The following is a 230,686-nucleotide window of genomic DNA, read 5'->3' as shown; positions in this document are numbered from 1 at the left end:
GTTCACCGACAGCGCCGTGGCGACGCCGAAGGCCACGATCAGGACCAGCACGGACAACAACTCGGGCGACACCGGACCTCCTCATGGCCGCCGACACGACCGGCGTGACCTCCGACACAGTGGATCGGTAGTCAGGCCACTCTGGACAACAGCCCCGAGAAAGTCAAGAGGAATGGTCTACTGGCTCAGCCACTAAAGACCCCTGTGCGACGGCCTGCGTAGCGCAAAGCGGCTCCACCGCTTCCCGAAAGCCCCTGAGGAAAGTTCACACCCACCCGCGTGAGCGCAGTTCGGCGAGGAAGCGCCCGTAGCTCTCCTCCAGCGGGTCGACCTCGGCCGCGTTCGGGTCCTCCGACTGCCCGCTCGGTGCCATCGCGGCCACCGCGGCACCGAGATCGGCGTGCGGGGATCCCGCAGCGGCGAGCATCGCCGCCCCGAGAGCCGTGCCCGCCTCCTCGACCCGCAGCACCGGCCTGCCCAGGACGGTAGCCCTGATCCGGCACCACGTCCGGCTTCGCGCGCCCCCTCCGGCCGTGCGCAGTGACCCCGTCACGGGAGCACCGAGAGCACGCAGGCGTTCCAGGGCGAACCGTTCGCAGAAGGCGACCCCCTCCAACCGCGAGCGGTACTCGTCCACACGGTCACCGGGCCGACCGACCGTGAACCACCGGGCGTCCTCGTGGCGGAACGGGAAGCGCTCCCCCGCACCACGCAACGGGTAGGTGACCACAGTGGAGGGTCCCCTCTCCGAGGCGGCGCCGTCTAGAGCGGCCAGCGAATCTTGGTCCACATCGGACAATGCGGAGCCGCCGCTGTTGGAGGCTCCACCGGGCAACCACGCCCCACCGGGCAGCCGGTGGCTGTAGACCACTCCCGTGGGGTCGTGCACGATCCGGTCGGAGACGCCCTTGACGACCAGGGTGGTACCCAGCACGGTGACGAACTGACCGGGTTCGACCGCGCCGCAGGCGAGCTGGCCGGCGCAGCCGTCTGTCATGCCCGCGCGGACCTCGCAGCCCACAGGCAGCCCGGTGGTCTCCGCCGCTCGCGCGGTCACCGTGCCCAGCGAAGCCGTCGGGGTCACCACCTCGGGCAGCAGCCACGTCGGTACCCCGAGGGCGTCGAACACCTCCGAAGCCCATTCCCCGGCGACCACGTCGTAGCCGCTCTTGAGCGCGTGGCTGGAGTCGGTCGAGACCGGGCGCCCCACCAACCGCCCGGCGACCACGTCCGGTGTGTGGCAGGCCCGGACGGCCTCGGCCGGGCGTTCGGCGGCCAGTCGAGCGATCCGGGCCAGGCCCGAGCCCGCCGACGGCGTGATCCCCGTCCACCGCCACCGCTCGGCACCGACGTGCTCGGCCGTCCGCGCCTCGGCGACCGCGCGGCGATCGTCGTACATCAACGCTGGCGTGACCGGTTCTCCCCCGTCGTCGGTCAGCACCACCGTACCGGAGGTCGCCGAAACCGCCAGCGAGCTGATCTCGGCACTGCGCGCGCCCAACCGTGCCGTGCACTCGCCCAAACAGTCGCGGACGGCCGGCCACCACGCGGTGGCGTCCTGTTCGGAGCGCCCTCCCGCCGAACGGACCGGTTCGGGAAGTCGCCGAGTGGCCGAAGCGACCAGGGCTCCCCCGGGATCGTGCACCTGAACCCGAACCGTGGCAGTGGCGACGTCCACGCCCGCGACCAGCTCACCGACCACGAGGCGCCTCCCGGAGCCGACGCAGTGCCCCGGGCAGCTCGGACAGGGACCCCACCACGGAGTCCGGTTCCGCCAACTGCTCGGGCGTGGGTTCGGGTGGGGACTCCCCGCGCAACACCCACACGGTACGGAGCCCCACCCGCTGCGCACCGCGGACGTCGGTGTCGAGCCGGTTGCCCACGTGCACGGCGCGGGCGGGATCCACCCCGGCTTCCGACAACGCGTGCCGAAAGATCGCGGGATCGGGCTTCTCGGCGCCGACGACTTCCGAAAGAGCCCAGATGTCGATGTGATCGGCCACGCCGTCGCGGCGGAGCGCCTCATCCACGATCGCGCGCTGATTGGCCACCACGGCGATCTCGTAGTCCCGCGCCATCTCGCGCAGCGCGGGAAGAACGTCCGCGTACAGCGCCGAAGGCGGATACACCCAGTAGTTCTCGGCGAGCTCGGACAACCGCCCACGGCTGCCGGGGCCGAGGAACCGTTCGGCCACGGCGGTGCGCAGGGATCCACCCTGACGTTGGCGCTGCTCGTCGTAGACCCGGCGGAACTCGGTCTCGTCGACGAGATCACCCCGCTGCCCGGCGAGCTCCCGGACGGCCCGGAAAAGGGCCTGCCGGTAGGCGGCGTCGTCGTAGATCGGGCCGCCGACGTCCAACAGCACCAGGTCGACGCGTTCGCCGTCGACTCCGGCAGTCCGGGATGCTGGGTCCGACACGTGATCCTCCGAGAAAAGCCGGGACGGCCTGTCAGTCCTGCCGCTGCCAGAGCGAACGGGCGGCGTCGAGCGTCTCGTGGTAGCGCTCGTAACCGCGTTCGTAGTGGTCACGGTAGTCGGGATTGGGGGCGACCTCGTGGGTACTGCCGGCCCACTGAGCCGGATCGACCGTTCCGCCCAGTGCCTGAGCCGCTGTCATCGCGGCGCCCCGCACTCCCATTCCGGGATCGTCGGAGATGAACAGGGAACGACCGAGCACGTCGGCGAAGACCTGACTCCACGGACCGGAACGAGTACCACCGCCGCAGGCGACGAGACGACCGGAGAGTCCGGCGGCTTCGAAACAATGGCGTGCGGCGTAGGCGATGCTCTCGCACACCGCGCGGACCACGTCGCTGCGCTTGGTGCCCAGGCGTACTCCGGTCAACTGACCGTGCGCACGGGGATCGGCGAACGGGGCGCGCTCTCCGCCCGGCGCCAGGAAGGGCAGCCCGGAAACACCGTTGGCCCCGGGAGGCGACTCCCGCAGCAATGACTCGAGTTCGGGGATGGAGGCCCCCACCAGCTCCAGGACCCAGTCGAGGCTGGCCGTGCCGACCATGGCCGCCATCGCCCGCAGGTGCCGGTTCTCGTCGGGGGTGGCAAGCCACATGCCGGACGGCTCCGGGTGGTCGTTGGTGACCGAGGCGCTGGTCATCACCTGGCAGGCCAGGGTGGTACCGACGATGAGCAAACCGTCGCCGGGTTCGGTCAGGCCACCACCGACGGCACACGCGGGCAGGTCGAACGGCCCCCCGGTCACGGGCAGGCCCGTGGGAAGTCCGAGCAGTTCCGCTCCCCGGCCGTTGAGGGGGAAGGTCTGCCGTGGTTCGGCCGGTTTGGCCAGCAGACGCCGATGCTCACCGAGCCCGCAGGCCCGTATCGCGTCCTCGTGGTAGCCACGGGTGTTCACGTCGAGAAACGGCACAGAGGCGTCCGAGGCGTCGACGGTGATCTCGCCGGTGAGAACGTGGATCAGCGAGTCCACGCAGTACCCGGCCACGGCCGCTCGCCGCAGGGAGTCCGGTTCGGTCTCGCTCAGGCTCGCCAGCAGCGGAGCCTGAGCACCGGGGAACAGTCCGTTGCCCGTGCGGTCGTGGACCTCGCGCACCGTGCCGTCGGAGCGCCACCGGTTGACGACGGGAGCGGCCCGACCGTCCAACCAGGAGATGGGCGGACGAACGGGGCGGGCGTCGGCGTCGCGGAGCCAGAGCCCGTCCCCCTGGCCGGTCAGGGCCAGCGCCTCGATCGGCCGGTCGGTACCGGCGCGCACCTGCCGCACCACCGTGGCCACCGTGTCGACGACGTTGTCGAAGTCCTGCTCCACACACCCGTCCGGGTACTGCACGAGCCTGGAGCACTCGCTGGCCTCGGCGTGGATGTGTCCTTCGGAGTCGAAGACCGCCGCCTTGGTCAGCGAGGTTCCGATGTCGACCGCGATGATCATGACTGCCGGTCCAGGACGTCGGGGTTGGCAACGTGGGCCAACGGCTCGCCGCGCGCGAAGCGCCCCACCTCCGCAGCCACGATACCGGCGGCGCGGTGCGCGGTCTGGCGAGTGGCGCCGGCCAGGTGGGGAGTGGCCACCACGTTCGGGGCTTCGTGCAGCGGCCAGTCGGCCGGCGGAGGTTCGGTGTCGTAGACGTCCACGGCCAGGGCACCGAGTCTCCCGCTGTGCAGCGCATCCGGTAGCGGCGCGTAGTCGAGCAGTCCGCCCCGAGCGGTGTTGACCAGCACCGCACCGTGCGGCATCAGGGCGAGCTTGTCGGCGTTGATGAGGTGCTTCGTCTCCGGGGTCAGCCGGGCGTGCAGGCTCACGACGCTGCTGCGGGTCAGCAGGTCGTCGAGCTCGACCGGCTCGACTCCGTCGTCGCGGACGTCGGCCGGGTCCGCGAACGGGTCGGCGACCAGGACGGTGGCTCCGAACGCCCGGAGCACGCGGGCGACGATGCGTCCGATCGCGCCGTAGCCGACCAGGCCCACCGTGGTGCCGTCCAGCTCGATCCCGGCGTCGGGATAGGCGTAGAGGTCACCGCGCCAGCGGCCCTGCTTGAGCTCGGAGTCCGAAGCGGGAATGCGCCGCATCGCCGCCAGCATCATGCCCACCGCGTACTCGGCGGCCGCGGCCGCGTTGCGTCCGGGAGCGTAAGTGACGGCCACCCCCGCACGAGTGGCCGCCCCCAGGTCCACGTTGACCGGACCGCCGCGTCCGACCGCCACCAACCGCAGCTGGGGGTTGCTCTCGAAGACCCGCTCGGTGAAGGGGGCCATCTGGGTCACGCTCACGGTGGCCCCGTCGAGTGCCTCGATGACCTGTTGCTCGGTGCCGCTGGCCTCCTCGACACCGCCGACCGGGCCGAACGGTTCGACGGGCCAGGGCAGCCGCAGCCCCGAGACCTCGGCACCGTCGAGCTCGGCGTGCAGCGCTTGTTCGAGCAGATCCGGCCCGACGAAGTGATCGCCCGCCGCAAGGATACGCACGATGGAGTCCTCCTTAGCTCGATGCCGAGGCACCGGCTTCGTTGCGGTGCTCGTAGTCGGTGATGTGGGCGACCTTGGCAGCGCTGGCCGAGCTGGGGTCGAAGGAGTACCCCAACCACTCGGTGACCAGGCGCTTGGCCAGTTCCGGACCGATGACGCGGGAGCCCATGGTCAGGATCTGGCAGTCGTTGGACTTGATGGAGCGTTCCACCGAGTACGAGTCGTGGGCGACGGTGGCCCGCACGCCCTCGACCTTGTTGGCCGAGACGCACATGCCGATGCCCGTCCCGCACACCAGCACGGCCCGGTCGGCCTCACCGCGAGCGACCGCTTCGGCGGCGGTCAGCGCCAGGCGCGGGTAGGCCCGGTCGTCGGCGGCGTCGGGCACTCCGAAGTCGACCACGTCGGCGACGCGGTCGTCGTCACCGACGAGGTCCCGCAGGATGTTCTTGAGCTCGACCCCGGCGTTGTCGGCGGCGAGCGCGAGCCTGAGTCCGGACATTTCGATCACTTCCCTTCCACGCCGACCGAGTCGCGCTCGGTCAGAGCACCGCCGATGGCGGTGACCATGAGTGCTAGCGAGGTGGCACCGGGGTCGGCGGTGCCCAGGTCGCGCCCTCCGATCCGGGAGGCGCGACCGCGTGCCGAGGTCAGCTCGGCCGTGGACGCGGCGGCTCTCGTCGCCTCGGCGGCGGACTCGGAGACCGCCCGCGACAGCTCCGCACCGGAACCGGCCTGTTTCCGCAGCGTGTCGCGGAAGACGACGAGCGCGTCCAACAGCGTCTTGTCACCGGGTTGAGCCCCGCTCAGCTCCACGACGGCGTCGAAGGAGCCCTCCAGCGCGGCGGCGAGCGAGCCCGTGTCGACCGCCTCGGCACCTCGCAGTCCCGCACCGGTCTCGCTGAGCAGCACTCCGTACAGCGCACCGGAAGCACCTCCGGCGGCATCGGCCAGCGCCGTCCCGGCCGCCAGCAAGGCGTCACCGACCGACCGGGGATCGCTGCCCCGACTGCCCGCGTGCTCGGCGGCCCGTACGGCGGCTCGCATTCCCCGCACGATCCCCTGACCGTGATCACCGTCCCCGGCAACGGCGTCGAGGCGTCCCAGCTCGTCCTCGTTGTTCGCCACGCTCTCCAGCGCAGCCGACAACAACTCGCCGACCACCCCGCCGCGGGAAATCGCGGCCGTTGCCTCGGGGGTCCCCTCCTCCGAAGTCGGGACATCGACCGGAGCGGAGCTCCGCGGGCCTGCGCTGCGGAAGCCGGGAGTGTCGCAGGCGTCGTCGTAGAGTTCGGCCATCTCGTCGTCGAGCACCATCAGCGACAGCGACAGTCCGGCCATGTCCAGCGAGGTGACGAACTCCCCCACCTCGGGCTGGTGGGGGGTGAGCCCGGCCGCCAGCAAGCGCGGATGGATCTCGGCATAGCAGGCGAACAGGTCCTCGTAGGTGGTGCTGCCCAGACCGTTGAGCAGGACCGCGACGCGACCGGCGTCGGACGGCAACTCCGGAAGCAGGGTGGTGACCAGCTCCTCGGCCAGCTCACCCGCGTTCATGCGCCCCACCGTGCGCGCGCCGGGCTCGCCGTGAATTCCCAGGCCCAGCGCGATCTGGGTGGAGTCCACCGTGAACAGGGGCTCGGGCTGGCCCGGCAGGGTGCAGCCGCTGAGGGTGGCCCCGTAGGTGCGGGTCATGGCGTTGGCCCTGTCGGCCACCTCGGCCACGGCCTCCAGACCGTAACCTCGTGCTGCGGCGGCTCCGGCCACCTTGAACACGAAGAAGTCGCCCGCCACCCCCCGGCGCTGCTCGGACCGCTCGGCCGATCCGCTGGCGATGTCGTCGGTGACCAGCACGGTACGGCTGTCGATGCCCTCGGCGGCCAACCTGCGCGCTGCCAGCCCGAAGTGCATCACGTCGCCGGAGTAGTTGCCGTAGCTGAACAGCACTCCCGCACCCGCGTCGACAGCACGTGCGGTGCGGTAGACCTGTTCGGCGCTGGGGCTGGTGAACACGTCACCGACGACCGCCGCGTCCGCCAGTCCCGGACCGACCAGGCCGGCGAAAGCCGGGTAGTGTCCGCAGCCGCCACCGACGATCACCGAGACCTTGCCCGGTTCGGGGGCCTGCCGCGCCCGCACGCCGTAGGCGCCGGGCACCTTGGCCAACGTGCGCCCGTAGGCGGCCGTCAGCCCGTTGATCCACGCGTCCTTGAACGATGCCCCGTCTACCAGCGACGTCATCACGCACTCTCCTGATCCATCACCGACGGTGTCAGCTCCAGCAGGGACCGCCGGACGCCGTCGAGCGTGGTGGCCACCACCGATGCCTTGTCCACCGCGTCCGGCTTGGGGGGATAGGTGGGGTTCGGGATCGCGATCACGGTCATGCCCGCCGCGTGGGCGGCGCGCAGGCCGTTGCTGGAGTCCTCCACCGCCGCGCACCGCGCACCCACCACGCCCAGCCGTCGAGCAGCCTGCTCGTAGACGTCCGGGTTGGGTTTGCCCTGCGGCACCTCCGCGCTGGAGACCGTCGCGGTGAAGCGGTCCGTGAGCCCGTTACCGGCCAGCACCGCGTCGATGAGCCTGCGGGGAGCCGAGGAGGCCAGTGCGATCGGTACCCGGGAGCTGACCTCGACCACCATGTCCCGCGCCCCGTCCAGCAGGTCGATGCGGCCGGCGCTCAGGGCCTCGACCATGTCGTCGACGACGGTGCGCTCCACCAGTTCCACCGAGTCGGAGGTGGCCGTGACCTCGGCGAGGTAGGCCGCCCACTCCGGAGCGCTCATGCCCTGCACCGTGGTCGTGTCCCGGGGACCCCACTCGTACCCGTGGCGCGCGGTGTAGCGCGTCCACATCTCCTCCCAGAGATGCTCGCTCTCGACCAGTACCCCGTCCATATCGAACACGACCGCCGCGACGGTATTCGCATGTTGAGCGCCCATCAACCCACCCTCCTTAACGATGTAAGCGCTAATTTAACACCAACAGCGATATAGGTCCACCCTTCCGTGTGACGACACAGCCATCGGTGCCCCCTCAAAGACCGAAGCTCCCTGCTCTGCCGCTTACCAACGACAAACTATGAGTAACGCCTTGCGCGATAAATTCACAAGGTGCATGATGTCCGGCAACATCGGGCGTGTCGCGGATCACGGAGCCCGCCCCGCAGGGCCGCTCGCCCGGTCGACCGAAACACGTTTCTCAAGTCGCCCTGGAGGCGGAACATGGCACAGCAGCCGCCCACACCGACGAGTCCCCCGGGCTCGGCCGGCCCACCCGCGCCCGACGAACAGCGCCGCGGTCTGCTGGAGCGGATCGGCATACCCAAGCCACTGACCTGGGGATTCGTCGGTGTGCTGATCTTCATGATCGGCGACGGCGTGGAGATCACCTACCTCACGGACTACCTGCAAAGGTCGGACGGCGGCGGCCTCGCCGGATCGCAGGCCAGCTTCGCGACCGTGACGATCTACGGCATCGCGGTGATGATCGCCTCGTGGTTCTCCGGAACGCTGTCCTCGATCTGGGGGCCTCGCCGCGTGATGTGGCTGGGTGCGGCCTGGTGGATCGTCTTCGAGGTCCTGTTCCTGTGGGTGGCGATCCCGACGCAGAGCTTCGCGCTCATCGTGACCATCTACGGCATCCGCGGCTTCGCCTACCCGCTGTTCTCCTACGCCTTCCTGGTCTGGGCGCAGGTGGCCAGCCCGGTGCACATGCGCGGCTCGGTCGCGGGCTGGTTCTGGTTCGTGTTCACCGGTGGTCTGCCCACGCTGGGCGCAGGAGTGGCCGCGCTGGCGACCGGTCCGCTGAACATGAGCCTGCACGGCAGCCTCGTGCTCTCGCTGGCACTGGTGGCCGTGGGTGCCGCCATCGGGTGCTTCGGGGTCCGCGAGCCGCACGGGACCCGACCCATCGCCGAGGCGGGCGTGGCCAATCCGCGAAGCCTCCGGCGGCTGTTCGAGGGCGTGGACATCCTCTGGCGGGACAAGCGGACCATCTCCGGCGGACTGACCCGGATCGTCAACACCGCACCGGAGTTCGGCTTCTTCGCCATGTTCCCGTTCACCTTCGGTCTCGACGGCGAGAACGGGTTCCTGACCACGGCGGAGATCGCCGCGCTGACCAGCATCGTCTACGGTGCCAACATCGCGGCGAACCTGTTCTTCGGCGTGTTCGGCGACTACTTCGGATGGCGGCGAACCGTGACCTGGTTCGGCTGCATCGGCTGCGCGATCGCCACTCCGCTGTGGTACTTCGCCTCGATCGCTTCGGGCAGCTTCGTCGTGTCCGCCGTGCTCGGCAGCATCTACGGCATCCTGCTGGCAGGGTTCGTGCCGCTGTCGGCCCTGATGCCGTCCATGGTCTCGGACAAGGACAAGGGCTCCGCGCTGGCGGTGCTCAACTTCGGCGCGGGCGGCGCCGCCCTGCTCGGCCCGCTGACGGTCACCGCGCTGTACCCCTTCCTCGGCGGCGGCGGAGTCGTCATCGCCTTCGCCCTGATGTACATCGCCGTGGGTTTCCTGTCGACTACGGTGAAGGACTCCAGCGACCCCGGCGAGAAGAAGCTACAGGACTCGGACGCCGTCGGAGCGAAGCAGGCACCGGCAGGAGCGTGAAGCGGCGGGGGCGCCGGTACGTGCCGGCGCCCCCGCACCGTCGACGAATCGACACCGAAAGGGGCCCACATGGGCATGGAGGCGTTCTCCCTTCAGGGCAAGGTCGCGCTGGTCACCGGAGGCGGCCAGGGAATCGGATGGGAGCTGGCCAAGGCGCTGCACTCGGCCGGGGCGCACCCGGTTATCGCCGAGATCAACGAGGAGACGGGGAAGAGCGCGGCCGACCAGCTCGACGGCGACTTCCTGCACCTCGACGTGACCGACTCCGGCCAGGTCACAGACGCGGTCCGGGGAATCGTGGCCGAACACGGTCATCTCGACGTTTCCGTGCACAACGCGGGGAAGGTGCACAACGCTCCCGGCGAGACGATGTCGGACGACTCCTGGCGCCAGGTACTGGGTCTCAACCTCGACGCCGTGTTCTACTGCTGCCGCGCGGTGGGCAACGTGATGCTGGAGCAGGGGTGCGGTTCGATCATCAACATCGCCTCCATGTCCGGGATGATCTCCAACCACCCGCAACCGCAGGTCTCCTACAACACCTCCAAGGCCGGCGTCATCATGCTCACCAAGTCGCTGGCCGGCGAGTGGGCGCCCCGTGGAGTCCGGGTCAACTCGATCTCACCCGGCTACATCGAGACCGACCTGCTCACCCAGGTGCGCACCGACCAGCCCGACCTGTTCTCCGGCTGGTTGGAACAGACCCCGATGGGGCGGGTGGGCCAGCCCCACGAACTCGGCCCGCTGGCCGTGTTCCTGGCCTCCGAGGCCAGCAGCTTCGTCACCGGCAGCAACGTCGTCGCCGACGGCGGTTTCACCTCCTGGTGACGGTCTCCCGGACACGCGAGAAGAGGGCCCCTCCCTCGGACTTGGGTTCTGGTGGTCGTCGCAACACCCGATCGCGATGGGACGGGATGAAGGGGTGAACGGACCGTTCTGGCAATCACACCGCCAAAGCGGTCCGTTCACCACGACGCCGGAACCACCTTCGAGTCGAACGACCCGGCGAGGAAGCCTCAGTCAGTGCGATCGACGGGTTCACCAGGAGGTGAGCCCTACAGCCAGCCCCGCCGGTGGAAGACGCCGTAGAGCACGACCCCGACGAGCAGCATCGCCACCAGCGCCATCGGGTACCCCCACGGCTGGTCCAGCTCGGGCATGTGGGTGAAGTTCATGCCGTAGACCGTAGCCACCAGGGTGGGGGTGAACAGGATCGCCGCCCAGGACGAGATCCGCTTCATGTCCTCGTTCTGCCGCAGGCTCGTCTCCGTCATGCGGGTGGCCTGCTCGTTCTGCCGCTGGGACAACAGCGAGGCGTTGACGCTGAGGATGTTGGACAGCAGTTGCCGGTGCGACTCCACCCGTTCGACGACCTGGGCCGCGTGGTCGCGCACGTCGCGCAGGTGGCGACGTAGCTCCACGTCACCCTCGTGGTGTTCCACCGTGGCATCCAGCGCGTCCAGGACGTCCAGCAGCGGGCGGGTGGCCCGCTGGAACTCGATCACTTCGCGGGACAGTCCGTAGATCCGGCGCGACACGGCCGGTTCACCGCCGAAGACCTCGCTCTCGATCTCGTCGAGATCGTTCTGCAGTCCCCGCTCCACGGGAAGGAGATCGTCGACCACACGGTCCAACAGCCCGTAGAGCACCGCGTCCGGCCCGTATCGCAGCAGATCGGGCTCGTTCTCCAAGCGCTGCCGCACCGGGGTCAGGTCGGACTTCTCGGCGTGGCGCACGGTGATGACGAAGTCGGGACCGACGAACACGTGCAGCTCACCGAGTTCCACGCTCTCCTGCTCGTCGTCGTAACGCGCCGGGCGCAGCACCAGGAACAGCATGTCGTCGTAACGATCCAGCTTCGGACGCTGATGGGCGTCCACGGTGTCCTCGACGGCCAGCGAGTGCAGACCGAACTCCTCGCGCGCCGAGCGGATCTCGGCATCGTCCGGGCGGTACAGCCCGATCCAGGCGAAACGACCCGGTCGGGACTCGGCCGAACGCAGCTGGTGGTACGCCTGTTCCAGACTCTCGCAGCTGCGCTCGCGCCGACCATCGGCATAGACGGCACCACCCACCATCGCCACAGTACGGTCACCTCCTCGAGACGACGATTATCGCGGAGCACCGAGGTCAGCTCGATAACGGGTACCCGGCGCACGTCACGATCCGCTACTCCGACCACCTCGGTTCGCTCCCCACCGCGAACCGTCATCACTCGATCAGAAGGCCGCACAACGACCCGGAGCCAGTACCGTGCGCGTGGCCCGCGAAGGCACCGCGCTTCCCGCGCTGTCGAACCACGACGTTGTTTGAGTCGGCTGGCCACCGGGAACGAACTCGACAAAAGCAACCGACGACGAGCGAGCAGGGGAGCACTCGCGATGAAGTACGAAGAGTTCCTGAAGGGCGTCGGCCAGCGCGGCGGCCCCACCGACCGCGAGCACGCCGACGCCGCCAGCAAGATGGTGCTGAGCGCGATCGGTCAGCGCCTGGCGGGACAAGAACCGCGCGAGCTGGCCAGCCAGCTGCCTCCGGAACTGCAGGATCCGCTCGTCCAGCACACCGGATCCGCCGAGATCGGCGACGACCTCGACGACTTCCTGCGCCGGGTCGCCGATCGCGAGGGACGCGGATGTCCCCCGGAGAAGGCCCTCGAACACAGCCGTGCCGTGCTGAGCACCATGGCCAGCTTCGTCACGGAAGGTGAGCTGCAGGACATGCGTTCCCAGCTACCGGCCGGATACGCCCCGCTGTTCGAACCCGCCACGAGCTGAACGACCTCAGCTCCGGCGGGCGCGGAAGCCGTAGGTCTCGCCGTGGGCGGGGCAGTGGAAACGTGCCGCCACCGGTGAGTTCCGTGCGGCTTCTCGCAGGTCGTCGAGTCCGGAGCGGAAGACGGAGTAGTCGTCGTAGTGGATCGGTACGGCCGTTCGCGGATCCACGACCTCGACCGCGCGGACGGCCTGTTCACCGGTCATGGTCACCACGGTGCCCAACAGCGTCGTCCCGCCAGCGTGCACCAGCGCGAGACCGATGTCGGGATACCAGCGGGCGATGTCGTGCAACCGGTCGTGAAGCAGGGTGTCACCGGTGGTGCAGAGCCGAAAGCGGTGCGCGTCGCCCTGGTAAAAGTCGAGCATGGAGCCCATCACCGGCGGCAGCACCCCCGCCACGTGGTCGGACGCGTGCTTACCCGGCACGGAGGTGATCCGCAGCCGCGCATCGCCGCGGAGGATCTCCTGCTCCTGCCAGGTCTCCAGCGCGTGTCCACCGGTGAAGCCCTGGTCGCGGAGCTGCTGGACGGCGTGGTCGTCGATGGCGATCGGCAGGTCCTCGCCGAGTTCCCCGGCCACCACGTCGTCGAAGCGGTCACCGTGGTGGTGGGACAGCACGATCAGGTCCAGCGGTGGCAGCTCGGCGATCCGGCACGCGGGGTCGACTTCACGGCGTGCGTACATACCGTGCCCCAGGTGTACGTGCTCGCCGCGGCGCAGGAAGGTCGGATCGGTCAGGACCGTCGATCCGGCGTAGCGGATGAGCGTGGTGGCGTTGCCGAAGAAGTACACCTCCCCCGGCCGAAGTCCGCACCTCGTTCACCCGCCAGCTCGATCGGCCCGGTCGTGGTCTCTCCCCGCGCGTTCCGGTTTGGAGCGGTACTTTCCCGCACCGACCCACCGCGCGACCGGAGCAGACACCGAACGTCGCTACAGCCCGCGTCCGTGAGCGACCGGCCACCGGTCACAACGGCCGGTGCGGCATCGGCCGATCATCGAGTCCGGGAAGGAACGGCTGAGCGTCGAGCAGGCTCGCCTCCTCGCCGACACCGGCCCAGCGCCGCACGGCCGCGATGGCCTGCCGACGCTGCTCGTCCGCTAAGCCCGCGATCTCCGAACCGTGGTTGCCACCCGGCACCGTGCGAACGGCGGAATCGCGTGTTCCCGGACCGAGGCGGAACGGCTCGGCGCTCCACGGGTCGTTCTCGCCGTAGACGAACAGCAACCGTTGCCCCGCGTACCGTACCCAGCGGTCGACCCGGTCCATCACGTGAGGACGGAACCGCATCGGGATCTCTCGTGGCACGAGCCCACGGGGATGCAGCAGCTGCTCGTGGTGCAGCAGGTCCTCCAGCTCGGTGGGCGTGACATGAGGCCAACCGAGCTGAGTGCCCGCCTGGTAGTAGTAGGGAACGTAGGGGCGGATTCCCTGGTCGGTGTAGAAGGAGAATCCCACGGTCGCGTCGATGAACTCGTAGATCGCGTCCGTGCTCGCCGTGGTGGCCGGGATCGCATCGCGGTCGGTGAGACCGCGGTACTGCCAGAAGGCGAAGCGGGTGTCCACCACCGACATCTCCAGCCCCCGCTCGATGCCCCCGATGACGCGGTCGAACGTGAACCCCTGGGAAGCGGCGCGAGCGCGGAGCCGCGCCACCAGCTCGTCCCTGCGGATCAGGGCCTGCCGTTGCAGGGCGGTCAGCGCCGCACGACACTCGGCGGTACCCACGTTGGCCAGGAACTCGTCGTAGTGGTCGCGCTCGTTGTCGACGTTGTTCGGGGCGACGTAGGCGATCGTGCCCGCGACGTCGTGCGGATGGAGGCATCGGTGGTAGATCGCCGTCATCCCACCCTTGCTGGCGCCCGTGGTGATCCACCTGGCTCGGTAGACCTCGCCGAGCACCCGGATGATCCGGTGCTCGTCGGCGGCCATCTGCCGGATGGTCAGCTCGTTCCAGTCGACCGGGTTCGGACGGGATTCCCCGAAGAACCGGTGCTCGATGCTGATCTGGTTGGCGTCCAGCAATCGGGTCGGTTCGGCCCGGAACGGGCCCTCGGGAACATCGTAACCACTGGTGTGGGCGACCACGGGTCGTTCGAAACCGCGATGCAGCAACGTCAGGCGCTGCCGGAACAGCCCGGAGGCGGGATCGGCGTGGTCGACGGGCTGAACGAAGTCCAGTTCGAGGAACCGGAACCCCCGTGGGGCGGTGTGTTCACCCACCACGGTCAGTCCCGGCACCGTTTCCAGGGCTTCGTTCAGTCGCCGCCCGCTCGCGGCGGCCACGGCAGGAAGCACCGTGCCCGACCCCAGCAGCGCGTACGCGGCGAACCCCGTGAGGACACTGCGTCGTCTCATCGCCGACTCCCGGTACGGCATCGCACTGAAGCTGCCGAAACTACCGTGGATGTTCCCGGGAACGGAGCGTTGTCGTATTCGCGACACGCCTCGACGACGCGACCGGTGTCCGCACGAGGACGCTGACGCGCTCCGCCGACCACATCGACCTCAGACGCCTTCGGTCGCCACCTCCCGCTCGGACTCGTCGCTGTCGGGATTCGACTCACGTTGCCTGGGAACGACGAGGGTCTGACCGTGTTCGCCGGTCATGAGGTGACCGTTCTGACCGTTGACGGCCACGTACACGTCGGCGTCCTCGGTCTCGGTCCCTCCCACCGACGCGGCCAGCAACGGCTCGGCATCGCCGAGTATGTGCTGGGCCGAACGCACCTTTTCGGCCACGGTGCGCCGCACTTCGCGCATGGTCTCGACCTGTTCGTTGGCCCGCACGAGTCGCCGTTCGGCCTCGGCCGCGGCCTCGGTGACCCGCCGCTCGGCCTCCTCGCGACTGGCGCGATCACGTTCGGCGAGTACCCGCATCGCTTCCTCGCGGCGGGCGGCCATCGCGATCTCGAAGTCCTGCTCGATCTGGGTGCGGCGCTGTTCGGCCTCGGTGTCGAGCTTGCGGCGGTACTGCTCGGCCTCCTCCGACATGCGCTGAACCTCTTGACGAGTGTGCTCCAGCACTTCCGTGCGCTGCTGGTCGCACTCCCGTCGCCAATTGTCGGCCTCGTTGACCAACCGCTCGTAGCGGCCGCGCAGCTCGGCCGCGGCCTGCTCCGAACGGGACCACTCGTGTTCGGCGGCTGCGCGGGCGGAGGCGACGACCTCGGCGGCCTCGTCGTTGGCCAGCCGCACCATCCGACGCAGCCGCTCGGACAACGCCGTCTCGTCGACCGGGGCCCGACACGCGGCGTCGAGCTGACGCCGCAACGACTCGATCTCCTCCCGTGCCTGCTCGAGTTCGGCGGAGAGGTCGGAGACCTGACTCAACGCCGAATCGCGATCCTCGGTGAGCATCCGGACTTCGTTCTCGGTCTGTTGGATGTAGAACTGCACCTGCGATCGGCGGAATCCACGCCACACGACGTCGAAATCCGACTTCAGCGGCACGAGTTCCCGATCCTCGCTGTTGTGCCCCACGGTCTCACCCCACTCAGGTTGATCTTGTTCGAACTGTTGGGAGCGAGCCACGCCCCGACGCGGCAGTTTCCGTTGTACACCCGAAAAACACTCCACGGTGTGCTCCACCCGACTGAACCTGGTGGACCGCACGGCCACCGAGCTCCTCGGTGTAGACGGATCGCTACCAGCGATTGTCCACCCCTACCGCGCAGGAGATCAACTGCCCTGAGCGAAAATTCCGATGTCCGTGCGGTAGCGGAACATCAACCCTCGGCGACGGGGCGCAGGGCACGCCGGAAAATCGCCTCCACCTCGTCACGAGGCGGTATCGGATCACGAACGATCCCCTGCAACAGGAGTCCACAGAAGACGGTGGACAGCATCCGGCCGGTTACCGAATCGGTATACGAGGTGAAAAGCTCCATCAGGGCCACGTCCCACTCGGTACTGGCCTGCTGCAACGCCGGGCGGTGCAGCGCGGCCACGTAGAGTTCGTGCTCCACGACGGTACGTGCTCGCTCCGGACCGAGGAATTCCAGCACGAGATCGGTCAGCGCCGCCGCCAGATCCGCGTTCGCGGGCAGCCCCTCGGCCCACTGACGCAATTGCACCACGTTGTCCTGAGCGGCCTGCTGCAACGCGACGGCGAGCAGATCGTCGAGCGTGGAGAAATGATAGGTCGTCGAACCGAGCGGAACACCGGCCTGAGCGGCGACAGCACGGTGAGTCACCTTGTCCACGCCGCGCTCGGCGACGACGGTGATGGCCGCGCGCGCGATGCGCTCACGCCGCGTCGGATCCCGTCGGGAGGAGCGGACGTCCTTGCCGACGGCAGCGGATTCCGTGACTGACATCGCCTGCGGTGAACCTCCGACCAAACTACCCCCGACCTCCGAGTGCCCCCTCAGGATGCCATGAACCCGACCACTCGTGGTGCGACCCAACTCACCGGGACAGTGTTCGGCCTGGTCAGCACGCACGAGAAAAGCCGACGGACGGCCACCCCGGGCGTTTTGATGTACAAATGTACATCCGGCCTGCTACGGTCTTGCACAGACAACGAACGCGCCACCACCGAAGCGGCTCGCCAGGAGGTGAAGTTCGGGATATCGCCATCGCGGTGGTGGTGAGCGGCGAATTCCGACAACAGGACGTTTCGCCGGGGCAACTACGGCGGCCGGTGCCGGCCACGAGTCACGAGCACGCCGCCGCGTACCGCGATTCGCGCGAAGCCGTCGTCGGCCGAAAACCACGCCCGACTCGGCCGCGGTCCGACGATCGAAACCACGACAGGGGAACCACCATGCCGCAGACCGAAGTTTCTCCGGAGGGCACCGAGCACGTCAGCCCGGCCTCCTCGGAGACCGGAAGCACGTTGTACATCGACGGTGCCTGGACGTCCGCGAACGCGGGCGGGACTCGCGAGATCCGCTGCCCGTCCGACGGCAGCGCGGTCGCCAAGGTCGCCGAAGCCGAGCGCGTGGACGCCGAGCGCGCCATCGCCGCCGCACGTCGCGCCTTCGACGACGGCGCCTGGGCCAACACCCCCGCCTGGGAGCGCGGCGACCTGCTGATCCGCGTCAGCGACATCCTGGTCCGCGACCGCGAGGAGTTCGCCAGGGCCGAGTCGTTGGACACCGGCAAGAGGCTGGTGGAAAGCGGCTACGACATGGACGACATCGCCGCGTGCTTCCGCTACTTCGGCAAGATCGCCGGAACGGACGCGGGGCACGTCGTCGACACGGGGTCGACGGACGCGATCAGCCGGGTCACCCACGAACCCGTCGGGGTGTGCGGGATGATCACACCCTGGAACTTCCCGCTGCTCCAGGTGGCCTGGAAGGTCGCTCCGGCACTGGCCGCGGGGAACACCTTCGTGCTCAAGCCCAGTGAGCTCACCCCCGCGACCGCGATCCTGCTGTTGCGCACGCTCGAGGAAGCGGGACTGCCCGCCGGCGTGGGCAACCTGGTGCTCGGCAGCGGTCAGGAGGTCGGCTCGGTACTGGCCGAGCACCCCGACGTCGATCTGGTGTCGTTCACCGGCGGACTGCACACCGGTCGCGTCATCGCCGCCTCCGCCGCGGCCACGGTCAAGCGGGTGGCGCTGGAGCTCGGGGGCAAGAACCCCAACGTGGTCTTCGCCGACGCGGACTTCGAGACCGCCGTCGACTACGCGATGACCGCGATCTTCCTGCACTCCGGCCAGGTCTGCTCCGCGGGAGCACGCCTGATCGTGCAGGACGAGATCCACGACGCCCTGGTCGACGAGATCGTGCGCAGGGCCGAGCTCATCCGCATCGGCGGCCCGTTCGATCCCGATGCCGAGACCGGGCCGCTGATCTCGGCCGAGCACCGCCGCAAGGTCGAGGAACACGTCGAGAAGGCCATCGGCGAGGGTGCCGTACTGCGCACCGGTGGGCGCCGTCCCGAGGGCGAGGAGTACGCCAACGGCTACTTCTACCTGCCCACGGTGCTGGACGAGGTGCAGCAGGGGTCCTACGCCGTGACCGAGGAGTCCTTCGGCCCGGTGCTGACGGTGGAGCGCTTCACCGACGAGGACGACGCCGTGCGCATCGCCAACGACACCCACTACGGCCTGGCCGGCGCGGTGTTCACCTCCGACGTGAGCAAGGCCCAGCGCGTCGCGGGCAGGCTCCGCCACGGCACGGTCTGGATCAACGACTTCCACCCCTACCTGCCCCAGGCCGAGTGGGGTGGCTTCAAGCAGTCCGGAAGCGGACGTGAACTGGGACGTGGCGGCCTGGCCGAGTACCAGGAGTCCAAGCACATCTACCAGAACCTGCGGCCCGAACCACAGGGCTGGTTCTCGGAGCGGTGACCACCCTTCGGTAAGAACCGTCGCCCTCCTTGTTTCTCCGCGACGACCACCCGGTGTCGACGTGTCCCGACCACGTCGACGCGGGGAAGGAGTTCGGGCATGAGGGTCGGTTCTCGCTGGGCCGGTTCGGCCTTCCGGTCAACATCCTCGCCGTGCCTTGGGGCGGGGGCATGGTGACCAACCCGGGCTGGCCGCGCCGCGTCGTCTACAACGCCACACCGCCCTACCACCGGTGCTCGCGGTGGAGCGCCGTGCTGTTCGTGAGCGTGGTGGTCCTGGGCGGTTTCGGCTACTACTGGTTCAGGCAGCGCCATCGCACCGGTGTGCTCTCCGAGCACGCGGCCCCCGGTGGCACCGACACCGCCGAGGACGCGGCGGCCTACGAAACCAAATCCGTCGTCTCGTGAACCCGACAGGAGAGGTGACCATGACCGAATCGTTCGACTACGTCGTCGTGGGTGGTGGCAGCGCGGGAGCTGCCGTGGCCGCCCGGTTGTCCGAGGACCCCGACACCAGCGTCTGCCTGCTGGAAGCCGGGCCCTCCGATGTGGACAAATCCGCGGTGCTGGAGCTGGACCGCTGGATGAACCTGCTGGAGTCCGGCTACGACTGGGACTACCTCGTCGAACCGCAGGAGTCCGGGAACTCCTACCTGCGCCACGCGCGCGCCAAGGTGCTCGGCGGATGCTCCTCGCACAACTCCTGCATCGCCTTCTGGGCTCCCGCCGAGGACCTCGACGAGTGGGAGTCGATGGGCCTGCCCGGCTGGGGGTCCAAGGACATCTTCCCGCTGTACCGCCGACTGGAGAACAACGACGGCCCCGGTGAGCACCACGGGCGCAACGGTCCGGTGACGCTGCGCAGCGTCCCCCCGGAGGACCCCTCCGGCGTGGCGCTGTTGCAGGCCTGCGACCAGGCGGGGATCCCGACCACCGAGTTCAACTCCGGACGCACCGTCACCCACGGCGCGAACTGGTTCCAGATCAACGCTCGCGAGGACGGCACCCGTTCCTCCTCGTCGGTGTCCTACCTGCACCCGATCATGGGCAAGCGTCCCAATCTGGAGATCCGCACCGAGGTCCGCGCCAAGAAGGTGGCCTTCGACGGCACGCGGGCCACCGGTGTCGACTACCTGGACGCCGACGGGATGCACACCAGGCGGATCAACGCCCGCCGCGAGGTCGTGCTCAGCACCGGGGCCATCGACACTCCGAAACTGCTGATGCTCTCGGGGATCGGCCCCGCCGAGCACCTGCGCGAGGTCGGTGTCGACGTGCTCGTGGACTCCCCCGGTGTCGGGTCGAACCTGCAGGACCACCCCGAGGGCGTCATCGGTTGGGACGCCAAGAAGCCGATGGTGACCGAGTCCACCCAGTGGTGGGAGATCGGGATCTTCACCACGACCGAGCCGGGGCTGGACCGGCCGGACCTGATGTTCCACTACGGTTCGGTGCCCTTCGACATGAACACCGCCCGCTACGGCTACCCGACCACGGAGAACGGCTTCTGCCTGACTCCCAACGTCACCCGCAGCCGCTCGGTCGGAACCGTGCGGTTGCGCACGTCGGACTTCCGGGACAAGCCCGCGGTCGACCCGCGCTACTTCACCGACCCGCACGACATCCGGGTCATGACCTACGGCATCAAGCTGGCCCGCGAGATCGTCGAGCAGCCGGCCATGAGCGAGTGGGCGGGGGCCGAGCTGCACCCCGGTCCGGACGCGCGCAGTGACGACGAGATCGCAGACTACCTGCGTCGCACGCACAACACCGTGTACCACCCGGCGGCGTCGGTTCCGATGGGCGCCGACGACGACGCGAACGCCCCGCTGGACGCGCGGCTGCGGGTCAAGGGTGTGCAGGGCCTGCGGGTCGCCGACGGCTCGGCGATGCCGTTCCTGGTGGCGGTCAACCCGAACATCACCACCATGGCCATCGGCGAGAAGTGCTCGGACATGCTCAAGGAGGACGCCTGAGAGTCACGTTCGAGCTCGCGTGACGCGACCCTGCCCCGAACACGGCCGCGTCGCGAACGGTCCCCCTCCCGTCCCCCGTCCGGGAGGGGGACCTTTCATATCTCGGTGACGGACGTGGTGCGCCGGATCCGGCGGCAGGCCGACCCGCCGACACACCGGTGTGCGGTGTCCCGCGCGAGGACACCGGACACCGTCGACCGGACGACTCACTCGATGGTCGTGGTGGTCAGCACCGGGTTGGGGGTCGGGTAGCAGTTGCTCGGGACGTCGATCTCGCCGAGGACCGACGAGACGGCGGCGTCCGGGATCAGGCCGGGATCGTCGTAACCGGTCCCGTGGAGCTTGGTTTCGATCGTCCCGGAATCACCCGCCGCGAGGCGAGCGGTGACCGTGGGTAACTCGTAGGTCTCGCCACCCCCGATCGGACCGGTGATGCGCACCGTGGCGACTCCGCCGCTGACGCTGATCTCCGGCGGCGTCGAGCCGAGGTTCGAGCCTCCGGTCAGCTCGGTACCGGCCAGGGTGGAGTTCGCCGGCACGGGAATCTTCAGGGCGAGGTTCTCGACCCTGTTGACGGTGTAACCGTTGACCTCCTCGGGAGCCGCCTCCGGCGCGGGGTCGATGACGACGTCGAACGCCGATCCGGCGGGAACCGTTCCCGGTGCGGTGATATCGGTGCTCTGTTGCAGGCTGAACATCTGCGCACCCAGCGGCGAGTCGCCCGAGCAGTCGAAGTTGTGCTCGAACGTGGCCGCCGTGGCCGGCGAGGACACTGCGAACATCGTCAGGACGGAGCAGGCGGCGACGGCCAAGCTGCGGGCGCCGAACAGGCGCGACCGGGGGTTCATGGGACTCACCTCGGAATTCGTCGTGGACGTGAGTGGGTGCCGCGCGACTCAGCGATGGTTACTGGCGCGTAAGCAAAGCGTCAACGATGCCCACCCGGAGACGCCGCCACGAATACCGATTCCGATGACGCACCCTCACCGAAAACCGGACCGGCAACCGCCGCGGGGGTGAACCGATCCGACAACGAGAACGTTTCGACAACACTCGCTCGGAGTACGCGATAACGCCGAGCAAGCCAAAACCCCCTGAACGGATTTTTATGAGATTACCGAGTTCCGTAATGTCGTTGCGGCGGCCGAGCGGGGCTTCCCGGCCGGCAGGACCACCCTTCGCCGGCGACGACACCGATCACGAGGGAGGTCTGGCGCGCATACCGTCTAGTCGGTATGGTCCTGCCGTATGGGCGGCCACGACGCACGGATCGACGCGGTGATCTTCGACTACGGCGGTGTGCTCACCACACCTGGCCGCACCGCCATCGCGGCCTGGACGCGGGCGGAGCACATCCGCCCGGAGACGTTCTCCGCCGCGCTCAAGGAGTGGCTGTCGCGCGACGCCATCCCCGGCAATCCCCTGCACCGGCTGGAGACCGGTGACATGCCGGTCGAGCAGTTCGACCGCGTGCTGGCTGCACGCCTGCGCACCGAGGACGATCACCCCGTCGACCCCCGGGGACTGCTGGGGCGGTTGTTCTCCTTCATGGAGGACCACCCCGCGATGACACGCCTGGTGAAAGACGTTCGGGAAGCCGGCCTCCGCACTGCCCTGTTGTCCAACAGCTGGGGCAACAACTATCCGTGGGACAAGCTCGACGAGCTGTTCGACATGACCGTGATCTCCAGCCGGGTCGGCCTGCGCAAGCCAGATCCCGAGATTTATCGACTGGTTCTGGAGCGGCTGGGATTGCCCGCCGAACGCACCGTGTTCGTCGACGACGGCAAACCGAACACCGAAGCCGCCGAACGGCTGGGAATGCGCACGGTGCTGCACGACAACGCCGAGAAAACCCGAGCACAGCTGGCCGAGCTGTTACCGGGGCTCGAAGTCGACCGGGAGGATCCATGACCGACAGGAACAGCATCGGCGAACGCGGCGGCAGTCGTGAAAATCCTCCGGGACTCGAACTGGACAGCTTGCGCCGCCACCTCGACACCGAGGTCCCCGGACTCGTCCGGGGACCGCTGTGGGGCGAGCTGATCGAGGGCGGTCGTTCCAACCTGACCTACCTCGTCGGCGACGGCGTCGGCCGATGGGTGGTGCGCCGTCCCCCGCTGGGCCACGTGCTGGCCACAGCTCACGACATGAGCCGGGAGTACCGCGTCATGACCGCGCTGGCCGATACCGGCGTACCGGTTCCGGCCACCTACCTGCTGTGCGAGGACGAGGAGGTCATCGGCGCCCCGTTCTACGTCATGGAATTCGTCGAAGGCACCGTCTACCGTGCTCCGGAGCAAACCGGGGCGCTGAGCATCGCGGGGCGCGAGGACCTGTCGCTGAAGCTGATGGACGTGCTCGCGAACCTGCACGCGATCGATCCGGCCACCGTCGGGCTCGGCGACTTCGGTCGTCCCGACGGTTTCCTGCACCGCCAGCTGCGCCGCTGGAGCAAGCAGCTCGCGGCCTCGCACACCCGCGAGATCAGCGGTATCACCGAGCTCCACGAACGACTGGTGGCCCGCGTCCCCGAGACCCGGCGGGCGGCCATCGTGCACGGCGACTACCGGCTGGACAACGTGGTCGTCGGCGCGGAGGGCATCAGCGCCGTCCTCGACTGGGAAATGGCCACGCTGGGTGATCCGCTCACCGACCTCGGGCTGCTGGTGGTCTACTGGGAGGGTTTCGACGGGATCGAGCACAACCCGATCGCCAAGGGCATCGGGCCCGAGTACGACTTCCCGCCCGCCCGCGAACTGCTGCGGCGCTACTCCCTCAGCAGCGGCACCGATCTGTCCGAACTGGACTGGTACGTCGCGTTCGGCTTCTTCAAGATCGCGGTGATCCTGGAGGGCATCCACTACCGGTTCACCCACGGCCAAACCGTCGGCGAGGGCTTCGAACACGTCGGCGCACTCGTGGAACCCCTGGTCACCCAGGGATTGGCGACCCTCAAGGAGGCATGAATGGACTTCGCCTTTGACGAACGCACCGAGCTGCTGCGCGAGCAGCTCACGGATTTCATGGACACCCACGTGTACCCGGCCGAATCCGTGCTGGCCGAACAGGTGGCCGCGGCCGAGAACCCCTGGGCCACACCACCGGTCGTGGAGGAGCTCAAGGGCGCGGCCCGCGGTCGAGGACTGTGGAACCTCTTCCTGCCCGGCGAGCACGGTGCCGGTCTGAGCAATCTGCAGTACGCACCGCTGGCCGAGATCACCGGTCGCAGTCCGCGCCTGGCTCCGGAAGCGCTCAACTGCTCGGCGCCGGACACCGGCAACATGGAAGTGCTGTCGATGTTCGGCGATCAGCGGCAGCGCGAGCGGTGGCTCACACCGCTGCTGGAGGGGGAGATCCGCTCGGCGTTCTGCATGACCGAGCCGGACGTGGCCTCCTCGGACGCCACCAACATCTCCACCCGCATCGAGCGCGACGGCGACGAGTACGTCGTCAACGGCCGCAAGTGGTGGTCCTCCGGCGCCATGAGTCCCGACTGCCGGATTCTGATCGTCATGGGCAAGACCGATCCCGACGCCGAGCGGCACCGGCAGCAGAGCATGGTCCTGGTGCCCGCCGACACTCCCGGGGTCGAGATCAAGCGGGGGATGCACGTCTTCGGCTACACCGACGGAGACCACGGCGGCCACGCCGAGATCGAGTTCCACGACGTGCGGGTTCCCGCCTCGAACATCATCTCCGGGGAGGGCGAAGGCTTCGCGATCGCTCAGGCACGTCTGGGACCGGGACGCATCCACCACTGCATGCGGGCCATCGGGATGGCCGAACGAGCGCTGGACCTGATGTGCCGGCGGGTGTCCGAACGCGAGGCCTTCGGCGGCCCCCTGGCCGATCAGGGGATGGTGCGGCACTGGATCGCAGAAGCGCGCATCAGGATCGAGACGACGCGGTTGCTGGTGCTCAAGACGGCGTGGTTGATGGACACGGTGGGCAACAAGGGCGCGCACACAGAGATCCAGGCGATCAAGGTCTCGGTTCCCGAGATGGCCACCTGGGTGATCGACCGTGCGATCCAGGCTCACGGTGGTGCCGGGGTCAGCCAGGACTTCCCGCTGGCCAACCTCTACGCCAACGCCAGGACACTGCACATCGTGGACGGTCCCGACGAGGTGCACCGCCGTTCGCTGGCACGCAGGGAACTGAAGAAGCACGCCTGACCGTCGGACCGACAACGCAAGGAGTCGATCATGGTCGATGCCGACGAGCTGCGCACGCGCGTACGTCGGTTCCTGTCCGAACACGACCCGGCCGGGACCGACCGGCTGGATTTCCTGCGCGCGCGCTTCGACGCCGGACTCGCCTGGGTGCACTACCCCGTCGGTCTCGGCGGGATCGACGCTCCCAGGGCACTGCAAACCGTCGTGGACGAGGAGTTCGCCGCCACGGGAGCGCCGGACAACGATCCGCTCACCAACACCATCGGGCTCGGGATGGCGGCCCCGACGATCCTGGGACACGGCACCGAGGAACAACGGCGGCGTTTCCTGCGGCCGCTGTGGACCGGCGAGGAAACCTGGTGCCAACTGTTCAGCGAGCCGGGGGCGGGCTCCGATCTGGCCGCGCTGTCCACGCGGGCGGTCCGCGAGGGCGACGAGTGGGTCCTCGACGGGCAGAAGGTGTGGACCTCGCTGGCGCACACGGCTCGCTGGGCCATCCTCGTGGCCCGCACGGCCCCGGGCGCGCCCAAGCACAAGGGGCTGACGTACTTCCTCTGCGACATGACGGATCCGGGCGTGGAGGTACGCCCGCTGCGCCAGATCACCGGTGAGGCGGAGTTCAACGAGGTGTTCCTGTCCGGGGCCCGGATTCCGGACTCCCAGCGCCTCGGTGAGGTCGGCCAGGGGTGGCGCATCGCGATGGACACGCTGATGAACGAGCGCGTGGCCATCGGAGGCGGCAACACCGCCCGCGAGCAGGGGATGATCGGCATCGTGTCCGAGACCTGGCGGCAACGCCCGGAGCTGCGCACCCCGGGGCTGCACGAGCGCCTGCTGCGACTGTGGGTGGAGTCCGAGGCCGCCCGGGTGACCAGCGAACGGCTCCGTCAGCAGCTCGTGGCCGGTCAGCCGGGGCCGGAGGGATCGGCGGCCAAGCTCGCCTTCGCCAGGTTGAACCAGCTGATCTCCGGCTTCGAGCTGGAACTGCTCTCCCAGCAGGGCCTGTCCTACGACGACTGGAGCCTGCGTCGCCCCGACAGCACCGAGCTGACCTCGCGGAGCCCCGGGTACCGCTACCTGCGGGCCAAGGGCAACTCCATCGAGGGCGGCACCTCCGAGATCCTGCGCAACATCATCGCCGAACGAGTGCTCGGACTGCCCGCCGAGCCACGCACCGACAAGGACGTGCCGTGGAAGGAGCTGCCCCGATGAGCTCACCGAACCTGCTCTACGGCGAGGTCGAGCAGGAGCTGCGCGACAGCGTGCGCAGCCTGCTGCGGGACCGCTGCGACTGGACGGCGGTGCTGGCCCGCTGCGAGAGCGAGCACCCCTACGACCGACAGCTGTGGTCCACGCTGGCCACCGACCTCGGCGTCACCGGACTGCTGGTGCCCGAGGAGCTCGGCGGAGCCGGGGCGGGGCCTCGTGAACTGGCCGTGCTCGCCGAGGAGCTGGGCAGCAGCGTCGCACCGGTGCCGTTACTGGGCAGCGCCGTCATGGCCACGAGCGCCCTGCTGGCGTGCTCGGAGGCCTCCGTCGCCTCCGAGGCCGTGACCACGTTGGCGACCGGTTCCGCCGTCGGGACCGTGGCCGTGCCGCTGACCACCGCCCCGGACGACCCCTTCCCGGAGTCGGTCCGAGCGCAGGACGCGACGTTGAGCGGCACCGTGCCCACGGTGGTGGACCTCGAGGTGGCCGACAAGGCCGTGGTGCCCGCCATCGGCGAGGACGGTCCGGGACTGTACCTGCTCGATTCGTCCGCTCCCGGTGTCACGCGCACGCCGATCACACCGCTGGACCTCACCCGCCGCATCGGAACGCTGGAACTGGACCGCGTCCCCGCCCCCCGAGTGGCGACCGGACCGCGCGCCGAACGGGCGCTGCACCACGCCCTGACCACCGCCGCGGGAGTGCTGGCCTCCGAGCAGGTCGGCCTGGCCCAGCACTGCCTCGACTCCACCGTGGACTACGTACGCACGCGGTACCAGTTCGGACGTGCCGTCGGTTCGTTCCAGGCCGTCAAGCACCGACTGGCCGACCTGTGGGCCGGGATCAGCACCGCACGCGCGGTCGCCCGAGACGCCGCCGACGCCCTCACCGGGAGCTCCGAGGAAGCCGGGATTTCCGTGGCGGTGGCCCAGTCCTACTGCTGCGACCTCGTCGTGCTCGCCGCCGAGGAACACCTCCAGCTGCACGGCGGGATCGGCATGACCTGGGAGCATCCGGCGCACCTGTACCTGGGGCGGGCCAAGAGCTCGCAACTCACCCTCGGCACCGCCGAGCGGCACCGGAACACCATCGCCACGCTCGGTGCTCTTCCCGCACCGTGACTTTCCCCGTACCCGTGAAACTCGAAGAGCAAAGGGATTCCTCGATGCGAGTATTCGCCAACGCCGAACAAATCCACGCGGCCAAGGGCGAGAAACTGGGCAGCAGCGAATGGCGCACCATCACCCAGCAGCAGGTCGACCAGTTCGCCGCGGCCACCGACGATCACCAGTGGATCCACGTCGATCCCGAGCGCGCCGCCCAGGGGCCGTTCGGCGGCCCGATCGCCCACGGCTTCCTGACGCTGAGCCTGGTCAGCGCCCTCAACGCGGAGATCTACCGCTTCGAGGGCGTGCGCATGGGGATCAACTACGGTTTGAACAAGGTCCGCTTCCCCAGCCCGGTGCTCGTGGGCTCACGGGTCTGCGCGCACACCGAGCTCGCCGACGTCACCCAGGCGGGTGAGTCCGTGCAGCTCACGCTCGCCACCACGGTGGCCATCGAAGGCTCCGACAAACCCGCCTGCGTCGCCGAGGTGCTGTCCCGCCTGGCCTTCTGACCGAGGTCTTTCGGCCGGATCGTGGTTGTCGGCTCGATGGTGAACGCGTCGTTCCGGTGGTGTGACGCCGGAACGACGCGTTCACCACGTCCACTGCAGGTCGAAAGCACCTCACGATCCCGGCCGTTCCAGCGCGCCGTAATCGCCCTTGCCCGCGGGCTGGACGATCAGCTTGGTCAGGATGAAATGAACAGCACCGCCCACCAGAAGCGCGGGGATCGAGGCGCTGACGAACTGGAAGACGTCCGCGTGGGCGAAGCTGGAGGGGTTCAACAGCAGGATGTACACGAGCGCACCCACCCCCAGCCCGACGGTCGCCGCCGGATTCCATCCCTTCCAGAAGGAATAGCCCGAACCCGGGCTCTCGTCGTAGCAGGCCCGCACGTTCAGCACCCGGCGGCGCAGGACGTAGAAGTCCACCAGGTGGATCCCCACCAGCGGGGCGAACGCGATGGCGGACCAGGCCAGCAGATTGGCGATGCTGTTGAAGACGAAGGCGGGGAAGAAGGCGGCGATGGCGGGAGCCAGCAGGAAGAGACCGGTGACCGTGACCCAGGCCATGCGGTGAAAGAGTCGACCGCCGGTCAAGCGCAGCGCGAGGCAGGTCGTGTAGACGGTGCTGGTGACACTGGTGACGTTGGCGAAGGCGACGAACAACAGGGCGATGACGCCCAGCACCGGCCCCGCGACCGGGACCATCCACGCCGTCGGGTCGGCGTCGCCGAGAGCGAGCGCGGAGAGCAGACCGGCCACGTAGGCCGGGACCGCGAAGAGGAAGAGTCCCACCATGCTGCCGTAGAAAGCCACGCGCTGGTTGCTCGCCAGCCGGGAGAGGTTCCCGATCACTCCCCACCAGCCGAAGCCGGTGGCCAGACCGAGCTCGATTCCCAACGTGTAGTTGACGGTCCTGTCCCCGAAAGGTTCGAGAGCGGGTGCCGCGGCGATCTCGCTCCAGGGACGCTGGGCGAGGACGAAGACGAGCAGCAGTATCGTCACCACCGCGAGTCCCGGCGCCACGATCCTGTTGAACCACTTGATCGACACCGGACCCTTGACCACCACGAACCACGCGATCAGGAAACCCACTATTCCCAGCAGCGTCACGACCAGACTGTTTCTGCCGATCCCCGTGAAGAAGATCGCGTTCACGATGTTGACCGCGGAACGGCTGAACATGAGCCCCAGAACGCAGTTCCAGCCGAGCCATACGAGGGTGACGGCGATCAGGAAGACGACCCGGGCCCCGTTCACCCCGAAAACGCTCCGAAAGAGCGTGGCCTGCTCGACGCCGTACTTCGCCGTGGGGATGCAGGCGGCCAGTACGACCAGCCCGCAGGAAACCAAGTTGCCGATGACCGTACTCGCGATCCCGGCTTCGGCCCCCACGTACAGCGCCGTCGAAGCACCGACGATGAACGCCCAGGTGGCGATCCCGAGTCCGGTCATCACCGAGGTGAAGTCGAAGGCACCCCAGAGCCGTTCCCGAGCGAGGATCGGCAGGTTGGTGAATTCGCTCTCCACCTCGTGCGCGTGTCGGTTCTCTTTCGACGGCATCTAGTAACCCCACAGGTGAACGAGGACGACGACGACAGCGGAGAGAATCGTGAAAACGACCATTTCGGAGAGCGGGAGATCCTCCCTGGCCGGATCCCGGTATTCCGGTGACTCGATCGTTCCCAGCCGGCGCTCCAGTTCCCGCTCGAAAGCCTCCTCGCCCCGCGGATCCTGGTCCCCGGCGCTCGCCCCGCCGTCGGTACTCGCCATGTCCGCCCCCTCCGGAAGCTATCCCAGATTCACGATGACGGTTTTCAGTTCGGTGAAGGTCTCCATCGGGTAGCGCCCCCCGACACGTCCGGTCCCCGAGAGCGCTCCGGCACGTCCGCCGAAGGGCAGGTGACTCTCCCAGTGGTTGGAGGAGGCGTTGATGTTGACCCATCCGGTCCTGATCGACTCGGCGAAGCGCAGTCCGCGCCGCAGGTCATCGGTGAACACGGCCGAGAGCAGGCCGTGCGGTGAAGCGTTGACGGTGTCGATCGCTTCCTGCTCGTCGGCGATGGCGACCGCGGGGACCACCGGACCGAACGTCTCCTCCCGAGCCACCTCCATCTCACCGGTCACCCCGGCGAGCACGGTGGCCGGATAGTAGAGCCGCGTCGGGAAGCCCTCCGCACGACTCCCACCGACGCGGAGCTGAGCACCCCGGTCCAGGGCGTCGGCGACATGGCGGTCCATCTTGGACGCCGTCGGCTCGTTGTTCAGCGGACCGAGGGTGGTTTCCGAGTCGAACGGGTCGCCGAGCCGGATCCGGCGTTCGACCGCGGCGGTGAGTCGTTCGAGGTAGTCGTCGTAGATCCGTTCCTGGATCATGAAGCGCTCGCCGGCCGTGCAGCTTTGCCCGGCTCCGAGAAAGGCGGAGTCGAGGCTGGCCTCGACGGCCGCGTCGAGATCGGCGTCGTCGAGCACCACGACCGGACCGTTCCCGCCCATTTCCAGCAGCAGCGCCTTGCCCGCCCCGCGCGCGGCCACGTGCCGACCGGTCTCGATGGAGCCGATGAAGCCGAGGGCCTGCGTTCCGGGGTTGGCCGCGACCTCGTCACCGACCTCGGCGCCGGGACCGGTCACCATGTTGAAGACCCCGTCCGGCAGTCCGGCCTCCACCAGGCACTCCGCGAGCTTGACCGCGCAGACCGACGTGGACGGCGCCGGTGTCCACACGACGGTGTTACCGCAGGCCAAAGCCGGGATCAGCAACTCACCCGGCATGGTGTAGGGCCAGTTCCACGGTGAGATCACGCCGACCACCCCCCGTGGAACGCGGTAGAGCAGCGCACGCTTGTCGGCGTCCACCGAAGGAGGCATGGACCCTTCCAAGCGGATCGCGTCGGCGGCGGCCAGTTCGAAGTACTCGATGAGCTCGTCCACCTCGCCGTAGGACTCGGTCGACAGCGGCTTGCCCTGGTCGAGGCTGAGGGTGCGGGCGAGGTCCTCGCGACGCCGCTCGACGATTTCGGCGGCTCGTCTCATCACGGCGGAGCGCTCGAACGCCGAGCGCTGCCCCCACTTCACGGCGGCCTCGTCGGCCGCGGTCACCGCGCGCCGCACGTCCTGACGAGTGCCCTCCGGAACGCTCCCGATCCGTTCCCCCGTCGCGGGGCTCACCGCCTCCATGCGGGCCCCGGAATCGCTCTCGGTCCAGGCTCCTGCGACATACATGCCGTAGTCGACGGCGTCCACACTCATCGCGCCCCCTCCTCTCGGGCCCCCTGCCGGTTCCGGATCAGGTCGGCGCACCGCTCGCCGACCATCATGCAGGTGATGTTGGGGTTAACCGCCGGCAGCGTGGGAAAGACGGAGGCATCGGCCACGCGCAGCCGCCGCGTCCCGTGCACGCGGAGCTGCGGGTCGACGAACGTGCGAGCGTCGTCGGGCGCGCCCGTCCGACACGTCCCGGCGGGGTGGTAAGCGGTGTATGAGGTCGTGCGCGCGTAGCGGGGCAGCTCCTCGTCGTCCTGGGCCTCCCGCCCGGGAGCGATCCCGTCGTCGACCCAGGAGGCGAGGGCCGACTCCTCGGCGACGCGGCGAGCGAGTTCGAGACCTCCCGGCATCATCCGCTCGTCGAAGCCCTCGGGATCGGTGGAGTAGCGGGGGTCGGTCCGCGGGGAGTCGGCGGGCTCGGCAGAGCGCAGCGTCACCTCGCCCACGCTTCGGGGACGCGTGGCGTCGGATTCCGGGGAGAAGGTGGTCAGCCCCTCCGGGGTCGGGCGGGGCTCCCGACCGTTCCTGGCCGTGAGCTCCTCCACGTGTCCCGAGAAGAACCACATCATCGGGTCGGGCAGGGCCGAGGTGCTCCCGGGTGCGTTCGCCAGCAGCACCGCGTCGCGGTAGGACTTCTCCGGCTGGTGGATCGGCCGCGTCGTCCGATAGACGACACCGCCCTCCGGGTGGTCCAGCAGGTTCTTGCCCACGGGCAGATCGGCCCGCACGGGAAGTCCCACTTCCCGCAGCCGCTCGGCGGGTCCGATGCCCGACAACATCAGCATCATGGGGGAGTCGAAAACGCCGCACGCCAGGACGATCTCGTGGCGAGCACGCAGGGCCCGCGGCTCGTCTCCACACCGTCGACCTCGCCCCCGTCGTCGACACGCAGCCGCAGGGCCTGCGTGTCGGTCAGGACGGTCAGGTTGTCGGGCGGTCCCGAGAGGGGATGCAGGTAGGCGACCGAGCTCGGCCGCCGCACACCGTCGCGAGCTTTGACCGCGCCCCGCCCCCCGCCTTCCCGTTCGGCGTCGGCCTCCATGGGGCGTCCGGTGCTGTCCGCCTGCTCGCCGGCCTCGATGAAGGCCCGTGCCGCGTCGTCCGGCGAGTCGTACCCGATCCCCGCGCGTTCGAAGACCCGTTCGAAGCAGGGGCGCGTCCCCTGTGTCCCCCACCCCCTCGGCTCCGTGTTCCTCCCCCGCGCGCAGGTCGTCATCCGGAGCCCGCCAGGCCTGGCAGATGTGGTGTGAACCGCTTCCACCCAGCACACGTCCCCGGCTCTGGCGGATCTCGCCGTTGCCGCGTTCCCGCGGCTCGATGGCGTAGTCGTAGGTCGTGTGCAGCAGTTCGGGCCAGCGCTGGAGTTCGAGGAGCTCGGGTCTGCCTTCGTCGGAAGGACCCGCCTCGACCAGGCAGACCCTGAACCGTTCGTCCTCCGCGAGGCGAGCCGCCACGACGGCTCCGGCCGAGCCCCCTCCCACGGCCACGTAGTCGTACTCACCACTCATCGAGCACCTCCGGGCGTTCGGAGATCGCCCGCCCGGCTCACGCGGTCCGTGTCACCCCGGAGCGCAGCGGCTGACCACCTCCGGCAGTGTCACCCACGTGTCCGGCTCCTGCCAGTTGACGACCACGCGGAAGAGGCCCTCCCCTCGGGAGTCGACCGCTGCGACCGACTTCACCGACGCGTGCCCACTCGATGGGACGAGGATTACGGGGGTCGCCGAGTCACTCCGCCGCGTAGACGACGCGGCCGACGGTCTCGCCGTCCCCGACGCGCTGCACCCCGTCGGCCAGCCCCTCCAGGCTCACCCGTTCGCTGACCAGCGGGCGTATCGCACCTTCATCGGCCAGGCGCGAGAGGTCGTCGTGGGCGCGCCGGACCGCTTGCGGATCGCGATCGTTGTACAGCCCCCAGTGCAGGCCGACGATCGAGTAGTTCTTGATCAGCGCGTGGTTCAGTCCCGGTGTCGGGATCGTGCCCCCGGCGAATCCGATGATCAGGATGCGTCCCTCGAAAGCGATGCACTTCGTCGACCGCGTGTAGGTGTCGCCCCCGACGGGATCGTAGACGACGTCGGCGCCACGACCGCCGGTGTGGCTTTTGACCACGTCGACGAAGTCCTCCTCGTGACGATCCACGACGACATCGGCACCGAGCTCGCGGGCCACTGCTGCCTTGCCAGCGCCACCGACGACGCCGATCACCGTTGCCCCGGCCGCCTTGCCCAGCTGGATCGCGGCACTGCCGACACCGCCGGCCGCCGCGTGCACGAGCAGTGTCTCCCCCGGCTGGATGCCGGCACGGCGGTGCAGGCCGAACCATCCCGTCTGGTACCCGATGAACAGGGAGCCGGCCTCGGCGTCCGACAACGCCCGGGGAGCGGGAAAGGTTCGCTTGGCCTCCATCAGGGCGAATTCCGCGAAACCGCCCGCGGGCAGGTCGGCACCGCCGACGACCCGGTCACCCGGCGTCAGTCCGGTGACCTCGTCCCCCACCTCGACCACCTCGCCGCAGAGCTCGACCCCGGGGGTGAAGGGCAGCGAGGGCTTGAGCTGGTACTCCCCGCGGCACAGCAGCACGTCCGGGAAGTTGACGGGACTCGCCAGCACGCGGACCAGCACCTGACCCGCCGCCGGCCGCGGATCCGGCTGCTCCTCGAAGCGCAGCACGTCCTGCGGCTGCCCCAACTCGTGCAACTGCCATCCCCGCACAAGCCACCTCCTTGATACCGACTGGTCGGTACGCTACCTCGTGCCTCCCGCGCTGTACAGCGTTCCTCAGGGGCGCAGGGAGTCCAGCAGCAGATCCGCGAAATGCTCCCCGACCCGCTCCCCGCTGAGCTCGCCCTCGTTGTTGAACCAGGTGCCCAGGTGGTGCACGGCGCCGAAGAAGTAGTCGACCACGAGATCGGCCGGCTTGTCGTCGCGGAAGACCCCCGTGCGCTGCCCTTCCGCGATCAGTTCGCGAACCCGCTCGTGGTAGCGACGCCGCTCGGCGCGCACCTCTGTCTGCTTGTCCGGATGCAGCAGGTGCATCGACCGGAAGAAGATCACCGTGTCGTCCAGGTTGGCCACGGTCGTGGCCACCACGTCGGCGGCCACGGAGTGCAACCGCTGCCACACCGGCCCCGTGCTGTTGGCGGCCTCCTCCATCCGTGCCATCTGCACGCGCAGCACGCGCCCGTATATCTCGGAGAGCAGGTCGTCCTTGGAGCCGAAGTAGTGGTACATGGCCCCCTTGGTCACCCCGGCCTCGTCCACGATCTGCTGCACCGAGGTGACCTCGAACCCCCGCTCGGCGAAAAGCCGGGTGGCCACCCTCAACAAGCGCTGCGGTACCGGCTCGTCACCGGTGTCGCCGGTACGAGCCCGTGTCATCGTCGTTTCCTCGTCCTTCATCCCAACCAGAGTACCGACCGGTCGGTCTCGGGACAGCCGAGCTCAACCGTGGTCCAAGTGGTGCTGGAGCTTGCGCATCCCGGCCTGCCAGCGATCGGGGTCCTCGGCACGTCGCGCGTACATGCGGGCGACATCGGCGTGGGGCAGGATCAGGAAGTGATCGTCTCCGAGCGCGGCCGCGACCTCGTCGGCCACCTGCTCGGGCTCGACGGCGTCGGCGGCCAGCAAGCGCTCTCCGGCCTCCCCGCTGTTGCCGAGCATGTCCGTGCGCACCCCCTGCGGGCACAGCGCCTGAACGGTGACACCCCGGTCGGCGTAGGTCACCGACAGCCACTCGGCGAAACCGAGCGCGGCGTGCTTGGTCACCGAATACGGTGCCGCACCGAGCATCGTCAGCAATCCCGCGGCCGAGACGGTGGCCAGGAAGTGCCCGCCACCCCGCTCCAGCCAGTGCGGCAGCACCTCGCGCGCGGCACGAACGTGACCCATCACGTTGAGTTCCCACGCCCGGTCCCACACTTCGTCGGGGACTTCCGGACCACCGCCGGAGGCCACCCCGGCGTTGGCGCAGAACACGTCGATGCGCCCGTGGTGATCGAGCGCCGTCCGCACCAGCTCACGCACTCCGGCCTCGCCGGAGGCGTCCCCGGGTACGGCCAGTCCACCGGTGTCGGCGGCGACCCGACGGGCCGCGTCGGCATCGAGGTCGTTGACCACCACCGTCGCGCCTTCGGCGGCGAACCGCCTGCTCATGGCGGCGCCGATGCCGTTTCCGGCACCGGTGACCACCACGACCGCCTCGGCCAACCGCATCTAGACACCTCCGGTGAGGGTGACACCGCCGTCGAGGGTGACGATCTGACCGGTCACCCACGAGGCCTCGTCGGAGAGCAGGAACGCGGCAGCCCCGGCTACGTCGGAGGGGACTCCCAGCCGGCCCATCGGGTACTGGGAGGCGACCTCCTGCTCGTTGTCCTCGTACAGGGCGCTGGCGAACTGCGTCTTGACCACGGCCGGAGCCAGCCCGTTGACCCGGATGTCCGGGGCCAGCTCCACGGCCAGCTCCTGGGTGATGTGGGAGAGCATGGCCTTGGTCGCGCCGTAGAAGCCGATACCGGGCGCCGGTTTCTGCGCTCCCACCGAGGACATGTTCAGCACAGCGCCGCCGTTGTCGGCCATCCACGCCCGGTACACCTGCTGGGTCCACGACAGCGCGGCGAGCGCGTTGACCTCGAACATCTTGCGCGCGGCACCGTGGTCCAACTCGACCAGCGGACCGTAGGTGGGGTTGATGCCTGTGTTGTTGACCAGCATGTCCACCCGGCCGAACGACTCCACGGTGCGCTCGACAGCCGCACGCTGGTGCTCGGTGTCGTCGCCCTTGCCCGACACGGCGATCGCGTGCTCGGATCCGCCGAGGCTTTCCACCGCCTCGTCCAGCGCCTCCGGCTTGCGCGCGGTCAGGCACACCCTGGCGCCCTCGGAGACGAGGCGCTCGGCCACACCGAACCCGATTCCCCGGCTCGCACCCGTCACGATCGCCACCCGACCGTCGAACCGCTTACTCATGCGCTTCCCTTCCGTCCCTGTCGTCGGCTCGTCCCGCTGAGTCGGGACCCGTCATTCGGCGCCCTGCTCTTCGGCGGCGCGGTCGCGCAGTTGCCGCCGCAGGATCTTGCCCGTGGTGGTTTTCGGCAGCTCCTCGACGATCTCGACCCGGCGCGGGTACTTGTAGGCCGCGAGCTGTTGCTTGCAATGGTCGATGAGCTCCGAAGCCGTGGCCGACCGACCGTCACCGAGCCCGACGTAGGCCCGGACCGTCTCCCCCCGGTAGGGATCGGGCACCCCCACGACAGCGGCCTCCCGCACCGCGGGGTGGGAGTACAGCACGTCCTCGACCTCGCGCGGCCACACCTTGTAACCGGAGGCGCTGATCATGTCCTTCTTCCGGTCCACCACGTAGAACCAGCCCCGCGAGTCCATGAAACCGACGTCACCGGTGTGCAACCGCCCCCGCGGGATGCCCCGCTCGGTCTCGGTGGGCTTGTTCCAGTAGGCGGGCACCACCATCGGTCCCTCGATGACGATCTCCCCGACCTCGCCGACGGGCAGGTCCGCACCGTCCTCGTCGGCGATGCGCAGGACGGTGTCGAAGGTGGGGATCCCGACGCTGAGCGTGCCCGAGGACTCGTCCACCGGAGCCTCCAGGTGCGAGGGCACCGACGTGGCCGTGGCGGTGGTCTCGGTGAGGCCGTAACCGTTGCGAATGTAGTGGCCGAAGCGGTCGCGGAAGGTCTCCACCACCGCCGAGGGCAGCGGGGCTCCTCCCGAGTAGACCAGTTCCAGGGACGCGAAGTGCTCCGCGGTGACGTCGGGGTGGTTCATCAGCGCCATGTACGCCGTCGACGGTCCGATCATGTAGTAGGGGCGGTGTTCGGCGAGGGCGTCGAGCACCACCCCCGGCTCGAAGCGGTAGGCCAGGTCGAGGCGGCCGCCGAGGGCGAACGCCGCACCCAGCTGGCAGACCATGCCGGTGATGTGGAACAGCGGTGCCAGCGCGATGATCCCGGCACCGTCCTGGTCGCCCGCGCGCCGCTGGAATCCCTGCGCGTTGAAGCTGACGTTGCCGTGGGTGTTGGTGGCCCCCTTGGGGACACCGCTGGTCCCCGAGGTGTAGGTCAGCAGCGCGATGTCGGACGGGGCGATGGTCACCTCGGCCGGTGACCGATCCTGGCGCGCGCGTGCCACCTCCAGCAGATCCACGGCGTCGGAGGCCGGCGAACGCTCGGTTCGCGCGAACAGCCGGGAGTCGTGGCGCGTTTGCAGGTCCAGCTCGCTGGTCGTGACAGCGGTGTGAACTCCTGCCGCGCGGGCGGCCTCCGCCATCACGTCGTGCCAGCCGACTTCGGAGGACACGATCGCCGACGGCTGCGCGTCGGCCAGGATCGTGGACAGCTCGTGGGAGCGATACATCGGGTTGAGCGGAACCACGATGCCGCCGAGCTTCCAACCGGCCAGCAACGCGATCACGAACTGCGGCACGTTCTGCAGGTACACCGCCAACCGGTCCCCGCCGCCGAACTTGTTCTCCGCGAGGTACCGGGCCAGACCGTCGCTGAGCCGGTCGAGTTCTCCGTAGGTGACTCGACCGTCGAAGTAGGTCAGCGCCACCCGGTCCGGCACCCGGTCCCGGGTATGGCGAAACAGCGCGAGCGCGTCCCCGAACTCGGGCGTCAGCGTCGCGGGATCCTCATCGTCGTACAGAGCCAACCACGGGCGCTCATCGTAGATACTGGCCACACGACACCTCCACTGAGACCGACCAGTCGGTACGTCCAGTCAATCGGCCATCTCCCCCGCGCGTCAACCCGCAGCGACTCCGCGAGGAATCCCGCCGGGGCTCTTGACGAACCGTACTGGTCTAGTCCAGTTTTTCCTGTGATTCACATCCCCCCTTCTCGGAGGTGTCCGTGTCCCCTCGTCGATTACTCGTGGCCGCGGCCGCAGCCCTGCTGCCGGCCGCTCTCTCCCTGAGTCCGGTGGTGGCCGCCGCCGAACCCGCGCCGTCCGCTCCCAGCACCACCTCCCGAGCGGCACTGCCCGACCACCAGCTCACGGGCTACTGGCAGAACTTCGTCAACAACGCCCCGCCACTGCGGGTCTCCGACATCCCCTCGAACTACGATCTCGTCGCCCTGGCCTTCGCCCAGAGCGATCCCACCGCCGCCGGTGCGGTGACCTTCGGCGTGGACTCCGGTCTGTCGAGCGCCCTCGGTGGCTACACCGACGCCGACCTCAAGGCCGACATCGCCGCCAAGCAGGCCGCCGGCACGGACTTCGTGCTGTCCATCGGCGGAGCCAAGGGCAGCGTCGACCTCAGCAGCGCGAGCAACGTCACCCGCTTCGTCGACTCGGTCTCGAAGATCATCAACGACTACGGGCTCGACGGCGTCGACATCGACATCGAACACGGCCTCGACGTCGACGGGGTCACCAGCGCGGTTCGGCAACTGCACCAGCGGTTCGGCGACGACTTCGTGCTCACCATGGCGCCGCAGACCCTCCACGTCCAACCGGGTGGGTCCTACCTGCAGCTCATCAAGAACGTCCAGGACATCATCACCGTCGTACACACCCAGTACTACAACTCGGGATCCATGCTCGGGTGCAACGGCAACGTCCACAGCCAGGGCTCGGTGGACTTCATCACCGCCCAGGCCTGCATCCTGCTGCGAACGTTGCGGCCCGATCAGGTCTCGCTCGGGCTGCCCGCCACCCCCTCGGCGGCGGGCAGCGGGTACGTCGCCCCGTCGGTGATCACCTCAGCTCTGGACTGCTTGGCCGCGGCCACGCGCTGCGGGCAGTACGTTCCCGAGCGACCCACCCCGACGATCAGCGGTGTCATGACCTGGTCGATCAACTGGGACGTGGGCAGCGGAAACGCCTTCTCCGATCCCATCCGGGCACACCTGGATTCGCTCTAGGAGCGTCGGGGCGGCCGGACGGGTTCGCGCCAGCGGGCTCCCCGGCCGCCCCTTTCATCACGCTGGGGAAATACTCCAACACATTCGGTAATAATTCCACGCGACGCGCACGGCGGCGCACACACCAGGCGTCGAAAACGCTACCCTGGGGGTATGACAGTCCCGCTGGAGACCGTGCTGGCCAAAGCCGGATTGAAGGTCACGGCACAGGAATTCCTGTCCTTGGTCGAGGACGCAGCCAAGCGACTCACCCCGGCTCAGCCGGATCCCGCGGCGCGCTTCACCGACAACGACCGCACCGTGCTCACCGAAGTCGGCCTCGACCTCGAACCCCTCGACGAGGACGAGGAGGACCCCCGCGCCCGCACCGTGGCCGAGCAGGCCGTGTTGCGCGACACGGCGCTCTCGGTGTCCCAGGCCGCCGAGCGCATCGGGGTGGACAGCAGTCGCATCCGGCACCGCGTGGCCTCGCACCGGCTGATCGGCTGGAAGGATCGCGGGGGGTGGCGCCTACCGGCGTGGCAGTTCACCGACGCGGACGTCCTGCCCGGCCTGGAAACCGTGCTGGCGGCCATGCCGAGCGATCAACCCACTCTGGTACTCGCGAACTTCATGACCACGCCCCAAGAGGATCTCGAGCTCGGCGACCGGCCGGTGAGCCCCAGGGAATGGCTGATGGCGGGAGGTAGTATCCGGCGCGTCGCCGAACTGGCCTCGGCCGTCGGCACCCCGATGTAACGCCTCCGGCAGAACACGGACCCAGGACACAAATGGCTCGGCTCCCCCAGCCGCCTGCTCCCGCTGTGCTGCAGGCGATGCTCCGCCGCACCGAGGACGTCATCGCGCTCCCCGCCGGAACACGGCTCGTGCGGGTGTTCACCACCGGTGGCAACCATCCCCAGCAATGGGACTCCTTCCGCTACGCGGGACCACTGCCCCACGCCCGATTCGATCCGCACCTGCCCAACACCCAGGGCAAGCCGACGGTCACCCGCGAGCACGGCGTGCTGTACTTCTCGCTGTCGGTGCGCACCTGCCTGGCCGAGGTCTACCAAGCCACCTCCACAGTGGACAGACAGACTCGCAGTCCGTACCTCGTGGTGTTCCGGCCGCGGCGAACCCTGCGCTTACTCGATCTCTCCGGACTCTGGCCCACTCGGGCCGGCGCCTCCCAAGCGATCAACAACGGGCCGAAGGAACGCACCCAGGCGTGGGCGCGCAGTATTCGCGCGGCCCATCCTGAGCTCGACGGACTCTGGTATCGCTCGTCGATGGACGCGGGCAACCCGTCACTGTGCCTGTGGGACCCGCCCGCGACCACGGCGCTGCCGGAGTCACCGGACGTGCTGCTGCCCCTGGACCACCCGGGGCTCGACCTGCCGCTGGGACGCGTGTGCAAGGAGCTCAGCTACACCCTGCTGAACTAGGGTCCGTCTGCACCAGGCAACCCCGGTGCAGACACCCTGACGAGTTCTTCTCCCCGAGCACGAAAACGGGCGCCGGTTCCCGAGGGAATCCGGCGCCCGTCCGTAAGCGAACTCAGGAGCGCGCGGCTCGCTGCGCGTCCTTCTTCGACTTCGCCAGGCTCGCCACGGTGGTCACGGCCAGCACCGCGAGGATCACCCCCAGCGACATCAGATTGCCGATCTCGAGCCAGTCCGGCACCACGTGGTACTCGTGCAGCGCGTGGATGATCAGCTTGATCCCGATGAAGCCGAGGATCACCGCCAGGCCGACCGACAGGTAGATCAGCTTGTCCACCAGCCCGCCGAGCAGGAAGTAGAGCTGCCGCAGCCCCATGAGGGCGAAGGCGTTGGCGACGAAGACCAGGAACGGATCCTGGGTGATACCGAAGATCGCCGGAATGGAGTCGACGGCGAACATCACGTCGGCGCTGCCGATGGCCACGATGACCACCGCCATCGGGGTCAGCCAGCGCCTGCCCTCGGACCTCACGGTCATCTTCGTGCCGTGGTAGTCCTCCGTGACCGGGTAGACCTTGCGCACCCAGCGAACGACCGCGTTCTCCTGGTACTCCTCCTCCTCGTCCTTCTTCCGGACCATGCTGATCGCGGTCCAGAGCAGGAAGGCACCGAAGATGAAGAACACCCAGACGAACCTGTTGATCAACTGGGCGCCGACCGCGATGAAGATCCCGCGGAACACCAGCGCCAGCAGGATGCCGATGAGCAGCACCCGATGCTGGTAGATCGACGGAACGGCGAAGCTGGACATGATCACCATGAAGATGAACAGGTTGTCCACGCTCAACGAGTACTCGGTGATGTAACCGGTGTAGTACTGGATGGCGACGTCGTGGCCACCGAAGTACCAGACCCCGAGACCGAACAGCAGCGCGCAGGCGATGTAGAAGCACACCCACTTGGAGGCCTCGCCGATGGTGACCTCGTGCGGCTTGCGATCGACGATCACCAGGTCGAGCAGCAGCAACACCGCGAGCCCGCCGAGTGTCGCCAGCCACACCCACCAGGTCTCGTTTAACCCTTCCGTCTGCGCCCGGGCCTTCTCCGCCAGCACGATCATTTCGGAACTCATCAACCACCTCCGGTACAGGGCTTACGCCGGGGACCGGAGGTCTCTTCCACCGACCGAGCCGGTCGACGGCACCGGGACCCCCGTTACCGCACGGCTGTAGAGGGGACCGTGATGACGATGCCGTCGCGAAGGAATACTCCCCTCCACAACCTCGCCTAGATTGTCACTTATGCACTACTGGCCGCACCAGCGGGGGTGATGATCCCCTCTACCCGCCGGGGGAAGACGCTATGAGATAGACGACTCGTCGGCAACGTGACGAGAACGCACAGCGGCGCGAAATGTGCGGGTGATCACACTCCGGATTGCTCTTTGGTATCCGATTCATAGCGTCTTCATGTGGGAGGCCCTGTGAATGCGCCTCGCCGCTCCCACGTCGCCTACCGTCAGGTCCGTGCGTTCGCTGCCCCCCGTCCGCAGAAGCTTTCTGCTGATTTCCCTCACACTGGTCACCCTCGTGGTCGCCGGCGCTCTCATGTGGTCCGGCGAGGAAGAGCCCGCTCCCACCAAGCAAGTCACGAGCAGGCAAGTCCGTATCGACGTACTGGACGGGCCCGCCGAGCAGCACCGCGTGCAGATCGACCTCACCATGTACGCCCCCGCCCGAACACCCGCGCCCGCGGTGGTGCTGGCGCACGGATTCGGCGGGGACAAGACCAGTCTCACCGGCCCCGCCAGAAACCTGGCCGAGCGCGGCTTCACCGTGCTGACCTACTCGGCTCGCGGCTTCGGGAACAGCACCGGAAAGATCGCGCTGAACTCGCCGGAGTACGAAGTCACCGACGCCCGCCAGATCCTCGACTGGCTGGCACGGCAGCCCGAGGTCGTCACCGACGGTGAGAACGACCCCCTGGTCGGAGTGGCGGGAGTGTCCTACGGCGGGGCGCTGAGCCTGCTGCTGGCGGGAAGCGACCCGCGCGTGGACGCGATCGCTCCGGTGATGGCTTACAACGACCTGAGCCGGGCCCTGCTGCCCGACGCCGCCTCCGCCGAACCGATCCCGTCGGACACCCCGGCCCGCGGGGCCGCCGAGAGCGCCGGCGTGTTCAAGAAGTCCTGGGCCGCTCGTCTCTTCGCGACCGGGACGGGCGGACCCGGCACCGACGAGCGGTCACGACCGGACTCCGAGGGCGACATGGCGCGGGGCCCCCGTTCCGAGCAGCCGGTCACCTGCGGGAACTTCACGAGTGAGGTGTGTGCCGCCTACACCGAGCTCGCCGAGTCCGGCAGTGCGAGTCGGCGCACCCTGGATCTGCTGGCCGCTGCTTCACCACGCAGTGTCACCGACGACATCGACATACCGACGTTGCTCGTCCAAGGTCAGCAGGACCCCCTGTTCGGGCTGTCCCAGGCCGACGCCAACGCCAGGCAGATCGCCGCGGCGGGCGGCAAGGTCAAGATGATCTGGTTCGCCGGTGGGAACGACAGCGCGGCCCCCGGGGCCGCGAGCTGGCGGGCCATCGGAGACTGGTTCGCCCACCACCTGCCCGACTCCGACATCCCCCCCGTCCCGGATCCGGGCACTGGATTCAGCTACCAGGTACGCGGGGAAACACGCCACGAGGGCGGATCCCCCCTGCACACCATGGTGGCACCGAGCTACCCCGGTCTCTCCGGCGAACGCGCGGAACGGAGGGCGTTGCCGCTGTACGGCTCTCCCGAGCAAGTGATCAACCCGCCCGGCGGTACCGCCTCCGCGACGGCCGCACTACCCGAAGCCGCACCGGAGTCCGTCGGGAGCACGGCCGGGCAGACCGCGGTGTTCCGGACACGGCCGCTCGAAAAGCAGCTGCTCGTGAGCGGCCTGCCCCAGACCCGACTCTCGGTGGCATCCGTGCCCGGCCAGCCCTCCTCCGGATCCGCGGTGCTGTTCGCCGAGCTCTACGACGTGGGTCCGGACGGGCAGCGCGAACCGATCGGGGGCGGTTCCGCACCGATGCGCGTCACCGACCTGCCCGCCGACGGGAGATCCGTCCAGGTCGACGTGGCCCTTCCCGGAGCGGTCCGCTCGGTGGAAGCCGGCCACCACCTGGAACTGACCGTCACCACCACCGACCGGGCGTACGCGAGCCCGAAGAACCCGGCGGTGCACGTCGTGGGCCTGGCGGGGCAGCGCACGATCTCCCTGCCCTCGGTGCGGAGCCGAATGATCGGCGAGGGAACCGTCCCCACCGTGGCGCTGAGCGGCACGAGCGTCCTCCTGCTGCTCATCCTGCTGAGCTGGGCGATCGCCGCGCTGCTCCGGCGTCACGGCGCCACGGCTGCCGATCCGGACCTGGCGGATACTCCGCTGGTGACATCCGACCTCGTCAAAGCCTATCCCGGCAAGCTCACCGCCGTGGACGAACTGTCGCTGCGAGTCGAAGGCGGGCAGATCGTGGGCCTGTTGGGCCCCAACGGCGCGGGCAAGACCACCGTGCTCCGCATGGTGCTGGGGCTGCTGCGTCCCACCTCCGGGGAGATCCGGGTGTTCGGACACCGGGTCTCCCCGGGAGCGCCCGCGCTCTCGCGCACGGGCTCGTTCGTGGAGACCCCGGGGTTCCTCCCGCACCTGTCGGCGCTGGAGAACCTCGAGTCCTACTGGGCAGCCACCGGGCGTCCGACGTCGCACGCCCGGTTCGAGGAAGTCCTGGAGATCGCCGGGATCGACTCGTCCGCGCAGCGCCGCGTCGGTACCTACGGGCAGGGCATGAAGCAGCGGCTGGGCATCGCCCAGGCCATGCTGGGGTTGCCGGACCTGCTCGTGCTCGACGAGCCGACCAACGGACTGGATCCGCCGCAGATCCACCGGATGCGTGAGATCCTGCGGCGTTACGCTGCCACCGGTCGCTCCGTGCTGCTGTCGAGTCACCTGTTGTCCGAGATCGAGCAGACCTGCGACCACGTGGTGGTCATGCGCGAGGGGCGGTTGGTGGCGTCCGGGACGGTCTCCGAGATCATCGCGGGCAACGGGGAGTACACCTTCCGAGTGGATCGCCCCGAACAGGCGGCACGAACGCTGCGACTGCTCGAAGGTATCGGCGAGGTCGAGTGCGACGGAGAACGGCTCCACGCCGATCTCGGTGTTCACCCGCCCGCGGTGGCGGTCAACGTGCTCGTCGACGCCGGTGTCCTGATCCACCAGGTCGTTCCGCGACGGCGCCTGGAGGATGCCTTCCTGGAACTGGTCGGAGAGGAACGTCATTGATGCGGGAAAGTCGAACGGATCCCCTCTCGTTCGAGATACCGACGAGTACGAGCACTCCCGACCGGTCGGACGGAAGTGCTCCCGGATACCGGGCGAACCGGACGCTGCCGGTGCGGGTGGAGCTGCGTCGTCAGTTCACACGACGCAGGACGCGCCTGGGCCTCGGCTGCCTGGCGGTGCTGCCGCTGCTGCTGTTGCTGGCTTTCGAGCTCGGCGGGGACGACCACGACTCCCATCACACCCTGGCGGACACGGCCACCTTCGGCGGGATGAACTTCGCGGCATTCACCCTGTTCGCCGCGACGAACTTCCTGCTCGTGGTGATCGTCGCGCTGTTCTTCGGCGACACGGTCGCCGGCGAGGCCTCGTGGTCGAGTCTGCGGTACCTGCTGGCCGCTCCCATTCCACGGACACGGCTGCTGCGCCAGAAAGCCCTCGCCGCGGCGGTCCTGTCCTGCTTCGGTCTCGCGCTGATGGTGCTGATGGCGCTGGGAACCGGTCTGCTGTGGTACGGCGGTGATCCGCTGCTCGGCTCCACCGACGAAGTGCTGGGACTCTCCGCCGGCCTGCTCCGGCTCGGTGGTGGTTGCCTTTTCCTCACGCTGCACCTGATGTGGATCGCGGGGCTGGCGCTGTGGTTGAGCGTGTCCATCGACGCGCCCCTCGGTGCCGTCGGCAGCGCCGTGCTGGTCTCGATCCTCTCGCAGATCCTCGACGAGATCTCCGCGCTCGGCCCGTTGCGGATGCTCCTGCCGACGCACTACTCCACCGCGTGGACCGAACTGCTCGGCGACGAGGTCGACTGGACCGCGCTGGCCAACGGGGTCTTCTCCGGGCTGGTCTACGGAACCCTGTTCACGGCACTGGCGCTCCACCACTTCCGCCGCAAGGACATCACCGGGTAGTCGTTCCGATCGGGCGGGAAGGTCCGTACGGCCGGGTAACATCGTCCTGGATGGAAATGTTCCACCTGCGCTACTTCGTGGCCGTGGCCGAGAACCTCAGCTTCTCCCGGGCAGCACGCCAGTTGCACATGGCCACGTCGCCACTGAGCCAGCGCGTGCGGGACCTCGAACGGGAGCTGCGAACGACGCTGTTCGAGCGTGACTCCCACCGCGTGAGCCTGACTTCGGCGGGGGCTGCGCTGCTTCCCATCGCCAAGGACGTGCTCGGGCGCTTCGACGACATTCCCTGGCAGCTGCACCGGGTGACCCACACCGAGCGCAGCACGGTGTTCATCGGCATCCCTCCCGGCCTGCACTCCCGCGCGCGGGAGGGGCTCACGGAGCTGGAGCGGCGTTGCGCCGAGAGCTACGAGGTCAAGCACTGGCCCGGCAGAACCAACGAACTCGTGCAGGCCGTCGGGCGGGGCGATCTCGGGATGGCCGCGGTTCACCTCCCGGTGCACACCCCCGGTCTGTCGGTGCTGGAAGTGATGCGGGAACCGCTGGGCGCGGTGCTGCCCCGCCGGGAGTTCGCCGACCACACCTCGGTCTCGCTGACCGAACTGGTCGATTACGCCTACGTCGTGCCCGCCCCCGGCACGGCCCCGGTTTATTTCGAACAGCTCGAAATGCGACTCGACGCGGCGGGAATCAAGAAAAGAATCCACCCCAACACGGGAGATTACGCGGGAACCAGCGAGCTCGTGGCGAATGGTTCGGCGTTCGCCATCTCCATGCTCGACCCCGAAAGCGGTATGCACAAATATCGCACCGATTCACAGGTGGTGCTGCCTTTCAACGACTTCTCCCCGGTCCTGTCCACGGGCCTCGTCTGGCGCCATGATCGCGCGGAGCAAGGCTGCGACCTGCATGAACTTGCCAGTACGGCCAATCTGGCATTTCAGGAACCGATCGACGAAACAGTCAAGCGCTGAGACCTGGGACAACGGCGTGACCACTGCGGTCACGCCGTTGTTCGCGAATCGGTGTCACAGATCGTTTGAAGACCACCCCGTACGGTCGTACTGTCGTTTGTGAGGCTAAATAAAGCAACGCACCACGACAGGAGAGGCGATGTCGGATCCATCCGAGACCGTGACGCCGAACACCGCGAAAGCCGGAAACGGGCCGCTGGCCGGTGTCCGGGTGATCGATATGGCCACCGTGGTCATGGGACCCTACGCCGCCCAGATCCTGGGTGACCTCGGCGCGGACGTCATCAGGATCGAGTCCCCGCGCGACAGCGCACGCAACGGCTCGACGCACCGCACACCGGGCATGACCTCGCTGCACCTCAACGTCAACCGCAACAAGCGCAGCGTCGACCTCAACCTCAAGGACGAGACGGAGCACGCGCGCGCCCTGGAACTGATCGACACCGCCGACGTGCTCATCACCAACATGCGGGTGGGCGCGCTGCAACGGCTGCACATGGACCACGAGAGCCTCGCCGAACGCAACCCGAAGCTGGTCTACACCCACGCCCAGGGCTTCCGCGCCGACTCCGACCGCGCCCAGCTCGCCGCCTACGACGAGACCGTGCAAGCCGCTTCGGGCATGATCGACATGGCGCGGCGCGCCGGTGACATCGGTGTTCCGGCGGTGCTTCCCAGCATCTTCGCCGACAAGATCACCGCACAGACCATCGCCTACTCCACGATGGCCGCCCTGCTGCACCAGCGCACGAGCGGTCAGGGTCAGCTCGTCGAAGTACCGATGGCCGACACCCTGCTGGCGTTCAACATGGTCGAGCACCTGCAGGGCCAGAGCTTCGAGCCTCCGATGGGACCGACCGGTTTCCCGAACTCGTTCAACGAGGGGCATCGGGCACGTCCCACCAAGGACGGCCTGGCCATGATCATTCCTTACACCCCGCAGAACTTCCGCGACCTGTTCGCCGCGGCGGAAAGGCCCGACCTGGCCGAGGACCCCCGCATCAACGCCGAGACCATCGACGCCAGGAACGACGGCGAGGACCTCGCCCGCTTGATCGAGTCCGTCACACCGCAGCTGACCACCGACGAGTGGATCGAGGTGTGCACCAAGCACAGCATCCCGGTGGCCCCGGTGCTCAAGCTCGAGGAGGCCGTCGACGACCCCTACGTCCGCGAGGGACACCTGCTGGACGTGGCCGACCACCCCAGCGAGGGCGCCTACCGCGCGATCGGCGTGCCCATGGAGTTCTCCGCCACTCCCGCCTCGATCCGCAAGCACGCACCGGTGCCCGGCCAGGACACCACGCAGGTGCTCTCCGAGCTCGACTCCGAAACGGGAGGTGACCGGTGATGGCCGGCACCGAGAACACCGAGGGCACCGCCGCGGCGGTGCGCACCGAGCGCCACGACGGCACCCTCCTCATCACCGTCGACCGGCCGAAGGCCCGCAACGCCGTCAACGCGGAGGTGGCCGCGGGTATCGCCGCCGCCGTCGACGAGCTCGACGCCGATCCGGCGCTGCGGGCGGGGGTGCTCACCGGAGCGGGAGGCACCTTCAGCGCCGGCATGGACCTCAAGGCCGCGGGCCGTGGCGAGTCGGCCCACGTCGAGGGCGGGGGATTCGCCGGGCTGACCGAAGCCGCCGTGGACAAACCCCTGATCGCGGCCGTCGAGGGCTTCGCCATGGGCGGAGGTTTCGAGCTGGCACTGGCCTGCGACGTGGTGGTCGCGGCCGGAGGGGCGACGTTCGCGTTGCCCGAGGTCAAACGCGGGCTGATCGCCGGTGGCGGTGGAGCCGTGCGACTTCCCAAGCGGATCCCGCACCACCTGGCGATGGAGCTGCTGCTGACCGGCCGCTCCATCGAAGCCGAGCGAGCCCGCGAGCTCGGGGTGGTCAACCGGGTGGTCGCCGACGGTACGGCGGTCACGGCGGCGCTGGAACTGGCCACCGAGATCTCGCGGAACGCGCCCCTGGCGTTGGCCGCCGTCAAAAGGATCGTCCGCCGGGCCGACGGTGCCCCGGAGTCCGAGGCGTTCTCCGCGCAACGCGGCGAGATCCACGCGCTGATGGGCTCCGAGGACTTCGCGGAAGGGGCCCGCGCGTTCACCGAGCGCCGCAGCCCGAACTGGTCCGCGCGCTGAACGAGGAGAGCCATGAAATCACAGCAGGTCAGGCAGGCGCTGACCACACCACTGAGCAGCCCCGCCTACGCCGCCAGTGTTCCCCGGTTCACCGACCGGGAGTACCTCAACATCGTCTACCGCACCGACCACGACGCCCTGCGCGCGGTCGTGCCGGAGCCGCTGGAGATCGACGATCCGCTGGTGCGCTTCGAGGTCATGCGGATGAACGACGTGAGCTCATTCGGCCCCTACACTGAGACGGGGCAGGCGATCCCGGTACGCTTCGGTGCCGAGCGGGGCGAGTACCTGCACGCCATGTACCTGGACAACTTCCCCGCCACGGCCTCCGGACGGGAACTCAGCGCCTACCCGAAGGTGCTCGGCTCACCCGAGCTGAGCGTCGACCAGGCCGCTCTCGTGGGCACTCTCGACTACGGCCGTCAGCGGGTGGCCACGGCCACGATGGGCTACAAGCACCAGCCGCTCGACCCGGAACGGGCCGAGGCGCAGATCACCGTGCCGACCTACATGCTCAAGATCGTCCCCGGGTACGACCGGAGCCCGCGGGTCTGCGAGCTGGTCCGCACCGAGATCACCGACATCACCGTCAAGCAGGCCTGGACCGGCCCGGCGCGGTTGCAGCTGTTCGAACACGTGCTGGCACCGCTGGCCGACCTGCCGGTGCGCGAGATCGTCTCGGCCAGCCACGTGCTGACGGATCTGACTCTCGGACCGGTCAGCCCGATCCACGACTACCTGGCCGAGCGCTGAAGGGAGCATCGCCATGAACGAGTCCCGCTATGACACGGCCGCCGTCGTGGGTGCGGGCACGATCGGTCTGGCGTGGGCGGCGCTGTTCTCCGCGCGCGGGATGCGGGTACGTCTGAACGACCCGCGTGCGGACCTGGAGCGGAGCCTGCGCGAGGCGATGCCGGCACTCGCCGAGAGCCTGCCGGAAGGCGGCACCGCCGACGACCTGCTGAGCAGGATCGAAGTCACCCCGGAGCTGTCCGAAGCCGTGCGGGATGCCGACCTGGTGCAGGAGAACGGCCCGGAACGGGTGGAGTTCAAGCGGCGACTGTTCGCCGAGATCGCTCGTGCCGCACCCCGGGACGCCGTGTTGGCCACGTCCAGTTCCGGCATCGTGGCTTCGGACATCGCCGCGGAGCTGTCGGACGACGTCGCCGCGCGGCTGCTCGTCGCGCACCCGTTCAACCCGCCGCAGGTGGTGCCGCTGGTCGAGATCGTTCCCGGCCGCCGCACCTCGGAGCGGGTGACCACCGACGCGCTGGAGTTCTACCGCCGACTGGGCAAGACCCCGGTGCGACTGCACGCCGAAACCTCCGGTTTCGTGGCCAACCGGCTGCAAAGCGCCGTCATGCAGGAGTCCATCAGCCTCGTCCTGCGGGGCGTGGTCAGCGCCGAGGAACTGGACACGGTGATGAAGTCCTCGCTGGGCAACCGGTGGGCGACGGTGGGGCCGTTCGAGAGCTTCCACCTCGGCGGCGGCCCCGGCGGGATCCGGCACATGATCGAACACCTCGGTCACGGCATGGCCCAGCGGTGGTCCGATCTCGGCCGTCCGGCACTGAGCAGCGACAACATCGAGGTCATCGCCGAGCAGACCGAGCACGCCTACGGCACCGGAGCCGAGTCCTACCGCGCCCGCAGCGAAGCCCGCGACCGCAAGCAACTCGCCCTCACCGAGGCGATCCGGCACGCCGCCGACCGGTCCTGACCCCACGACTCGGTTCTCGGGCGGTTTCTTCCCGGCGGCGCCGGCCGCCGCACCACTCTTCCCACGAAACAGGTGATCACCATGGCCAAGCAGGCCAAGACCAACCCCGACTTCTTCGGCTTCGAGGAGTTGCTCACCGATGCCGAACGAGACGAACTCACCGAGATCCGCGATTTCCTGCAGCGCGAGATCAAACCGCTGGCCAACGAGGCCTGGGACAAGGCCGAGTTCCCCTTCGAGTCCATCGACAAGTTCGCCAAGCTCGGCATCGCCGGCTTCCAGTACCCCGAGTACGGGGACGGCCGTGCCCGGCGTCCGCTGTTCAACGGTTTCCTGAGCATCGAGCTCAACAAGGTCGACCCGTCGCTGGCCGTGGCCTCCGGCGTGCACACCGGCCTGGCCATGGGCAGCATCTACGGTGGCGGTGACCAGCAGCAGCGTGACCGCTGGATGCCCGACATGGTCGCGTGGAACAAGATCGGCGCCTTCGGGCTGACCGAACCCGAGGGTGGCTCCGACGTCGCCGGCGGAATGCGCACCACGGCTCGTCGCGACAGTGACGAGTGGGTGCTCAACGGCGCTAAGCGCTGGATCGGCAACGGCACCTTCGCCGACCTGGTGGTCGTGTGGGCGCGTGACGAGGCCGACGGCAACGTCAAGGGCTTCGTGGTCGAGAAGGGCACGCCCGGGTTCACCGCGAGCAAGATCGAAGGCAAGATCGCGCTGCGCTCGGTGCAGAACGCCGACCTCACGCTGGAGAACGTGCGGGTCCCGGAAGCCAACCGGCTGCAGAACATCGACAGCTTCCGCGACACGGCCAAGGTGCTGGCCAAGACGCGTGGCAACGTCGCCTGGCAGGCCCTGGGCGTGGCCATCCGCGCCTACGAGCTCGCCCGCGAGTACGCGGTCACCCGCGAGCAGTTCGGCAAGCCCATCGGTTCCTTCCAGATGATCCAGGACCTGCTGGTCAAGATGCTGGGCGACATCACCGCCATGTTCGGCATGGTCACGCGACTGGCGCAGAAGATGGAGGAGGGCGGTGCCGGTGCCGATCAGGCCGCACTGGCCAAGAGCTTCACCACCACCCGGATGCGCGAGGTGGTGTCCTGGGCACGCGAGCTGTTCGGCGGCAACGGGATCGTGCTCGACTACGAGGTGGCGAAGTTCTTCGCCGACGCCGAAGCCGTCTACTCCTTCGAGGGCAGCCGCGAGATGAACACGCTCATCGTCGGCAAGGCCATCACCGGCCACAGCGCCTTCGTCTGAGGGCCTTTCGCGTGAGCGCCTTCGCGTGAGGCCGATCCAGCCCCGGAAACCACCGGGTTCGCTTCCCCGAGAGGCGACCCGGCGATTTCCGGTTCGAACGGAGTCGGCGTGGTTCACACGCCGTTCGGTGGGATCGCGTGGTTGCAGCGGAAGAGCATCCGCGGATCGTGCAGGGCCTTGAGCTCGGTGAGCCGCCGGTAGTCAGCGGGGTCGAAGGCACTGCGCACCCGCTCCGCGTCCAGCGGCCCGAAACTGAAGTTGAGCGAGCACCCGATTCCGGTGAACGGTGCGAGAGCGTCACGGTGCACGGCATCGACGGCGCTCTCCTCGCCCGGCTGCACCGGGGAAAGCACGCCCAAGGAGTACGCGGCCTCCCGACGGCCGACGGCACTGGCGACCTGCGGTGGCCGTGAGAGCGCACCGCCGAGGTGGCGCGATCCGACCACGCACATCGCCGGTGCCGAAGGGCCGGCCTGCCGCGGCAACGTGGCCAGCGCCCGCGGATCGAGGTCGGGCAGCAGCAGATTTCGCGACCGATAGGCATGGGGCTGATCGGGTTCTTCGAACACCGCTCCCGAATCGGAGTAGGGAAGCTCGCGCACCGTGTCACGCAGGCACGGTGTGAGCGCACGCAGCGGTTCCACCAACTGCCGCCCCTCCTGCTCGGGACCGGAATAGCAGACCTGAAGCTGAGCCACGTGCCGCCCGCGCAGTTCCTCCGGCACCGCCGGCCCGGCCGGGAACGGCAGCATCGACACCGCCGAGGTCATCTCCTCCGGGACACCGAGCGTCCAGCGGCGCCACTCCTCCAGCACCTCGGGCAGCTGCTCGACGTCGAAGTACAAGCCGCCACCGTAGAGGCTCGCCACGGGCACGAGCTCGATCTCCACACCGGTGACGACGCCGAAGTTGCCACCTCCCCCGCGCAGTGCCCAGAACAGATCGGCGTCGCCGTCCGCGGTCACCCGGTGCAGCCGCCCGTCGGCCGTGACCAGGTCGACGCGACGCACGTGATCGGCGGCGAAACCGTAGCGCCGGGCCAACAGCCCCACGCCCCCGCCCAGGACGTAGGAAACCGCTCCGAGCCCCGGCAGGCTTCCGGACAGCGGGGCCAGCCCGTGCGGAGCCGCCTCCGCTATCACCTGCCGCCAGGTGGCACCTGCCTCGACCCACGCGGTGCGCTCCCGCGGCTTCACCCGCACTCCGGCCATGCGGTGGGTGCTGATCAGCACGCCGCCCTCCATCGGAGTGCTCAGTCCGTGACCGGTGTTCTGGACCGCCACGCGGGATCCCCCCGCGGATGCGAAGCGGACGGCGTCACGGACGTCCTGTTCGGTGGTCACTCCGGCGATCACGGCGGGCCGGTGCGCCGCCAGGCGTTGGAAGCCGGTCCGTTCCTCGTCGTAGCCGGTGGTGTCCGGGGTGCGTACCTCTCCGCTCGTGTGCTCGCTCAACGCGTCCACGGCGTTCGATTCCTGCGCTGCTTCCGTCATGCCACCACGCTAGGAATCCTTGCGGACACATCTCGTCCGCGATCAGTGGCAATCTGGCCCGGTGCACGAGGATTCGACGCGCGGGAACATGCCCGGACGGCTGCTTCGCCTGTTGTCCCTGTTGCAGAGCAGACGCGAGTGGTCCGGCAGCGAACTCGCCGAGCGGCTGGGCGTCACCGACCGAACAGTGCGCCGCGACATCGATCGGTTGCGCGCGTTGGACTATCCGGTTCGGGGCACCACCGGCACGGCGGGCGGTTATCAGCTGACCCTGGGCAGGAATCTGCCTCCGTTGCTGCTCGATGACGACGAGGCGATCGCGACGGCCGTCGGACTGGTGACGGCGGCCGACGGCAGGGTGCCCGGGATCGAGGAGAGCTCGATGCGGGCGCTGGCGAAGTTGGAACACATGCTGCCGACACGGCTACGCCCCAGACTGAGCGCCCTGACCGGCGCCACCGCCGCCGTGGAACGGCATCCCGCGGCACCTCGCGTGGATCCCACCGTGCTGGCCGTGCTCGCCTCGTGCTGCCGTGATCGGGAAGTCCTCGCCTTCGACTATCGCGGCCGGTCCGGCGAGGCCGGCGCACGCCGCGTGGAACCGCACAGCCTCGTCACCGTCCGGGGCCACTGGTATTTGCTCGCCCACGACCCGGACCGGTCGGACTGGCGCACCTTCCGCGTCGACAGGATCGAGACCCCCACCCCCACGCGTCGCTCCTTCCCTCCGCGCGAGCTGCCCGCCCCGGACGCGGCCACCTACCTCACCCGCTCCTTCGCGAGCGCGTCGTACCGCTACACGGTGTGGGTCACCGTGCGCCTGCCCGCGGAGGAGGTGCGAACCCGCCTGCTCGCACCGGTCCCCGGCGACATCGACGACCGCGGTCCCGAGGAGTGCCTCGTCCGGATCAGCGCGGACTCCGCGGACCTGGTGACCCAGTACGTCGCCGCGACAGCGGCACTCGACGCCGAAATCACCATCGACGCCCCGGCGGAGATCAGTCATCGGGTGCGGCACGCCGGACGCCGACTCGGACCACGGGACCCGTAATCGGCCGGGTCGTCACCGAGGGCCTGGCGTTCACCTCGGCCGGCACGGCCCGTCACTCGATACCGGCCTCGTCCATGCCGCGCAGCTCCTTCTTGAGGTCGTTGATCTCGTCGCGCAGGCGGGCGGCGAGCTCGAACTGCAGCTCGCGAGCCGCGTTCATCATCTGGTCGTTGAGCTGCTGCACGAGGCCGGCGAGCTCGGCGCGGGGCATCGACTTGGTGTCGCGGCCTTCCACCACGCCCGAACTCGCCTGCGCCGCGGCCTCCCCGGTCGGCTTCTTGCCCCGCGACGCGGTGCGCCCGGAACCGGTGGGCTGCACGGTCTCCTCGGTGTCCTCGGACTCGGTGTAGACCCGATCGAGGATGTCGGCGACCTGCTTGCGCAGCGGCTTCGGATCGATGCCGTGTTCGGTGTTGTAGGCGATCTGCTTCTCACGCCTGCGGTTGGTCTCGTCGATCGCCCGCCGCATCGAGTCGGTCACCGCGTCGGCGTACATGTGCACCTGGCCGGAGACGTTGCGCGCCGCACGACCGATGGTCTGGATCAGGCTGGTACCCGAACGCAGGAACCCCTCCTTGTCGGCGTCCAGGATGGAGACCAGGGAGACCTCGGGAAGGTCCAGCCCCTCGCGCAACAGGTTGATACCGACCAGCACGTCGAACTCCCCCAACCGCAGCTGGCGCAGCAGCTCCACACGGCGCAGCGTGTCGACCTCGGAGTGCAGGTAACGCACCCGCACGCCCAGCTCCAGGAAGTAGTCGGTGAGGTCCTCGGCCATCTTCTTGGTCAGCGTCGTGACCAGCACCCGCTCGTCGCGGTCGGCGCGCTCCCGGATCTCGCCGACCAGGTCGTCGATCTGGCCCTCCGTGGGTTTGACCACCACCTCGGGATCGAGCAGCCCTGTCGGGCGGATGACCTGTTCGGTGAACTCTCCGCCGGAGCGTTCCACCTCGTAGGACCCGGGCGTGGCCGACAGGTACACCGTCTGGCCGATTCGGCTGCTGAACTCCTGCCAGGTCAGCGGGCGGTTGTCCAGGGCGCTCGGCAACCGGAAACCGTGCTCGACCAGCGTCCGCTTCCGGGAGGCGTCACCCTCGTACATGCCGCCGATCTGCGGGACCGTCACGTGGGATTCGTCGATGACCAGCAGGAAGTCCTCGGGGAAGTAGTCCAGCAGCGTCGCGGGCGCCGAACCGGCCTCACGTCCGTCGATGTGGCGCGAGTAGTTCTCGATGCCCGAGCAGAAGCCGACTTGGCGCATCATCTCGATGTCGTACTCGGTGCGCATCCGCAGCCGTTGGGCTTCCAGCACCTTGTTCTGCTTCTCCATCCTGGCGAGCTGGTCATCCAGCTCGGCCCGGATGTCGCTGATCGCCCGCTCCATCCGATCCGGCCCGGCCACGTAGTGCGTCGCCGGGAAGATGCGCAGTTCGGAAACCTCGCGCACGGTGTCGCCGGTCAGCGGGTGCAGGTAGTACAACCGGTCGACCTCGTCGCCGAAGAACTCCACCCGTACCGCCAGCTCCTCGTAGGCCGGGATGATCTCGACGGTGTCCCCGCGCACGCGGAAGGTGCCGCGCTGGAAGGCGATGTCGTTGCGCTGGTACTGCACGTCGACCAGGGCGCGCAGGAACACGTCCCGGTCCACCTCGCCCCCGACCTTCAGCTCGATGGCGAGGTCCAGGTACGACTGCGGCGTACCGAGTCCGTAGATGCACGAGACCGACGAGACCACGACGCAGTCGCGGCGACTGAGCAGGTTCGAGGTCGCCGAGTGGCGAAGGCGCTCCACGTCCTCGTTGACCGAGGAGTCCTTCTCGATGAAGGTGTCGGTCTGCGGAACGTAGGCCTCGGGCTGGTAGTAGTCGTAGTAGCTGACGAAGTACTCCACGGCGTTTTCCGGGAAGAACCCGCGCAGTTCGTTGGCGATCTGGGCGGCCAGGGTCTTGTTCGGCTCCAGCACCAGCGTCGGCCGCTGGATGCGTTCGATCAACCAGGCCGTGGTGGCCGACTTGCCGGTACCGGTGGCGCCGAGCAGAACCACGTTGCCCTCACCTGCGTTGATCCGCCGCTCCAGGTCGGCGATCGCCTCGGGCTGGTCTCCCGCCGGCTCGTAGTCGCTGACCACCCGGAAGCGACCGTCCGATCGCGGGATGTCGCCGACCGGCCGGAACTCGGATTGGGCCAGCACGGGGTACTCAGTCGCGAATGCCACGCCTCCCAGGGTACGAGGCCGCACCGACACCGTGCCGCCAACGTCGTCGTCAACCCCTACTCGGACGGCCGTTTCCGACATAGAGTGTCGTCGTGACGACGCAGCGCGAGATCGCCGACCAACTCGGACTGCCCATTCACCCACCCAAGGTGGAACTGTTCGACCTCGGACCGCGTACCAACACCGACTCCAAACAACACGTGCGCGCCGTGGACGAGTACCGGGTGGAGCCGTTCGGGCTGTACATGGCAAGACCCCTGGTCGACCACCCGCGCGCCTCCTACGTGGAGTCGTGGCTGTTGCCCTCGCTGGGCATCCGCGTCACCGACTGGTGGTGGCATCCCGGCCAGGAGCGCGACCAGGACTTCTACCTCGACATCGCCACCATCGAACCCGGCGCGGCGCGGTGGCGCAGTCTCGACCTCTACCTCGACATCGTCGTGGTCACCGGCAGCCACGCCGACGTCCTGGACATCGACGAGTTCCTGACCGCCCTGCGGGCGAGCCTGCTCGACGACACGACCGCCCAACAGGCCATGACGACCACGCACATCACGCTGGACGGGCTGGCCCGGCACGACTACGACCTGTCCGGGTGGTTGGCCGAGAAGGACATCGAGCTGTCCTGGCGGCCACGTTGAACACCTCGTGACCCCCGGAACGGAGCAACCGCCGAACGGAGCAATCCGGTGAACAACACCGAATCGATACGCGAACACAGCAAAAAAGTTGTCCAACAGAAGTCCACTGTTGATCACTTCCGGTCCGATAAGCGTTACTCTCCGAGACTGTGAGCACGGTGATCGCAGCCCAACCGGTTGAAGTTGTCGACGTATTCAGCGCACAGCGCCACCTCCCGTCCGGCGCGACCCAACAGCTGGACGACTGTCATCTCGAAAAGTGGGGCCTGTCCCTCAAGTGCCCCACGCCGCAGGACCCCGCCCACGACAGTGAGATCACGTGGTTGTTGCCCGAACTGGGCGTGCGGCTGACGCAGTACCGGCCACGAAGCAGGCACGCCCGGCGGGAGGGCAGTCTGGTCACGGCGGCTCGTATCGAACCGAACACCCGATCGTGGACCACCACCGATCTGCTGCTCGGTCTCGAAATCCCCGAAGGAGGAACCACACGCGTCATCCACTCCGAGGACTTCGCCGCCGCCGTGTCGGGCGGGGCGATCCGCCTCAGCGAGGCCGACTACGCGCTCCGGACGGTGTTGCGGACCTTCGACGAGATCAGGCTGCACCGGGACCTCAACCAGTGGCTCGCTCACCGGGGCGTCTTCGAACCGTGGTGATCACACCTCGGGCGGCTGCCACCCCGTCTCCCGGGCCCACTGCTCGGCGAGTGGAAGCGCTTCGCAGAACCAGGGGTTCTTGGCCTCCGCGTAGCGGTCGGCCCTGGCGTCGGAAACGAACCGTGCCGCCGTTTCCCGCTTGAGCCTCTCGTACTCGGCTCGGGCCCGCGGATCGGCTCGCAGCCACGCAGGGAACAGCAGCCCGTAACGCCAGTTCGCGCGCCCCGCCACGCGCACGTGCAGGTTCGCGAAACGTTCCGGATCCGCCGAGACGTGGAACCGCTTGATCCACTCGTGAGGGCCCGAAGCATCGGGTCTGGGGTGATCGACGTCGATGTCGGGCCGGACGGGAAAGCCCGCGTCGGAGAGCGGCTGTTCCAGCGCGTCGGCGTCCTCCATGCTGCGCACGGTGAGCTGGAAGTCGAGGAGGTCCCTGGCCGCCAGATCGGGAACCGAGGTCGAACCGATGTGGTCGACCCGCAGCGCTCGTTCGCCCGCCGCCTTGCTCAGCCGGGCCGCGAGTCGTGCGGCCTGCCGGGGCCAGTCCGGGTCGTGCTCCACGATACGGGCGGGACCGCGGTTCGGGAGCTGCCGCAGCCGCACGTTGGACTCGAACGGGACCAGGCGCCGCGTCCACAACCGGTCGACCTCGGCGCGGAGATCGTCCGCGGGGCCGCTGTTGTCCAACCACACGTCGGCGGCCTCGCGCCGTCGTTGCTCACTGGCCTGGGACCGAATCCTGGCCCGCGCGTCGGACTCGCCGAGCCCGCGCTCGACCAAACGCCGCACCCGAAGCTCCTCGTCGGCGTCGACGATGACGACCAGGTGGTAGTCGGCCGCGTAGCCGAGCTCCACGAGCAGCGGGATGTCGTGAACGACGATCGCGTCCTCGGGCGCCGCGGCCATCAGATCCGCCGTACGCCGGGCGATGCGCGGATGCACGATCCCGTTGAGCTCGGTACGGGCCGAGTCGTCGGCGAACACCCGCTCGGCCATCGCCGACCTGTTGAGCGCACCGTGCTCGTCGAGGACGCCCTCACCGAACCGTTCGACGACCGCTGCGAGCCCGTCGCTGCCGGGAGCCACCACCTCGCGGGCGATCACGTCCGCATCGATGAGGACGGCTCCGTGCTCGACCCACCGCCGCGCGACCGTGGACTTGCCCGAGCCGATGCCGCCGCTGAGACCTATACGCAACATTCGCCCCATCCTGCCAGGACGAAGCGGGGCTGTGGCGAAGACGGCGCCGTCGTCGGGCTTCCCCGGGTCGCCTCGGCCACGGGCCCCCGCTGCGAGACGGCCGCCCGCCGCATCACCGGCCCTGAGTCGGCGGGGCCCGGCACAGCCAGCCCGAAACCGCGAAATCACCCGGCCGAACGCACGACGGCGGCCCGTGTCCACGTGGACACGGGCCGCCGTCAGCTAGCTTTCAGCGAGGTATCGCTCACGCACCGCCGGAGAGCTTCTCACGGAGCGCGGCCAGCTGGGCATCGCTGGCCATGGAGCCGCCCTGCTGCTCCTCCTCCTGCGGCTGCTGCTGCTCCTGGGGAGCACTGCTGCCGCCGCCCGAGGTGTAGTCGCCGCCGCCGGTCTCCTGCTCCGGCTCGCCACCACCGGCCGCGCTCTGCGCGGCGGCCTCGGCGTCGGCCTCGGCAGCCTTGGCGACCTGATTCATGTGCTGCTCGTAACGAGCCATCGCCTCGGAGTACTGACGCTCCCACTCCTCGCGGGCCGCCTCGTAGCCCTCCTGCCACTCCTGGGTCTCCGGGTCGAAGCCCTCGGGGTAGATGTAGTTGCCCTGCTCGTCGTACTCGGCGGCCATGCCGTACTGAGTCGGGTCGAACTCGGAGTCCGGGGTGAAGCCCTCGTTGGCCTGCTTCAGCGACAGCGAGATACGGCGACGCTCCAGGTCGATGTCGATGACCTTGACCATGACGTCGTCGTTGACCTGAGCCACCTGCTCGGGGATGTCCACGTGCCGCTCGGCCAGCTCGGAGATGTGCACCAGGCCCTCGATGCCCTCCTCGACCCGGACGAAGGCACCGAAGGGAACCAGCTTGGTGACCTTGCCCGGCACGATCTGACCGATCGCGTGGGTCCGGGCGAACTGACGCCACGGGTCCTCCTGGGTCGCCTTCAGCGACAGCGACACCCGCTCACGGTCCATGTCCACGTCGAGCACCTCGACGGTGACTTCCTGACCGACCTCGACGACCTCGCTCGGGTGATCGATGTGCTTCCAGGAGAGCTCGGAGACGTGCACCAGGCCGTCGACCCCACCCAGGTCGACGAACGCGCCGAAGTTGACGATGGAGGACACGACACCCTTGCGGACCTGGCCCTTCTGCAGCTGGTTGAGGAACTCGCTGCGGACCGCGGACTGCGTCTGCTCCAGCCAGGCGCGGCGGGACAGGACCACGTTGTTGCGGTTCTTGTCCAGCTCGATGATCTTGGCCTCGAGCTCACGGCCGACGTAGGGCTGAAGGTCGCGCACGCGGCGCATCTCGACCAGGGAGGCGGGCAGGAACCCGCGCAGCCCGATGTCGAGGATGAGGCCACCCTTGACCACCTCGATGACGGTGCCGCGGACCGGCTCGTCCTTCTCCTTGAGTTCCTCGATGGTGCCCCAGGCGCGCTCGTACTGCGCGCGCTTCTTGGACAGGATCAGTCGGCCTTCCTTGTCCTCCTTCTGGAGAACGAGGGCCTCGACGAAATCGCCGACCTCCACGATGTCGGCGGGATCGACGTCATGCTTGATCGACAGCTCGCGCGAGGGGATGACACCCTCGGTCTTGTAGCCGATGTCAAGCAGCACCTCGTCCTTGTCGACCTTGACGATGGTGCCTTCGACGATATCGCCATCGTTGAAGTACTTGATGGTTTGGTCGACGGCGGCGAGGAAGTCCTCCTCCGTCCCGACGTCGTTCACTGCGACCTGCGGCTTCGTAGTAGCAGCGGCAGTCGGGACGGTGGTGGTGTCGGTGGACATCAGGTGGGTTGCTCCGGTACGGATAGGTCGGTCGTTGGATTTCCATTGTGCCGCACCCCGGGCCGCCCCCGCTGAGGCACCTCCCTCGAAAGCCGTCTCCGGCGAAGCCCCAGCCATGACGTATCCGGGACACATCCGGTACGTCCGGCAAGGCACTGGAGCCCGTACACGGTTGAAGCGGGTACGAGCAAAGCGGGCGAGATGCATGGACAGCGTAAAGACCCACGGCGCGAGCGATATCGTACTCGCTTTGTCGATCGCGCGGCAAACCCCACCCCACCGAAGCAGCACAGCGAACACGCCGCACAACGGGCCACCGAGCAACCACCCGGTACCCGCGGCCGAGAAGGGACGACGATGCACAGTTCCGACGCCGGCTCCTCCGAGCCCCCCACGCCCGGCGCCGCCGACAGCGAGGACCACAGCACGGCGGAGCGTGTCCTCGGCACGGCCGGAGTCGCCCACCGCACTCCCGGCAGTACCGAGTCGCGCACCGCGAGCAAGTTGTGGTGGGACGCCGACGCCGACGACTACCAGGCACAGCACGAGTCCTTCCTGGGACTGAGCGACTTCGTGTGGTGCCCGGAGGGGCTCCGCGAGGACGAGGCCGGGCTGCTGGGCACCGTCCGCGGCAAACGGGTCCTGGAGGTGGGCTGCGGCGCCGCCGCGTGCTCGCGTTGGCTCGCCCGAAACGGCGCGGAGGCGGTGGGGCTCGACATTTCCTCCGGCATGCTGGACCACGCCCGGTCCGGAGCGAGCCGCAGCGGAACCGAGGTCCCCCTGGTCCAGGCCAGCGCCGATCTGCTGCCCTTCGCCACGAACTCGTTCGACCTCGCCTGCTCGGCCTTCGGCGGGGTACCTTTCGTCGCCGATTCCGGCGCCGTGATGCGCGAGGTCGCGCGCGTGCTGCGCCCGGGCGGGCGGTGGATCTTCGCCGTGACGCACCCGATGCGGTGGATGTTCCCCGATGATCCCGGACCGGGAGGACTGACCGTGACCCAGTCCTACTTCGACCGCAGCCCCTACGTGGAGGTCGATGACACCGGTCGGGCCACCTATGTCGAACACCACCGCACTCTCGGCGACTACGTCGGCCAGCTCACCGGAGCGGGCCTGCGCCTGGTGGAGCTCGTCGAGCCCGAGTGGCCCGAGGGGCACACGGGAACGTGGGGACAGTGGAGCCCGCTGCGCGGCAAGTTCTTCCCGGGGACGGCCATCTTCGTCTGCGCGCTGGACTCGGCCCCCGAGGAGCGCCCGTGACGACCGCACAGGAACTGATGGACGTCCAGAGCGCTCGGCTGGCGACCCTGGACGAAGCGTTGCCGAGTTCCTACCTGCTGCCCCACCGGGGCGAGCCGCTGATGGCGAGGCTCGCCGACGGCACGGAGGTCGCGGGACTGATGGCGCACACCAGTCATCCGCCGGGCTCCCTGCAACGACTGTGGTCGGCCACCGAGAACTACGAACTGTTTCCGCTGCTCGGTGAGCACCCCCGCGCGGGAATGGACGCCCTGCTCGACTCCTGGCGCCGGCAGCTGTCCCAGCGCGAGATCACCGCCGCCGACTCCTCCGCCGTGGTGACCTGGCCGAGCCGGGACGTGGACGCCACCAGGGCGTTACTGGACCACGGGTTCGCTCCGCTGACGTGCCTGGCGGTACGCCCCGCAGCGCCCGCCAAATATACGAAACTGTCTGGTACCGTAAAAACGCGTCGCGCCGGTACGGACGATCTGGACGCCGTGGTCGAGCTCGCACTCGCCGAGTTGAACTACGCCGCCCTCGTCGGCGGGTCGGTGCTACGCGGCGACGCCGAAACGCTCAAGCGCAACGCCGCGCGAGTGCGCCTGCACACCACCGGCCGGACGGGGTCCGAACCGGTGTGGCTGGCCGAGCGCGACGGGGAACCGATCGGACTCGCCGAGTGCGGCTGGACCGACACCGAGACCCACCCCGGACAACACCGGCTCGCGAGCGGTCGGTGGGGCTACGTCAACTGCCTGTCGGTACGCGAGCAGGAACGGGGTACCGGCATCGGAAGTCTGCTGACGGCCCTGGCGCACGACGAGTTCGCGCGGGCCGGCGTCGTCGGCAGCTACCTGTACTACAACCCGGCCAACCCACTGTCCTCGGTCTTCTGGCCCCGCCAGGGGTACCGGCCGCTGTGGACCGTGTGGGAGATGCGACCGGCCACCGCCCTGCGTTGACGCTTCGCGGCCGGTGCTCCGGTCGCGAAGCGAGAAACGAGGGACGGCGTGGAGATCGTCGCTGAGGGAGTCGAGGCCACCGGTCCGCACGGGCCGCTGCTGAGACCTACGTCGTTGCGGGTCCGCTGCGGACAGCTCCTGCTCGTCAGCGGAGAACCCGGTCCGGAGCGCACGGCGTTGGCACTGGTGCTGTCCGGACGGCTCCGGCCCGGCAGGGGCACCGTGCGGCTCGACGGCCGCGCCGACGCGAGAGCCCTGCGGAGAACGGTCGCGATCGTGGACGCGCCGGGGGTCACCGAGCCGGAGGAAACGGTTCCGGTCCGAGACGTCGTGGCCGAGGGACTCGACATGGCCGGCAGGCGTTCGGGACGCGCGGCGGTCCGGAGATGGCTGAGCGAGCACGGACTCGAAGAGCATGCCGAGCACCGGTTCGAACACCTGCCCGTGCGGGAACGCGTCCGGATGACACCGGCGCTGGCCGTCGAGGACCGCCGAACGAGCGCTCTCGTCCTGGACTCCCCCGATCGTCACGGCGGCGATCCCGCCCACTGGTACGCCGCGGCGCTGCACCAGTCCGAACGGGGCCGCGCCGTCGTCGTCCTGTGCTCTCCGCATTCGGCCGAAAAGCTCGACGCCCCCGCCGCACGGATGGGGGACGACAACCGCGGGCACGACGACGCATCCACCATCCGGTCGGCCGCTGCCGAGGACGCATCATGACCGCGTTCCGGCTCGCGCGCACCGAGCTGCGTCGGCTCACCGCCGGACGACTGCCCAAACTCGCGTTGGTGGCCGTCACCCTGGTGCCGCTGCTCTACGGAGCGATGTACATCTACGCCAACTGGAATCCCTACGAGCAGCTGGACTCGGTCCCCGCGGCCGTCGTCGTCGCCGACCAGGGAGCTACCCGCGACGACGGCAGCAGGTTCGACGCCGGGACCAAGGTCTCCGCCGAACTCCGTGACTCCGACTCCTTCGAGTGGCACCGCGTCGACCGAGCCGAGGCCACTCGGGGCGTGTCCGCAGGGCACTACACCTTCGCCCTGGTCATCCCGAAGAACTTCTCGCAGGCCCTGCTCTCCCCCGGCGAATTCGACCCGCGCCGGGCTCGGCTGAGTCTGATCACCAACGACGCCAACAACTACCTCGCGGGCACCGTGGCCGACAAGGTCGTCGAGGAGGTGCGCAAGGCCGTCGCCGCCGATGCCGGCACCCGGGCCGCCGACCGGTTGCTGCTCGGCCTGAGCACCGTGCACGACAAGACGGTCGATGCGGCCCGCGGGGCCGACGAGCTCGCCGGCGGCACGGACAAGCTCGCCGAGGGCATCGATTCCGCCGAGCAGGGCTCCACGAAACTGGCCACGGGAGCTCATCGAATCCTCGACGCGCAGCAAAAGCTGCTCGACGGCACCACCGAACTCACCGAGGGCACCGAACGGCTGGATCAGGGCACCGCCCGGGTGCACGACGGTCTTCGACAGCTCCGGAACAAGACCGCCGAACTACCGGAGCAGACGGCCGCCCTGGCCGACGGTGCTGCGAAGGTGGCCGCGGGCAACGAACGACTGGCCGACAAGGCCACCGAGATCGGCGAACTGTCCCAGCGCATCGACGGCCACCTGGACGAGTCCCGGCAGCGCGTCGCCGAACGAATGCGCGGGCTCGGTATCGACGAGGAAACCGTGAACAAGGTGCTCGCGGGCCTGGACGAGGCCAACGAACCGATCACCGACGCCAACGGCGCGATCCAGCAGAAGGTCGGCGGGCTCCGCGAGCTCGCCGACGGTGCTCCCCGGGTGGCCGCCGGGGCCGCGAAGCTCGCAGAGGCCACTCCTGAGATGACCCGAGGGATCGACGAACTGGCCACCGGATCGGGACGAGCGGCGGCCGGAGCCGACGAGGCCCACGACGGTGCGATGCGGCTCCGAGACGGCCAACAGCGGGCGCTCGAAGGCGCTCGCGCGTTGGCCGACGGAGCCGATCGCCTGGAGAACGGGACCACGGAGCTCTCCCAGAAGTCCGGGAAGCTGGTCGAGGGATCACGCACGCTGGCCGACGAGCTCCGTCGGGGAGCCGGGGGCATCCCCAACCCCGACGAACCGACCCGCGAGGCCACCGCCGAGACCATCGCCAGCCCCGTCAAGATCGACAAGCAGGCCCAGGTCAGCGCGGGCACCTACGGTGCGGGACTGGCACCGTTCTTCCTGGGAATCGCCCTGTGGGTGGGCGGGTTCGTGCTGTTCCTGCTGATGCGACCCCTGTCCAACCGCGCCCTGGCCACCGGCGTCGCGTCGTGGCGCGTCGCCGTCGGTGGCTGGCTACCCGCGGCGATCGTCGGACTGGTCCAAGCGATCCTGCTCCACGTGATCGTGCTCTTCGGCGTGGGTGTGCAACCGGCCTCCCCCTGGTGGACGCTCGCCTTCCTCGCACTGACCTCGTTCGCGTTCACCGCCGTGGTCCACGCCCTCAACGCGGCCTTCGGGCCGAAGGGCAAGTTCATCGCCCTGGTGCTGCTGGTGCTCCAGCTGGTCACAGCGGGCGGAACCTTCCCGTGGCAGACCATTCCCGAGCCCCTGCACCCCCTGCATCAGCTGTTGCCGCTGAGCTACGTGGTGGACGGGCTGCGTCATCTCCTCTACTGCGGCGGGCTGGAGAGCCCTGCCCGAGCAGCCGGAGTGCTGCTGTGCTATCTCGTCGCCGGGCTGACGCTGAGCACCATCGCCGCGTGGCGGCAGCAGGTGTGGACGCCGAGTCGGCTGAAGCCCGAGCTCTCGCTGTAGCGGGATCGCGTGGGCGGTTTCGGGGGAAACCGCCCACCTCGGCTACTGCTCCGTCTCCTCGTCGTAGCGCGCGACCTCGATGAGATTGCCGTCCGGGTCCAGCAGGTACAACGAGGTGATCGAGCCGTCGGTTCCGGTACGACTGACCGGCCCCTCCTCGATGCGCACGTCGTTGGCCCGCAGATGCTCCTGCACCCGACTGATCGCGTCCGTGGTGACGAAGCACAGGTTCGCCGAGCCGGGAACCGGGTGCGTGGCGGTGGGCTCCACCAGTTCACTGGCCGCGTGAAGTTTGATCGTCTGATGCCCGAAGCGCACGGCACGGCGGTCACCGGGAAAAGTCACCACCTCCATCCCGAGGATCCGCCCGTAGAACTCCACTGCCCGATCGACATCGGCCACGGTAAGTACCAGGTGGTCGATTGTGTCGATACTGATCATGCTTCTCCTTGGGGTGGCCACATCGAGGCCACCTGCGGTCGAACTTCGAATTCACGGTTTTCGGACGGCCCGCGCACCGGTGGCGAACCCGGGCAGCCTATCCCCGCCGACACGGTCGTCGGTGAAGCGACCCGGCACCACGCGCCGTGGGCCGAAGCTCATCGGCTTCGGTCGTCGCTCAGTGCGCGGCAGTGTCCCAGGAAAGCCCCACGCCGACCGAGACCTCCAGTGGCACGTCCAGCTCGTGGGCCGCGCCCATGTGCTGACGCACCAGACGCTCCACCTCGTCACGCTCGCCCTCCGCGACTTCGAAAATCAACTCGTCGTGGACCTGCAGCAGCATCCGCGAACGCAGGCCCGCTGCTTCCAACCCCCGATACACGTCCAACATGGCGACCTTGATGATGTCGGCCGCACTGCCCTGGATCGGCGCGTTGAGCGCCATCCGCTCGGCCATCTCGCGGCGCTGCCGATTGTCACTCGTCAGGTCGGGCAGGTAACGACGCCGCCCCAGGATGGTCGAGGTGTAGCCGTCCCGGCGTGCCCGCTCGACGATCTCGTCCAGGTAGTCGCGCACCCGGCCGAAACGCGCGAAGTAGGCGTCCATCTGCTCCTTGGCCTCTTCGGCGGAAATGCGCAGCTGCTGAGCCAGGCCGTAGGCCGACAGCCCGTAGGCCAGACCGTAGGACATCGCCTTGACACGCCGCCGCAGCTCCTGGTCGACCTCGTCGATCGGAACGCCGAACGCCCTGGAGGCCACGTAGTTGTGCAGGTCCTCACCCGTGCGGAAGGCCTCGATCAACCCTTCGTCCCCGGACAGGTGCGCCATGATCCGCATCTCGATCTGGCTGTAGTCGGCGGTCAGGAGGCTCTCGTGGTCCTTGCCGACCACGAACACCTCCCGGATCTGGCGCCCCTCCTCGGTGCGGATCGGGATGTTCTGCAGGTTCGGTTCCGTCGAGGACAACCGCCCCGTGGCGGCGATGGTCTGGTTCAGGGTGGTGTGGATCCGCCCGTCCGGCGCGACCGCCTTGACCAGCCCCTCCACGGTGGTCTTGAGCTTCGTGGCGTCCCGGTGCTCCAGCAGGTGCCGCAGGAAGGGGTGCTCGGTCTTGTCGTAGAGCCCCTGCAGGGCCTCAGCATCGGTGGTGTAGCCCGTTTTCGTGCGCTTGGTCTTGGGCATGCCCAGCTCGTCGAACAGCACCGTCTGAAGCTGCTTGGGCGAGCCCAGGTTGATCTCCTTGCCGATGACGGCGTAGGCCTCCCCCGCCGCCTGCCTGACCCGCTCGGTGAAGTGGTTCCCGAGCTCGGAGAGCCGATCGGCGTCGACGGCGATCCCGGCCGCCTCCAGTTCGGCGAGCACCTGAAGCAGCGGCAACTCCAGGTCGCTCAGCAGTCGGGCGCTGTCGATACGCCGCAGCGCGGTGTCCAACGCGTCGGCCAGTTCCGCCACCGCCCTGGCCCGCACGAGCTCGGCCGCGGCGGCGTCGGCCTTGACCTGCTCCTCGTCCTCGAGCAGGGACAACTGGGCACCGCCGGACTCCTGATCGGTGCGCAGCTCGCGCTGCAGGTACCGCACCACCAGATCGGGGAGGTCGAAGGAACGCTGGCCGGGACGGACCAGGTAGGCGGCCAGCGCCGTGTCGCTGGTCAGGCCCGCCAGCGTCCAGCCCCGCTCACGCAGGGCGTGAATCGGTCCCTTGACGTCGTGCGCCGCCTTCGGCGCCGAAGGATCGGACAGCCAGGCCGCCAGCGCCCGGTCGTCGGCGTCGGTGAGAGCGGTGACGTCGACGAAGCCCCCCTGGCCGGAGGCGTTGACCAGGGCGATACCGCTCAGATCGCCACCACCCTGCCCCCAGCTCCCGGTGAAGGAGAGCCCGGTGCGGGCGCCGTCGCGGGCATGAGCATCGAGCCAGTCGGCCAGCTCTCCCGGCCCGATCAGCCCTCCCGTGACCTCGAACCCCTGCTCGACCTCGGGTTCGGCGCTGGACAGGCTCGCGAACAGGCGGTCGCGCAGCACGCGGAACTCCAGGTCGTCGAACAGCCGGTGCACGGCGTCGCGATCCCACTGCCGCAGCGCCAGCTCCTCCGGCTCCATCCCGATCGCGACATCGGTCACCAACTCGGTGAGCTCGCGATTGCGCAGTACCTGGGCTACGTGCTCCCGCAGCGAGTTGCCCGCCTTGCCCCTGACCTCGTCGACCCGGTCGACGAGCTCCCCCAACGAGCCGAACTGCTGGATCCACTTGGTGATGGTCTTCTCCCCCACCCCGTGGATGCTGGGCAGGTTGTCGGAGGGGTCCCCCCGCAGTGCCGCGAAGTCCGGATACTGCACGGGGGTCAGGCCGTACTTGTCCTCCACGGCCCGCGGCGTGAAGCGCGTCATCTCCGAAACGCCCTTGCTGGGGTACAGGACGGTGACGTTGTCGTCGACCAGCTGGAGCGCGTCCCGGTCGCCCGTACAGACGGAGACGGCGAAACCCTCGGCCTCCGCCTTTTTCGTCAGAGTCGCGATGACGTCGTCCGCCTCGTAGTTGTCCCTGCTCAACGCCGGGATGTTCAACGCGGCCAGTACCTCCTGGATGAGGCTGACCTGGCCGCGGAACTCCTCCGGCGTCGCGCTGCGGTTGGCCTTGTACTCGGGATACGTTTCCGAGCGGAACGTCTTGCGCGAGACGTCGAAGGCCACGGCGAGATGACTGGGCTGCTCGTCGCGAAGCAGGTTGATCAACATCGAAGTGAAGCCGTACACGGCGTTGGTGTGCTGTCCCGTGCCCGTCTGGAAGTTCTCCTTGGGCAGGGCGTAGAACGCGCGGTAGGCCATCGAATGGCCATCGATCAGCAGCAGACGTCGGTCCTCGGAAGCCATCACGCCCCGTGAGTCTAAGCTGAACCCCTGACAGCTCGTACGTGCAGGCCGAGGAGGATCGTTCACGTTGACCAACGCCGGACACAGCGATTCGGTGACCAGCTACGAAACCCTGATGACGGAGGCACCGGCTCCCCGGGAGGAACAGCTGGCCCACCGGATGGGAATCGCCGTAACCGAATGCGTTCCCGACCGCGTGGTGGGAACCATGCCGGTGGCGGGCAATCGCCAGCCGTACGGACTGCTGCACGGCGGAGCCAACGCCGTGCTCGCCGAGGGACTGGGGTCCGTCGCCGCCGCCATGAACGCGGGGACGGGCAGGATCGCGGTGGGGCTGGAACTGTCCTGCACCCATCACCGTGCCGCCACCGAAGGCGTGGTGACCGGCGTGGCCACGCCACTGCACCGGGGCAGCAGCACGGCCACGTACGAGATCGTGATCACCGACGAGCGCGGAAAGCGCACTTGCTCGGCACGGTTGACCTGCGCACTACGTGATCAACCGCCGGGCGAGAAGCCCTGAGGCGGGGCGTTCACTCCAGACTGTCGAGGACGGCCTGGGCCACGGCCTTCATCGTGGTGCGCCGGTCCATCGCCGTGCGCTGAAGCCAACGGAACGACTCCGGCTCGGAAAGGTCGTGGTTGTTCATCAGCAGCCCCTTGGCACGCTCGATCGTCTTGCGTGCCTCCAGCCGCTCGGTGAGGTCGGCCACCTCCGACTCCAGGGCCTGGACCTCGGTGAATCGCGAGATGGCGAGTTCGATCGCCGGGATCAGGTCGCGCTTGGCGAACGGCTTGACCATGTAGGCCATCGCGCCGGCGTCCCTGGCACGTTCGACCAGGTCACGCTGACTGAACGCGGTCAGGATCACCACCGGGGCGATTCGCTCCCCCGCGATCGAGGAAGCGGCCTCGATCCCGTCCACCTTCGGCATCTTGACGTCCAGGATGACCAGGTCGGGGCGCAGCTCCTCGGCGAGCCGAACCGCCTCCTGGCCGTCACCGGCCTCACCAACGACCTGGTAGTCCTCCTCACGAAGCATCTCCACCAGATCGAGTCTGATCAGCGCCTCGTCTTCGGCCACGACTACACGACGTTGCGTCGCGCTGGCCGCACTTGGGTCCTCGGCAGCCGGCGTGGTCACCGGATCCTCCTGGATGGTTCTCGGGTCTGCCGGTGCGGTCGCACCGGAGACCGCAGCTTACCGTTCCCGACCGAACCACGATGTGCACAGGGAGCGTGAGCATTGCGACACCCACTGGTATCGGTAGGTGCTGCCCAGCGGCGGGCACCCCTGGCCCGGTCCTGATCACCGATGCCGTACACTCGACGATACGGCAAGCCCCCGTAGCCCAACAGGCAGAGGCGGCGGACTCAAAATCCGTGTAGTGTCCGTTCGAATCGGACCGGGGGCACCCTTCATCACCTGCCTGATCCGGCCGCTGACCTGCGACGACGTGGCGCGCGGACGATCACGGCCTCTGCGGTTGTTCCCGGCCTGATGCGGCCTCGTGCGGGTGTTCACGGCGAATACGCGGCGAAGTTTCCGAGTACCCCGAAGGACCGCCCGGTGCGATCGCTGAGGTTCTTGACGTGGCCCTCTGGGGATACGATCCAGTTGTGCTCACGATGCCGCCCCGGAGGCCTCAGACTGACAGTGGCCACCACTGGCCACTAAATTCCGCACAGCGGAGGGTTTGTCACGGGATCGAGTCAGCACCCTGCCACAACCGCTGCGACGCCCTGATCCCCTACTCGTTGGCTCTTTCCTCCTCATCTGATGGTGAGGCAGCCGCTTCCACATTCGCTGGATCATCTTCCTCGGACACGAGCAGACCCCACCGACCAGTCTGGCCGTCGCCGGGATCAGCTACGCGCACCGTCCACCCCGGCAGCCAAAATGGATCGAGCGCGTTCTCAATATCCAGCCGTATCCACACCTCATCAAAAACAGCATCACCGTGAAACTGCACCCCAAAAAGTCCGATAATGACGTGGAACTGCGCCTTAGCAAATCCGACATCGCCATAGAAATGCACATCGTCAAATATGGCCATTTCATGAAACTGTACCCCACCAAATCTGGCATCACCGTGGAACTGCGCCCCACCAAATATAGCATCGCCATAGAAATGAACATCACCAAACGAAGTGATATCGTAAAACTGCACTCCATCAAACGAAGTGATACCGTGAAACTGCGCCCCGCCAAATGCGGCGATAAAGTGGAAGTGAGCGTTAGTGAAATCGGCGCGGCGCACTCGACAATGCTCAAGGTCCCAATCGTAGAGAACGGCCCCGGACAGGTCGAGGTCCAGGCCCGTGCCGTCTTGCCCACCCCAGTATTCGGAGATGGACTGGTCGTGCCCGTCGGGCCGTAGGTGATGGGCCAGCAGCCGTTGGGCTGTCAGTCGGACCTGGTGTTCCTGCTGTTGCTGGTCGGCGGCATCCAACGACAGCCCGGCAGCCTCTGCCAGAGTAGGCGCTAGGTCGAGCAGCAGCGGCTGTGCCGCTCCGTCTTGCTGGGATTGGCCGGCCAGGTGCTCGGCGGACGTCACTGACTCCGAGCTGGCCTCGGACTCGGCCTTGGGTTCGGGTGGGGTGTAGGGCATGCGCAGGTAGGCGCACAGTAGGTTGACGATGGTCTGGCGATGAATGGGGTTGGTCTGTCCGAGCCGTTCCAGGGCGTACAGCCCGGCCAGACGCACCGGGGCTTTGTCCGAGGCCAACTGTTGTGCGGCGGCAGTGTAGAGCTCGGTGACGCGTTTCTCAGTGGCGTCGGTCTCGTTGTGGCGCTGGGTGCGCTCGGCTAACCATTGTTTGCGGCCGGTCAGCCACAGCACCACCATTCCGACCAGCCCAGCGCCCAGGGTCATGGCGGCGCGCACCGCGTCGATACGCGCTTTGGCCGGATCCTGCGCGTGGGTGGCCAGCCCCAGCAGCCACCACCCTGCGGCTACGACCGCGATCGCGATCGTGATTGCCGCCAGCACTACCTTCCATCGGCGTAGCGGCTGCACTTCCGGGCGCTCGCCAGCGCGCTGCCAACTCCGTGACCGCGCGATCACCGCCGGGAGTATGCCCACGACCAGGAGCCCAGCACCAGCCAGCGACGCTAGTCCCGGAAGTTTGAAGGTTCCCCAAGAAGCCAGGAGACTCCACAGCCACGTGGCCAGCCCCAGCCAGTCCACCGGAACCCAGGCCAGCACTCCGACTACCAGCAACATGAGCCCGCCGAACCGGCCCCACGCCGGCCACTGGACTCGCCTCGCACGCCGCCACGCCCGCGTCACCGGGCTCGGCACAGCTACGCCTTTCCGCACTCGATCATGATCGCAACTGTGCTGGTCCTCGTGGGGCTGATTGCCGTAAACAGTCAAGGGTCTACTCCCCTTCGAGGGCTTGCTGAACCCGACGTCGAGCGGCTTCCTCCTGCCCGACGAGAGTCTTGGCGTAGATCTGCAGCAGCACGGTCACGCTGTGGCCCGCCCATTCGGCGACCTGAGTCGGCGGGACACCAGCGTTGAGCCACGTCGACACCGCAGCGTGCCGAAGGTCGTACGGCCGCTTCGCCAGCGGCGAAGCGAACTCGGCAGACGACAGCGACCCTGAACTTCCCTTTCTCGCCCTGAACAGCACTTATTTGGCTCGGTGGCGCGGGCACTGCCTGGCACGATTGGGAGCGGACGAAGCCGTCAACGACCTGAACTCCGCACTCGACGGGCTCGCCGGAGGACACTTCCGACGAGCGGAGGCGGGACTCCGCGTGGATCTGGCACTGGCACTCAAGGCTCGCGGCGAAGAAGACGGGGCCCGTACACATGCGAAGCGCGCTGAAGAGCTGGCCGGAAACACCGGATCAGCTCGTCAGCGCGCCCGCATCGAAAAGCTACAGAATTAGCGGGGATTGAACGCCAGGTAGTGGAGAACCGCCACGAGTGTCCCCGAGTTGACGATCTGTCCCGACGAAACCAACTTCGGCAGTTCGTCGACCGGAACCCAGGTGAACTCACCCTCGTTCAGCTCCACACTATCGGCCACGCTTTCTACCCCTCTTGCGAGATAGACGTGATGGGGATTCGTGACGGTTCCGATCATGGGCTCGAAGGTCGTCAGGTGCTCCATCGAACGGGGCCGATATCCTGCCTCTTCCTCCAGTTCTCGAGCCGCGGTCACGGCCGCAGGCTCGTCCTCGTTCAGAAGCCCACCGGGAAGCTCGTAGTTCCAGACGTCGGCGACGAAGCGATGCCGGTACGCGAGCAGCACGTGCCGTTCCTCGTCATCCAGCACGAGTGTCATGGCCGCAGGCGGGAGCCAGACCTTGTGATGCTCGAAGCGTTCCCCTGATGGGACCGTGATATCGGCAAGGTCGACGCGGACCCACTCGCTGTCGTAGATCGTCCGTTCGCCGTGTACGAGCCACTCACCGTTCTTCTCGGGCTGGTCCATACGGGTCCGTCCCTGCCGATCTGCCGCTAGGCGGTCGTGTCGCTGCCTTCCGGTGCCACGAACGCACTGGCTCCATGTCGAATGACGATCGTGCCTTCGTCCTCCAGGAGTCGGTAGGCCCGGCGGGCGGTGTTCCTGGAGACGCCGTGCTCCTCCTGCAGCCGTACCTCACTGGGAAGCGGTGTATCCGGCTCGAAGTCCCCCGCTGCGACTCTCTCGCGCAGAGTGGCGGCGAGCCGCTCGTAGGCCGTCGTCGCACTGGCCGAGGAGCCTGGCCACTGACTCGCCGCCCGTGCCCCGGCAGGACTTCAACGAGTTCCGCATCCTCGAGCACTTCGAGGGCCGCCCGGACCGTGTTTCGGACTACCGAGTGCTTGCACGCCAAAGTCGGCTCGAACGGCAGCAAGGTGCCAGGCGCATACTCACCGGACCTGATCCGTTGCTCCAGCTCCGCCGCGATCATGCGATACGTTCCTCGCTCAGCCACGCTTGCCCTTCACTCCTGCCGCTCACACTCGCCTCCAGTGTCCCGTAGTCGCAAGGCTTCCTGTCGACACACGGCCAATACACGTACAAGCCGGACCACGTCACACCATCACTTCAGCTCATGGGCAAGATCGTGGATGGAATCAAGATCCGTGTTGTGTCAGTTCGAATCTGACCGGGGCATCGCTCGTACCACCCTGAACCGGCCCTTCACTTTCGACAACGCTAAGCTCGAACGAGTACGGCGTCTGCCGGTCCGGTAATCAAGTCAGTGCGGCATCGGAGATGTCGGCTCGTGGCGCCGTCCGCGGGCGCTCGGTCGGGGTACCACTCCTGGCCGGATCTGGATCTTCCGTACACTCGACAATACTCAGTCTCCCTCGTCCGCAGGCCCGGTGACCCGTGGAGATCGGGGCAGCCCCGTCAGACCTGTGGGGCGGTTACCGAGCCGGCTTCACTCGCCGGCCGGCACGGGCAGCGGTCCGCTGTCGAGCAGGGCGCGGAGTTCGGCGGGCGGGAGCGGCCGGGAGAACAGGAAGCCCTGGAAGACGTCCACCCCGAGCCCGTCGAGCAACCGGAACTGGGTGGCGGTCTCGACCCCTTCGGCGACGCAGGCACGCCCCATGGCACGGGCCATGTCCACCACGGCCCGAGCGATGGCGTAGTCGGCGGCACTGGTGTCCAACCTGGAGACGAATCGGCGATCGAGCTTGATGATCTGCGTTGGAAGCTCGTTCAAGCGGGCCAGCGAGGAGTAGCCGATGCCGAAGTCGTCCATGGCGAACCGCACCCCCTTCTCTGAGAGTTCGGTCATGGCTTCCCGCGGCTGTTCGGGCAGGTCCACCAGGACGGTTTCCAGCACCTCCAGGATCACGCGGTGCCAGTCGAGGTCGCTGTCGGTGACGACGGCGCGGATCTCATCGACGAAGGACGGATCGGCGGGGAGCAGGCCGCCCAGATTCACCGCGATGTTCACCGGGCCCCCGTTCGACTGCGGCCAGCCCGCCGCCTCGCGCATCGCTGTGCGCAGCACCCAGAGGTCCAGGGAGCGCAGCAGATCGCCCTGCTCGGCCACTGGGATGATGACGTCCGGAGCCAGCTGTCCCCGCTCGGGGTGGGGCCAGCGCAGCAGCGCCTCGGCCATCACCACCGTGCCGTGCCGGTCGACCAGCGGCTGGTACCGCAGGGCCAGGCCGTCGTTGTCGATCGCCTGGCGCAGTTCCTCCTCCAAGCGTACCTGTTCGCTGAGCGCGGCGACCTCACGGGAATCGGCCAGCGACGTGCGCCCAGCTCCGCCCGACTTGGCCTTGAGCATCGCCGCGTCGGCGAGCCGCATCAGGTCCTCGGCGGTCATGGTGGCGGGATCGAGCATCGCGGCGCCGACGGAGGCCGACACGCGAACTATCTCTCCGCGCATCGGCATAGCCGTGTTCAGGAATTCCGCGGCCCAAGTCGCGAACGCCTCCAGGCCGCCGACGGCGTCGATGTCCGAGCAGACGATCAGGAACTCGTCGCCGGAGAGCCGGGCCGCCGTGCATTGCTCCGGTAGCCCACCGCGCAGGCGGCGAGCCAGCGACATCAGCAGCTCGTCACCGGCCTCGTGACCGAGCGAGTCGTTGACCCGTTTGAAGTTGTCGATGTCGCAGTACAGCCCGGCGAACCGTCCGGTGGGGCCCCCGCGCAGCTCCTCGAGCAGTTCGCTGAGGCCCTTGCGGTTGAGCAACCCCGTCAGATCGTCGTGGGTGGCCTGGTAGTGCAGTTCCTCCGTGTGGCGGATTCGCTCGCTGATGTCCTGGATCCCCACCAACCAGAACCGGCTCCCGTCCTCCTGGACCGACAACGTGCTGTGCACGTCGCAGATCACCTGCTGCCCGTCCGACCGGGCCAGTACCCGTTGGGACGCGTCCCCCCGGTCCGGTGACACCCCCGGTTCCGTCGTCGCCGGGATGAAGCCCCCGTCCCCGTCCCGAGGGTGCAGCAGATCGGCGGCGGTCTTGCCGTGGATCTCGGACAGGCCGTACCCCAGCAGATCGCACAGCGCGCTGTTGGCGTCCAGCAGTCGCTCGGAGTCGTCGAGCACGCAGATGCCCACCGGCGCGAGGTGGAACAAGTCGGTGAACCTCCGACGCGACCGCCGCTCCCGCTCCCGGGCCTCGGTGATGTCCCGGACCACCTTGATGAAACCGCTCAGCATCCCCTCCGGCGTCCGCTGCACCGTGATGACGACGTGGGCCAGGAAGCGGCTGCCGTCCTTGCGCAGGCGCCAGCCCTCGTCGATGTAGAAGCCGACCTCGGCGGCCCGTTCCAGTTCCCAGTCCGGGTACCCGGTGGCGATCTGCTCCGACGGGTAGAACACCGAGAAGTGCCTGCCGATGATATCGACGGTGCTGTATCCCTCGACGCGCTCGGCGTTGGCGTTCCAGCTCTGGACGCGGCCCTCCGCGTCCAGCGAGAAGATCGCGTACTCGTTCATGCTCTCCGGGAGCAGAGCGAGCCGCTGACTGACCTCGTCCCGCGAGGGCGGGTATCCCCTTCCCTCGTCATGGGTGGGGTGCTCTTGGTCTCGTGGTCCGGTCATGCTTCGCCAACCGTGTGTGGTGTCGTCGTGGGCAGCACTTCTAGAATGCACCGCAACGGGCACCTGTACACATCCGAGATCTTGCTGCGGCGATCGACGTCGACCGCGAGACGCGAAAAGGCCTCCGGTGGATCAACGACGGGGCTGTCAGCCCTGGGTGTAAGCAGCCGCGGTGTCAGCGGTGGAGCTCGGTGACCCGGTCAGCTGCTCCTGTCGCTGCTGAGCAAGGCGTCCCGCCGACAAGTCTCAAGCAGCGGGATCACTGCCTGCCCTCGGACCACACAATCCACGTGTCTGGTTCTGCGGGGGGAAGATCAATGGCATTGAAGAGCTGCGAGAGCGCCATGCGGCCAATACACGGACAAACCGAGCCACGCCACGCCATCACCGCAGGTCAGAGGCATGATCGCGGAAGCACTCAAAATCCGTGTAGTGTCCGTTCGAATCGGACCGGGGCACCCTCTCTTACCTGCCTAATCTGGCCGATGACCTGCGACGACGCGGCGCGCGGCCGATCACGGGGTCTGCGGTTGCACCCGGCTCTGTGTGGCCTCGTGCGGGTGTTCACGGCGAATACACGGCCAATGCGCGGACAAGGGTGGTGGCCGCGACGGTTCGGGCCCACGATCATGACAGGCGGCGGCCGGGTCGTTGGCGGGGCCCTCCCGAACTACAGAACCTGGTCGCGGTGCTGCTTGCACCGCTCCCCGCCGGTCGCGGCCGTGCACGGCCTCCCCTTGCTCGTGATCGCCTGGCACTGCACAGTCGGATCGTGCACGTGACACAGCCCCGAGGGGCGTGGCTCGATGGGACACGGTTTCCCGGCCTTGGTCGTGGCACCGCACCGACCGGCAGCGGATGTCGCCGGAGAGTTCGTTCGCACTGAAGAGTCCTGGGCGGGCTGCGAGAGCTCGACAGCGGGGGCGTTTGCCGCGCCGGTCCAGGAATCGCCCCGTCGTTGGCGAACGGTGTCCTGAGCGGCACGGTCCGCGAGCGCGTTCAGCGCATCACCATCGGACTGGTGTGCCCGAACCCAGGTGAAGGTGATGTCCCGACCGGACAGGAGTTCATCGATGTGCACGATCAGGTCCCGATTCTTGATGGGCTTTCCGTCCGTGGTCGTAAATCCACGCTGACGCTGCTTCGGGAGCCACTTGGTCACGGCGTTCATGGCGTATTGGGAATCGATCCGCACTTCCAGCGGAACGGCCGAGTCCGTGGCTTTCAGCAGTTCGGCCACCGCGGTGAGCTCACCGACGTTGTTCGTCGCATCCCCGAGATATCCCGACTCACCCCGAGCCGGATGTCCACGGGCGTCACCCATCACCCACGCCCAGCCCGCAGGCCCCGGATTGGGCTGAGCGGCCCCGTCTGTCGCGGCGATCATGCGTTCAACCATGACTCAGCACGCTAACCGCACGTGCCCCCTAAGCCTCCACCGGCACACTGAGACCGTGAAGGCGCGGGTATCGCGCAGGGTTCCGCCGGCGACCAGTCGTGCTCCAGCGCGCATCGGCCAAGCACTTGGATATGTCGCACAACCGACATGAGGTAGTACACGTGCAGCAGAGGCAGTCGCAGGGGATCGTGACCGTGCCGGGCGATGTGGTGACCACTCCGGGCCGGTTGCCGGAGGTGTGCGCCAAGCACGGACGACCGGCTTCCCGACGGGTGAAGCTCGCGCTGCAGTCGCGGACCCGCATCTCCGGCAGCCGAGCGCTGAGCGGCAACGTGCTGAGCGTGGGGAACCGATTAGGACAGTGGGCGCAGCAGGTACGCATCACCTACGTCCGGGACTGGCCACTGTGCCGTCGCTGCGCACTCCGCAGAACCACCCTCCTCACCACTTCGGTCATCATGTTCTGGGGTGGGATCGTGCTGCTGGTAGGTGGGTTCGTCGCGCGCTTGGTCATCGGACACGCGTCCCCGGCACTGGGGATGCCCGTGATGCTCGGATTCGGCCTGCCACTGGGAGCGGTGGTGCCGTTCGCGATCGGCTCGCTGCCCCGGTTGACTCGCGCCCGCACTTCCTCCGACGGGGAATCGGTGCTCGTCGAGTCCCCGCATGCGGCCTTCGCAGCACGGATCGCCGCTCATGATGATTCGCAGTGACGTGAGCAGTGCGACCAGAATTCGGAGTTCGGAACTGGGGAAAAGACATGTGGATAAAAAGACGGGTAGCGACGGATCCGCCGTTACCGCTGTTGTTGCTGCTGCGGGAGCGGTGCTTGCTTGCTCAGCAGGGCGTGGAGTTCGTCGGGCACGGGGTGAGCGAACAGGAACCCCTGGTGCGCGTCGACGCCGAGGGTGATGAGCAGGTGGAACTGGATGGTGGTTTCCACGCCTTCGGCCACGCGGCGGCGTCCGGTGGCGCGAGCCACGTCCACGGACGAGCGCACGATGGCACGGTCGATCTCGTGGTTTCCGAGACCGACGACGAACCGGCGGTCGAGTTCGATGCTGCCGGCGGGGAGGTCCTCGAGCCGGGCCGGGGACGAGTGGCCGGTGCCGAAGTCGTCCACGGCGAAGGTCACGCCCGGTCGATCAGGGGGGGTTTCGGTGATGCCCTGGAAGAACACCAGCCGGAATTGGCTGCCGTCCTGGAGCGGGACGCGTAGCGCACCTCGCAGATCACCGGCTGACCGTCGTCGCGCACCAGCGTGCGCTGGCGGGCCTCCTCCGAGGAACCGGCGGTGCCGTGCTCGCGACCGGTCTCGCTACTGCTCCCCCCACCCCGCTCGCTCGGGTGCAGCAGCTCGGTGGACGGCATGCCCAACAGCTCCGAGCAGCGAATACCCCGGCAACCGGCCCAGCGCATCATTGACCTCCTGGATCCGATCGTGCTCGTCGAACAATCCCACCCCACCGGAGCGAGATTGATCAGGTCGGGAAACCGCTGCTGACGCGTTTCGACCACCGCGCCAGATCACTGGTCACGGCCAGCGTCCGCGCACGCTGCCAGTCGTACACCGTCGGCGCACCGGCGTGCTCGCACCCGTCGACCATCTCCACCGCGTACTGCACGATCCGGTCCAGGGTCTGCTGTACCGACCCCCTGGGCGAGCAGGTCGCGAGCCATGCTGGCCACCGACTGCGCCGGCGGGTCCAGCTCACTGCCTTCTGCCGTGCTCACCGACCTTCCAAGGCCACCGCCGGGCGAAACCACCGGTTACGCCCTCGTGGTTCGGTCAGCGGGTTCCCGCGATCGCTGTCCGCCGGATCCTGCCGGACCATCTACCGGTGACTCGTGGTGTTGCCGTACACCCGGTACTGCTCGACGTCCGGCCACCGCACTTCGAGGCCCAGACCGGCGCGGTCGGGATCGGGGCGCAGTGCTCCCTCGATCACGGGCAGGTTGCCGTCGAAGACGCGGTGCTCGATCCGCACGTGGTCGTGGAAGTACTCGAGATGTCGCAGCCGTGGAACCGCGCAGAAAGCGTGTGCCGAGGCAGCGGGAGCACAGTGCGCGGACACGTCGATCTGGTGGCTCGCGGCGAGGCCACCGAGTTGAAGCAAACCCGTGACGCCCCCGCAACGAGTGACATCGGCCTGCAAACAGTCGACGGCTCCCGCACTGAGCAGGTCGTCGAAGTCGTGCAGCACGAACCCGTACTCACCGGCGGCGATGTCCAGCCCGAGGGGACCGTTTTGCCGCAGCAACCGAAGCCCCTCGCGGTCGTCCGAGGTAACCGGCTCCTCCAGCCAGCCCACTCCCCACTCGTCGGCGAACCGCCGCGCCCAGTACAGCGCCTGCTTGCGGGTCAGTGCGCCGTTGGCGTCGACGAACAGCTCCGGCCCCACGCCGAGCGCGGCGCGCACCGCCGAGAGCCGCCGCGGATCCTGCCGCGGTTGCCGCGAGGTCTTCAGCTTCACCCGTGGGATGCCCTCGGCGACCCACCCGGCCAACTGGTCCGCGAGCCGGTCGACCGGGTAGTTCGTGAAGCCACCGCTGCCGTAGACGGGAACCTCGTCGCGGAACGCCGGCAGGGCCCGGAACAGGGGGAGCCGCCGGAGGCGGGCCGAAAGGTCCCAGACCGCCATGTCGACGGCCGCGACCGCCATGGCCCCCACCCCCGATCGACCCGCGTTCCGGATGGCGGCGAACATCCGCTCCCACAGCATCGGCGGAGCGTCGACGTTCGCCCCCAGTACCAACGGCACCAGCTTCGAGTCGACGAACGTCGCCACGGACCGATCCCCGTAGGTGTAACCGATCCCGACGCGACCCCCGGCGTGCACCCGGACGAGGATCATGGTCGTGGAGTCCCACTCCAGCGTGCCGTCCTGCTCCACGCCCCCCGGGCCGTCGGTGGGGACCGTCAGACCGTGTACGTCGACGCTGTCCACAATGGTTTCGGCAGCACGTTCCCCACTCATGACCCCGTCCCCGGAATCGCCGATACGGCAGCGGACCCGACGCCGGACGCTAGCTCCCCGGCGTCTTCTTCTTCACCGACTCGGTGAACTCGTGCATCTTCTGCTTGGCACCCTTGATGGCGACGCCCCACGCCTCCGGATCTCCCTGACGCAGCGCCTGCGCGGTCTTTTTCGCCTGCGTCGACTTGATGTGCGGCGGAATCGGCGGGACCTCGGCGTCGACCACCACCTCGAGGACGACCGGCCCCTTGGCGGCCAGCGCCTCGTCCCAGGCCTGGCCGATCCGGCCGGGATCGTCGCAGTGAATCCCGGTGAACCCGAGCAGTTTCGCCCACTCCGCGTACGGCACGTCGGGGATGTCCTGCGAGCCCGGGAACTTCGGCTCCCCGGCCATCGCACGCTGCTCCCAGGTCACCTGGTTGAGGTCCTGGTTGTTGAACACGCAGAAAATCAACGACGACCGGCTGAGTCGGTCGAGGTAGCGCTTGATGGTGATCAGTTCCAGCATGCCGTTCATCTGGAAGACGCCGTCACCCACCAGGGCGATGACGGGCCGATCGGGATAGGCGAACTTGGCGCTGATGGCGTACGGCGTGCCGGGGCCCATCGTGGCGAGGTTCCCGGACAGCGAGGCCTTCATGCCCGTGCGCAGCTTCAAGTGCCGCGACCACCAGTTGGCTACCGATCCGGCGTCGGTGGTGATGATCGACTCGTCCGGCAACCGCTTGGACAGTTCCTGGGTCACCAGCTCGGGGTTGAGCGGGTCGGCCGTGTCGTGGGCACGGTCGTCCAGCACCTGCCACCACTCGGAGACCTCGCGTTCGATCCGCTCCCGCCACGACCGGTCCTGCTTGCGCCGCAGCAGCGGGATCAACTCGGTCAGCGTGTCCTTCGAGTCACCGATGAGATGCGCGTCCATCGGATACCGCACCCCGATCATGCGGCCGTCGACGTCGATCTCGACGCCCCTGCACTGTCCCTCGACCGGCAGCCACTCGGTGTAGGGGAAGCTGGTGCCGATCATGAACAGCGTGTCCGCCTCCATCATCATCGCGTGGCTCGAGGTGGAGCCCAGCAGTCCGACCGGTCCGGTGACGTAGGGCAGGTCGTCGGGCAGCACCTCCCTGCCCAGCGACGTCTTGGCCACTCCGGCACCGAGCAGCTCGGCCACCTCGGCCACCTGGTCTGTGGCCCGCGCCGCTCCCTGCCCGACCAGGATGGCCACGCGCTCGCCCTCGTTGAGGACCTCCGCGGCCTTGTCGAGCTCCTCCTCCGGCGGGATCATCCGGGGTTTCGTCCAGCCCACGCTGGTGTAGACAGCGCCGTGCGAACGCGGCGGCGAGGGTACCGCCTCCTCCATCGCGACGTCCTCGGGCACGATGACGGTGGCGACGGTGTTGTTGGTCAGCGCCACCTTGCACGCCCGGTCGATCAATTGGCGAGCCTGCGCGGGATGCATGCAGGTCTGCACGAACTCCGAGACGTCCTTGTACAGCGTGTTCGGGTCGATTTCCTGCTGATAGGCCGACCCCAGCGCGATCCGTTTCTGCTGTCCGATGATCGCCACGACCGGCTGGTGATCCAACTTCGCGTCGTAGAGCCCGTTGAGCAGGTGGATCGTGCCGCCCCCGGAGGTGGCCATGCAGCAACTGAGCGTCCCGGTGAACTTGGCCTGCGCCGTGGCCATGAACGCGGCCATCTCCTCGTGGCGCGTCTGGATCAGCTCCGGATCGCCGTCGGCGCGGTTGAGCGCACCCAGCAGGCTGTTGATCCCGTCGCCCGGGTACCCGAAGATCCGGCCGATTCCCCAAGCTCGGAGCCGCTCGAGAATGAAGTCGGCGGTCTGTGGCATGACACTGGTCTCCCTTCGACGCGCGGGACCGACAAGCGGAGGCCACCCGCTTAGCCTGTCTTCGCCAGTGGCCACATCGTCGTCGACCGACAAGAGGCCCTGCGTCCTCTCCGAGGAGGGTTTCACGGTGCTGCACGGCCCGCATCTCAATGACCTGCGGCGACGCCGTTCACCGCGAGTCCGCGATCACGCCGAAAACGTCGAACCGCCGACCACCTTTTCCGACAGAGGAACCGGACACGAATTCTTCGCTTCGCGAAAACCACTGAATCGATGCGGCACCGATCGGACGAGTGCCGAGTTTGCCTCACACCACACCGGGTAATTCATTACCACACGACGAGCGAGGAGGTCGAACGCTTCCATGGCCAATACAGCGCACTACATCGCCGCATCGGCCGAACACGCACCGGTGATCACCGTCCGCGACGACCGCGGAGCGGAGATCGTCGAATTGCAACTGCCGCACTCGACCACCGAACCGGGCCAGGCGGAGGAGGAGCTGCGCGCCGCAGGATGGACCCGCAGCGCCGAGTGGACGACCGCCAACGACGGTTGGGTGGCCCCCGTCATGCCCTCGTAGCACGTTCGCTCCAGCCCGTCCGAGCGGACGCGTAGCGGCCCCGCGGAGAAGCCGGGCATGGTGGCGGGGACAGTGCGGGAACCACCAGGACGGTGTGGACGAAGATGGAATCCAGGGTCGTCGACAACGCCGAGCGCTCGCGGTTCGAGCTCCGCTCCGGTGACGAGGTCATCGGCTTTGCCGAGTACCACGTTCGGGGAGACGAGCTCGACTTCGTCCACACCGAAGTGAACCCCGGCCACGAAGGCCGCGGACTGGGAGGCCGACTCGTCCGCAGCGCCCTGGACACCGCCAGACAGCGCCGCGCCACAGTGGTGCCGCACTGCACGTTCGTGCGTGACTGGATCGGCGCTCACCGGGACTACCTCGATCTGGTACCCGAACGTCTACGCCCCGAATTCGGCCTCTGACGGTCGCCGAGAGCGCCGGTCCACTCAGGACTCCAGGTAGCCCAGCTGCGCGGAGAGCTCCTTGGACGCCACCGTCATCGCTCCGATGACCTCCCGGATCCGCCGTCGCGAAAAGCGATAGGACGGCCCCGAGGAGCTCAGCGCGGCGATCACCTCACCGTCGTAGTTGTAGATGGCCACGGCGGCGGCGTTGAGACCGAGTTCCAGCTCCTCGTACCCGGTGGCGTACCCGTCCCGCACGATCAGGGCGAAATCCTTGCGCAGCTCCTCGGGATCGGTCAAAGTCCGCGTCGTGTAGCGCTCCAGCGGTTCCTCCAGTAGCGCGTCCTGGTCCTCGGGGGGCGCGTGGGCGAGCAGGACCTTGCCACTGGAGGTCGCGTGCAGGGGCGTGCGCTGGCCGACCCAGTTGTGCGCGGTGACGGACGCGGTACCCCGAGCCTGGCTGATGTTGAGCGCCACGTCGTTGTCCCGGATCGCGATGTTGACCGTCTCCCCCAGCTCGGAGGCCAACGAGTCGCAGAACGGACGTCCCAGGCGTGGCAGGTCCATCCGCTCGGTGGCCGCGCCGGCGAGCCGGACCACTCCGAAACCGATGACGTACTTGCCGCGCTCCCCCAGCTGCTCGACCATGCCCCTGGACTCCAGAACGCTGACCAGCCTCGACGCCGTGGACTTGTGAACCCCCAGCTCACCAGCGATCTCCGTGATACCAGCCTCACCACTGCGCGCCAACAGCTCCAAGACGGTCACAGCCCGGTCCACGGACTGCACCAGCGCCCCGGAGCCCTTGCTCCGTGCCTCCTCTGCGTTACTCACAGGCCAACCGTATCCGCTAAGGGGAACCTCGTAGGAACCCAACCTCGCGCCCTCTTGACGCTGTTGCAACAAAAGAGTCACATTTGTTGCATATACTACGTTATGTTCCTCATAGCGCAACGGAGGTTCTGTTGGCGTCATCCCGCGATATCTCACGTTCCGGAGCAATAGAATGCGCAGCGTAGCCGTCGTGGGAGCCTCCCTAGCGGGATGGCGAGCCGCACAAGAACTGCGCGAGCAGGGTTTCGACGGACGACTGACCCTCATCGGCGCCGAACACCGCCCGCCGTACGATCGGCCGCCCCTGTCCAAGGAGTTCCTGAGCGGGCACCTGGATCCGGCGGAGCTCGCACTCGGCGATCCCGAAGAAGAGGACGACCTCGACGCCGAATGGCGGCTCGGCCGTACGGCCGTTCGCCTGGACCCGCGCACCGGAACGGTCACGCTCGACGGCGGCGACCAGGTACGCGCCGACGGAGTCGTCGCGGCGACCGGGGCGTCTCGCAGCACCATCACCGGCGCTCCGACGGTCCCGGGAAGCCATCTCGTCTACACCCTGGACGACGCTCTCGCGCTGCGGGAGAGCGTGGGAGCGGGCAGCCGGGTGGTCGTGGTCGGAGGAGGCCTCACCGGCTCCGAGGTGGCGTCCACGTGCCGGTCACTGGGCGCTCGGGTGACGCTGGTCGAAGGACAGCACGTTCCGCTCGTGCACACCCTCGGCATCGAGATCGCGTCCCTGTGCCTGGCCCTGCACGAGGACCACGGTGTTCGCCTCCGGTGCGGAACGCGGGCCGCGCGCGTGCTCGGCACGGAACGGGTCACCGGTGTGGAGTTGACGGACGGACGTGTCGTGCCGGCGGACGTCGTCGCTGTCTGCGTCGGGGCGCATCCCACCACCGAGTGGCTGCGGGGTTCCGGCGTCCGGACACGCCAGGGGGTGCTCACCGACGCCGGGTGTGTCACCCGGTTGCGCAACGTTGTCGCCGTCGGGGACGTCGCTCAATACCAGTCGGGCAATCATGCTCACACCACGCGAACGGGCTACTGGTCCCATGCCATGAACCAGCCGACGACCGCCGTGCGTAACCTGCTCGCCGGTTCCACCATCGCTCGCTGTACCGCCGTGCCCCACTTCTGGTCACGGCAGTACGGGTGCAGCGTGCAGTTCGCCGGCGAGGCGATGCCCAAGGACAAGATCGAGGTGGTGGACGGTTCCACGAAGGCACGCAAGTTCGTGGCCACCTACCGACGCGGGGGAAGACTGGTGGCGGTCTTCGCCATGAACGACCCGAAGCGCTTCGCCGCCTACCGCAGGAAACTCACCGCGAACTCCGTACCCGGTTCCGGACGCACCGCCAGGACGGCGCCGACGGCTCCCGGGTGAGAAGTCCTTTCGGGAGGCGTCAGGCGTGGGTGAACTCCGCCATCGCGTCGAGCAGCAGGTCCGCCAGGTAACCGGCGAAGGAGCAGTGGACCAGCAGCCGGTACGCGGGCTCCGCACCGACCTGCCAGAGCGCGACCCGAACCCTGCCGACCAGGGTCCGGGCGCACTGCCCCGCACCGAACGCACGCGGGTGCAGGTCCAGCGAGCACACCTTCTCCAGCACATCCCTGGACACCGGCCCCGCCAGCCGCACGGTCGTCCGGTCGGCGGAGACGTCCACCGAGGAGCCGACCGAGTCGGCCATCGCGGTGCGAGCCCGGCTCACCACCCGGTCGGCCCGTCCTTCCGGAGCGATCACCAACCACTCGTCCGGACCGAGCCACAGCACCGCGTCGCGCTCGTCGCCGACCACGCTGTTCGGCCGATGCGGCAACGCCAGTCCCAGTTCCCGTTCCAGCCCGGCGAGCAGCGCGGGACTCTCGGGGGGCACCCGCAGGTTCACCTGCGTCAGGAACGCCTCCTCGCTCAGTCGAACCCCGCGCAGTCCGTCCGCGCTGGAGGCCGCGAATTCCGCTGCGCGGTCCGCCAGGGGGCTGCGGCGCAGACTCGCGAGACCGGTGGCTGGTTCAACCGTGTTCAACACCGTCACGGCGGGCTCCTTCCTCGTCGTAGAAAACCGGCCTGGTGACCTCGACGGCGGTGCTGCTGCCCTCGAACGGCGCGTGCAGCACGTCGCCGATTCGGCGTCGACCGTCGCGAATCAGGGCCAGTGCGAAGGTGCGGTCCAGCGCGGCGCTGCGGTAGCTGGACGTCACGTGACCGAGCATCGGCACCGGCGGGCGCAGCGGCACGTCCGGTTCGACCAGGTGCACCCCCTCGGGCAGGAGCCTCTCCCGCTCCAGCGGCAGCAGACCGACCAGTTGCTTGCGGTCGGTGCGCGCGGTGTCCTGCCGCGCGAATGAGCGCTTGCCGATGAAGTCCTTGTGCCGGGACACCAGCCGGTCCATGCCCAGGTCCAGTGGCGTGACCGTGCCGTCGGTGTCCTGACCGACGACCACGAAGCCCTTCTCGGCACGCAGCACGTGCATCGTCTCCGCGCCGTAGGGGGTGATGCCGTGGTCGGCACCGGCCGCGGCCACGGCTTCCCACGTGGCGAGCCCGTACCACCTCGCGACGTTGATCTCGAAGGCCAGTTCGCCGGAGAACGAGATCCGGCTGATCCTGGCGGGAATCCCGTTGTACAGCTCCGTCTCGCGGAACTCCATGAAACCGAAGCCCGCGGACGAGACGTCCAGATCCGGTGCGAGCCGAGCCACCACGTCACGGGAACGGGGGCCGACCACGGCCACCGCGGCCCACTGCTCGGTGACCGACGTGCAGTACACGTCGAGCTCCGACCACTCGGTCCGCAGCCACTCCTCCAGCCATTCCAGCACTCCTGCCGCGCCGCCCGTGGTGGTGCTCATCAGGTAGCGGTCCGCGGCCAACCGCATCGACACGCCGTCGTCGAGGACCATCCCGTCGGCCCCGCACATCATCCCGTAGCGGGCCCTGCCGACGGCGAGCTCGGCGAAACCGCTGGTGCAGACGCGGTCGAGGAACTCCGGAGCGTCCGATCCGACGATCTCGATCCTGCCGAGAGTGCTGACGTCCTGCATCGCCACGCCGGTACGCGCGGCCCGGCATTCGCGTTGCACGGCGGCATCCATGTCCTCACCGGGACGCGGGTAGTACCGGGGGCGCTTCCACTGGCCGACGTTCTCGAACTCCGCACCCGCAGCCTCGTGCCAGGAGTGCATCGACGTGGTGCGGACGGGCTCGTGCAAGTGGCCACGCTCCCGTCCGGCCATCAGCGCGAACCGCACCGGCGCGTAGGGCGGGCGGAACGTGGTCGTGCCGACCTCGCCCGGCGAGTCGACCATCAACGCGTCGGCGATCACGCCGATGGCGTTGACTCCCGAGGTCTTGCCCCGGTCCTGACCGGTGCTGATCGTGGTGTAGCGCTCGACGTGCTCCACCGAGCGCATTCCCGCACCGATCGCCCGCCACACGTCGGCCACGGTGGCGTCGCGTTGCAGGTCCACGAAGTGCCGGTCCCACTGCTCCGGCGGCTTCGTCATCCCCGGAACCAGCCACAGCGGTCGGGGCCTGGAGTTCGGGCGGTCTCCCGACGTCGGCGGTACCCGTGGGGCCGCGATCCGGAAACCGCAGGCGGTGGCGGCCTCCGCACCCGCGGCCAACCCCTGGGCCAGGCTCCCGGCGAGATCGTGGGTGGCCCGTGCGGAACCGATCACCCTGGGCAGGTGAGTCCCGGAGGATTCCGGAACGAATCCGGCCGCTGTCCTGTCCCAGCGCAGCGACCCGCCCGCCTGGCCGAACAGGTGCACCACCGGGCTCCACCCACCGCAGACCGCCAGCAGGTCGCAGTCCACCTCGTAGGGGATTCCGCTCAGGCAGCCCTGCTCGTCGAGCTCGGTGACGCGCGCTCCGCGAACCCGGTCGTGTCCCTTGGTCGAGATCACGGTCGATCCCGGGTGGACCCGGCCCCCGGCCGCCTCGACCTGGTCGACCAGGTGAGCGGGCGGCTGCGGACGGGTGTCCACCAACGCGGGCACGCTCGCTCCCACGGCCAACAGGTCCAGGGCCGTCGAGTAGGCGCTGTCGGAGGTGGTGAACACGACCGCATCGCGTCCCGGTAGGACCGCATGGCGGTTCAGGTAGCTGCGCACGGCAGCGGCGAGCATGATTCCCGGACGGTCGTTGTCCTCGAACACCACGGGGCGCTCGTGTGCACCCGTGGCCAGCACGACACGCCGGGCACGTACGTGCCACAGGCGCTGCTGCGACTGGTGGGGACCGACAGTGTCGAGATGGTCGGTGCGGTGTTCGGCGACGAGCAGGTAATCGTGGTCGTAACAGCCCACGGCGGTGGCCCGGGTGAGCACCCGCACCTCCGGGATCTCCGCGAGTTCACGCACCGCGCGGGCGATCCAGTCGGTGGCCGCAGCGCCGTCGATCCGTTCGTGCCCGTCCAGCAACCTGCCGCCGAGTTCGGCCTGTTCGTCGACGAGGAACACGCGCGCACCACTGCGTCCGGCCGACAGGGCGGCGGCGAGGCCGGACGGCCCTGCGCCGACGATGACCACGTCGGCGTGCACGTACTTCTTGTCGTGCACGGCCGTGTCCGGCCGGTCACCGACCCAGCCGATCCCGGAGAGGCTCTCGGCGACCAACCCGTCGCGGAGTTCGACCCGCGTGGCGGGCAGCATCGGTTCCGGGCAGTCACCGTGCAGCTGGACGAGCGCATTGGGTTCGGTGCGGTCCGCGGCGACGATGCCGCGTGGACGGCCCCGGTGGACCGAGGTGGTGACCTCCGTCCTGCCCTCGGCGAGCAGCGCCGAAGCCAGCGTGTCCCCGGGGTGTCCGTGCAGTTCGGTCCCGTCGAAGGTGAATCGCAGCCGGCGCGTGCGGTCGATGCGACCCGGACGGACCGTTGCGTCCAGGCGGTTCGGGGAGGTCATCGAGTCACCGCCTTCCGCTCCGGGAGGGAACCTCTGCACTCATCTCGTTCGTGGCCGTGTCCCGGACCACGTCGAACCAGCGGCGGCAGCCCGCCGAATGCACCCAGCGCTCGGAGAACCTTCCGCGCGGGTTGTCCCGCACGAACAGGTACTCGCCCCATTCCCGGTCGTCGACGGCGTTCGGGTCCGGCGGGCGGTCGACGTGGGCCTGACCTCCGTAGCGGAACTCGGCCTCGTCGCGAGCGCCGCACCACGGGCAGTGGATCAGCAGCATGTCGTTCCTTCTTCCTCACGGCGGTGGGAGGGGTGGAAGGTGAGTCCCGCGGCCTACCGCAGGAGTCACGGCCTAGTTCGCCACGCCCGTGGCGCCGTGCTCGTCGATGAGCGCTCCGGTGGTGAACCGTTCGAGCCCGTACGGTGCGTTGAGGGGGTGCGGCTCGCCGGTGGCGATGGTGTGGGCGAACACTCTGCCCGCGCCGGGCGTGGCCTTGAAGCCACCGGCGCCCCAACCGCAGTTGACGAAGAGGTTCCCGTAGGGGGTGGGACCGATGATCGGCGAGGCGTCCGGGGTCACGTCGACCGTCCCCGCCCAGGTACGCAGCACGTGGGCCCGGGCGAACATCGGGAACAGCTCGACCGCCGCGGCCAGCTGACGTTCGACGAGGTGCACCGATCCCCGCTGGGCGTAACCGTTGTAGGAGTCGATGCCCCCGCCGAGGACGAGTTCGCCCCTGTGCGCCTGGCTGCAGTAGACGTGGACGTGGTTGGACATCACCGCGCACGGATGGACGGGTTCGAGCAGTTCGGAGGCCAACGCCTGCAGCGGGTGGCTCTGCAACGGCAACCTGACCCCGAGGGTGTCGGTGAGCGGACTGGTTCGCCCAGCCGCCGCCAGTCCGACCCGACCCGCCGAGATCGGCCCACGACCGGTCCGGACGCCGGTGACCCGATCCCCCTCGGTGCGAAAACCGGTGACCTCGCAGTTCTGCACGAGGTCCACACCCATCTCGTCGCACTTGCGTGCCAGTGCCCAGGCCACGTGGTCGTGCTCGACGGTACCGGCGCGGCGCTGCAACGTCGCTCCCAGCACCGGGTACCGACTCTCGCCGGAGGTGTCGAGCACGGGGCAGAACTCCGCGACCTCCTCGGGACCGAGCCACTCCGTATCGACTCCGTTGAGCTGGTTGGCGAAAGCGCGGCGCCGGGAGTCACGAACTTCCTGCTCGGTGTGGGCGAGGTTCAGCACACCGCACTGGCTGAACGAGAAGTCGTACTCCAGCTCGTCGGGCAGCTGTTCCCAGAGTCCGAGCGCGTGGTCGTACAGCGCCGTGCTCTCGTCGAGCAGGTAGTCCGAACGGATGATCATGGTGTTGCGAACCGTGCCGCCGCCCGCCAACCAGCCGCGCTCCAGCACGGCGATATCGCGAATGCCGTGGTCGCGCGCGAGGTAGTACGCCGTGGCCAGGCCGTGCCCACCAGCTCCGACGATCACCACGTCGTACCGGCTCTTCGGCTCGGGATTGCGCCACAGGCGTGCCGGCGGTTCGGGCGGAGTCCGTCGGGGAGTGGCCACGGTAGCTCCTTGATCAAGACGCCGTTGTCGACGATCAGCGGACCCTGGAACACGGACAATTCTCACGCACAACTGTTCGACAACTGATATATCAGTCTGTGAGGTAGGCTACGACCCGTGTCGGCATCGGTCAATTCCCCGCGGGGCGACAGTGGCCCGGGAACGGACATGTCCCAGGCCGAACGCGCGTATCTGACCCTGCGCGACCTGATCCTGTCGTTGCGACTCGCCCCGGGCTCTCCCGTGCAGGAGGGACAGCTCACGCGGGAGCTCAGCATCGGCAGGACACCGTTCCGGGAGGCCGTCAAGCGACTCCAGGCCGAGTCGCTGGTGGCGATCTACCCCCGCAGGGGCAGCTTCGTCACCGAAGTCAACATCACCGATCATGCCCTGATCGCCGACGTGCGCCGCCGCCTGGAGGGCCACGCGGCACGACGGGCGGCCGAGCGCGCCACCGAGTCCGACCGGGCCGAGCTCGCGGAGCTCCGCGAGCTGGTCGCGTCGACTCCCCGCGATCCCGCGCCGATCATGGACGTCGACGCCCGCGTCCACCGCGCGCTCTACCGCTGCACCCACAACGAGTACCTCGAAACCACCCTCGGGCAGTACTACAACCTGGCACTGCGCATCTGGGGCCTGTTCTTCGACCGGCTGCCCGACGTCGCCGACCACGTCGGCGAACACGCGGAACTGCTGGAAGCGGTCATCGCGGGCGACGCCGACCGCGCCGACCGGACAGCGGTCTCCCACGTGGATCACTTCGAGCAGGCGATTCGGCAGGCGATCTAGAGCCGACACGGGACTTCCCGAATCGCTCTCGCACCCTGTTCCGACCACCTCACCCCTCACGCACCGCGCCGATCAAGAGGCCGAAAGTTAGCCCGAACGTGTGTCTTGACGCACCCCCCGAATCGAGCGCACTGTTGCGCATGAAGCAGTAAGTTGTCTCAAACGCAACAGGGGGCGGCGATGGGTTCGGGACTGAGTTCGAGCGCGCGGGTACTCGTGACCGGCGCGGACATTGTCGGGTACAGCACGGCGCACCACCTCGCGCGGACGGGCGGCATCGACGACACGACCTCCCCGGCACGTGTCGAGGTCGGTCGACGCCGAGAGCGGCCGGCACGGCGGCGGCTGCTCTGCCCGACGATCGACGACGGCACCTCCCCGACGGGCTCCGACCCCGTGTTCGCCACCACCGAGTCCGGCACCGAGTCGCCCACCTCGACCAGCCACGTCCGGCGACCGCGGTCGCCGATCCGGCCCTCGATCCCGAGATGAAACGCATGCGCTGCTGATCCATCGCGACGGCACCCAGCGCAGTCCCCTCGCCCGACGCGTGCGGGCGAGTCTCGTCCTCCCCGGAAAAAGCACAGTGAGGAGCACAGCACCATGAGCATCAACCCGAACCCGGGAATCCTGCAGTACCCTCGGATTCGCAAGTCCCCGTTCTTCCACGCCTCCCGCCGCCACGGTGTCGGCTTGTACAGCGTGTACAACCACACCTACCACGCCCGGCACTACGGCGATCCCGTCGCCGAGTACTGGCACCTGCTGGAGGGTGTGACCCTGTGGGACGTGGGAGTCGAGCGGCAGGTGGAGATCACCGGCCCGGACGCCTTCGACTTCACCAACATGCTGGTGCCTCGTGACCTGACCAAGTGCAAGATCGGCCAGTGCAAGTACACGTTCATCACCGCCGAGGACGGCGGCATCATCAACGATCCCGTCCTGCTGCGGTTGGGCGAGAACCACTTCTGGCTGTCGCTGGCCGACAGTGACGTGCTGCTGTGGGCGAAGGGACTCGCCTACAACATGGGCATGGACGTGCAGATCCGCGAGCCCGACGTGGGACCGGTCCAGGTCCAGGGTCCCAAGTCGCGCGAGGTCATGGTGGACCTGTTCGGCGAGTCCATCCTCGACGTCCCCTACTACTACACCGTCGACCGCGAGCTCGACGGGATGCAGGTCGTGGTCTCGCGGACCGGTTTCAGCGCCGAGCTCGGCTACGAGATCTACCTGCACAACGCCAGCCGGGACGGCGTCCGGCTGTGGGAGAAGATCTGGGAGGCCGGTCGCCCCCACGACATGCGCGTGATCGGACCGTGCCACATCCGCCGCATCGAGGCCGGAATCCTGTCCTGGGGCAACGACATCACCTACAACACCAACCCCTTCGAGGTCGGCTACGGCTTCGAGGCCACCTGGATGGTCAAGCTCGACCAGGAGGCCGACTTCATCGGCAAGCAGGCCCTGACCCGGATCAAGGAGGAGGGCGTCTCCCGCAAGCTGGTCGGCGTCGAGATCGGCGGCCCCGACGTGGGCACCTTCAACGACGGGTCGATGATCGAGTCGTTCAACGTGCACGACCCGCACGGGCTGCGCATCGGTGATGTCACCTCGGCCTGCCACTCGCCGCGGCTGGAGCGCAACATCGGCTACGCGATGGTGCCGATCAGCTACCAGGAGCCCGGAACTCCGCTGGTCGTGGAGACCCAGCACGGCCCGCAGGAGGCGGTCGTGGTCGAAAAGCCCTTCCTGGACACCAACAAGGACATCCCCAAGCGTGTGCTGCGACAGGAAGCGACGGTGACATCATGAGCACTCGCACCCAGCGGCTTCGCGACTACCTCACGCACGCCCGCTTCGAGGTACTCCCACTGCGCGGGGTCGTCGAGCAGGCCCGGTACCTGCCAGCCAGCACGACGGTGACGGTCACGTCCTCGCCCACCAAGGGGGTCGACGCGACCCTGGACACCGCCGCGCGGCTGCGGGACGAGGGATTCCACGCCGTCCCGCACCTGGCAGCCCGCATGATCACCGACCGCGCGCACCTGTCGGAACTGGTCGACAGGTGCGCGCGGTGGGGGCTGTCCGAGGTCTTCGTCGTCGCCGGTGACGCCCAGAGTCCCGCCGGGGAGTTCCCCGACTCGTTGAGCCTGCTGCGCGCGATGGACGAGCTCGGGATCCGGCCCTCTCGCGTGGGCATCACCGGCTACCCGGAGACGCACGCCTTCATCTCCGACGCGGCCACCATCCAGGCCACCGACGAGAAGTCCCGCTACGCCGACTACATCGTCTCCCAGATCTGCTACGACCCGGACACGATCGCCTCGTGGGTGAAGGCACTCCGGGCTCGGGGCGTCACGCTGCCCGTCCACATCGGAGCGCCGGGTGCGGTGGATCCGACGAAACTCCTGCGGATCTCGATGAAGATCGGCCTGGGCGATTCGATGCGGTTCCTGCGCAAGCAGCACGGCGTGGTCACCAAGCTGCTGTCCCGCTACACCCCCGAGAACCTCTTCGACGAGCTCTCCCCCTACATCGTCGACGACGCCTACGGGATCGTGGGCTGGCACCTGTTCACCTTCAACGAGATCACCAAGACTCAGCAGTGCCTTCAGGACATGGCCGCACGCATGCAGGAGGTCCCGGCATGAGCATCCCCTCCGACCTGGACATCTCCCGCGCGGCCCCGCGCTCTCCCCTCGACGAGGTCGCCGGGCGGCTCGGGATCGGTTCCCACCTGCTCGAACCCTACGGGCACGACGTCGCCAAGATCTCCCTGGACGCGCTGGAGGAACAGCAGCCCTCCTCGCAGGCGAAGTACGTGGTCGTCTCGGCCATCACCCCGACCCCGCTGGGCGAGGGCAAGACGACCACCACCGTCGGGCTCGGGCAGGCGCTGCAGCAACTGGGCAAGCGCTCCGCCGTGGCGATCCGCCAGCCCTCCATGGGACCGACCTTCGGCATCAAGGGCGGTGCCGCCGGAGGTGGCTACAGCCAGGTCGTGCCGATGGAAGCGCTGAACCTGCACCTGACCGGGGACATGCACGCCGTGACCCAGGCGCACAACATGCTCTCGGCGATGGTGGACAACCACCTGCACAAGGGCAACCGGCTCGGTCTCGACCCGCAGCGGATCACCTGGCGTCGCGTGATCGACGTCAACGACCGGGAGCTGCGCAACGTCGTCTCCGGGCTCGGGGGCAAGCTCGACGGCTCACCCCGGCAGTGCGGGTTCGACATCACCGCGGCCAGCGAGGTCATGGCGGTGCTGGCGCTGTCCACCTCGTTGCAGGACATGCGCAGGCGGCTGGGCCGGATCGTCGTCGGCTACACCAAGGACAACGAGCCGGTCACGGCCGAACAGCTCGGCGCCGCCGGCGCGATGACCGTGATCATGCGCGAGGCCATCAAGCCCAACCTGATGCAGACCGTGGAGAACACGCCGGTGCTGGTGCACGCCGGACCGTTCGGCAACATCGCGCACGGTAACTCCTCCATCGTCGCCGACCGCATCGCCAGCCGGTCTGCCGACTTCCTCGTCACCGAGGCCGGCTTCGGTGCCGACATGGGAGCCGAGCGGTTCTTCAACATCAAGTGCCGCACCTCCGGGATCCAGCCCGACGCCGCCGTGTTGGTGGCGACCGTGCGCGCGCTCAAGGCGCACTCCGGCCGCTACCGCGTGGTGGCGGGCAAGGACCTGCCCGACGGGATGCTCGCCGAGAATCCGGACGACGTGATGGCGGGCGCTGCCAACCTGCGCAAGCAGATCGACAACATCCGGGTGCACGGGGTCTCCCCGGTCGTGGCGATCAACGCGTTCCCGACCGACCACGCCAGCGAGCACGAGGCGATCCGCCGGGTCGCCGAGGAGGCCGGGGCACGGGTGGCCGTGAGCAAGCACTACACCGACGGCGGCAAGGGAGCGGTGGAGCTCGCCGAGGCCGTGGCCGAAGCCGCCGAGGAGCCCAGCGGGTTCCAGTTGCTGTACCCGGACTCTGCCGACCTGCACACGAAGATCGAGACGATCGCCACCCGCGTGTACGGGGCCGACGGCGTGTCCTACCAGCCCGCGGCCGCCCGCGCGTTGGAGGACTACACCGCCAACGGGTACGGCAACCTGCCGGTTTGCATCGCCAAGACGCACCTGTCGCTGAGTTCGGATCCCAAGCTGCTCGGGGCCCCGACCGGGTGGACCCTGCCGGTGCGCGAGGTGCGGGCCTCGGTGGGTGCCGGTTTCATCTACCCGATCTGCGGTGACATGCGCACCATGCCGGGACTCGGTTCGCAACCGGCCGCCGAACGCATCGACATCGACGAGCGGGGGGAGGTCGTGGGATTGAGTTGACCTTCGACCAGCCACTCCGGGAGTTCCTGGACGAGGTGGCCGAGCCGACGCCCTCCGTCACCGGCGGTGGGGTCAACGCGGTCACCTCGGCGGCGGCCGCGGGTCTCGTCGCCATGACCGCACGGCTCTCACCGGACCTCGATGACTCCGACGCGCTCGCGGCACGAGCCGAGCGACTCCGCGAGCGCGCGGGGGAGCTCGCCGTGGCCGATTCGGAGTCCTACGCCGCAGTCCTCGCCGCCGGACGACGTGACCGGCAGGACGCCGACCGTGCCGCGGCACTGTGCGACGCGCTCGCCGAAGCCGCCGAACCACCCCTGCGCCTCGCCCTGCTCGCCTCGGACATCGCCGAAATGGCGGCGGACATCGCCACGAGGATCGCTTCCGCCCTGCGCGGCGACGCGGTCACGGCTGCCACACTCGCCCACGGCGCCTCCCGTGCCGCCGCCGCTCTCGTCCGCGTCAACCTCGCCTCAGCCGGTCTTCCCCTGGACCGTGCCCACGAGGCCGCGGCGGCTGCCGACTCGGCCGAACGATCCGCCCACACCGCGCTGGCCTCCGTGAACGCCCACGCGGGCTAGCAGCGCCCTCCCGAAGAGAAATGACACCGGACGCTTTTGCCCGTTTTCGGAAATGTTTTACGGAAATCCGGTTTACTCGAAATATAACAGGGTTATTTCGATCACATATGGTTGTTTAGCGCAACTACAAGTTTACCGTGAAGGAGAAGGTCGAATCGGCCACACAGCGGCCCAACGAGAAAGGTGTTCGCATGGCGGGCAATCAGCAGTGGGACATCGTCTCGGGCATCGGTGCCACCGCTCTGGCCGTGGCCGTGGGACGTGCGCTGGAAACCGAACGCGGTGACGGGCTGGTCGACGATCCCCACGCCGAACCCCTGGTGCGCGCGGCGGACTCGCCGATTCCGATGCCCGGGAGCGACGGGGTCGAGAACTCGTCGTTCTGGGGACAGCTGACGGACTACATCGGTGTGCGCTCCCGCTTCTTCGACACCTGGTTCGAGCAGACCTGGGACAGCGGGGTGCGTCAGGTGGTCATCCTCGCCTCCGGACTGGACACACGGGCGTTCCGGCTGCCCTGGCCCTCGGGGACGCGCGTGTTCGAAATCGACCAACCGAAGGTGCTCGAGTTCAAGGACTCGGTCCTGCGGAACGAGGGCGTCCGAGCCGACTGCGAGCGTCACACCGTGGCCACGGACCTGCGCGAGGACTGGGCGAGCGCGCTGAAGAACGCGGGTTTCGACACCGGTCTCCCCACCGCGTGGCTGGCCGAGGGGCTGCTGCCGTACCTACCGGCCGAAGCCGAGCAACGGCTCCTGGAGACCGTGCACGGCTTCTCCGCACCCGGCAGTCACCTCGCCATCGAGAACGTCACCGCGACCCGGACGATGCTCGACGACCAGGGCGAGATCCAGGAGTTCGCCCAGGGGATGGGGATCGACCTGAGCGCTCTCATGTCGAGCGAAGAACGAGCCGACGCGGGAGAAACGCTCGCCGCGCGCGGGTGGACGGTGGCCAGGGAACCCGCCAGGGACGTGGCCGAGGCCCTGAACCGCGAACTGCGCGGGCTCAGCGAGCAGATCGCCGCCCACGGCCACATGCTCACCGCACGACTCCCGCGCTGAACTCGCGGTGCGTCACCGGATGACGGTCACCGGGCAGCGCGAGTGGTGCACGAGCTTGAGCGCGACCGAACCGACCATCATTCCGGTGAATGCTCCGTGGCCCTTGTTGCCCAGCACCATCAGGTCGGCCTGGTTCGACAGTCCGACCATCTCGTCAACGACGTGGCCACGCAGTAACCGGCTCTTGAGGTCCAGATTCGGGTAGTCCGCACGTACCGGGGCGATGGTGTCCTCCAGCGACCTCCTGGCGCGCTGTTCGAGGTCCGAGTCCGACGTGGCCAGCCGGTACCCGAACTGGACGGGCTGGTGCCAGACGGTGATCGCGTGCACCACACCACCGAGCTGGGTGACGTAATCCGCCGCCCAGCGCAGTGCACGGCTCGACTCGGCGGAACCGTCCACGCCCACGATGACGACCGGTGGGTGCTGTGCCATGTTTGACTCCTTCCGGTGTCCTTTCGCCGACGGAAAGACCGACACCGCTGCATGCGAGCTCGTTGACGAGAGCACTCGTGATCTTATGGCACCCGTACCCGATACGCCAGCTCTTCACGCCTCGTGAACGTCACGGACCACCGAGGCCCGCAACGGATCAAGCAATACCCTGAAGCTGGTCGACGGCGGTGACGCGGACGACGGCGGCGCCCGCCTCGTCGGAGGCCGCGAGGTCGATCTCGGCGCTGATGCCCCAGTCCTTGTCCCCGGCCGGGTCCTCGAAGATCTGGCGAACCACCCAGGGATCGGAGCTCTCGTCGAGCATGAACAGCGCCGGTCCCCGCGCGTCGGCACCTGCGCCGATCTCGTCGTGCTGCTCGAAGTACTCCTCCAGGGCATCGGCCCACTCGTCGGCGTCCCACCCGTTGTCGCCGTCCAGCTCGCCGAGCTCCTCGTAGCGCCGACGAGCGGCCAGTTCGACGCGCCGGAACAGCGCGTTGCGCACCTGCACGCGGAACGCGCGCTTGTTCGCGGTCACCCCAGTGGGGGCCTCGGGAGTCGAAGTGGACGTCGCGCCGGCCCCGCCCGGGTTCTTCAGCCGTTCCCACTCGTCGAGCAGGCTGGAGTCGACCTGGCGCACCAGCTCTCCCAGCCACTCGATGAAGTCCTCCATCTCCTCGGTCTTGGCGTCGTCGGGCACCGTGTGCCGCAAGGCCTTGTACACGTCGGCCAGGTACCGCAGCACCAGGCCCTCCGACCGCGCCAGGTTGTAGTGGTTGACGAACTCGACGAAGTTCATCGCGCGCTCGGACATGTCGCGGGCCACCGACTTCGGCGACAGCTCGTGCTCGCTGACCCAGGGGTGGCCCTGGCGGTAGGTCTCGTAGGCCGCTTCCAGCATTTCGGCGAGGGGCTGCGGGTAGGTGACGTCCTCCAGCAGCTCCATGCGCTCCTCGTACTCGATGCCGTCGGCCTTCATCTGCGCGACGGCCTCGCCCCTGGCCTTGAACTGCTGCGCGGACAGCACCTGGCGCGGGTTGTCCAGGGTCGCCTCGATGATCGAGACGACGTCGAGGACGTAGGAGGGCGACTCCGAGTCGAGCAGCTCGATCGCGGCCAGCGCGAACGGCGACAGCGGCTGGTTCAGCGCGAAGTCGAACTGCAGGTCCACGGTCACCCGCACCGAGCGACCCTGTTCGTCGGGTTCGTCCAGGCGCTCGACCACCCCGGCCGCCAGCAGCGCGCGGTAGATCGCGATCGCGCGCAGGATGTGGCGCCGCTGCGAGGGCCGGTCCTCGTGGTTGTCGGTGAGCAGATGCCGCATCGCCTCGAACGCGTCGCCGGGACGGTCGATGACGTTGAGCAGCATGGCGTGACTGACCACGAAACTCGACCGCAGCGGTTCGGGCTCGGCCTCGACGAGTTTGTCGAAGGTCTTCTCGCTCCAGGACACGAACCCGTCCGGCGCCTTCTTGCGGGTGACCTTGCGACGCTTCTTCGGGTCCTCACCGACCTTGGCCAGCGCCCGCTCGTTCTCGATGACGTGCTCCGGGGCCTGCACCACCACGTAACCGGCCGTGTCGTAACCCGCACGCCCGGCCCGGCCCGCGACCTGGTGGAACTCGCGTGCCTTGAGGTGGCGGGTGCGGTTGCCGTCGAACTTCGTGAGCCCGGTCAGCAGCACCGTGCGAATGGGCACGTTGATCCCGACACCCAGCGTGTCGGTACCGCAGATGACCTTGAGCAGCCCGGCCTGGGCCAGCTGCTCGACCAGGCGCCGGTACTTCGGCAGCATCCCGGCGTGGTGCACGCCGATGCCGTGGCGAAGCAGGCGCGACAGCGTCTTGCCGAACCCGGCGGTGAACCGGAAGTCGCCGATGGCCTCGGCGATCCGGTCGCGCTGCTCGCGGGAGGCGACCTTCATGCTCACCAGCGCCTGCGCCTGCTCCAGCGCCGAGGCCTGGTTGAAGTAGACGACGTAGATCGGTGCCTGGTTGCCGCCGAGCAGTTCCTCGATCGTCTCGTGCAGCGGGGTCATGGCGTATCGGAAGGTCAGCGGCACCGGACGCTCGGCGGAGCTGACCACCGCGGTCTCCCTGCCGGTGCGCCGGGTCAGGTCCTTCTCGAAGTGGCTGACGTCACCGAGCGTGGCCGACATGAGCATGAACTGCACCTGAGTCAGCTCCAGCAGCGGTACCTGCCAGGCCCACCCGCGCTCCGGATCGGCGTAGAAGTGGAACTCGTCCATAACGACCTGGTCGACCTCGGCGCGCGCGCCGTCGCGCAGCGCGATGTTGGCCAGGATCTCGGCGGTGCAGCAGATGATGGGCGCGTCGGGGTTGACGTTGCTGTCCCCGGTCATCATCCCGACGTTGTCGGGGCCGAAGACGTCGACGAGGGCGAAGAACTTCTCCGAGACCAGCGCCTTGATGGGGGCGGTGTAGAAGCTGCGCCGCTTGGAGGCCAGCGCCGCGAAGTGCGCACCGACGGCGACGAGGCTCTTGCCGGAGCCGGTGGGGGTGCTCAGGATCACGTTGGAGCCGGACACCACCTCCATCAGCGCCTCCTCCTGCGCCGGATAGAGCTCGATGTCCTGCTCGGCGGTCCAGGAGACGAAGGACTCGAACAGGGTGTCGGCGTCGGTTTCGGGGCTGGCGGGGAGCTGGTCGGTGAGCGTCATCGCGCCCTCTATCATCCCCGTCCACCTCCGACCGCGACACGTGGGTCCTCGGGGGATCGGTACTCAGAAACGCCCGGAGCGGTTCACACCGGACCGCGCACTCACGAGGGCGTGGCGCCAGGACTACCGAGCACTGAACACGGCGTAAGCGCGTTCCCGCACACGCTGCACCGCTGTACCGCCACGACACCACCCGTTCGGGGAATGGTGCCGATCACCGCCGTCGGTGTTCCTGAGTCGTTCGGGTCGCGACGGCGGAAAGAGCGCGCGATGTCGATCGAGGACGTCCAGCAGGATATCCACAAGCCGCTCGGCACCCTGCCCCACGACGGCCTGCTGCGTGCTCGAACGCTGCTCGACGAAGCCGCCACCGAGCTGCACAAGGTCACCGTCGGCAGCGACGACGCCACCCTCCACGAGAGCCCGGCCCGGCGACGTGGAGACCGGCGGGATCAAGACGGGAGAACCGGAGTTCCGCGATTCGGCAGGCCGCTATCAGGCACCTGCCACCGCCACCACACGCGGCGGTAAGCAGAAAACCAGGTCCAAGACCTTCTTTCCCGACCACCGGAGCACCGAGAAGGTCCGTCACGCCCTCCGAGAAGCGTTCGTCAACCGCTACCGTGTCCACTACGGGGACGGAACCGTCATACCGAATACCTGGCGAGGCGCCTACCGGAGCGTGACAACCGAAGGCATGATCCGACCGGGGCAGACTTCGATGCCGCTATCTGCGACGGCATCGGTACGCCTACCCCATCCCCGGCATGTCTTGGAAGGTCAAGCCCGATGAGCACTGACACCGACTCCCTCGTGCGCTTCGGGCGCAACGAGCACGGACACATCAGCGTCCACGTCCCCGAAACCCACCGCCCCGTGCTCGATCTCCTCCGTGATCTACCCACCCGACTCCGGCCCGAGATCCTGGAGCACGCCCGCCACCCCACCGGCGAGGAATGGGACACCGGCGGCAACGGCTACGGCATCATCATCGACAGCAGCGGCGTCACCGTCGAGGACGAAGTCTTCGACATCACGCTGGCCACCCTCCCCACCGAGACCTCATCACCATCGTCGAGGGCCACCTCGCCGAACTCGACCGTCGGCGCGCCGAAAACAGCACCACCGATCACTGAGGCGTTACTTGCACAGGACGGTTCAAGAACGCCCGCAACCTGACGGACCGCACCGGAAGCAGTGGGGCGCCTTCGTCAACGTACCTGACTCGCGGGAGCGCTCCACGTGTTGCAGGCCTCCGGACCGTCGCCTTCGATTCCCCTGTGGAACCACTCCTGCTGGTTACCCCGCGTTCCGTGCGTGTCGCTCCCGACCGTGGAACGATTCACTGCGCTGATCTCCTTCTCGGACAACGATTCCACCAACCCCCGTTCGGGTGCGCCACCGAGGAACAGTCCGGCGAAACACTCCGCCTGCAACTCCGTGCGACGGTTGATCTCCAGCCGCTTCGGATCGTTCTCACCCAATTCGCCAGTCCGGACCGCCACTGCCCGCAAAACGCGACTACGCCCTTGGACGTGGTGACCGTATTCGTGCGCCAGGACCGCCAGGTGGGAACGGGACGCCACGCCCAGATCGCCGAGCACCCGTTCTCGCGGCATGAAGATCGTGCCACTGCAGTAGAACGCGGTCGCACTGTCCTCATCCGGCGGTTCACCGCACTGGCTGGGGCCGGCGGCGAGTTTCAATTCCGGGCTGGCCCAATCGAAACCCTCCTCGAGCAAAGCCGGGCGCCACGCGCTGTCCAGGCACTCGATACCCGCCTCGTAGAACCCGCGAAGCCGCGCTTCCGACCTCCCGATGTCCGGGAGATCGCACGTCACCGGAGAAAGGGATGTTCCCGGTTCCAGCAGCGCGTTTCCCTCGAGCGACTCCCTCGGTTCGGAACGAGAATTCAGCGGATAATCCTCCACCCCCGTCCCTGAACGCGCCGAAACCGTACTCGTGTCGCTTTCCCACGACGGGAAGATCGGCTTCGAAAACACGACCACGGCGACGATTCCGAAAACGACGCCGAACACGCCGAGTACCGCCCACGGGGAGTTCCCCCTCGGCTCCTCCCGCGGATCCTCGGGCGTCCAGTCCCGCGGCCCGGACGCCGCACCACGATACGGGCCACGGTCTCGACTGCGAAACACTCCCACTCCCCCCACCCCACGGAATCCGTACAACATATCCACACTGGACCGGGCGGTCGTCGCAGGCTTCCCGGAAGACGTTCCCCCGGAGTGATCAAACAAACCGCGAAACACCCTATCGTTCCCGGTGCGGAGCCAACACGAAAGAAGTCGTTTCGTGACCACATCGACACCGGACCCCGGCGCCGGGCGCGTGCTGCGGTAACAGCTGCGTGTCCGCTCCGCACGTCCCGACCCCCTGCTGGATGAGGTCCCACCGAGGGTGACCGCGTCGTTCCAGCGGTCACGCCGCCGGAACGACGCGGTCACCGGCTACACGCCGGACAGGACCCCCTCCGGGCCGGACTCGCTCCCACGACCAGGCCACACCAGGTGCACCCTGCGGATCAGCGAGAACATCTCGTGCGCGCCGGCGGCGGAGTCGCAGTGCGCGAACGCGGTGCCGTCCTCTGCGAACACGCTCGCGCGGTCACCAACCTCCACGCCCCAGGCGTACAGCCCGGCGCACTCCCGGGCACCGAACTCCTCCACCAGGGCGAACACGCGCGGCACGTCCTCGTCGGCGATCTCCTGCACCAGCGTGGCGAACTCGTCCTCGCTCATGCTCCACGGGCTCGGCTCCTCCACCGACTCCTCCCCCGCCCCGGACACCTCTCCAGCTAGCATCGCAACCTCCTGCACTCGGTACTTGATCGTGTACTGTCCGTCAGGAACAGCGTGATTTGGACTGTCCAAAACATCAAGTGGACATTCCAAGATTCACTCGGAAGAGCTAGACGCACGAGGAGACTCGCTTTGACACAAGGAGACGGTGGCGTATCCGTCGTACGGCGCTGGCAGCTCGCGGCTGCCCTCAAGGCACTCCGCGAGAACGCCGACTTGAGGCAGGAGCAGGCTGTTGAACAGCTGAAACAAGGAGCGGGACGTTGGTCGCGGTCAAAACTTTCGCGCATCGAGAACCGCGAGCACAACGTTAAGCCGCGCGAGGTCGAGCAGATCCTCGACGCTTACGGCGTCACTGACACAGGCACCCGGGAAGAGCTCGCACGGTTGGCAGCCGACTCACACGAGCAGGGGTGGTGGGTCAGTTTCAACAACGAGCTACCCGAGAGCATCCGTCCCCTGCTGAGCATCGAGGGCGGTCTCGTCGGCCTCCGAGACTTCCAGAACCAGCTCGTCCACGGCCTACTGCAAACCGCGGACTACGCCCGAGCCGTCATGAACGCCGTCAATCCCGGACTGTTCGCCCCTGAGGAGCTGGAACGCAGGGTGGCCGCACGAATGGTCCGACAACAAACCGTCACCCACGAGGAAGCACCACGCATGCATTTCATCCTCGACCAGACAGTCTTGGAACGGATCGTCGGACGAGCAACGATCATGCGTGACCAGCTTCGGAAACTGCTCGACCTCACCGAGAACCCCAACATCACGATCCAGGTCCTACCCAAGGAGACGAACGGAAGTCCCGGCCTGGAAGGTCCGTTCTCCATCCTGACCCTCCCCGATCCCGTCCCGGACATCGGCTACACCGAAGGTCCGGCGGGTAGCGTGTACATCGAGGATCGCGAGCACGTACGCGCCTGCACACTGCGGTTCGGCGTACTGACCGAGCTGGCGCTCTCCCGTGCCGACTCCATCGACCTGATCACGAAGACGATGAACGACCACCAGTGAGTGAAGGCATCCCGATGACTGCTGTAGGCACTTTAGACAACCTCGTCTGGCGTAAGAGCAGCTTTTCCACAGGCGGCAGCAATGGTGGAGGCACCTGTGTCGAGGTCGCCCTCGGCGACGGGATCGTGGCCGCGCGGGACTCCAAGGTGCCCGACGACGGCGCGATCACTGTGTCCCACGCCCGATGGGCGAGCTTCCTCGACGCCCTCCGCACCGGCCGCTTCGACCTCTGAAGCGGCCACGATCAGGGTGCTGAGCAGACGGCCACCGACCGCGGCGCGGCCAGGGCACGCACCTGCGGATGCATTCCCGCGCGGATCGTCTGTTCGACCGATTCCACTGTGGTGCCCGATCGTCTGGGGTCCCGTCCGAGCCGGGACGTCGAGTCCGCAAGTCTCCGCGCCGGGAGGTGCACCCAGGATGCGAGGCCACAACCCACCCCTCGGGAACAAGGCACGAGCTCCACACCTGCTGGCGACGATGCTGCTGTGCGTCGCGGATGCTGCTGTGCGTCGCGATGACCGGACTGCTCGCCGCTCCGGCCGGAGCGGTGCAACATCAACCGCCCCACCGGGCCGGTGACTCGTGGATCGGCACGTGGACGAGCGCGTTCAGCCACGGTGGCACCGAGCACGACTCCTCCGGCCGCACGCTGCGGATGATCGTCCACACCAGCATCGGCGGTTCCGCCTCGCGGATCCGCCTGAGCAACGCGTTCAACACGCATCAGCAGGTCATGGACCACGTCACCGTGGCGCTGGCCGCGAACCCCGAAGCCGACCGGGAAGGGCGCTCCGCTGAACATCCCTCCGCTGCCGTTCCCGGCACCGTGCACGAGGTGACCTTCGACGGATCCGAGCGAACCGTCGTCCCGGCCCACGCGCGAGCGGTGAGCGATCCCGTCACCATGGACGTCCCGGCCGATTCGGACCTGCTCGTCAGCGTTCACGTCGCCGAGCAGCGGGGACCGGCCACCGCGCACAGCCTCGCTCAGCAGACCTCTTACGTCTCCACCTCCGGTGATCACGCTTCCGCCGAATCCGCGAAGACCTACACGTCCACGGTGAACTCGTGGTTCTACGTCGACGGCGTGGACGTGCTCAATCACCGTGCTCGCGGTGCCGTCGTCACGCTCGGCGACTCCATCACCGACGGTTACGGTTCGACCGTGGGCTCCAACCATCGCTGGCCCGACCTCCTCGCCGACCGCCTGCGGCACCAGCCGCCACCGCGACGGCTGAGCGTGCTCAACGCGGGGATCAGTGGCAACCGAATCCTGCTCGAAGGCATCAACGACATCCAGCAGCAACCGCACCAGGACGATCCGGAGCGGATCATCGCCGGGATGAAGCAGATCGTCCGGCAGGCACGCGCCGCGGGCCTGCGAGTCGTCGGCGGGACGCTCACTCCTTTCCAGGGGTGGAGCGCGTACACACCCGAGCTGGAGGCGACGCGACAGGCGGTCGACGAGTGGATCCGTACCAGCGGCGCGTTCGACGCGGTGATCGACTTCGATGCGACGGTGCGCGATTCGAGCGACCCGCACCGGCTGCTCCCCGCCTACGATTCCGGCGACCACCTGCACCCCGACGAGGCCGGATACCGCGCTATGGCCGCGGCGATCGAGCTCGCCGACCTGATCGGCTCGAACTCCCACGCCAAGGCTCCCGCGGCACGAGGTGAACACAGGCCGCGCCCGGTACTGCTCGACACCGGTGCCGAGCACTGCCCGTCGACGACAGTACGGCCTCATCAGTACCGTGAGCGCTCTCAAGGAAACGTCCCCAGTGGACGCACGCCCGTCCGATGAGTCCGACGATCGTCGAGCACGGACTCCCGCACCCCGAACCACCTGGGCGAGAAAAACCGGGCCGTGAGGGGGTTCACACCCTTCGGTCGAATCGTTAGATTTTTTCGGGAGCGCTCCCACATTCCAATCCACGTTCCTCTGCCGAGGAGGAGGAATGTCCCAGCGTTCCGTTCGCCGACGTGTCACCGCCCTGACCCGGATAGTGGCCATGTCCGCCGCCGTCACCGCGATGTTCGCCGGACTGCAGATGAACCAGCCGGAGGTGGCCAGCGCCCACGGGTCCGCCACCGACCCACCGTCACGCAATTACGGTTGCTGGGAGCGGTGGAGCGACGACTTCCAGTCGCCCGAGATGGCCGAGCAGGACCCGATGTGCTGGCAGGCCTGGCAGGCCGACCCGAACGCGATGTGGAACTGGAACGGCCTGTACCTCAACGGCGCCAACGGCGAGCCCGAGACCGCCGTCCCGGACGGCCAGCTGTGCAGCGCCGGGAGGGACCGCTACGCCGCGCTCGACGAGGTCGGCGAGTGGAAGGCCGTCACCAGAAACAACCAGTTCAACGTCACCGTGACCGACCAGGCCCTGCACGGTGCGGACTACTACAAGATCTACATCACCGAGCAGGGATTCGACCCCACGACCCAGCAGCTCGGTTGGGACGACCTCGAACTGGTCACCGAGGTGGGCCAGCGGCCTCCCGCCAGCAACACGCGGATCGAGGTCGACGCGGGTGACCGGAGCGGTCGTCACATCGTCTACACGATCTGGCAGGCCGCGCACATGGATCAGTCCTACTACTTCTGCAGCGACGTGATCTTCAACGGCAGCTGACGAGCCCGGAAACCTGAACGCGAGTTCGTCACCCGTCGATGCCCAGGACTGCTACTTCCTGGGCATCGACGCTTTTGCGTCGTCGGCACGACGATTCCCGGACGTTCCGGACAAGCGGCTGTATCCCGCACCACATTTCCGCCGCCGAAACAAGAGTTCGAGAGCAGTGATCCATAGAGTTGGAAGCGGAGAACTCCTCACCTGCGGCTTCAGGAGACACGGTGCGCATCGCGTTCAGCAGTCAGCCGATCTACTCCCACCTCGTCCCGGCCGTCCTGCCCCTGGCGGCGGAGGCTGCCGAGGCGGGCCACGAGGTCGTGGTGCTGACTTCCCCCGCCCTGGCCGACGAGGTGCGGCGCGCCGGGTTGCGGCCACTGGAACTGCCGAACGCCTTGGGCCCGGCCGAACTGGTCGAGCGCCCGGAACTCGCCGAGCGGTACGGCCTCGACTTCAGCATGATGACCGACTTCGGTCGGCGCACGCTCACGGCGAGTCCGGACTTCTTCGCCCGGATGTTCGCGGGTCCGCCGGCCAGGGACTTCGCTCTCGACGCGATCGAGGCGCTGCGCGACTGGAAGCCCGACCTGATCGTGGGCGAGTGCAGCGACTACGGCAGCTACTACGCCGCCGAGGTCCTGGGACTGCCGAACACGGTGCTGGACATCGCTCCCCTCGGGCCGTTCGACGTCCCCGAGCTACTCGACCAGATCAACACCCGGCGCACCGAGCTCGGACTCGACGAGGTGTCCGACCCGATGCACCCGTTCCGGCACCGCCGGATCGGGATCATCTCCGAGTCGTTCTACCCGCCACGCGCCCGGAGCGACTCCGCCCGCTACTACCAGCCCCCCCGGGCTCCCACCGGGCAGCAGCTGGACCCGGCCATCGCCGAACTGCCCGGAGACCGGCCGATGGTCCTGGCCACGCTCGGTTCCAACGCGGGGCGCGTGCACGGTGAAGACCGCTCGTTGCTGGACACCATCGTCGAGGTGCTGGGGGAACTGCCCGTCACCGGCGTGGTCGCGCTGGGCAGGAATTTCTCCCCCGAGGACTGGCAGGGCGCACGGCCGGACAACGTGCACCTGACCTCGTTCGTGCAGCAGCACCTGCTCCTGCCCGCCTGCGACGCCTTCATCACCCACGGCGGTTTCAGCGGCACGCGAGAGGCACTCGGTTCCGGCGTGCCGATGGTGACGATTCCGATGCTCGCCGAACAGCCCGCCAACGCCACGCGGGTGGAGGAGCTGGGCGCCGGACGACGGCTGAACGTCGAGGACGTGACCCACGAGTCGCTGCGGGAGACCGTGGGCGCGGTGCTGGACGATCCCACCTACCGGTACCGGGCGCAGCGCGCGCGACGGGAGTTCCTCACGCTGCCGGGATTCTCCGAGATCGTCTCGGAGCTGGAGGGATTCACGGTCTGACCGGCGACGACATGCCCTGCGAGGTGTGTCACATCCCTCGGTGGTCTCCACGAGCGCGCCACCGGCTTACCATCGGCATCCATGATGGCGTCCCAGCGCTCAACGCCGAGCGATCGCGGGGATCTCGACCTGATGGACGGGTTCGAGGTACCGCCCCACGAGCAGTGGCAGCAGCAGGTCGAGACGGTCCTGCGCAAGACGGGCCTGCTGACCGAAGGGGATCCGGGCCCGCAGGTTCCCGAGGACCTGCTGGCGACCACCACCCACGACGGCGTGACCGTGCGGCCGCTGTACACGGCGGGCGACGAGCAGCCGGAAGCCGGGCACCCGGGACTGGCACCGTTCGTGCGGCACTCCCGCCCGCAGGGGTGCGTCGCCGAGGGCTGGGACGTGCGGCAGCGCCACACCGATCCCGACCCGGCCGTGACGAACCGCGAGGTGTTGGCCGACCTCTCGGGGGGTGCCTCCTCGGTGTGGCTGCGGCTGGGTCCTGCCGGGCTGGCCGTCGAGGACCTCGCCGATGCCCTGCACGGGATGCACCTCGACCTCGCCGCCGTCGTGCTGGAGGCCGACGAGCGGTACGAGCAGGCGGCCACCGCCCTGCTGGACCTGGCCGCCGAGCGCGGAGTCCGGCCGAGCGCGCTGCGTGGGAACCTCGGTGCGGACCCGATCGGCGTGCACGCGCGCACCGGCCGGGCCCCGGACCACTCCCCTGCTGTCGAGCTGGCACGTCGCTGCGCGGAGTCCTACACCGGTCTGCACGCCATCGCCGTGGACGGACTGCCCTACCACGACGCCGGTGGTTCCGACGCCGAGGAACTCGGCTGCTCGATGGCGGCCGGGGTCACCTACCTGCGGTGGTTGACCGAGGCCGGGTTGGACGTGGACACCGCCGCCGGACTGCTGGAGTTCCGCTACGCGGCCACCGCCGACCAGTTCGGCACGATCGCCAAGCTGCGCGCGGCGCGCCGCATGTGGGAGCGGGTCGCGCGTGTTTGCGGCGTCTCCGAGCACGCCCGCGCGCAGACCCAGCACGCGGTGACCTCCTCGGCGATGCTGACTCGTCGCGACCCGTGGGTGAACATGCTGCGCACGACGATCGCCACGTTCGCGGCCGGAGTCGGCGGGGCGCGGGCGGTGACCGTGCAGCCCTTCGACGCCGCCCTCGGGCTGCCGGACGGGTTCGCGCGGCGGATGGCGCGCAACACGCAGTCCCTGCTGCTGGAGGAGTCGCACCTGGCGCAGGTGATCGACCCGGCCGGGGGCTCCTACTACGTCGAACGGCTGACCGACGAACTCGCCCACGCGGGCTGGGAGTGGTTCCAGCGCATCGAAGCCGCCGCAGGACTGCCCGCCGCGCTGGACTCGGGACTGGTGGCCGAGCGGATCGCTGCCACCTGGAACGAGCGGCACACCGCCATCGCCCACCGCCGTGACCCGATCACCGGGATCAGCGAGTACCCCGACCTCGACGAGACCCCGCCACGACGCGCGGCGGCCCCGGCCGAACCGGGAGGAGGGCTGCCCCGGCACCGCTACGCCGAGGACTACGAGGAACTTCGCGACAGCGCCGACCGCCTCGCCGAGACGGCCCAGCGCCCGCGGGTCTTCCTGGCCACACTCGGAACGCTGGCCGACTACAACGCACGGGCGTCGTTCGCGCGCAACCTGTTCGCCGCCGGCGGGATCGAGGCGACGGAGGCCGGGGCCACCGAATCGGTCGACGACGTCGTCGAAGCCTACCGGCGGTCGCCGTCACCGGTGGTCTGCCTGTGCTCGACCGGCAAGGTCTACGCCGAGCGGGCCGCTGCGACCGCGCGCGCGCTCAGGCAGGTGGGAGCGGGCACGATCCTGCTGGCGGGCAAGCCGCAGGAGCAGCCGCCCGAGGGGGTGGACGAGTTCGTCCACACCGGCAGCGACGCACTACGGATCCTGACCGAGGTCCACCGCGAGAACGGAGCGAAGCGATGACACCAGACGACCGGGTACCCAGCTTCGCCGAGATCGACCTCGACGAGCCGGCCGCGCACGACACCGGCGAGTGGGACGAGGCCGTCCAGGACGCCACCGGCTCCGGCCCCGAGGCCCTGACGTTCCACGCCCCGGAGGGCATCGGCATCAAGCCGCTCTACACCGGCGCCGACACCGAGGGGCTGCGGTTCCCGCTGTCTTATCCGGGCATCGCGCCGTACCTGCGGGGGCCGTACTCGACGATGTACGTCAACCAACCGTGGACGGTGCGTCAGTACGCCGGTTTCTCCACCGCCACCGAGTCCAACGCGTTCTACCGCCGCAACCTCGAAGCCGGGCAGAAGGGCCTGTCGGTGGCCTTCGACCTGGCCACGCACCGCGGTTACGACTCCGACCACCCCCGAGTGGGCGGCGACGTCGGCATGGCCGGGGTGGCCATCGACTCCATCCTGGACATGCGCCAGCTCTTCGACGGTATCCCGCTGGACCGCATGAGCGTGTCGATGACGATGAACGGCGCGGTGCTGCCGGTGCTGGCGCTGTTCATCGTCGCCGCCGAGGAACAGGGCGTACCGCCGGAGAAACTGGCCGGGACCATTCAGAACGACATCCTCAAGGAGTTCATGGTCCGCAACACCTACATCTACCCGCCGCAGCCGTCGATGCGCATCATCTCCGACATCTTCGCCTACACCGCGACGCGGATGCCGAAGTTCAACTCCATCTCCATCTCCGGCTACCACATTCAGGAGGCCGGGGCCACCGCCGACCTCGAACTCGCCTACACCCTGGCCGACGGCCTGGACTACCTGCGCGCCGGGCGCCAGGCGGGCCTGGACATCGACTCCTTCGCCCCGCGCCTGTCGTTCTTCTGGGGCATCGGGATGCACTTCGGCATGGAGGTCGCCAAGCTCCGCGCGGCCCGGTTGCTGTGGGCCAAGCTCGTCGGCCGGTTCGAGCCGTCCGATCCGAAGTCGCTGTCGCTGCGCACCCACTCGCAGACCTCCGGGTGGTCGCTGACCGCCCAGGACCCGTTCAACAACGTCATGCGCACCTGCGTGGAGGCCATGGCCGCCACCCAGGGACACACCCAGTCGCTGCACACCAACGCCCTCGACGAGGCGTTGGCACTGCCCACGGACTTCTCGGCCCGGATCGCGCGCAACACGCAGTTGCTGTTGCAGCAGGAGTCCGGCACCACCAGGGTCATCGACCCGTGGGGGGGCAGTCACTACATCGAGCGGCTCACCCAGGACCTCGCCGAGCGGGCCTGGGACCACATCACCGAGGTGGAGGAGGCCGGGGGCATGGCCGCCGCCATCGACGCGGGCATCCCCAAGATGCGCATCGAGGAGGCCGCCGCACGCACCCAGGCCCGCATCGACTCGGGGCACCAGCCCGTCGTCGGCGTCAACACCCACCGACCCGAGACCGAGACGGACGGCCTCGACGTGCGCAAGGTGGACAACTCCGCGGTCCGGGCCGAACAGCTCGACAAGCTTCAGCGGCTGCGCGCCGAGCGCGACACCGAGGCGTGCACCGCCGCGCTGAGCAGGCTCACCGCCGCCGCCGAGGCCGTCACCGAGGGCAACCGTCCCGACGACCTCGACCACAACCTGCTGACACTGGCCGTCGACGCCGCCCGGGCACACGCCACGGTCGGGGAGATCTCCGACGCGATGGAGAAGGTCTTCGGCCGTCACTCCGGGCAGATCCGTACGATCTCGGGGGTGTACGCCGAGGAGTCCGGCCCGTCCGAGGCCATCGAGTACGCCCGCACGCTGGTGACCGAGTTCGAATCCGCCGAGGGCCGCCGCCCCCGGCTGCTGGTGGCCAAGATGGGCCAGGACGGCCACGACCGGGGACAGAAGGTCATCGCCACCGCCTTCGCCGATCTCGGCTTCGACGTCGACATCGGACCGCTGTTCCAGACACCGGCCGAGGTCGCCCAGCAGGCCGCCGAGTCCGATGTGCACATCGTCGGGGTCTCCAGCCTCGCCGCCGGACACCTCACGCTCGTCCCCGACCTCCGCGACGAGCTGGCCGCCGTCGGCCGTGACGACATCGTGATCGTGGTCGGCGGTGTCATCCCGGCCGCCGACCACGAAGCCCTGCACGAGGCGGGGGCGGCGGCCGTCTTCGGCCCCGGCACCGTCATCGCCGAGGCCGCCACCGGACTCCTCGAACAGCTCCACGCCCAGCTCGGCCACACCGAGGTCTGAGCTCGACATGCCCCGCACCATCGACGTCGACACCTACGCCAAGGGCGTGCTGGGCGGTTCGCGCAGCACGCTCGCCCAGGCGATCACGCTGGTCGAGTCCAGCCGCGCCGACCACCGGCGCAAGGCGCAGGAACTGTTGACCGAGCTGCTGCCCCACGCCGGTGGCGCGCATCGGATCGGCATCACCGGCGTTCCCGGCGTGGGCAAGTCCACGTTCATCGAGTCCCTGGGCACGATGCTCACAGCGGCGGGTCATCGGGTCGCGGTGCTGGCCGTGGACCCCTCATCCAGCCGCAGCGGCGGCAGCATCCTCGGTGACAAGACCCGGATGGCCACGCTGGCCGCCGACCCCGCGGCGTTCGTGCGTCCCTCGCCGACCGCCGGAACGCTCGGCGGCGTGGCCCGGGCCACCCGCGAGACCATCGTGCTCATGGAGGCGGCCGGTTTCGACGTCGTGCTCGTGGAGACCGTGGGCGTCGGGCAGTCCGAGATCACCGTGGCCGGCATGGTGGACTGCTTCCTGCTGTTGAGCCTGGCCCGCACCGGCGACCAGTTGCAGGGCATCAAGAAGGGCGTGCTGGAGCTGGCCGATCTGGTCGCGGTCAACAAGGCCGATCCTCCGTACGAGCAGGAGGCGCGCAAGGCGGCCAGGGAACTGCGCAGCGCCCTGCGACTGCTCACCCCCTCCGATGCCTCCTGGAAACCTCCCGTGCTGACCTGCAGCGGGCTGAACAGGCTCGGCCTGGAGGACGTGTGGGACCGGATCCGGCAGCATCGCACGACGCTGAGCGAGACCGGGGAGCTGGCCGAACGGCGCAGCAGTCAACGGGTCGACTGGACCTGGTCCCTGGTCCGCGATCAGCTCATGGCCGACTTCGTCGGCCATCCCGCCGTGCGAGACGCGCTCGGCGAGGTGCAGCGCCAGGTCCGGGACGGGGAGCTGACGGCCGGGCTGGCCGCCGACCGCCTGTTGCGGGCCTTCCACGAGCGGAGCTGAAGCGGCTCACGACCAAGGCCGATGATTCGGCCCCGTCGTCCGCGGGTATTCACCGCGTACGAGTACAGCGCGGTCATCGCCGGGAGAGATTCATGATTCGGCACCAGGATCTGATCGAGCGCATCCGGACTCGGTCGGGCCTCAGCGATCCCGACGAGATCCAGTCGGTCACCTCGCACGTGATCGAAACCGTGGCCCGCTGCCTCGACGACTCCGAGCGCAGGCGGCTCGCGGCGGCCCTGCCGGAGCAGGAACGTGACCTGGTCCAGTGGGACGTCGCGGAAACCGACCGGTGCGAACCCGCACACCTGGTCGACGAGGTGGCACGGCGCACCGGCCGCTCGGCCGAGCAAGCGCGCTACCTGACCCAGGTCGTACTTCCCGAAGTCGCCGAGTCCGACCCGACGCTGGACGACTCGCTGCGACGGCGACTGCCCGCCGAGCTGGTCTCGATGTCCGTCTCCCCGACGCACGAGGCCCAGCTCCAGGAGGCCGCGGCCGTCCCCGAACAACCGCGTCCGCTGGAGCCCGACGAGCTGGACCGGGGCCTCCGGGACATACCTGGGTGGTCCGGTGACACCCACCGACTCACCCGGACGGTCAGCCTGCCCTCCCACCGGGTCGAGCCGCTCTTCAACGCCGTCGAACGGGCCCAGGCCGAGCTGAACCATCCCGCTGAGATCGAGCAGACCGACGACGGGATCCGATTCACGCTCCGGACGCGCTCCCTCGGCGCCGTCACCGAACTGGATCTCCGGCTCGCCCGCAGCATCAACGAGTCCGTGGACCGGGCCGGCGGGTAGTTCGGGTCCTCACGACCGCGGCGCCGCCGGTGAACGCCGACCGCAGCCCGCGCACCCTCCGCGACCGAAGCGGAGCTCGAACCGTTTCGGCCTTCCCGAACGAACGCAGTCCCTTACGCTGACATCCATGCGCACCACAGGTCTGGTTCTCATCCTCGTCATGGGCGGTATACACGCCTACGAGGCACCCGAGTACTTCGAGTTCGCCACCTATCTCGGAGCGCTGTTCGTGGCCAACGCGGTGGGTGCGGTGGTCGTGGCCGTGGGGCTCGCGCGGGACCGGATCGAGGCGTGGTCGCTCGGGGCGCTGATCGCGGCGGTGACCTTCGCCGCTTACGTCGTCAGCCGCACGGCCGGTCTGCCCGGGTTGCCCGCCGAGGAGCGCAGCGAGTTCCTCGAGCCCCTCGGCATCGCCTCGCTCGTTGTGGAGGCGGCCTTCGTCGCGAGCTGGGCCGTGCGGGCGCTGCGGTCCCGGAAGCAGTAGCCCTCCCGGCTCGGTAGAAGTCCCGCCGATCGGCCCCGGCTCCGCCGGACCACAGCGGCACCGGATCACCCGATCTCGGTGAGCAGGTCCTCCATCACCGCGATCTCGTCGCGCTGGGTCGCCATCACGTCCTTGGCCATGGAGCGCACCTGCGGACCGGTCCCCTTCTCGAGAAGATCGACCGCCATGGTCACCGCGCCCTCGTGGTGCCTGGTCATCAGCCGCAGAAACAGCCGGTCGAACTCGGTTCCCGAGGACGCTTCCAGCCGTGCGAGCTGTTCCTCGGTGGCCATCCCCATCATGCGCCGGTGCTGCTCGTCGACGGACTGATCGGGCTTCGACCGCAGACCGCTGCGCTTCAGCCATCCCCGCATCATGCCGATCTCGGCTCGTTGTGCTCCCCCGATGCGTCCGGCGAGGCCGCGCACCCGCGGATGCTTCGCGCGTTCCGGAGCCATGTCCGTCATCGTCAGAGCCTGCCGGTGGTGCGGGATCATCATCCGGACGTAGCGGCGCTCGGCCCGCGACGGTTCGCTCTTCCCGTCTCCGAGCTCGGCGATCTCCGACGAGGAGGCCGCCCGAGGACGGTCCCCCGGAGCACCGGGCAGCACCACCGGGGCCGACCCGCTTTCGGCCCGCCCGGAATCACGCGTGGCCGTACAACTCCCCACCAGCACCATCGCCAGTGCCACGACCACGCCCGGCACGGCACGGCTCGCTCGGAAACGCGACATCGGTCCTCTTCGGTGTGAACGGCGCTTTCGGGGCAAGGCGCGATCCTGGCACGGATCCATCCGGGAAAAAACCTCCACAAGGAGTATTGGTCGAGTGGTGGAATGCCCACATACTGACCGGAACCGACACTCCGGCACGAGCCCGACGGGCCCGTGCCGGCCGACTTCGACCTCTGGAGTGTGGTGGTCTTGAGCTCCACTCGACGACTACGTCCCGGTACCGGCAGCAGACGCAGCCGAGCAGCCGGTGTTCTGTTCGGCGTCATGCCACTGGTCGCGGGTCTGTTGTTCGCCGCCCCGTCGGCGGCGACCCCACCGGCGAACCAGCCGGAGGACAGCTCCGCGGCGATGGCCGGTAGCCAACAAAACGACGAGGTCATCGCCAGCGACAACATCGAGCACGTCGCCAACGTGCCCAAGCAGCCGCCCTTCGACACCTTGGAAGCCAAGGGCACCGACATCGCCTTCCAGAAGCACTACGCCTTCGTGGGCAACTACGAGGGAATCGTCGTCTACGACATCGCCAACCCACGTAAGCCGCGTGTCGTCAGTCAGGTGTTCTGCCCCGGTGGCCAGGGTGACGTCTCGATCTCCGGCAACCTGCTGTTCGTCTCGACCGACTACCCGCGCACGAACGACACCTGCCAGAGCGAGTCGACCACCAGCGCCGACCCGAACTCCTGGGAGGGCATGAAGGTCTTCGACGTCAGCAACCCGCGCAAGCCGCGCTACGTCTCGGCCATACCCACCTCCTGCGGTTCGCACACCCACACGCTGGTGCCGGACAAGGCCGGCAAGGCCGCCTACCTCTACATCTCCTCCTACGGTCCGGCCGCGGAGTTCCCGAACTGCAAGCCGCCGCACGACAAGATCTCGATCGTGAAGGTGCCGTTCGCGAACCCGGCCGCACCGGAGATGATCGACGCGCCGGTGCTGTTCCCCGAAGGTGGCAACCCCGGTTCGGAAGGTACTTCGGCCACGAACGGCTGCCACGACATCACCGTGTTCCCGTCCAAGGACCTGGCTGCCGGGGCGTGCATGGGTGACGGCATCCTGCTCGACATCTCCGACCGGGGGAGCCCCCGTGTCATCGAGCGCGTCCGCGACGACGAGAACTTCGCCTTCTGGCACTCGGCCACCTTCAACAACGACGGCACGAAGGTCGTGTTCACCGACGAGCTCGGTGGGGGCGCCGCCGCCACGTGCAACAGCCGGGTCGGTCCGAAGCGGGGCGCCGACGGCGTCTACGACATCGTGGGCACCGGCGACGACCGGACGCTGAAGTTCCGCAGTTACTACAAGATTCCCCGGCACCAGGCCGACACCGAGAACTGCGTGGCCCACAACGGCTCGCTGATCCCGGTCGAAGGCCGCGACATCATGGTGCAGGCGTGGTACCAGGGCGGCGTGTCGGTCTGGGACTTCACCGATTCGGCGAACCCGACCGAGATCGCCCACTTCGACCGGACGCCCTTCGACGAGAGCGAGCTGAAGCTCGCCGGTTCCTGGTCGGCGTACTACTACAACGGCTACATCTACTCCAGCGGCATCCAGCGCGGCCTGGACGTCATCGAGATCGACGATCCGCGCACCGACAGCGCGGAGAAGGTCAAGTTCAAGGAGTTCAACCCGCAGACCCAGCCCGTCTACTGACGGACGAGTCCCGCCCATGCCGTGAACGCGTCGTTGTGGCACTCACGCCGCCACGACGACGCGTTCACCGGGCAAGCACCGGCGATGACTCGGGCCTTCGTGGACCGCCACCTCGTCCTGATGCGCTTTACGTCCGCGAACCGGAGAACGGTCGCGTAAAGTAGCGACGACGACACGTCTGGTTTCTCGGAGGCACGGCATGGCGGAACCCTCCAACCCGCACCAGAACGTCAGTTTCCCGAGCAACGGCACGACGGCACACGGCTACCTCGCGCTCCCCGACTCCGGGCGGGGGCCGGGTCTGGTCGTGGTCCAGGAGTGGTGGGGACTGACCGATCACGTCGTCGACGTCACCGACCGCTTCGCCGCCGCCGGTTTCGTCGCTCTCGCCCCCGATCTCTACGGCGGCAGGACCACGCACGACCCGCAGCAGGCCGCACGGATGATGCAGGAACTTCCCGTCGAGCAGGCCACCCGCGACCTCTCCGGAGCGGTGGACCACCTGCTGGCCCACGAGTCCGTCACCAGCTCCTCGGTGGGCACGGTGGGATTCTGCATGGGAGGAATGTTCGTGTTGGTCCTGGCCGCGCAGCAGGGTTCCAGAGTGGGTGCCGCCCTCCCCTTCTACGGTCTCCCCTCCCCCGCGGAAACCGACTTCTCCGGACTGACCGCTCCGGTACTCGGCCACTACGGCGAGCGGGACCACACGATCGGCGTCGAGGCGGTCGAAGAGACCAAGTCCAAGATCGCGGCCGATTCGCGGGTCACTCCCACGATGCACTACTACCCGGCCGGACACGCCTTCTTCAACGATCGCAACCCCTCCAGCTACGACGAGGAGTCGGCCGACCTCGCCTGGGAGCGCACGCTCGAGTTCCTGCACCGGCACCTGGGCTGAGAGCTCAGCCACGACCCAGCAGTCGTGTCATCTCCTCGGCGGGCATCGGTGCGCCGTAGAACGCTCCCGCGCCGGTCTCACAGCCCATCGAGCGCCACCGGTCGGCCTGTTCCGCGGAGTCGAGGTCGGACACTGCGATCGGGACACCGCAGTCCCGCACCAGCGGCACCGTGCCCGTGACGGCCCGGACCTCGGGCGAGTTCTCCGAGTCGCTTTCATGCACCATCCGCACCAGCTCCGGAGCGAGGCGAACCTCGCACGCGGACAGGTTCAGCAGCATGCGCAGTTCCTCGGGAGAGCCCCGGAAACCGTGCAGGGTGGTTCGCACGGCCATTTCGGAAAGAGTGTCCACGTTGTCCCGCGCTTCCTCGGATTCGTCCATCAGCGCGGTCATCGGGACACCCACCCGCAGCCAGTGCTGGTCGAGCGTGCCGCCGTCGAGGATCTCGCGAAGCCTGCCGACGAGATCGGGATCCCGTACCTGGTTCGGGCCGAGTTCGGCCACCAGCCACGGCCGATGACCGGCACGGTGCCATTCGGCCAGCTGCTCCCACGCGGTACGCAGCATCCAGTCCCGCAGCGACAGCGTGACCCCGGAACGTTCGGCCAGCCGCAGGCACTGCTCGTGGTCGAGCTGTTCGTGCCCGTCCGGTCGCCACCGCACCTGCACCTCCACGGCCGACGTCCGACCACCGTCGAGGGAGACCAGCGGCTGGTAGACCACCTCGAACTCGCCGAGTTCCAACGCACCCGGCATCACGGCCACCAGTTTGGCCTCCTCGCGCTCGTACGGCGCGCGATCCGGGTCGAACAACGCCCACTGCCGCCTGCCCGTCGCCTCGGCGCGACGCAGCGCGACGTCGGCACCCCGGATCATGTCGTCGGGGTCGGCCTCGGCCGCGGTGCGCTGGACGACACCGATGCCGACCGAGGTGGCGACCCCGCCGTCACCGACGTAGATCGGCTCGGCCAGTTCCTCGTTGATCCGGGTGGCGAACGAGGCGACGCCGGGGGTCCGGTCGCCCTGTTCGAGCAGGATGGCGAACTCGGTGCCGCTGATGCGGGCGACCACCCCTGCCTCACCCTGGATGAGGCCCTCCAGCCGGTGCGCCACCTCCCTGAGGACGGTGTCACCGACCTCGCGACCGAGACCGTTGTTGATGTGCTCGAAGGCTTCCAGTCCCAGCTGGTAGAGCGTGATCACGGCCCCGGCGGGAGACCGAGCCAGGGTCCGCTCCACACGACTCCGGAAGCACTCCCGGTTGGCCAGCCCGGTCATGCCGTCGTAGAGCGACTGGTCGTGCACGTACGTCTGCAACGAACTCAGCTCGCGCAGGTCCTCGACCATCGTCACGATCCGGGACGGCGCGTCGTCGGCGTCCCGCAGCAGCGACACCACCAGGTAGGCCCAGGCTCGCTCGCCGTCGGCACGGATCAGGTCACACCGTTCGCGCAAGCACTGCCTGCTGCCCTCGGCGACCGCGGTGTAGGCCGCGGTCAGCTCCTCGGCCGCGTCCGGAAGGAACAACTCGTGGACGGTCATGCCGCACAGCTCCTGCTCGGAGTAACCGAGCATGTCCACCAGCGCCGGGTTGACCTCGACGAACCCGCCGTGCAGGTCGCTGATCGCCATTCCCGCCGGGGAGGTGGTGAACACCCGCCGGAAGCGGGCCTCGCTGGCCCAGAGATCCCGCTCGGCGCGGAGCTTGGAACGCAGCAACGCTCGTTTGACCGCCTCCTGCTGCGTGACCGTGTTCTCGTGGTCGGCGCCCACGTATCCGGCGGTGATCGCGGTCAACAGGGTCGGGATTCGCGAGGAGACCTCGTTTTCCGCGCCGGAAACCAGGTTCCGCCGCAGGAGCTCCAGACTGCGCGTGAGGACCTCGTCGCCGGGGACGCGCATCGCGGCCAGTCGACCGCCCACCGTGCGCCCGACTCCGTCGATGCCGGATGGCCCCTCCAACGCGGTGGCGACGAGATCCACCAGGTCCCGAACCCGGCTCTCGACGCTCGAACCGGCGGGGAGCGCCCGATCGAGAGCACCGAGTTCGGCCACCCACTGCCGCACGAGTTCCTCACGCCGGCACCGCCCGCGTTCCGGCATCACCGCGTCGCCGCGCCGAGCGATCACCGACTCACAGCCCGAATCACCGAACGTCATCGCACCGTCCCACGTCCTGCGTTCGCCGGTGGCCCTCACCAGCGCCGTGCCGCCCCCTGGAGTCGTCCCCTCCCGCGCCATCGGCTCCTTCCGCACCACGCCGAACGAATCCCGCGGACCGTTCACAGCGATACACGCCCCGTCCTGATTCCACTGTGTACCGCTAAGACCACCGGCCGTAACCGAGGGATCGGCGGATCACGACGTCCCGGACGTACCTTCCGAATGGTTGATCGAATTCGACGGCGGCACCGTTACTCCACCGCCTCCAGCGTCCGTCCTTCGGCGACCAACCCGGTGAGCTCGTCGGCCTCCGCCTCGCTCAGCTCCACCTGACCGGCCGCGGTGTTGTCCTCCAGATGCTCCGGGGTGGACGTGCCCGGAATCACCAGGATATTGGCGGAGCGCCGCAGCAGCCACGCCAGCGATATCCGGCTCTGGGAAACACCGTGCTGCTCGGCCACTCGCCGCAGCGTCCGGTCCTCACGTGCGCGGCTGCTGGTGAAACCGGATCCCAGCGGGAAGAACGGAACGAAGGCGATGCCGAGCTCGGCAGTCCTGTCCAGCAGTTCGGCCGCCGATCTGTTCACCAGGTTGTACAGGTTCTGCACGGCCGCGATCTCGGTGATCGAACGAGCCTGCTCGAACTGCTCCGGCGAGACGTGCGACAGACCGATGGAGCGGATCAGTCCCGCCTCGCGCAGCTCGACGAGGGCACCGAGTCGTTCGGCGAGCACGTCTCCCGTCTCCGAGCCCATGAAACGCAGGTAGACCAGGTCCAGCGACTCCCTCCGGAGTCGCCGCAGGTTGTCGTGCACCTGGGCCTTCAGCGCCTCGGGATGGGTCAGCGGAAGCCAACCGCCCTGGTGGTCGCGGTAGGCACCGATCTTGGTCGCGATCACCAGGTTCTCGTCGTAGGGGTACAACGCTTCGGCGATCAGCTCGTTGACCACCCACGGCCCGTAGAAGTCGCTGGTGTCGACGTGATCGATCCCCAGCTCCACGGCTCTCCGCAGTACCCGCGATGCCCGCGAACGGTCCGTGGGTGGACCGAACACGCCCGGTCCGGCCAGTTGCATGGCACCGAAACCGATGCGGTTGACGGTCGTGGAGGGGGTCAGGGCGAACGTGCCGCCGGAAGCAGCGGATGTCATCGTCACGACGCGATATTGGTCCATCCGAGGTCGGCGAGCAACCACGCGGTCGACACTCCCGAGCGCCGCCTCTCAGGGCCGGACGAGCAGCCAGTGACCGCCGAACAACAGACAGCCGAGACCGATGGCGAGCCAGAGCAGCAACCACAGCGGCGCGGGAACCCGCGCCAACCTGGCGAGCTGGTCGGCGTCGGAATCCTGGGCACGGCCACGCCGCCGCTTCGAGGACAGCTCCGTGATCGGCCGGATCCCGCCGAACAGCAGGAACCAGCTCATCAACCCGCAGCTCAGTGCCTGCACGGCCGGCGTGGCGAACCAGGAGATCGCGAACACCAGTCCACCGGTGACGATCACCGACACGATGCCGTAGACGTTGCGCAGGGCGAGCAGCATGAGCACCAGCAGCCCGACGGCGATCCAGAGCATCAGCCGAACCCTGTCGGTGGTCACCAGCCAGGCTCCGGCGAGTCCGAGCAGCGACACGGCCGGATAGCCGGCGAACAGGGTGAACACCATGCCGGGGCCACTCGCACGGCCGGTCGAGACCGTGAGGCCGGAGGTGTCGGAATGCAGCCGGATGCCGTTGAGCTTGCGACCGCTCAACAACGCGACCACGGCGTGGCCCCCCTCGTGAGCGATGGTCACGACGGTACGCAGCAGCCGCCACGATCTGCCGGAGGAGACCAGCACCAGCGCCGCGGCGGCTACGGCCAGGGCGAGCACGGACACGGAGCCGAGCAGTGGCAGGCTCACCTGCCACGCGAGTCGATTCACGAAAGACACACCGTTGCTGCGGGGGGCGGAGGTTGCGAAGTCAGGATGCCACGGCGGGTTCCCCCGGACGTGTGTGCATGGCGAGTCCCACAGATGTCCGACACAGCGGGAACCGATCCCGCGCGATCGTCCCGGAGCACCGGGTTCAGTCGAAGAAGGAGGCGACGTCCACCGCGCCGCCCGCGGCCTCGAACTCCTCGGTGACCGCGCGGCGCAGCTCGGCGTCGGCGAGGTAGTCCACCGCGGTCAGGGCCAGCCCCGCCGCACCGTCGAGAACAGCCCGGTCACCAGTGGTCGCACCGGCGGCCGTGGCGAACTCCGCGGTGTGCAGGGACAGGCTCTCCCCCTCCAGCGCGATCATCGGGTGCATCGCGGGTACCCGATGACTGAGGTTGCCGAGGTCGGTGGAGCCCGTGACGTACTCGGGGACCACACCACGCGGCAGCGACGTGCGTCCTCGCCGCGCCTGGTGCTGCGCCCACCGACCCGCCAATGCCTCGTTGTGCCGGATCGGCAGGTATCCCGGTTGTGAGTCCCACAGCAGTTCCACACCGCACCCGGTCATCTCCGCCGCGCCCTGGGCGATCGCCTCCAGCCGCCGAGTCAGGTCCTGCAGGGGCCCGGTCTCGGCCGAACGCAGGTAGAACAGCGCCGAAGCACGCTCGGGTACGACGTTCGGTCGCTTTCCTCCGTCGGTGATGATCCCGTGGACCCGGTCGGTGGGCGGGATGTGCTGGCGGAGCGCGGCGACCCCCTGATAGGTGGCGACCACCGCGTCCAGGGCGTTGCGCCCCATGAACGGCTGGGCCGAGGCGTGTGCGGCCACCCCGTGAAAGACCACTTCGAGCTGGCGACGTCCCAGGAAGGGATGCGCGGCGATGTCGTGCGAGAAGGGGTGCAGCATCACCACGGCGTCGACGTCGTCGAAGACGCCCCGCCTGGCCAGCAACTCCTTGCCGCCTCCCCCCTCTTCCGCGGGGGTGCCCACGAGACTGACCCTGCCGCCCGTGGTGGTCGTCGCCGATGCCGCCGCCAGGAAAGCGCCCACCGCGCTCGCACAAATGACGTTGTGACCACAGCCGTGGCCGATGCCGGGCAGGGCGTCGTACTCGGCGAGCACCGCCACGTGCGGAGCTCCTGCTCCGGACTCCGCGCGCAGCGCCGTGTCCAGCCCACCGACACCGACCCGCGGGAGATGCCCGTATCGCCGCAGCACGGTCGCGACCCGTTCGACCGAGCCGTGCTCGGCGAACCCCTCCTCGGGATGGGCGTGCACGTCGCGACTCAGCGCCACGAGATCCTCGGCACACGAGTCCAGCTGCTGCTCGACATCGCGGCACAGCTGTTCTCCGGCCCCCGTCGACGACGAACGCGGGGCTCGGCTGCCGGCCACGGCGCGTTCGGTGGCCTCGGTCATCGAACGCAGGTAGGACGTGTCGGGCGGGACGGGCTCGCTGGTGGGGCGCTTGTCGGTCACACCTCGGATCCTAGGAGCTCGGCGCCCGTGAGGCCGAGAACGCGGCCGCGGTGGCGGCCTGTCCTCATCCAACTCCACGAACCGGCCTCGCCACGCCGAACCGGCCGTGCACGGACGGAGCGTAGAGCACGCTGGCCGGCGCGTCGGTGGGAGCGGGTAGCCCGGTCGCGGTGACGAGCTGGTCATCCAGATCGAGCAGCTCGGCCGCGTGCAGCGGCCAGCGGTCGTGGAACAGCGGTGCGGTGACGGTGCGGTCGAGCACGCGCAGGTGCAGCCGCCAGCGGGCGGTGAGGAAGTGCTCGAACGGTGTGGGCTCGATCGGTGACCCGACCCGGATCCGGATTCGATTCCCGCGGGTGGACGGTCCCGGCCGGTGCCGGAGGCTGGTGTAGGTCAGCCGGTGGACGTCGCGGACCAGGCTCATCCGCGACCAGGCGTAGGGCAGCCCTCCGGCCCGGGCGGCCAGCACCCAGGGCAGGCGGTCGCACTCCATGCTCAGGAAGACGATGCCGCGACGGCCGTTCTCGTCGACCGAGTAGACCCGGACGTTGGTCTCCAGGAACTCGCCGTAGGAGCGCATCCGGAACGCGACCAGCCCGATGTAGGTCTCCCCGTCGTAGGTGTCGGGCTCGGTGCCCGGTGGGAGCAGCGGGCCGACTCGCGCCGGATCGATCGGCCAGTGCAGGAACGTCACGTCGTTGAGAGCCACCCCGAGCGGAGCGGGCCGCGGCCGCACCGGAGGTTCCGCGGTGATCGGCTCGGGGGCGGCGGTCGCGCGCTTGGCCATTGCTCAGGCATACCCGCGGAGCGCTCGGTCGGCACCCTGACCGGACGAACGGCGCTGTGCGGAACTCGCCGGCAACGCGGTGCTCGTAGGCCGGGCGCGTGCACGGCGGGTCCCACGGAAGTCCCGGACGGGCAGGGGCCGTGCCCGTCCGGGACCGGAAGTGTTCCGGGCTCTCAGTCCCTGCCACGTCCGGTGGTGAAGGCCCGGTCGAGCGCGTATCCACCACCGTTGAAACCGAGCGCCAGCGCGGTCACCGCGAGCACGAGCACGTACTCGATTCCGTTGCCGGAGGCGAAGAATCCCTGGCCGAAGTGCACCAGGAACAGCGCCCCGAGCATGTTCAACGCGAGCAGCACGCCCGCGACCGGGAGTGCCAGTCCCACCAGCAGGGCCACCCCGCCGAGCGTCTCGATCAACGCGGCGGCCCAGGCCGAAGCGCCGGGCAGGGGGATGCCCATGCCCTCGAACGAGCCGGCGGTGCCGCCGATACCCCATTGCAGGAACTTCTGGAGACCGTGGGCGATGAACACGATCCCCACGGCGATCCTGGCCAGCAGGAGCGCGAGATCACGGGCCCACTGTGTCGGCTGTGGCATCGGTGGTTGTTTCCCTTCAGCGACGGTCGATTAGTTCGAATTCGAACTATACCGAGCGTACCGAGTGGTTCCAAGTTGAACAATCTCTAGGATGGTGGTGTGACGGAATCGCAGTGGCTGAATCAACAGGAGATGGCGGCCTGGACGGCCTTCCTCGAAGCGAGTCATCTGGTGGAACGCCGCGTGGAGCAGCAACTACGCGATCAGGCCGGGCTCTCCCACCCGCAGTACGAGATCCTGGTGCGACTGTCCGACGCACCGGAAGGCGAGCTGCGCATGACCGAGCTGGCCGAGAAGGTGGTGACCTCCAAGAGCGGACTGACCTACCAGATCGGTCGACTCGAAAAGGCCGGACTGGTCCACCGACGCACCTGCCCGAGCGACGAGCGCGGAGTCCACGCCGTGCTCACCGATCACGGCCGCCGAAAACTCCGCGAGGCCGCACCGGACCACGTCAACCTGGTTCGGTCGTCGCTCATCGACCAGCTCAGCGCGGAGCAACTCACGACGCTGTCCGAAGGACTGAGCACGGTCGCCCACAAGCTTCGCACGGGCGAGACCGGCTGACTCCTCGAGGCCGCTCCTAGGGCGTCGGGGCGGATTCGGCCGGCACCGAACGAGCGGGGCCGAGCAGCCGGTGCGCCAGCATCGTGCCACCGACGACGGCCGAGGGAATCACCACCAGCTGGAGCACCGGTACCAGGCACAGCAGGTAGGTCGGCACACCGAACCCGAGTACGGTGGCTCGCTCACCGCGCAGGACGCGGTGCCGTTGACGCATCCCCCGGCCACGGCGCTGAAAGACCAGGCCCACCATTTCCAGACTGATGATCCAGGCACCGAACAGCACCCCCAGGATCGGGGCCGCGATCTGCCCCACGATCGGCACGAAGCCGAGGCAGAACAGCACGGCCGCGCCGGACAGGGCGACGGACACGAGCTTGACCGCGTCGCCCAGCCCACGCAGCAGCGAGCGCAGCGGGCCCGCTCCGTCATCACTGCTGTCGAGCCCGATCCGCCGCTCGGCGATCTCGGCGATGTGCTCGTAGAAGGGGCCTCCGATGAGCAGCGTCACCACGACGAACGACAGCGATGCCACCAGTACCGCCACCGCGACGAGCGCCACGGCCAGCACGATCCGCATCCCACCGCGCCAGAAGCTCGTCCAGTCGTCGGCGAAGGGCGTCATCCAACTCGCCACATCACCGCTGAAGTAGGTCAGCCCGCCGATCGCGGCCAGGTACAGCACTGCACTGATCAACGCCGGTAGGGCTCCGAGCGCCAACAACTTCGGGGAACGCAGGATGACCCCGAACCCGGCGCCCAACGCGCGAGCACCGGCGGCGAATTCGTGCATGGCGGGTGTTCTCCCCGATGGTGAGCCGTCGTCTTCCCGACGGACCGTATCCGACACGGTCGCACCCGTGCGGATCACCGCCTCGAATCGTCCCCGCGACGGACGTGCCTGGTGGTGCGCGGCGTGCCTCGCGAGGCGTGCCGAGTCAGCGGCGGTGGTCGACGTCGCTCGTTGTGGTGATGGGCGTGCAGCTCCAGGAGCACCACATCGGGATTCTCGCCACCGTGACAGCGCCAGAGCATCCTGAGCAGCTCGTCCTCGGTGAAGACCCAGCGGCGGCTGAACACGTCGTCGTCACTCATCGCCACTCCCGTGCGAATCGTGTACGCCCCCCGCACGCCTCACCGGACGTGACCAGGTACGTACTTACGAGGTTACCCCCTCCCCGTAAAACCGGGCACACTTCCACACATTTAGGTTAGGCTTACTTGACGAAAATCGTTCAGGTGCCGACCGAAGGATGTGTCGATGAGTTCTCGTCCAGGTGTGCCCGCCGCGGGCACGTCGAAGCTGAGCCGCCGCGGTCTGCTGCTCGGAGCGGCCGGTGCGGCGGCCGCGGGCCTGAGCGCGTGCGCCACCGGCGGAGGAACGCCGCAGAGCCAGGCCAGGAGCGCGCCGGGCTTCCCGGTCACGATCGCGAACAAGTACGGCCGCTCCACGATCGAGACGGCCCCGCAGCGGATCGTGACTCTGGGCATCACCGACCACGACGTGGCGCTGCCGCTGGGCGTGGTTCCGGAGGGGCTCTACCAGTGGGGTCCGTGGTCCAGCGGTGTCGGCCCGTGGGTCGAGCAGATGTTGCGGGGAAAGCGGCCGAAGCTGTTCGGCAGCGACTACACCGCCGAGTCCGTCGTCGCGCTAGCTCCGCAGGCCATCACGGCCGTGCAGAGCGCGCTCACCTCGGAGATGTACAACCGCCTGGGCAAGTTCGCACCGGTGGTGGCACAGCCGCCGAACTCGATCGACTACGGCGTGGCCTGGCGGCAGCAGGCCGAGACCATCGGCAAGGCGCTGGGCAAGCCCGAGGAGACCGCCAAGCTCATCGCCGACACCCAGGGCAAGATCGAGCGAACCCGCCGGGAGAACCCGGTGTTCGAAGGTCGCACCCACGTCACGGTGCGCACCGACTCGAAGGGCACCTACGCCGCCTACACCGCTCAGGACGCCCGCACGCACCTGCTGGAGCAGCTCGGCCTGCGGTTGTCCCCGTCGATTCGCGAGCTCGGTAACGGCGAGGAGTTCAACGTCAAGGTCAGCAAGGAGAACGTGGGAATGCTGGACGCCGATGTCGTCCTCGTCACCACGGCCAAGCCGACCGACGTCCAAGCCGTGCGCAACGATCCGCTCCTCAACAACCTGCCCGCGGCCAAGCGCGGTGGTCTCGTGCTGCTGGACGACTACGACCTGACGATGGCGCTGGGCTCGTCGACCGTGTCGAGCATCCCCTTCGTCCTGGACAGGATCGCCCCGATGCTGGCGAAGGCGCTGAGCTGAGCCGATCGGACGGGGTTGGGCGGTTTTCGCGGGAACCGCCCAACCCCACCCCGGTCAGGCGATGATGCGCAGCGGGTCCTCCAGCAACGAGGTGAGCTGCTGAAGGAACTGGGCACCGACGGCACCGTCCACGGCGCGGTGGTCGGCCGACAACGTCACCCGCAGCATCTTGCGCGCCACGAACTCGCCGTCGCGCACCTGCACCTCGTCCCTGGTCGCACCAACCGCGAGGATCCCGGCTTCCGGCGGGTTGATCACAGCGGTGAACTCCTCGATGCCGAACATGCCCAGGTTCGACACGCTGAAGGTGCTCCCGGTCATCTCGTCCGGCTTGAGCTTGCGCTCACGAGCCCGCTCGGCCTTGTCCCGACCGTCGGCCGCGATCTCCGAAACGCTCTTGCGGTCCGCGTCTGCCACCACCGGCACCATGAGGCCCGAGTCGGTGGCCACCGCGACCCCGAGGTGAATCCGCTTGTGCTGCAGCAGCTTGTCACCGTCGAAGGAGACGTTGACCGAGGGGTTGGCCCGCAGCGCGGTCGCCACCGCCTTGACCACCAGGTCGTTGACGCTGACCTTCGGGCCGCCCGCGGCCTGCAACCGCTCGTTGAGATCGGCCCGAAAAGCCACGAGATCGGTCACGTCGATCGCGCTGGTCAGGTAGATGTGCGGGGCCTGCTGCTTGCTCTCGGTCAGGCGCTTGGCGGTCACCTTGCGGATGTTGTTGAGCGGGATCTCCTCGACGTCCTCGTTCGAGGTCCCCACTGCCTCGGACACGGCCGGAGCGGGGGTCTCCGGAGCCGCCGTGGCCTGCTCTGCGGGCTCGGCCGGAGCCACCGAAGCCGCCGCCTCGATGTCGGCACGGATGATCCGCCCACCGGGTCCGGTGCCGGTCACCGTCGACAGGTCGACGCCCTGCTCCTTGGCCACGGCCCGGGCCAGCGGGGACGACTTGGGGCGTCGGCCCCCGTCCTCCTGCTGCTCGACGGCGGGAGCGGATTCCCGAGCCGACTCCTGCTCGGCAGCCGGCTGCTCGGTGGATGCGGCCGGCTGCTCGGCGGGAGCGGTCGGCTGGGCCGACGTCTGTGCTCCGGCCTCGGCGGCAGCACCGGAACCGTCGCCCATCAACCCGATCGGGGTCCCGATCGGCACGGTCTCGCCCTCGCCGATGAGCACCTTCTCCAGGACACCGTCGTCGTAGGACTCCAGCTCCATGATGGCCTTGTCGGTCTCGATGTCGGCCACCACGTCACCACGGCTGATGGTGTCGCCGACCTGTTTGCGCCAGGCCGCGATCACGCCCTCCTCCATCGTGTCGGACAGGCGCGGCATCTGGATTTCTGTCATGGATCTTCCTCGCGCGAAAAGCAGGGATCAGCGGCGGCGGCCGACGGCGTCGAGAGTCTCACGCACGGCGGTGGTCAGGGAGTCGGCGGAGGGCAGCGCCGCACGCTCGAGTGGTTTGGCGTACGGCAGCGGCACCTCGGCAGCGGCGACCCGGCGCACGGGGACGTCCAGGTAGTCGAAGGCACCGTCGGACAGCGAGGCCGCGACCTCGGCGCCGATGCCGTAGGTCAGCCAGTCGTCCTCGGCGATCACGGCACACCCGGTCTTGCGCACCGACTGTACGAGGGTGTCACGGTCCAACGGGCGCAGGCTGCGCAGGTCGACCACCTCGGCGGAGATGCCCTCCTCGTCGGCCAGCTTCTCGGCCACCTGCTGAGCCACGGTGGCCATCCTGGAGTAGCCGATGATGGTGACGTCACTGCCGGGCCTGGTCACGGCCGCCTTGCCGATCTCGACCTGCTCGGCCTGCTCCGGAACCTCGCCCTTGGTGTTGTAGAGGGAGAGGTTCTCCAGGAACAGCACCGGGTCGTTGTCGCGGATGGAAGCCAGCAACAGCGACCTGGCGTCGGCCGGGGTACTGGGGGCCACGACCTTGAGGCCGGGGACGAACGCGTAGTACAGCTCGATGTTCTGCGAGTGGGTGGCACCGAGCTGCTGGCCGCCACCACCGGGCGTGCGCATGACCATCGGCACGCTGCACTGGCCGCCGAACATGCCGTAGATCTTGGCCGCGTGGTTGACGATCTGGTCCAGCGCGATCAACGAGAAGTTGATCGTCATGAGCTCGGCGACCGGGCGCAGTCCCAACATCGCGGCCCCGACCGCCGCACCGACGAAGCCCTCCTCGGCGATCGGGGTGTCGCGGACCCGTTTCTCCCCGAACTCGTCGAGCAAGCCGGCGGTGATCTTGTAGGAGCCCTCGAAGACTCCGATCTCCTCGCCGATGAGGAACACGTCCTCGTCGACGAGCATTTCCTCGCGCAGCGTGTCGTGCAGCGCCTGCCGATACGTGATGACGGCCAAGGGGTTTCTCCTGGAAATACTTGGTCAGTGGCACACGGCGAACGTGTGCCACTGACGAGTCGTGAGGGAACCTGTCAGAACACCGGGTCGGCCGGCAGGCGACGCGAGTCGTTGGCCACCGGGGTGGCGTAGGTGTAGTCGAACAGGGTCTCCGGGTTCGGGTGCGGGCTGTCGTCGGCGAAGGCCACGGCCGCGTCCGCGGAGGCCTCGGCCTGGCGCTCGATCTCCACGGCGCCGTCCTCGTCGAGCACCTCCGCCGAGATCAGCTGCGCTCGGAAGGCCGCGACGGGGTCGGCCTCGCGAGCGGCTTCGACGGACTCCTGGCTGCGGTACTTGCCCGGATCCACCACCGAGTGCCCCTTGAGCCGGTGGCTGACGGTCTCCAGCATCGCGGGCTGACCGGTTTCCCTGGCCCGCTCGACCAGCCGCGAGGAGGCCTCGCGGACCGCGACGACGTCGTTGCCGTCCACCCGCTCCCCGTGCATCCGGTAGGCCACCGCGCGCTTGTACAGCTCGGACTCCGCGGAGGACTTGTCCACGGTGGTCCCCATGCCGAGGTGGTTGTTGACCACGACGAAGACCACGGGCAGGTTCCACAGCGCGGCGATGTTCAGCGATTCGTGGAAGGAGCCGATGTTGGTGGTGCCGTCGCCCATCTGGCACATGACGACCTGGTCGCCACTGCGGTAGTCGATGGCCAGCGCGGCCCCGGTCGCCAGCGGTACCTGGCCGCCGACGATGCCGTACCCGCCGAGCAGCCCGGACTCCACGTCGAACATGTGCATCGAGCCGCCCCACCCCTTGGAGGTGCCGGTGCTGCGCCCGTAGAGCTCGGCCATCACGCGGCCGGGCTCGATGCCCTTGGCGATCGCGTAACCGTGCTCACGGTAGTTGGTGAACAGGTAGTCGTCGGAGCGCAACGTGCTCATCAGCCCCACGACGGTGGCTTCCTCCCCCAGGTTGAGGTGACAGTAACCACCGATCTTGGCCTGGGTGTAGCCCTGCGCGGCGCGTTCCTCGAAACGACGGATGAGCGCCATCTGCCGGTAGTAGTCGCACAATGTCTGCGGGGACTCGCCGGGAAACACCTCGGAGGCACGGCGCTGGGACCGGTTGCCTCCGGAGCGCGTGCCGGCGCGGCGGGTCTTGGAGGACCCCGAGGAGGAGGCGGACTTGCTTCGAGTCGCCGTCTCTGCCATCACAGTTTCCTTTCGGCGTGCCTTGGGTTCTTCCTCAGCGTTTGCGGGGTGGTGCGGTGTGCACCGGCAGTCCCAGCGCGGACATGGCCGTCTCCATGCCGACCTCACCGAGAGTGGGGTGCGCGTGGACGGTCTCGGCGAGTTCGTCGAGAGTCGCCTCCAGCGTGATCGCCAGCGCCCCCTCGGTGATCAGGTCGCTGGCCGACGGGCCGATGACGTGCACGCCGAGAACCTCGCCGTGGCGCTTGCCCGCGACGATCTTCATGAAGCCCTTGTCGTCACCGGTGGTCTTGGAGCGTCCGAGCGCGGCGAACGGGAACTTCGCCGTCACCACCTCGTGCCCCAGCTCGGTGGCCCCGGACTCCGTGAGTCCGACGCTGGCGATCTCCGGGTGGGTGAACGTCGCGGCGGGCACTGCGCCGTAGTCGATCCGGGCGTGCTCGCTGCCCGCGATCACCTCCGCGGCCGTGATCCCCTGGTGCGAGGCGACGTGGGCGAGCAGGACCTCACCGGTGACGTCACCGATGGCGTAGACGTGCTCGACGTTGGTGCGCAGCCGATCGTCGACCCGCACGAAGCCCCGCTCGTCGGTGGCCACGCCGGTGGCCGACAGGTCCAGCGAGCCGGTGTTGGGCTTGCGTCCGACTCCGACGAGGACGACGTCCACGTCGAGCTCCTGGGACTTGCCGCCGTCGACCGTGACCCGCAGGGCGGCGTCGGAGTCGCCGCCGGTGCTCTCGATCTTGGACACGGTGGAGTCGGTGAGCACCCGGATGCCGCTCTTGCGGAAGGTCTTGCCGAGCTCCTTGCCGACCTCGGCGTCCTCGGCCGGCACCAGGTTCGGCATCATCTCGACGATCGTGACCTCGCTGCCGAGACTGGCGAACAGACTCGCCCACTCAGCGCCGACCGCGCTACCGCCCACCACTGCGATGCGCTTGGGCACCTCGGTGAGCCCGAAAGCCCCGTCGGAGGTGATGACCCCGGGCAGGTCGGCCCCGGGCAGCGGCAACCGCACCGGCACCGAGCCGGTGGCGACGACGACGTCGGTGGCCCGCACCTGCTCGACCGGTTCCGAACCGACGGGGGACGCGGCGTAACGAGGGCCGCCCTCCCCCAGCTCGGACTCACCGTTGCGATAGACGTCGACCGTCGTGGGGCCGGTGAACCGCGCGTGGCCGTCGATGACGGTCACGCCGTTGGCCTTGAGCAACCCGGCCACGCCGTCGGTGAGGTTCTTGACGATGCCGTCCTTGCGACGGGACACGGCGTCGTAGTCCAACGTCACGTTGTCCGCGTGCACGCCGAAATCGGCCGCGTGCAGCACGGTCTCGTAGACCTCGGCCGAGCGCAGCATCGCCTTGGTCGGGATGCACCCCCAGTTCAGACAGACTCCGCCGGTCTTCTCCTTCTCCACCAGGCCTACCGACAGACCACGCTGCGCGGCCCGGATCGCGGCGACGTAACCGCCCGGACCGCCCCCGACCACGAGGAGATCGAAATCTTGCACTTCGCTGTGCTCCTTTGTCCTGCACGCGCCAGTCGCGAACGACGAGCAATCTCACCGAGAGTGTCGTGACCACGCCCACGATCGCGCCATGCGCGGACGCCCAGACTTGAGCGACGCACACTGTGCATCCCGCACATTGAGAGGGCGAGTAATCACTCCGAGTGATTGATCAGTCATGGTGCGTGAAATTACCGGCGACAAGAGCAGTGCGCCCGACGAGAAATCCACCCCTGGAGGAAGGACGGTCAACTTATCCGAAATTTCATGGCCACAGGGGTTGACACCCCCGGGAGGAGCTTTCAAGAAGCTTGACCGTCGCGCAGGCGCAGCGCCGAAAGGGCGAGCGACAGCGCCACGTAGGCTTCACGCCCGTAGAGGGGACGACCTATCAGACTCGTGATCCTGTGTAAGCGGTTGAGCACCGTGTTGCGGTGGCAGTGCAGCCGCACGGCGGCGTTGGCCGTCGAACAGTTCTCCTCCAGCCAGGCGGTGAGCGTGTCCAGCAACATGTCCCGCTCCTTCACCGGCAACGCGAGCACGTCCCCGAGCTGGGAATCGAGCAACCGCTGCGCCAGGTCCGGCGACTGCACGAGCAGCGCCTCCGGGTAGCGCTGCTCCAGCGAGACCAGCTCGGTCGCTCCGGAGGGCGAGGTGTCCAGCGTGGTCAGGGCCAGCTGATGGGCGAGCCCGACCTCGGCCAGCCCGCGCACGACCGGCGAGCAGGCCACACGACCGCGCGTCAGCTGGCGCAGGGCGCCGAGAGCGGTGCCCTCGGCGTGTTGTTCCAGGGCCACGAGCCCGACCAGCGTGTCGGCTCGGACCTGCCAGACCGACCGAACGTGCAGAGCGGCCAGGGCGGACTGCTGGCCCCGCAGCGCGAAGCTGCCGTCCGGAGTCATCTCGGCCACGACGGCGAGGTAGCGGCCACCGGTCGGCAGGTCGAGCTCCTTGGCGGTGCGCTGGGCGAACGCGGTGTCCCGGGCGCGTCCGCTGAGCAGGTCCTCCACCAGCGCGTGGCGCCGCTGGTCGTCCTGCCGCAGCTGTTCGAGCTCGGTGTTGCGGTACGAGGTCGACAGCGTCGAGGACAGCCCGTCGATGACCGTCCACATCCAGGTGGCCGCCGTCAGCACCGCGTCCGGGTCGACCCGCTCGGTGTGCGCCTGCTCGACCAGCGCCTCCCACACGATGCGGCCACCGAGCCGGAACGTCCGCAACATCACTTCCAGCGGCACGCCCTGCTCGGCCCGGCGGCGACCGATGGCCGCGGCCACGTCGTCACCGTCCGGCCCGGGCGCGGAGCCGCTGAGGATCTCCAGAACCCGCCGCAGGTAGCGTTCGCACCCCTCCCAGAGGTCCTCGCGGGGGACCGGACCGTAATCGGTCCACTCCGGGTTGTCGGTGAAGATGGCCGCCATCAGTCGCCGCGCGAGCGTCGAGACGTCCCCGAGCCTGGCACTGGCCAGCACGTGCGTGGTTTCTTCGGCACTGCCGCCGGGACGCCCGCCGAGGATTCCTCGGGAGACGGCACCGCTCTGGATGTCGCTAGGATCAACTGCCACGCCCCTCGACGATACTCGCGGGTTTCACCGCGCCCGCCCTCAACCGGAGTGCTGCGCTCGGCTTCTCGGCCCGCGACGGGCTGAACGCGCCGCGCCCGGGCGCGGGGAACGATTCGGCATGTGAGGGTGCGCACGTGACGCGGTGTTTGTCATATTCAGCGAGGAACAGTCCGGTGCCTTTCGCCATCGGGTTCCGCATGACCAGCAGACACGCTTCCCCGATGATCGAGAGAGCGATGGCCAGAGCAGGATCCCCCATTCCCAGACGCCGCCCCCAGCTGCCCGACGAGGTCGCATCCCACGTCCGGGAACAGATCATGACCGGAAGCCTCCGGGAAGGGGACTACCTGCGTCTCGAGTACATCGCCGACGAACTCGGCATCAGCGTGACCCCCGTCCGCGAGGCACTGCTGGCGCTGCGCGGTGACGGCTTCGTCGAGCTGGAGCCGCGCCAGGGTTTCACGGTCCGGCCGCTGAGCCGCCGCGACCTCTCCGACGTCTACTGGGTGCAGGCCACTCTCGCCGGGGAACTCGCCTCCCGCGTCGCGACCACGGTCACCTCCGAGGAACTCGACGAGCTGGATGCCGTGCAACACGATCTCGAAGCCGCCGCCCAGCGCGGAGACACGGCCACGGTCGAAGCGCTCGACTCCCGTTTCCACCACGACCTCAGCCGAGAAGCCGCGTCCGACAAACTCACCTGGTTCCTCGGAATCGCCGTCCGCTACGCACCACAACACCTCACCACGGTCGCGGGATGGCCCGAGGCTTCCGCGAGTGACCACACGGCGATTCTGCGCGCCTTGCACGACCGTGACGCCGAAGCGGCCAGAACCGCGATGTCCGCGCACATCACGCACGTGGGAGAGCTGCTGATCGAACAGCTCGAGCGCCAGGGTTTCTGGGACGAACGGGTGTAACGACTCGGCACGCCCCGACGACGAAGAGAACGACACCGGTCTTCCGGTGGACATGAACTTCTTTTCACGTTATGGAATGCGGGGTCCGCCATGTACAGCAACGGCCGTCACACGCTCGTGTCGGTTGTGGCCACGGTGGCGATGGTCGTGATGACCGTTCTGCTGGCAGCATGGTTCCCCGGTCAACCCGCCGCGCCCGAGCCCCAGCCGGCAGCGCTCATCGGGATCGCTCCCGGCCGCTGAGGCCGCCCCACCTCCACCACGGCGAGTCAATCGCGGAATCGGTGACATCTCACACCCCAACCGCTTCCACGAACGGGTGAATGCGGGAAACTGGTGGCAAGCCCGTGCGCGAGTGGCACTCGCGCGAACCGACCGTCGAAGGTGTGCGAACCGATGCCGAAGAAAACCAATCCGGTGACGCAGAAAAGCGGAGCATCGATCAACATCGTCTTAACCGCGATCGTGCTGATCGTAGCCGTGGTGGTCATCGGTGGTGTTCTCCTGCTCAATCGTGGCGGCAACAGCCAGAACCAGGCGACACCGGGTGAGACCGTACCCGCTTCGGTGCTACAGCCGCAGAACAGCAACATGATCTCGAAGGGGCCGGAGGGCGCTCCCACGCTCGTGGAGTTCGTCGACTACCAGTGCTCCTCGTGCCACACGTACTACAAGCAGGTCACCAGCAAGATCGAGAAGCAGTACGAAGGAAAGATCAACTTCGTGGTGCGCAACTTCCCGCTGGAGATGCACCCGCTGGCCCCCACGGCCGCGAAGGCCGTCGAGGCCGCCGCGATGCAGGGCAAGTTCGAGGAGATGTACCACCAGGTCTTCGACAACTACCAGTCCTGGGCCACCGCCTCCTCCGGCAAGCCCAGTGACGACAAGCAGCGGGCGATCAAGCAGTTCGAGACCTACGCGCAACAGATCGGCCTGGACAGGGACAAGTTCCGCGCCGACATGAACTCACCCCAGGTCGAGAAGCAGATCCAGCAGGACAAGGCCGACGGCAGCGAGGCCGGCGTCCAGGGCACCCCGACCTTCTTCCTCGACGGCAAGAAGATCAACTTCAGCCGCGGCGAGAACCCGCTGCAGGGCATGCGTGACAAGCTGGACGGAGCGCTGGCCAAATGACCACCACCCAGGACACCGCGCAGGGCGCCGGGAGTTCGTCGAACTCCGGCGCCCCCGCGCCACTCGGACGCATCATGGGCTGGCTGTACCTGGTCGGTGGCGGGATCGGCTTCGTCGCCTCGTTCGCCCTGAGCATCGAGGAGTACCTCAGCCTGCTCAACCCCGACTACGTCACCAGCTGCAGCCTGAACCCGGTCGTGTCCTGCGGCTCGGTGATGGAGAGCGATCAGGCGACCCTGTTCGGCTTCCCCAACCCGCTGATCGGGATCGCGGCCTTCGCCGTGGTCGTGACCTCGGGCGTGGTCCTGATGGCCGGGCTGAAGCCGCCGCGCTGGTTCTGGCTCGGCATGCAGCTGGGGACCACTCTCGGCGTGATCTTCGTGCACTGGCTGATGGTCCAGAGCCTCTACGTCATCGGGGCCCTGTGCCCCTACTGCATGGTCGTGTGGGTCGTGACCATCGCCACCTTCTGGTACACGACGTTGCACAACTTCGAACGCGGTCACCTGCCCGCTGGCTCCGCACGACCGGCCGTGCTCGGCGGGATCCGGCTCCACACCGTGGTGCTCGTGCTCTGGTACCTGGTGTTCGTCGCCCTGATCCTGCAGGCCTTCTGGAGCTACTGGACCACCCTGCTCTGAGCGGCCCCGCGGACTGCGCACCCGCTGCGGAAACGTTCGTTTGTTCGTCTCCGCAGCGGGTACACCGGAGCCATGGATGACTGTGTACCGTCTGCCACTCCCGGGGTATGGATACGAGGACACGTTCTCGGGCATGATTGTTACCGGGGAGATCCTGATTCCCCGGGGTACACATGAGGGGGCCAGACATGAGGTTGGAGCGTGGTGTCGGCGTGTCAACGTCCCGTCCCGATTGGTCTCAGTCCGAAGTGGCCGCGGAACCGGCCACCGCAGCGGGCGAGCCCGTGGACGAACCACGATCGGTTGAAGTTCGCGTCGCGGCCGAGCCCGCGCAACTGTCGGTCATGCGAGCAGTGGTCGGTGATCTGGCCATGCGCGCCGACTTCGACGTGGACTCGATCGCCGATTTGCGGCTGGCCGTGGACGAAGTGTGCTCCTCGCTGGTCCGGCTCGCCACCGCTTCGGCGTCACTGGTGTGCCGTTTCCGGACCGAGGACGACGGTCTGTCACTCCAGGCGGAGGTAACCAGCAAGGACCCGTCAGGGCCGCGCACCGGCACGTTCAGCTGGCGCGTGCTCAGCGCTTTGGCCGATAGTGTGGCACCCTCGGTGGAGTCGGCCGGGGATGACACCGGTACCTATGTGGTGCGTATTGACCTGCGTAAAGGACGGACGGTCCACGAGTGACGTCAGCGGACTCCGAACACGCTGCTCACCACCGAGGTCAGAGTTACGAGGAACTGGCTCCGCTGTTCGCGGAGCTCGCGGGTGTGAGCAGGCAGGACCCTCGGTACGAGGAGTTGCGCGACAAGCTGGTCACCGAGCACCTGCCGGTGGCCCAGCACATCGCCCGTCGCTTCAGCCATCGTGGGGAACCTCAGGAGGACCTGACCCAAGTCGCCACGCTGGGTCTGATCAACGCGGTGGACCGCTTCGACCCCGAGCGTGGCGTGGACTTCCTCTCCTACGCGGTACCGACGATCATGGGCGAGGTGCGTCGCCATTTTCGCGACACCGGGTGGGCCGTGCGAGTCCCCCGGCGATTGCAGGAACGGCACCTCTCGGTCTCCTCGGCGATTTCCACGCTCTCGCAGGAGCTGGGCCGGGCGCCGTCGCCGAGCGAGATCGCCAAGCACCTCGGCATCACCAGGAACCAGGTGTACGAGGGGCTGGAGGCGAGCAACGCCTACCGCAGCAGCTCGCTGGACGAGCTGCTCACCGACACCGACGAGATCCCGCTCGGCGACGCCATCGGCGAGCACGACCTCGAGCTCGGCGAGGTGGAGAACCGCGAGGCGATTCGCCCCCTGCTGGCCGAACTCGGTGAACGCGAGCGGCGCATCGTCGTACTGCGCTTCTTCCGGTCCATGACCCAGACCCAGATCGCCGAACAGATCGGCATCTCCCAGATGCACGTGTCCCGTCTGCTATCCCGCACGCTGGCCTGGTTGCGGAACCGGTTGGAAACCGACGTGGGACCCGAGACGAACGAGCGGTAACCACCGATGTGGAAACTGCCCGGGACCCGAGAAGCCCCCCGGCCGGGGCTTCTCGGGTCCCGGGCAGCGGTCTTTCACCGCGACGGCACTCAGTAGCTGATGCCGTACTGCTGCAGCCAGGACAACGGGTTGATCTCCTGGCCACCGGGAGCCAACCTCACCTCGAAGTGCAGGTGCGGGCCGGTGGACTGGCCGCGACTGCCGACGGTGGCGATCTGCTGACCCGCCTCCACGCGCTGGCCCACGCTGACCGACGAGGTGTTGATGTGGCCGTAAACGGTCACCTTGCCGTCGTCGTGCTGAACCCGGACCCACTTGCCGAAGCCGCTGGCCGGGCCGGAACTGATCACTTCACCGCCGGTGGGGGCGTGGATCGGCGTTCCCGTGCCGGCACCGATGTCGATACCGGCGTGCGAACCGCCCCGGGAGTGATACCCGGAGGTGAGGTGGCCCTGCGTCAGCTTGCCGCTGGGGGCGGGAGCGGCCTTCGCCTGGGGAGCCGGAGCCGCCTTCGCCGCCGGAGCGGGCGCCGGGGCCGGAGCGGCCTCCTGCTCAGCCGCCTTCTGCTCAGCCGCCTTCTTCGCGGCGTAGGCCTTCTTCTTGGCGATCTGGTCCTCGATCGCCTGCTGCTGCGCCTTCTTCTCCGCCGGAGAAGGCGCGGGCTCGCTCTTGGCTCCCGCCTGCTCCTTCGGAGCGGGTGCGGGCTTGCTCTTGGCCTCCGGCTGGGGCGGAGCCGGAGCGTTGGCCGGATCCTGGGCGCCGTGCAGTTCGACCGCGGGCGGCGGGCTCTGGGGGCCGTCGGGGCCTCCGGCCGGAGCGCCGAGCGACTGCTGCTTGACGACAGGCTGAACGGCCTGAGCGGCGGTGTCCTCGGAACCGGTGGCGTTGATCGCCAACGGAGCTCCTACTGCGGCGACAGCGCCGGTAGCCACCACGGCGGCGAGGACCTTGTTGCGGATCGGGTTACGGGGGGAGTCGTCCGACGAAGCGCCGGGCCGGAGGGAGTTCGGCAGGTATCCCCGGAGGGCGGGGAGCTTGCGCTGGCCACCCTCCTCGTTGTACTTGCCCATGTTCGCCTTTCCGTCTCGGGGAGGTCCGGTCACTGCCCGTCGGGGGTCGGGTACATCTCTCGGGGGCGAGATGTGTCGTGACCAAACCGTGACGTACGCCGAGAATGTAGCGGAGTGTCACTAACTACCTCAAACCTTCACCCTTTTGGTCCTGGTCGGACCCACCCTGGCGAGTTACTCAAACACACAGAGTGCCCACCAAAGATGACCTTCAGGTAACGAAGCAACCAAACGCCTACTTGGTCTCCCCGATCATTCCGCTACTGCGAGTCATGATCTTGCGAATACGACTTCCATCGCGGCGAATAACCACCAGAGACGCTTTTCCCCAGGTCAGAAACGCCTCCTCGGCGCGGGCTCCCGAAGCGGGATCGATCTCCGGCGCGGAATCGATCAGGCGGAAGATGATGTCTACCCGCGGTCGCCCCGGAACTACGCAGCACGTTCACGGGTGGTCACGCCTCCCCGGCCGCGCCGGGAACACCGCCACGAGACCGCGAAAAGTGACCTTCACCACCAATGACGAAAGTAGCTCGGGTTTGCTCCTGCTGAGCGGTGAAACGGGAGCCGCGGACCCGGCTCTCGGAGTATGGGAACCGGCCCCCCACGAGGACTTGATCTGATTCACTGGTGACCATGACACGCGAGGATCGACGGCCGCTGCTGGTGCAGCGCCTGCACGTCGACCTGCTCCGCGTGGTATCCGCAGGATGTCGGGCCGCTCGCTGATTCCACGGCCATAGTTCTCACGCTCGTCGGCTTCCGGCGGCAGCATCCGCGCTGTCGGCCCGACCGTTCACCGGAGACATCGTGCAAGCCTTCCTGCTCTTCGCGCTCGGCGGCTTTTTCGCGCAGCTGATCGACGGCTCCCTGGGCATGGCTTACGGAGCCACCTCGACGACCATCCTGTTCGCGGCCGGCCTCACGCCCGCGCTGACCTCGGCCTCGGTGCACCTGGCCGAAATCGGCACGGCCGCCGCCTCCGGACTGTCGCACTACAAGCTCGGCAACGTGGACCTCAGAATCGTGATGACAATGGGAGTGCCCGGTGCTGTCGGGGCGTTCCTGGGAGCCACGGCGCTGAGCAACCTGTCCACGGCGATCGCCAAACCCTGGATGGCCGCGGTGCTCCTGGTGCTCGGGGTCTACGTGCTCATCCGGTTCGCCTTCCGCACGGTGCGCCGACGCGGCACGACAGGAGTCAGTCCCAAGCTGTTGGCACCGCTCGGGCTCGTCGCGGGATTTCTCGACGCCACGGGTGGCGGCGGCTGGGGGCCGGTGTCCACGCCGACCCTGCTGAGCACCGGCAAGGTCGAACCGCGCAAGGTCGTGGGCTCGGTCGACACCAGCGAACTACTGATCGGACTGGCGGCCAGCGCCGGTTTCCTGATGGCGCTCGGCCGCTCGGGGTTGTCCTGGCCCGTCGTGGGCGGACTGTTGCTCGGGGGCGTCATCGCCGCGCCGCTGGCCGCCTACCTGGTGCGGATCGTGCCGACGCACCTGATCGGAGTCGGCGCGGGCGGAATGATCGTGCTGACAAACCTGCGAACACTGGTGACCAGTCTCGAGCTGCCCGTGACAACGGCCTGGAGCATCTACGCCATCACCGTCGTGGTGTGGGCGACGGCTCTCGTCCAGGCCCTGCGCAGGGTTCGTCGCGGGCCGGTCGAGGAGTCCGCATCCGAGGCGGCCGAGCAGGAGAAGCGGGTCGAGCCGGAAAGGCGGGCCGAACCGGCACTGTGATCGAGCTTCCGACCCGGCCCGCGAATCACTGCTGACGAAGTGGCCGCGAGGCTCCTACCGCTCGTCCGGTATCGCCTCGCGGCCACCCGAACTAACTCAGTTCAGACCACGCATCGGGCTGGAGGCCTCCCGCCACTGCACCGTCGGGCGCATCGCCGCGGTGTCCACCCGGTGCTTGTGCTGCTCGGCCACCCGGAACAGGGAGTGGATCAGGGTGTTGGACAGCAGGTGCGGATCCAGCCCCAGCTCGACCAGGCCGGTGTGCACCACGTTGTAGTAGTGCTCGGCCTGCTCCACCCGCGGATTGGTCAGGTACTCCACGTCGACGGAGCCCTCGTAACCGTTGGCCACGACCTTGGCGATCTCCTCGACCGAGAAGCTCTCGGTCATCTGGTTGAACACCCGGAACTCACCCGCCTCCGCCGGGTTCTCCGCGGCCAGCCGAATGCACTCGACGGTGTCGCGGATGTCGATCACGCCCCGAGTCTGGCTGCCGGACCCGTAGACCGTCAGCGGGTGCCCCAGCACGGCCTGGATCACGAACCGGTTCAGCACGGTGCCGAAGATGGCATCGTAGTCGAAGCGGGTCGCCAGCCGCGGGTCACGCACGGTCTGCGGGGTTTCCTGCCCGTAGACCACGCCCTGGTTCAGATCGGTGGCCCGCAGACCCCAGATGCGGCACGCGAACTCGATGTTGTGGCTGTCGTGCACCTTGCTCAGGTGGTAGAACGAGCCCGGCTTCTTCGGGAACAGCATCCGGTCGGTGCGGCCCTTGTGCTCGACATCGATCCACCCCTCCTCGATGTCGATGTTCGGCGTTCCGTACTCGCCCATCGTGCCGAGCTTGACCAGGTGAATCTCGGGGTCGACCTCTTCGATGGCGAAGAGCACGTTGAGGTTGCCGACCACATTGTTCTGCTGGGTGTAGACCGCGTGTTTGCGGTCGATCATGGAATAGGGAGCGGCCCGCTGCTCGGCGAAGTGCACGATCGTGTCGGGCCGGAAGTCCCGGATCATGTCCACGGTGAACTCGCCGTCGACGAGATCACCGTAGTAAGCCTGGATGTCCTTGCCGGAAACCTCCCGCCAAGCCGCTACCCGGGTTTGCAGTGATTCGATGGGGGCCAGACTCTGCACACCCATCTCGTGGTCGTAGGACCGACGAGCGAAGTTGTCGGCCACCGCCACCTCGTGACCACAATCGGACAGGTGCAGAGCGGTCGGCCAACCAAGGTAGCCGTCTCCCCCGAGAACGAGGATTCGCACGCCTTCTTCTCCTCTACGTTATGCTGACGTTACCGGTGTTCGTGGTTGTCCGTCGACGTACTCATGACACCGTCTCCGTCAACGCTTATTGACACCTTCCCATCAGACCGGGTCCCCGGAATGATAGGCAACACGCTGTGTGGGTGTGGTGAAGACGCCCCGATGACCTCCGCACCCGCACACACCCATTCGATACGAAAGGTATGTTCTCATCCATCGGGCCTCCGGCGAAGGCGGTCCCGACAATCACCGAGGGCAACCGCCGTGTTCGATGAACGTGAACAGAGTCGCGGTCCGGCGAGCCGTGCCCGGAAGGAACGAGGCGTGCAGCAGAACGTCGACGAGACACGATCGAAGGGACGCTACGGACGGCTGCTCCGGCGCTTCGTGGCGGCCTCGGCGGTGGCGACCACGGCCAGTCAGCTCGTCTTCCTCGCTTCTTACGCGCTCGGGGCACTCCCCGTGACCTCCACAGTGCTGGCATGGCTGGCCGGTGCGATACCGAACTTCCTGCTCAACCGCCGAACCTGGGGCGGTGGAGGGAGCGCGGAACTACGCGGACAACTACTGCGCTTCGCGATGGTTTCGGTGAGCACGGCGTTGCTCGCCGCCCTAGCGACGAGCAACACCGAAACACTGGCACTGCGGCTGTTCCCGCAGTCGCCCCCGGGACAGGTGATCCTGGTCTGGGGGGCCTTCCTCGGTACTTACCTGGTGATGTTCGTGGTGAAGTTCTTCCTGTTCGACCGCGTGGTGTTCACCGCTCGCCGGCGGGAGCCGGTCCGCTGATCGCCGTGGCCGTCTCCGTCGCCGCGACGGACCTGCCGCGAGACCGACGCTCCCGCAGCCACGTCCCCACCACCACCTTGGTGTAGCGGTAGCCGTAGAAGAGGTTGTTGCCCTTCTTGCTGACGCCGGCCACGCGCTCGTGCATGGTCATCGGCTGCTCCAGCACCCGGTATCCACGGGCGAGAACACCCACCAGCAGCTCCGAGGACTGGTACTGCGGCTGTTCCAAGCGGACCGCGTCGGCCACTTCCACCTTCATGCCGCGGAAGCCGAACGAGGTGTCGGTGATGCGCTGACTCGTCATCGCACTGACCACCCACGCGAACACGTAGGTCCCGGCCCGCCGCAACGCGTCCGTCGTCTCGCTGCGGCCGAGCCGCCGGGATCCGGTGACGAAGTCCGCCTCGTCCTCGATCAACGGACGCAACAACTTCGGCAGCTCGGTGATGTCGTACTGACCGTCGGCGTCGGTGGTCACGACGTACCGGGCACCGCGCTCGGCGGCCAGTCGGTACCCCAGCCGCAGGGCGGCCCCCTGTCCGCGGTTGGTGGGGGCGACACACGTCTGGGCGCCGTGGTTCAGTGCGACCTCGCCGGTGGCGTCCGTCGCTCCGTCGACGACGACCAGCGTGTCCACCTCGAGCCCGCAGCTCGAGGTCGGCATCCCGCCGAGCACCTTGCCGAGGGCGTCCTCCTCGTTGTAGGCGGCGATCAGCACCACGACCGGCGCGAAACCGCGATCACCGTAGCGTTCGGCGTAATCGGCCAGTGCAGCCCGGTCCACCTCGTCGGAAGAGGTCGTGGGCATGTCCTTCTCCTTCGTGCTCGTGACGGAAGCCGCGCTCGGCGCGGGGTCGGGAGGTCTGCGCCCGGTGATGGCCGTGATGCCCAGTGCCCCGGCCAGCGGCAGCAGGACCAGACCGGGAAGCTGGTAGCGCCAGGAGAACTCCATGACCGACGCGGTGAACAGCACCGTGAAGCCCAGCCCCGCGGGCAGCAGGCACACCGCGCGCAGCCCTGTTCTCCTGGCACGCCCCGCACCGAGCACGGCGGCCACCGCGATCAACAGCGCGCCCCCGAGGGCGGTACCGGGCGCGTACCCACCGTTCAGCTGGTAGGTGCGCAGGAAACCGGCGAGCTGCTGGTCGACCGAGTAGGTGCCGTCGCCGTAGAGCTCCAGCCACCCCTTGACGTAGTGCTCGGGCTCGCCGTTCATCGGGTAGTGGGTCTGGAACTGCCAGCGGGACAGCGGCACGTCACCGGGCGACTGGGTCCTCGTCGGGGCGAAGCCCTTCAGGAAGTCCCGGACGACACCGCCGGCGACGTCGAGCGGTTGCTGCATCAGCACCCGCATCGCGAAGGTGTGCTGCACGGCGGAGTAGTCGAACCCGTCCGGCAGCTTCTCGACGTTGGCGGGGTCGTGGAAGTAGTGGATGTAGTGGTCGATGCCGTTGAGCTTGCGCTGGGCGACCGGCTCGTCCGGGCACACTCGTTGCTGTTGCGGAGTCAGGTCGAGCTTGTCGCACTCGGCGACCATGGCCGTGCGGCCGTAGACGACGCTGCCGGTGGAACCGCCCAGTCCGGGCGCTCCGACGGCGATCGTGTGGTAGACCATGTACCCGCCCAGGATCACCGCGAACCCGGCGGTGAGAGCTCCGGCGGACTTCATTCGCCGCTTCCAGCCGTCGTGCGGGCGCAGCCCGGCGGCGAGCAGGACGAACACCCCCGCGGGCACGATCAGGGTCAGTCCCACCAGCCGCACGAGCACCGAGGTCGCGAGCACGACACCGGCCACTGCGGCGACCTTGGGCCCCGGCGTCCCCCACCAGGTCAGCAGCACCACCACGACCAGCAGCAGGATCTGGAACAGCAGATCGGACATGACCAGGTGCTCGATCTGGAGCTGGTAGGCGTCGAGCAACACCGGTGCCGCGGCCAGCGCGGCGATCCAGCGACGGCACCCCAGCCGTTGCAGCAGCACGTAGATGGACACACCCAGCGCCAGCCCCAGCAGGTGCTGCACCACAGCCACGAACCCCAGGTTCCCGATCAGCAGCAGCGGCCCCAGCAGCAGGAGCTCGTAGCCGATGGGATTGATGCCACCGGGGTAGAAGACCCCGAGGTCGGTCAGGTACCGGTAGGAGTCGATGTAGAGCAGGATCGGCTGGTAGGCCTGTACGGTGATCCCACGCAGCACGAGCCCGCCGAGCACGAACAGCGCCAGCAGCCAGTGCCGACGCAGCGTGCGCACCAGCGCGTCTTTCATGTCGCCCCCGACACGGCAACGGCGGATTCCCGGAAGTCCTGCCACACCGTACTCAGGCCCTCGGACAGCGACACCGCCGGTGTGTAGCCGAGCTCGCGACGCGCCCGGTCGATGTTCACGATCACGGCGGGCATCTCCCCGTTCTTGGCGGGAACGTGGGTGACCGGCAGCGACTCACCGGTGGCCCCCCGCACGGCGTCGATGAGCTCCAGCACCGAGATCGAACGCCCGGAGCCGATCACGGCTTCCCCGACGTACTGCTTGTCCCATGCGGCCATGATGCCCTGCACCACGTCGTCGATGTGGACGAAGTCGCGGCTCTGCGCGCCGTCGCCGTAGACCTCGACGCCCTCACCGGAGAGCGCGGCCCGCATCAGTCGGGGAACGAAGCTGTCCTTGTGCCCCATACCCGGACCGTAGATATTGGTGAAGCGCAACGCGCTGGCGGCGATGCCGTAGGCACCGGCGTAGCCGGACATCAGCATTTCGCAGGCCGCCTTGGTCGCGCCGTAGGGAGTCAGGGGACGCAGCGGCAGGTCCTCGGAGATCGTGGACCGGCCGATGTCACCGACCACGGCGTTGGTGGAGGCGAAGACGAACTGCCCGACACCACGCTGCCGTGCGAGTTCGAGCAGCCCCTGGGTGACCTCCACGTTGTTGGCGTGGGTTTCGGCGGGCTGGTCCACCGAACGGAGCACGGAGGTGATCGCGGCCAGGTGGACGATCCCGGCCGTCCCCGGCACGACGGCGTCCTCCCGCACCGCCGGATCGGTGAGGTCGCCGCACACGTGGGTCACGAGGTCGTGACTGAGGATCTCGGCCGCCGAGCCCTCGGGGAGTCGGTAATCGACCACGGTCACCGGAATGCCGCGATCGACGAACGCGCGTACTACTGACCGACCGACAAAACCGCATCCGCCGGTCACCACGACACGTCCGATGTCGGACTGAGCGACGGATGCTACGGAGAGTATATCGCTGCTTGGCACGCGCATGACTCTAACGGCCGCCGTGTCTGCTCGGTGTCAGACCGTACGAAACGAAGAGTCACGGGTGATCAAAGCCCTGTTATCCGGCCAGGTACTCGCTCAAGCCGCGCAGCCCGGAAGCGAAGACGCCGGAGGCGAACGTTTCGTCCAGCTCGGCCTCGTCCGCGGCCTCGGCGTCGTAGTGCGCGTACCACTCGACGAAGGCCCGCCCGGTCTCGGTGACCGGTGCGACGCGGATCGTCGCCCGGTACCGGCGAACGGGGAACGGAGCCCGCAGTATCTCGTAGGTGTAGGAGCGCTCGACGTCGTCGAGCGTCAGGAGCCGCTCGCGGATCGAGCCCCCGTCCGGCAGCGTCAGGTGGCGGACGCACCCCACCTCGGCCGCACCGCGGCCCTGCTCGATCTCGCTGGAGGCGATGCCGGGGTGCCACGTCGGCAGGCCGTCGAAGTCGCGCACGACCTCCCACACCCGTTCGGCGCCGGCCGCGATCACGGTACTCGCGTAGGACTGGGTCATGACTGCCTCCGTTGAACGGTCACGTCGGTGAACTCCTCGGTCCGTCGGGTCAGCGCCTGTTCGGCGGGAAGGCGCTCCATGCTGCTGGCGCCGTAGAAACCGTGGCAGTTGCTCGTCCGGGACAGCACGTAGGAAGCGTCCTCGGGCGTGGCGATGGGACCGCCGTGGCAGAGTACGAGCACGTCGTCGCGCACCTCGATGGCGGCACGCGACCACTCGTCGATCGCGACGACGCAGTCGTCGAGGCCGCCCGCCGTCTCCGCACCGATCGAACCGCCGGTGGTCAGACCCATGTGGCAGACGACGATGTCGGCCCCCGCTCGGGTCATCGCCCTGGCGTCCGCGGCGGAGAAGACGTAGGGCGTGGTCAGCAGGTCCGCCTCGGCAGCGGCCGCGATCAGTTCCACCTCGCGCTCGTAGCTCATCCCCGTCTCCTCCAGGTTCGCCCGGAAGGTGCCGTCGATGAGGCCGACGGTGGGGAAGTTCTGGATTCCGGCGAAACCGAGGTCGCGGAGCTCGTTCAGGAAGCGCCCGCGCATCAGGAACGGGTCCGTACCGTTGACCCCGGCCAGCACCGGCGTGTGCTCGACCACCGGGAGGACCTCCCCGGCCATCTCGACCACGATGTCGTTGGCGTTGCCGTAGGCCAGCAGTCCGGCCAGCGAACCGCGTCCGGCCATCCGGTAGCGACCGGAGTTGTAGATCACGATGAGGTCGATGCCGCCGGCTTCCTCGCACTTGGCCGACAGTCCGGTACCCGCACCGCCACCGACGATCGGTTCACCACGGGACACCTTGGCTCGAAAACGCTCCATGAGCTCCGTGCGGCTCACGAGTCCACCACCTCTCGCAGCGTCGCCACCAGCTCGTGGGCGAATTCGGGATCGTTGACATTGTGCGGGCAGCGCACGATCCGGCGGCGCTCGCTCTGGCGCACCTCGCGCTCCAGGGTTTCGAACAGTGCCGCATCGGCCTCGGGATCGTGGAACGGTTGCCCGGGGGCGTCCAGCAGGGACACCCCGCCCTCGGGCAGCAGGAAGCGGACCGGGCCGGCGCACGCGTTGAGCTTGGCCGCGAGGAAACCGCCGATACGGCGGCACTCGTCCGGGGTCGTGCGCATCAGGGTGACCTGGGGATTGTGCACGTACAGGTTCCGCTGCCGGTACTGCTGCGGGACCGTGTCCTCGGCACCGAAGTTCACCATATCCAGGGCACCGCAGGAACCGACGTAAGGCACCCTGGTGCGAGCGATCGCGTCCAACCGCTGCTGGCCCGCGCTCATCACCCCGCCGACGAGGAGGTCGCACACCTCGGTGGTGGTGACGTCCAGGACCGCCGCGATCATTCCGTCGTCGACGAGCTTTTCCATGGCCCGGCCGCCCGTGCCGGTCGCGTGGAACACCAGCGGGTCGTACTCGGCTTCGAGCCGATCGGCCACCGAGCTCACGCACGGGGTCGTCACACCGAACATCGACAGCGCCAGGGCCGGCTTGTCCGCGCCTTCCGGTGCCCGGTGCACGAGCGCTCCCGCGAGGGCGTGGGCGGCGTTGGCCAACACCCGCCGCGAGATCCGGTTCAACCCCGCCACGTCGGTGACCGAGGGGAACATCGCGATGTCGCTGGCGTCGACGTAGGCCGAGACGTCTCCGGAGGCCACCGTGGAAACCATGAACTTGGGGACGCCGACCGGAAGCTGCCGCAGCGCGGGGGTGATCACGGCGGTACCACCGGAGCCACCGAGTCCGAGCACCCCGTCGACGTCCGCGCGCCCGGACAGGAAGCGGGTGAACGCCTTGGCCATCTCGGTGATCGCCGAGCCGCGGTCGCCGGTGAACACCGTGTCCCCGCCCTCGGGGTGACACACCGCGACCTCGGCGGCGGCCACCGTCGTGTCGGCGCTGTTCTGACTCGTACTCAGGTCCACCGTCACCACCGACGCGCCCGCCGCCCGCAACAGCCCGGCGACGTGGTGCAGCTCGGCACCCTTGGTGTCGAAGGTCCCGACGACGTAGGCGCTGCCCATCGCACCCTCCGCTGCTCGGTGGTGATCGTCACTTCCAACGGACCCTACTGCGTGATCGGCTTCGACACACCCCCGATGCCCGATGCTCCTCGATCGAGTGTCAGCGGCGGAACCGGCAAAGCGAGTCACGGAAGCACGCGCACTCTCCGTCCGAGAGACAACCACGATGAAATCTTTGCCGAACAGGTACCTGATCCGGTACCTTCACCGTATGCCAGCCTTGAACCTCGAGTTCTCCGAAGAGGAGATGGCAGATCTCCGCAACGCGGCCGAGCGCGAAGGCCAATCACTGAAGTCTCTTGCGCACGACGCGGTCATGCAGACCGTTTCCTCACGCAAGTACCTCGTCGAGGACGCTGCCTCGCGGGTGGCTCGGATCAGCGCGGGCCTGAACAAGCGGCTGGCCGAACAGTGAGCGAGCCGTATTACCTCGATGTCGAAGACGTGTTGACCGCCGCCAGGTACGCGGCGGGAACCTCGGTGGAGATCCGCGACTTCGGACTCCTCGCCTCGGCGGTCGCACGCCCAGCGACAACGATGTTCGGACAGGACGCATACCCGCAGCTCCACGAGAAGGCAGCGGCTCTGCTGCATTCGCTGGCCCGTAATCACGCCCTGGTAGACGGCAACGAGCGTACTGCGTGGGCCGCCGCCTGGGTGTTTCTCGAAGTTAACGGGGAACAACTCCGCACGCCCCTGGACGAAGGCACCGCGGAAGAACTGGTTCTCGCGGTGGCCCAAGGCAAGGCGGACGTCTCGGAGATCACGATCGGCCTGCGCTCGTTCGGCCGGTAGGCACCGGCGACACACCTCGGCCCCGGGTGGATTCCCGGGGCCGGTGGTGTCACGTCCGGGTCAGCGGCTGCTGCTGCCGCCGCTCTTGCCCTTGCCCGTGATCTTGTTCTTGACCTGGTCGATCTTTTCCTTGTTCTTGGGGTCCTGCGCGTACTTCTTGGCCTGCTCGACCGCGCGCTTGCCCTGCGGGCTCTTGGCGAGCTCGCTGACCTTTTTGAAGATGGACATGGCGCCCCCTGTCTACGTGGGCGGCTGGGTCACCCTCAGCATACCGACGAAACGGGCAGGAGCGCGATCAACCGGTTCAGCCGAGCACGCCGCTGACCGAGGCGTGCCCCTTGAGCAGGTTGCGGGAGATGGTGCGCCGCTGGATCTCGTCGGTGCCCTCGAAGATCCGCAGCAGCCGCAGGTCGCGGTACCAGCGCTCGACCGGCAGCTCCCTGGTGTAGCCCATGCCGCCGTGAATCTGCATCACCCGGTCGACGATCTCGTTGGCTCGCGTCCCGCCGTACAGCTTGGCGATGGACTGGGCGTGGCGCGAGTCCATGCCCGAGTCGATCTGCCAGGCGGCCTGCAGGACCAGCCACCGCAGCGACTCGATCTCCACTGCGGAGTCCGCGAGCATCCACTGGATGGACTGGCGGTCGGCGATGGGCGCGCCGAAGGTCTCGCGGCTCTGGGAGTGCTCCATCGCCATCTCGACCAGGCGTTCGCACCCACCCAGGGCGCGCGCGGGCAGCAGGTAGCGACCGCGACCGATCCACTGCATCGCCAGGGCGAAACCCCTGCCCACCTCACCGAGCACGTTGCCCTCGGGCACGCGGACCCCGTCGAAGACCAACGAGGCCGGCATCCGGTCCGGCGGCCCCATGATCTCGATCGGCTCGGACTTCCAGCCCATGTCCCGGTCGACCAGGAAGCAGGTCACGCCACCATCGGCTCCCCTGTCCCGGTCGGTCACCGCGAACACGAGGGCGAAATCGGCGTCGATACCGCCGGTGATGTAGGTCTTCTCCCCGTCGATGACCCACTCGGAGCCCTCCTTGCGCGCCGTGGTCCGGATGTTCTTGGCATCCGATCCGGCACCGGGCTCCGTGATGGCGAAGCACGACTTGCGCTCGCCCTCGATGGTCGGCAGCAGGTAGCGCTGCCGCTGCTCCTCGTTGGCGTGGTAGAGGATGTTGTCGGCGTAACCACCGAAACTGAACGGCACGAACGTGCGACCGAGCTCGATCTCGATCAGCGCGGCCATGACCGCCGAGAGGTCCATCCCGCCGTACTCCTCGGGTGTCTGCACACCCCAGAACCCGGCTTGACGGGCCTTGTCGCGCAGCTGCGCCAACTGCTCCTTGGGCAGCCCGCGCTCACCGGCGCGTTCCCTGCGCAGCACCTCGGATTCCAGCGGCATCAGCTCGCGCTGGACGAAGGTGCGCACCCAGTCGCGAATGTCGCGCTCGGTGTCGGACAGTGAGAAGTCCACCATGCGAAAGCTCCTTTTCGCGGCCTCAGCCGAGCTTGCGACCGCCGTCGACGTAGAGGGTCTGGCCGGTGATGAACGAGGCCGACTCACTGCTCAGGAACGCGACGGTGTTGGCGATGTCGTCGGGGGTACCGACCCGGCGCACCGGAGTCTCCTCGGCGGCCCTGGCCTTGAAGTCCTCGTAGTCCATGCCGACGCGCTCGGCGGTGGCCGCGGTCATGTCCGAGACGATGAAGCCGGGAGCGATCGCGTTGACGTTGACGCCGAAGGGGCCGAGTTCGATGGCCAGCGTCTTGGTGAAGCCCTGGATGCCGGCCTTGGCGGTGGAGTAGTTCGCCTGACCCTTGTTGCCCAGCGCGGAGACGCTGGAGAGGTTGACGATCTTGCCCCAGCGCTGCTGGACCATCTGCTTCTGCGCCGCCTTGCTGCACAGGAACGCCCCGCGCAGGTGCACTCCCATGACGGTGTCCCAGTCCTGCTCGGTGAGCTTGTGCAGCGTGTTGTCCCGCGTGACGCCGGCGTTGTTGACCAGCACCCCGACCGGGCCGAGCTCGGATCCCACCCGCGACATGGCCTGTTCCACGGAGTCGGAGTCGGACACGTCGGCGGCGACGGCCAGTGCCTTGCCCCCCGCCGAGGTGATCCGGTCGACGGTTTCCCCGCAGGAGCTCTCGTCGATGTCCACCACGGCCACGGCCGCACCGTCGGCCGCCAGCTTCTGGGCGATCCCGGCGCCGATGCCCTTGGCGGCACCGGTCACCACCGCCACACGACCGTTCAGTTCCTCACTCAAGATCCGTACTCCTGTTCTCCAGCTACTTTTTCAGCGGTTCGGACTCGACTGCGCGACGCGGTCGCGCAACTCCCGTTTGAGTACCTTGTGGCTCGGCCCCAGGGGAAGCTCGTCGACGAAGACCACCCGACGCGGGTACTTGTGGCGCGCGGTTCGTTCGGCGGTCCATCCGATGATCGCCTCGGCCAGCTCGTCGTCGACCTGCCGGTCCTCGGCTGCCTCGGGAACCACCACGGCGCAGATCTCCTCGCCGCGATGTTCGTCCGGGACACCGATGACGGCCACCTGAGCCACCCTCGGGTGCCGCACGAGCAGTTCCTCCACCTCGCGCGGATAGACGTTGTACCCGTTGCGGATGATCAGGTCCTTCTTGCGGTCCACGATGGAGAGAAAGCCTTCGGAGTCCTTGCACCCGATGTCGCCGGTGCGGAACCAGCCGTCGACCAGCGCCGTCGCCGTGGCCTCCGGATTGCCGAGGTAGCCGGCGAAGACGTTGTGCCCGCGGACGACCACCTCACCGGTTTCGCCGACGGGCAACAACTCGACGCGGTCGTCGTGGTCGGCGTCGGCGACCTCGACGTCGATCCCCCACAGCGGGTGCCCCACGGTGCCCGGGCGGACTCCGTGGACCGGCTGGTTGACGGTCGCCGTCGGGGAGGTCTCCGAGAGTCCGTAGCCCTCCAGGATCTGCGCACCGAAGCGTTCGTTGAAGCGTTCCAGCACGGCCACCGGCATGGCCGCACCTCCCGAGACGCACAACCGCAGACTCGGCAGGTCGATCCCGGCCGGTGCCGCCTCCAACATCCGGATGTACATCGTCGGCACGCCGTTGATCTGGGTGATCTCGTGCTCGCGGACGAGGTCCAACGCCTCCCCCGGGTCGAACCGGGGTTGCAGGACCAGCGTGGCCGACGCGCGGAACGTGGTGTTGAGCGAAACTGTCTGGCCGAACACGTGGAACAGCGGCAGGCAGCCCAGGACCCGGTCCTCCGGGCGCGTGTCGTTGGCGTCGAAGGCGTTGACCGTCGCGTTCATCACCAGGTTCAGCTGGGTCAGGACCGCGCCCTTCGGGGGGCCGGTGGTGCCGCTGGTGTAAAAGACGACGGCCGGATCCGCCGCTCCGCGGGTCACGAAGGTCGACAACGGCTCGGCCGAGGTCGCCAGCGCGGTCAACGACGGTTCCTCGCCCGCGGACTCCCCCACCGTGATCAGCGGGACACCGGTGCGCTGTGCGCATCCGCGCGCCAGTTCGAGCTGGCTGGTGTGGCCGACCACCAGCTTCGCCCCCGAGTCGTGGATCAGGTGGGCCGCCTCGTCCGGGACCAGCAGCAGCGGCACCGGCACCACGACGGCTCCCAGCGTCTGGACCGCGTAGTACGAGCGCACGAAGTCGATCACGTTCGGCGCCACGAGCGCGACCCGGTCACCGGCCTCGACACCCCGCTCGCGCAGCACGGCGGCGTGCTCCCGCACCTGTTGCCACAGCTCGGCGTAGGTGACGTGCTGGTCACCCTCGACGACGGCCGTCCTCGACGGATGACGGCGAGCGGGTTCTGCCAGCACCGACGCCAGGGACAGCGTCATGTCGGCTTGGGTCATCCTTGACCTCCGTGGCGGTGCACCGGACATTCGAGCGAACACCGGTAACTAACGACGTTAGTTTTGTGCGACCCTAAGGCCACGCGAAGACATTGACAAGACCGCGAACCGGGACCTTGACAAGACCTCGAACCGGGTCGGGGCACTCCACCGACGGGAAGGCGAGCAGTGCCGAGACCGAACAATCCCCTGCTGTCGGCCGAGCGGATCCGCCGCGGTGCGCTGGAGATCATCGACACGCTCGGCCTGGAGGAGCTGTCCATGCGGCGGTTGGCCGAGCATCTCGGTGTCCGCGCGGCCTCGCTGTACAACCACGTCGCCACCAAGGACGAGTTGCTGCACGACATCGCCAACGCCGTCATGGACCAGGTCGACGTCTCCGGCTTCGAGCAGGACTGGGCCACCGGTCTGACGATCTGGGCACGGTCCTACCGGGCTGCGCTGGCGGCCCACCCGAACCTGGTTCCGTTCATCGCTTCCGGTCCGGCCCGGCGCGAGGCCTCGTTGCGGCGCGCCGACGCCGTGCACGGCGGTCTGACCCGAGCCGGTTGGCCCCAGCGCTACGCCACCATGATCGGCGCCTCCACCAAGTACCTGGTGGTGGGCGGCGCGATGGGGTCGTTCTCGGCGGGGTTCGTCGACGACGCCGCGGTCTACGACGACCGCTACCCCAACCTCGACCACGCACACCTGCTGCGCCAGCACGCCTCCGAGATCGACAACGACAGCTTCGAGCTGGCCCTGACCGCCCTGATCGAGGGCCTGCACCAGCTCTACGGCACGCTTCCCGCCCACGCCGCGCCGAGTTCCCCGGAAGAGTGACCGCTCGGGAGGAGGTGCGTCACGTCCGCTCGGCGTCGAGGTGCCAGACGGGAACCCTGATCCGTCCGGAGTCGTCGGTGTCCAGGGAATCCGGCTCGAACGACGCCCCCTGCGACTGCCGCCGCAGGGCCCGCGGCGTGAACACCGTGGTGTAGTGCCCGGGCTCGATGCGGTTGATGTTCCACCCGTCGGCGAACGCGCTGCGCAACTCGGCCTCGCTGATCCTGAACGGGCCGGGGAACCCGCCCGGGACGGCGTCGGAGAAGCACAGCAGGTGCAGCCGGGAACCCGGACCGCACACGCGGGACAGCGCCGCGGCGTAACGCTGTCGCTGCTGCTCGCCCAAGCAGTGGTAGAGCGCACTGTCGATGACGGTCCCGAAGCTCCGCTGCTCGAGCCCCTCCAGGGTCGTCGCCTCGCTCACCAAGAACTCGACGTCCACGCCCCTCTCCCGGGCGCGCTGCCGCCCCTGCTCGACGGCGGCCGGTGCACCGTCGAAGGCGGTGACCCGATAACCGCGCTCCGCGAGGAACAGGGCGTTGTCCCCGCGGCCGAACCCGGCGTCCAGCACCTCACCGGTGATCGCCCCGGCCCGCTCCAGCTCGACGAGGAGGGGTTGGGGCTCCCCGATGTCCCAGGGGATGGCCTCGAAGTCGAACTCCTCCTGACCGAGGGTCACCCTCCTCTCGCCCCGGTAGAGCGCGTCGAAATCCATGTCGGTGACCGCCGGGGCGGGGTCACCGCCGGTAGCGCTGTCGGTCATGGTCGGTCCTTCCGAGCGCGGGAGAAACGCGCCCTCTTTAGTAGACGTCAACGTTCACTACAGGAGTCAGCCTAAACCGGACCAACTAGGAACGCCAGCGTCTACTATGGCGACCATGAACGACAGTGCGACCAGACGAAGGGGACACGCCCTCCAGCAGGCGATCCACGAGGCCGCGTTGGCCGAACTGGTCGAGGTCGGATACGCCCACCTCACGATGGAAGGGGTCGCACGGCGATCCCGAACGGGCAAGGCCGCCCTCTACCGGCGCTGGGCATCCAAGCACGACCTCGTCCTCGACGCCGTCAAACAGGCGCTCCCCGAACCACGTGCGGTCGCTCCCCGGGGGTCGGCCCGGGACGAGCTGATCGCGGCGCTCACCGCCCTCAGCGACGTCTTCGCCGGCCGCACCCCCTTGCCGGGACTTACCGTGCTCGGCGAAGTACTCCGCGAACCAACCCTCCGGGAGGCGTTCACGGACCTCGTCGTCGCCCCTCGCCTGCACATGATCGAAGCGGTCCTGCGCGCGGGCGCGCACCGCAACGGCGCCGACCCGGACACCGTCACCCTGCTGCTGGCGCGCACCGGTCCGGCCCTGGTCGTCCAGTCCGTCCTGCTCACCGGAGAACCGCCCACCGCGGAGGAACTGACCCGCATCGTCGACGAGCTCCTGCTGCCCCTGCTGGCCGCACCGAGCCGGTGACCCGGCGGAAGTCGCGACGGCGTGAAGACCGTAAGCGGAGTGTGACTGTGACGACAGGGATCACCCCGCCGAGCTGTTGACTCTCCTACCCGGTCTCCGTAGCGTTTCTCCAAACGACAACTGCATACCGCGCCGAAGACGCTGTGCGGGAGAGCCTCCGTGACGAGCGAACGGAGCGCCGAAGGAGCAATACTCCCGTCAAACTCTCAGGCCCAGTCACCGCACGGCATCAGGCGATCACGGAGAAAAGCAGGGGCGTCGTCGCCCCTCGCCCACGGTGCAAGCCGCCACGCGCGGTGAAACTCTCAGGCCAATGACTCCGGGGAGACGCCCGGGCAGTCACTCGGGGCCCCCGGATAGGGTGGTCACCTCGTGTGAGCTGTCCGGTCCTCGACCACCCGGCGCCCATCAGGAGGAGTTTTCACCCACATGTCGCCGCCCCGCAAGACCCCCCTGCATTCCGTTCACGAAGAACTGGGCGCTACCTTCACCGAGTTCGCGGGCTGGCACATGCCGCTGCGCTACACCGGCGACACCGCCGAGCACAACGCGGTCCGCGAGTCCGCCGGCCTGTTCGACCTGACTCACATGGGCGAGATTCGCATCAGCGGCCCGCAGGCGGGCGAGGCACTGGACTACGCCCTGCTCACCCACGCCTCGGCGATCAAGGTCGGCCGTGCCCGCTACACCATGATCTGCGACGCCTCCGGCGGGGTGCTCGACGACCTGATCGTCTACCGCACCGGCGAGCACGAGTACATGGTCGTGGCCAACGCCGCGAACGCCGCCGTGGTCTCGAGCGAGCTCTCCGAGCGAGTGCGCGGGTTCGACGCCCAGCACAACGACGTCTCCGAGAACTACGCGCTGATCGCGGTCCAGGGGCCGCGGGCAGTCGACATCCTGGCCCCGCTGACCACGACGAACCTGGACGAGGTCCGCTACTTCGCCGGTTACGAGAGCCGGGTCGCCGGCTGCGAGGTGCTGCTGGCCCGCACCGGCTACACCGGCGAGGACGGCTTCGAGCTGTTCGTCGCCACCGAGGACGCACCCGTCGTCTGGCGGGCGCTGTCGGACTCCGGGGCCGACCACGACCTGCGACCGGCCGGGCTGTCGTGCCGCGACACGCTGCGCCTGGAGTCCGGGATGCCGCTGCACGGTCACGAGCTGTCCACCGAGCTGACCCCCTTCCACGCCAACCTCGGCCGGGTGGTCAAGCTCGACAAGCCCGGGGACTTCGTCGGCAGGAAGGCGTTGGCCGAGGTCGCCGAGAATCCCCCCGAGCGGACGCTGGTGGGGCTACGCGGCAGCGAGCGACGCGCCCCCCGGCACGGTTACCGTGTGCTCGACCAGGAAGGGGCCGAGGTCGGCACGGTGACGAGCGGTGCGCCCTCGCCCACGCTCGGGCATCCGATCGCGATGGCCTACGTCGACCACTCGGTCGGCGAACCGGGTACGACGCTGCAAGTCGACATCCGCGGCCGCTCCGCCGTCGTCGAGGTCGTCGAGTTGCCGTTCTACCGCCGCAACCGCTGAGGCGCGAACAAGCGTCAGATCCACACAGGAGGCACACCATCATGTCGTCAATCGATCTGTTCAATGACCGGCTGGCCACCGTTGATCCGGAGGTGGCCGAGGCCGTCGGGGCCGAGCTGCACCGCCAGCAGTCCACGCTGGAGATGATCGCCTCGGAGAACTTCGCACCGCAATCGGTGATGGAAGCCCAGGGCACGGTGCTGACCAACAAGTACGCCGAGGGCTATCCGGGCAAGCGCTACTACGGCGGTTGCGAGCACGTCGACGTCGTCGAGCGGCTGGCGCTGGACCGCATCAAGGACCTGTTCGGGGCCACCTACGCCAACGTGCAGCCGCACTCGGGCGCGCAGGCGAACTCGGCGGCCATGTTCGCGCTGCTCAAACCCGGCGACACCATCCTGGGACTGGACCTGGCCCACGGCGGGCACCTCACCCACGGGATGCGGCTGAACTTCTCCGGCAAGCTCTACAACGTGGTGCCGTACCACGTCAGCGAGGACGACCACCGCATCGACATGGACGAGGTCGCCCGGCTGGCCCGCGAGAACAAGCCACAGATGATCATCGCCGGGTGGTCGGCGTACCCGCGCCAGCTCGACTTCGCCCGGTACCGGGCCATCGCCGACGAGGTCGGTGCCTACCTGATGGTCGACATGGCCCACTTCGCCGGGCTGGTCGCCGCCGGGTTGCACCCGAACCCGATCCCGCACGCCCACGTGGTCACCACCACCACGCACAAGACCCTCGGCGGCCCGCGTGGCGGCGTGATCCTGTCCGGTGACCAGGAGTTGACCAAGAAGTTCAACTCGGCGGTCTTCCCCGGCCAGCAGGGCGGGCCGTTGGAGCACGTCATCGCGGGCAAGGCCACGGCGTTCAAGATCGCGGCCACCGCGGAGTTCGCCGACCGTCAACGCCGCACGCTCGAGGGCGCCCAGATCCTGGCCGAGCGGCTGCAGTCCGCCGACGCGGCCCAGGCCGGGGTGCAGATCGTCTCCGGCGGCACCGACGTGCACCTGGTGCTGGTGGACCTGCGCCACTCCGAGCTGGACGGCCAGCAGGCCGAGGACCGGCTGCACGCCATCGGCATCACGGTCAACCGCAACGCCGTCCCCAACGACCCGCGTCCACCCATGGTGACCTCCGGACTGCGCATCGGCACCCCCGCCCTGGCCACCCGCGGCTTCGGCAAGGAGGAATTCTCCGAGGTCGCCGACATCATCGCCGAAGCCCTGCAACCCACCATCGACGAAGCCACCAGCACCCGACTCCGCGCCCGAGTCGAAGCACTCGCCACCAAACACCCCCTCTACCCCAACCGGTGAGGTTCACGGGTGGGCGACCCGCATCCTGAGTCGCCCGCCCACCCTTCCACGCCGCACCCGGGCGCTGATCCGCCCGAGTGCGGCGTTTCTTCGCTCTTCGGCAGCCGTGCGCGCGAGCGAACCGAGGGCGGTCCCGTCTCAGTCGTCCCTGTACGGGCCGACACGTGGACGTGTCGGCCTGGGTGAGGCGTACGCGTGTCGGCAGCATCATCCCCTGCGTCGCTGCAGCACAACCACTTCTGTCGTTTCGGGGCGTGTCCGATTTCGTGCGAAACCGGGTAACCCCCGAAACGGCGCTCGGGCACCTCCGACAACGCATGAGCGGCACCACCGGTGACTGCGACAGCGGGCGGGTCGGTGTCGCCTCCGAGGCGTGGGCGATGACGTCGAACCAGCCGGTCGGCGAGCCCCCGGAAAGGTGGTGGGCGGAGTCCTCGTCGGCGTCGCAACCGTGACCGATCAGACGCATCCTCGTCCTCGTACTCAGCCACGACCGGACTTCCTCCGGCTGTTCGCCGTGCAGTCCCAGCAGGAACGGTCCCCAACGGCGTCTCCCGGCACCGCATCGACGAAGTCCGGGCGGTTCGGGCACCGAGTACGGCTCCGAACCGTGGTAGGAGGTCGGGGAACCCCGGTGGAGGGTCAGGCCGACCGAGACGTACTTCCGCCCGAAGTGGCCCCGCAGGTAGCTGCCCGCGCTGTGCCGGGTCTGCGGCGAGGGCGGGGGCGCACCGGGCTCGAACGAGGTCAGGCGGGCTGGCGTGCTCCTCGACCCATCGCACCACCTGATCGATACCGACTCCCGATCCCGGCTGGCATGCCCGATCTTCCCGAGGCGTGCCCACCGAGCAGGTGCGTACGGGACGATCACCTCATGCACCCGGCCACGACCTTCGTCATCGACCGCAGCCCGGCACAAGAACGCAAATCCAAGCGGGGCACGATCCTGATCTGCGCTTTGCAGGGGATCACCGTTCTGCTCGTCGCCACGTCCGCGAGCCTCTCACTCGCGCACTCGAGCTACCCCTGGATGGTGTGGCTCCAGTTCACCGGCATGACTCTCATGCTCATGGGCATCGCGATGCAACTCTCGGAACACCTCACCATGGCGAACATGCGGAATCTCCGGCTCGTCATGACACCTCAGGGCGTTACCTACACCTCGTCCGCCGGAACGTTCTCCGCACCGTGGACGGCCGTGAAGAAGACCAAGTTCAGGGGACACCCGGGAGGCATCGGATCCACCGCACCGCACGTGGTGGTGCACGTCCCCGGCTGGAACGGCCCGGTGAGCGGATTCCCGCTGTTCAACCGCCTGCTACTGCACCTGACCGACACCGGTGTCGACTCGAACCAGATCGCCACGGCCGTTCACCACCTCAGCGGCGGTACCCGCCAAACCGTCGTTTTCTGAGTCCGCTCAGGCGGCACGATCGATGTCGTCGGTGATCACCTCGGACTCCGCGGGCGTCGCGATCGCGCAGCGTTCGCGGGAGCGCCGCCAGAACCAGCCGGCGACGCCGACCAGCACCAGAACGAGGGCCAGCAACCATCCCGCCTGCCCCAGCAGGTCCTCGACGTACTTGGCCGAAGCACCGGCCGCCCAGCCGATCCCCACGTGCAGGGTCGACCACGTCGCGGCACCGATCAACGAGGCGGGCAGGAAGCGAGCGTAGCCCAAGCCGCTGGAACCGGCGGCTGCCGGCGTCAGGGTACGCACGACCGGCAGGAACCGTGCCACGAAGACCGCGCCGATGCCGTACTTGCGCAGCATCGCGCTCGCCCGGTCCCAGTGCCGCTGACCGACCTTGCGCACCGCCCTGCTCTCCCGCATCCGCCAGCCGTAGCGGCGACCGAACCAAAAGCCGATCGTGTCTCCCGCGGCCGCGCACACGGCCACGACCAGCGACAACGTCAGGAAGAAACCCGTACCGGTCACCGAGGCCGAGGCGATGAGCAGCCCACTCTCCCCCGGCACCACGAAGCCCAGACCGACAGTGCACTCACCGAGTACCAACGCACCGACCACCAGGACCAGCAGTGGTCGCGGCAGACTCGCGATCGCGGTCAGTGCTTCGCTGACGAAGGACAAGGGCACTCCTCGTTTGGGGGAACGCCCGCCACGCTACCGGGTGAACCCACCACGAGGGACGGATTGGTTCGGATAACGCTCCCGACTCGGCACACGCCCGGTCAGCACGCCTTGGACCAGGAGCACTCCAACGCCGACTCGTCGACGCGGGTCACCGACTCGTCGGGAGGTGGCCGCGATGCGGGCACACGCGGTGCGGCGTCACCGGCTCGGGTCCGCGGGGAACCGTAGCGAGCGAGCCGTACCGCGATCGCGTCCTGCAAGTCCCGTGGAGCCTCGGACAGGAACTCGTTGAACAACACCGAGAACACGAGCCGTCTGCCGTTGGCGGCGGTGACGTACCCGGACAGCGCCGTGACCCCGGTCATCGATCCGGTCTTGGCGTGGATGTTGTCCTCCGCCGGCGTACCGTCCATCCGGCCGCGCAGGGTGCCACCGACCATGCGTTCCTCGACACCGGCGATCGGCAGCGCGGCGTACCAGGTTCCGAACCAGGGCCGCGCCCGCACGTTGTCCAGCAGGGTGGCGATCTGGCCGGGAGTCACCTCGTCCATGGTCGACAAACCGGACCCGTCGACCAACCGGTAGGCCGCCGGATCGACCCCGAACCGGCGCATCGCCTCGTCGAGCACCGCGAGCCCCGCCGACCAACCACCCTCGCCGCGAACCTCGCGCCCCATCGCCTTGACCAGCACCTCGGCGTGGCCGTTGTTGCTGAGCTTGAGGAACGGCACCATCAGCTCGGCCAACGTCATCGACTCGTGCGCGGTGAGCACCCGCGCCCCCTTCGGAGTCACCCCCTCGGCGACACCGCCGATCGAGACACCGTGCGCGGACAGCGCCCGGGCGAACACGTCGGCCGCGTACCTCGTCGGATCGGACACGCTGCTGAACTCCTCGACCGGCGCCGCCCCGGCGGGCAGAGTACCGCTGACCACCACGCGGTTGGTCCCGTGCTCGCGCCGCACGGACAGGGTCGACGAGGAGTCGGGAGCACCGGTTCTCGCCCGGTTGACGACCTCGACCGCGTCGGTCGGCGGGGCCAGCCGGACCCGTACCGGTCGTCCCGGCGCACCAGGACTCACTCGCACGATCACGGTTCCCGCGTCGTAGTCGGTGTTCGGCGCCACGCTCAGCGCCGAAACCGGGGCGGCGTAGTAGTACGGCTCGTCGTTCCACATCCAGCCGGTCCCCAGCGGCACGTCGTCGAACCAGCTGTCGTCGACGACCAGACGGCCCCGAACGTGGCGGATACCGTCGTCGGCGATCCGGGCGGCTAGGCGCTCGTAGTCCGCGGCGAGCATCGTCGGGTCCCCCGCGCCGCGCAGGTGGATGTCGCCCGCGAGTACCGGACCGCGCCGTTCGGCCGTGGTCGCGACCTCGGTGCGGAAACGATAGCCGGGACCGAGCGTTTCCAGCGCGGCCGCGGAGGTGAACAACTTCGCGTTCGAAGCCGGCGTGGCGCGGTCGTGCGCTCGCCTGCGGTACAGCACCTCGTCGGTGGCGGGATCGCGCACGACCACGCCCGCGTGCGAACCCTGTAATCGCTGGTCGGCCAGGAGCTTGTCGAGATCGCGCCGCAGCGCGTCCGGTGGGCTCGGGGCGGCCGTGGTCGGCACCGCCGTCCCGAGCGGAGTTCCCAACAGCAGGACGAACCCGAACACCAGGACCCACCGAGCCCGCATCGCCGACCTCCGAACCGTGCAGTGGCCACCGAACGAACCAGGTCGACGACCACGAGTGATACGGCAGGTTAGGCACGGTCAACACGGAAGGTCAACGACCAACCAGGTGTCGTTCCCACGTGTCGGCGGGTGACGACTCAGCTCAGGGCGATCGAACTCGCCATCGCCAGCAGAGCGCCACCGCAGCAACGCTCGAACACCCGGCGGCGACGCGGGACGGACAGGAAGTTCGACAGCCACCGCACCGAGGGCACCACGAACATCCACCACGAGGCGAAGGAACCCACGGCCACGGCACTCAGCAGCGCGGCCTGCTCGATCGGGTTGCCGGTGGGATCCATCGCCTGCGGCAGCAAGGTGAGGAAGGTCAGCAGCACCTTGGGGTTGAGAACGTCGATGAGCAGACCGCGCAGGAACACCGACCACCCCGAACGCGGCGCCTCGGCGGTCTCCTGCCGGGCTCCCCCGGACCCCGCCTTGCGCAGGATCTGCACCCCCATGAAAGCGAGATAGCCGACGCCGATCACCTTGACCACGGTCAGGGCCGTCGGCACCGTCATCACCAGTGCCGACAGCCCCAGGGTCGCCGCCGTGGCGTGGAGCAGCAGTCCGCACGTCACCCCGGCCGCGGCAAGCCACCCCCAGCGCGTGCTGCTGGCCGCGTTCCGGGTCACCACGACGAAGTCCGGTCCCGGCACCAGCACGATGACCACCAGGGCGAGCAGGAACGGCCCCCACGCGATATCCACGACGACATCCTCCGAGTTCACTACGCAACAAGTTCGACTGACGGGGATATCGTGCTTCGGTCATTCGACCTGGTTCCACCTCGAGCATAGAATATTCGGCTATGACTGATTTTGTGGAACTGGATTCGGTCGACTGGCGAATCCTGGAGGAGTTGCAGAACGACGCGACGTTGGCGAACCGAACCCTGGCCGAGCGGGTCGGACTCGCCGCGTCGACCTGCCTGCAACGCGTCCGGCGGCTCCGGGAACAGGGTGTGATCACCGGATCGCACATCGACGTCGACCCCGCCGCCACGGGACTGCCCCTGGAGGCGGTGGTCTCGATCAACGTGCGCCCGCACACGCGCGCCGTGGTCGACTCGTTCCGCGAGTTCGTGATGAGTCAATCCGAGACACGTTCACTGCTGCACGTCAGCGGTCAGGCCGACTTCCTGTTGCACGTGGCGGTGGCCGACAGCGCGCACCTGCAGAGCTTCCTGGTGGACAAGCTCTCCGCGCGCACGGAGGTTCGCAACTTCACCAGTTCGATCGTGCTGGAGCAGGTGCACACCCGCGCCCTGACACCACCGCAGCACCTGCGCCCGACCCGGCGTCGCCGCACGTGAACCCCCACCTCGCCGGTGGTCGGGTCAGTCGTTCGCCTCTCCGGCGATCAGTCGGGCGTAGCGCACACCGGCCGCCAGCAGCACCAGGCCCGTGCACAGGAACGCCACCACCCTGGCGAACCCGTCCAGCGTGGCGAGGTCGAACAGGAACAGCTTGGCCAACGACACCGGCAGCAGCACCACGCCCGCCATCCGCAGGTACGACACGCGGACCCCGCGAAGCAGCAGCACGATCGCCGCCACGACCCAGCTCAGCGTGATCAGGACATGCCCCGTGAGAAAGCCCGCGCGATCCTCCCGCACCAGCAGGACCACGGCCATCGTGGCGCTCGACGTCGCGTAAAGCAGGAGAATCCCCGCGAATCCCCACAGCACGGGCGCCCGGGGCAAGCCGGGCAACACCGCTAGCCGAGTCGCCGTCGCCGGGATCGCCACGACGGTCGCCGTGACCAACAGCCCGACCAGCACCCCGGGCACTCCTTCCGCACCGGAGAGGTCCAGCAGCGCGAGCGGCGGGATGTCGTGGACCAGGGCCGCGCAGAAACCGACGGCGGCGTAGCACAGCGCCCCGAGCAGCGCTCCGCCACTGCGCAGTCCCCGAGCTGCCAGGACCAACAGCAGTGCCTCGCAGAGCAGCGCGATAGCCCAGGTCGACGAGTCGAGGAACGTCGTCGTGGCCTGCACCACCGCGACGGCTCCCGCCGCTCCGGCCGTCGCCACGAACCGCGAGGGAAGCCGTGCGGAAGACGTGAACCGGGCCGCGCCCCACAGCACCAGCAGCGCCGCGCCCACCCCCGAAGCGAGGAAACCGGCCTCCACACGTTCCAGCAGTGGCGCGGCGAGCAGTACGGGCGCCGGGGACGCCACCAGCATCCCGATCGCGGTGGTTCCGTCGTGGGGCCGCACCCGGGCCGTCATCGTCGCGACCACCACGCCCACCAGGGCGACGACGCTCACGGCGATCACGATGGCGAGGCGGTCCACCGGAAGGACCAGGGCCCACATGTCGGCGATCAACGCGGCCAGCACGCCGGGGAGGGCGGCCGCCACGGTCAGCCGGGACCAACCGTGCCGGAGCTGTACCGGTGCGGCGGCGACCTGCAGGAGCACCAGGAAACCGATCAGCACGGCGTCCGGCCGCTGGGTGATGAGCGGAGAGCACACGGCGCACCCCAGCACCGCCCCCACGGCCAGCGGCTGCGCTCGCCAGTGATCGGCGAGCAGCAGCCCGCCACCGGCGATCAGGAGCCCGGCCCCCAGTCCCCCGGCCACGGGCAGGTACCCGTACAACGTCGTGGCGGCCACGACGTCCAGGTAGAGCACGGCGAATCCCGTCGCCGCCAGCGCGTACCCGCCCGTCCTGTTCCCGGAACGGCGGTACACCCAGTACCCCGCACCGAGCAGCGCCGCGCCCAGCCCCACTCCGCCGAGCACGCGGAACGTCGGGCTGAGCCAACCACGCTGCACGGCCAGGACCAGCAGGAACACCACGCCGAGCAGCGTCACCGCACCGCCGACCCAGGCGAGCACGCGGCCGGCCGCCCACCGCTCACCGAGGTCACGGGGCGGAGGCGCCTCATCCTCGGCCCCCCACTCCTCTTCGGCTTCCGTCGGGCCCTCCGGCGAAAGTGGCTCCGCAGGCGGAACCGGGCGGCTTCCCCGTGATGGCTGGCCCGAGGGCTCGGCAGCCCGAACGCGCACTGCATCACTCAACGCGACCAACCGCTGCCCCACGACGGTGAGCTCGTCGGCCACCGCCAGCAGGGCTTCGTCTCTTTCCGGCTCGGTCATGGGACCAAGCTGGGAGACGAGTCCACCACCCGACAGCGTAAAAACACTCAGATTCGCCCGATGATCAGCGAATCAGTCCCGCACGCGGAGCAGTCCCTCCTGGACCACCGTGGCCACGAGGCCACCGTCACGGCTGAAGAAACGCCCGGTGGCCAGTCCCCTGGAGCCCGAAGCGCTGGGCGAGGAGCAGTCGTAGAGGAACCAGTCGTCGGCCCGGAACGGGCGGTGGAACCACATGGCGTGGTCCAGACTCGCTCCGGCCACCTCGTCCAGGCCCCAGTAGACCCCGTGCCGCGCCAGAACCGAGTCGAGCAGGGTCATGTCGGAAGCGTAGGCCAGCAGGCACACGTGCAGCAGGTCGTCATCGGGCAACGTGCCGTCGGCACGCATCCAGACCTGGTTGCGCGCCTCGCTCGGCCCGCTCTCCCGGCGCGTCCACGGCGGCTCGGTGACGTAGCGAACGTCGATCGGTCGCGGGAGGTTGGCGATACCGCCCAGCTTGTTCCGCAACTCCCCGATCAGCTCCCCGTAGCTCGGCAGGGTCTCGGGATCGGGTACCTCCGGCATCGCCTCGGCGTGATCGATGCCGTCCTCGTCGATCTGGAAGGAGGCCGACAACGAGAAGATCGTCTTGCCGTGCTGAACCGCCACGACCCGCCGGGTGGTGAACGAGCGGCCGTCACGGGTGCGGTCGACCTCGTAGACGATCGGCACGCTCGGGTCACCCGGCCGGATGAAATACGCGTGCAGCGAGTGCACCCGCCGATCGGTGGGCACGGTCCGACCGGCGGCAACCAGCGCCTGCCCCGCGACCTGACCGCCGAAGACCCGCACCGGCGACTCCGCGGGGCTGACCCCGCGGAAGATGTTCTCCTCGATCGGCTCCAGGTCCAACAGGGCCACGAGACGATCGAGCACGGGCTGGCCGTGCGGAAGCCCGTTGACATCCACTGGCACGGAACTCTCGTGAACGCCGGCCGGATCGGCGGCGGCGGCTCGAGCCGCTTCGGTCACTTCCATGCTCCTCGTGTCGTTGATCGTGAAACCGTCCGGTGCGGAAAAAAGGGGGTCATCGACACCGACCAAAGCGGCACCCGGTGCTCACACGTGGTCTTCCTCGCCCAATCGATGCACCCGGATCAGGTTCGTGGAACCGACGGTGCCCGGGGGCGAACCGGCGACGATGACGACCGTGTCCCCGCTCTGCGAACGCCCGATCGACAACATCGCCTGGTCCACCTGGCGAACCATCTGGTCAGTGGTGTCCACCTTAGTCACCAGGAAGGTCTCCGTCCCCCAAGTGAGAGCCAGCTGACTGCGAACGGACTCCTCCGGGGTGAAGGCCAACAGCGGCACCCGGGTGTGCAGCCGCGCGAGCCGCCGGACGGTGTCACCGGACTGGGTGAAGGCCACGAGCGCCTTGGCGTTGAGCCGCTCACCGATGTCGCGGGCCGCGTAGGAGAGCACCCCGCGCTTGGTGCGCGGCACGTGGCTGAGCTCGACCGGTGTGGGCGATCCCTCCTCGACCGCCTCGACGATGCTGGACATGGTCCGCACCGTGTCGATCGGGTACCGCCCGACGCTGGTCTCGCCGGAGAGCATCACCGCGTCCGTGCCGTCGAGCACGGCGTTGGCCACGTCGGAGGCCTCGGCCCTGGTCGGACGGGAGTTGCTGATCATCGAGTCGAGCATCTGGGTCGCCACGATCACCGGCTTGGCGTTCTCCCGAGCGATCCGGATGGCCTTCTTCTGCACCAGCGGGACGTGTTCGAGCGGCAGCTCGACGCCGAGGTCCCCACGGGCGACCATGACACCGTCGAAGGCCAGCACGATGGCTTCGAGGTTGTCCACGGCCTCCGGCTTCTCCAGCTTGGCGATGACCGGAAGCCGCTTGCCGACCCGGTCCATGACCTGGTGCACGAGGTCGATGTCGGCGGGGGTGCGCACGAAGGACAGGGCGATGAAGTCCACACCCAGGGCGAGGGCGTACTCCAGGTCCTCGACGTCCTTGGTGGACAACGCGGGCACCGAGAGGTCCATCCCCGGCATGGACAGTCCCTTGTGGTCCGAGACGGGGCCGCCCTCGACGACCTCGCAGACCACGTCGTTGCCCTCCACGGCGGTGATCGTCATATCGACCTTGCCGTCGTCCACCAGCAGCCGGTCACCGGCCTTGGCGTCGGAGGTCAACCCCTTGTAGGTGGTGGACACACGGTCATGGGTGCCCTGGACGTCGTCGACCGTGATCCGCACGACATCACCAGTACGCCACTCGACCGGTCCGGTGGCGAACGTGCCGAGACGAATCTTCGGCCCCTGAAGGTCCGCGAGAACGCCGACCGCACGTCCCGACTCCCCGGCCGCCGTGCGGACCATGTCGTAGACCTGCTGATGATCGGCGTGGCTGCCGTGGCTGAAGTTCATCCTCGCCACGTTCATGCCGCTGCTGACGAGCTCGGCCACCTTCTCCGGTGTCGCGGTGGCTGGGCCCATAGTACAAACGATCTTGGCGCGTCGACTCACGGTCCCTCAGCCTAATCCGTCGATATGCTCTCGCAGTACACAGCCGCCCACCTGATGGACGATACGGGAGCATCGTTGCTGGATCCTTACAGAGCGCACTGGGCTCGTGCGCCCTTCATCATCGTGCTCGCGATCAGCCTGGTGATTCTTTTCACTCCCGCCTCCGGAGTGCCCACGGCTCCACCGGGCACCGACAAGGTCGTGCACCTGCTGCTGTTCGCCCTGCTGGCCGTCACCGGTGGTGTGGGCCGGCTGCCGCTCGGGGGGCTGTCGGTCGGACTTCTCTGCTATGCGGCGACTTCGGAGGCCCTGCAAGCGATCCTCCCCCTGAACCGCAGCGGTGACGTCCTCGACGCCACGGTGGACGCGCTGGGGGCGGCCGCGGGCCTGCTCGTGGTGTTCCTGCTGCCTTCGCGAAGGCGAATCCGCAGGTAGAGACCCTGTTCGCGAGTTACGCTCGCGGCGTGAACTCCACCGCACGGGCCCGTGCCAGGGAGGCCGGGGGCAACCTCCCGGTCGATGTCACGAGTTTTGTCGGCCGTCGGCACGAGATCACTCTCGCCAAACGACTGTTGGGCGAATCACGGGTGGTCACGCTGACCGGTCCCGGCGGGGTCGGCAAGAGCCGGCTGGCGCTGCGCGTGGCGAACAACGTGCGACGCACCTTTCGCGACAAGGCCTGGCACGTAGAACTGGAGGAGCTCAACGATCCGACCCTGCTGGCCGGCACCGTCATCGAGCACCTCAACCTCGGCGACACCTCGGCCGACAGCGGCGTGGACACCGTCATCGAGCACCTCAGGAACCGGGAAATGCTGCTGGTGCTCGACAACTGCGAACACCTGATCGAGGAATGCGCCCTGTTCGTCGACGCCCTGATCCGGTCCTGTCCCGCGGTGCGCGTACTGACCACGAGCAGGCAGTCCCTCGGCATCGCGGGCGAGAGCACCCTGGTGGTACCCCCGCTGCAAGCTCCCGACCCCGAGCACCTCCCCCCACCCGAGGCCTACGAGCAGTACGCCTCGGTACGGCTGTTCGTCGACCGTGCCCGGGCCGTGCTGCCGGACTTCGAGCCCGATGCCGACAACGGCCACGTGCTCATGCGGCTGTGCCATCGGCTGGACGGCAATCCGCTGGCGATCGAGCTGGCCGTCGTGCGGCTGCGCTCGCTGTCCCCGCAGCAGCTCGAGGAACGGCTCCGCGAGCGCTACGACCTGCTCAGCGAGGGGCGTCGAGGTGCTCCGGCCCGCCAACGGTCGCTGCGAGCGCTGATCGACTGGAGCTACGAGCTGTGCTCGGAGGCGGATCGGCTGACGTGGGCGCACGTCTCGGTCTTTTCCGGCAGCTTCACCCTGGAGGCCGCCGAGTACGTCGCCGAACCCGGTGACGACACGGTGAGCGTCGTGCACTCCCTGGTGGACAAGTCGATCCTGCTGCACGAGCACGCCGACGGCGAGAGCCGCTACCGACTCCCGCACATCCTGCGCGAATACGGTCAGGAGAAGCTCTCGGCGTTCGGCCAGCGAACGGAGATCGAACACCGGCACCGCGACTGGTACGCGTGGCTGGTCGGACGGTTCGCGGCCGAATGGCTCGGCCCCGGGCAGGTGGAATGGGTGCAACGGCTGCGCCGCGATCAGGGCAATCTCCGCACCGCGCTGCGTTCGGCCGCGGCCGAATCCACGGCGGCGACGGTGGGGTTGCGGATGGCGACGCGAATGGGCCAGTACTGGGGCATCCGCGGCCTGCACGGCGAGGCGCGGCACTGGCTGGACCGGATGCTGGCGGCAGCCGACGCACCCCGGCGCGAGCGCGCCCGAGCGCTGCGCCTCAACGGCTGGTTCGCGCTGCTCCAGGGGGACACGGAGGCCGCCACCCCCCGTCTGGAGGAGGCCGCGAACCTGGCTCACTACTACGGCGACGAGGTCGAGATCTGCCACCTGGAGTACACCCGGGGGATGGCGGCCCTGTTCAGGGGCCAGCTGAGCATCGCCGATGATCTCATCAACACGGCGCTGGCCGGGTTCCGCCGCCACGAGGTCCTCGACGGCGAGCTCTTCGCCCTGTTCGGGCTCGGGCTGGCCCGGGGGCTCGGGCGTGACCACGATGCCGGAATCGCGCTCCTCGAGGAGTGCGTGGAGCGCAGCACTCTGCTGGGCGAGGTCTTCTGGCGCTCCTACGCCCTGTGGGCGATCGCGCACATAGAGCTCGCGCACGAAGCGCCGAACCGCGCCGAGATCACCGCCAAGGACGCGCTGCGGTTGCAGCGCCGCATGGACAACATGCTGGCCACGGCGTTCAGCATCGACACGCTCGCGCGAGTGGCGCAGCGCCAGGGCAACAACGAGCGCGCCGCGAAGCTCTTCGGGGCCGCGGCCAACGTGTGGGAGGCGGTGCGAACGGCCCCCGCCTTCTACACCGTGCTGGAGGCCGAGCGCACCGAGCACGTACGTCAGGTCCGTGCCGCCCTCGGCGACGAGGAATTCGAGAGCGACCACGCGCAGGGGTACCGGATGTCGAAGAGCTCGGCGATCGACTTCGCTCTCGAGACGAAGAAGAGCTCCCGCCAACCGGGGCGCGACAACGTGCACCCCATGCCGCTGACCCGGCGCGAGCGCGAGATCGCCGAACTCGTCACGCAGGGGCGGACCAACAAGGAGATCGCCGAAGCCCTCGTGATCGCGCAGCGCACCGTCGAGGGCCACGTGCAGCACATCCTGACCAAGCTCGACTTCACCTCGAGGGCCCAGATCGCGGGGTGGATCGCCGCGCAGCAATCCGGAAATCCCACCGAGTAGACACGGTAAGTAGCCAAATACCTCTTCTGGTAACCCTTTCGGGCATATCTAGGTACCAAGTTGAGTACATACCGCCATGCGCGCACGCCCGTGCGCCGGGAATCTGGGGTCCCGTGACACCCCAACCTCCCGATCGATCCCCGATGCCGGGCGACCCCGACCCGCCCGGTGACAACCGCACGGACTCCGATCGTCCGGAGGCGGAACAGCCCGGTACCGATCGTCCCGACAACTCGCGGACTCCGGGATCCGGGCACCACGCTCCCGAGCGAAGCGCACCGCCGGCCCGGACCGAGCGCACCGGCAGGGCGCTCCTGGAGCACCTGCGGCGCACAGCGCTCCGCTTCCGGCGGTGGGTCGCCCCACTGCTCGCGACCGCCCTGGCATGGCTGCACAGGACTTCTCAACGCCTCCGGCGTCGGGCCGAACCCGTACTCCGCACCGCCCTGGACCGCTCGCGCGTGGCGGCTCATCGTTTTCGCCGGTGGGCCGATCCGGTCCTGGCCCCGGCGACGGCGTGGCTGTCCCGTCGTTGGGAGCGGGCCGAGCCGAAGCTGCGACCCGCTCTGAACTGGCTGCGGAAGGCCGCCGAACCGGACACGCCCCGTCCCCGCGTCTCCTCCGGCGGACCGCACGTGTCGGGCAATCTGCACCGGATGCACCCGCGGATGCGGCTCCTGCAGGTCGGTACGGCCACGGTGGCCGTGGGGCTGCTGGCCACGCTCGTCGGCAACGCGGGAGCCCCTTCGGACCAGGACGTCACCCTGGCCGCCAAGAAGAGCTCCCTGAGCTCGGAGGCGTCCGGCGAGATCCACGAGTGGGCCGAGCAGACCTCGAGCAGCACAGGCGTTCCGGCCCCCGCGCTGGAGTCCTACGCCCACGCCGAGCACGCGCTGCAGCAGAAGGAGCCCGGCTGCGGCCTTCCCTGGAACGTGCTCGCCGGGATCGGCCGCGTGGAGTCCAGGCACGGCAACTTCGGTGGCTCCACGCTCACGTCGCAGGGCAACACGTCCGAACCGATCATCGGCATCGCGCTCAACGGCAGCGGTGTGGACACCGTCACCGACACCGACAACGGCCGCCTCGACGGTGACACCGTCCACGACAGGGCGGTCGGCCCGATGCAGTTCATCCCCTCGACCTGGCAGACCTGGGCCACCGACGGTGACGGTGACGGCGAGGCAGACCCGCAGAGCATGGACGATTCCGCGGCGACGGCCGGTCACTACCTGTGCGGATCGGTGCCCTCGGGAGACCTGTCCAGCCGCAGTGATCAGACCCGGGCACTGATGAGCTACAACCAGTCCAGTTCCTACGGGCAGCTGGTCCTCGAGTTCGCCGAGCGGTACGAAGGCAGCGTCCCACCACCGCCCACCGTCGAGGAGTGACACGACCTCACGGTGCGGCGATCGAAAACGCGTGAGGGCCGGCCGCGTGACCGGTCCGACCGTCACGCCTGTTGTTCGAGCAGTTCCAAGGTGCCTTCGAACGCTTCGGCGACGAGCTCGCGCATGGCGCTCTCGGCGCGCTCACGATCACCGCCGTGCACGCACTCCGCGATCTCGCGGTGTAACCGCACCGCGATCGCTGCCGGGCGCTCGGGCATCAGCCCCATGCCGGTGCGCCAGCGCAGCACCTCCTCGACCACCTCGTGGAGCTGGGCGAACATCTCGTTGCCCGAAGCCGCCAACATCAGCGAGTGGAAAGCGACATCGCAGTCCAGGAAGGTGTTCAGGTCACCCGCCTCGGCGTGAGCGGTCATCTCCCCGGCCAGCTCCACCAGGCGGTCGGCGTCCTCACCACTGGCGCGCTGCGCGGCCGCACCCGCCGCGACCGGTTCCACCGCCGTACGCAACTCCACCAACGTCTTGACCTCGTTGACCCGGTCGGCGGCCAGCAGCCAGCGGATCAGGTTCGGATCGAAGGTGTTCCACTCCGAGCGCGGTCGCACCACGACGCCGACCCGCTTGCGGCCCAGCACCATGCGCAGCGAAGCCAGCGTACGCACGACCTCGCGGGCCACGCTGCGGGAGATCTCGAAACGTTGCTCCAGTTCCTCGATGCGCAGGACGCTGCCGGGTGGGTGCACACCCGCACTGATCTCACGACCGAGCATGTCGACGACCCGACCGTGCAGTCCACCACTCATCGCGGATGCTCCGTTTCCGAACCGATGCGGCCGCACCCGGTGATGCGGCCGTTGCTGGGCCCCCACTGTAGGGATCGCACCGCTCGTGATCCGGTCACCGAGCGAAGATCGCTCATGGCATGACTCACTGTTAACTTGATCGGTACACATCCTTAAAAAGTCATACTTTTTCACTTCTCGGGCCTAGCCTGGTCCCGCACCAGCTCAACGAGGAGCCTCTTTCCATGTCCCACCCCGCCCTCCACGACGCCTCGACCGATCCGCTGCTCGCGGCATCCGGCGACTGGACCGGCCACGACTCCCGTCTGCTGATCGCAGCGCTCGCCGGCTTCGCGGTCATCGTGGTGCTGATCAGCTGGGCCAAGCTGCATCCCTTCCTGTCGTTGGCACTGGGCGCGGCCGTGCTGGGCGTCGGCGCCGGGATGCCCTTCGGTGAGCTGGTCACGTCCTTCACCGAGGGAGTCGGCGCCACGATCGGCGAGGTGGGGCTGCTGGTGGCCCTCGGCGCGATGCTGGGCAAACTGCTGACCGAGACCGGCGGCGCGGACCGAATAGTGGACACGGTGCTGCGCCACACCACCCGGCGCGCGCTGCCGTGGGCGATGGTGCTCATCGCGGCGCTGCTCGGTCTGCCGCTGTTCTTCGAGGTCGGCGTCGTCCTGCTGGTCCCCGTCGTGGTGATGGTGGTCGAACGCTCCGAACAACCACTGCTGCGGGTCGGCATTCCGGCCCTGGCCGGCCTCTCCGTGCTGCACGGGCTGGTTCCCCCGCACCCGGGGCCGCTGACCGCGGTGGAGCTGCTGGGAGTCGACCTGGGGATCACGCTGGCCCTCGGTCTCCTCGTGGCGGTCCCGACCGTGATCGTGGCCGGGCCGCTGTTCGGCTCGTTCGTCGCCAAGCGCATCACGCTGCCCATCCCCAAGCACCTGGCCACGGCGCCGGGGGCGGTTTCAACGAGGCCCTGGTCGACTCCGGGGTCAACGATGTGATCACCGGCGTGGCCGCGGGCGCCAGCCTCTCTCCGCTGCTGCTGGGCTGGCTGGTGGCCGTGGGCATCCGCGTGTCGACCGGTTCTGCCACCGTGGCCACGATCTCGGCGGCGGGCATCGTGGCACCGCTGGTCGCGGATCTGGGGCCCGCTCAGGGCGCGCTCGTCGCTCTCGCGGTCGGCTCCGGCTCGCTGTTCTTCTCCCACATCAACGACGCCGGGTTCTGGCTGGTCAAGGAGTACTTCGGAATGAGCGTGGGCCAGACGCTGAAGACGTGGTCGATGATGGAGACCATCATCTCGGTCGTCTCGTTCGCGTTCGTGATCCTGCTGAGCCAACTGCTGTAAAACCCGAGGGAGCCGCACGTGGCGGCCGGACGGCGACCATCATCGGTATAGTGGCGGGTCGGGTCACTGGCGGGAAGCACAGCAGTACGCCGACCCTCCCCACATGATGTGTCGCAACACGAGGTGGAGCATTGTCGCACGCCCGAGACATTCGGGAGCCCGAATGCACCGACGACCTTGCCGCCGAGCAGCGGTACGTCTCGATGCTGTACGAAAAGCTGGACGAGCTGCGTCGCCACACCACCGAACGGCTCGCCGAAACCCTGCGCCAGACCGGTGGCACGCCACAGGCACGCACCGAACGTGACATCTCCACCACCATGCACACCGAGAAGCTCTCGCAGCTCAGTGCGGTGGAGAACGGGTTGTGCTTCGGCAGACTCGACCTCGACAGTGACGAGCGCTTCTACATCGGCCGCCTCGGCCTGTTCGACGAGGACAACGAGTACGAACCACTGCTGATGGACTGGCGCGCCCCGGCGGCCCGCCCGTTCTACCTGGCCACAGCCGCCTCACGGGACGGCGTGGTGCGCCGGAGGCACATCCGGACCCGGCGGCGCACGGTCACCGACTTCGAGGACGAGGTCCTCGACCTCGACTCCGCCGAGCAGGGCAGTCACCTCGGCCTGGCCGGCGAGGCGACCCTGCTGGCCGCGCTCGACGCTCGTCGCACCGGCCAGATGGGCGACATCGTGGCCACCATCCAGGGCGAGCAGGACCGCATCATCCGCTCCGGGATGAACGGGGTGCTCGTGGTGCAGGGCGGTCCGGGCACCGGCAAGACCGCGGTGGCGCTGCACCGCGCGGCCTACCTGCTCTACACCTACCGACAGCAGCTCACCAAGCGCGGTGTCCTGGTCGTCGGCCCCAACAGCACGTTCCTGCGCTACATCGGTCAGGTCCTGCCCTCCCTCGGCGAGACCGGTGTACTGCTGTCCACGGTCGGACAGCTCTACCCCGGTGTCGACGCCACCTCCGCCGAGTCCGACCTCACGGCCGAGATCAAGGGGCGGTCGAGCATGGTCGACGTGCTCACCGCGGCCGTGCGCGACCGTCAGCAGGTGCCGAAGGACTACGTCGAGGTGACCTTCGACAGGCAGCCCCTGCGGATCGACAAGCGCACGTGCTCCCACGCGCGCACCAAGGCGCGCAGGTCGCGCAAGCCGCACAACCAGGCGCGAAAAGTGTTCCTGCGCGAGATGTTCTCGGCACTGGCCCTCCAGGTCGCCGACCGGCTCGGACGGGACCTGCTGGACCAGCGCGACATCGACGACATCGAAACCGAACTCCGCGAGGACGACGGCGTCCACAAGGTGCTGGACGGGCTGTGGCCCGAGCTGAGCGCGCCGAAACTGCTCGACGAGCTGCTGTCCTCGTCCGAACGCCTGTACACGGCCACGCGCAAGCGTCTCGACGCCGAGGAGCGGGCAGCGCTGCTGCGGGAGCCGGGAGCCGAGTGGGCGCCCTCGGACGCTCCGCTGCTGGACGAGCTGGCCGAACTGCTCGGCGAGGACGACGAGCAGGCCCGGCGGGAGCAGGAACAGCAGGAGCGCGAGGAGCTGGCCTACGCCCAGGGCGTACTGCACATCATGGAGCAGGACGAGGAGATCATCGATCCGGAGCGCCTGCGGGTTTCCGACGTCCTCGACGCCGAGCTGCTGGCCGACCGGCACCGCAGCAGCAACGACCTGACGGCGGCCGAGCGGGCGGCGGGAGACCGGACCTGGACCTTCGGGCACGTCATCGTCGACGAGGCGCAGGAACTCTCGGCGATGGCTTGGCGGGTGCTGATGCGCCGTTGCCCGAGCCGTTCGATGACGCTGGTCGGTGACATCTCCCAGACCGGCGCCGCCGCCGGTGCCGAGTCCTGGAACGAGGTACTGCACCCCTACGTCGCCGACCGGTGGCGGCTGGAACAGCTGACCATCAACTACCGCACGCCGGGTGAGATCATGTCCGTGGCCTCACCCGTGCTGGCGGCCATGGACACCGACCTCGAACCGCCGACCTCGGTCCGCACCGCGGGGGTGGAACCGACCGAGCACGAGGTCGACGAGCTCGACGAGGAACTCCCCCCGCTCGTGTCGGAGGAACTGCGCACGGTCGGTGACGGGCGGATGGCCGTGCTGATGCCTTCGCAGGACCTCGACGAGGTCGGTGGAGCGATCGCGAAGGCCGTACCGGAAGCGGTCGTCGGCACCCGCCCCGACGGGTTGGACTCACCGGTCGTCGTGCTCAGCGTCAACCAGACCAAGGGGCTGGAGTTCGACTCCGTGTTCGTGGTGGAGCCGAGCAGGATCATCGAGGAGTCCGAGCACGGTCTCAACGACCTGTACGTCGCCCTCACCCGGGCCACCCAGCGCCTCGGTGTCGTCCACACCGGCGAGCTGCCCGCGGTACTGGACGAGCTCGGGGAGTGAACGTCGACATGAACGCGGTGATGCCCGGTCAGCGCCGGGTGTCACCGCGTCGGCGCGGCTGCGGGACCGACCGCGCGGTGGAAACGACCGGACACGCCCGGTTCGGGCGCTGTCGCCGCAACCTCGACTCCCGCCAGCGGCCGCCGGACCGAGCGCACCCGGCTGATATCTTTGCAGCTCAAGGCATCGATCATCCCATCGACGTGATGACACGGTGTCCACTGACGCCCGCAGAAGCGAAATCCGGTGTGAAATCCGGTGCTGTGCCGCAACTGTGATCCCCCAAGGGTGAGCCAGGTCGCCTTGTGCGCAGGCGTCGATGACCGCCACTCCCGGTGCAGGAGTGCGGCGTCGGTCGTGTCGTGTCGGCAGGCGCCCACCGCACCGGCCGACACCGAGGACATCATGATCGTCAGAACTGGGACGACCCGCCTTCGCCGCCTGACGGCGTTGCTGACCACTGTCATGGCTCTGCTCGTCGGCGTCACCGCCTGCGCCACCCGCCAGCAACCCGACGAGCCCCCCGCGCCGGGCAACGACGCGGCCTCGGGTTTCCCCACCCGTGTCACGATCGGTGACCAGGAGCCGGTAACGCTGGCCGAACAACCGAAGCGGATCGTGTCACTGAGCCCGAGCGCCACCGAGACGCTCTACGCCATCGGAGCGGGCGAGCAGGTCGTAGCGGTCGGCAAGAACTCCGACCATCCCGAGCGCGCTCCGCAGACACCGATGTCGGCGCTGAGCGTCAGTACCGCCACCGTGGCCGGGTACGAACCGGATCTGGTGATCCTGCCCGCAGGCAGCACCGAACTGGCCGAGGGTCTGCGCGCCGTCGACGTATCGGTCCTGCCCACACCGTCGGCCTCCGGTCTCGACGCGGCCTACCGGCAGATCGAAGCGCTCGGAAACGCCACCGGGCACAGCGACCAGGCACGCCGGACCACCCGCCGGATGCGCTCCGACATCGCCGAGATCGTCGCCGACACGCCGAAACCGTCCCGACCGCTGAGCTACTACCACGAGATCAGCCCGTCTTTCTACACGACCACCTCCCGCAGCTTCGTCGGCGAGGTATACGGCCTGTTCGGGCTCACCAACATCGCCGACTCCGCCGGGGGGAAGTTCCCGCAGCTGTCCGAGGAACACATCCTTCAAGCCGACCCCGACCTGATCTTCATGGCCGACACCAAGAGCGCCGGAGTCACCGCGAATGCGGCGACGGCCCGTCCCGGTTGGGGGTCGCTCAGCGCCGTCCGCGCGGGCAACGTCTTCGAGCTCAACGACGACGTCGCCAGTCGCTGGGGCCCCCGCGTGGTGGACTTCGCACGGGCCATCAGCAAGGCCGTCGCCCGTGCGCAGAACGGCTGAGGCGGCTTGAGTCGTGATCGGGACCCGGTATTGCGACGCAGCACGCTCCGTGCCCGTCATGTGATCATCGGCGTCGTCGCGCTGCTGGCCACGAGCGTCTGCTCGATCCTGCTCGGCGCGGCCGAGATCGGATGGCAACGGGTGCTCAGCGAGATCGTCGCTCAGCTCACCGGTGGTGTCTCACCGCTGTCGGGACGGGAGGCGGCGATCCTGTGGCAGTTGCGGGTGCCCCGGGTGGTGCTGGGCGCGCTGGTCGGTGCGGCGCTGGCGATCTCCGGAGCGGCGTTCCAGGGCGTGTTCCGCAATCCGCTGGCCGATCCGTACCTGCTCGGTGCCGCCTCCGGTGCCGGGCTCGCGGTCACGATCATGGTGACCACGGCACCGCACTCGGCCATCGGCACCTCCGCGACCCAGGCGGCTGCGTTTCTCGGCGCACTGGCCGGAGTGGGCCTGACCTGGCTGGTCGGGCGCTCGGCCGGGTCCGACACGGCGACCCTGGTGCTGGCCGGTGTCGCGGTCGGGACGTTTCTCACCGCGGGGCAGACCTTCATGCAACAGCTGCGGCTGGAGTCACTGCACCAGGTCTACATGTGGATCCTCGGCCGGTTGAGCACCACGGGCTGGCAGGAGGTCCTGCTGGTACTGCCCTACCTCACCGTGGCCACGATCGTGCTCTGCCTGTGCGCGCGGCTGCTGGACCTGCTGGGGGCCGGCGACGAGGAAGCCGCCGCGTTGGGCATACGCCCCGGGCGGGTACGGCTGCTGGTGCTGGTGGCGGCCTCGCTGGCCACGGCCGCCGCCGTGTCGGCCGCCGGGCTGATCGCCTTCGTCGGGCTCGTCGTGCCACATCTGGTCCGGCTGGCGGCGGGGGGCAGTTTCCGGATCATCGTTCCGCTGTCCCTGCTGCTCGGGGCGGTGTTCCTGGTCGGAGCCGACATGCTCGCCCGCACCGTGATGGCACCGGCCGAACTGCCCATCGGCGTGATCACCGCGTTCACCGGGGCACCGTTCTTCGCGATCCTGCTGCACACCCAGAGACGTACTTGAGCCGGAGACGTATATGAGACGGACGAACACTTGAGCACGCTGGAACTCGACGAACTCTCCGCGGGGTACCGGCGACACACGGTTGTCTCCGAAATGTCCACGCGGGTGGAGTCCGGCGGCTGGCTGGGCATCATCGGGCCGAACGGATCCGGCAAGTCCACGCTGCTCAAGGCGATCGTGGGACTGGTGCACCACCAGGGCGGGGTACTCGTCGACGGCCGCGCGCTCGGCGAGCTGGGCAGACGGGAACGAGCTCGACTCGTCGGTTACGCCCCGCAGATCCCCCAACTGCCGGTCGGCCTGACCGTGACCGACTACGTGCTGCTGGGGCGCACACCTCACCTCGGTCCGCTGGGACGCGAAGGCGCCGGTGATCTCGAACTCGTCTCCGAACTGCTGGAACGCCTCGACCTGACAGCACTCGCGGGGCGAGCGCTGACCACCCTGTCCGGCGGTGAGCGGCAACGGACGGTACTGGCACGGGCACTGGCGCAGCGAGCCGGCGTGCTGCTGCTGGACGAACCGACCACCGGGCTCGACATCGGCCACGCGCAGGCCCTGCTGGATCTCGTCGAAGAGCTCCGGGCGGAGCTGGGCACCACGGTGGTCACCACGCTGCACGACCTCACGCTGGCGGCGCAGTACACGGAACGGCTCGTCCTGCTCGACCACGGTCGTGTGGCCGCGGAGGGAACGCCGAACGAGGTCCTCACCACCTCGGAGCTGGCCGAGCGGTACGCCGCCCGCGTCTCGGTGCTTCAAGCTCCCGACGGCTCCCCCATCGTCGCCCCGGTTCGCGAGTGACCGTCAGTCGACCGAACCACGCTCGACGACCCACTCCACGGGTTGGCCTGTGCTCCTGGCAATGAACTCGAAGTCCCGATCGTAATGAAGCAAGATCAGTGAATTACGCTCTGCTACTGCTGCGATCATCAGATCGGGGATCTTTCTCCCTTTCACGCCCAGCGCCGCCAAGGCACGCTGCACACCTCTTGCCCGAACGAAATCCGCCTGCTCCACATCCACAAGACGAGCCACCGCGATAGCACGCTGCAAGCTGTCCCACTCAGCCTCGTTGCGAGTGGAGAAGCCGAGCTCAAGATCACTGAACGCGCACCGACCAAGCCGGTACTCCCGAAGGAGTTCGCTGACGACCTTTCGCACCGGTGGCTTTTCCAGCCGGGAGAACACACTCGTGTCCGCGAGGTACTTCAGTGCCACGCCTTCTCACGATCTTCGAAGTCCATGGCCGCCAAAACGTCGAGCGCCGTCTCGATATCCTGCCCACCAGCATCCTGCTCGCTAGCTTGACGCAGAGCGGTGTTCACCGTTTCCTTGATCGTTGTGGTCCCCAGATGCTCCCGGGCAGAGCTCAGAGCACCCTCATCCACATCAACCAGATGTTTCATGAGCTGAGTGTATACTCAGGAAGCGCTATATATCCAGCTGGCCCTAGCCCCGGTCGTGGCGTTCGGTGTCCGGCTCCGCCTCGGACTTCTCGGAGCTCCCCGCGCCGCTGGCGGTGGTATCCCCGGTGTCCCGCGTCCCGTCGGTGACCGGATCCTGTTCATCCGGATCGGGGTCGTCGGGCAGGGGCTTGCCGCGCAGCAGCCCGGGATCCTCGCGCTTGCCCCGGATCAGCACCAGGTACAGCACGGCGAGCAGGAAGACACCGACCGAGACGTAGACGTTGATGCGGATGCCGAGGTCGAAGGGGGTCGAGGCCGGATCCGTGCGCATCGTCTCGATCCAGGTGCGCCCCGCCGTGTAGCCGGCGACGTAGAGCGCGAACACCCTGCCGTGCCCCATGCGGAACTTGCGGTCGGCCCACACCAGCAGCAGGGCGATCAGCACGTTCCACAGCAGCTCGTAGAGGAACGTCGGATGCACCACGGCGACCGGGTTGGCGGTGTCGACGGCGACACCGGTGACCGGGGCGGTCACTCCGGTCTGGGGATCGATGCGATGGTAGATCTCCAGGCCCCACGGCAGATCGGTCGCTCCCCCGTAGAGCTCCTGGTTGAACCAGTTGCCGAGCCTGCCGATCGCTTGGGCCAGCACGAGGCCGGGCGCGATGGCGTCGGCGAAGGCCGGAAGCGGCACACCACGGCGGCGACAGCCGATCCACGCGCCGACCGCGCCCAGCGCGACCGCGCCCCAGATGCCCAGGCCGCCTTCCCAGACCTTGAAGATGTCCAGCGGGTTCTTGCCCGGCCCGAAGTAGCGCCAGTAGTCGGTGGCCACGTGGTAGAGGCGACCGCCGACGAGACCGAACGGCACCGCGAACACCGCGATGTCGGTGACCGTCCCCTTGCGGCCGCCACGAGCCATCCACCTGCGGTCGCCCCAGAGGATCGCCACCACGATGCCCACGATGATGCAGAGGGCGTACGCACGGATGGGAACGGGACCGAGGTACCAGACTCCCCGGTCAGGACTGGGGATGTTGGCCAGGAACATGGTCGCCGAGGCGGAAACCGGGGCAGTCACGGTGTCAACCGTATCTGCTCACCGCGCGACCCCGACCGCCGGTTCCACTCACCGCGCCCGGACGCCCCGGACCCCCCTGCCGAGATCGGCCGCGAACTCGGCGACCCCGTCCGTGCCCTGCTGCTCGGCGCGGGAGATGAAGGCGGAACCGACGATCACGCCGTCGGCGAAGGCGGAGACTTCGGCGGCCTGTTCCGCCGAACGCACTCCGAGCCCCACCCCGACCGGCAGGTCCGTGTGGGCGCGAGTGCGCGCGACCAGCCCGGCCGCCGCGTCTCCGACGGAGTCGCGGGCTCCGGTCACGCCCATCACCGAGGTGGCGTAGACGAAACCGGAGCTGGCCTTGGCCGTCAGGGCCAGCCGTTGCTCTGTGGAGGACGGGGCGACCAGGAAGATGCGATCCAGCCCGTGCGTGCCGGTGGCCTCCAGCCAGTCGTCGGCCTCGTCCGGGATGAGGTCCGGAGTGATGACGCCGAGCGCCCCCGCCGCACGCAGGTCACGGGCGAACGCGTCGGGGCCGTAGCGGTGAACGGGGTTCCAGTAGGTCATCACCACCGGATTCCCCCCGGCCTCGGCGGCGGAGGTGACCACGTCGAACAGGTCGCGGACCCGAAACCCGGCCTGCAGGGCCTGGTGCGTGGCGTCCTGGATGGTGGGGCCGTCGATCACGGGGTCGGAGTAGGGCAGTCCCACCTCGACGATGTCGCAGCCGGGGCTCTCGGAGGCACCGGAGATCATGGCCTTCAGCAGGTCCTTGGACCCCTCGACCGTGGGATAGCCGGCCGGAAGGTAGCCGATCAGGGCGGCGCGGTCCGAACACGCCGTGAAAACCTCGTGCAGACTCACCGGGTGTCCTCCTGCTCGGTCTCGGGAACCAGCCCGAAGTACTTCGCCGCCGTGTCCATGTCCTTGTCGCCGCGCCCGGACAGGTTGACCGTCACGACGCCCTCCGGGCCGAGCTCGCGGCCGAGCCGCATCGCACCGGCCAGCGCGTGGGCGGACTCGATGGCCGGGATGATGCCCTCGGTGCGGGAGAGCACCTCGAAGGCCTTCATCGCCTCGTCGTCGTCCACGACCCGGTACTCCGCACGCCCGGAGTCCTTGAGCCACGAGTGCTCCGGACCGACTCCGGGGTAGTCCAGGCCCGCCGAGATCGAGTACGCCTCGGCGATCTGACCGTCCTCGTCCTGCAGCAGGTAGGAGCGCGCCCCGTGCAGGGTTCCGGGGCTGCCCTGGGACAGGGTCGCGCCGTGGGAACCGCTGGCGAGTCCGTGCCCACCCGGCTCGAAGCCGACCAGGCGGACGCCGGGATCGTCGAGGAAACCGTGGAAGATGCCGATCGCGTTGGACCCACCGCCGACGCAGGCCGCGACCGCGTCCGGCAGTCTCCCGGTCATCTCCAACGTCTGTTGCCGGGCCTCCTCGCCGATGACCTTGTGCAGGTTGCGCACCATCATCGGGAACGGGTGGCCTCCGGCCGCCGTACCGAGCAGGTAGTGCGTGTGGTCGACGTTGGTGACCCAGTCGCGCAGGGCCTCGTTGATGGCGTCCTTCAACGTGGCCGACCCGTGGGCCACCGGCCGCACCTCGGCGCCCAGCAGCCGCATCCGGGCCACGTTGAGCGCCTGGCGTTCGGTGTCGACCTTGCCCATGTAGATGACGCAGTCGAGGTCGAGTAGCGCACAGGCCGTCGCGGTGGCGACACCGTGCTGTCCCGCGCCGGTCTCGGCGATCACTCGCCGCTTGCCCATGCGCCGAACCAGCAGTGCCTGGCCGAGCACGTTATTGATCTTGTGGGAGCCGGTGTGGTTGAGGTCCTCGCGTTTGAGCAGGATCCGCGCCCCACCGGCGTGCTCGGCGAAGCGCTTCGCCTCGGTCAGCCGGGACGGACGCCCCGCGTACTCCCGCAGCAGGTGATCCAGTTCCGCGACGAACTCAGGATCGCGCTGGGCCTTCTCGTACTCGGCGGCGAGCTCGTCCTGAGCTCCGATCAGCGCCTCCGGCATGAACCGTCCGCCGTAGGGGCCGAAATGCCCGCGCTCGTCGGGGTCGTGCCCTTCCGGTACGGCAGTGCTCCGGCTGGTCATCACACTTCTCCTATCCCCGGCTCGGCCGCGGGCACGCCGGATGCGAACCTGCCGTGACCAGCTGATTCAGCGCCGTCCTCGGGTTTTCACTGGTCACCAGGCCCTCGCCGACCAGCACCGCATCGGCGCCGGATCCCGCGTAGGCCATGAGGTCGCTGGGGCCGCGCACGCCTGACTCGGCGACCTTGAGCACCCCGGCGGGCAGTCCCGGGGCGATGCGGCCGAAGACCTCTCGGTCCACCTCCAGCGTGTGCAGGTTGCGCGCGTTGATGCCGATGATCTTGGCACCGGCTTCCAGCGCCCGGTCGGCCTCCTCGGCGTTGTGCACCTCCACCAGCGCCACCATGCCCAGCGATTCGACCCGGTCCATGAGCGCTTCCAGCGCGTTCTGCTCCAGAGCCGCCACGATGAGCAGCACCATGTCGGCACCGTGGGCACGGGCCTCGTGCACCTGGTACGGGCTGACGATGAAGTCCTTGCGCAGCAAGGGCACGCTCACTCTGGAGCGAACGGCGTCGAAATCGGCCAGGGACCCGCCGAACCGACGCGATTCGGTGAGCACGCTGATCACGCGCGCGCCCGCCTGCGCGTAGTCCACTGCCAGGTCCTCGGGCTCGCCGATGTCGGCCAGGTCGCCCTTGGAGGGGCTGCGCCGCTTGACTTCGGCGATCACCCCCACACCGGACGCCTGCAACGCGGCCCAGGCGTCGCGTGGTGGTGGTGCCGCGGCGGAACGCCGCTTGATCTCCTCGAAAGGAACGGCGGACTCACGAACCGCCATGTCCTCACGAACATCGTCGATGATGGTGTCCAGAACGCTCACGCGAGCACCTCGCCTCGGGCCGATCGCGGCGCTGGCAGGATACGCACTCGCACATTGTCACAGGCGCAGATGTATTCATTGCGCTCGCTCACGACACTCCCCTTCCCCGCCGTGCCGGTCGCACCTCGATGCTAAACCCGTGTGATGTAGCCACCGATCGAGGGGGCGGTCCAACGTCCCAGCGCAGCAAGGACCTTGTTCCCTGGACACAGGGCCGGTGAATCGGTTCACCGGCCCGCGAGCAGGGGTTCGAGTCATCACGGGCGCTGTTGTGGGTCGGCCGACTCGGTGGGGTCCTCGCCCTGGTCCAGGGCGTCCCACAGTCGCCGGTCCGGATCCCGGGACTCCTGCTTGGCCGCCTTCGGGGCGGAGTACTTCGCCCCCATCGCCGGCATCCGCCGCGCGTACAGCGCGGCCACCAGTCCCGCCGTCACCAGCACCAACGCCGCGGCCACCACGAGCAGTGGACCGAAAGGACTCACCGACGCAGGTCCCAGTGGGGTGCTCCCCGCGGGCACCTCGCCCATCGGCAGGGGACGCCCCCGGAGATACCAGTCCACGACGCGCCACCCGAGCAGACCGCCCTCGGCGACGACGAGCATCCCGATCAGTCGGCGCATCCAGCCACCGGTGGCGAGAACGGCGGCGATGGCGGCCAGCGTGGCCAGAGCCAGCGGACCGAGTTCGGGCCGCACCATCGCACCGGTGGCGGTGAACGTCTTCTCCCCGGTGAAGGGCGTGCCGTAACGACGGACACCCCAGTCGAGGGCACTGGCGCCCCAGAGCAGCGCCGCGGTCGCCAGCATGAGCACGATCACGACCGGCAACGGGCGACGCGTTCCGGAACTACCGGTTTTCTCAGGTTCCTGCCGGGTGATCACGTTGCTCTCCCGCTGGACGCTGGTCGTTCTCGGCTGAACTCGGGTGCCGCAGGGTCTCGGCGGTGGCCACCGCGTTGAGCACCGCTCTGGCCTTGTTCAGGCACTCCTGGTCCTCGGCGACCGGGTCGGAGTCGGCGACGATGCCACCGCCGGACTGCACGGAAGCCGTACCGTCGCGGACCAGTGCCGTGCGGATCGCGATGGCGGTGTCGGCGTCACCGGCGAAGTCGAGGTAGCCGACGATGCCCCCGTACTGGGCGCGTCGGGTCGGTTCGAGTCGCTCGATCAGTTCCAGCGCGCGCGGCTTGGGTGCTCCGGACAGGGTACCGGCGGGGAAGCACGCGGTGATCGCGTCCAAGGCGCTGTAGCCTTCGGCCAGTTTCCCGGAGACCGTGGACACGATGTGCATGACGTGGCTGTAGCGCTCGACGCGGAAGAAGTCCACCGGGCGGACCGAGCCCGGCCGGCACACCCGACCGAGATCGTTGCGACCGAGATCGACGAGCATCAGGTGCTCGGCACGCTCCTTGTCGTCATTGATCAGTTCCTTCTCCAGTCGGGCGTCCTCGTCCTCGTCACCACCGCGCCACCGGGTACCCGCGATGGGGTGGGTGGTCGCCTGGCCGTCGCGCACCGTCACCAGGGATTCGGGGCTGGAGCCGACGATGTCGAAGGGGGCCCCTCCCCCGGGGTCCTGCAGCCTCAGCAGGTACATGTACGGACTGGGGTTGCTGGTGCGCAGCATCCGGTACACGTCCAGCGAATCGGCGGTGGTCGGCATGTCGAACCGCTGCGAGACCACGACCTGGAACGCCTCTCCCGCCTGGATGGCCTCCTTGGCCTCCTCCACGGCCGCGTGGTGTTCCGCGGGGGAACGGCGGCGGGTGAACTGCGGTTCGGGCCGGGAGAACGTCGCCACCGTGGACTCCGAAGGAGTCCCCAGCAAAGCGGTCATCTCGTCCAGCCTGCGCACCGCGTCCGCATGGGCGGCGTCGACCCGATCGGGACTGTCGTCCCAGTTCACCGCGTTGGCGATCAACGTGATCGTGCCCTCGTGGTGGTCCAGGGCCGCCAGGTCGGTGGCCAGCAGCATGACCATCTCGGGGATCTGCAGATCGTCCTCGGTGTCCTCCGGCAACCGCTCCAACCTGCGCACCGCGTCGTAGCCGAGGTAGCCGATCATCCCCCCGGTCAACGGCGGAAGCCCCGGAAGCGGGTCGGTGTGCAACAGCCGCACGGTCTCGCGCAACGCCTCCACCGGATCACCCCCCTCGGGCAGTCCCACGGGCGGCGTTCCCGTCCAGCACGCCTCACCGTCCCTGACGGTCAGCGCCGCTTCGCTGCGGGCCCCGATGAACGACCAGCGTGACCACGAGCGTCCGTTCTCGGCGGATTCGAACAGAAAGGTACCCGTGCGCTCACCGGCCAGTTTGCGATACACCTCCAGCGGGGTCTCACCGTCCGCGAGCAACCGCCGCACGACCGGGATGACCCTGTGCCCGGAGGCAAGCTCGCGGAACTCGGCACTGGAGGGACTGATACCGCCGATGTCACCGTCGCCGACCATGCCCGCCATTGTGCCCGGTGGCTTCGAGCACCCACTTGCCGCATGGGACCCGTGTACACGCTCGTGGGAGCGGGCGGTCACGATAGCCGGTTGACTGCCTCCCCGCCCTGAAGGGCGGGGATTCCCTTCGGGCTCGCGCCCGAAAGTTCCTGCTTCGACGCCGACTGCCGAAGGGAGGACCCTTGCGGACTCACGTCAACTCCACAGGCTTCGCCCGGCTGTTGCCCGACTACCGCTCGACCAGCGGCAAGGATGTTCTTGGCCGCGTTCACGTCCCGATCGTGTCGGGTGCGGCATCCCGGGCACGTCCATGTCCGGGTAGAGAGCTTCAGCATGTTCAGCAGGTGCCCACACGCGGAGCACGTTTTGCTGGACGGGTACCAGCGGTCGATGACGGCCAGGGTCTTGCCCGCGCGGGTGGTCTTGTACTCCAGTTGGCGCCGGAACTCGCCCAGCGGCGCGTCCAGGACGCGCCGGTTGAGTCCGGACTTCTGCTTCACGTTGCGGCCGGGCTGTTCGCGGGTTCCGCGAGCGCTGCTGGTCATGCCGGACACGTTGAGGTCTTCGATGGCGATCGTGTCGGCCCGGCGCACCAGGTTCGTGGTGGTGCGGTGCAGGAAGTCCGCGCGGGCGTGCCGGACCTTGCGGTGCGCGCGGGCCACCTTGCGCTTGGCTTTGCGCCGGTTCGCGCTGCCCTTCTGCTTGCGGGCCATGCGCCGCTGGTAGCGGGCGAGGTTGCGGGCCTTGCGGTCCAGGTGCTTCGGATTGGCGATGGTCTCGCCGGTAGACAGCACCGCGAAGTCTTTCACCCCGAGATCGATACCGATGGATTCGCCGGTCGGCGCGGCCGGTTCGGAATCGTCGGTGTCCACGGCGAACGTCACGTACCAGCGCCCGTCCGGCTCACGGGAGACGATGACCGTCGTGGGGTTGATTGTGGCCGGGTCGATGCCGGGCCACGACCACACGAACCGCAATGGAGTCGACTGCTTCGCCAACGTCAACTGCCCGTTACGCAGCTTGAAGGCACTGCGGGTGTAGTGCGCCGACTGCTTGCCGGTGCGGTTCTTGAACCGCGGATACTTCGCCCGTCCGGCGAAGAAGTTCTGGTACGCGGTGTGCTGGTGCCGCAGCGTCTGCTGCAACGGCACCGACGACACTTCCGACAGGAACGCCAGCTCATCGGTGCGCTTCCACGCGGCGAGCTGCGCGTCCGTCTCCTTGTACGAGATTGTGCGGCCTTCGACGTGGTAGCGACGATGCCGCGCGTCGAGGGTCTTGTTCCACACAAGGCGCACACAGCCGAACGTGCGGCCCAACTGGGCCGCCTGTTCGGAGTCCGGGTAGGCCCGGCACTTGTACGCCGTCCGCATGCCGCTCAATTTACACGACAATCGATCACGAGTAAGCGCGGGTGCGTGGTCGCCCGGAACCACTCGGGATCGGTTCCTCCCCGGCGTGAACGCCGGGACTTCCGCCGATTGGAGAAAAGGTGAACAGCGACCGAGGTGACGGCTCCGACGCGCCGCGCCGCCGGGGCAGGCGCTCGGGTGGAGAGGACACCCGCGCGGCGCTGTTGGAGGCCGCCAGGGAGATCTTCGTGGAGCAGGGCTACAACGGCGCCACCGTTCGCGCGATCGCCACCCGAGCCGGTGTCGACCCGGCCATGGTCAACCACTGGTTCGGCAGCAAGGCAGGACTGTTCACCGCTTCGATATCCCTGCCCTTCGATCCCCGCGAGGTCCTGTCGCACCTGCTGGAGGGGGACCCCGAGCGGCTTGCCGAGCGCATGGTGCGCGAGTTCCTGACCGCGTGGGACACCGCGGGCGGCGGCCAGTTCATCGCTCTGGTCCGCAGCGTCGCGACCCATGACACGGCCGGGCGGATGCTCCGCGAGTTCGTCACCACCCTGCTCTTCGGCAGGCTGATCACGGCGCTGGGAATGGACCAACCCCAGCTACGGGCGGCGCTGTGCGGCTCGCAGATCTCGGGGCTGGGAATGATGCGCTACGTGGTCAAGCTCGAACCACTGGCCTCGGCCGACCACGGCACCGTCATCGCCGCGATCGCCCCCACCTTGCAGCGCTACCTCACCGGGGATCTCACCGGGGTGTCCGGTGAGTGACGGCGGTGTCCGGCGAAACGACCCGGGAGCTCACCCGAAGGCGTGCTCTTCCTCCGGACCGAGCAGCAGGTCGGCGTCGAAGCACGTGTGATCGCCTGTGTGGCAGGCCCCGTCCCGCTGGTCGACCACGAGCAGCACCGTGTCCCCGTCGCAGTCCAGGCGCACTTCGTGCACGTACTGCGTGTGCCCGGAGGTTTCCCCCTTGACCCAGCGCTGGCCACGGCTGCGCGAGTAGTACGTGCCTCGCCGGGTCGTCAGCGTGTGCTGCAACGCGGCATCGTCCATCCACGCCATCATGAGCACCTCACCGGTGCCGCGCTGCTGGACGACGACGGCGACGAGTCCGTCCTCGTTGCGTTTGAGCCGTGCCGCGATTTCCGGGGCCAGCCCGCTCTCCTCGCTCACCGTACCGTGATCCCCTCAGCACGCATCGCTTCCTTGACCTCACTGATTCGCAACTGGCCGAAGTGGAACACGCTGGCGGCCAGCACCGCGTCGGCCCCGGCGTGCACGGCGGGCGCGAAGTGCTCGACAGCTCCGGCCCCACCACTCGCGATCAGCGGTACCCGCACCTCGGCGCGCGTGGCACGGATCATCTCCAGATCGAAACCGGTCTTCGTCCCGTCGGCGTCCATGGAGTTCAGCAGGATCTCGCCGACACCGAGCCGTTCACCGCGTCGCGCCCACTCCACGGCGCAGATCCCGGTACCTTTCCGACCACCGTGCGTGGTGACCTCGAAACCCGAAGGGGTCGGCGTCTCCCCCTCCGGCACTCGGCGGGCATCGACCGACAGCACCACGCACTGTGCGCCGAACCGCTGCGAGGACTCGTGCAGCAGTTCGGGGCGCGCGATGGCCGCGGTGTTCAGGCTGACCTTGTCCGCACCGGCCCGCAGCAGCCGGTCGATGTCCTCGGGACTGCGGACACCGCCTCCCACGGTCAGCGGGATGAACACCTGCTCGGCCGTGCGACGCACCACCTCGTAGGTGGTCTCCCGGTCCGCGGAGGAAGCCGTGACGTCGAGGAACGTCAGTTCGTCGGCGCTCTCGACGCCATAAGCACGAGCGAGCTCCACCGGATCGCCGGCATCCACCAGGTTGGTGAAGTTCACGCCCTTGACCACTCGTCCCGCATCGACGTCCAGGCAGGGAATCACACGCACCGCAACGGCCATACTGCCAGGATAAGGACCCCGCAGGTTCGCCGACGCGCGGGCCGTGATCAGTGATCGGCGACGGCCGCCAGCGCTTCTTCCAGGGTGAAGTTGCCCGCGTAGAGAGCCTTGCCCACGATCGAGCCCTCCAGACCGAGTGGTGCCAGCTTCGCCAACTCGGTCAGATCCTCGAGCGTGGAGATTCCGCCGGAGGCCACGACAGGAGCCCGCGTCCGGGAGCAGACCTCACGCAGCAGCTCCGTGTTCGGCCCCTGAAGGGTGCCGTCCTTGCTGACGTCGGTGACGACGTAGCGGTGGCATCCCGCCGCGTCCAGCCGGGCGAGCACCTCCCACAGGTCGCCACCGTCGGTCGTCCAACCGCGCGCCGCCAGCCGATGACCGTGCTCGGTGATCCGCACGTCGAGACCGACGGCGACACGCTCACCGTGCTCGGCGACCACCCGGTCGGCCCAGTCCGGATCCTCCAGCGCGGCGGTACCGAGGTTGACCCGGGCGCAGCCCGTTTCCAGGGCGGCCTTCAGCGACGCGTCGTCGCGAATACCTCCGGAGAGCTCGACACGAACGTCGAGCTCGGAAGCGACGTCGGCCAGCAGCTCACGGTTCGACCCCCGCCCGAAGGCGGCGTCGAGATCGACCAGATGAATCCACTCCGCGCCCGAGCGCTGCCAGGCCAGCGCGGCCTCCAGCGGATCACCATAGGAAGTTTCGGTTCCGGCCGCGCCCTGCACGAGCCGGACAGCCTGGCCCTCGGCCACGTCCACAGCGGGAAGCAGAGTAAAAGTCACACGACAACCCTACGACTCGACCCGTTCAACGACGGTTCCGGCCGGAACGCGTGGCAGCCACCGTGGGAGTCGCCACCACGAGGATCGCGAGCAGCAGCACGAGCCACACCGGCAGCCCCGCCGCCACCAGGTAGGTCGAGGAGAATCCGACGACCATGCCCAGGCACAGCACCAGCGCGATGACTCGTGTCGCACCGCCGGGCCGCATCAGCCCGTACCGCCGCGCGCTCACAGCTCGCCCAACCAGTTTCGCAGCAGCTGCGCGCCGGCCTCGCCCGACTTCTCGGGGTGAAACTGCGTCGCCGCCAGCGGGCCGCTCTCCACTGCCGCCACGAACGGTTCCCCGTGCTCGGCCCACGTCACCAGCGACGGCGTCTCCGAGGCGTCCGGCTCCCAGTTGCGCACGGCGAACGAGTGCACGAAGTAGAAGCGCGTGCCCGCGGACATTCCCGCGAACAAGGTGCTGCCCGGCGCGGCGGTGACCTCGTTCCACCCCATGTGGGGCAGGATGTCGGCACGAAGCCGTTCGACGGCACCGGGCCAGCGCCCGACACCGTCGGCTCGTACGTCGTGTTCCACGCCACGGTCGAACAGGATCTGCATACCCACGCAGATCCCGAGCACCGGGCGCTCCCCCTCCAGGCGCCGATCGATGATCTTGTCACCCCCCGCGGCCAGCAACCCGTCCATGCAGGCGGAGAACGCACCGACTCCCGGCACCACCAGGCCGTCGGCCTCCAGTGCCGCCGTGTGGTCGGACGTGACCTCCACGTCGGCCCCGGCATGTTCCAGGGCGCGCTCGGCGGAGCGCAGATTGCCTGATCCGTAATCCAGTACGACGACTCGTGGCACACGCCCAGCTTAACCGCTCGGGAAAACCGACGGCGCCACCACTCACTCCGTCCCGGCCGCGCCGCACCACGTGCGAACCGGGGCCGTCAGCCGGCGGCTCGGTATTGGCCCGCTCGGACAGGCGCAGGTAGACACGATCGTCACCGCCAGTGCCCGTTCCAGCAAGGTTCGCACCTCACCCGGGTGCCCCGGCACGTGCACGGTCCAGCTCACGCGGGGTCGAGAAAACCCTTCGCGGCCAACGCCGCGCAGTAGGGCGTCGGGCCGTGGCCCTTCGACAGCAGGAACCGATCACGCTCGGGATCGTCGGGCCGTCGAGGGTTCACCGACGGCACCCGGTCGTAGAGCGCCCGCAGCACGTCCAGTGCTGGACGTCGCCGCCGTCGAATGCTGCTCGTCGCCGGTCATGCGGCTCGTCAAGCCTTCCAGGGCGCCGTAGCCGGTATCCGCCGGAGAGCCGATGGGCGCAGCTTCCGACTTCTAGTTCACTCGAAGTCAAGAGGTAAACTGCGCGCATGTCGAAACTCGCGAAAATGCTCAGCATCGGTGAGGTCTCCCATCGCAGTGGAGTCGCTCAAACGGCGTTGCGCTTCTACGAGGACCGCGGGCTGATTTCGTCGACCAGAACCAGTGGTAACCAGCGTCGTTACGAGCGGGGAGTGCTGCGCAGGCTGGCATTCATCCGAGCCGCCCAACGCGTCGGCCTCAGCCTGGAGCAGGTGGGCTCGGCACTCGCGGAGCTGCCCTCCGATCACGCTCCCACCAAGGCCGACTGGAACAGGCTGTCGCAACAGTGGCGGGACGAACTCGACACCCGCATCGACGGTCTGCAGCGCCTGCGCGATCGCCTCACCGGGTGTATCGGTTGTGGCTGCCTGTCGCTGCGCAGCTGCTCGCTGCAGAATCAGGACGACCAGTTGGCCGAGCAGGGGCCGGGTGCCCCACGACTGCGTCCGCGAAGCGAAGGCGGCCTGTGACCGTTCACGAGCGGGACTGCCAGGAGTACATCATCTCGGGGCGACCGATGCCGCCGTAGTGCGGCGTCCGTACCGCCATGCCGTGGGAAACGAGGTACTCCAAGTACCGGCGGGCGGTTACCCGGGAAACCCCGGCGGCCTCGGCGATCGAAGCCGCCGAGGCTCCGCCCGAGCGTTCGCGCAGCGCCGAGACGACGACCTCCAGGGTTTCCTCGCCCATCCCCTTGGGCAGTGAGCTCCGATCCACTCCCCGCAGCGCGGAGAAGGCGCGGTCGATGTCGCCCTGCCCGCTCGCCTCTCCCTCCCCGCGCAGCTCGGCCCGGAAACGAGCATAGCTTTCGAGCTTGTCCCGCATCGTGGCGAAGGTGAACGGCTTCAGCAGGTACTGCACCACACCGCTGGCCACCGAGTCACGCACGATCTTGAGGTCGCGTGCCGAAGTCACGGCGATCACGTCGGCACCCCGCCCCCCCGTGCGCAGTGCCCGGCTCACCTGAAGGCCGTCCATGTCCGGCAAGCGCAAATCCAGCAGCACCAGGTCGACGGGGCTGGACTCCAGCCACCGCAGCGCGGCCTGACCGGTGCGTACCCGTCCGGCGACCTCGAAACCGGCGATCCGGCCGACATACAGCTCGTGGGCCTCACCCGCCACGGGATCGTCCTCGACAACCAGTACCGAGATCACGAGCTGCCCCCCGGGGCCTCGACGGCTTCCTGCCTGACCGGCAGGCGCACGGTGAACACCGCTCCCCCCTCGTCGGTCACGTCCACCCGGCCGCCGTGGCGGCGAACGCTTTGCCCGACCAGCGCCAGACCGAGACCACGACCGTCCTGACGAGTCGACCATCCGCGCTGGAAGACCCGGCTCACGGACGCGGGGTCCACCCCTGCACCGTTATCGGCGACTCGGATGATCAGATCATCTCCCCGTGTCCGTATCGTCACGGTGACGGTGGGAACACGGTCGGTCAGCGGGGACTCGAGGACCGCTTCGATCGCATTGTCCATCAGGTTTCCCAGCATCGTCACCAGATCGCGGGATTCGACGCGGTCGACGAGTTCGTCGTCGACCTCCGTGTCCTCGGTGAGCACCACATCCACGCCACGCTCGCGCGCCTCGGCGCTCTTGCCCAGCAGCACGGCCGCCATCACGGGCTCGGTCACCGCTCCCACCACTCGATCGGTGAGCCGCTGCGCGAGCTCCAACTCGGCGGTGGCGAACTCCACCGCCTCTTCGGACCTGCCCAGCTCGACGAGCGAGACCACGGTATGCAGTCGGTTCGCCGACTCGTGCGCCTGGGAGCGCAGCGATTCGGAGAATCCGCGCATGGAGTCGAGTTCCCCGGACAGCGCCTGCAGGTCCGTGTGGTCCCTGAGAGTCACCACGCTGCCCAAGTCGCGCTCCCCGCTGCGCACAGCCGAAACACTGACCAGCAGTACCCGTTCTGAGGTCAGGTGGACCTCGTCCCGCACGGTACGCCCCCCTGCGATGGTCTCGATCAGAGAATCGGGAAGGTCCAGCTCGGCCACTTCGGATCCTTCGACTCGCGAGGACTCCCAGGACAACAGTGCCGCGGCACCGTCGTTGCACAACGTGATCCGCCCCGTGGGCGAAACCAGCAGCAACCCCTCTCGGACCGAGTGCAGGATCGCATCGTGGTAGTCGTACATCCGGCTGAGCTGATCCGGTCGCAGGCCGTGCGTGTACCTGCGCAGTCGCCTGCTGACCGCGTACGTGCCCAGTCCCGCGAGCAGCAGCGCCACGGCCGCGACCACCAGCAGTCCGGTCAGCTGGTCGCGCAGTTCCCTGGTGAGCACGCGGACGGTGATCCCGACACTCACCAGCGCGCGAACCCCTCCCTCGCGGCCGAGCACCGGTGCCACGGCGCGGACCGAGGGTCCCAACGTGCCGGTGTAGGTCTCGGTGAACGTCCCGCCCTCCAGCGCGGGACGGAAATGACCGATGAACCTCTCCCCGATTCGCCGGGGATCGGGATGGGTGTAACGGATACCGCGTGGATCCATGATCGTGATGAAGTCGACGCCGGTATCGGCCTGGACCTCCTTCGACCAGGGCTGCAACGTCGCACTCGGAGCAGGGCCGCGCAGCGCGTCCCGCAGTTGAGGAGTCGCCGCGATCGTTTCGGCCACGGCGATCACCTCCTGCCGGGCGGCCTGCCGATGCTGACGTTGCGCGTTGTACCAGGCCAGCGCGGACCCTGCCCCGACAACGGTGACCACGATCACCGCCTGGAGCACGAACAGCCTCCTGGCCAGGCTCCACCTGCCCGCACCACTGCCGAACCGGTTCCGCTCCCCGGCTCTCCCGCGAAAAAACACGAACCACCAAGTATCAGCCGCGTAAACGAAATGAACACAAGGGTGACGACGACGCCAACGATCGTCGATAGTGCCCTGCGACATACGGCGTGACCTGGAGCACTGCCGACGCCCCTGTGTGACCGGAAACCTCGACAGTGGCAGACAACGCAACCGCGAGCGGCGACCCAAGGAGATCCGGGTGAGCGACGTACTGATAATGCTGCACACCGCAATAGCCATTCTCGGCACGGTGGTGCTGATCCTGGCGCTGCGCGTCGAACCCCTCATCGCCCTGCTGACAGGCTCGATCTACCTCGGCCTGGCGACGGGACTCGGGTTCACCGGCACGATCGAAGCCATCACGAGCGGCTTCGGCGACATCATGACCAGCATCGGAATGCTGATCGTCTTCGGCGTCCTGCTGGGATCACTGCTGTCGGCCACCGGAGCCCTGCGCAAGCTGACCGAATCACTGCTGCGCGTCTTCGGCGCCGAACGATCTCCCTACGTGTTCAGCACGACCATGAGCAGCGTGTTCCCCGCCATCTACACGGACGTGCTGCTCGTGCTGACGGCTCCGCTCGGCCGCACCATCGCCCCGCGTATCCGGCGGGACGGTACGGCGGCGATGGGCGCGGCACTGATCCTCGGTTCCGAGCTGGGGCTCGTGCTGGTCGTCCCCGGTGCCGGTGCCCTGGCCGTGGCGGGGCTGCTGGGCGTGCCGCTGGGGCAGATGCTGTTGTTCGGACTCGTGATCAGCGTGCCGACCGCGCTGATCACCACCTTCCTGTACAAGCAGGTCCTCGCCCGAGGCATGTGGAACCAGGACACCGACGAGCTGGCTCCGGCGGAGACACCCGAGCAGGAACCCGAAGAGGCCCCCGCGCAGTCGGGCAAGCTCCCCTCCCTGGGCATTTCGCTGTTGCCGCTGCTGCTCGCGATCGTACTGATCGCCGCCGGCGGCATCGCCAAGGTCGCGGGCGTGTCCACGGGGCCGCTCGCGTTCTTCGGTGATCCCCTCATCGCCCTGTTCCTCGGCGTGATCGGTGCGTACCTGCTGGCGTGGCGCAGCCTGTCCAGGCAGCAGGCCGGAGACACTCTCGGCAACGGGCTCCGTGAGTGCGGCAGCATCCTGATCATCACCGGTGTCGGCGGTTCCCTGGGCGGAGTCATCAGCAAGACCGGCCTGGAGGACATCCTGGCCGGCTACTTCTCCACGAACGCCCTGTCACCACTGATCCTGGCCTGGATCATCGCCGCGGTGCTGCACGTGGCCATCGGATCGACGTCGGTGGCCGCCATCACCGCGGGTGGCATCCTGGCACCGGTGCTCGGCAGCATCGACGTCGCTCCGCTGCTCGTCGCGCTCGCCGCCGGCTCCGGCGCGCTGTTCGCCGTGCACGTCAACAGCAACTTCTTCTGGATGTTCCAGCGGCTGATGAACCTGTCCACCCGGGGCACGCTCAAGACGTGCACCCTGGTGACCACCATGGCCTCGGTGGTCTCCCTCGCGCTGGTACTCCTGTTGAGCCTGGCGTGGTGACCGCTTAAAGATTCTCGGTGATCACACCGGGCTCGTGCGAAGCCGTGCCCTCACGGTTCCGCGCGAACCCGGTGTCCGCACTCAACCGAACAGCCACATGACTCCGGAGCCCAGAGCCAGCACTCCGGCGATCCCCAGTAAGACGGCGAGGAACTTGGCAGTCTTCCACGTCGCGTAAACACCGCCGAGGAAGAATCCCGCCAGCGCGAGCAGGAAGACCGGGATGTAGGTCTGCACAGGGGGTTCTCCGTAGGTCGTGAGTGAGCCTGTTTCGAACAGGTATTTTCGCTCACTACCCTCCGCACCCGGACGAAGCCCCTCACCTCCGGTCGGGCCGTCGCTCCAGGCCGACGACGACGGCCTTGGAGACCGGGGTGTTGGACTCGTCGGCGACCGCGTCGAGCGGCACCAGCGGGTTGGCCTCGGGATAGTAGGCCGCCGCACAGCGCCGGGGCGTGGAGTACGACACGATCCGGAAGGCTTCGGCACGACGCCGCTCGACGTTTCCGTCACCGTCCGGCCACTCCGAGACCAGGTCGACCACCTCCCCGTCGGAGAAGCCGAGTTCGGTGATGTCGGTCATGTTGACCAGGACGACGCGCCGCCCGTCCTCGATGCCTCGGTAACGGTCGGACAAACCGTAGATCGTGGTGTTGTACTGGTCGTGACTGCGCAACGTCTGCAACAGCAGCCGCCCCTCGGGGACCTCGATCGGTTCCGGGGTGTTGACCGTGAAGTTGGCCCTGCCCGTGGCGGTCGGGAAGGTGCGACTGTCCCGGGGTGGGTGCGGCAGCACGAAACCGTCGGGATGACGCACCCGCTCGTTGTAGTCGGCGCAACCGGGTACGACACGGGCGATGTGCTCGCGGATGCGGTCGTAGTCGCGCTCGAAGGACTCCCAGGCCACGGGGTGCTCGGAGCCGAGCACCCTGCGAGCCAGTCGGGAGATGATGGCGACCTCGGACAACAGGTGCGACGAGACCGGGCGCAGCCGCCCGCGTGAACCGTGCACCACGGACATGGAGTCCTCGACGGTCACGAACTGGTCACCGGAAGCCTGCGTGTCCCGTTCGGTCCGGCCGAGCGTGGGCAGGATCAGCGCCGTCCGCCCCGGCACCACGTGCGAACGGTTGAGCTTCGTCGAGACCTGCACGGTCAGCTCGCAGCCGCGCAGGGCCGACTCGGTGGCTTCGGTGTCCGGAGTGGCTGCCAGGAAGTTGCCGCCCATCCCGAGGAACGCCCGGCACCGGCCGGCGTGCATGGCTCGCAACGTGTCGACGGTGTCGAAGCCGTGCTCGCGAGGCGAAGTGATGCCGAACTCGCCGTCCAGGGCGGACAGGAACGACTCGGGCATCTTCTCCCAGATGCCCATGGTGCGGTCGCCCTGGACGTTGGAGTGCCCGCGTACCGGGCAGACTCCGGCACCGGGCTTACCGATCATGCCGCGCAGCAGCAGTACGTTGACGATCTCTCGGATCGTGGGGACCGCCTGCTTGTGCTGGGTCAGTCCCATCGCCCAGCACACGATGGTGCGTTGGGAACCAGCGAGCATGTCCGCGATGCGTTCGATCTGCCGGCGCTCCAGGCCGGTGACGACCTCGACCCGCTGCCAGTCGATCTCCCGGGCCTGCTCGGCGAAGGGGGCGAAGCCGTGGGTGTGCTCCTCGAGGAAGTCGTGGTCCAGCACGGTTCCCGGAGCGGCGTCCTCGGCACGCAGCAGCAGCGCGCCCAGCGTCTTGAACAGCACGAGGTCGCCGCCGACGCGGATCTGGGCGAACTCGTCGGCCAGCGCGGTACCGTCACCGACCACACCACGCAGGTTCTGCGGGTTCTTGAACCGCATCAACCCGGTCTCCGGCAGTGGGTTGACGGCCACGACACTGCCGCCGCGCTGCTTGACCTTCTCCAACGAGGAGAGCATGCGCGGGTGGTTGGTCCCCGGGTTCTGGCCCACCACGAGGACCAGGTCGGCACTTTCGACGTCGGGAAGTGACACCGAACCCTTGCCGACACCGATGGTCTCGCTCAACGCCGAACCCGACGACTCGTGACACATGTTCGAGCAGTCCGGCAGGTTGTTCGTGCCGAAGGAGCGCACCATGAGCTGATACAGGAAAGCGGCCTCGTTGCTGGTGCGTCCCGAGGTGTAGAAGGCCGCCTCGTTCGGGGTGTCCAACCGACCCAGCTCACCGGCGACGACGTCGAAGGCCCCGTCCCACGAGATCGGGCGGTAGTGGTCGGTGCCCTCGTGCAGGATCATCGGCTGCGTCAGCCGTCCCTGCTGACCCAGCCAGTAGTCGCTGCGCCGCGCCAGTTCGGAAACCGGATGTCGGGCGAAGAAATCCGCTCCGACCGTGCGCGTGGTGGCCTCCTCCGCGACGGCCTTCGCACCGTTCTCGCAGAACTCGGCCATCTTGCGGGTGTCCCCGTCGGACTCACGCGGGTCCGGCCAGGCACAACCGGGACAGTCGAATCCCCCGGTCTGGTTGAGCAGCGGGAGGGTCTTCACCGAGCGGGCCACTCCCATCTGCTGCAAGCTGCGTTGCAGCGAGACGAGAACCCCCTTGACTCCCGCGGCTGCCTTCCCTGGCGCGCCCACTTCCACGCCCGACTCGTCGACATCGCGCTCAGGCGCCCGTCGTACCACGTCGCATCACACCCGTTCCCTGATCGAGATGCGCCCATTGTCCTCTTCCGACGCCGGAGAGTGAACCGCGGTCACCGGTCCTGATCGATTCCCACGAACCACCCACGCGTGCAAGGCACCTTCGAGACCGCGAGATCGTCGAGGCCGCCCTACAACGCCCCCTTGGTGGAGGGCACGACACCGGCGAAGCGGGGATCCGGCTCGGTGGCAGTGCGCAGGGCGCGGGCGACGGCCTTGTACTGCGCCTCGGTGATGTGGTGCGGATCCCGGCCGTGAATCACCCGCACGTGCAGGTTGATCTGCGCGTGGAAGGCCAACGACTCGAACACGTGCCGATTGAGCACGAACGGGTAGTTGTTACCGATCGTGAAGGTGTTGTACTGTTCCGGCTCTCCGGTCAGCACGCAGTACGAACGCCCGGACACGTCGACAGCGGCGTGCGCGAGCGTCTCGTCCATGGGAATCCAGGCGTCGCCGAAACGACGGATGCCCTTCTTGTCCCCGAGAGCCTGCCGGAACGCCTGGCCCAACACGATCGCGATGTCCTCGACGGTGTGGTGAGCATCGATGTGCACGTCACCCGTGGCCCGCACGGTCAGGTCGAACCCCGCGTGCGTGCCCAGGGAATTCAGCATGTGGTCGTAGAACGGCACGGTGGTGTCGACCTCGACCTGTCCCGTTCCGTCGAGGTCCAGTTCGACCAGCACCGCGGACTCCTTGGTGCTGCGCTCGATCCGGGCCGTACGGGCCGCCGCCTCGCTCACCGGTAAATCTCCTCACTCACTTGATCACTCGCCGTCAGGAACACGTCGTTCTCCTCCGGCGTACCGATGGTCACCCGCAGGTGTTCGGCGATGCCGGAATCGCGGATCAGGACGTCGCAGTCCAGGTACCGCTCCCACGCCCGGTGGGCGTCGGCAAACCGTCCGAACAGGACGAAGTTGGCATCGCTGGGAACCGGGGTGAACCCACGCTCGCGCAACCCCCGCACGACCCGCTCCCGCTCGTCGGCCAACGCCTGCACCGAGCCGAGGGTGGTCTTGGCGTGGCGCAGCGCCGCCCGCGCGGCGGCCTGCGTGATCACCGAGAGGTGGTACGGCAACCGAACCAGCAACAGCGCCTCGATCACGGCGGGCGCCGCCGCGAGATAACCGAGCCGCCCCCCTGCGAAGGCGAACGCCTTGCTCATGGTGCGACTGACGATCAGCTTGTTCGGGAATTCCTCGATCAGCGTGACCGCGCTCGGGCGCGCGGAGAACTCCACGTAGGCCTCGTCCACGATGACCACACCGGGTGCGGCCTCCAGGATCGCCCGCAGGTCCCCGGGGTCCACCGACTGCCCGGTGGGGTTGTTCGGGCTGGTCACGAACACGACGTCGGGCCGGCGCTCGGCCACCTGCCGCGCGGCTTCCGGCCCGTCCAGGCTGAAGTCGGCGCGGCGGGGGGAACTCAGCCACTCGGTACGCGTTCCCGCGGACAGGATCGGGTGCATCGAGTAGGAGGGCTCGAAGCCCAGCGCGGTCCTGTCCGGCCCGCCGAAGACCTGCAGCAGCTGTTGCAGCACCTCGTTGGACCCGTTGGCCGCCCAGACGTTGGCCGCCGACAGCGTGACACCGGTCGCGCCGGTGAGGTAGGCGGCGAGGTCCTCGCGCAGAACGGTGGCGTCGCGGTCGGGATACCGGTGCAGCGACGCCGCGACCTCCCGCACCGAGGTGGTCACGTCGTCGACCAGCTCCTGCGGCGGGGGGAACGGGTTCTCGTTGGTGTTCAGGCGAACCGGAACATCGATCTGTGGTGCGCCGTAAGGGCTCCGCCCGCGCAGATCCTCCCGCAGCGGAAGGTCGGCCAGCGTCGCATCCCCGCCGATCACGTCACTCATGGGGCTCCCAATGTTCGTTCACTCTTCTCGCGCGGAGTTCGCACGAATCGCTGGCAGTCGTTCGACTGCGCCGATCGCCGAGCAAGCGACGCACAAGTCGGTCTACGCACCCTTTTGGTCGAAGCGGGCGGCGACGGCCTGTCCGTGCGCGGGCAGGTCCTCGGCGTCGGCCAGGGCGACGACCTCGTCGGTGACGTCGCGCAGCGCCTGCTCGCTGTACTCGATCACGTGGATGCCACGCAGGAAGCTCTGCACGCTCAGTCCGGACGAGTGCCGTGCGCATCCGCCGGTGGGCAGCACGTGGTTGGACCCCGCGCAGTAGTCACCGAGCGAGACCGGGGCGAACGCTCCGACGAAGATCGCACCCGCGTTGCGCACGCGCGCCGCCACCGCTGAAGCCTGCCGGGTCTGGACCTCCAGGTGTTCGGCCGCGTAGGCGTCGACCACCCGCACTCCGCCGGTCACGTCGGAGACCAGCACGCAGCCGGACTGGGTACCGGTCAGCGCGGTACGGATGCGCTCGTCGTGCTTGGTCCGAGCCACCTGGCGATCGAGTTCGGCGTCTACGGCGTCGGCGAGCTGCGCGGAAGGGGTGACCAGCACGCTGGCCGCGAGGGTGTCGTGCTCGGCCTGGCTGATCAGGTCGGCGGCGACGTGGACCGGATCGGCGGTCTCGTCCGCCAGGATCGCGATCTCGGTGGGCCCCGCCTCCGAGTCGATACCGACGAGGCTGCGCAGATGACGCTTGGCCGCCGTCACGTAGAGGTTGCCCGGTCCGGTGACCGTGTCCACGGGCATCAACTCGGCCCCGTCGGTGTCGGAGCCGCCGTAGGCCAGCAGCGCCACCGCCTGCGCTCCGCCGACGGCCCAGACCTCGGCGACCCCGAGCAGGTGCGCCGCGGCGAGGATGGTCGGGTGCGGAAGACCGCCGAACTCGGCCTGCGGCGGTGAGCACACGACCAGCGACTCGACGCCGGCGGCCTGCGCCGGGACCACGTTCATCACCACGCTCGACGGGTACACGGCCAACCCACCGGGGGCGTACAGGCCGACTCGGGACACCGGCACCCACCGCTCGGTAACCGTGCCGCCGGGAGCGACCTCGGTGGTCACGTCCTCGCGACGTTGGGCGGTGTGGACCCTGCGGGCGCGCCTGATCGACTCCTCCAGCGCGGCACGCACGGAGGGATCGAGTTCGTCGAGCGCGCGGGCCAGCTCCGCCGCCGGAACCCGGACCCGCTCGGGGCGCACCGAGTCGAACCGTTCGGTGAACTCCAGCACCGCGGGCACCCCGCGGTCGCGTACATCGTCGATCACGGGACGGACCCGATGCAGCACCTCTTCCACGTCGGTACCGGCGCGCGGCAGCACGGCGCGCAGTTCGGTGGGCGACGGGACACGACCGCGCAGGTCAGTACGGGCGAGCATGGGCGTCCTTACGTACGGGGGTGGCCTCCACCAGGATAATCGCCCGTTCGGAAAGCGTGTAAAAGCGTGCACTTCCTGAGCCGTCGTATTGCTACGCGGCGTCGGCCCCGGCCCGGTGGGTCGAGGTCTTCCCGTAGCGGTACCCGGTACCAGCGGGGCTGGTCTTGCGTGGGTTTCCAGCGGGCTCGTTTTGCGTCGCCCCGCAGCTCGGGGAGGACGTGCTGCCCGTGGTCTCGGCCGGGCTGGCGAGGTTGCGGGCCGCGTTGAGGTCGCGATCGGTGGCGCAGCCGCAGTGATCGCAGGTGAAGGTGCGTTGCCGCAGGCTCAGTGTGGCTGTCACCACGCCACAGTCGTCGCAGGTTTTCGAGCTGGGGCAGAATCGGTCGGCCACGATCAGTGCGCGGTGCGACCAGGCGGCCTTGTAGGTCACCTGACGCCGCGCCCCGCCCATACCCGCACCGGGGACCGCGCGGGCGAGTTGTCGGTTGCGCAGCATCCCGGCCACGTGCAGGTCTTCCAGCACCACCGCATCGAATTCGTTCACGAGTCGGGTGGAGAGCTGGTGCAACCCATCAGCCCGAGCATTGGCGATGGCCGTACGCAGCTCCGCGATCCGGACCTGCGTCTTACGCCACCGGGCCGAGGTTTTCTGACCAGCACGTTTGTCCGGGCCCTGCTGACGAGCGGTGCCGCGTTCGACGTGGCGGGCCAGCTTGCGAGTCGACTCGTGCGTGCGCACCGTCCCGATCCGGGGCAACCGCACATGCCTGCGGTTGAACGCGAATCGGGCAGCGCCACGGTGGGAAGCCAGCATGGCCTGCTGCTCGGCGGTGGAGCCCGGGGCGAGCCGGTAGGCCTGCAGCACCATCCCCACCGTGCCCCACACCCGACGCCACGAGTACCCACCCGAACAACGCATGAAATGACACGCCTCAACACGCGAAGACACACAACCACAAACAGCCGGAGACACCTTCTCCAGCCGGGAGGGCAGTCCCGGGAAGCGCCGAAAACGGCAACGGCACTCCGACGGAAGTGGGTTGCCGAGCACAACCACAGTCGGGAATATCACACGGTCACGAAAAGTGATCGAACGGAGACGTGATGTTCCCTTCACGCCGCAGTGCCGCGGCAGTGGCAGCAGGCGCGTGCCTGCTCCTGCTCCCCCCGTTGCAAACCACTGTCGCCGCAGCCGGGAGTCCGGTCCAACCCGATACGGCGGCACCACGGGACCGAGCCGTTTACGCGGTGCCCAACACCGACACCGCCCAGCGCACGGAGCTCGCTCGGACGGGCGCCCTGGTGCTGTCCGCGCAGGGCGGGACCACGACGGTCGAAGCCACCACCGAGCAGGCCGAACGGCTCCGGGAGGCCGGATACACGCTGCATAAGCAGTCGAACGTGCGCACGGAGCTGGCACGCCCCGAGGCGGAACCCGCAGCCGTTCCCTCCTTCCCACCGGAGGACAGCGGATATCACACCTACCGGGAAATGGTGAGCGAGGTGGACAAGGCCGCCACCGACCACACCGACGTCGTCGCCCGTTCGAGCGCGGGCACCTCCGCGGAAGGCCGGGACATCCCGGCCGTCAAGATCAGCGACAACGCCGCGAAGGACGAGACCGAGCCCGAAGTGCTGTTCACCTGCAATCAGCACGCCCGGGAGCACCTGACCGCGGAGATGTGCCTGCACGTCGTGCAGCGCTTCACCGACGACTACGGCAGTGATCCCACGGTCACCGACATGGTCGACAACCGCGAGATCTGGGTCGTGCCGATGGCCAACCCCGACGGCATCGTCCACGACGTCGCCACGGGTCAGTACCGCGGGTGGCGGCGCAACCGCGGCCAACAGCCCACCGATCTCAACCGCAACTGGGGGCACCAGTGGGGCTGCTGCGACGGCTCCAGCGGTGACCCGACCTCACCGACCTACCGGGGGTCCGCACCGTTCTCGGCTCCGGAGACCTCGGCCATCCGGGACTTCACCAACTCCCGCGTGATCGACGGTGCGCAGCAGATCACCGCTCACATCGATTTCCACACCTTCTCCGAGCTGGTGCTCTGGCCCTACGGCTACACCACCTCGGACAGCGCTCCGGGAATGACCCGGCAGGAATACGAGCGGTTCGCCCGCGTCGGCAAGGAGATGGCCGCGACCAACGGCTACACGCCGCAGCAGTCCAGCGATCTCTACGTCACCGACGGCAGCGTCAACGACTGGATGTGGGCCGAACACGACGTCCTGTCGTTCACCTTCGAGATGTACCCGGGATCCGGCGGGATCCAGGGTTTCTACCCACCCGACGAGGTGATCGAGCGGGAAACCGCGCGCAACGACGCCGCCGTGGACATCCTGCTCCGCGAGGCGGGCGCCTGACGTTTTCGGGCGGGTGGGCGGTTTCGGCGAAAACGCCCACCCTTCCCGGTCACGCGAGCAGCAGGGCGAGCACTCCGCCGAGCACGCCCACCACCACCACGATGGCGGCGGTGATCAGGAGCCACCGCAGGTGCGGACGTTCGTCCTTGATCTCCGACCGGGCCCGTTCACGCCACTGCACGAACGTGGTGCCTTCACTCATGAAAGTTCTCCACTACCCATCACTTCAGCCCGGACCGCTCGGGGTACGGCCGGACACCCGCGGTTCACTCTCCCACAACCACTCGCCCCGGGGGCACCGGCTGGCCCTCAAATCCGCAGCACCCGCCCGGCCCACCGCTCGAGCAGCGCCTCGTCGTGGCTGATGGCCAACACCCCGGTACCGTGCTCCTCGACCTGCCGGTCGACCACGCGTACGAGTGCGGCCGTGGTGGAAGCGTCCAGCATCGCGGTCATCTCGTCGCAGATCAGATAGCGCGGACGCAGGGCCAGGGCCCTGCCCAGGCACGCTCGCTGGAGTTGTCCGTCGCTGACCTCGTGCGGTCGTCGCCGCAGCAGTTCCGCGGTCAGGCCGACCTGCTCCGTCAGCGCCTCGATCGGCTCGGAGCGACCCGTCGCACGAAGTGGTTCCGCGACCACCTCGTGAAGCGTGAACCGGGGATCGACGGCCGGGCGGGGCTGCTGGAAAACCATGCCGATCGCCGTGCGCTGTGCACGGGGTGCGGAGTGTCGGAAACCGTCGACCACATCGCCGTCCACGCTGACTCGCCCCTCCCACGGCCGCTGCAACAGCCCCAGGACGCGAGCCACGGTCGACTTGCCGCACCCGCTCGGCCCCGCCAGACCGGTGACACGTCCGGCGGGAACCTCCACGTCGATGCCGTCGAGCACCGCGACGCCCTTGCGGTAGCCGGCGACCAGTCCGGTGCCGCTCAGCACGGCGCGTGAGCGGCGACCCAGCGGCCACCGTGTTCGATCAGCTCCGGATTCCCCGTGCACGGGGCGAATCCCGGCATGTCCGGGCAACGTTGGCAGAACACGCAACCCCATTCCCGTTCGAGACGTTCCAGTTCGGTGAGCACGGGCGGGTGGCCGGGGATCGGCTCGAACCCGCCCTCCGGCAGCGCCCGCAGCAACCCGGCGGTGTAGGGATGCCACGGGTTGGCGAAGATCTCCTCGGCGGGACCGACCTCGACGATCCTGCTCGCGTACATCACCGCCACGTCGGTGGCCACGCGCCGGGCGGCGGACAGGTCGTGGGTGATCAGCAGCACTCCGTGCCCACGTCGCGCGGTTTCGCCGAGCTGATCCATCGTCCGATCGACCAGTGGGCGGTCCAGACCGGTGGTGGGTTCGTCTGCCAGAACCACCGGGGGGTCGGCGACCAGGGCCAGGGCCAGGGCCACCCGCTGGGCCATGCCACCGGAGAGCTCGTGCGGGTAGTGCTCGAGGTCCTCCACCCGCAGACCGACCCGCCGGGCGAGCTCGTCGACCAGTTCCGCACCGGCCTCCGGCCGCAGCGCGCGGACGGCTTCGGCGAGCTGGGCGCGGGCCGTCCGCACCGGGGTCAGGTGGGTACTCGCCGACTGCGGGACCAGCCCGACACCTCGTCCGCGTACCTCGCCCGCCAGCACCGACTCCGGGGCGGAGATCAGCTCCACCGGATCGGGACGGTACAGCCGAGCTCGTCCCCGTACCTGGGCGTTGGCGGGCAGCAGCCCGAGCAGCGCGGAAGCCAGCACCGACTTGCCGCACCCGGACTCGCCCACCAGGGCCAGCACCCTGCCCGGCCGCAGGTTCAGCGAGGCGTCGGTGACGGCACGTACCTCCGAGCCCGGACGCCGACGCGGGGACAGCAGGAACCGCACCGAGAGTCGATCCAGTCGCAGCAGCGGCTCGCTCTCCTGCTCGTCGGCGCCGGTACACGCGGTCACAGTGACAACTCCGATCTTCTGCGGGGAACCACCCTGTCACGCCAGGTCGCGGCGATACCCGACACGGCCAGCGTCGTGGCCACCAGCAGCAACGAGGGGAACAGGATGAGCCACCACGCGCCGAGGAGCACGGCCGAGCGCCCGTCGCCGAGGATGTTGCCGATGCTGGCCATGTGCGGCGGCAGCCCGAGCCCGAGGAAGCTCAGCGCCGTCTCGTGCCACACCGCGTGCGGGATCAGCAGCACGGCCGAGAGCGCTGCCTGGGGCACGACCGCCGGGAGGAAGTGGCGGTACAGCACACGCAGGCGGCTCGCACCACCGGAGATCGCCGCGTCGATGTAGGGGCGCTCTCGCAGCGAGAGCACTTCCGAACGCACGATGCGGGCGACGGTGGCCCAGTGCGTCAACGCGATCGAGAGCATCACCGCCACCACGCTGCCCCGGTACAGCGACACGATCACGATGCCCAGCAGCAGGTGCGGCACGGCGTTGACCGCGTCGACCGCTCGCATCAGCAGCCGGTCGCTCCATCCGCCGAGAGCTCCCGCGGCCACCCCCACGGCCGAACCGAGCACCGTGGACACCACGGCGCTGATCGCCGCCACCAGCAACGAGATCCGCAGTCCCGCCAACGACCGCACGAACAGGTCGCGTCCGCTGCTGTCGGTGCCGAACGGATGCGCCCATCCCGGGGGCAGCCGGATCGCCTCGTAGTGCACCGTGCTCCCGCTGCCGAACAGCGGGGGAACGATCAGCGCCGCCAACACCACCAGCACGAGCGTTCCCAGGGAGCCCCACAGGCGCGCGCGGACGCGCGCACCCGTGGCGCGTCCGCGCATGGTGCCCGCTCGTCTACGGCTCGCGTCACGCCACTGATCGGGCGCCGCTGACGACTCCGTGGCTCGTCCCGTCTCAACCATCGGCGGACACCCTCGGATCCAACAGCACGGCCGCGACATCGGCGAGGAGCGATCCGAGCAGCACGGCGGCCGTGGCCACCAGCGTCAGAATCGCCAGCAACGGATAGTCCACCGCCGTGGCGGCCGTGACCACGGCCGCGGCCAGGCCCGGCCAGGAGAAGACCTCCTCGACCAGGACCGTGCCGGTCACCAGTTCGGGAATGCGCGCGCCGATCAGCGTGACGAAGGGCAGCAACGCCGTCGGCAGCGCATGGCGCAACACCACCACCCGTTCACCGAGTCCCCGTGCGCGCGCTCCCGTCACGTGGTCCTGCGACAACGAGCTCAGCATCGACTGCCGCACGTGCAGCACCAGCCAAGGAGACTGCGAGATCCCGAGTACCAGGGCGGGCAGGGCCAGGTGTTCGACGACCTGGCCGATGCTCAACGCGCTCCCCGCGTCGGTCAGGCCCGCCACCGGCAACCACCCGAGGCCCAGCGAGAACAGCGCGATCGCCAGCAGCGCGAGCACGAACGGCGGAATGCCCTCCAACGCGTGACCGAGTGCGGTGACGACCCGGTCGATCCAACCGCCCTGGCGCCAGGCGGCCACGGTGCCCAGGACGAGCGCGAACACCACGGCCACCACCAGCCCGGTCACCGTCAGCAGGAGTGTCCAGGGCAGTCGCTCGGCCAGTACTCGTGCGACCGGCTGACGCATGGAGCGGGACACTCCCAGATCGCCGGAGAGCACACCGGTGAACCAGCCCCAGAACTGCGCCAGCACTCCCTCGTCGAGGCCGAGCCGGGCACGCACGTCCGCCACGTCCGCCGCGGAGGCGTTGAGGATCTGGACTCCGTAGTACTGGTAGACCGGGTCGAACGGCGAGGCCGCCGCGAGCAGGAAGACCCCGAAAGCCACGAGGAACAGCACGGGAACGGCGAAGGCGAGCCGGCGCAGTACGAGGCGGGCCACCGCGGTGGCGCGGGAGCGGGATCCGGCGGTGGTGGGCGTCACCGCTGCGGCGTCCAGTCCTCGACGTTCCACCACGGCCCCCAGGTGGTGCCGTGCGTGTGCGGCTCGATCACCGGTTCGTAGCCGTTCCACGCACCGGTGCGCATCACGTAGCTGTGCTGGATGAAGGCCAGGTACACCAGTCCGGGATCGGCGACGTAGGCCGTCTGGGCCTGCTTGTAGTACCGGGCGCGCCGGGCGGAGTCGGTGGTGTGCCTGCCACGGTCGAGCGCGGCGTCCACAGCGGCGTTGCGGTACTGCGCGGGATTGTTGTAGGTGCCGGTGCCGATGACCGAGGAGTGCAGGCTGTCGTACATCTGCAGGTCCGGATCCAGCGGATTGCCGCCGCCGAGCACGATGGCGTCGGTGCCGATCCGGCTCGCCGCCTCCGTCCGGTCCACCCCGGCCGGACGCACCTCGATACCGACCTCCCCGGCGTCGGACGCGAAAGCCACGGCCAACTGCTTGCGCAGGCTGTCGTCGGCGAAGTACATCACCGTGAACTCGGCACGCTGACCGCCGCGCCGCCGGACGCCGTCGGGGCCCGGACGCCACCCACCGGCATCCAGCATCCCCTTCGCCCGCTTCCGGTCGAAGGCGAACCGTGCGGTGGGCTCGTGGTAGCGGTCCATCGAGGGCGGGATGGGGGTGTGGCCGGGAATGCCGTGGCCCCCCAGCAGCGCGTCGATCATGCCGTCGCGGTTGGCCGCGAGGTTCAGGGCCGTGCGCACGGTCGGATCGCCGGTGACCGGATGGGTGCTGGGCAGGGTGATGGCGCGATAGTCGGCGGTGTCGTGATGCACAGTCCGGTAGGAGTCCGTGCCGACCCGTTCCGCCAGCACCGGAGGCAGCACGGTGCCGTCGAACTCACCCGACCGCACCCGCTGTGCCCGGGTGTTGTCGTCGGTGGCGAAGACGACGGTGACCTCGCCGATCGCCGGGGCACCACCCCAGTAGTCCGGGTTGCCCCTCCAGACCATTCGCTCGCCCTGGCGCCACTCGACGAGCTGGTAGGGGCCGGTCCCGACCGGCTTGGTGTTGAGTTCGGAGTTCGTCAGCGGCGCGGGTTCGGCCAGCTTCTCCGCGGGCACGATGCCCAGCACCATCCGGGCGGGCCACGGCACGTAGGGATATTTGAGGTCGAACCGCACGGTGTGCGGGTCGAGAGCTTCGACCCGGTCCAGCATGTCGAAGTTGGAGCTGATCGTGGAGGCGTACGCCGGGTCGATCGCGGCCCGGTAGGTCGCCACCACGTCCTCGGCGTCGAACGGTGTTCCGTCGTGGAAGGTAACGTCGCCCCGCAGCTTCACCGTCCATCTGCGAGCGTCCTCGTCGGCCACGGGTGGTTCGGCGGCCAGCGCGGGAAGCAGTGATCCCTTGCCGTCGAAGGCCATCAGGCCGTCGTAGAACTTGGCCGCGCCCGCGTGCGCGTAGCCCAGCAGGGGGTTGAGACTGTCCGGTTCGTAGCCGTCGGCGAGCAGCATCGAATCGGCGCCGTCACCGCCCGGTTTCGACGGCACCGAGCAACCGGCGCCGAACAGGGTCAGCGTGGCCAGGGACGTGGTCATCAGAGTACGGCGATCGATCACTCGATCACCCTAAGCACTGCTGCAACTCTTGCTCAATAAGCCACCCCAGTACTGAGCTGTTTCCCACGCTGGCCGCGCGCCCGCCCCCTCGGGCAGGATGACGAGTGACGGCCACGACCATCGCGGGAGGATGTCAGGTGCGAATCGCGCTGTGCCAGATCGTTTCCGGCCCGGAACCGCAGGCGAACCTGGATCTGGTCGCCGACGGGATCCGGCGGGCCGCCGAGGCCGGAGCCGAGCTCGCGGTGTTCCCGGAGGCCACGATGGCCTGCTTCGGCGTGAAGCTGGGACCGCTGGCCGAGCCGCTGGACGGTCCGTGGGCCACCGGCGTCCGGCGACTGGCCGAGCAGGCCGGCATCGCCGTCGTGGCCGGCATGTTCACCCCCACCGACGACGGTCGGGTCACCAACACGCTGCTGGTCACGGGGCGCGGAACGGACACGCACTACGACAAGGTCCATCTCTACGACGCTTTCGGTTTCTCCGAGTCCAGAACGGTGGCTCCCGGGGACAAGCCGCTGACCGTCGATCTCGGGGGAATGCGGATCGGCGTGGCGACCTGCTACGACATCCGGTTCCCCGGCCTCTACACCACACTGGCCGAGCAGGGCGCCTCGGTGATCGTGACCCCGGCATCCTGGGGTGCGGGTGAGGGAAAGCGCGAACAGTGGGAGCTGCTCGTGCGTGCTCGCGCGTTGGACTCGACAGCGTGGGTGCTGGGCTGCGGGCAGGCCGATCCGCTCAGCATCGGGCGACAGCCCAGCGGCAAGGCGCCGACGGGGATCGGGTACAGCACCGTGGCCACCCCGCTCGGCAGGATCCACGATCAGCTGGACGCGGAACCGGGAGTCCTGATCACCGACGTCGACCCGGTCGAGGTCGAACAGGTCCGCGGCAGCCTGCCGGTGCTGTCCAACCGCAGGTTCTGAAGCCGCGGCCGACGACCCCGAATCCCGCCGGACCGCTTCGGCGCCCGAAGGAATCAGGGGCGGCTGCTCGCTATGTGCACGGCCCACAGTCGCTGGCCGATGGTGACCGTCGAGAGCACCACCAGCGTCCAGACGGCGACGTCGAGGACGTAGGGCACTCCCAAGCCGTGCAGACCGGTACCGACCAGGATGATGACGAAGCGTTCGGCGCGCTCGGCCAGACCACCCTCGACGCCGAGGTCGTTGGCCTCGGCCCTGGCCTTGATGTAGGAGATCACCTGCGCCCCGACCAGGCACAGCAGCATCCCCAGCCCGCGACCGTGATCGTCGGCCACGACCAGCGACCACCACACCAGCGAGCCGAACAGGGCCCCGTCGGCGATGCGGTCGCAGCTGGCGTCGAGTACCGCGCCGAAGGCCGTCGTCCTGCCTCGCGCCCTGGCCATGGAACCGTCGACGAGGTCGAACATCAGGAACACCGCCACCACGACGGTGCCCACGAACAACTTCCCTTGCGGGAAGAACCACAGGGCCGTGACGACACTGGCCACCGTCCCGACTATCGTCACCACATCGGGTGACAACCCCAGGCGTAGCAACCACGCACCGACCGGGTCACTCACCCGGGAAACGCCAGCCCGCGCGAAGATATTGAGCATCGTCAGAATTGTCCGCCGCCTGTACACCGTGTGTCCGGTGCAGCCTAACCGGCCTGATCACGACACCGACGACAGACCTGCGGACCACGACGTCGCCGAGCACTCGTGTGCTGAGCCACAGCGGGAATGGTTGAACTTTCAATCTGGTTGCTCGGAACGAACACGCTCCAGACAAGGAGGCCGACTTGACCACCAGCACATCGATCCCCGACTACGTCGTGGGAACGTGGAACATCGACGCCGTTCACTCGGGTATCGAGTTCACCCTGCGTCACATGGGAGTCGGCCGGTCCCGCGGCCGCTTCGACTCGTTCGAGGGCGAGATCGTCACCGCCGAGAACCCGCTGGACTCCTCGGTGACCGCCACCATCGACGCGGCCTCGTTCAACACCGGCAACGCCGACCGCGACGCTCACGTCCGCAACTCGGACTTCCTCGACGTCGAGAACCACCCCACCATCACCTTCCGCTCCACCGCCATTCGCGAGGACGGCGACGAGTGGGCCATCGACGGCGAGCTCACCCTGCGCGGTGTGACCAAGCCGGTGACGCTGAGCGTCGAGCCCGGCGGCTTCACCGACGACGGCCAGGGCGGCAAGATGCTCGGGGGCACCGCGTCGACCACGATCAACCGCACCGACTTCGGTGTCGGTCCCGACGGTGGCGCCATGCTCGGCGAGAAGGTCAAGATCACGCTGGACATCGAGGCGCAGAGCTCCTGATCGGAAGGGCCCGCGGTGCGCGCGACGGCAACCGCGGACCCTCTGGCACAGCGCGCGGATCGGCTTGTGGAGCGGCGCGGGGGTCAGTGGGACCCGCGCCGTGGGGTTTGACGATTTTCCCTAAAGTTGTGGCACAACTTTAGGGAAAATCGCACCAATCCGCGCAGGCCCTCAGTCCACCTCTTGCCAGGCGTCGGCGAGCAGCTCTCTCGTATCGCCCAGCAGTTGCGGCAGGACCCTCGTGTGGCCGATCACCGGCATGAAATTGGAGTCCCCGCCCCAGCGCGGGACCACGTGCTGATGCAGGTGTGCGGCGATGCCCGCCCCGGCCACCGGCCCTTGGTTCAGGCCGATGTTGAATCCGTGCGGTGCCGAAACGTGCCGGATCACACGCATGGCGCGCTGCGTGAACTCGGCAACGGCCATGGTCTCGGCCGTCGTCAGGTCCGTGTAGTCGGCCACGTGCCGGTACGGCAGCACCATGAGGTGGCCGGGGTTGTACGGATAGAGGTTGAGGACGGCGAAAACCAGCTCGTCGCGAGCCACGATGAGGGTTTCCCGGTCCGACCGGTCGCCGTCGAGCAACCAGCAGAAAGGGCATCCGTCGCTGTGCTCGGAGTCCGGCTTGTTCTCCCCCTGGATGTAGGACAACCGGTGCGGTGTCCACAGGCGTTGCAGGGCGTCGGGCACGCCGATGCCCTGCTGCTCGGAGAACTCCGCGCCGCTCTCGTGCCGCTCCGTCACGCCAATTCCGCCTCGAAGTTCTCCGCCGTCGGTGAGGCATTCTCCCTGCGATCGACCCACCGGCTCAAGGCGTCCACGGCGCGATCCACCGGCACGGCGTTGAGTTGCGTGCCGTCGCGGAACCGGAACGAGACCGCACCGGCCTCCACGTCCTTCCCACCGGCCAGCAGCAGGAACGGCACCTTCTGGGTGGTGTGGTTGCGGATCTTCTTCTGCATCCGGTCGTCACCGTCGTCGATCTCGACGCGCACCCCCTTGGCGCGCAACGCCTCGACGACCTGCTGAAGGTGCTCGACGTGCTCGTCGGCGATCGGGATTCCCACGGCCTGCACCGGCGAGAGCCACGCCGGGAACGCCCCCGCGTAGTGCTCGGTGAGCACGCCGAAGAACCGCTCGATGGACCCGAACAGGGCGCGGTGGATCATGATCGGCTGCTGCTTGGAGCCGTCGGACGAGGTGTAGGCCAGCTCGAACCGCTTCGGCTGGTTGAAGTCGAGCTGGATGGTCGACATCTGCCACGACCGTCCGAGCGCGTCCCTGGCCTGCACCGAGACCTTCGGCCCGTAGTACGCCGCGCCGCCGGGGTCGGGCACCAGCTCGAGCCCGGACTCCTCCGCGGCCTGACGCAGCGTCTCGGTCGCCTGCTCCCACTCCTGCGGATCGCCGATGAACTTCGGCGAATCGTCCCGCGTCGACAGCTCGAGGTAGAAGTCCTCCAGGCCGTAGTCGCGCAGCAGGTCGAGCACGAAGGTCAGCAGGTTCTTCAGCTCCGCCTGGAGCTGGTCCGGGGTGCAGTAGATGTGCGCGTCGTCCTGGGTCATCCCCCGCACGCGGGTCAGTCCGTGGACCACCCCGGACTTCTCGTACCGGTACACGGTGCCGAACTCGAACAGCCGCAACGGCAGCTCGCGGTAGGACCGCCCACGCGACCGGAAGATCAGGTTGTGCAGCGGGCAGTTCATGGCCTTGAGGTAGTAGTCCTCGCCCTCGAAAGCCACCGGCGGAAACATCGTGTCCGCGTAGTAGGGCAGGTGACCGGAGGTGTGGAACAGTCCGCTCTTGGTGATGTGCGGGGTGTTGACGAACTCGTAGCCCGCCTCCTCGTGCCTGCGCCGCGAGTACTCCTCCAGCTCGCGGCGGATGACCCCGCCCTTGGGGTGGAACACCGGCAGGCCGGACCCGAGCTCTTCGGGGAAGGAGAACAGGTCCAGCTCGGCCCCGATGCGGCGGTGATCGCGGCGCTCGGCCTCGGCCACCCACTCCAGGTGCTGCTCCAGCCGCTCCTTGGACTCCCACGCGGTGCCGTAGACCCGCTGCAGCTGCGGGTTGTTCTGATCACCGCGCCAGTAGGCGGCGGCCACCCGCGTCAGCGTGAAGGCGGGGATGAAACGGGTGTGCGGCACGTGCGGGCCGCGGCACAGATCGCTCCAGACGGTCTGGCCGTGCCGGTCGATGTTGTCGTAGACGGTCAGGTCGCCGCCACCGACCTCCATCACCTCGCTGGTGTCGACCTCCTCCTCCGCGGAGGACTTGAGGTCGACCAGCTCCAGTTTGTAGGGCTCGTCGGACAGCTCCTCGCGGGCTGTCTCGAGCGAGTCGAGCTTGCGCCGGCTGAACTTCTGCCCGGACTTGAGGATCTGCTTCATGCGCTTCTCCAGCGCCTGCAGGTCCTCGGGAGTCAGCGGACGGGGGACGTCGAAGTCGTAGTAGAAACCGTCCTTGACGGGCGGGCCGATCCCCAGCTTGGCGCCGTCGAACAGCTGCTGCACCGCCTGGGCCAGCACGTGCGCGGTCGAGTGCCGGATGACGGAGCGGCCTTCCTCGGTATCGGCGGCCACGGCCTCGACCTCGACCTCGACCGACGGCGCCCACTCCAGGTCGCGCAGTGCGCCCTCGGCGTCGCGGACCACGACGACGGCCTCGGCACCCTTCGACGGCAGTCCTGCCTCCCGGACGGCATTACCAGCCGTAGTGCCCGCCGGCACCTTCACCCGAGGTGCTTGCTGGGCTTCGGACGGCGAGACGGACACGGTCACTCCTAGGGTGTTCTCGAGGCTCGCGGTTCACGAGCGAATACGGTTCGCCACCGATGCTATCGGCTCCGGCTTTCACCGGGCGAAGCCTCCCGGGATCCGGCGGCGCTCACCGGCTGCCGACGAACTCACCACTGTCGATCAGTTCCCGAATCTCGAGGGCCGAAGCGCGCTCACCCGCGTACTCCCCCCGCACTGCCTGGACACCCACCTTGTGCAGCCGAGCGGCGTGCTCCTCGGTCCGCACCCCCGCCGCGATAACGGTCATGCCCAGCAGATGTGCCGCGGAGACCACGCTGTGCACCAGATGCTCGCTCAACGGCTCCGGGGCGCGGTGCCCGGCGAGGCCGTTCAGGTAATCGCCCTCGACGCAGACCGTGGAGACCGGCAGCTCGCTCAGTCGTCCCAGGTGGGTGTAGTCGCTGCCGAAGTCCCGCACGACGAAGTCGAAACCCATCTCGACGAAGACGCTCAGCGTGTCGACGGGATCACCGCATTCGTCGAACAACGCGGATTCGGGCACGCTCAGCCGCAGGTTCCGCGCGGGCGCGCCGGTCTCCTCCAGGATCCGCCCCACTTCGTCGACCAGCCCGGGAGCGCGGAAATACCGCGGGGAGAGATCGACACTGACGATCGGCGCGGCCGACCCCAGACTCCGCACCCACTCCATCGCGTGTTCACAGACCTGCCGCATCATCCAGGTGCCCAGCCGGATGATGACACCGGTCTCCTCGGCGATCTCGAGGAACTCCGCGGAGTCGATGTCACGGTCCTCGTGATCCCAGATCACCTCGGCGTGCACCGCGGCGAGACTGCCGTCGGCCAACCACGTGATCGGGTGGTACTCGACGAAGAACTCGTCGTTGTCCAGCGCCGCGGGCATCTCCGCGGAGAGCCTGAAGCGCTGCCGGGCGAACGCGTTCTGCTCCGAGTCGAACAGCGCCCACTGCGCTTTGCCGTCGCTCTTCGCCCGGTAGAGAGAGATGTCGGCGTCGCGCTGCAATTCGTACAGGTCCGTGCCGACGGTCTCTCGTTCGACCACGCCCACGCTGGCCGAGGCCGACAGTTCGTGCTCACCCACGTGCACCGGTCGCGTGATCGCGTCGTAGAACCGGCTCACCAGGTCGAGGACGGCCCGGGTTCCCCCGGAGTCGGGGACCAGTACGACGAACTCGTCGCCGCCCATCCTGGCGGCCAACGCGCCCTCCGCGTCGACGACCTCGTGCAATCGCTGCGCGACCGCGCGCAGCAGCTCGTCGCCGACGCGATGGCCGAGCGTGTCGTTGATCGTCTTGAAACCGTCCAGGTCCAGATAGCACAAGCCGATCCGATGGCCGGGAGTGGACTGATCCAGCGCGCTCTCGGTGCGACTCTGCAACAGGGTGCGATTGGCCAACCCGGTCAACGGGTCGTGCATGGCCTGCCAGCTCAACCGCTCCTTGAGCAGGTTGCGGTCGGTGATGTCGGTGTAGAGCACCACCTGGTACTCCGGCCTGCCGTGCGCGTCGTACACCAACGAGCCCGTGACCTGGGTCCAGACCTCTTCGTCGCTGTCGGGCACGGTATAGCGGGTGTCCACCTCGAAGTGCTCGTTGCACTCGGCGACCAGCTCCGCGTTGGCCTCCGCCAGCTCGTGCCACCATCCCTCGTCGACGAGGTCGAGGATCGTGGAGTCGACCATGCTTTCGCGGGTGGTGCGAAAGATCCTGGCCACGGACTCGTTGACGTCCTCGATCGTGCCGTCCAGCGACACGATGGCGATGCCCAGCGCCGACGAGGCGAACACGGCGCGGAAACGCGCCTCGGTCGCCCGGTGCGCCTCCTCCGCCTCGTCCTTGGCCTGCAACACCGCCTGCCGGATGACCTCCTGCTCACCCAGCGTCCGTTCACGGAGTTCGCGGGAGTAACCACCGGCCAGCGCGCCCAGGAGCGCGAGCAGCCGTTCCCTCGGGACCTCCTCGCAGGTGAACCCGGCCACCCCGGGCAGGCCCGTGGCGACCAGCTGCAACGTGCCCCGCAACGCTCGGGAGCCGACGAAGTGCTCCCTGATCAGCCGGGCACCGACCTCGGCTGCCAGCACCGGGGAGTACTCCTCGGCCATCAGCGCGGAGACGAGTTTCGTCGTGCACGCGTCGAGCAGCTCCCAGACCTGAGGACGTGTCTTGGACACGTAGCTGCTGCCGAGCACCTCGCGTGCCCACTGACGGACGAACTCGTCCTTCTCCTGCTGTTGCGTCATGGATTCCTCCCGCCGGTGCCGCGGACTCCCCGACCTCTCAACCACGTCTCATGCCTTGTACCCGACAACCCCGTAGGCCAGCGAGCGCGAAGGATCCTCCCAACGGTCCTCCTCCGTCTCCGGACGCCACTCCGGCACGTAGACCACACCGGGATCGACGGGATCGAAGTCCTGCAGCAACTCGGCGATCTGGTGACGCGACCGCGCGACCAGGGGGTTGCTGCTGTTCTTGTACAGGTCGACGAGGCTGTGCATGTACTCGGCATGGGCGTCCTCGGTCAGGTGCGAGAAGCCCAGGTAACTGCCGCGGGCCATCCGCTCGTGGTAGCGGCGCAGGATCTCGCGGGGACGCGCCGACTCGGGGACGAAGTGGAACAGCGCCAGCATCATCACCGCGACGGGCTCGTCGAAGTTCAACAGCCGGTTGGCCTCCGGGGAGTCCAGCACGCCGTCGACGTCCTCCAGCTCGGCCTGGACGACGTCGGCGTTGTCGTTGCCGTCCAGGATGGTGCGGCTGTGGGCCACGGCCACCGGCTCGTTGTCGACGTAGACCACGCGGGCCTCCGGATCGACGGCCTGAGCGATCTCGTGCACGTTGCCGACCGTCGGGATGCCGGAGCCGATGTCGAGGAACTGACGAATCCCCCGGTCCAGGCAGTAGCGCACCGCGCGGCGGAGGAAGGCGCGATTATCCTGGGCGAGATCACGGACCTGCGGAACCTGGGCCTCGACCTTCTGGGCGAGCTCGCGGTCCACTGCGAAGTTGTGCGCGCCCCCCAGGTAGTAGTCGTAGCACCGGGCCGCACTGGCCGTCTCCATGTCGACGTCCTTCGCTAAACCGCTGTGCTGCTGATCCATGTGCTGCTCCCTTCCCCGGACCGAACCCCGCGCCCGGCCCATCTACCGCGGCCGTGGCCACGGCGAGTTTTTCGATCCCACGGGTCCGTCCTCCCCACGAGATCAACAGCGATCCTACTGTGACGAACCGAGTCAGGTCACTCACGGTCCGTGGATTTTTTCGCCCAGGCGAGGGCGGACTCTCACTCGAACGGTCCTGCCATGAGCAGGATCACCGGTCCACATCACGAGAATCGGGGTTAGGTATGCCTAAGCTGGTGGTGGGTCTCGTTGTGACGCGCCACGAAGCTCCCGCCGGGCCGGGCTGACAGCGTGAACCGTTTCACATCCGATACCTCGACATCCAGGAGGATTGAAGTGTCCCGCCCCTTGCGAATAGCGATCATCGGTGCCGGTCCCGCCGGCGTGTACGCCGCGGACAGCCTGACCAAGTCGGAAACTCCCGTGGACATAGATCTGATCGACCGGCAACCGGCTCCATACGGTCTCGTCCGCTACGGGGTGGCCCCCGACCACCCCCGGATCAAGGGGATCGTCAACGCACTGCACCGCATCCTGGAAAAGCCCGAGATTCGCTTCCTCGGCCACGTCGACTACGGCGTGGACTGCAAGCTGGAGGACCTGCGGCACCACTACGACTCGGTCGTCTTCGCCACGGGCGCCAGCGACGACCGGGAGCTGAACGTCCCCGGGATCGACCTCCCGCACAGCCACGGCGCCTCGGAGTTCATCTCGTTCTACGACGGGAACCCGGAAGCCGCCCGCGACTGGACCCTGGACTCCACCAGCGTGGCCGTGGTGGGCGCGGGCAACGTCGCCCTGGACGTGGCCCGGGTGCTGGCCAAGCAGCCCGACGACCTGCTGAGCACGGAGATCCCGGACAACGTCTACCAGGCGCTGAAGTCCTCGCAGGTCACCGACGTGCACCTGTTCGCCCGGCGCGGCCCGGCGCAGACCAAGTTCACCCCGCTGGAGCTGCGCGAGCTCGACCACCAGCCGGGCATGGAACTGGTGGTGCACCCGGAGGGCTTCGAGCTCGACGAGGCCAGCGAAGAGGCCATCCGCACCAACAACCAGGTCAAGAACGTCGTCAAGACGCTCCAGGACTGGGCGCTGCGGGACCCGCGGGAGGACTCCGCGCGGCGACTGCACTTCCACTTCCTGCGGCGGCCGGTCGAGGTGCTGGGCACCGACCGCGTCGAGGGGCTGCGCACCGAGGTCATGGAGCTCACCGGTGACGGCAACGTCCGCGGTACCGGCGAGTACGAGACCCAGGAAGCACAGTCCCTCTACCGGGCGGTGGGGTACCTGAGCTCGCCGCTGCCCGACATCCCCTTCGACAACGACAGCGGCACGATCCCGCACGAGGGCGGGCGGGTGCTCGACCTCGACGGCGACCACATCCCCGGCGTCTACACCACGGGGTGGGTCAAGCGCGGCCCGGTCGGTCTCATCGGCCACACCAAGGGCGATGCCATGGAGACGGTGAACAACCTGCTGGCCGACGCCGAGACGGCCGAGCCCGCCCCCGAGCCGGACCCCTCCGGCATCCTGGAGCTGCTCGACGAGCGCGGCGTCGCCTACACGACGTGGGAGGGCTGGAACCGGCTCGACGCCCACGAGAGGGCGCTGGGCGAAGCCCGCGGTCGCGAACGCATGAAGGTCGTGCCACGCGAGGAGATGGTCCGGGTCTCCCGCGACGAGGACTGAGCAGGTCCACGGACCCTCTTTCTTCGCGGTGCGGGTGCGGGCGACCCCGACCCACACCGCCACCCGGCGGTGCCGGTCGCGTGCCTGGTGGCAGCGGCCGGCACCGCTTTCGCGAAAGAGCTTAAATCTCCCGCCTAGCCGGGTAGCCCCCTCGGCGAGCGGTCACGGCGAACCACCGTGACCGCTCGCCCGTGGCAGTCGTCGTAGGGGAGTCGGGAATGCCCTGGAACTGGTTCTGGGCTCAGGACTACTGGGCGGCTCGAGTGGCGGTGCAGCACCTGCTCGGCGTCCTGTACCTGCTGGCCTTCCTCAACGCCCGGAACCAGTTCCGTCCGCTGCTCGGTGCGCACGGCCTCACGCCGATCCCGCGGTTTCTCCGGCTGGCCGGGTTCCGGCAGGCCCCGAGCGTGTTCCACCTGCACTACTCCGACCGCTTCTTCGCCGGGCTGGCGTGGTGCGGCATCGTGGTGAGCCTGGCCGCCGCCGTCGGAGTCGTGAATCGGTTACCGCTGTGGGCGTACGTGGTCGCGTGGGCCCTGCTGTGGCTGCTGTACCTGTCCGTCGTCAACGTCGGCCAGATCTGGTACTCCTTCGGGTGGGAGTCGCTGCTGCTCGAGGCCGGATTCCTGGCGATCTTCCTCGGCCCCGTCGGGACGAGCCCACCGGCTCCCGTGCTGTGGCTCCTGGTGTGGCTGCTGTTCCGGGTCGAGTTCGGCGCCGGGCTGATCAAGCTTCGCGGGGATCCGGTCTGGCGGAACCTCACGGCGCTGCACTACCACCACGAGACCCAGCCGATGCCCGGCCCGCTCAGTCGCAGGTTCCACCACCTGCCGGGGCGGGTGCACAGGATCGAGGTGCTCGCCAACCACGGCACCCAGCTGGTCGTGCCGTTCGTGCTGTTCGCCCCGCAGCCCGCCGCCGACGTCGCGGCCGGGATCGTCGTGATCACCCAGCTGTGGTTGATGCTCAGCGGCAACTTCGCCTGGCTCAACGCGGTCACGATCGTGCTGGCCTTCGCGGCGATGGACACCACCCTGCTCGGTCCCCTGATGCCCGGGGAGCCCGCCGAGCTCACCCCCACTCCCCTGTGGCACCGCGCCGTCGTGCTCGCCGTGACGGTCATGATGATCGTGCTCAGCTACTGGCCGGTGCGCAACATGATCGGTCCCGGTCAGGCGATGAACCGCAGCTTCAACAAGCTGCACCTGGGCAACACCTACGGCGCTTTCGGCAGCGTGACCCGCACCCGTTACGAGGTGGTGCTGGAGGGGACGTCGCAGCAGGCTCCGGGGCAGGAGCACTGGCACGAGTACGAGTTCCGCGGCAAACCCGGTGACCCGCGTCGACGTCCCCCGCAGATCGCGCCCTATCACCTGCGGCTGGACTGGCTGATGTGGTTCTGCGCGATCTCGCCCAGCTACGGGCGGTCCTGGATGCCCGGGCTGCTACGAGCCCTGCTGCGCGGCGATCGGCAGGTGCTGAGCCTGCTGCGGTACAACCCCTTCCCGGACGAACCTCCGACCTTCGTGCGGGCGCGGTTCTTCCGCTACCGCTTCAGCAGCAGGCAGGAGCTCCGCGACACCGGCGAGTGGTGGGTCCGCACTCCGCTCAGCGACTACGTTCCCCCGGTGTCCCTGGCCGACATCGGCTGACACCTGCTGACACCGAGTCTCACCAGTCCGGGCGCAGCGGCATGTGTGCCTGCGTTCCGTCGAGGCGCACTCCCAACGTCTGGTGCAGTTGGACGGCGTTGCGCTCGAACCCCAGTCGGCACGCCGCCATGTACAGCCGCCAGACCCTCGCCCGCTCGGGTCCCACTTCCTCCACCGCCTCGTGCCAGTGCCGCTCCAGATTGGCCGACCATCCGGCCAGTGTCCGGGCGTAGTGCTCGCGCAGGTTCTCCTCGTGGCGGATCTCGAAGCCGTTGTCGTTCATCGCCGAGGCCACCTCGGCCGCGGGCTCCAGCTCCCCGTCCGGGAACACGTAGCGTGAGATGAACTTGCCCGGGCGAGCGCCGTAGGAGCCGTCCGGGCGGGTGATGCAGTGGTTGAGCATCCGCCCGCCCGGCCGCAGCTTGTCCGCCAGGGACCGGAAGTAGCCGGGCAGGTTGGCACGTCCGATGTGTTCGGCCAGACCGATCGAGCTCACCGCGTCGAAGTCGGTCTCGGTGACGTTGCGGTAGTCGAGGTGGCGGACCTCCGCCAGGTCGGCCAGCCCCCGCTCGGCGATCGCCTTCTGCGCCCACCGGGCCTGTTGCCCGGACAGCGTCACCCCCAGTGCGCGCACCCCGTATTGCTCGGCGGCGTGCATCACCATGCCGCCCCAGCCCGCGCCCACGTCGAGCAGCCGCATCCCCTCGGTCAACCCGAGCTTGCGCGCGACGAGGTCGTGCTTGACGAACTGCGCCTGGTCCAGGCTCGACGTCGGCTCGTCGAAGACGGCGCAGGTGTAGGTCATCGACGGGCCGAGCACCCACTCGTAGAAGCGGTTCGAGACGTCGTAATGGTGCGAGATGGACTTGCTGTCCCTGCGCTGGGAGTGCCGCCAGCCGCGGGGACGGTGCTCCTGGCCAGGCGGCCCCACGGGCCACCACAAACGGTGACCGGCCAGCGTGGCCAGTAACCGCAACCGAGTACCGTTCGAGATTCCCTGCAGGGTGACGGCGGGGAAGCAGGTCAGCGCGGTGTAGAGGTCACCGTGCACTTCGAGGTGGCCGGTGACGTAGGCACGGGCCAGTCCGAGTTCACCGGGCGAGGAGGCCAGTTGCGACAGTGCCAGCGGTGAACGGATCTCGATGCCGACATCGGCACCGGTCCGCCCCGCACGACTGCCGTCGTAGGCTCGGAACTCGACCGGCACGTCATGGCCGAACAAGTGCGGAAACACCCCTGCCAGTCCCATTTCCCCTGATCCTTTCACCGCGCTCACTTGTCACGAACACACTTCTCGTACAGTCCCGGCAGTCTGCCGTCGGCGTCGTAGCACCGCTTGAGCCGTTCGTAGGCGGGCCGGTTGTACAGCCGCCAGAACTCCTCCTCGTCGTAGTAGGAGGTGGAGTACAACGATTTGTGCCCGTCCAGTTCGGTCACCTTCTCCTCGATGGCACGGTTGTGGGTACCCATCGGTTTACCCCCGTCCAAACCGACGGTGGACCAGAAACCCACGTTGACGTAGAGGGTCTCGGGGTCCATCGGGTACAGCGACCACCCCTGGGAGTCCCGCAGTCGTACCGGGCACAGCCACACCGGGCTGATCCCGATCTCGCGCTCGAAGAAGTCCAGGAACTCCGCGAGCCGCTCGAGCGGGATCTCGACGTCCTGGATGACCGGTTCGTTCGGCGGTTGACCGCGCCACCGGCTGATCCTGTCGGTGAGTCCGAGGCGCCGGTCGAGGGCCACCAGCTTGCGGTAAACGTCCGAACGCCGGTATCGCCGGGGCCAGAGCGGCCGCACGAGCGGGTGCTGGGCGCCGAAGGCGCGGGAGCACCAGAACCAGTCGGTGTCCCAGCGCCACAGGTAGTCCCGGATGCTCAGCCGGTCGAGCTCACGCCGCTGGATCGAGCGGTAGTACACGTGGCGTCCCGTGTAGTCGCTGGTGGGCGGGCCCTCCGTGACGAACGTGCCCAGCGTCAGGTACGTCTCGTGGGAACCGAACACGGTGCCGTCGACGAAGTCGACCCGGCGGTCCTCGTACTCGTGGTCGGCACAGATCCGGGACAGCGCCTCGGCGCAGTCGGACACGCTGTCGAAACGCACGTGCCGGAGCCGGACGTGAGGTTCGACCGGTTCCAGTTCGATGACCAGCCGCAACGCGTAGCCGAGCGAGCCGTAGGAGTTGGGGAAGCCCCGGAACAAATCGGCGTGTTCGTTGTCGGGGCGAGCGAGCACCACCCGCCCGTCGCCGGTGAGGATCTCCATCTCCAGCACGGACTCGTGCGGCAGACCGTTGCGGAACGACGTGGACTCGATCCCCAGTCCGGCGATCGCTCCCCCGATGGTGATGGTCTTGAGCTGCGGGACCACCCGCGGCATCAACCCGTACGGCAGCGTCGCGTCGACCAGCCGCTCGTAGGTGACCATGCCCTGCACCTCGGCGGTGCGGTTGTCCGGATCCACCTCGAGCACTCGGTCCAGACCACTGACGTCGAGACTCGCCTGCTGCGACGACGACCGGAAGCGGAACAGGTTCGAGGTCGGCTTGGCCAGTCGAATCGGAACCGACTTCGGAATCCGCCCGTACCGTGCCAACACGGCGGCGACCTCGTCGGCGTGCTCGCCCTCCGTGGCTGTTCCCCGATCAGTACCCATATTCCACGACACTATTGCCGTCGCCGGGCTTCAGCATCCCTTTCAATCGGGGTGAAACCTGATCAGAGCAGTAGCGAGGATCGCCCCACCACCGCACGGGTCCGCTCCGCGAACGCCAATTTCGTTGCACCAAACAACCTAATTCGCAGGTGAACGAGCCCATAGCGCGAAGTGCGCCGTCCTGCCTCCCCCACGCACCCCCACCTCCGGTCAAGACGCCCGGGATCGACCACGTGGTCAAACACACCATCGGCGAGTACCGCAGGTCACACCGAGCTCTCGGCGCGAAGCCGGTGCCCGCACCGCGCACGGCTCACTCCGGGCGGTGCAACGCCCAGGCGTGGAGGTCGGTGAAACCCTGCACCTTCGTGGCGCCGATGGGCGTCAGCAAGTATTCGGGGTGACTGTGCAGCTCCTGCGCGCACGTCCGGTCGACCAGGACGGAAGCGGGCCTGGCCAGGGTGGTCAACCGGCTGGCGATGTTCACCGTCGAGCCGTAGACGTCGCCGAACCGCGCCAGCACCTCGCCCCGGGCCAGCCCGATCCGCAGCGGTGGCAGCCGGGGCTGCTCCGCGACGCGCTCGTTGAGCATCAGGGCGATCTCGGCGGCCGAGGCCGCCGAATCGGCCACGAACAGCACCTCGTCGCCCACGGTTTTCACCACGCGCCCGTGGTGCTGGGCGATCGTCCTGGCGGTGAGATCCTCGAAGTCGTCGATCAGCCGCGCGAGTTCGACCTCGCTGAAGTCCCGCACGAGCCTGGTGTAACCGACGATGTCGGCGAAGCCCACCACCAGCGTCCGCTCGTCCCCGCCGGAGTCGGCCTCGCCGATCTCGCGGGAGGCGATCGAGGCGAGATGGCGGCGCCACACGTAGCCCTGCAACTCCTCCATCACCGGCATGACCGCCCGCGCGAAGTCGGCGGTGGTCTGCACGTCCTCGGTGAAGGTCCGCCCCAGCACGGACTTGAAGATACCGACCTGCCACTCGGCCAACCGCGACATCGTCTGGGCCAGCGAGCGGGCCACGGCGGTCTCCAGCTCGGCGGTGATGACCCCGGCCGAAACGAGCTGAACCACCATGCGCAGGGCCGTCACGTCGGAGTCGGTGAACACGACCGCGTCGTCGTCGACGTGGGCGAATCCCATCGCCTGCCACAGCCGTTCCGCCCGTTCCAGCTCCACTCCGACGGCCTCGGCGACCTCGGCCTTGCGGTACTGGGCGACACCGCCCAACAGCGCGCGCTCGATCGGATGGGCGCCGGGCGTCGACTCACCGGAAGGCTCGAACGAGGAACACATCACGCACCGCCAACCGGGAGAGCGCTCGGGACACGGCGACGCGAGAGATCCGTGCCGACGCCATTGCGGTGACTGGAGATCACTACCTCACTCTCCGGGAGTTCGAAACACGCGGGAACGAACACTAGCGATCGCCGTGGCCGGACGTCACACGGGTCACTCCGATCCGCCTCCACACCCCACCCCACCAGGGACCTTTAGGCCAATCGGATTAACATCACCACGATAAATTGTGCGAACCCACAACCTGGTGTGCAGTTCGCCCACGTAGGTTTCGCCGGAACGTGCCGTGACCAACGTCGCTGCGTTTTCCCCGTCACTCCCGTCGGTGGAGTACGACGGGTCACACCACACGTAACCTTGTGCATCACAGCCGAGTCCAGGGAGCAACCCGTGACGTCGACACCACCCGACCTGCGGACCGGGCGCGGGGTATTCCGCCGCAAGCCCATCGAGGACATCTCCGAGGCCCCGGACGAGGGGGAGGGACTCAAGCGCTCCCTCGGCCTGTGGCAGCTCACCGCGATCGGCGTCGGCGGCATCATCGGCGCCGGAGTCTTCTCCCTCGCGGGAGCCGTGGCCAACGAGAAGGCCGGTCCGGCCGTGCTCATCTCGTTCCTCATCGCGGGCCTGGCCAGCGCCGCCGCCGCGTTCTCCTACGCCGAGTTCGCCGGGATGATCCCCAAGGCCGGTTCGGCCTACACCTACGGATACGCCGTGCTCGGCGAGATCGTGGGCTGGTTCATCGGCTGGGACCTGCTGCTGGAGTACACCGCGATCGTGGCCGTGGTCTCGATCAGCATCTCCGGCTACTTCAACGAGCTGCTCGGCTACCTGAACATGGAGCTGCCGCTGTGGATGTCCGGAGCGCCGGGCACCGAGCCGGACAAGATCCCGGACGGCAGTTACGGGATCAACCTGTTCGCCGTGCTGCTGTGCCTGTTCATGGCGTTCATGCTCAACCAGGGCATGAAGAACGCCGCGCGGTTCGAGACCCTGCTGGTCTACCTCAAGGTCGGCATCGTCCTGCTGATCGTCGTCGTCGGCGCCTTCCACATCAACGCGGGGAACTACACCCCGTTCCTGCCCTTCGGGATCAGCGGCGCCTTCGCCGGTGCCGGAACGGTGTTCTTCGCCGTGTTCGGCTACGACGCGATGAGCACGGCCGCCGAGGAGTCCAAGGACTCCCAGAAGCACATGCCCAAGGCGATCCTGTACTCGCTGATCATCGCGATGGTGCTCTACGTGCTGGCGTGCCTGACGCTGACCGGCATGATCCCGTACCAGCAGATCGATCCGGACAGCGCCTTCTCCGTCGCCTTCGCCGACGTGGGCCTGCCGCTGATCGGGGCGATCGTCGCGATCGGGGCCATCCTCGGCATCCTCACGGTGCTGTTCACCTTCATGCTCGGCGCCACCCGCGTCGGTTACTCGATGAGCCGCGACGGTCTGCTGCCGCGCTGGTTCTCCAAGACCCACCCGACGCGCAAGGTGCCGTCGCGGTTCACGTGGGTCATCGGTGTCGTCTCGGCGATCATCGCCGGCTTCCTGCCGATCGGCGAGGCCGCGGAGCTGACCAACATCGGCATCCTGCTCGCCTTCGCGGTGGTCTGCACCGCCATCATCGTGCTGCACTACCGCAGGCCCGACCTGCCGCGCGGCTTCCGCTGCCCCGGCATGCCGGTCGTTCCCGCCGTCGGCGTGCTCTTCTCGCTCACGCTGATCACGTTCCTGAGCCCGGAGACCTGGATCCGCTTCGGCGTCTGGTTCCTCATCGGCCTGGTCGTCTACTTCGCCTACAGCTACCGCAAGTCCCGCATGAACCCGGACAACCAGCGGGGAGTTCGGGACTGAGGGTCACCGGGCGGCGCCGGTGGAGCCGCGCTGGGCCAGCAGGAGTTGCAGGTGCGTGCATAGGCGTTCGCTGGACCTGCCGAGGTCGATCCCGGTGATCTCCCCGGCACGCCTGATGCGGTAGCGCAGGGTGTTGGGGTGCACGTGCAACGTCTCGCTGGCCCCGCGCACGTCCCCGAACGCCTCCAGGTAGGCCAGCAGCGAGCGCCCGAGCTCACTGCCGTGATCCGCGTCGTGGCGCGACAGTGCCGCCAGGCGCGGATCACGCACGCGCTCGCTGTCCCGCAGCAGGGTCAGCACCTCGCTGACCAGGACCTGGGAGCGCACATCGGCGATGGTGGCCACCGAGCTGTCGACGTCGTGAGCCATCGCGTCCAGGATCCGGTCGGCGTCGGTGCGCGAGACGACCACCTCCCCCAGGCCGGAGGCCACCGAACCGATCCCGGCCTGGACCCGGGCACGCAGCTGGTTCGTCGCCGCCGTCACGATCTCCTGGGTCAGCCCCAGCACCGCCGACTCCGCCGACCGCTCGGGCAGGTCCGGCAGCAGCACGTAGACCCGTGACCCGATGGTGGTGACCAGCGCGCTGCGGCGGTAGGCGGCGGCGTGCACGGAGATCAGACTGGTCATCTCCGCGCGCTGCAGTTCGATCTCGGAGCGGTCGGAGGCCGCGGACTGGTCGTGCGGACGCAGGGTGAGCACGACGACCACGCTCGGCTTGGTGGCGTCGGCACCGATGTTGTCGGCCACGGAATCGGCGTCGATGCGGCTGTCCAGCAGTCCGGTCAACAGGTTCTCGCGGAAGCGCGGGGCTGCTGTGGCCTCGGTGCGCTGGCGGATGAGGTGCAGCGCGGCGACTCGCGCGGCACCCAGCAACGCCTGCTCGGACCGTTCGGTGAGGGGGCCTGTTCCCTCCTGGACCCAGATCGTGCCCAGCGGCTGACTGCCCGCGTGAATGCCCACCGCCATCCGGCGACGAATCCCCATGTCCGGACGCTCGTCGATGCGCACGACCTCCTCGCCCGAACGCAGCCGCTGGTAGACGCCCCACTGGCGCAGCATCGCCAGGTAGGACTCAGGCCCGCGGCGCCCCAGGATGGACAGGCGGCGCAGCTCGTCGACCTCGTCGTCCGACCGCGAGTAGGCCAGCACCCGGTTGGCGGTGTCCTCGATGCTGACGATGCCCTCGGTCATGCTCGCCACGGTCTGGGCCAACGCGAACAGGTCCCCCTGGGCCTCCCCCACGTCCGCCTCGCTCGTCAGCCGCGCGTTGTCCACCGTCGACCGGGCCAGCGACTCCAGCTGCTCCCAGCGGACCTCGGGTCTCACACCGAGCAGGGCGATACCGCCGTCCACGGCCGTCTCGCGCAACGCACGCGCGTCCTGGTCGGCCTCCACCTTGACCGCCACGGCCGCCGCGCCCTCCCTGGCCGCGGCGCGGACCAACCGCGCGGCCGAACGTCCCCGCGCACCGATGACCAGCACCAGGTCACCGATACCGGCTCCGGAGTCCTCCTCCGGGTCGACGATGACGATGTCGCGCACCTCCACGTCGAAGCCACGGGGAGCGGCGAGCACGTCGACCAGCGGTTCCCCCACGGCGATGAGGAGCTGACGCAGGGGCACGGCCGCCGCTTCCGTTCCGCGCGCGGCGGCTTCGACCGCGCCGGGGTGTTGTTCGACCGGACAATCCATGGCTGTCAACAGTAGTCGCTCGAACAAATCGGGAGGTGCCTCACACCTCCTACTCTGCGAGTAACAGCCACAGCCGGTACGGCGGCGACCCGCACAGCATTTCCCACGAGGAGAGTGACGTCATGGATGCCATCACTTCGGTCCCGGTTCC

212 protein-coding genes, 1 tRNA gene, 6 pseudogenes and 2 riboswitches (2 of these 221 running past the window's edge) are annotated in these 230,686 nt (G+C 68.4%); of the genes and pseudogenes, 94 read left to right on the top strand and 125 right to left on the bottom strand.

Annotation, left to right across the window (positions count from 1 at the left end; all coding sequences use genetic code 11):
* The 8 genes from FHX42_RS16290 to FHX42_RS16255 form a co-directional block, all read right to left on the bottom strand.
* A protein-coding gene (locus tag FHX42_RS16290; RefSeq protein WP_182545227.1) for an SLC13 family permease crosses the window boundary here: on the bottom strand, positions 1–72 show its 5' portion. Its footprint begins 1,287 nt before the window's first position; only the first 72 of its 1,359 coding nucleotides appear in the window; the start codon lies at positions 70–72; its stop codon lies off the left edge, out of view.
* 193 nt (positions 73–265) lie between these two features.
* Complete coding sequence (locus FHX42_RS16285) at positions 266–1,702, bottom strand: FGGY-family carbohydrate kinase (protein WP_182545226.1); 1,437 nt, start codon at positions 1,700–1,702, stop codon at positions 266–268.
* Positions 1,692–2,420 (bottom strand): HAD family hydrolase, encoded by a 729-nt coding sequence (locus tag FHX42_RS16280; protein WP_182545225.1) that lies wholly within the window; start codon positions 2,418–2,420, stop codon positions 1,692–1,694. The genes FHX42_RS16285 and FHX42_RS16280 overlap by 11 nt, the downstream gene beginning before the upstream one ends.
* Before the next feature lie 31 nt (positions 2,421–2,451).
* Entirely contained in the window at positions 2,452–3,906 is a 1,455-nt protein-coding gene (locus FHX42_RS16275) for an FGGY-family carbohydrate kinase (RefSeq protein WP_182545224.1), read from the bottom strand.
* On the bottom strand, positions 3,903–4,940 hold the full coding sequence (locus FHX42_RS16270; RefSeq protein WP_182545223.1) for a 2-hydroxyacid dehydrogenase: 1,038 nt from the start codon (positions 4,938–4,940) through the stop codon (positions 3,903–3,905). The genes FHX42_RS16275 and FHX42_RS16270 overlap by 4 nt, the downstream gene beginning before the upstream one ends.
* Positions 4,941–4,953: 13 nt before the next feature.
* Positions 4,954–5,442 (bottom strand): ribose-5-phosphate isomerase, encoded by a 489-nt coding sequence (locus FHX42_RS16265; protein ID WP_182545222.1) that lies wholly within the window; start codon positions 5,440–5,442, stop codon positions 4,954–4,956.
* Positions 5,443–5,447: 5 nt separating this feature from the next.
* On the bottom strand, positions 5,448–7,178 hold the full coding sequence (locus FHX42_RS16260; protein ID WP_182545221.1) for a dihydroxyacetone kinase family protein: 1,731 nt from the start codon (positions 7,176–7,178) through the stop codon (positions 5,448–5,450).
* The gene (locus FHX42_RS16255; RefSeq protein WP_182545220.1) at positions 7,178–7,879 is read right to left on the bottom strand and encodes an HAD family hydrolase; all 702 of its coding nucleotides are present in this window, start codon (positions 7,877–7,879) and stop codon (positions 7,178–7,180) included. The genes FHX42_RS16260 and FHX42_RS16255 overlap by 1 nt, the downstream gene beginning before the upstream one ends.
* Positions 7,880–8,161: 282 nt before the next feature.
* On the opposite strand from FHX42_RS16255, the gene FHX42_RS16250 reads away from it, so the two are divergent.
* Together FHX42_RS16250 and FHX42_RS16245 are read left to right on the top strand one after the other, a co-directional pair.
* Positions 8,162–9,553 (top strand): MFS transporter, encoded by a 1,392-nt coding sequence (locus tag FHX42_RS16250; RefSeq protein ID WP_182545219.1) that lies wholly within the window; start codon positions 8,162–8,164, stop codon positions 9,551–9,553.
* Between the two features lie 69 nt (positions 9,554–9,622).
* Entirely contained in the window at positions 9,623–10,381 is a 759-nt protein-coding gene (locus FHX42_RS16245; RefSeq protein ID WP_182545218.1) for an SDR family NAD(P)-dependent oxidoreductase, read from the top strand.
* A gap of 227 nt (positions 10,382–10,608) precedes the next feature.
* On the opposite strand, the gene FHX42_RS16240 is transcribed toward FHX42_RS16245, so the two are convergent.
* A complete protein-coding gene (locus FHX42_RS16240) occupies positions 10,609–11,631 on the bottom strand; it encodes a magnesium and cobalt transport protein CorA (protein ID WP_182545334.1) in 1,023 nt (340 codons plus the stop codon).
* Positions 11,632–11,934: 303 nt separating this feature from the next.
* On the opposite strand from FHX42_RS16240, the gene FHX42_RS16235 reads away from it, so the two are divergent.
* Complete coding sequence (locus tag FHX42_RS16235; protein WP_182545217.1) at positions 11,935–12,327, top strand: DUF2267 domain-containing protein; 393 nt, start codon at positions 11,935–11,937, stop codon at positions 12,325–12,327.
* Positions 12,328–12,333: 6 nt separating this feature from the next.
* Here FHX42_RS16235 and FHX42_RS16230 read toward each other — a convergent pair whose 3' ends face one another.
* The 4 genes from FHX42_RS16230 to FHX42_RS16215 all read right to left on the bottom strand — a co-directional run bounded on the left by FHX42_RS16230 (position 12,334) and on the right by FHX42_RS16215 (position 16,644).
* Complete coding sequence (locus tag FHX42_RS16230; protein ID WP_182545216.1) at positions 12,334–13,119, bottom strand: MBL fold metallo-hydrolase; 786 nt, start codon at positions 13,117–13,119, stop codon at positions 12,334–12,336.
* 172 nt (positions 13,120–13,291) lie between these two features.
* A complete protein-coding gene (locus FHX42_RS16225) occupies positions 13,292–14,683 on the bottom strand; it encodes a S28 family serine protease (protein ID WP_182545215.1) in 1,392 nt (463 codons plus the stop codon).
* Positions 14,684–14,833: 150 nt separating this feature from the next.
* Complete coding sequence (locus tag FHX42_RS16220; protein ID WP_182545214.1) at positions 14,834–15,808, bottom strand: coiled-coil domain-containing protein; 975 nt, start codon at positions 15,806–15,808, stop codon at positions 14,834–14,836.
* A gap of 245 nt (positions 15,809–16,053) precedes the next feature.
* Complete coding sequence (locus FHX42_RS16215; RefSeq protein WP_182545213.1) at positions 16,054–16,644, bottom strand: TetR/AcrR family transcriptional regulator; 591 nt, start codon at positions 16,642–16,644, stop codon at positions 16,054–16,056.
* 449 nt (positions 16,645–17,093) lie between these two features.
* On the opposite strand from FHX42_RS16215, the gene FHX42_RS16210 reads away from it, so the two are divergent.
* The 3 genes from FHX42_RS16210 to FHX42_RS16200 are packed head-to-tail and all read left to right on the top strand — an operon-like array spanning position 17,094 to position 20,604.
* The gene (locus tag FHX42_RS16210; protein WP_182545212.1) at positions 17,094–18,629 is read left to right on the top strand and encodes an aldehyde dehydrogenase family protein; all 1,536 of its coding nucleotides are present in this window, start codon (positions 17,094–17,096) and stop codon (positions 18,627–18,629) included.
* Between the two features lie 53 nt (positions 18,630–18,682).
* Positions 18,683–19,036 (top strand): hypothetical protein, encoded by a 354-nt coding sequence (locus tag FHX42_RS16205; RefSeq protein ID WP_182545211.1) that lies wholly within the window; start codon positions 18,683–18,685, stop codon positions 19,034–19,036.
* Between the two features lie 20 nt (positions 19,037–19,056).
* Complete coding sequence (locus FHX42_RS16200) at positions 19,057–20,604, top strand: GMC family oxidoreductase (RefSeq protein WP_182545210.1); 1,548 nt, start codon at positions 19,057–19,059, stop codon at positions 20,602–20,604.
* Between the two features lie 206 nt (positions 20,605–20,810).
* Here the strand turns inward: FHX42_RS16200 and FHX42_RS16195 are convergent, their stop codons facing one another.
* Entirely contained in the window at positions 20,811–21,452 is a 642-nt protein-coding gene (locus FHX42_RS16195; protein ID WP_182545209.1) for a cyclase, read from the bottom strand.
* Between the two features lie 400 nt (positions 21,453–21,852).
* Between FHX42_RS16195 and FHX42_RS16190 the strand changes: the two genes are divergently transcribed.
* The 6 genes from FHX42_RS16190 to FHX42_RS16165 are packed head-to-tail and all read left to right on the top strand — an operon-like array spanning position 21,853 to position 27,609.
* Entirely contained in the window at positions 21,853–22,518 is a 666-nt protein-coding gene (locus FHX42_RS16190) for an HAD family hydrolase (protein ID WP_182545208.1), read from the top strand.
* Positions 22,515–23,573, top strand: coding sequence for a phosphotransferase family protein (locus tag FHX42_RS16185; protein ID WP_182545207.1), 1,059 nt, complete (start codon positions 22,515–22,517; stop codon positions 23,571–23,573). The genes FHX42_RS16190 and FHX42_RS16185 overlap by 4 nt, the downstream gene beginning before the upstream one ends.
* On the top strand, positions 23,574–24,782 hold the full coding sequence (locus FHX42_RS16180; RefSeq protein ID WP_182545206.1) for an acyl-CoA dehydrogenase family protein: 1,209 nt from the start codon (positions 23,574–23,576) through the stop codon (positions 24,780–24,782).
* A 30-nt stretch (positions 24,783–24,812) separates the two neighbouring features.
* Positions 24,813–25,994: an acyl-CoA dehydrogenase family protein gene (locus FHX42_RS16175; RefSeq protein ID WP_182545205.1), complete on the top strand. Its 1,182-nt coding sequence runs from the start codon at positions 24,813–24,815 to the stop codon at positions 25,992–25,994.
* Positions 25,991–27,112: an acyl-CoA dehydrogenase family protein gene (locus tag FHX42_RS16170; protein ID WP_182545204.1), complete on the top strand. Its 1,122-nt coding sequence runs from the start codon at positions 25,991–25,993 to the stop codon at positions 27,110–27,112. Before FHX42_RS16175 ends, FHX42_RS16170 begins: the two co-directional genes overlap by 4 nt.
* Before the next feature lie 44 nt (positions 27,113–27,156).
* A complete protein-coding gene (locus FHX42_RS16165) occupies positions 27,157–27,609 on the top strand; it encodes a MaoC family dehydratase (protein ID WP_182545203.1) in 453 nt (150 codons plus the stop codon).
* 111 nt (positions 27,610–27,720) lie between these two features.
* Here FHX42_RS16165 and FHX42_RS16160 read toward each other — a convergent pair whose 3' ends face one another.
* From FHX42_RS16160 to FHX42_RS16120, 10 genes and pseudogenes are all read right to left on the bottom strand, one after another.
* The gene (locus FHX42_RS16160) at positions 27,721–29,163 is read right to left on the bottom strand and encodes a cytosine permease (protein ID WP_182545202.1); all 1,443 of its coding nucleotides are present in this window, start codon (positions 29,161–29,163) and stop codon (positions 27,721–27,723) included.
* On the bottom strand, positions 29,164–29,373 hold the full coding sequence (locus tag FHX42_RS16155; RefSeq protein WP_182545345.1) for a hypothetical protein: 210 nt from the start codon (positions 29,371–29,373) through the stop codon (positions 29,164–29,166).
* Between the two features lie 18 nt (positions 29,374–29,391).
* Positions 29,392–30,849 carry an aldehyde dehydrogenase family protein gene (locus tag FHX42_RS16150; protein WP_182545201.1) on the bottom strand — a complete coding sequence of 486 codons (1,458 nt, stop codon included), beginning with the start codon at positions 30,847–30,849 and terminating at the stop codon, positions 29,392–29,394.
* On the bottom strand, positions 30,846–31,430 hold the full coding sequence (locus FHX42_RS26705; protein WP_328796266.1) for a GMC family oxidoreductase: 585 nt from the start codon (positions 31,428–31,430) through the stop codon (positions 30,846–30,848). Before FHX42_RS26705 ends, FHX42_RS16150 begins: the two co-directional genes overlap by 4 nt.
* A 174-nt stretch (positions 31,431–31,604) precedes the next feature.
* Positions 31,605–32,080 (bottom strand): annotated as a pseudogene (locus FHX42_RS26700) (GMC family oxidoreductase N-terminal domain-containing protein); the annotation flags it as partial.
* 512 nt (positions 32,081–32,592) lie between these two features.
* Positions 32,593–33,579: an NADPH:quinone oxidoreductase family protein gene (locus FHX42_RS16140; protein ID WP_182545199.1), complete on the bottom strand. Its 987-nt coding sequence runs from the start codon at positions 33,577–33,579 to the stop codon at positions 32,593–32,595.
* A gap of 66 nt (positions 33,580–33,645) precedes the next feature.
* A complete protein-coding gene (locus tag FHX42_RS16135) occupies positions 33,646–34,245 on the bottom strand; it encodes a TetR/AcrR family transcriptional regulator (RefSeq protein ID WP_220480481.1) in 600 nt (199 codons plus the stop codon).
* Between the two features lie 63 nt (positions 34,246–34,308).
* Positions 34,309–35,079, bottom strand: coding sequence for an SDR family oxidoreductase (locus FHX42_RS16130; protein WP_182545197.1), 771 nt, complete (start codon positions 35,077–35,079; stop codon positions 34,309–34,311).
* Positions 35,080–35,835, bottom strand: a complete 756-nt coding sequence (locus FHX42_RS16125; protein ID WP_182545196.1) for an SDR family oxidoreductase — start codon at positions 35,833–35,835, stop codon at positions 35,080–35,082.
* Between the two features lie 51 nt (positions 35,836–35,886).
* The gene (locus FHX42_RS16120) at positions 35,887–37,566 is read right to left on the bottom strand and encodes a class I adenylate-forming enzyme family protein (RefSeq protein ID WP_182545195.1); all 1,680 of its coding nucleotides are present in this window, start codon (positions 37,564–37,566) and stop codon (positions 35,887–35,889) included.
* A 170-nt stretch (positions 37,567–37,736) separates the two neighbouring features.
* Here FHX42_RS16120 and FHX42_RS16115 point away from each other — a divergent pair, with 170 nt between their 5' ends.
* The 3 genes from FHX42_RS16115 (at position 37,737) to FHX42_RS16105 (ending at position 40,177) form a co-directional block, all read left to right on the top strand.
* Positions 37,737–38,750, top strand: coding sequence for a chitinase (locus FHX42_RS16115; protein WP_182545194.1), 1,014 nt, complete (start codon positions 37,737–37,739; stop codon positions 38,748–38,750).
* Between the two features lie 153 nt (positions 38,751–38,903).
* Positions 38,904–39,488, top strand: a complete 585-nt coding sequence (locus FHX42_RS16110; protein WP_182545193.1) for a DNA-binding protein — start codon at positions 38,904–38,906, stop codon at positions 39,486–39,488.
* A 32-nt stretch (positions 39,489–39,520) separates the two neighbouring features.
* Positions 39,521–40,177 (top strand): RES family NAD+ phosphorylase, encoded by a 657-nt coding sequence (locus FHX42_RS16105; RefSeq protein ID WP_182545192.1) that lies wholly within the window; start codon positions 39,521–39,523, stop codon positions 40,175–40,177.
* A gap of 112 nt (positions 40,178–40,289) precedes the next feature.
* Here FHX42_RS16105 and FHX42_RS16100 read toward each other — a convergent pair whose 3' ends face one another.
* Positions 40,290–41,294, bottom strand: coding sequence for a TerC family protein (locus tag FHX42_RS16100; protein ID WP_235987424.1), 1,005 nt, complete (start codon positions 41,292–41,294; stop codon positions 40,290–40,292).
* 487 nt (positions 41,295–41,781) lie between these two features.
* Between FHX42_RS16100 and FHX42_RS16095 the strand changes: the two genes are divergently transcribed.
* From FHX42_RS16095 to FHX42_RS16060, 8 genes are all read left to right on the top strand, one after another.
* The gene (locus FHX42_RS16095; protein ID WP_220480478.1) at positions 41,782–44,493 is read left to right on the top strand and encodes an alpha/beta fold hydrolase; all 2,712 of its coding nucleotides are present in this window, start codon (positions 41,782–41,784) and stop codon (positions 44,491–44,493) included.
* Positions 44,493–45,398, top strand: a complete 906-nt coding sequence (locus FHX42_RS16090) for an ABC transporter permease (RefSeq protein WP_182545189.1) — start codon at positions 44,493–44,495, stop codon at positions 45,396–45,398. The genes FHX42_RS16095 and FHX42_RS16090 overlap by 1 nt, the downstream gene beginning before the upstream one ends.
* A gap of 50 nt (positions 45,399–45,448) precedes the next feature.
* The gene (locus tag FHX42_RS16085) at positions 45,449–46,372 is read left to right on the top strand and encodes a LysR family transcriptional regulator (protein ID WP_182545188.1); all 924 of its coding nucleotides are present in this window, start codon (positions 45,449–45,451) and stop codon (positions 46,370–46,372) included.
* Between the two features lie 139 nt (positions 46,373–46,511).
* Positions 46,512–47,723, top strand: coding sequence for a CaiB/BaiF CoA transferase family protein (locus tag FHX42_RS16080; RefSeq protein ID WP_182545187.1), 1,212 nt, complete (start codon positions 46,512–46,514; stop codon positions 47,721–47,723).
* Positions 47,723–48,514, top strand: a complete 792-nt coding sequence (locus FHX42_RS16075; protein ID WP_182545186.1) for a crotonase/enoyl-CoA hydratase family protein — start codon at positions 47,723–47,725, stop codon at positions 48,512–48,514. Before FHX42_RS16080 ends, FHX42_RS16075 begins: the two co-directional genes overlap by 1 nt.
* Before the next feature lie 12 nt (positions 48,515–48,526).
* Positions 48,527–49,267, top strand: a complete 741-nt coding sequence (locus FHX42_RS16070; protein ID WP_182545185.1) for an acetoacetate decarboxylase — start codon at positions 48,527–48,529, stop codon at positions 49,265–49,267.
* 13 nt (positions 49,268–49,280) lie between these two features.
* A complete protein-coding gene (locus FHX42_RS16065; RefSeq protein ID WP_182545184.1) occupies positions 49,281–50,234 on the top strand; it encodes a 3-hydroxyacyl-CoA dehydrogenase NAD-binding domain-containing protein in 954 nt (317 codons plus the stop codon).
* A gap of 81 nt (positions 50,235–50,315) precedes the next feature.
* Entirely contained in the window at positions 50,316–51,500 is a 1,185-nt protein-coding gene (locus FHX42_RS16060) for an acyl-CoA dehydrogenase family protein (protein WP_182545183.1), read from the top strand.
* Between the two features lie 113 nt (positions 51,501–51,613).
* Here the strand turns inward: FHX42_RS16060 and FHX42_RS16055 are convergent, their stop codons facing one another.
* Entirely contained in the window at positions 51,614–52,993 is a 1,380-nt protein-coding gene (locus tag FHX42_RS16055) for an FAD-binding oxidoreductase (protein ID WP_182545182.1), read from the bottom strand.
* A gap of 88 nt (positions 52,994–53,081) precedes the next feature.
* Here FHX42_RS16055 and FHX42_RS16050 point away from each other — a divergent pair, with 88 nt between their 5' ends.
* Positions 53,082–54,044: a helix-turn-helix transcriptional regulator gene (locus tag FHX42_RS16050; RefSeq protein ID WP_182545333.1), complete on the top strand. Its 963-nt coding sequence runs from the start codon at positions 53,082–53,084 to the stop codon at positions 54,042–54,044.
* Between the two features lie 52 nt (positions 54,045–54,096).
* On the opposite strand, the gene uvrB is transcribed toward FHX42_RS16050, so the two are convergent.
* On the bottom strand, positions 54,097–56,259 hold the full coding sequence (uvrB, locus tag FHX42_RS16045) for an excinuclease ABC subunit UvrB (RefSeq protein WP_328796230.1): 2,163 nt from the start codon (positions 56,257–56,259) through the stop codon (positions 54,097–54,099).
* Between the two features lie 92 nt (positions 56,260–56,351).
* Here uvrB and FHX42_RS16040 point away from each other — a divergent pair, with 92 nt between their 5' ends.
* Together FHX42_RS16040 and FHX42_RS16035 are read left to right on the top strand one after the other, a co-directional pair.
* On the top strand, positions 56,352–56,900 hold the full coding sequence (locus FHX42_RS16040) for a DUF402 domain-containing protein (RefSeq protein WP_182545180.1): 549 nt from the start codon (positions 56,352–56,354) through the stop codon (positions 56,898–56,900).
* Between the two features lie 149 nt (positions 56,901–57,049).
* On the top strand, positions 57,050–57,556 hold the full coding sequence (locus tag FHX42_RS16035; RefSeq protein ID WP_182545179.1) for a DUF402 domain-containing protein: 507 nt from the start codon (positions 57,050–57,052) through the stop codon (positions 57,554–57,556).
* Here the strand turns inward: FHX42_RS16035 and coaE are convergent, their stop codons facing one another.
* Complete coding sequence (gene coaE / locus FHX42_RS16030; RefSeq protein ID WP_182545178.1) at positions 57,557–58,756, bottom strand: dephospho-CoA kinase; 1,200 nt, start codon at positions 58,754–58,756, stop codon at positions 57,557–57,559.
* A gap of 244 nt (positions 58,757–59,000) precedes the next feature.
* Entirely contained in the window at positions 59,001–60,545 is a 1,545-nt protein-coding gene (rpsA, locus tag FHX42_RS16025; RefSeq protein WP_182545177.1) for a 30S ribosomal protein S1, read from the bottom strand.
* A gap of 357 nt (positions 60,546–60,902) precedes the next feature.
* On the opposite strand from rpsA, the gene FHX42_RS16020 reads away from it, so the two are divergent.
* The 4 genes from FHX42_RS16020 to FHX42_RS16005 are packed head-to-tail and all read left to right on the top strand — an operon-like array spanning position 60,903 to position 65,529.
* Complete coding sequence (locus FHX42_RS16020; protein ID WP_182545176.1) at positions 60,903–61,805, top strand: class I SAM-dependent methyltransferase; 903 nt, start codon at positions 60,903–60,905, stop codon at positions 61,803–61,805.
* Positions 61,802–62,749: a GNAT family N-acetyltransferase gene (locus tag FHX42_RS16015; RefSeq protein ID WP_182545175.1), complete on the top strand. Its 948-nt coding sequence runs from the start codon at positions 61,802–61,804 to the stop codon at positions 62,747–62,749. Before FHX42_RS16020 ends, FHX42_RS16015 begins: the two co-directional genes overlap by 4 nt.
* A 48-nt stretch (positions 62,750–62,797) precedes the next feature.
* Entirely contained in the window at positions 62,798–63,469 is a 672-nt protein-coding gene (locus FHX42_RS16010; protein WP_182545174.1) for a hypothetical protein, read from the top strand.
* Positions 63,466–65,529, top strand: coding sequence for a YhgE/Pip domain-containing protein (locus FHX42_RS16005; RefSeq protein WP_182545173.1), 2,064 nt, complete (start codon positions 63,466–63,468; stop codon positions 65,527–65,529). The genes FHX42_RS16010 and FHX42_RS16005 overlap by 4 nt, the downstream gene beginning before the upstream one ends.
* Before the next feature lie 42 nt (positions 65,530–65,571).
* Here FHX42_RS16005 and FHX42_RS16000 read toward each other — a convergent pair whose 3' ends face one another.
* A complete protein-coding gene (locus tag FHX42_RS16000) occupies positions 65,572–65,970 on the bottom strand; it encodes a VOC family protein (protein ID WP_182545172.1) in 399 nt (132 codons plus the stop codon).
* Positions 65,971–66,148: 178 nt separating this feature from the next.
* Positions 66,149–68,839: a DNA polymerase I gene (polA, locus tag FHX42_RS15995; RefSeq protein ID WP_182545332.1), complete on the bottom strand. Its 2,691-nt coding sequence runs from the start codon at positions 68,837–68,839 to the stop codon at positions 66,149–66,151.
* Positions 68,840–68,954: 115 nt separating this feature from the next.
* Here polA and FHX42_RS15990 point away from each other — a divergent pair, with 115 nt between their 5' ends.
* A complete protein-coding gene (locus tag FHX42_RS15990) occupies positions 68,955–69,362 on the top strand; it encodes a hotdog fold thioesterase (RefSeq protein WP_182545331.1) in 408 nt (135 codons plus the stop codon).
* Between the two features lie 10 nt (positions 69,363–69,372).
* Here FHX42_RS15990 and FHX42_RS15985 read toward each other — a convergent pair whose 3' ends face one another.
* Positions 69,373–69,984, bottom strand: a complete 612-nt coding sequence (locus tag FHX42_RS15985) for an ANTAR domain-containing response regulator (protein WP_182545171.1) — start codon at positions 69,982–69,984, stop codon at positions 69,373–69,375.
* Between the two features lie 197 nt (positions 69,985–70,181).
* Here FHX42_RS15985 and FHX42_RS15980 point away from each other — a divergent pair.
* A tRNA-Leu gene (locus FHX42_RS15980) sits at positions 70,182–70,255 on the top strand.
* 336 nt (positions 70,256–70,591) lie between these two features.
* Here the strand turns inward: FHX42_RS15980 and FHX42_RS15975 are convergent.
* From FHX42_RS15975 to FHX42_RS15950, 7 genes and pseudogenes are all read right to left on the bottom strand, one after another.
* Complete coding sequence (locus FHX42_RS15975; RefSeq protein WP_182545170.1) at positions 70,592–71,833, bottom strand: pentapeptide repeat-containing protein; 1,242 nt, start codon at positions 71,831–71,833, stop codon at positions 70,592–70,594.
* A gap of 391 nt (positions 71,834–72,224) precedes the next feature.
* A pseudogene (locus tag FHX42_RS15970) lies at positions 72,225–72,440 on the bottom strand (tyrosine-type recombinase/integrase); the annotation flags it as partial.
* 297 nt (positions 72,441–72,737) lie between these two features.
* On the bottom strand, positions 72,738–73,289 hold the full coding sequence (locus FHX42_RS15965; protein ID WP_182545169.1) for an NUDIX hydrolase: 552 nt from the start codon (positions 73,287–73,289) through the stop codon (positions 72,738–72,740).
* Between the two features lie 26 nt (positions 73,290–73,315).
* Positions 73,316–73,522, bottom strand: a pseudogene (locus tag FHX42_RS27845) (winged helix-turn-helix domain-containing protein); the annotation flags it as partial.
* 59 nt (positions 73,523–73,581) lie between these two features.
* A pseudogene (locus tag FHX42_RS27840) lies at positions 73,582–73,752 on the bottom strand (winged helix-turn-helix domain-containing protein); the annotation flags it as partial.
* A gap of 477 nt (positions 73,753–74,229) precedes the next feature.
* Positions 74,230–76,353 carry a putative bifunctional diguanylate cyclase/phosphodiesterase gene (locus tag FHX42_RS15955; RefSeq protein WP_182545168.1) on the bottom strand — a complete coding sequence of 708 codons (2,124 nt, stop codon included), beginning with the start codon at positions 76,351–76,353 and terminating at the stop codon, positions 74,230–74,232.
* A gap of 670 nt (positions 76,354–77,023) precedes the next feature.
* Positions 77,024–77,752 carry a ribonuclease H family protein gene (locus FHX42_RS15950; RefSeq protein ID WP_182545167.1) on the bottom strand — a complete coding sequence of 243 codons (729 nt, stop codon included), beginning with the start codon at positions 77,750–77,752 and terminating at the stop codon, positions 77,024–77,026.
* 161 nt (positions 77,753–77,913) lie between these two features.
* On the opposite strand from FHX42_RS15950, the gene FHX42_RS15945 reads away from it, so the two are divergent.
* On the top strand, positions 77,914–78,465 hold the full coding sequence (locus FHX42_RS15945; RefSeq protein ID WP_182545166.1) for a hypothetical protein: 552 nt from the start codon (positions 77,914–77,916) through the stop codon (positions 78,463–78,465).
* An 83-nt stretch (positions 78,466–78,548) separates the two neighbouring features.
* On the opposite strand, the gene FHX42_RS15940 is transcribed toward FHX42_RS15945, so the two are convergent.
* The 5 genes from FHX42_RS15940 to FHX42_RS15920 all read right to left on the bottom strand — a co-directional run bounded on the left by FHX42_RS15940 (position 78,549) and on the right by FHX42_RS15920 (position 82,582).
* Positions 78,549–78,887, bottom strand: a complete 339-nt coding sequence (locus FHX42_RS15940) for an EAL domain-containing protein (RefSeq protein ID WP_328796225.1) — start codon at positions 78,885–78,887, stop codon at positions 78,549–78,551.
* Positions 78,884–79,174: a hypothetical protein gene (locus FHX42_RS15935; RefSeq protein ID WP_182545165.1), complete on the bottom strand. Its 291-nt coding sequence runs from the start codon at positions 79,172–79,174 to the stop codon at positions 78,884–78,886. Before FHX42_RS15935 ends, FHX42_RS15940 begins: the two co-directional genes overlap by 4 nt.
* Positions 79,175–79,233: 59 nt before the next feature.
* Positions 79,234–79,467 (bottom strand): hypothetical protein, encoded by a 234-nt coding sequence (locus FHX42_RS15930; protein ID WP_182545164.1) that lies wholly within the window; start codon positions 79,465–79,467, stop codon positions 79,234–79,236.
* A gap of 120 nt (positions 79,468–79,587) precedes the next feature.
* Positions 79,588–80,730 (bottom strand): enolase C-terminal domain-like protein, encoded by a 1,143-nt coding sequence (locus FHX42_RS15925; RefSeq protein WP_182545163.1) that lies wholly within the window; start codon positions 80,728–80,730, stop codon positions 79,588–79,590.
* A gap of 49 nt (positions 80,731–80,779) precedes the next feature.
* The gene (locus tag FHX42_RS15920) at positions 80,780–82,582 is read right to left on the bottom strand and encodes a thiamine pyrophosphate-requiring protein (RefSeq protein WP_182545162.1); all 1,803 of its coding nucleotides are present in this window, start codon (positions 82,580–82,582) and stop codon (positions 80,780–80,782) included.
* A gap of 364 nt (positions 82,583–82,946) precedes the next feature.
* On the opposite strand from FHX42_RS15920, the gene FHX42_RS15915 reads away from it, so the two are divergent.
* Together FHX42_RS15915 and FHX42_RS15910 are read left to right on the top strand one after the other, a co-directional pair.
* A complete protein-coding gene (locus FHX42_RS15915) occupies positions 82,947–83,165 on the top strand; it encodes a hypothetical protein (protein ID WP_182545161.1) in 219 nt (72 codons plus the stop codon).
* A gap of 104 nt (positions 83,166–83,269) precedes the next feature.
* Complete coding sequence (locus tag FHX42_RS15910) at positions 83,270–83,575, top strand: GNAT family N-acetyltransferase (protein WP_182545160.1); 306 nt, start codon at positions 83,270–83,272, stop codon at positions 83,573–83,575.
* Between the two features lie 24 nt (positions 83,576–83,599).
* Here the strand turns inward: FHX42_RS15910 and FHX42_RS15905 are convergent, their stop codons facing one another.
* Positions 83,600–84,346 (bottom strand): IclR family transcriptional regulator, encoded by a 747-nt coding sequence (locus FHX42_RS15905; RefSeq protein ID WP_182545328.1) that lies wholly within the window; start codon positions 84,344–84,346, stop codon positions 83,600–83,602.
* 217 nt (positions 84,347–84,563) lie between these two features.
* Here FHX42_RS15905 and FHX42_RS15900 point away from each other — a divergent pair, with 217 nt between their 5' ends.
* The gene (locus FHX42_RS15900) at positions 84,564–85,775 is read left to right on the top strand and encodes an NAD(P)/FAD-dependent oxidoreductase (RefSeq protein ID WP_182545159.1); all 1,212 of its coding nucleotides are present in this window, start codon (positions 84,564–84,566) and stop codon (positions 85,773–85,775) included.
* A gap of 19 nt (positions 85,776–85,794) precedes the next feature.
* Here FHX42_RS15900 and FHX42_RS15895 read toward each other — a convergent pair whose 3' ends face one another.
* The 4 genes from FHX42_RS15895 to FHX42_RS15880 all read right to left on the bottom strand — a co-directional run bounded on the left by FHX42_RS15895 (position 85,795) and on the right by FHX42_RS15880 (position 90,869).
* Entirely contained in the window at positions 85,795–86,424 is a 630-nt protein-coding gene (locus FHX42_RS15895; protein ID WP_182545158.1) for a sarcosine oxidase subunit gamma, read from the bottom strand.
* Positions 86,402–89,296 (bottom strand): 2Fe-2S iron-sulfur cluster-binding protein, encoded by a 2,895-nt coding sequence (locus FHX42_RS15890; RefSeq protein ID WP_182545157.1) that lies wholly within the window; start codon positions 89,294–89,296, stop codon positions 86,402–86,404. Before FHX42_RS15890 ends, FHX42_RS15895 begins: the two co-directional genes overlap by 23 nt.
* 4 nt (positions 89,297–89,300) lie before the next feature.
* Entirely contained in the window at positions 89,301–89,570 is a 270-nt protein-coding gene (locus FHX42_RS15885; protein WP_182545156.1) for a sarcosine oxidase subunit delta, read from the bottom strand.
* Between the two features lie 72 nt (positions 89,571–89,642).
* Positions 89,643–90,869, bottom strand: a complete 1,227-nt coding sequence (locus tag FHX42_RS15880; RefSeq protein WP_182545155.1) for a sarcosine oxidase subunit beta family protein — start codon at positions 90,867–90,869, stop codon at positions 89,643–89,645.
* 168 nt (positions 90,870–91,037) lie between these two features.
* On the opposite strand from FHX42_RS15880, the gene FHX42_RS15875 reads away from it, so the two are divergent.
* From FHX42_RS15875 to FHX42_RS15845, 7 genes are all read left to right on the top strand, one after another.
* On the top strand, positions 91,038–91,658 hold the full coding sequence (locus FHX42_RS15875; RefSeq protein ID WP_220480391.1) for a GntR family transcriptional regulator: 621 nt from the start codon (positions 91,038–91,040) through the stop codon (positions 91,656–91,658).
* A 153-nt stretch (positions 91,659–91,811) separates the two neighbouring features.
* A complete protein-coding gene (locus FHX42_RS15870; RefSeq protein WP_182545153.1) occupies positions 91,812–92,150 on the top strand; it encodes a hypothetical protein in 339 nt (112 codons plus the stop codon).
* A 111-nt stretch (positions 92,151–92,261) separates the two neighbouring features.
* Entirely contained in the window at positions 92,262–93,470 is a 1,209-nt protein-coding gene (locus FHX42_RS15865) for a glycine cleavage T C-terminal barrel domain-containing protein (RefSeq protein ID WP_182545152.1), read from the top strand.
* Complete coding sequence (locus tag FHX42_RS15860) at positions 93,467–94,309, top strand: methylenetetrahydrofolate reductase (RefSeq protein WP_182545151.1); 843 nt, start codon at positions 93,467–93,469, stop codon at positions 94,307–94,309. Before FHX42_RS15865 ends, FHX42_RS15860 begins: the two co-directional genes overlap by 4 nt.
* Positions 94,306–96,003 carry a formate--tetrahydrofolate ligase gene (locus FHX42_RS15855; RefSeq protein WP_182545150.1) on the top strand — a complete coding sequence of 566 codons (1,698 nt, stop codon included), beginning with the start codon at positions 94,306–94,308 and terminating at the stop codon, positions 96,001–96,003. Before FHX42_RS15860 ends, FHX42_RS15855 begins: the two co-directional genes overlap by 4 nt.
* Positions 96,000–96,584, top strand: coding sequence for a cyclodeaminase/cyclohydrolase family protein (locus FHX42_RS15850; RefSeq protein WP_182545149.1), 585 nt, complete (start codon positions 96,000–96,002; stop codon positions 96,582–96,584). Before FHX42_RS15855 ends, FHX42_RS15850 begins: the two co-directional genes overlap by 4 nt.
* A gap of 191 nt (positions 96,585–96,775) precedes the next feature.
* Complete coding sequence (locus FHX42_RS15845) at positions 96,776–97,648, top strand: SAM-dependent methyltransferase (RefSeq protein WP_182545327.1); 873 nt, start codon at positions 96,776–96,778, stop codon at positions 97,646–97,648.
* A gap of 12 nt (positions 97,649–97,660) precedes the next feature.
* Here FHX42_RS15845 and FHX42_RS15840 read toward each other — a convergent pair whose 3' ends face one another.
* On the bottom strand, positions 97,661–98,083 hold the full coding sequence (locus FHX42_RS15840; RefSeq protein WP_182545148.1) for a universal stress protein: 423 nt from the start codon (positions 98,081–98,083) through the stop codon (positions 97,661–97,663).
* Positions 98,084–98,240: 157 nt separating this feature from the next.
* Complete coding sequence (locus FHX42_RS15835) at positions 98,241–100,763, bottom strand: DEAD/DEAH box helicase (protein WP_182545326.1); 2,523 nt, start codon at positions 100,761–100,763, stop codon at positions 98,241–98,243.
* A 270-nt stretch (positions 100,764–101,033) separates the two neighbouring features.
* Between FHX42_RS15835 and FHX42_RS15830 the strand changes: the two genes are divergently transcribed.
* From FHX42_RS15830 to FHX42_RS15820, 3 genes are read left to right on the top strand one after another with little or no spacing between them, the layout of a single operon-like run.
* Positions 101,034–101,294 (top strand): hypothetical protein, encoded by a 261-nt coding sequence (locus FHX42_RS15830; protein ID WP_182545147.1) that lies wholly within the window; start codon positions 101,034–101,036, stop codon positions 101,292–101,294.
* Positions 101,200–101,556, top strand: coding sequence for an EndoU domain-containing protein (locus FHX42_RS27835; protein WP_182545146.1), 357 nt, complete (start codon positions 101,200–101,202; stop codon positions 101,554–101,556). Before FHX42_RS15830 ends, FHX42_RS27835 begins: the two co-directional genes overlap by 95 nt.
* Positions 101,553–101,942, top strand: coding sequence for a hypothetical protein (locus FHX42_RS15820; RefSeq protein WP_182545145.1), 390 nt, complete (start codon positions 101,553–101,555; stop codon positions 101,940–101,942). The genes FHX42_RS27835 and FHX42_RS15820 overlap by 4 nt, the downstream gene beginning before the upstream one ends.
* 32 nt (positions 101,943–101,974) lie before the next feature.
* On the opposite strand, the gene FHX42_RS27445 is transcribed toward FHX42_RS15820, so the two are convergent.
* Both FHX42_RS27445 and FHX42_RS15810 read right to left on the bottom strand, forming a co-directional pair.
* Positions 101,975–102,604, bottom strand: coding sequence for a neutral zinc metallopeptidase (locus FHX42_RS27445; protein ID WP_182545144.1), 630 nt, complete (start codon positions 102,602–102,604; stop codon positions 101,975–101,977).
* A 627-nt stretch (positions 102,605–103,231) separates the two neighbouring features.
* Positions 103,232–103,585 carry a hypothetical protein gene (locus tag FHX42_RS15810; protein ID WP_182545143.1) on the bottom strand — a complete coding sequence of 118 codons (354 nt, stop codon included), beginning with the start codon at positions 103,583–103,585 and terminating at the stop codon, positions 103,232–103,234.
* A 51-nt stretch (positions 103,586–103,636) separates the two neighbouring features.
* On the opposite strand from FHX42_RS15810, the gene FHX42_RS15805 reads away from it, so the two are divergent.
* The 10 genes from FHX42_RS15805 to FHX42_RS15760 all read left to right on the top strand — a co-directional run bounded on the left by FHX42_RS15805 (position 103,637) and on the right by FHX42_RS15760 (position 115,139).
* Entirely contained in the window at positions 103,637–104,596 is a 960-nt protein-coding gene (locus FHX42_RS15805; RefSeq protein ID WP_328796218.1) for a helix-turn-helix domain-containing protein, read from the top strand.
* Between the two features lie 14 nt (positions 104,597–104,610).
* Entirely contained in the window at positions 104,611–104,829 is a 219-nt protein-coding gene (locus FHX42_RS15800; RefSeq protein WP_182545142.1) for a DUF397 domain-containing protein, read from the top strand.
* Positions 104,830–105,113: 284 nt separating this feature from the next.
* A complete protein-coding gene (locus tag FHX42_RS15795; protein WP_220480390.1) occupies positions 105,114–106,406 on the top strand; it encodes an SGNH/GDSL hydrolase family protein in 1,293 nt (430 codons plus the stop codon).
* Between the two features lie 154 nt (positions 106,407–106,560).
* On the top strand, positions 106,561–107,238 hold the full coding sequence (locus FHX42_RS15790; protein WP_182545140.1) for a lytic polysaccharide monooxygenase auxiliary activity family 9 protein: 678 nt from the start codon (positions 106,561–106,563) through the stop codon (positions 107,236–107,238).
* Positions 107,239–107,459: 221 nt separating this feature from the next.
* The gene (locus FHX42_RS27440; RefSeq protein WP_182545139.1) at positions 107,460–108,662 is read left to right on the top strand and encodes a glycosyltransferase; all 1,203 of its coding nucleotides are present in this window, start codon (positions 107,460–107,462) and stop codon (positions 108,660–108,662) included.
* A gap of 81 nt (positions 108,663–108,743) precedes the next feature.
* A complete protein-coding gene (locus tag FHX42_RS15780; protein ID WP_182545138.1) occupies positions 108,744–110,633 on the top strand; it encodes a methylmalonyl-CoA mutase family protein in 1,890 nt (629 codons plus the stop codon).
* The gene (gene scpA, locus FHX42_RS15775) at positions 110,630–112,855 is read left to right on the top strand and encodes a methylmalonyl-CoA mutase (protein WP_182545137.1); all 2,226 of its coding nucleotides are present in this window, start codon (positions 110,630–110,632) and stop codon (positions 112,853–112,855) included. The genes FHX42_RS15780 and scpA overlap by 4 nt, the downstream gene beginning before the upstream one ends.
* A gap of 7 nt (positions 112,856–112,862) precedes the next feature.
* Complete coding sequence (meaB, locus tag FHX42_RS15770; RefSeq protein WP_182545136.1) at positions 112,863–113,852, top strand: methylmalonyl Co-A mutase-associated GTPase MeaB; 990 nt, start codon at positions 112,863–112,865, stop codon at positions 113,850–113,852.
* A gap of 92 nt (positions 113,853–113,944) precedes the next feature.
* Positions 113,945–114,655 (top strand): DUF2267 domain-containing protein, encoded by a 711-nt coding sequence (locus tag FHX42_RS15765; protein WP_182545135.1) that lies wholly within the window; start codon positions 113,945–113,947, stop codon positions 114,653–114,655.
* Positions 114,656–114,782: 127 nt separating this feature from the next.
* Positions 114,783–115,139 carry a hypothetical protein gene (locus FHX42_RS15760; RefSeq protein WP_182545134.1) on the top strand — a complete coding sequence of 119 codons (357 nt, stop codon included), beginning with the start codon at positions 114,783–114,785 and terminating at the stop codon, positions 115,137–115,139.
* A 65-nt stretch (positions 115,140–115,204) separates the two neighbouring features.
* Here FHX42_RS15760 and FHX42_RS15755 read toward each other — a convergent pair whose 3' ends face one another.
* Positions 115,205–115,873, bottom strand: coding sequence for a DUF305 domain-containing protein (locus FHX42_RS15755; RefSeq protein WP_235987369.1), 669 nt, complete (start codon positions 115,871–115,873; stop codon positions 115,205–115,207).
* 264 nt (positions 115,874–116,137) lie between these two features.
* Here FHX42_RS15755 and FHX42_RS15750 point away from each other — a divergent pair, with 264 nt between their 5' ends.
* Together FHX42_RS15750 and FHX42_RS15745 are read left to right on the top strand one after the other, a co-directional pair.
* A complete protein-coding gene (locus FHX42_RS15750; protein ID WP_220480470.1) occupies positions 116,138–117,526 on the top strand; it encodes an LVIVD repeat-containing protein in 1,389 nt (462 codons plus the stop codon).
* A gap of 199 nt (positions 117,527–117,725) precedes the next feature.
* Positions 117,726–118,424, top strand: coding sequence for a dienelactone hydrolase family protein (locus FHX42_RS15745; RefSeq protein WP_182545132.1), 699 nt, complete (start codon positions 117,726–117,728; stop codon positions 118,422–118,424).
* Between the two features lie 4 nt (positions 118,425–118,428).
* Here FHX42_RS15745 and FHX42_RS15740 read toward each other — a convergent pair whose 3' ends face one another.
* The 6 genes from FHX42_RS15740 to FHX42_RS15715 all read right to left on the bottom strand — a co-directional run bounded on the left by FHX42_RS15740 (position 118,429) and on the right by FHX42_RS15715 (position 125,373).
* Positions 118,429–120,666 (bottom strand): putative bifunctional diguanylate cyclase/phosphodiesterase, encoded by a 2,238-nt coding sequence (locus tag FHX42_RS15740; protein WP_182545131.1) that lies wholly within the window; start codon positions 120,664–120,666, stop codon positions 118,429–118,431.
* Between the two features lie 173 nt (positions 120,667–120,839).
* Positions 120,840–121,739 carry an oxidoreductase gene (locus tag FHX42_RS15735; RefSeq protein ID WP_235987418.1) on the bottom strand — a complete coding sequence of 300 codons (900 nt, stop codon included), beginning with the start codon at positions 121,737–121,739 and terminating at the stop codon, positions 120,840–120,842.
* A gap of 72 nt (positions 121,740–121,811) precedes the next feature.
* Positions 121,812–122,513 carry a M50 family metallopeptidase gene (locus FHX42_RS15730; RefSeq protein ID WP_328796214.1) on the bottom strand — a complete coding sequence of 234 codons (702 nt, stop codon included), beginning with the start codon at positions 122,511–122,513 and terminating at the stop codon, positions 121,812–121,814.
* Between the two features lie 145 nt (positions 122,514–122,658).
* The gene (locus FHX42_RS15725; RefSeq protein WP_182545321.1) at positions 122,659–123,930 is read right to left on the bottom strand and encodes a M20 family metallopeptidase; all 1,272 of its coding nucleotides are present in this window, start codon (positions 123,928–123,930) and stop codon (positions 122,659–122,661) included.
* A gap of 124 nt (positions 123,931–124,054) precedes the next feature.
* Positions 124,055–124,777 carry a YqjF family protein gene (locus tag FHX42_RS15720; RefSeq protein WP_182545130.1) on the bottom strand — a complete coding sequence of 241 codons (723 nt, stop codon included), beginning with the start codon at positions 124,775–124,777 and terminating at the stop codon, positions 124,055–124,057.
* A gap of 173 nt (positions 124,778–124,950) precedes the next feature.
* The gene (locus tag FHX42_RS15715) at positions 124,951–125,373 is read right to left on the bottom strand and encodes a DoxX family protein (protein ID WP_182545129.1); all 423 of its coding nucleotides are present in this window, start codon (positions 125,371–125,373) and stop codon (positions 124,951–124,953) included.
* 99 nt (positions 125,374–125,472) lie between these two features.
* Here FHX42_RS15715 and FHX42_RS15710 point away from each other — a divergent pair, with 99 nt between their 5' ends.
* On the top strand, positions 125,473–125,940 hold the full coding sequence (locus tag FHX42_RS15710) for a MarR family winged helix-turn-helix transcriptional regulator (protein WP_182545128.1): 468 nt from the start codon (positions 125,473–125,475) through the stop codon (positions 125,938–125,940).
* A 16-nt stretch (positions 125,941–125,956) separates the two neighbouring features.
* Here the strand turns inward: FHX42_RS15710 and FHX42_RS15705 are convergent, their stop codons facing one another.
* Both FHX42_RS15705 and FHX42_RS15700 read right to left on the bottom strand, forming a co-directional pair.
* A complete protein-coding gene (locus tag FHX42_RS15705) occupies positions 125,957–126,730 on the bottom strand; it encodes an EI24 domain-containing protein (RefSeq protein WP_182545127.1) in 774 nt (257 codons plus the stop codon).
* A gap of 74 nt (positions 126,731–126,804) precedes the next feature.
* On the bottom strand, positions 126,805–127,032 hold the full coding sequence (locus FHX42_RS15700; protein ID WP_182545126.1) for a hypothetical protein: 228 nt from the start codon (positions 127,030–127,032) through the stop codon (positions 126,805–126,807).
* A 166-nt stretch (positions 127,033–127,198) separates the two neighbouring features.
* On the opposite strand from FHX42_RS15700, the gene FHX42_RS15695 reads away from it, so the two are divergent.
* Entirely contained in the window at positions 127,199–128,224 is a 1,026-nt protein-coding gene (locus FHX42_RS15695) for an ABC transporter substrate-binding protein (protein ID WP_182545125.1), read from the top strand.
* 54 nt (positions 128,225–128,278) lie between these two features.
* Here FHX42_RS15695 and FHX42_RS15690 read toward each other — a convergent pair whose 3' ends face one another.
* From FHX42_RS15690 to FHX42_RS15670, 5 genes are all read right to left on the bottom strand, one after another.
* Positions 128,279–129,568, bottom strand: coding sequence for a dihydrolipoamide acetyltransferase family protein (locus FHX42_RS15690; RefSeq protein ID WP_182545124.1), 1,290 nt, complete (start codon positions 129,566–129,568; stop codon positions 128,279–128,281).
* Between the two features lie 27 nt (positions 129,569–129,595).
* On the bottom strand, positions 129,596–130,591 hold the full coding sequence (locus FHX42_RS15685; protein WP_182545123.1) for an alpha-ketoacid dehydrogenase subunit beta: 996 nt from the start codon (positions 130,589–130,591) through the stop codon (positions 129,596–129,598).
* 74 nt (positions 130,592–130,665) lie between these two features.
* On the bottom strand, positions 130,666–131,790 hold the full coding sequence (gene pdhA, locus FHX42_RS15680) for a pyruvate dehydrogenase (acetyl-transferring) E1 component subunit alpha (protein ID WP_182545122.1): 1,125 nt from the start codon (positions 131,788–131,790) through the stop codon (positions 130,666–130,668).
* A gap of 34 nt (positions 131,791–131,824) precedes the next feature.
* On the bottom strand, positions 131,825–133,300 hold the full coding sequence (gene lpdA / locus FHX42_RS15675) for a dihydrolipoyl dehydrogenase (RefSeq protein WP_182545121.1): 1,476 nt from the start codon (positions 133,298–133,300) through the stop codon (positions 131,825–131,827).
* 299 nt (positions 133,301–133,599) lie between these two features.
* Positions 133,600–134,859: a PucR family transcriptional regulator gene (locus FHX42_RS15670; RefSeq protein WP_328796212.1), complete on the bottom strand. Its 1,260-nt coding sequence runs from the start codon at positions 134,857–134,859 to the stop codon at positions 133,600–133,602.
* Between the two features lie 221 nt (positions 134,860–135,080).
* Here FHX42_RS15670 and FHX42_RS15665 point away from each other — a divergent pair, with 221 nt between their 5' ends.
* From FHX42_RS15665 to FHX42_RS15645, 5 genes are all read left to right on the top strand, one after another.
* Positions 135,081–135,779, top strand: coding sequence for a GntR family transcriptional regulator (locus FHX42_RS15665; RefSeq protein WP_235987368.1), 699 nt, complete (start codon positions 135,081–135,083; stop codon positions 135,777–135,779).
* A 396-nt stretch (positions 135,780–136,175) separates the two neighbouring features.
* Positions 136,176–136,913, top strand: a complete 738-nt coding sequence (locus FHX42_RS15660; RefSeq protein WP_182545120.1) for a DsbA family protein — start codon at positions 136,176–136,178, stop codon at positions 136,911–136,913.
* A complete protein-coding gene (locus tag FHX42_RS15655; RefSeq protein WP_182545119.1) occupies positions 136,910–137,554 on the top strand; it encodes a vitamin K epoxide reductase family protein in 645 nt (214 codons plus the stop codon). Before FHX42_RS15660 ends, FHX42_RS15655 begins: the two co-directional genes overlap by 4 nt.
* A gap of 248 nt (positions 137,555–137,802) precedes the next feature.
* A complete protein-coding gene (locus tag FHX42_RS15650) occupies positions 137,803–138,240 on the top strand; it encodes an ATP-binding protein (protein ID WP_328796261.1) in 438 nt (145 codons plus the stop codon).
* Entirely contained in the window at positions 138,237–139,052 is an 816-nt protein-coding gene (locus tag FHX42_RS15645) for a SigB/SigF/SigG family RNA polymerase sigma factor (RefSeq protein ID WP_182545117.1), read from the top strand. Before FHX42_RS15650 ends, FHX42_RS15645 begins: the two co-directional genes overlap by 4 nt.
* Positions 139,053–139,141: 89 nt before the next feature.
* Here the strand turns inward: FHX42_RS15645 and FHX42_RS15640 are convergent, their stop codons facing one another.
* The gene (locus FHX42_RS15640) at positions 139,142–140,122 is read right to left on the bottom strand and encodes a M23 family metallopeptidase (RefSeq protein ID WP_182545116.1); all 981 of its coding nucleotides are present in this window, start codon (positions 140,120–140,122) and stop codon (positions 139,142–139,144) included.
* An 810-nt stretch (positions 140,123–140,932) separates the two neighbouring features.
* Between FHX42_RS15640 and FHX42_RS15635 the strand changes: the two genes are divergently transcribed.
* A complete protein-coding gene (locus FHX42_RS15635; protein WP_182545115.1) occupies positions 140,933–141,865 on the top strand; it encodes a sulfite exporter TauE/SafE family protein in 933 nt (310 codons plus the stop codon).
* Positions 141,866–141,961: 96 nt separating this feature from the next.
* On the opposite strand, the gene FHX42_RS15630 is transcribed toward FHX42_RS15635, so the two are convergent.
* Positions 141,962–143,131, bottom strand: coding sequence for an NAD-dependent epimerase/dehydratase family protein (locus tag FHX42_RS15630; protein ID WP_182545114.1), 1,170 nt, complete (start codon positions 143,129–143,131; stop codon positions 141,962–141,964).
* Between the two features lie 324 nt (positions 143,132–143,455).
* Between FHX42_RS15630 and FHX42_RS15625 the strand changes: the two genes are divergently transcribed.
* Complete coding sequence (locus FHX42_RS15625; RefSeq protein WP_328796206.1) at positions 143,456–143,920, top strand: GtrA family protein; 465 nt, start codon at positions 143,456–143,458, stop codon at positions 143,918–143,920.
* Here the strand turns inward: FHX42_RS15625 and FHX42_RS15620 are convergent.
* The 5 genes from FHX42_RS15620 to FHX42_RS15600 all read right to left on the bottom strand — a co-directional run bounded on the left by FHX42_RS15620 (position 143,889) and on the right by FHX42_RS15600 (position 149,715).
* A complete protein-coding gene (locus FHX42_RS15620) occupies positions 143,889–146,186 on the bottom strand; it encodes a glycosyltransferase family 2 protein (RefSeq protein WP_235987366.1) in 2,298 nt (765 codons plus the stop codon). The genes FHX42_RS15625 and FHX42_RS15620 overlap by 32 nt on opposite strands.
* On the bottom strand, positions 146,183–147,181 hold the full coding sequence (locus FHX42_RS15615) for an NAD-dependent epimerase/dehydratase family protein (RefSeq protein WP_182545112.1): 999 nt from the start codon (positions 147,179–147,181) through the stop codon (positions 146,183–146,185). Before FHX42_RS15615 ends, FHX42_RS15620 begins: the two co-directional genes overlap by 4 nt.
* Before the next feature lie 73 nt (positions 147,182–147,254).
* The gene (locus tag FHX42_RS15610; protein ID WP_182545111.1) at positions 147,255–147,692 is read right to left on the bottom strand and encodes an SRPBCC family protein; all 438 of its coding nucleotides are present in this window, start codon (positions 147,690–147,692) and stop codon (positions 147,255–147,257) included.
* A complete protein-coding gene (locus FHX42_RS15605) occupies positions 147,689–148,507 on the bottom strand; it encodes a phosphoenolpyruvate hydrolase family protein (RefSeq protein WP_182545317.1) in 819 nt (272 codons plus the stop codon). Before FHX42_RS15605 ends, FHX42_RS15610 begins: the two co-directional genes overlap by 4 nt.
* A 14-nt stretch (positions 148,508–148,521) precedes the next feature.
* A complete protein-coding gene (locus tag FHX42_RS15600) occupies positions 148,522–149,715 on the bottom strand; it encodes a Tm-1-like ATP-binding domain-containing protein (protein WP_182545110.1) in 1,194 nt (397 codons plus the stop codon).
* Positions 149,716–149,926: 211 nt separating this feature from the next.
* Between FHX42_RS15600 and FHX42_RS15595 the strand changes: the two genes are divergently transcribed.
* Positions 149,927–150,130 carry a hypothetical protein gene (locus FHX42_RS15595; RefSeq protein ID WP_182545109.1) on the top strand — a complete coding sequence of 68 codons (204 nt, stop codon included), beginning with the start codon at positions 149,927–149,929 and terminating at the stop codon, positions 150,128–150,130.
* Positions 150,127–150,510: a type II toxin-antitoxin system death-on-curing family toxin gene (locus FHX42_RS15590; RefSeq protein ID WP_182545108.1), complete on the top strand. Its 384-nt coding sequence runs from the start codon at positions 150,127–150,129 to the stop codon at positions 150,508–150,510. Before FHX42_RS15595 ends, FHX42_RS15590 begins: the two co-directional genes overlap by 4 nt.
* A 60-nt stretch (positions 150,511–150,570) precedes the next feature.
* On the opposite strand, the gene FHX42_RS15585 is transcribed toward FHX42_RS15590, so the two are convergent.
* The 4 genes from FHX42_RS15585 to FHX42_RS15570 form a co-directional block, all read right to left on the bottom strand.
* Positions 150,571–150,738, bottom strand: coding sequence for a hypothetical protein (locus FHX42_RS15585; protein ID WP_182545107.1), 168 nt, complete (start codon positions 150,736–150,738; stop codon positions 150,571–150,573).
* 76 nt (positions 150,739–150,814) lie between these two features.
* Positions 150,815–151,990 (bottom strand): acyl-CoA dehydrogenase family protein, encoded by a 1,176-nt coding sequence (locus tag FHX42_RS15580; RefSeq protein ID WP_182545316.1) that lies wholly within the window; start codon positions 151,988–151,990, stop codon positions 150,815–150,817.
* 25 nt (positions 151,991–152,015) lie between these two features.
* Positions 152,016–152,783 (bottom strand): 3-oxoacyl-ACP reductase FabG, encoded by a 768-nt coding sequence (gene fabG, locus FHX42_RS15575; protein ID WP_182545106.1) that lies wholly within the window; start codon positions 152,781–152,783, stop codon positions 152,016–152,018.
* Between the two features lie 30 nt (positions 152,784–152,813).
* Positions 152,814–154,382 (bottom strand): long-chain-fatty-acid--CoA ligase, encoded by a 1,569-nt coding sequence (locus FHX42_RS15570; protein ID WP_235987365.1) that lies wholly within the window; start codon positions 154,380–154,382, stop codon positions 152,814–152,816.
* Positions 154,383–154,550: 168 nt separating this feature from the next.
* On the opposite strand from FHX42_RS15570, the gene FHX42_RS15565 reads away from it, so the two are divergent.
* Positions 154,551–155,204 (top strand): TetR/AcrR family transcriptional regulator, encoded by a 654-nt coding sequence (locus FHX42_RS15565; protein ID WP_182545105.1) that lies wholly within the window; start codon positions 154,551–154,553, stop codon positions 155,202–155,204.
* Positions 155,205–155,223: 19 nt separating this feature from the next.
* Here the strand turns inward: FHX42_RS15565 and FHX42_RS15560 are convergent, their stop codons facing one another.
* Positions 155,224–155,967, bottom strand: a complete 744-nt coding sequence (locus FHX42_RS15560) for a class I SAM-dependent methyltransferase (RefSeq protein WP_182545104.1) — start codon at positions 155,965–155,967, stop codon at positions 155,224–155,226.
* A 115-nt stretch (positions 155,968–156,082) separates the two neighbouring features.
* Here FHX42_RS15560 and FHX42_RS15555 point away from each other — a divergent pair, with 115 nt between their 5' ends.
* The 3 genes from FHX42_RS15555 (at position 156,083) to glyA (ending at position 159,525) form a co-directional block, all read left to right on the top strand.
* Complete coding sequence (locus FHX42_RS15555; RefSeq protein WP_182545103.1) at positions 156,083–156,670, top strand: TetR/AcrR family transcriptional regulator; 588 nt, start codon at positions 156,083–156,085, stop codon at positions 156,668–156,670.
* A gap of 136 nt (positions 156,671–156,806) precedes the next feature.
* Positions 156,807–156,902: riboswitch (glycine riboswitch) on the top strand.
* Positions 156,903–157,000, top strand: a riboswitch (glycine riboswitch).
* Between the two features lie 99 nt (positions 157,001–157,099).
* Entirely contained in the window at positions 157,100–158,203 is a 1,104-nt protein-coding gene (gcvT, locus tag FHX42_RS15550) for a glycine cleavage system aminomethyltransferase GcvT (RefSeq protein ID WP_182545102.1), read from the top strand.
* Positions 158,204–158,244: 41 nt separating this feature from the next.
* A complete protein-coding gene (gene glyA, locus FHX42_RS15545) occupies positions 158,245–159,525 on the top strand; it encodes a serine hydroxymethyltransferase (protein WP_182545101.1) in 1,281 nt (426 codons plus the stop codon).
* Here the strand turns inward: glyA and FHX42_RS27830 are convergent.
* Positions 159,419–160,396: an erythromycin esterase family protein gene (locus tag FHX42_RS27830; protein WP_182545100.1), complete on the bottom strand. Its 978-nt coding sequence runs from the start codon at positions 160,394–160,396 to the stop codon at positions 159,419–159,421. The two genes, glyA and FHX42_RS27830, sit on opposite strands and share 107 nt — an antisense overlap.
* Before the next feature lie 3 nt (positions 160,397–160,399).
* On the opposite strand from FHX42_RS27830, the gene FHX42_RS15535 reads away from it, so the two are divergent.
* On the top strand, positions 160,400–160,939 hold the full coding sequence (locus tag FHX42_RS15535) for a hypothetical protein (RefSeq protein ID WP_182545099.1): 540 nt from the start codon (positions 160,400–160,402) through the stop codon (positions 160,937–160,939).
* A 6-nt stretch (positions 160,940–160,945) separates the two neighbouring features.
* Here FHX42_RS15535 and FHX42_RS15530 read toward each other — a convergent pair whose 3' ends face one another.
* From FHX42_RS15530 to FHX42_RS15520, 3 genes are all read right to left on the bottom strand, one after another.
* Complete coding sequence (locus tag FHX42_RS15530; protein WP_182545098.1) at positions 160,946–161,617, bottom strand: DedA family protein; 672 nt, start codon at positions 161,615–161,617, stop codon at positions 160,946–160,948.
* Between the two features lie 101 nt (positions 161,618–161,718).
* Entirely contained in the window at positions 161,719–163,302 is a 1,584-nt protein-coding gene (gene dacB / locus FHX42_RS15525; RefSeq protein WP_182545097.1) for a D-alanyl-D-alanine carboxypeptidase/D-alanyl-D-alanine endopeptidase, read from the bottom strand.
* 137 nt (positions 163,303–163,439) lie between these two features.
* The gene (locus FHX42_RS15520) at positions 163,440–164,051 is read right to left on the bottom strand and encodes a LysE family translocator (protein WP_182545096.1); all 612 of its coding nucleotides are present in this window, start codon (positions 164,049–164,051) and stop codon (positions 163,440–163,442) included.
* Positions 164,052–164,152: 101 nt separating this feature from the next.
* Here FHX42_RS15520 and FHX42_RS15515 point away from each other — a divergent pair, with 101 nt between their 5' ends.
* Entirely contained in the window at positions 164,153–164,656 is a 504-nt protein-coding gene (locus tag FHX42_RS15515; protein ID WP_182545095.1) for an Lrp/AsnC family transcriptional regulator, read from the top strand.
* A gap of 24 nt (positions 164,657–164,680) precedes the next feature.
* Here the strand turns inward: FHX42_RS15515 and FHX42_RS15510 are convergent, their stop codons facing one another.
* The 3 genes from FHX42_RS15510 to pyk all read right to left on the bottom strand — a co-directional run bounded on the left by FHX42_RS15510 (position 164,681) and on the right by pyk (position 168,970).
* On the bottom strand, positions 164,681–166,447 hold the full coding sequence (locus FHX42_RS15510) for a DUF2339 domain-containing protein (protein WP_182545094.1): 1,767 nt from the start codon (positions 166,445–166,447) through the stop codon (positions 164,681–164,683).
* 72 nt (positions 166,448–166,519) lie between these two features.
* On the bottom strand, positions 166,520–167,461 hold the full coding sequence (gene tesB, locus FHX42_RS15505; protein WP_182545093.1) for an acyl-CoA thioesterase II: 942 nt from the start codon (positions 167,459–167,461) through the stop codon (positions 166,520–166,522).
* Positions 167,462–167,548: 87 nt separating this feature from the next.
* On the bottom strand, positions 167,549–168,970 hold the full coding sequence (gene pyk, locus FHX42_RS15500) for a pyruvate kinase (protein ID WP_182545092.1): 1,422 nt from the start codon (positions 168,968–168,970) through the stop codon (positions 167,549–167,551).
* A gap of 75 nt (positions 168,971–169,045) precedes the next feature.
* Between pyk and FHX42_RS15495 the strand changes: the two genes are divergently transcribed.
* From FHX42_RS15495 to FHX42_RS15485, 3 genes are all read left to right on the top strand, one after another.
* Positions 169,046–169,405 carry a VanZ family protein gene (locus FHX42_RS15495; protein WP_182545091.1) on the top strand — a complete coding sequence of 120 codons (360 nt, stop codon included), beginning with the start codon at positions 169,046–169,048 and terminating at the stop codon, positions 169,403–169,405.
* Between the two features lie 29 nt (positions 169,406–169,434).
* Positions 169,435–171,768 carry an ATP-binding protein gene (locus tag FHX42_RS15490; protein WP_182545090.1) on the top strand — a complete coding sequence of 778 codons (2,334 nt, stop codon included), beginning with the start codon at positions 169,435–169,437 and terminating at the stop codon, positions 171,766–171,768.
* Positions 171,769–171,911: 143 nt separating this feature from the next.
* Complete coding sequence (locus tag FHX42_RS15485) at positions 171,912–173,156, top strand: lytic transglycosylase domain-containing protein (RefSeq protein WP_182545089.1); 1,245 nt, start codon at positions 171,912–171,914, stop codon at positions 173,154–173,156.
* A gap of 62 nt (positions 173,157–173,218) precedes the next feature.
* On the opposite strand, the gene FHX42_RS15480 is transcribed toward FHX42_RS15485, so the two are convergent.
* On the bottom strand, positions 173,219–173,917 hold the full coding sequence (locus FHX42_RS15480; protein ID WP_182545088.1) for a FadR/GntR family transcriptional regulator: 699 nt from the start codon (positions 173,915–173,917) through the stop codon (positions 173,219–173,221).
* A gap of 224 nt (positions 173,918–174,141) precedes the next feature.
* On the opposite strand from FHX42_RS15480, the pseudogene FHX42_RS15475 reads away from it, so the two are divergent.
* From FHX42_RS15475 to FHX42_RS15455, 6 genes and pseudogenes are all read left to right on the top strand, one after another.
* Positions 174,142–175,253 (top strand): annotated as a pseudogene (locus FHX42_RS15475) (GntT/GntP/DsdX family permease).
* A gap of 203 nt (positions 175,254–175,456) precedes the next feature.
* Complete coding sequence (locus tag FHX42_RS15470; protein WP_182545314.1) at positions 175,457–177,673, top strand: HelD family protein; 2,217 nt, start codon at positions 175,457–175,459, stop codon at positions 177,671–177,673.
* Complete coding sequence (locus FHX42_RS27985) at positions 177,670–177,951, top strand: hypothetical protein (protein WP_456318584.1); 282 nt, start codon at positions 177,670–177,672, stop codon at positions 177,949–177,951. The genes FHX42_RS15470 and FHX42_RS27985 overlap by 4 nt, the downstream gene beginning before the upstream one ends.
* A gap of 127 nt (positions 177,952–178,078) precedes the next feature.
* The gene (locus FHX42_RS15465) at positions 178,079–179,041 is read left to right on the top strand and encodes an ABC transporter substrate-binding protein (RefSeq protein ID WP_182545313.1); all 963 of its coding nucleotides are present in this window, start codon (positions 178,079–178,081) and stop codon (positions 179,039–179,041) included.
* 6 nt (positions 179,042–179,047) lie between these two features.
* Entirely contained in the window at positions 179,048–180,088 is a 1,041-nt protein-coding gene (locus FHX42_RS15460; protein WP_220480386.1) for a FecCD family ABC transporter permease, read from the top strand.
* Positions 180,089–180,118: 30 nt separating this feature from the next.
* Entirely contained in the window at positions 180,119–180,892 is a 774-nt protein-coding gene (locus FHX42_RS15455; RefSeq protein ID WP_182545086.1) for an ABC transporter ATP-binding protein, read from the top strand.
* Between the two features lie 3 nt (positions 180,893–180,895).
* Here FHX42_RS15455 and FHX42_RS15450 read toward each other — a convergent pair whose 3' ends face one another.
* From FHX42_RS15450 to FHX42_RS15410, 9 genes are all read right to left on the bottom strand, one after another.
* Entirely contained in the window at positions 180,896–181,309 is a 414-nt protein-coding gene (locus FHX42_RS15450; RefSeq protein ID WP_182545085.1) for a PIN domain-containing protein, read from the bottom strand.
* Positions 181,300–181,497, bottom strand: coding sequence for a hypothetical protein (locus FHX42_RS15445; RefSeq protein ID WP_182545084.1), 198 nt, complete (start codon positions 181,495–181,497; stop codon positions 181,300–181,302). The genes FHX42_RS15450 and FHX42_RS15445 overlap by 10 nt, the downstream gene beginning before the upstream one ends.
* A gap of 43 nt (positions 181,498–181,540) precedes the next feature.
* On the bottom strand, positions 181,541–182,578 hold the full coding sequence (gene lgt, locus FHX42_RS15440) for a prolipoprotein diacylglyceryl transferase (RefSeq protein WP_328796197.1): 1,038 nt from the start codon (positions 182,576–182,578) through the stop codon (positions 181,541–181,543).
* Between the two features lie 48 nt (positions 182,579–182,626).
* Positions 182,627–183,424 carry a tryptophan synthase subunit alpha gene (gene trpA, locus FHX42_RS15435; RefSeq protein ID WP_182545083.1) on the bottom strand — a complete coding sequence of 266 codons (798 nt, stop codon included), beginning with the start codon at positions 183,422–183,424 and terminating at the stop codon, positions 182,627–182,629.
* The gene (gene trpB / locus FHX42_RS15430; RefSeq protein ID WP_182545082.1) at positions 183,421–184,665 is read right to left on the bottom strand and encodes a tryptophan synthase subunit beta; all 1,245 of its coding nucleotides are present in this window, start codon (positions 184,663–184,665) and stop codon (positions 183,421–183,423) included. Before trpB ends, trpA begins: the two co-directional genes overlap by 4 nt.
* A 10-nt stretch (positions 184,666–184,675) precedes the next feature.
* On the bottom strand, positions 184,676–185,488 hold the full coding sequence (gene trpC / locus FHX42_RS15425; protein WP_182545081.1) for an indole-3-glycerol phosphate synthase TrpC: 813 nt from the start codon (positions 185,486–185,488) through the stop codon (positions 184,676–184,678).
* Positions 185,489–185,745: 257 nt separating this feature from the next.
* Complete coding sequence (locus tag FHX42_RS15420) at positions 185,746–186,369, bottom strand: Trp biosynthesis-associated membrane protein (RefSeq protein WP_328796195.1); 624 nt, start codon at positions 186,367–186,369, stop codon at positions 185,746–185,748.
* Positions 186,347–187,936 carry an anthranilate synthase component I gene (locus FHX42_RS15415; protein WP_220480385.1) on the bottom strand — a complete coding sequence of 530 codons (1,590 nt, stop codon included), beginning with the start codon at positions 187,934–187,936 and terminating at the stop codon, positions 186,347–186,349. The genes FHX42_RS15420 and FHX42_RS15415 overlap by 23 nt, the downstream gene beginning before the upstream one ends.
* A gap of 77 nt (positions 187,937–188,013) precedes the next feature.
* Positions 188,014–189,309, bottom strand: coding sequence for an RNA-guided endonuclease InsQ/TnpB family protein (locus FHX42_RS15410; RefSeq protein WP_182545079.1), 1,296 nt, complete (start codon positions 189,307–189,309; stop codon positions 188,014–188,016).
* Positions 189,310–189,428: 119 nt separating this feature from the next.
* Here FHX42_RS15410 and FHX42_RS15405 point away from each other — a divergent pair, with 119 nt between their 5' ends.
* A complete protein-coding gene (locus FHX42_RS15405) occupies positions 189,429–190,061 on the top strand; it encodes a TetR/AcrR family transcriptional regulator (RefSeq protein WP_182545078.1) in 633 nt (210 codons plus the stop codon).
* A gap of 30 nt (positions 190,062–190,091) precedes the next feature.
* Here FHX42_RS15405 and hisI read toward each other — a convergent pair whose 3' ends face one another.
* The 6 genes and pseudogenes from hisI to FHX42_RS15375 form a co-directional block, all read right to left on the bottom strand.
* Positions 190,092–190,466 (bottom strand): phosphoribosyl-AMP cyclohydrolase, encoded by a 375-nt coding sequence (gene hisI / locus FHX42_RS15400; RefSeq protein ID WP_182545077.1) that lies wholly within the window; start codon positions 190,464–190,466, stop codon positions 190,092–190,094.
* The gene (gene hisF, locus FHX42_RS15395; RefSeq protein WP_182545076.1) at positions 190,463–191,236 is read right to left on the bottom strand and encodes an imidazole glycerol phosphate synthase subunit HisF; all 774 of its coding nucleotides are present in this window, start codon (positions 191,234–191,236) and stop codon (positions 190,463–190,465) included. Before hisF ends, hisI begins: the two co-directional genes overlap by 4 nt.
* Positions 191,237–191,283: 47 nt before the next feature.
* The gene (gene priA, locus FHX42_RS15390) at positions 191,284–192,021 is read right to left on the bottom strand and encodes a bifunctional 1-(5-phosphoribosyl)-5-((5-phosphoribosylamino)methylideneamino)imidazole-4-carboxamide isomerase/phosphoribosylanthranilate isomerase PriA (protein WP_182545075.1); all 738 of its coding nucleotides are present in this window, start codon (positions 192,019–192,021) and stop codon (positions 191,284–191,286) included.
* 25 nt (positions 192,022–192,046) lie between these two features.
* Positions 192,047–192,253, bottom strand: a complete 207-nt coding sequence (locus FHX42_RS15385; protein ID WP_328796191.1) for a hypothetical protein — start codon at positions 192,251–192,253, stop codon at positions 192,047–192,049.
* Positions 192,250–192,873 carry an imidazole glycerol phosphate synthase subunit HisH gene (gene hisH / locus FHX42_RS15380; protein ID WP_182545074.1) on the bottom strand — a complete coding sequence of 208 codons (624 nt, stop codon included), beginning with the start codon at positions 192,871–192,873 and terminating at the stop codon, positions 192,250–192,252. Before hisH ends, FHX42_RS15385 begins: the two co-directional genes overlap by 4 nt.
* 215 nt (positions 192,874–193,088) lie before the next feature.
* Positions 193,089–193,281 (bottom strand): annotated as a pseudogene (locus FHX42_RS15375) (transketolase); the annotation flags it as partial.
* A 107-nt stretch (positions 193,282–193,388) separates the two neighbouring features.
* Between FHX42_RS15375 and soxR the strand changes: the two are divergent.
* The gene (soxR, locus tag FHX42_RS15370) at positions 193,389–193,850 is read left to right on the top strand and encodes a redox-sensitive transcriptional activator SoxR (RefSeq protein WP_182545073.1); all 462 of its coding nucleotides are present in this window, start codon (positions 193,389–193,391) and stop codon (positions 193,848–193,850) included.
* Positions 193,851–193,854: 4 nt separating this feature from the next.
* On the opposite strand, the gene FHX42_RS15365 is transcribed toward soxR, so the two are convergent.
* Both FHX42_RS15365 and FHX42_RS15360 read right to left on the bottom strand, forming a co-directional pair.
* Positions 193,855–194,535: a response regulator gene (locus FHX42_RS15365; protein ID WP_182545072.1), complete on the bottom strand. Its 681-nt coding sequence runs from the start codon at positions 194,533–194,535 to the stop codon at positions 193,855–193,857.
* Positions 194,532–196,109: a sensor histidine kinase gene (locus tag FHX42_RS15360; RefSeq protein ID WP_328796189.1), complete on the bottom strand. Its 1,578-nt coding sequence runs from the start codon at positions 196,107–196,109 to the stop codon at positions 194,532–194,534. The genes FHX42_RS15365 and FHX42_RS15360 overlap by 4 nt, the downstream gene beginning before the upstream one ends.
* A gap of 262 nt (positions 196,110–196,371) precedes the next feature.
* Here FHX42_RS15360 and FHX42_RS15355 point away from each other — a divergent pair, with 262 nt between their 5' ends.
* Positions 196,372–197,715 (top strand): GntP family permease, encoded by a 1,344-nt coding sequence (locus FHX42_RS15355; protein WP_328796188.1) that lies wholly within the window; start codon positions 196,372–196,374, stop codon positions 197,713–197,715.
* Between the two features lie 81 nt (positions 197,716–197,796).
* On the opposite strand, the gene FHX42_RS15350 is transcribed toward FHX42_RS15355, so the two are convergent.
* The 6 genes from FHX42_RS15350 to FHX42_RS15325 form a co-directional block, all read right to left on the bottom strand.
* The gene (locus FHX42_RS15350; RefSeq protein ID WP_182545070.1) at positions 197,797–197,952 is read right to left on the bottom strand and encodes a hypothetical protein; all 156 of its coding nucleotides are present in this window, start codon (positions 197,950–197,952) and stop codon (positions 197,797–197,799) included.
* 82 nt (positions 197,953–198,034) lie between these two features.
* Positions 198,035–200,362 carry an FdhF/YdeP family oxidoreductase gene (locus FHX42_RS15345; RefSeq protein ID WP_182545069.1) on the bottom strand — a complete coding sequence of 776 codons (2,328 nt, stop codon included), beginning with the start codon at positions 200,360–200,362 and terminating at the stop codon, positions 198,035–198,037.
* 149 nt (positions 200,363–200,511) lie between these two features.
* Positions 200,512–201,126, bottom strand: a complete 615-nt coding sequence (gene hisB, locus FHX42_RS15340; protein ID WP_182545068.1) for an imidazoleglycerol-phosphate dehydratase HisB — start codon at positions 201,124–201,126, stop codon at positions 200,512–200,514.
* Positions 201,123–202,241: a histidinol-phosphate transaminase gene (locus tag FHX42_RS15335; RefSeq protein ID WP_182545067.1), complete on the bottom strand. Its 1,119-nt coding sequence runs from the start codon at positions 202,239–202,241 to the stop codon at positions 201,123–201,125. The genes hisB and FHX42_RS15335 overlap by 4 nt, the downstream gene beginning before the upstream one ends.
* Before the next feature lie 102 nt (positions 202,242–202,343).
* The gene (gene hisD / locus FHX42_RS15330) at positions 202,344–203,669 is read right to left on the bottom strand and encodes a histidinol dehydrogenase (protein WP_182545066.1); all 1,326 of its coding nucleotides are present in this window, start codon (positions 203,667–203,669) and stop codon (positions 202,344–202,346) included.
* Between the two features lie 91 nt (positions 203,670–203,760).
* Positions 203,761–204,588, bottom strand: coding sequence for an RNA-guided endonuclease TnpB family protein (locus FHX42_RS15325; RefSeq protein ID WP_182545065.1), 828 nt, complete (start codon positions 204,586–204,588; stop codon positions 203,761–203,763).
* A gap of 185 nt (positions 204,589–204,773) precedes the next feature.
* Between FHX42_RS15325 and FHX42_RS15320 the strand changes: the two genes are divergently transcribed.
* Positions 204,774–206,048, top strand: a complete 1,275-nt coding sequence (locus tag FHX42_RS15320; protein WP_182545064.1) for a M14 family metallopeptidase — start codon at positions 204,774–204,776, stop codon at positions 206,046–206,048.
* Positions 206,049–206,097: 49 nt separating this feature from the next.
* On the opposite strand, the gene FHX42_RS15315 is transcribed toward FHX42_RS15320, so the two are convergent.
* From FHX42_RS15315 to FHX42_RS15290, 6 genes are all read right to left on the bottom strand, one after another.
* Entirely contained in the window at positions 206,098–206,250 is a 153-nt protein-coding gene (locus tag FHX42_RS15315) for a hypothetical protein (protein ID WP_182545063.1), read from the bottom strand.
* Between the two features lie 107 nt (positions 206,251–206,357).
* On the bottom strand, positions 206,358–206,987 hold the full coding sequence (locus tag FHX42_RS15310; protein ID WP_182545062.1) for an ABC transporter ATP-binding protein: 630 nt from the start codon (positions 206,985–206,987) through the stop codon (positions 206,358–206,360).
* The gene (locus tag FHX42_RS15305) at positions 206,981–207,982 is read right to left on the bottom strand and encodes an ABC transporter ATP-binding protein (RefSeq protein WP_182545061.1); all 1,002 of its coding nucleotides are present in this window, start codon (positions 207,980–207,982) and stop codon (positions 206,981–206,983) included. The genes FHX42_RS15310 and FHX42_RS15305 overlap by 7 nt, the downstream gene beginning before the upstream one ends.
* Positions 207,979–208,821: an ABC transporter permease gene (locus tag FHX42_RS15300; protein WP_182545060.1), complete on the bottom strand. Its 843-nt coding sequence runs from the start codon at positions 208,819–208,821 to the stop codon at positions 207,979–207,981. The genes FHX42_RS15305 and FHX42_RS15300 overlap by 4 nt, the downstream gene beginning before the upstream one ends.
* Positions 208,822–208,894: 73 nt before the next feature.
* Positions 208,895–209,899, bottom strand: coding sequence for an ABC transporter permease (locus FHX42_RS15295; RefSeq protein WP_328796183.1), 1,005 nt, complete (start codon positions 209,897–209,899; stop codon positions 208,895–208,897).
* The gene (locus tag FHX42_RS15290; protein ID WP_328796182.1) at positions 209,896–211,485 is read right to left on the bottom strand and encodes an ABC transporter substrate-binding protein; all 1,590 of its coding nucleotides are present in this window, start codon (positions 211,483–211,485) and stop codon (positions 209,896–209,898) included. Before FHX42_RS15290 ends, FHX42_RS15295 begins: the two co-directional genes overlap by 4 nt.
* Positions 211,486–211,622: 137 nt before the next feature.
* On the opposite strand from FHX42_RS15290, the gene FHX42_RS15285 reads away from it, so the two are divergent.
* The gene (locus tag FHX42_RS15285) at positions 211,623–212,414 is read left to right on the top strand and encodes a carbon-nitrogen hydrolase family protein (protein WP_182545306.1); all 792 of its coding nucleotides are present in this window, start codon (positions 211,623–211,625) and stop codon (positions 212,412–212,414) included.
* 53 nt (positions 212,415–212,467) lie between these two features.
* On the opposite strand, the gene pgsA is transcribed toward FHX42_RS15285, so the two are convergent.
* Complete coding sequence (gene pgsA / locus FHX42_RS15280) at positions 212,468–213,073, bottom strand: phosphatidylinositol phosphate synthase (RefSeq protein ID WP_182545059.1); 606 nt, start codon at positions 213,071–213,073, stop codon at positions 212,468–212,470.
* 185 nt (positions 213,074–213,258) lie between these two features.
* On the opposite strand from pgsA, the gene FHX42_RS15275 reads away from it, so the two are divergent.
* Positions 213,259–213,795 (top strand): YceI family protein, encoded by a 537-nt coding sequence (locus FHX42_RS15275; protein WP_182545058.1) that lies wholly within the window; start codon positions 213,259–213,261, stop codon positions 213,793–213,795.
* A 171-nt stretch (positions 213,796–213,966) separates the two neighbouring features.
* On the opposite strand, the gene FHX42_RS15270 is transcribed toward FHX42_RS15275, so the two are convergent.
* From FHX42_RS15270 to FHX42_RS15255, 4 genes are all read right to left on the bottom strand, one after another.
* The gene (locus FHX42_RS15270) at positions 213,967–214,539 is read right to left on the bottom strand and encodes an HIT family protein (RefSeq protein WP_328796181.1); all 573 of its coding nucleotides are present in this window, start codon (positions 214,537–214,539) and stop codon (positions 213,967–213,969) included.
* Positions 214,536–216,569, bottom strand: coding sequence for a threonine--tRNA ligase (gene thrS / locus FHX42_RS15265; RefSeq protein WP_328796179.1), 2,034 nt, complete (start codon positions 216,567–216,569; stop codon positions 214,536–214,538). The genes FHX42_RS15270 and thrS overlap by 4 nt, the downstream gene beginning before the upstream one ends.
* A 112-nt stretch (positions 216,570–216,681) precedes the next feature.
* Positions 216,682–218,811 carry a putative bifunctional diguanylate cyclase/phosphodiesterase gene (locus FHX42_RS15260; protein ID WP_182545057.1) on the bottom strand — a complete coding sequence of 710 codons (2,130 nt, stop codon included), beginning with the start codon at positions 218,809–218,811 and terminating at the stop codon, positions 216,682–216,684.
* Between the two features lie 48 nt (positions 218,812–218,859).
* Positions 218,860–219,669, bottom strand: coding sequence for an SAM-dependent methyltransferase (locus tag FHX42_RS15255; RefSeq protein ID WP_182545056.1), 810 nt, complete (start codon positions 219,667–219,669; stop codon positions 218,860–218,862).
* Positions 219,670–220,026: 357 nt separating this feature from the next.
* On the opposite strand from FHX42_RS15255, the gene FHX42_RS15250 reads away from it, so the two are divergent.
* Positions 220,027–221,379 carry an FAD-dependent oxidoreductase gene (locus FHX42_RS15250; protein WP_182545055.1) on the top strand — a complete coding sequence of 451 codons (1,353 nt, stop codon included), beginning with the start codon at positions 220,027–220,029 and terminating at the stop codon, positions 221,377–221,379.
* 218 nt (positions 221,380–221,597) lie between these two features.
* Positions 221,598–223,031 (top strand): lipase maturation factor family protein, encoded by a 1,434-nt coding sequence (locus FHX42_RS15245; protein WP_182545303.1) that lies wholly within the window; start codon positions 221,598–221,600, stop codon positions 223,029–223,031.
* Between the two features lie 19 nt (positions 223,032–223,050).
* On the opposite strand, the gene FHX42_RS15240 is transcribed toward FHX42_RS15245, so the two are convergent.
* The 3 genes from FHX42_RS15240 to FHX42_RS15230 all read right to left on the bottom strand — a co-directional run bounded on the left by FHX42_RS15240 (position 223,051) and on the right by FHX42_RS15230 (position 226,986).
* Positions 223,051–224,280 carry an SAM-dependent methyltransferase gene (locus FHX42_RS15240; RefSeq protein WP_182545054.1) on the bottom strand — a complete coding sequence of 410 codons (1,230 nt, stop codon included), beginning with the start codon at positions 224,278–224,280 and terminating at the stop codon, positions 223,051–223,053.
* A 23-nt stretch (positions 224,281–224,303) separates the two neighbouring features.
* Entirely contained in the window at positions 224,304–225,686 is a 1,383-nt protein-coding gene (locus tag FHX42_RS15235) for an FAD-binding oxidoreductase (protein ID WP_182545053.1), read from the bottom strand.
* Positions 225,687–225,999: 313 nt separating this feature from the next.
* Positions 226,000–226,986 carry an adenylate/guanylate cyclase domain-containing protein gene (locus FHX42_RS15230; RefSeq protein WP_182545052.1) on the bottom strand — a complete coding sequence of 329 codons (987 nt, stop codon included), beginning with the start codon at positions 226,984–226,986 and terminating at the stop codon, positions 226,000–226,002.
* A gap of 393 nt (positions 226,987–227,379) precedes the next feature.
* On the opposite strand from FHX42_RS15230, the gene FHX42_RS15225 reads away from it, so the two are divergent.
* A complete protein-coding gene (locus FHX42_RS15225) occupies positions 227,380–228,840 on the top strand; it encodes an amino acid permease (protein ID WP_182545051.1) in 1,461 nt (486 codons plus the stop codon).
* Between the two features lie 3 nt (positions 228,841–228,843).
* Here FHX42_RS15225 and FHX42_RS15220 read toward each other — a convergent pair whose 3' ends face one another.
* Positions 228,844–230,535: a PucR family transcriptional regulator gene (locus tag FHX42_RS15220; RefSeq protein ID WP_182545050.1), complete on the bottom strand. Its 1,692-nt coding sequence runs from the start codon at positions 230,533–230,535 to the stop codon at positions 228,844–228,846.
* Positions 230,536–230,657: 122 nt separating this feature from the next.
* Here FHX42_RS15220 and pruA point away from each other — a divergent pair, with 122 nt between their 5' ends.
* A protein-coding gene (gene pruA, locus FHX42_RS15215) for an L-glutamate gamma-semialdehyde dehydrogenase (RefSeq protein ID WP_182545049.1) crosses the window boundary here: on the top strand, positions 230,658–230,686 show its 5' end (the start). The gene runs 1,600 nt beyond the window's last position; 29 of the gene's 1,629 nt are visible here — the first part of the coding sequence; the start codon lies at positions 230,658–230,660; its stop codon lies beyond the right edge, outside the window.

The sequence above is a fragment of the Halosaccharopolyspora lacisalsi genome, from assembly GCF_014137975.1.
In the GTDB taxonomy this organism is placed as follows: domain Bacteria; phylum Actinomycetota; class Actinomycetes; order Mycobacteriales; family Pseudonocardiaceae; genus Halosaccharopolyspora; species Halosaccharopolyspora lacisalsi.
Note: the sequence above shows the minus strand (reverse complement) of the source record. Positions and strands in the feature narration are given on the sequence as shown.

Coding starts and splice junctions, on each gene's coding strand:
- FHX42_RS15965 (WP_182545169.1), bottom strand. CDS start 73,289: ATGGACCAGCCCGAGAAGAACGGTGAGTGGCTCGTACACGGCGAACGG.
- FHX42_RS15560 (WP_182545104.1), bottom strand. CDS start 155,967: ATGACCGACAGCGCTACCGGCGGTGACCCCGCCCCGGCGGTCACCGAC.
- FHX42_RS15910 (WP_182545160.1), top strand. CDS start 83,270: ATGGAATCCAGGGTCGTCGACAACGCCGAGCGCTCGCGGTTCGAGCTC.
- FHX42_RS15665 (WP_235987368.1), top strand. CDS start 135,081: ATGATCGAGAGAGCGATGGCCAGAGCAGGATCCCCCATTCCCAGACGC.
- FHX42_RS15655 (WP_182545119.1), top strand. CDS start 136,910: ATGACCACCACCCAGGACACCGCGCAGGGCGCCGGGAGTTCGTCGAAC.
- FHX42_RS15335 (WP_182545067.1), bottom strand. CDS start 202,241: ATGAGTGACGTGATCGGCGGGGATGCGACGCTGGCCGACCTTCCGCTG.
- FHX42_RS15840 (WP_182545148.1), bottom strand. CDS start 98,083: ATGGCACAGCACCCACCGGTCGTCATCGTGGGCGTGGACGGTTCCGCC.
- FHX42_RS16215 (WP_182545213.1), bottom strand. CDS start 16,644: ATGTCAGTCACGGAATCCGCTGCCGTCGGCAAGGACGTCCGCTCCTCC.
- FHX42_RS15920 (WP_182545162.1), bottom strand. CDS start 82,582: ATGCCACAGACCGCCGACTTCATTCTCGAGCGGCTCCGAGCTTGGGGA.
- FHX42_RS15750 (WP_220480470.1), top strand. CDS start 116,138: ATGCCACTGGTCGCGGGTCTGTTGTTCGCCGCCCCGTCGGCGGCGACC.
- FHX42_RS16130 (WP_182545197.1), bottom strand. CDS start 35,079: ATGCGGTTGGCCGAGGCGGTCGTGGTGGTCACCGGTGCCGGAAACGGC.
- FHX42_RS15480 (WP_182545088.1), bottom strand. CDS start 173,917: ATGAGTGGTGGACTGCACGGTCGGGTCGTCGACATGCTCGGTCGTGAG.
- FHX42_RS15690 (WP_182545124.1), bottom strand. CDS start 129,568: ATGACAGAAATCCAGATGCCGCGCCTGTCCGACACGATGGAGGAGGGC.
- FHX42_RS15700 (WP_182545126.1), bottom strand. CDS start 127,032: ATGAGTGACGACGACGTGTTCAGCCGCCGCTGGGTCTTCACCGAGGAC.
- FHX42_RS15255 (WP_182545056.1), bottom strand. CDS start 219,669: ATGGATCAGCAGCACAGCGGTTTAGCGAAGGACGTCGACATGGAGACG.
- hisF (WP_182545076.1), bottom strand. CDS start 191,236: ATGGCCGTTGCGGTGCGTGTGATTCCCTGCCTGGACGTCGATGCGGGA.
- FHX42_RS15900 (WP_182545159.1), top strand. CDS start 84,564: ATGCGCAGCGTAGCCGTCGTGGGAGCCTCCCTAGCGGGATGGCGAGCC.
- glyA (WP_182545101.1), top strand. CDS start 158,245: ATGTCGTCAATCGATCTGTTCAATGACCGGCTGGCCACCGTTGATCCG.
- FHX42_RS16165 (WP_182545203.1), top strand. CDS start 27,157: ATGCGAGTATTCGCCAACGCCGAACAAATCCACGCGGCCAAGGGCGAG.
- FHX42_RS15865 (WP_182545152.1), top strand. CDS start 92,262: ATGAGCATCAACCCGAACCCGGGAATCCTGCAGTACCCTCGGATTCGC.
- FHX42_RS16265 (WP_182545222.1), bottom strand. CDS start 5,442: ATGTCCGGACTCAGGCTCGCGCTCGCCGCCGACAACGCCGGGGTCGAG.
- FHX42_RS15615 (WP_182545112.1), bottom strand. CDS start 147,181: ATGCGCGTGCCAAGCAGCGATATACTCTCCGTAGCATCCGTCGCTCAG.
- meaB (WP_182545136.1), top strand. CDS start 112,863: ATGCCCCGCACCATCGACGTCGACACCTACGCCAAGGGCGTGCTGGGC.
- FHX42_RS15885 (WP_182545156.1), bottom strand. CDS start 89,570: ATGCTGCTGATCCACTGCCCGTGGTGCGGCGCTCGCGACGAGGCCGAG.
- FHX42_RS15800 (WP_182545142.1), top strand. CDS start 104,611: ATGACTGCTGTAGGCACTTTAGACAACCTCGTCTGGCGTAAGAGCAGC.
- gcvT (WP_182545102.1), top strand. CDS start 157,100: ATGTCGCCGCCCCGCAAGACCCCCCTGCATTCCGTTCACGAAGAACTG.
- FHX42_RS15585 (WP_182545107.1), bottom strand. CDS start 150,738: ATGTCCATCTTCAAAAAGGTCAGCGAGCTCGCCAAGAGCCCGCAGGGC.
- FHX42_RS15720 (WP_182545130.1), bottom strand. CDS start 124,777: ATGGCCAAGCGCGCGACCGCCGCCCCCGAGCCGATCACCGCGGAACCT.
- FHX42_RS15790 (WP_182545140.1), top strand. CDS start 106,561: ATGTCCCAGCGTTCCGTTCGCCGACGTGTCACCGCCCTGACCCGGATA.
- FHX42_RS15300 (WP_182545060.1), bottom strand. CDS start 208,821: ATGCGCGGACGCGCCACGGGTGCGCGCGTCCGCGCGCGCCTGTGGGGC.
- FHX42_RS15925 (WP_182545163.1), bottom strand. CDS start 80,730: ATGAGTGGGGAACGTGCTGCCGAAACCATTGTGGACAGCGTCGACGTA.
- FHX42_RS16105 (WP_182545192.1), top strand. CDS start 39,521: ATGGCTCGGCTCCCCCAGCCGCCTGCTCCCGCTGTGCTGCAGGCGATG.
- FHX42_RS15240 (WP_182545054.1), bottom strand. CDS start 224,280: ATGGGACTGGCAGGGGTGTTTCCGCACTTGTTCGGCCATGACGTGCCG.
- FHX42_RS16055 (WP_182545182.1), bottom strand. CDS start 52,993: ATGACGGAAGCAGCGCAGGAATCGAACGCCGTGGACGCGTTGAGCGAG.
- FHX42_RS15935 (WP_182545165.1), bottom strand. CDS start 79,174: ATGATGCGCTGGGCCGGTTGCCGGGGTATTCGCTGCTCGGAGCTGTTG.
- FHX42_RS15605 (WP_182545317.1), bottom strand. CDS start 148,507: ATGGAGCGTTTTCGAGCCAAGGTGTCCCGTGGTGAACCGATCGTCGGT.
- FHX42_RS15620 (WP_235987366.1), bottom strand. CDS start 146,186: ATGAAAGACGCGCTGGTGCGCACGCTGCGTCGGCACTGGCTGCTGGCG.
- pdhA (WP_182545122.1), bottom strand. CDS start 131,790: ATGGCAGAGACGGCGACTCGAAGCAAGTCCGCCTCCTCCTCGGGGTCC.
- FHX42_RS15595 (WP_182545109.1), top strand. CDS start 149,927: ATGCCAGCCTTGAACCTCGAGTTCTCCGAAGAGGAGATGGCAGATCTC.
- FHX42_RS16050 (WP_182545333.1), top strand. CDS start 53,082: ATGCCCGGACGGCTGCTTCGCCTGTTGTCCCTGTTGCAGAGCAGACGC.
- FHX42_RS16245 (WP_182545218.1), top strand. CDS start 9,623: ATGGGCATGGAGGCGTTCTCCCTTCAGGGCAAGGTCGCGCTGGTCACC.
- FHX42_RS15705 (WP_182545127.1), bottom strand. CDS start 126,730: ATGCACGAATTCGCCGCCGGTGCTCGCGCGTTGGGCGCCGGGTTCGGG.
- FHX42_RS15260 (WP_182545057.1), bottom strand. CDS start 218,811: ATGACGCAACAGCAGGAGAAGGACGAGTTCGTCCGTCAGTGGGCACGC.
- FHX42_RS16210 (WP_182545212.1), top strand. CDS start 17,094: ATGCCGCAGACCGAAGTTTCTCCGGAGGGCACCGAGCACGTCAGCCCG.
- FHX42_RS15760 (WP_182545134.1), top strand. CDS start 114,783: ATGCGCACCACAGGTCTGGTTCTCATCCTCGTCATGGGCGGTATACAC.
- FHX42_RS15570 (WP_235987365.1), bottom strand. CDS start 154,382: ATGACCCAAGCCGACATGACGCTGTCCCTGGCGTCGGTGCTGGCAGAA.
- FHX42_RS16090 (WP_182545189.1), top strand. CDS start 44,493: ATGCGGGAAAGTCGAACGGATCCCCTCTCGTTCGAGATACCGACGAGT.
- FHX42_RS16000 (WP_182545172.1), bottom strand. CDS start 65,970: ATGATCAGTATCGACACAATCGACCACCTGGTACTTACCGTGGCCGAT.
- FHX42_RS15235 (WP_182545053.1), bottom strand. CDS start 225,686: ATGGGTACTGATCGGGGAACAGCCACGGAGGGCGAGCACGCCGACGAG.
- FHX42_RS15660 (WP_182545120.1), top strand. CDS start 136,176: ATGCCGAAGAAAACCAATCCGGTGACGCAGAAAAGCGGAGCATCGATC.
- FHX42_RS15845 (WP_182545327.1), top strand. CDS start 96,776: ATGGCGGGCAATCAGCAGTGGGACATCGTCTCGGGCATCGGTGCCACC.
- soxR (WP_182545073.1), top strand. CDS start 193,389: ATGTCGAAACTCGCGAAAATGCTCAGCATCGGTGAGGTCTCCCATCGC.
- FHX42_RS15990 (WP_182545331.1), top strand. CDS start 68,955: ATGACGGAGGCACCGGCTCCCCGGGAGGAACAGCTGGCCCACCGGATG.
- FHX42_RS15810 (WP_182545143.1), bottom strand. CDS start 103,585: ATGCTAGCTGGAGAGGTGTCCGGGGCGGGGGAGGAGTCGGTGGAGGAG.
- FHX42_RS16085 (WP_182545188.1), top strand. CDS start 45,449: ATGGAAATGTTCCACCTGCGCTACTTCGTGGCCGTGGCCGAGAACCTC.
- FHX42_RS16180 (WP_182545206.1), top strand. CDS start 23,574: ATGGACTTCGCCTTTGACGAACGCACCGAGCTGCTGCGCGAGCAGCTC.
- FHX42_RS15830 (WP_182545147.1), top strand. CDS start 101,034: ATGTCGATCGAGGACGTCCAGCAGGATATCCACAAGCCGCTCGGCACC.
- trpB (WP_182545082.1), bottom strand. CDS start 184,665: ATGACCAGCCGGAGCACTGCCGTACCGGAAGGGCACGACCCCGACGAG.
- FHX42_RS16225 (WP_182545215.1), bottom strand. CDS start 14,683: ATGAGACGACGCAGTGTCCTCACGGGGTTCGCCGCGTACGCGCTGCTG.
- rpsA (WP_182545177.1), bottom strand. CDS start 60,545: ATGTCCACCGACACCACCACCGTCCCGACTGCCGCTGCTACTACGAAG.
- FHX42_RS15325 (WP_182545065.1), bottom strand. CDS start 204,588: ATGCGTTGTTCGGGTGGGTACTCGTGGCGTCGGGTGTGGGGCACGGTG.
- FHX42_RS15915 (WP_182545161.1), top strand. CDS start 82,947: ATGGCCAATACAGCGCACTACATCGCCGCATCGGCCGAACACGCACCG.
- FHX42_RS16185 (WP_182545207.1), top strand. CDS start 22,515: ATGACCGACAGGAACAGCATCGGCGAACGCGGCGGCAGTCGTGAAAAT.
- pgsA (WP_182545059.1), bottom strand. CDS start 213,073: ATGCTCAATATCTTCGCGCGGGCTGGCGTTTCCCGGGTGAGTGACCCG.
- FHX42_RS16060 (WP_182545183.1), top strand. CDS start 50,316: ATGGCCAAGCAGGCCAAGACCAACCCCGACTTCTTCGGCTTCGAGGAG.
- FHX42_RS15855 (WP_182545150.1), top strand. CDS start 94,306: ATGAGCATCCCCTCCGACCTGGACATCTCCCGCGCGGCCCCGCGCTCT.
- FHX42_RS15725 (WP_182545321.1), bottom strand. CDS start 123,930: ATGACCGAGGCCACCGAACGCGCCGTGGCCGGCAGCCGAGCCCCGCGT.
- FHX42_RS15860 (WP_182545151.1), top strand. CDS start 93,467: ATGAGCACTCGCACCCAGCGGCTTCGCGACTACCTCACGCACGCCCGC.
- FHX42_RS16080 (WP_182545187.1), top strand. CDS start 46,512: ATGTCGGATCCATCCGAGACCGTGACGCCGAACACCGCGAAAGCCGGA.
- dacB (WP_182545097.1), bottom strand. CDS start 163,302: ATGCGGGCTCGGTGGGTCCTGGTGTTCGGGTTCGTCCTGCTGTTGGGA.
- FHX42_RS15600 (WP_182545110.1), bottom strand. CDS start 149,715: ATGGGCAGCGCCTACGTCGTCGGGACCTTCGACACCAAGGGTGCCGAG.
- FHX42_RS16070 (WP_182545185.1), top strand. CDS start 48,527: ATGAAATCACAGCAGGTCAGGCAGGCGCTGACCACACCACTGAGCAGC.
- FHX42_RS16235 (WP_182545217.1), top strand. CDS start 11,935: ATGAAGTACGAAGAGTTCCTGAAGGGCGTCGGCCAGCGCGGCGGCCCC.
- FHX42_RS15515 (WP_182545095.1), top strand. CDS start 164,153: ATGACTGATTTTGTGGAACTGGATTCGGTCGACTGGCGAATCCTGGAG.
- FHX42_RS15510 (WP_182545094.1), bottom strand. CDS start 166,447: ATGACCGAGCCGGAAAGAGACGAAGCCCTGCTGGCGGTGGCCGACGAG.
- FHX42_RS15715 (WP_182545129.1), bottom strand. CDS start 125,373: ATGCCACAGCCGACACAGTGGGCCCGTGATCTCGCGCTCCTGCTGGCC.
- FHX42_RS26705 (WP_328796266.1), bottom strand. CDS start 31,430: ATGTGGTTCTTCTCGGGACACGTGGAGGAGCTCACGGCCAGGAACGGT.
- scpA (WP_182545137.1), top strand. CDS start 110,630: ATGACACCAGACGACCGGGTACCCAGCTTCGCCGAGATCGACCTCGAC.
- FHX42_RS15735 (WP_235987418.1), bottom strand. CDS start 121,739: ATGACATCCGCTGCTTCCGGCGGCACGTTCGCCCTGACCCCCTCCACG.
- FHX42_RS15445 (WP_182545084.1), bottom strand. CDS start 181,497: ATGAAACATCTGGTTGATGTGGATGAGGGTGCTCTGAGCTCTGCCCGG.
- polA (WP_182545332.1), bottom strand. CDS start 68,839: ATGGCTTCCGAGGACCGACGTCTGCTGCTGATCGATGGCCATTCGATG.
- FHX42_RS16170 (WP_182545204.1), top strand. CDS start 25,991: ATGAGCTCACCGAACCTGCTCTACGGCGAGGTCGAGCAGGAGCTGCGC.
- FHX42_RS16240 (WP_182545334.1), bottom strand. CDS start 11,631: ATGGTGGGTGGTGCCGTCTATGCCGATGGTCGGCGCGAGCGCAGCTGC.
- FHX42_RS15695 (WP_182545125.1), top strand. CDS start 127,199: ATGAGTTCTCGTCCAGGTGTGCCCGCCGCGGGCACGTCGAAGCTGAGC.
- FHX42_RS16195 (WP_182545209.1), bottom strand. CDS start 21,452: ATGAACCCCCGGTCGCGCCTGTTCGGCGCCCGCAGCTTGGCCGTCGCC.
- FHX42_RS15745 (WP_182545132.1), top strand. CDS start 117,726: ATGGCGGAACCCTCCAACCCGCACCAGAACGTCAGTTTCCCGAGCAAC.
- FHX42_RS15470 (WP_182545314.1), top strand. CDS start 175,457: ATGCTGTACGAAAAGCTGGACGAGCTGCGTCGCCACACCACCGAACGG.
- coaE (WP_182545178.1), bottom strand. CDS start 58,756: ATGTTGCGTATAGGTCTCAGCGGCGGCATCGGCTCGGGCAAGTCCACG.
- FHX42_RS15415 (WP_220480385.1), bottom strand. CDS start 187,936: ATGGTCGGCGACGGTGACATCGGCGGTATCAGTCCCTCCAGTGCCGAG.
- FHX42_RS16260 (WP_182545221.1), bottom strand. CDS start 7,178: ATGACGTCGCTGGTAGACGGGGCATCGTTCAAGGACGCGTGGATCAAC.
- FHX42_RS15795 (WP_220480390.1), top strand. CDS start 105,114: ATGACCGGACTGCTCGCCGCTCCGGCCGGAGCGGTGCAACATCAACCG.
- FHX42_RS15765 (WP_182545135.1), top strand. CDS start 113,945: ATGATTCGGCACCAGGATCTGATCGAGCGCATCCGGACTCGGTCGGGC.
- FHX42_RS15890 (WP_182545157.1), bottom strand. CDS start 89,296: ATGACCTCCCCGAACCGCCTGGACGCAACGGTCCGTCCGGGTCGCATC.
- FHX42_RS15875 (WP_220480391.1), top strand. CDS start 91,038: ATGTCCCAGGCCGAACGCGCGTATCTGACCCTGCGCGACCTGATCCTG.
- FHX42_RS15755 (WP_235987369.1), bottom strand. CDS start 115,873: ATGTCGCGTTTCCGAGCGAGCCGTGCCGTGCCGGGCGTGGTCGTGGCA.
- FHX42_RS16150 (WP_182545201.1), bottom strand. CDS start 30,849: ATGAGTGTGGACGCCGTCGACTACGGCATGTATGTCGCAGGAGCCTGG.
- FHX42_RS15820 (WP_182545145.1), top strand. CDS start 101,553: ATGAGCACTGACACCGACTCCCTCGTGCGCTTCGGGCGCAACGAGCAC.
- FHX42_RS16110 (WP_182545193.1), top strand. CDS start 38,904: ATGACAGTCCCGCTGGAGACCGTGCTGGCCAAAGCCGGATTGAAGGTC.
- hisD (WP_182545066.1), bottom strand. CDS start 203,669: ATGCTCGCCCGTACTGACCTGCGCGGTCGTGTCCCGTCGCCCACCGAA.
- FHX42_RS15555 (WP_182545103.1), top strand. CDS start 156,083: ATGAACGACAGTGCGACCAGACGAAGGGGACACGCCCTCCAGCAGGCG.
- FHX42_RS16095 (WP_220480478.1), top strand. CDS start 41,782: ATGTGGTCCGGCGAGGAAGAGCCCGCTCCCACCAAGCAAGTCACGAGC.
- FHX42_RS16255 (WP_182545220.1), bottom strand. CDS start 7,879: ATGGGCGCTCAACATGCGAATACCGTCGCGGCGGTCGTGTTCGATATG.
- FHX42_RS16020 (WP_182545176.1), top strand. CDS start 60,903: ATGCACAGTTCCGACGCCGGCTCCTCCGAGCCCCCCACGCCCGGCGCC.
- FHX42_RS15950 (WP_182545167.1), bottom strand. CDS start 77,752: ATGGTTGAACGCATGATCGCCGCGACAGACGGGGCCGCTCAGCCCAAT.
- FHX42_RS16275 (WP_182545224.1), bottom strand. CDS start 3,906: ATGATCATCGCGGTCGACATCGGAACCTCGCTGACCAAGGCGGCGGTC.
- FHX42_RS15610 (WP_182545111.1), bottom strand. CDS start 147,692: ATGACCCAGTCCTACGCGAGTACCGTGATCGCGGCCGGCGCCGAACGG.
- FHX42_RS15320 (WP_182545064.1), top strand. CDS start 204,774: ATGTTCCCTTCACGCCGCAGTGCCGCGGCAGTGGCAGCAGGCGCGTGC.
- FHX42_RS16100 (WP_235987424.1), bottom strand. CDS start 41,294: ATGATCGTGCTGGCGGAGAAGGCCCGGGCGCAGACGGAAGGGTTAAAC.
- FHX42_RS15245 (WP_182545303.1), top strand. CDS start 221,598: ATGCCCTGGAACTGGTTCTGGGCTCAGGACTACTGGGCGGCTCGAGTG.
- FHX42_RS16135 (WP_220480481.1), bottom strand. CDS start 34,245: ATGACACGGGCTCGTACCGGCGACACCGGTGACGAGCCGGTACCGCAG.
- FHX42_RS15465 (WP_182545313.1), top strand. CDS start 178,079: ATGATCGTCAGAACTGGGACGACCCGCCTTCGCCGCCTGACGGCGTTG.
- FHX42_RS15485 (WP_182545089.1), top strand. CDS start 171,912: ATGCCGGGCGACCCCGACCCGCCCGGTGACAACCGCACGGACTCCGAT.
- FHX42_RS16175 (WP_182545205.1), top strand. CDS start 24,813: ATGGTCGATGCCGACGAGCTGCGCACGCGCGTACGTCGGTTCCTGTCC.
- FHX42_RS16155 (WP_182545345.1), bottom strand. CDS start 29,373: ATGGCGAGTACCGACGGCGGGGCGAGCGCCGGGGACCAGGATCCGCGG.
- FHX42_RS15955 (WP_182545168.1), bottom strand. CDS start 76,353: ATGACCGGACCACGAGACCAAGAGCACCCCACCCATGACGAGGGAAGG.
- FHX42_RS15220 (WP_182545050.1), bottom strand. CDS start 230,535: ATGGATTGTCCGGTCGAACAACACCCCGGCGCGGTCGAAGCCGCCGCG.
- FHX42_RS16005 (WP_182545173.1), top strand. CDS start 63,466: ATGACCGCGTTCCGGCTCGCGCGCACCGAGCTGCGTCGGCTCACCGCC.
- FHX42_RS16075 (WP_182545186.1), top strand. CDS start 47,723: ATGGCCGGCACCGAGAACACCGAGGGCACCGCCGCGGCGGTGCGCACC.
- FHX42_RS16125 (WP_182545196.1), bottom strand. CDS start 35,835: ATGAGTAAGCGGTTCGACGGTCGGGTGGCGATCGTGACGGGTGCGAGC.
- FHX42_RS15640 (WP_182545116.1), bottom strand. CDS start 140,122: ATGGGCAAGTACAACGAGGAGGGTGGCCAGCGCAAGCTCCCCGCCCTC.
- FHX42_RS16250 (WP_182545219.1), top strand. CDS start 8,162: ATGGCACAGCAGCCGCCCACACCGACGAGTCCCCCGGGCTCGGCCGGC.
- FHX42_RS15780 (WP_182545138.1), top strand. CDS start 108,744: ATGATGGCGTCCCAGCGCTCAACGCCGAGCGATCGCGGGGATCTCGAC.
- FHX42_RS15535 (WP_182545099.1), top strand. CDS start 160,400: ATGCACCCGGCCACGACCTTCGTCATCGACCGCAGCCCGGCACAAGAA.
- FHX42_RS16190 (WP_182545208.1), top strand. CDS start 21,853: ATGGGCGGCCACGACGCACGGATCGACGCGGTGATCTTCGACTACGGC.
- FHX42_RS15230 (WP_182545052.1), bottom strand. CDS start 226,986: ATGTGTTCCTCGTTCGAGCCTTCCGGTGAGTCGACGCCCGGCGCCCAT.
- FHX42_RS16065 (WP_182545184.1), top strand. CDS start 49,281: ATGAACGAGTCCCGCTATGACACGGCCGCCGTCGTGGGTGCGGGCACG.
- FHX42_RS15410 (WP_182545079.1), bottom strand. CDS start 189,309: ATGCGGACGGCGTACAAGTGCCGGGCCTACCCGGACTCCGAACAGGCG.
- FHX42_RS15740 (WP_182545131.1), bottom strand. CDS start 120,666: ATGGCGCGGGAGGGGACGACTCCAGGGGGCGGCACGGCGCTGGTGAGG.
- FHX42_RS15315 (WP_182545063.1), bottom strand. CDS start 206,250: ATGAGTGAAGGCACCACGTTCGTGCAGTGGCGTGAACGGGCCCGGTCG.
- FHX42_RS15835 (WP_182545326.1), bottom strand. CDS start 100,763: ATGACGCTCACCGACCAGCTCCCCGCCAGCCCCGAAACCGACGCCGAC.
- FHX42_RS16160 (WP_182545202.1), bottom strand. CDS start 29,163: ATGCCGTCGAAAGAGAACCGACACGCGCACGAGGTGGAGAGCGAATTC.
- FHX42_RS16200 (WP_182545210.1), top strand. CDS start 19,057: ATGACCGAATCGTTCGACTACGTCGTCGTGGGTGGTGGCAGCGCGGGA.